This window comes from Rhizobium sp. CB3171, assembly GCF_029714265.1.
Taxonomy (GTDB): domain Bacteria; phylum Pseudomonadota; class Alphaproteobacteria; order Rhizobiales; family Rhizobiaceae; genus Rhizobium.
This window is the reverse complement of the sequence record NZ_CP121653.1, coordinates 1497285-1727043: the sequence shown is the minus strand read 5'-3', so window position 1 is coordinate 1727043 and position 229759 is coordinate 1497285. Positions and strand designations below refer to the sequence as shown.

General features: G+C 59.4%; 209 protein-coding genes and 1 pseudogene (1 of these 210 running past the window's edge). 96 read left to right on the top strand and 114 right to left on the bottom strand.

Features of this window, described 5'->3' with window-relative positions; translation table 11 throughout:
- Positions 1-524, top strand: the final stretch of a protein-coding gene (locus tag QA648_RS27320; protein ID WP_283051880.1) for a hypothetical protein. Its footprint begins 742 nt before the window's first position; 524 of the gene's 1266 nt are visible here — the last part of the coding sequence; its start codon lies beyond the left edge, outside the window; the stop codon is at positions 522-524.
- Between the two features lie 92 nt (positions 525-616).
- Here the strand turns inward: QA648_RS27320 and QA648_RS27315 are convergent, their stop codons facing one another.
- A complete protein-coding gene (locus QA648_RS27315; RefSeq protein ID WP_283051878.1) occupies positions 617-991 on the bottom strand; it encodes a hypothetical protein in 375 nt (124 codons plus the stop codon).
- Positions 992-1260: 269 nt separating this feature from the next.
- Here QA648_RS27315 and QA648_RS27310 point away from each other — a divergent pair, with 269 nt between their 5' ends.
- From QA648_RS27310 to QA648_RS27235, 16 genes are all read left to right on the top strand, one after another.
- Entirely contained in the window at positions 1261-2598 is a 1338-nt protein-coding gene (locus tag QA648_RS27310; protein WP_283046984.1) for an ISNCY family transposase, read from the top strand.
- Between the two features lie 335 nt (positions 2599-2933).
- Complete coding sequence (locus tag QA648_RS27305; protein WP_283046984.1) at positions 2934-4271, top strand: ISNCY family transposase; 1338 nt, start codon at positions 2934-2936, stop codon at positions 4269-4271.
- A 606-nt stretch (positions 4272-4877) separates the two neighbouring features.
- Positions 4878-5870, top strand: coding sequence for an MsnO8 family LLM class oxidoreductase (locus QA648_RS27300; RefSeq protein WP_260304279.1), 993 nt, complete (start codon positions 4878-4880; stop codon positions 5868-5870).
- Between the two features lie 23 nt (positions 5871-5893).
- On the top strand, positions 5894-7243 hold the full coding sequence (locus QA648_RS27295) for an LLM class flavin-dependent oxidoreductase (protein ID WP_283051877.1): 1350 nt from the start codon (positions 5894-5896) through the stop codon (positions 7241-7243).
- A gap of 18 nt (positions 7244-7261) precedes the next feature.
- The gene (locus tag QA648_RS27290) at positions 7262-8449 is read left to right on the top strand and encodes a M20 aminoacylase family protein (RefSeq protein WP_283054283.1); all 1188 of its coding nucleotides are present in this window, start codon (positions 7262-7264) and stop codon (positions 8447-8449) included.
- A 25-nt stretch (positions 8450-8474) separates the two neighbouring features.
- Positions 8475-8999: a GNAT family N-acetyltransferase gene (locus QA648_RS27285; protein WP_283051876.1), complete on the top strand. Its 525-nt coding sequence runs from the start codon at positions 8475-8477 to the stop codon at positions 8997-8999.
- 39 nt (positions 9000-9038) lie between these two features.
- Positions 9039-10817: an amino acid ABC transporter permease/ATP-binding protein gene (locus QA648_RS27280; RefSeq protein WP_283051874.1), complete on the top strand. Its 1779-nt coding sequence runs from the start codon at positions 9039-9041 to the stop codon at positions 10815-10817.
- A 75-nt stretch (positions 10818-10892) separates the two neighbouring features.
- Complete coding sequence (locus tag QA648_RS27275) at positions 10893-11837, top strand: ABC transporter substrate-binding protein (protein ID WP_260304276.1); 945 nt, start codon at positions 10893-10895, stop codon at positions 11835-11837.
- Between the two features lie 79 nt (positions 11838-11916).
- Entirely contained in the window at positions 11917-12858 is a 942-nt protein-coding gene (locus tag QA648_RS27270) for an ABC transporter substrate-binding protein (protein ID WP_283051873.1), read from the top strand.
- A 29-nt stretch (positions 12859-12887) separates the two neighbouring features.
- Complete coding sequence (locus QA648_RS27265; RefSeq protein ID WP_283051872.1) at positions 12888-13943, top strand: LLM class flavin-dependent oxidoreductase; 1056 nt, start codon at positions 12888-12890, stop codon at positions 13941-13943.
- A 314-nt stretch (positions 13944-14257) separates the two neighbouring features.
- Positions 14258-14998 (top strand): FadR/GntR family transcriptional regulator, encoded by a 741-nt coding sequence (locus tag QA648_RS27260; protein WP_283051871.1) that lies wholly within the window; start codon positions 14258-14260, stop codon positions 14996-14998.
- 71 nt (positions 14999-15069) lie between these two features.
- A complete protein-coding gene (kdgD, locus tag QA648_RS27255) occupies positions 15070-15975 on the top strand; it encodes a 5-dehydro-4-deoxyglucarate dehydratase (RefSeq protein ID WP_283051870.1) in 906 nt (301 codons plus the stop codon).
- 110 nt (positions 15976-16085) lie between these two features.
- The gene (locus tag QA648_RS27250) at positions 16086-16967 is read left to right on the top strand and encodes an amidohydrolase family protein (RefSeq protein ID WP_283051869.1); all 882 of its coding nucleotides are present in this window, start codon (positions 16086-16088) and stop codon (positions 16965-16967) included.
- 225 nt (positions 16968-17192) lie between these two features.
- Positions 17193-18170 carry a TRAP transporter substrate-binding protein gene (locus QA648_RS27245; protein WP_283051867.1) on the top strand — a complete coding sequence of 326 codons (978 nt, stop codon included), beginning with the start codon at positions 17193-17195 and terminating at the stop codon, positions 18168-18170.
- Positions 18171-18294: 124 nt separating this feature from the next.
- Positions 18295-18873: a TRAP transporter small permease gene (locus QA648_RS27240; protein ID WP_283051865.1), complete on the top strand. Its 579-nt coding sequence runs from the start codon at positions 18295-18297 to the stop codon at positions 18871-18873.
- Positions 18864-20144 (top strand): TRAP transporter large permease, encoded by a 1281-nt coding sequence (locus tag QA648_RS27235; RefSeq protein ID WP_260304268.1) that lies wholly within the window; start codon positions 18864-18866, stop codon positions 20142-20144. The genes QA648_RS27240 and QA648_RS27235 overlap by 10 nt, the downstream gene beginning before the upstream one ends.
- 83 nt (positions 20145-20227) lie before the next feature.
- Here QA648_RS27235 and QA648_RS27230 read toward each other — a convergent pair whose 3' ends face one another.
- Complete coding sequence (locus QA648_RS27230; RefSeq protein ID WP_283051864.1) at positions 20228-22972, bottom strand: glycosyltransferase family 39 protein; 2745 nt, start codon at positions 22970-22972, stop codon at positions 20228-20230.
- A gap of 463 nt (positions 22973-23435) precedes the next feature.
- Here QA648_RS27230 and QA648_RS27225 point away from each other — a divergent pair, with 463 nt between their 5' ends.
- The 4 genes from QA648_RS27225 to QA648_RS27210 all read left to right on the top strand — a co-directional run bounded on the left by QA648_RS27225 (position 23436) and on the right by QA648_RS27210 (position 27199).
- A complete protein-coding gene (locus tag QA648_RS27225) occupies positions 23436-24500 on the top strand; it encodes a glycosyltransferase family 2 protein (RefSeq protein WP_283051862.1) in 1065 nt (354 codons plus the stop codon).
- A gap of 72 nt (positions 24501-24572) precedes the next feature.
- Entirely contained in the window at positions 24573-25856 is a 1284-nt protein-coding gene (locus QA648_RS27220; RefSeq protein WP_283051860.1) for a DUF763 domain-containing protein, read from the top strand.
- A gap of 79 nt (positions 25857-25935) precedes the next feature.
- Complete coding sequence (locus tag QA648_RS27215) at positions 25936-26148, top strand: hypothetical protein (protein ID WP_260304264.1); 213 nt, start codon at positions 25936-25938, stop codon at positions 26146-26148.
- Positions 26149-26260: 112 nt separating this feature from the next.
- Positions 26261-27199, top strand: coding sequence for an NADP-dependent oxidoreductase (locus tag QA648_RS27210; RefSeq protein WP_283051858.1), 939 nt, complete (start codon positions 26261-26263; stop codon positions 27197-27199).
- A gap of 98 nt (positions 27200-27297) precedes the next feature.
- On the opposite strand, the gene QA648_RS27205 is transcribed toward QA648_RS27210, so the two are convergent.
- Complete coding sequence (locus tag QA648_RS27205) at positions 27298-27690, bottom strand: GFA family protein (protein WP_283051856.1); 393 nt, start codon at positions 27688-27690, stop codon at positions 27298-27300.
- Positions 27691-27942: 252 nt separating this feature from the next.
- On the opposite strand from QA648_RS27205, the gene QA648_RS27200 reads away from it, so the two are divergent.
- On the top strand, positions 27943-28134 hold the full coding sequence (locus tag QA648_RS27200) for a hypothetical protein (RefSeq protein WP_245464099.1): 192 nt from the start codon (positions 27943-27945) through the stop codon (positions 28132-28134).
- A 96-nt stretch (positions 28135-28230) separates the two neighbouring features.
- Here the strand turns inward: QA648_RS27200 and QA648_RS27195 are convergent, their stop codons facing one another.
- Together QA648_RS27195 and QA648_RS27190 are read right to left on the bottom strand one after the other, a co-directional pair.
- The gene (locus QA648_RS27195) at positions 28231-28959 is read right to left on the bottom strand and encodes an alpha/beta hydrolase-fold protein (RefSeq protein WP_283051854.1); all 729 of its coding nucleotides are present in this window, start codon (positions 28957-28959) and stop codon (positions 28231-28233) included.
- Entirely contained in the window at positions 28956-29915 is a 960-nt protein-coding gene (locus QA648_RS27190; RefSeq protein WP_283051853.1) for an acetylxylan esterase, read from the bottom strand. The genes QA648_RS27195 and QA648_RS27190 overlap by 4 nt, the downstream gene beginning before the upstream one ends.
- A 247-nt stretch (positions 29916-30162) precedes the next feature.
- Between QA648_RS27190 and groES the strand changes: the two genes are divergently transcribed.
- Positions 30163-30477 carry a co-chaperone GroES gene (gene groES, locus QA648_RS27185; protein ID WP_104827297.1) on the top strand — a complete coding sequence of 105 codons (315 nt, stop codon included), beginning with the start codon at positions 30163-30165 and terminating at the stop codon, positions 30475-30477.
- Positions 30478-30534: 57 nt separating this feature from the next.
- Positions 30535-32163: a chaperonin GroEL gene (gene groL, locus QA648_RS27180; RefSeq protein ID WP_283051850.1), complete on the top strand. Its 1629-nt coding sequence runs from the start codon at positions 30535-30537 to the stop codon at positions 32161-32163.
- Positions 32164-32320: 157 nt separating this feature from the next.
- Here groL and QA648_RS27175 read toward each other — a convergent pair whose 3' ends face one another.
- The 9 genes from QA648_RS27175 to QA648_RS27135 form a co-directional block, all read right to left on the bottom strand.
- Positions 32321-32494: a hypothetical protein gene (locus QA648_RS27175; protein WP_181316012.1), complete on the bottom strand. Its 174-nt coding sequence runs from the start codon at positions 32492-32494 to the stop codon at positions 32321-32323.
- Positions 32495-32664: 170 nt separating this feature from the next.
- Positions 32665-32997, bottom strand: a complete 333-nt coding sequence (locus tag QA648_RS27170; protein ID WP_104827295.1) for a cytochrome C oxidase subunit IV family protein — start codon at positions 32995-32997, stop codon at positions 32665-32667.
- Between the two features lie 10 nt (positions 32998-33007).
- The gene (locus QA648_RS27165; RefSeq protein ID WP_260304258.1) at positions 33008-33730 is read right to left on the bottom strand and encodes a heme-copper oxidase subunit III family protein; all 723 of its coding nucleotides are present in this window, start codon (positions 33728-33730) and stop codon (positions 33008-33010) included.
- 12 nt (positions 33731-33742) lie between these two features.
- The gene (locus QA648_RS27160) at positions 33743-34450 is read right to left on the bottom strand and encodes a cytochrome c oxidase subunit 3 (RefSeq protein ID WP_283051848.1); all 708 of its coding nucleotides are present in this window, start codon (positions 34448-34450) and stop codon (positions 33743-33745) included.
- A complete protein-coding gene (locus QA648_RS27155) occupies positions 34447-36225 on the bottom strand; it encodes a cytochrome c oxidase subunit I (protein WP_283051846.1) in 1779 nt (592 codons plus the stop codon). The genes QA648_RS27160 and QA648_RS27155 overlap by 4 nt, the downstream gene beginning before the upstream one ends.
- Before the next feature lie 55 nt (positions 36226-36280).
- Positions 36281-37096, bottom strand: coding sequence for a cytochrome c oxidase subunit II (locus QA648_RS27150; RefSeq protein ID WP_283051843.1), 816 nt, complete (start codon positions 37094-37096; stop codon positions 36281-36283).
- A 233-nt stretch (positions 37097-37329) separates the two neighbouring features.
- A complete protein-coding gene (locus QA648_RS27145) occupies positions 37330-37716 on the bottom strand; it encodes a cytochrome c family protein (protein ID WP_283051841.1) in 387 nt (128 codons plus the stop codon).
- 103 nt (positions 37717-37819) lie between these two features.
- Positions 37820-38635 carry a DUF2189 domain-containing protein gene (locus QA648_RS27140; protein WP_283051840.1) on the bottom strand — a complete coding sequence of 272 codons (816 nt, stop codon included), beginning with the start codon at positions 38633-38635 and terminating at the stop codon, positions 37820-37822.
- Between the two features lie 194 nt (positions 38636-38829).
- Positions 38830-39138: a hypothetical protein gene (locus QA648_RS27135; RefSeq protein WP_104827288.1), complete on the bottom strand. Its 309-nt coding sequence runs from the start codon at positions 39136-39138 to the stop codon at positions 38830-38832.
- Positions 39139-39392: 254 nt separating this feature from the next.
- Here QA648_RS27135 and QA648_RS27130 point away from each other — a divergent pair, with 254 nt between their 5' ends.
- The 5 genes from QA648_RS27130 to QA648_RS27110 all read left to right on the top strand — a co-directional run bounded on the left by QA648_RS27130 (position 39393) and on the right by QA648_RS27110 (position 43221).
- Positions 39393-39842: an ester cyclase gene (locus tag QA648_RS27130; protein WP_283051838.1), complete on the top strand. Its 450-nt coding sequence runs from the start codon at positions 39393-39395 to the stop codon at positions 39840-39842.
- 132 nt (positions 39843-39974) lie between these two features.
- Positions 39975-41066, top strand: coding sequence for a bifunctional DNA-binding transcriptional regulator/O6-methylguanine-DNA methyltransferase Ada (ada, locus tag QA648_RS27125; RefSeq protein WP_283051836.1), 1092 nt, complete (start codon positions 39975-39977; stop codon positions 41064-41066).
- Positions 41067-41150: 84 nt separating this feature from the next.
- A complete protein-coding gene (locus QA648_RS27120) occupies positions 41151-41801 on the top strand; it encodes a hypothetical protein (RefSeq protein ID WP_283051834.1) in 651 nt (216 codons plus the stop codon).
- A 107-nt stretch (positions 41802-41908) separates the two neighbouring features.
- Entirely contained in the window at positions 41909-42475 is a 567-nt protein-coding gene (locus QA648_RS27115) for a methylated-DNA--[protein]-cysteine S-methyltransferase (RefSeq protein WP_283051832.1), read from the top strand.
- Positions 42472-43221 (top strand): 2OG-Fe(II) oxygenase, encoded by a 750-nt coding sequence (locus QA648_RS27110; RefSeq protein WP_283051830.1) that lies wholly within the window; start codon positions 42472-42474, stop codon positions 43219-43221. The genes QA648_RS27115 and QA648_RS27110 overlap by 4 nt, the downstream gene beginning before the upstream one ends.
- A 13-nt stretch (positions 43222-43234) precedes the next feature.
- Here the strand turns inward: QA648_RS27110 and ugpC (QA648_RS27105) are convergent, their stop codons facing one another.
- The 6 genes from ugpC (QA648_RS27105) to QA648_RS27080 all read right to left on the bottom strand — a co-directional run bounded on the left by ugpC (QA648_RS27105) (position 43235) and on the right by QA648_RS27080 (position 49297).
- Positions 43235-44308, bottom strand: coding sequence for a sn-glycerol-3-phosphate ABC transporter ATP-binding protein UgpC (ugpC, locus tag QA648_RS27105; protein ID WP_283051829.1), 1074 nt, complete (start codon positions 44306-44308; stop codon positions 43235-43237).
- The gene (locus tag QA648_RS27100; RefSeq protein ID WP_260304246.1) at positions 44305-45234 is read right to left on the bottom strand and encodes a PfkB family carbohydrate kinase; all 930 of its coding nucleotides are present in this window, start codon (positions 45232-45234) and stop codon (positions 44305-44307) included. Before QA648_RS27100 ends, ugpC (QA648_RS27105) begins: the two co-directional genes overlap by 4 nt.
- Positions 45235-46257 (bottom strand): SIS domain-containing protein, encoded by a 1023-nt coding sequence (locus tag QA648_RS27095; RefSeq protein ID WP_283051827.1) that lies wholly within the window; start codon positions 46255-46257, stop codon positions 45235-45237.
- Positions 46254-47099 carry a carbohydrate ABC transporter permease gene (locus tag QA648_RS27090; RefSeq protein WP_283051825.1) on the bottom strand — a complete coding sequence of 282 codons (846 nt, stop codon included), beginning with the start codon at positions 47097-47099 and terminating at the stop codon, positions 46254-46256. The genes QA648_RS27095 and QA648_RS27090 overlap by 4 nt, the downstream gene beginning before the upstream one ends.
- Entirely contained in the window at positions 47099-47983 is an 885-nt protein-coding gene (locus QA648_RS27085; RefSeq protein ID WP_283051823.1) for a sugar ABC transporter permease, read from the bottom strand. The genes QA648_RS27090 and QA648_RS27085 overlap by 1 nt, the downstream gene beginning before the upstream one ends.
- A 75-nt stretch (positions 47984-48058) precedes the next feature.
- A complete protein-coding gene (locus QA648_RS27080) occupies positions 48059-49297 on the bottom strand; it encodes an extracellular solute-binding protein (RefSeq protein WP_283051821.1) in 1239 nt (412 codons plus the stop codon).
- 221 nt (positions 49298-49518) lie between these two features.
- Here QA648_RS27080 and QA648_RS27075 point away from each other — a divergent pair, with 221 nt between their 5' ends.
- Positions 49519-50718 carry an ROK family transcriptional regulator gene (locus tag QA648_RS27075; RefSeq protein WP_283051820.1) on the top strand — a complete coding sequence of 400 codons (1200 nt, stop codon included), beginning with the start codon at positions 49519-49521 and terminating at the stop codon, positions 50716-50718.
- Positions 50719-50834: 116 nt separating this feature from the next.
- Entirely contained in the window at positions 50835-51002 is a 168-nt protein-coding gene (locus QA648_RS27070; RefSeq protein WP_260304240.1) for a hypothetical protein, read from the top strand.
- Between the two features lie 107 nt (positions 51003-51109).
- Here the strand turns inward: QA648_RS27070 and QA648_RS27065 are convergent, their stop codons facing one another.
- Complete coding sequence (locus QA648_RS27065) at positions 51110-52021, bottom strand: hypothetical protein (protein WP_283054282.1); 912 nt, start codon at positions 52019-52021, stop codon at positions 51110-51112.
- A gap of 316 nt (positions 52022-52337) precedes the next feature.
- On the opposite strand from QA648_RS27065, the gene queC reads away from it, so the two are divergent.
- The 4 genes from queC (at position 52338) to QA648_RS27045 (ending at position 55481) form a co-directional block, all read left to right on the top strand.
- Positions 52338-53048, top strand: a complete 711-nt coding sequence (gene queC / locus QA648_RS27060) for a 7-cyano-7-deazaguanine synthase QueC (protein ID WP_283051817.1) — start codon at positions 52338-52340, stop codon at positions 53046-53048.
- Positions 53048-53404 (top strand): 6-carboxytetrahydropterin synthase QueD, encoded by a 357-nt coding sequence (gene queD, locus QA648_RS27055; RefSeq protein WP_283051816.1) that lies wholly within the window; start codon positions 53048-53050, stop codon positions 53402-53404. The genes queC and queD overlap by 1 nt, the downstream gene beginning before the upstream one ends.
- On the top strand, positions 53401-54138 hold the full coding sequence (queE, locus tag QA648_RS27050) for a 7-carboxy-7-deazaguanine synthase QueE (RefSeq protein WP_283051814.1): 738 nt from the start codon (positions 53401-53403) through the stop codon (positions 54136-54138). Before queD ends, queE begins: the two co-directional genes overlap by 4 nt.
- 302 nt (positions 54139-54440) lie before the next feature.
- The gene (locus QA648_RS27045; RefSeq protein ID WP_283051812.1) at positions 54441-55481 is read left to right on the top strand and encodes a FecR domain-containing protein; all 1041 of its coding nucleotides are present in this window, start codon (positions 54441-54443) and stop codon (positions 55479-55481) included.
- 36 nt (positions 55482-55517) lie between these two features.
- Here the strand turns inward: QA648_RS27045 and QA648_RS27040 are convergent, their stop codons facing one another.
- From QA648_RS27040 to QA648_RS27010, 7 genes are all read right to left on the bottom strand, one after another.
- Entirely contained in the window at positions 55518-57689 is a 2172-nt protein-coding gene (locus tag QA648_RS27040) for an adenylate/guanylate cyclase domain-containing protein (protein ID WP_283051810.1), read from the bottom strand.
- Between the two features lie 207 nt (positions 57690-57896).
- A complete protein-coding gene (glgB, locus tag QA648_RS27035) occupies positions 57897-60104 on the bottom strand; it encodes a 1,4-alpha-glucan branching protein GlgB (RefSeq protein WP_283051809.1) in 2208 nt (735 codons plus the stop codon).
- A complete protein-coding gene (gene treS / locus QA648_RS27030; protein WP_283051807.1) occupies positions 60104-63382 on the bottom strand; it encodes a maltose alpha-D-glucosyltransferase in 3279 nt (1092 codons plus the stop codon). The genes glgB and treS overlap by 1 nt, the downstream gene beginning before the upstream one ends.
- Positions 63383-66613 carry a maltotransferase domain-containing protein gene (locus QA648_RS27025; protein WP_283051805.1) on the bottom strand — a complete coding sequence of 1077 codons (3231 nt, stop codon included), beginning with the start codon at positions 66611-66613 and terminating at the stop codon, positions 63383-63385. It lies immediately after the preceding gene.
- A gap of 260 nt (positions 66614-66873) precedes the next feature.
- A complete protein-coding gene (locus QA648_RS27020) occupies positions 66874-67701 on the bottom strand; it encodes a nickel-binding protein (protein WP_260304232.1) in 828 nt (275 codons plus the stop codon).
- Positions 67702-67857: 156 nt separating this feature from the next.
- A complete protein-coding gene (locus QA648_RS27015; protein WP_283051803.1) occupies positions 67858-68679 on the bottom strand; it encodes an SDR family oxidoreductase in 822 nt (273 codons plus the stop codon).
- A gap of 91 nt (positions 68680-68770) precedes the next feature.
- On the bottom strand, positions 68771-69964 hold the full coding sequence (locus QA648_RS27010; RefSeq protein WP_283051801.1) for a phytanoyl-CoA dioxygenase family protein: 1194 nt from the start codon (positions 69962-69964) through the stop codon (positions 68771-68773).
- A gap of 94 nt (positions 69965-70058) precedes the next feature.
- On the opposite strand from QA648_RS27010, the gene QA648_RS27005 reads away from it, so the two are divergent.
- Positions 70059-71081, top strand: a complete 1023-nt coding sequence (locus tag QA648_RS27005; RefSeq protein ID WP_283051799.1) for a LacI family DNA-binding transcriptional regulator — start codon at positions 70059-70061, stop codon at positions 71079-71081.
- Between the two features lie 19 nt (positions 71082-71100).
- Here QA648_RS27005 and QA648_RS27000 read toward each other — a convergent pair whose 3' ends face one another.
- The 3 genes from QA648_RS27000 to QA648_RS26990 all read right to left on the bottom strand — a co-directional run bounded on the left by QA648_RS27000 (position 71101) and on the right by QA648_RS26990 (position 73371).
- Positions 71101-71775, bottom strand: coding sequence for an HAD family hydrolase (locus tag QA648_RS27000; protein WP_283051797.1), 675 nt, complete (start codon positions 71773-71775; stop codon positions 71101-71103).
- A gap of 83 nt (positions 71776-71858) precedes the next feature.
- A complete protein-coding gene (locus tag QA648_RS26995) occupies positions 71859-72839 on the bottom strand; it encodes a mannonate dehydratase (protein ID WP_283051795.1) in 981 nt (326 codons plus the stop codon).
- A 139-nt stretch (positions 72840-72978) separates the two neighbouring features.
- Complete coding sequence (locus QA648_RS26990) at positions 72979-73371, bottom strand: hypothetical protein (protein WP_283051793.1); 393 nt, start codon at positions 73369-73371, stop codon at positions 72979-72981.
- Between the two features lie 225 nt (positions 73372-73596).
- On the opposite strand from QA648_RS26990, the gene QA648_RS26985 reads away from it, so the two are divergent.
- Positions 73597-73959, top strand: coding sequence for a hypothetical protein (locus tag QA648_RS26985; RefSeq protein ID WP_260304225.1), 363 nt, complete (start codon positions 73597-73599; stop codon positions 73957-73959).
- A gap of 24 nt (positions 73960-73983) precedes the next feature.
- On the opposite strand, the gene ugpC (QA648_RS26980) is transcribed toward QA648_RS26985, so the two are convergent.
- The 16 genes from ugpC (QA648_RS26980) to oiaX form a co-directional block, all read right to left on the bottom strand.
- Complete coding sequence (ugpC, locus tag QA648_RS26980) at positions 73984-75048, bottom strand: sn-glycerol-3-phosphate ABC transporter ATP-binding protein UgpC (RefSeq protein WP_260304224.1); 1065 nt, start codon at positions 75046-75048, stop codon at positions 73984-73986.
- Positions 75049-75070: 22 nt separating this feature from the next.
- Positions 75071-76585, bottom strand: coding sequence for a DUF5060 domain-containing protein (locus tag QA648_RS26975; RefSeq protein ID WP_283051790.1), 1515 nt, complete (start codon positions 76583-76585; stop codon positions 75071-75073).
- A 38-nt stretch (positions 76586-76623) separates the two neighbouring features.
- Entirely contained in the window at positions 76624-77511 is an 888-nt protein-coding gene (locus QA648_RS26970; RefSeq protein ID WP_104827252.1) for a carbohydrate ABC transporter permease, read from the bottom strand.
- Positions 77508-78407, bottom strand: coding sequence for a sugar ABC transporter permease (locus QA648_RS26965; protein WP_120708270.1), 900 nt, complete (start codon positions 78405-78407; stop codon positions 77508-77510). Before QA648_RS26965 ends, QA648_RS26970 begins: the two co-directional genes overlap by 4 nt.
- A gap of 95 nt (positions 78408-78502) precedes the next feature.
- Positions 78503-79756: an extracellular solute-binding protein gene (locus tag QA648_RS26960; protein ID WP_260304220.1), complete on the bottom strand. Its 1254-nt coding sequence runs from the start codon at positions 79754-79756 to the stop codon at positions 78503-78505.
- A gap of 84 nt (positions 79757-79840) precedes the next feature.
- Positions 79841-80485: a dihydroxyacetone kinase subunit DhaL gene (gene dhaL / locus QA648_RS26955; RefSeq protein ID WP_283051781.1), complete on the bottom strand. Its 645-nt coding sequence runs from the start codon at positions 80483-80485 to the stop codon at positions 79841-79843.
- Positions 80482-81501 carry a dihydroxyacetone kinase subunit DhaK gene (locus tag QA648_RS26950; protein WP_283051780.1) on the bottom strand — a complete coding sequence of 340 codons (1020 nt, stop codon included), beginning with the start codon at positions 81499-81501 and terminating at the stop codon, positions 80482-80484. The genes dhaL and QA648_RS26950 overlap by 4 nt, the downstream gene beginning before the upstream one ends.
- A gap of 58 nt (positions 81502-81559) precedes the next feature.
- Positions 81560-83443 (bottom strand): hypothetical protein, encoded by a 1884-nt coding sequence (locus QA648_RS26945; RefSeq protein ID WP_283051779.1) that lies wholly within the window; start codon positions 83441-83443, stop codon positions 81560-81562.
- Entirely contained in the window at positions 83440-84474 is a 1035-nt protein-coding gene (locus tag QA648_RS26940) for a Gfo/Idh/MocA family oxidoreductase (RefSeq protein ID WP_283051778.1), read from the bottom strand. The genes QA648_RS26945 and QA648_RS26940 overlap by 4 nt, the downstream gene beginning before the upstream one ends.
- A gap of 2 nt (positions 84475-84476) precedes the next feature.
- Positions 84477-85541, bottom strand: coding sequence for an ABC transporter permease (locus QA648_RS26935; RefSeq protein WP_283051777.1), 1065 nt, complete (start codon positions 85539-85541; stop codon positions 84477-84479).
- Positions 85541-87088 carry a sugar ABC transporter ATP-binding protein gene (locus QA648_RS26930; RefSeq protein ID WP_283051776.1) on the bottom strand — a complete coding sequence of 516 codons (1548 nt, stop codon included), beginning with the start codon at positions 87086-87088 and terminating at the stop codon, positions 85541-85543. The genes QA648_RS26935 and QA648_RS26930 overlap by 1 nt, the downstream gene beginning before the upstream one ends.
- Positions 87085-87729: a DUF2291 domain-containing protein gene (locus QA648_RS26925; RefSeq protein ID WP_260304213.1), complete on the bottom strand. Its 645-nt coding sequence runs from the start codon at positions 87727-87729 to the stop codon at positions 87085-87087. Before QA648_RS26925 ends, QA648_RS26930 begins: the two co-directional genes overlap by 4 nt.
- 77 nt (positions 87730-87806) lie before the next feature.
- A complete protein-coding gene (locus QA648_RS26920; RefSeq protein ID WP_283051774.1) occupies positions 87807-88748 on the bottom strand; it encodes a D-ribose ABC transporter substrate-binding protein in 942 nt (313 codons plus the stop codon).
- A gap of 78 nt (positions 88749-88826) precedes the next feature.
- Entirely contained in the window at positions 88827-89654 is an 828-nt protein-coding gene (locus QA648_RS26915; protein WP_104827938.1) for a phosphogluconate dehydrogenase C-terminal domain-containing protein, read from the bottom strand.
- 94 nt (positions 89655-89748) lie between these two features.
- Positions 89749-91083 (bottom strand): four-carbon acid sugar kinase family protein, encoded by a 1335-nt coding sequence (locus QA648_RS26910; protein ID WP_283054281.1) that lies wholly within the window; start codon positions 91081-91083, stop codon positions 89749-89751.
- Between the two features lie 5 nt (positions 91084-91088).
- Positions 91089-92348: a 3-oxo-isoapionate-4-phosphate decarboxylase OiaX gene (gene oiaX / locus QA648_RS26905; protein WP_283051770.1), complete on the bottom strand. Its 1260-nt coding sequence runs from the start codon at positions 92346-92348 to the stop codon at positions 91089-91091.
- A 182-nt stretch (positions 92349-92530) separates the two neighbouring features.
- Here oiaX and QA648_RS26900 point away from each other — a divergent pair, with 182 nt between their 5' ends.
- Positions 92531-93235 carry a transcriptional regulator NanR gene (locus tag QA648_RS26900; RefSeq protein WP_260304208.1) on the top strand — a complete coding sequence of 235 codons (705 nt, stop codon included), beginning with the start codon at positions 92531-92533 and terminating at the stop codon, positions 93233-93235.
- On the opposite strand, the gene QA648_RS26895 is transcribed toward QA648_RS26900, so the two are convergent.
- On the bottom strand, positions 93223-93624 hold the full coding sequence (locus tag QA648_RS26895) for a response regulator (RefSeq protein WP_283051769.1): 402 nt from the start codon (positions 93622-93624) through the stop codon (positions 93223-93225). The genes QA648_RS26900 and QA648_RS26895 overlap by 13 nt on opposite strands.
- A 231-nt stretch (positions 93625-93855) precedes the next feature.
- On the opposite strand from QA648_RS26895, the gene QA648_RS26890 reads away from it, so the two are divergent.
- Both QA648_RS26890 and QA648_RS26885 read left to right on the top strand, forming a co-directional pair.
- Positions 93856-94134 (top strand): DUF982 domain-containing protein, encoded by a 279-nt coding sequence (locus tag QA648_RS26890; RefSeq protein WP_104827239.1) that lies wholly within the window; start codon positions 93856-93858, stop codon positions 94132-94134.
- A gap of 112 nt (positions 94135-94246) precedes the next feature.
- Positions 94247-94897, top strand: coding sequence for a UdgX family uracil-DNA binding protein (locus QA648_RS26885; RefSeq protein WP_283051765.1), 651 nt, complete (start codon positions 94247-94249; stop codon positions 94895-94897).
- A gap of 22 nt (positions 94898-94919) precedes the next feature.
- On the opposite strand, the gene QA648_RS26880 is transcribed toward QA648_RS26885, so the two are convergent.
- Positions 94920-95414 carry a BON domain-containing protein gene (locus QA648_RS26880; RefSeq protein ID WP_283051763.1) on the bottom strand — a complete coding sequence of 165 codons (495 nt, stop codon included), beginning with the start codon at positions 95412-95414 and terminating at the stop codon, positions 94920-94922.
- A gap of 238 nt (positions 95415-95652) precedes the next feature.
- On the opposite strand from QA648_RS26880, the gene QA648_RS26875 reads away from it, so the two are divergent.
- Complete coding sequence (locus QA648_RS26875) at positions 95653-95877, top strand: DUF982 domain-containing protein (protein ID WP_158704596.1); 225 nt, start codon at positions 95653-95655, stop codon at positions 95875-95877.
- 446 nt (positions 95878-96323) lie between these two features.
- On the opposite strand, the gene QA648_RS26870 is transcribed toward QA648_RS26875, so the two are convergent.
- The gene (locus QA648_RS26870) at positions 96324-96761 is read right to left on the bottom strand and encodes a hypothetical protein (RefSeq protein ID WP_104827235.1); all 438 of its coding nucleotides are present in this window, start codon (positions 96759-96761) and stop codon (positions 96324-96326) included.
- 261 nt (positions 96762-97022) lie between these two features.
- Positions 97023-97973 (bottom strand): helix-turn-helix domain-containing protein, encoded by a 951-nt coding sequence (locus QA648_RS26865; protein ID WP_283051760.1) that lies wholly within the window; start codon positions 97971-97973, stop codon positions 97023-97025.
- Positions 97974-98059: 86 nt separating this feature from the next.
- Here QA648_RS26865 and QA648_RS26860 point away from each other — a divergent pair, with 86 nt between their 5' ends.
- The 3 genes from QA648_RS26860 (at position 98060) to QA648_RS26850 (ending at position 100503) form a co-directional block, all read left to right on the top strand.
- Complete coding sequence (locus QA648_RS26860) at positions 98060-98749, top strand: DJ-1/PfpI family protein (RefSeq protein ID WP_283051758.1); 690 nt, start codon at positions 98060-98062, stop codon at positions 98747-98749.
- Between the two features lie 7 nt (positions 98750-98756).
- Entirely contained in the window at positions 98757-99320 is a 564-nt protein-coding gene (locus tag QA648_RS26855; protein WP_283051756.1) for a hypothetical protein, read from the top strand.
- Between the two features lie 208 nt (positions 99321-99528).
- Entirely contained in the window at positions 99529-100503 is a 975-nt protein-coding gene (locus QA648_RS26850) for an alpha/beta hydrolase (RefSeq protein ID WP_283054280.1), read from the top strand.
- Positions 100504-100672: 169 nt separating this feature from the next.
- Here QA648_RS26850 and QA648_RS26845 read toward each other — a convergent pair whose 3' ends face one another.
- On the bottom strand, positions 100673-100957 hold the full coding sequence (locus tag QA648_RS26845; protein WP_260304200.1) for an Sf3a2-prov protein: 285 nt from the start codon (positions 100955-100957) through the stop codon (positions 100673-100675).
- A 153-nt stretch (positions 100958-101110) separates the two neighbouring features.
- A complete protein-coding gene (locus QA648_RS26840) occupies positions 101111-101284 on the bottom strand; it encodes a hypothetical protein (RefSeq protein WP_199773627.1) in 174 nt (57 codons plus the stop codon).
- A 203-nt stretch (positions 101285-101487) separates the two neighbouring features.
- Here QA648_RS26840 and QA648_RS26835 point away from each other — a divergent pair, with 203 nt between their 5' ends.
- Both QA648_RS26835 and ligD read left to right on the top strand, forming a co-directional pair.
- Positions 101488-102327, top strand: a complete 840-nt coding sequence (locus tag QA648_RS26835) for a Ku protein (protein WP_283051754.1) — start codon at positions 101488-101490, stop codon at positions 102325-102327.
- A gap of 3 nt (positions 102328-102330) precedes the next feature.
- Entirely contained in the window at positions 102331-104871 is a 2541-nt protein-coding gene (gene ligD, locus QA648_RS26830) for a DNA ligase D (protein WP_283051753.1), read from the top strand.
- Here the strand turns inward: ligD and QA648_RS26825 are convergent.
- Together QA648_RS26825 and QA648_RS26820 are read right to left on the bottom strand one after the other, a co-directional pair.
- Complete coding sequence (locus QA648_RS26825) at positions 104868-105545, bottom strand: substrate binding domain-containing protein (RefSeq protein WP_283054279.1); 678 nt, start codon at positions 105543-105545, stop codon at positions 104868-104870. The two genes, ligD and QA648_RS26825, sit on opposite strands and share 4 nt — an antisense overlap.
- Positions 105546-105626: 81 nt before the next feature.
- Positions 105627-105764, bottom strand: a pseudogene (locus tag QA648_RS26820) (LysR family transcriptional regulator); the annotation flags it as partial.
- Between the two features lie 173 nt (positions 105765-105937).
- On the opposite strand from QA648_RS26820, the gene QA648_RS26815 reads away from it, so the two are divergent.
- From QA648_RS26815 to QA648_RS26805, 3 genes are read left to right on the top strand one after another with little or no spacing between them, the layout of a single operon-like run.
- Positions 105938-106240 carry a DoxX family protein gene (locus QA648_RS26815; protein ID WP_283051752.1) on the top strand — a complete coding sequence of 101 codons (303 nt, stop codon included), beginning with the start codon at positions 105938-105940 and terminating at the stop codon, positions 106238-106240.
- A 21-nt stretch (positions 106241-106261) separates the two neighbouring features.
- Entirely contained in the window at positions 106262-106759 is a 498-nt protein-coding gene (locus QA648_RS26810; protein ID WP_283051750.1) for a hypothetical protein, read from the top strand.
- Between the two features lie 46 nt (positions 106760-106805).
- Positions 106806-107360, top strand: coding sequence for a TlpA disulfide reductase family protein (locus tag QA648_RS26805; protein ID WP_283051748.1), 555 nt, complete (start codon positions 106806-106808; stop codon positions 107358-107360).
- A gap of 106 nt (positions 107361-107466) precedes the next feature.
- Here the strand turns inward: QA648_RS26805 and QA648_RS26800 are convergent, their stop codons facing one another.
- From QA648_RS26800 to QA648_RS26775, 6 genes are all read right to left on the bottom strand, one after another.
- Positions 107467-108270 (bottom strand): Ku protein, encoded by an 804-nt coding sequence (locus QA648_RS26800; protein WP_283051746.1) that lies wholly within the window; start codon positions 108268-108270, stop codon positions 107467-107469.
- Positions 108271-108340: 70 nt separating this feature from the next.
- The gene (locus QA648_RS26795) at positions 108341-110998 is read right to left on the bottom strand and encodes a nitrate reductase (RefSeq protein WP_283051744.1); all 2658 of its coding nucleotides are present in this window, start codon (positions 110996-110998) and stop codon (positions 108341-108343) included.
- Between the two features lie 46 nt (positions 110999-111044).
- Complete coding sequence (gene nirD / locus QA648_RS26790; RefSeq protein WP_260304190.1) at positions 111045-111380, bottom strand: nitrite reductase small subunit NirD; 336 nt, start codon at positions 111378-111380, stop codon at positions 111045-111047.
- Between the two features lie 4 nt (positions 111381-111384).
- Entirely contained in the window at positions 111385-113835 is a 2451-nt protein-coding gene (gene nirB, locus QA648_RS26785; protein WP_283051741.1) for a nitrite reductase large subunit NirB, read from the bottom strand.
- Between the two features lie 19 nt (positions 113836-113854).
- A complete protein-coding gene (locus QA648_RS26780; RefSeq protein ID WP_283051739.1) occupies positions 113855-115126 on the bottom strand; it encodes a nitrate/nitrite transporter in 1272 nt (423 codons plus the stop codon).
- 430 nt (positions 115127-115556) lie between these two features.
- The gene (locus QA648_RS26775; RefSeq protein ID WP_283051737.1) at positions 115557-116348 is read right to left on the bottom strand and encodes a phenylalanine 4-monooxygenase; all 792 of its coding nucleotides are present in this window, start codon (positions 116346-116348) and stop codon (positions 115557-115559) included.
- 121 nt (positions 116349-116469) lie between these two features.
- On the opposite strand from QA648_RS26775, the gene QA648_RS26770 reads away from it, so the two are divergent.
- Entirely contained in the window at positions 116470-116931 is a 462-nt protein-coding gene (locus tag QA648_RS26770; RefSeq protein WP_260305249.1) for an Lrp/AsnC family transcriptional regulator, read from the top strand.
- 34 nt (positions 116932-116965) lie between these two features.
- On the opposite strand, the gene QA648_RS26765 is transcribed toward QA648_RS26770, so the two are convergent.
- The gene (locus QA648_RS26765; RefSeq protein WP_283051732.1) at positions 116966-117466 is read right to left on the bottom strand and encodes an Lrp/AsnC family transcriptional regulator; all 501 of its coding nucleotides are present in this window, start codon (positions 117464-117466) and stop codon (positions 116966-116968) included.
- A 131-nt stretch (positions 117467-117597) separates the two neighbouring features.
- On the opposite strand from QA648_RS26765, the gene hppD reads away from it, so the two are divergent.
- From hppD to QA648_RS26740, 5 genes are all read left to right on the top strand, one after another.
- Complete coding sequence (gene hppD, locus QA648_RS26760; RefSeq protein ID WP_283051730.1) at positions 117598-118707, top strand: 4-hydroxyphenylpyruvate dioxygenase; 1110 nt, start codon at positions 117598-117600, stop codon at positions 118705-118707.
- A 58-nt stretch (positions 118708-118765) separates the two neighbouring features.
- Positions 118766-120127, top strand: a complete 1362-nt coding sequence (gene hmgA / locus QA648_RS26755; protein WP_283051728.1) for a homogentisate 1,2-dioxygenase — start codon at positions 118766-118768, stop codon at positions 120125-120127.
- Positions 120128-120164: 37 nt separating this feature from the next.
- Positions 120165-121190: a fumarylacetoacetate hydrolase family protein gene (locus tag QA648_RS26750; RefSeq protein WP_283051726.1), complete on the top strand. Its 1026-nt coding sequence runs from the start codon at positions 120165-120167 to the stop codon at positions 121188-121190.
- Entirely contained in the window at positions 121187-121819 is a 633-nt protein-coding gene (gene maiA, locus QA648_RS26745; RefSeq protein WP_283051724.1) for a maleylacetoacetate isomerase, read from the top strand. Before QA648_RS26750 ends, maiA begins: the two co-directional genes overlap by 4 nt.
- A 314-nt stretch (positions 121820-122133) precedes the next feature.
- Positions 122134-129402, top strand: coding sequence for a hypothetical protein (locus QA648_RS26740; protein ID WP_283051722.1), 7269 nt, complete (start codon positions 122134-122136; stop codon positions 129400-129402).
- Between the two features lie 95 nt (positions 129403-129497).
- Here QA648_RS26740 and QA648_RS26735 read toward each other — a convergent pair whose 3' ends face one another.
- The 11 genes from QA648_RS26735 to QA648_RS26685 form a co-directional block, all read right to left on the bottom strand.
- Complete coding sequence (locus QA648_RS26735) at positions 129498-130487, bottom strand: Tim44 domain-containing protein (protein ID WP_283051720.1); 990 nt, start codon at positions 130485-130487, stop codon at positions 129498-129500.
- A gap of 132 nt (positions 130488-130619) precedes the next feature.
- Positions 130620-130943: a hypothetical protein gene (locus QA648_RS26730; protein ID WP_283051718.1), complete on the bottom strand. Its 324-nt coding sequence runs from the start codon at positions 130941-130943 to the stop codon at positions 130620-130622.
- Between the two features lie 32 nt (positions 130944-130975).
- Entirely contained in the window at positions 130976-131764 is a 789-nt protein-coding gene (locus QA648_RS26725; protein ID WP_283051717.1) for an ABC transporter ATP-binding protein, read from the bottom strand.
- A 7-nt stretch (positions 131765-131771) separates the two neighbouring features.
- Complete coding sequence (locus tag QA648_RS26720; RefSeq protein WP_283051715.1) at positions 131772-132806, bottom strand: iron ABC transporter permease; 1035 nt, start codon at positions 132804-132806, stop codon at positions 131772-131774.
- 2 nt (positions 132807-132808) lie between these two features.
- Positions 132809-133786, bottom strand: coding sequence for an iron ABC transporter permease (locus QA648_RS26715; protein ID WP_283051713.1), 978 nt, complete (start codon positions 133784-133786; stop codon positions 132809-132811).
- Between the two features lie 50 nt (positions 133787-133836).
- Positions 133837-134757 (bottom strand): ABC transporter substrate-binding protein, encoded by a 921-nt coding sequence (locus QA648_RS26710; protein ID WP_283051711.1) that lies wholly within the window; start codon positions 134755-134757, stop codon positions 133837-133839.
- Positions 134758-134997: 240 nt separating this feature from the next.
- On the bottom strand, positions 134998-136419 hold the full coding sequence (locus tag QA648_RS26705) for an MATE family efflux transporter (protein ID WP_283054278.1): 1422 nt from the start codon (positions 136417-136419) through the stop codon (positions 134998-135000).
- Between the two features lie 13 nt (positions 136420-136432).
- Positions 136433-137500 (bottom strand): cysteine synthase family protein, encoded by a 1068-nt coding sequence (locus QA648_RS26700; RefSeq protein ID WP_283051710.1) that lies wholly within the window; start codon positions 137498-137500, stop codon positions 136433-136435.
- Complete coding sequence (locus QA648_RS26695) at positions 137497-138810, bottom strand: Y4yA family PLP-dependent enzyme (protein WP_283051709.1); 1314 nt, start codon at positions 138808-138810, stop codon at positions 137497-137499. Before QA648_RS26695 ends, QA648_RS26700 begins: the two co-directional genes overlap by 4 nt.
- 11 nt (positions 138811-138821) lie before the next feature.
- On the bottom strand, positions 138822-139817 hold the full coding sequence (locus QA648_RS26690) for an ornithine cyclodeaminase (protein ID WP_283051707.1): 996 nt from the start codon (positions 139815-139817) through the stop codon (positions 138822-138824).
- A 124-nt stretch (positions 139818-139941) separates the two neighbouring features.
- Complete coding sequence (locus QA648_RS26685; RefSeq protein ID WP_283051705.1) at positions 139942-140382, bottom strand: ParB N-terminal domain-containing protein; 441 nt, start codon at positions 140380-140382, stop codon at positions 139942-139944.
- 475 nt (positions 140383-140857) lie between these two features.
- Here QA648_RS26685 and QA648_RS26680 point away from each other — a divergent pair, with 475 nt between their 5' ends.
- Positions 140858-141847 (top strand): aldo/keto reductase, encoded by a 990-nt coding sequence (locus tag QA648_RS26680; RefSeq protein ID WP_283051703.1) that lies wholly within the window; start codon positions 140858-140860, stop codon positions 141845-141847.
- A gap of 179 nt (positions 141848-142026) precedes the next feature.
- Positions 142027-142353, top strand: coding sequence for a hypothetical protein (locus tag QA648_RS26675; protein WP_104827204.1), 327 nt, complete (start codon positions 142027-142029; stop codon positions 142351-142353).
- Positions 142354-142532: 179 nt separating this feature from the next.
- On the opposite strand, the gene QA648_RS26670 is transcribed toward QA648_RS26675, so the two are convergent.
- Both QA648_RS26670 and aceA read right to left on the bottom strand, forming a co-directional pair.
- Complete coding sequence (locus QA648_RS26670) at positions 142533-142778, bottom strand: hypothetical protein (RefSeq protein ID WP_104827203.1); 246 nt, start codon at positions 142776-142778, stop codon at positions 142533-142535.
- A 27-nt stretch (positions 142779-142805) separates the two neighbouring features.
- A complete protein-coding gene (gene aceA / locus QA648_RS26665) occupies positions 142806-144095 on the bottom strand; it encodes an isocitrate lyase (protein ID WP_283051700.1) in 1290 nt (429 codons plus the stop codon).
- Positions 144096-144292: 197 nt separating this feature from the next.
- Here aceA and QA648_RS26660 point away from each other — a divergent pair, with 197 nt between their 5' ends.
- Positions 144293-145705 (top strand): XRE family transcriptional regulator, encoded by a 1413-nt coding sequence (locus QA648_RS26660; protein WP_283051698.1) that lies wholly within the window; start codon positions 144293-144295, stop codon positions 145703-145705.
- A gap of 178 nt (positions 145706-145883) precedes the next feature.
- Here the strand turns inward: QA648_RS26660 and QA648_RS26655 are convergent, their stop codons facing one another.
- Complete coding sequence (locus QA648_RS26655; protein ID WP_283051696.1) at positions 145884-146681, bottom strand: thioredoxin family protein; 798 nt, start codon at positions 146679-146681, stop codon at positions 145884-145886.
- Between the two features lie 284 nt (positions 146682-146965).
- On the opposite strand from QA648_RS26655, the gene QA648_RS26650 reads away from it, so the two are divergent.
- The 3 genes from QA648_RS26650 (at position 146966) to QA648_RS26640 (ending at position 149156) form a co-directional block, all read left to right on the top strand.
- On the top strand, positions 146966-147799 hold the full coding sequence (locus QA648_RS26650) for a universal stress protein (protein WP_283051694.1): 834 nt from the start codon (positions 146966-146968) through the stop codon (positions 147797-147799).
- 251 nt (positions 147800-148050) lie between these two features.
- Positions 148051-148473 carry a universal stress protein gene (locus QA648_RS26645; RefSeq protein ID WP_260304167.1) on the top strand — a complete coding sequence of 141 codons (423 nt, stop codon included), beginning with the start codon at positions 148051-148053 and terminating at the stop codon, positions 148471-148473.
- Positions 148474-148799: 326 nt separating this feature from the next.
- A complete protein-coding gene (locus tag QA648_RS26640) occupies positions 148800-149156 on the top strand; it encodes a hypothetical protein (protein ID WP_260304166.1) in 357 nt (118 codons plus the stop codon).
- A 628-nt stretch (positions 149157-149784) separates the two neighbouring features.
- Here the strand turns inward: QA648_RS26640 and QA648_RS26635 are convergent.
- On the bottom strand, positions 149785-150294 hold the full coding sequence (locus QA648_RS26635) for a DUF995 domain-containing protein (protein WP_260304164.1): 510 nt from the start codon (positions 150292-150294) through the stop codon (positions 149785-149787).
- Positions 150295-150831: 537 nt separating this feature from the next.
- Between QA648_RS26635 and QA648_RS26630 the strand changes: the two genes are divergently transcribed.
- The 6 genes from QA648_RS26630 (at position 150832) to QA648_RS26605 (ending at position 159164) form a co-directional block, all read left to right on the top strand.
- Positions 150832-152019 carry a helix-turn-helix domain-containing protein gene (locus QA648_RS26630; protein WP_349254303.1) on the top strand — a complete coding sequence of 396 codons (1188 nt, stop codon included), beginning with the start codon at positions 150832-150834 and terminating at the stop codon, positions 152017-152019.
- 346 nt (positions 152020-152365) lie between these two features.
- Positions 152366-153406 carry a UDP-glucuronic acid decarboxylase family protein gene (locus QA648_RS26625; RefSeq protein ID WP_283051691.1) on the top strand — a complete coding sequence of 347 codons (1041 nt, stop codon included), beginning with the start codon at positions 152366-152368 and terminating at the stop codon, positions 153404-153406.
- On the top strand, positions 153406-154392 hold the full coding sequence (gene galE, locus QA648_RS26620) for a UDP-glucose 4-epimerase GalE (RefSeq protein WP_283051689.1): 987 nt from the start codon (positions 153406-153408) through the stop codon (positions 154390-154392). The genes QA648_RS26625 and galE overlap by 1 nt, the downstream gene beginning before the upstream one ends.
- On the top strand, positions 154389-156257 hold the full coding sequence (locus tag QA648_RS26615) for a glycosyltransferase family 2 protein (RefSeq protein WP_283051687.1): 1869 nt from the start codon (positions 154389-154391) through the stop codon (positions 156255-156257). The genes galE and QA648_RS26615 overlap by 4 nt, the downstream gene beginning before the upstream one ends.
- 54 nt (positions 156258-156311) lie before the next feature.
- Positions 156312-157271, top strand: a complete 960-nt coding sequence (locus tag QA648_RS26610) for a glycosyl hydrolase (protein ID WP_283051686.1) — start codon at positions 156312-156314, stop codon at positions 157269-157271.
- A gap of 177 nt (positions 157272-157448) precedes the next feature.
- Entirely contained in the window at positions 157449-159164 is a 1716-nt protein-coding gene (locus tag QA648_RS26605; protein ID WP_283051684.1) for a GMC family oxidoreductase, read from the top strand.
- Between the two features lie 53 nt (positions 159165-159217).
- Here the strand turns inward: QA648_RS26605 and QA648_RS26600 are convergent, their stop codons facing one another.
- Positions 159218-160447, bottom strand: coding sequence for a CmpA/NrtA family ABC transporter substrate-binding protein (locus QA648_RS26600; RefSeq protein WP_283051683.1), 1230 nt, complete (start codon positions 160445-160447; stop codon positions 159218-159220).
- Complete coding sequence (locus QA648_RS26595; RefSeq protein ID WP_283051682.1) at positions 160444-161046, bottom strand: ANTAR domain-containing response regulator; 603 nt, start codon at positions 161044-161046, stop codon at positions 160444-160446. The genes QA648_RS26600 and QA648_RS26595 overlap by 4 nt, the downstream gene beginning before the upstream one ends.
- Positions 161047-161334: 288 nt before the next feature.
- Here QA648_RS26595 and QA648_RS26590 point away from each other — a divergent pair, with 288 nt between their 5' ends.
- Positions 161335-162105, top strand: coding sequence for an alpha/beta hydrolase (locus QA648_RS26590; protein ID WP_283051680.1), 771 nt, complete (start codon positions 161335-161337; stop codon positions 162103-162105).
- 104 nt (positions 162106-162209) lie between these two features.
- Here the strand turns inward: QA648_RS26590 and QA648_RS26585 are convergent, their stop codons facing one another.
- A complete protein-coding gene (locus tag QA648_RS26585; RefSeq protein ID WP_283051678.1) occupies positions 162210-164393 on the bottom strand; it encodes a TonB-dependent siderophore receptor in 2184 nt (727 codons plus the stop codon).
- A 173-nt stretch (positions 164394-164566) separates the two neighbouring features.
- Positions 164567-165451 carry an AraC family transcriptional regulator gene (locus QA648_RS26580; protein ID WP_283051676.1) on the bottom strand — a complete coding sequence of 295 codons (885 nt, stop codon included), beginning with the start codon at positions 165449-165451 and terminating at the stop codon, positions 164567-164569.
- A gap of 271 nt (positions 165452-165722) precedes the next feature.
- Here QA648_RS26580 and QA648_RS26575 point away from each other — a divergent pair, with 271 nt between their 5' ends.
- Positions 165723-166223 (top strand): histidine kinase, encoded by a 501-nt coding sequence (locus tag QA648_RS26575; protein ID WP_260304154.1) that lies wholly within the window; start codon positions 165723-165725, stop codon positions 166221-166223.
- 112 nt (positions 166224-166335) lie between these two features.
- Here the strand turns inward: QA648_RS26575 and QA648_RS26570 are convergent, their stop codons facing one another.
- On the bottom strand, positions 166336-166815 hold the full coding sequence (locus QA648_RS26570) for an NUDIX domain-containing protein (protein WP_283051674.1): 480 nt from the start codon (positions 166813-166815) through the stop codon (positions 166336-166338).
- Between the two features lie 181 nt (positions 166816-166996).
- On the opposite strand from QA648_RS26570, the gene QA648_RS26565 reads away from it, so the two are divergent.
- Both QA648_RS26565 and htpG read left to right on the top strand, forming a co-directional pair.
- Positions 166997-167479, top strand: coding sequence for a hypothetical protein (locus QA648_RS26565; protein ID WP_260304152.1), 483 nt, complete (start codon positions 166997-166999; stop codon positions 167477-167479).
- Positions 167480-167630: 151 nt separating this feature from the next.
- Positions 167631-169520, top strand: a complete 1890-nt coding sequence (gene htpG, locus QA648_RS26560; protein ID WP_283051672.1) for a molecular chaperone HtpG — start codon at positions 167631-167633, stop codon at positions 169518-169520.
- 116 nt (positions 169521-169636) lie between these two features.
- On the opposite strand, the gene QA648_RS26555 is transcribed toward htpG, so the two are convergent.
- From QA648_RS26555 to QA648_RS26545, 3 genes are all read right to left on the bottom strand, one after another.
- A complete protein-coding gene (locus tag QA648_RS26555; protein ID WP_283051670.1) occupies positions 169637-170773 on the bottom strand; it encodes a caspase family protein in 1137 nt (378 codons plus the stop codon).
- 88 nt (positions 170774-170861) lie between these two features.
- Positions 170862-171605 (bottom strand): CHAP domain-containing protein, encoded by a 744-nt coding sequence (locus QA648_RS26550; RefSeq protein ID WP_283051668.1) that lies wholly within the window; start codon positions 171603-171605, stop codon positions 170862-170864.
- Positions 171606-172561: 956 nt separating this feature from the next.
- Entirely contained in the window at positions 172562-173929 is a 1368-nt protein-coding gene (locus tag QA648_RS26545; protein WP_283051666.1) for an FAD-containing oxidoreductase, read from the bottom strand.
- A 552-nt stretch (positions 173930-174481) separates the two neighbouring features.
- Between QA648_RS26545 and QA648_RS26540 the strand changes: the two genes are divergently transcribed.
- Together QA648_RS26540 and QA648_RS26535 are read left to right on the top strand one after the other, a co-directional pair.
- The gene (locus QA648_RS26540) at positions 174482-176227 is read left to right on the top strand and encodes a type I secretion system permease/ATPase (protein WP_283051664.1); all 1746 of its coding nucleotides are present in this window, start codon (positions 174482-174484) and stop codon (positions 176225-176227) included.
- A complete protein-coding gene (locus QA648_RS26535; protein WP_260304148.1) occupies positions 176224-177534 on the top strand; it encodes an HlyD family type I secretion periplasmic adaptor subunit in 1311 nt (436 codons plus the stop codon). Before QA648_RS26540 ends, QA648_RS26535 begins: the two co-directional genes overlap by 4 nt.
- An 84-nt stretch (positions 177535-177618) precedes the next feature.
- Here QA648_RS26535 and QA648_RS26530 read toward each other — a convergent pair whose 3' ends face one another.
- A complete protein-coding gene (locus QA648_RS26530) occupies positions 177619-179049 on the bottom strand; it encodes a family 16 glycosylhydrolase (protein ID WP_260304147.1) in 1431 nt (476 codons plus the stop codon).
- Positions 179050-179448: 399 nt separating this feature from the next.
- Between QA648_RS26530 and QA648_RS26525 the strand changes: the two genes are divergently transcribed.
- A complete protein-coding gene (locus tag QA648_RS26525; RefSeq protein WP_046610246.1) occupies positions 179449-179712 on the top strand; it encodes a hypothetical protein in 264 nt (87 codons plus the stop codon).
- 348 nt (positions 179713-180060) lie between these two features.
- On the opposite strand, the gene QA648_RS26520 is transcribed toward QA648_RS26525, so the two are convergent.
- The 3 genes from QA648_RS26520 to QA648_RS26510 form a co-directional block, all read right to left on the bottom strand.
- Positions 180061-180315, bottom strand: coding sequence for a DUF982 domain-containing protein (locus QA648_RS26520; protein ID WP_104827177.1), 255 nt, complete (start codon positions 180313-180315; stop codon positions 180061-180063).
- 270 nt (positions 180316-180585) lie between these two features.
- Positions 180586-180828, bottom strand: coding sequence for a DUF982 domain-containing protein (locus tag QA648_RS26515; RefSeq protein WP_104827176.1), 243 nt, complete (start codon positions 180826-180828; stop codon positions 180586-180588).
- A gap of 285 nt (positions 180829-181113) precedes the next feature.
- Positions 181114-182439: an FAD-binding oxidoreductase gene (locus QA648_RS26510; RefSeq protein WP_283051657.1), complete on the bottom strand. Its 1326-nt coding sequence runs from the start codon at positions 182437-182439 to the stop codon at positions 181114-181116.
- A 250-nt stretch (positions 182440-182689) separates the two neighbouring features.
- Between QA648_RS26510 and QA648_RS26505 the strand changes: the two genes are divergently transcribed.
- Positions 182690-183166 (top strand): Lrp/AsnC family transcriptional regulator, encoded by a 477-nt coding sequence (locus tag QA648_RS26505; RefSeq protein ID WP_028752029.1) that lies wholly within the window; start codon positions 182690-182692, stop codon positions 183164-183166.
- A 35-nt stretch (positions 183167-183201) separates the two neighbouring features.
- Here QA648_RS26505 and QA648_RS26500 read toward each other — a convergent pair whose 3' ends face one another.
- The 7 genes from QA648_RS26500 to QA648_RS26470 all read right to left on the bottom strand — a co-directional run bounded on the left by QA648_RS26500 (position 183202) and on the right by QA648_RS26470 (position 191654).
- A complete protein-coding gene (locus tag QA648_RS26500; RefSeq protein WP_283051653.1) occupies positions 183202-184863 on the bottom strand; it encodes an ABC transporter ATP-binding protein in 1662 nt (553 codons plus the stop codon).
- A complete protein-coding gene (locus QA648_RS26495) occupies positions 184863-185705 on the bottom strand; it encodes an ABC transporter permease (protein ID WP_260304144.1) in 843 nt (280 codons plus the stop codon). Before QA648_RS26495 ends, QA648_RS26500 begins: the two co-directional genes overlap by 1 nt.
- 2 nt (positions 185706-185707) lie before the next feature.
- The gene (locus tag QA648_RS26490) at positions 185708-186658 is read right to left on the bottom strand and encodes an ABC transporter permease (RefSeq protein ID WP_104827172.1); all 951 of its coding nucleotides are present in this window, start codon (positions 186656-186658) and stop codon (positions 185708-185710) included.
- 96 nt (positions 186659-186754) lie between these two features.
- Complete coding sequence (locus tag QA648_RS26485) at positions 186755-188365, bottom strand: ABC transporter substrate-binding protein (protein ID WP_104827171.1); 1611 nt, start codon at positions 188363-188365, stop codon at positions 186755-186757.
- Between the two features lie 74 nt (positions 188366-188439).
- The gene (locus QA648_RS26480) at positions 188440-189156 is read right to left on the bottom strand and encodes an HAD-IA family hydrolase (protein WP_283051646.1); all 717 of its coding nucleotides are present in this window, start codon (positions 189154-189156) and stop codon (positions 188440-188442) included.
- 273 nt (positions 189157-189429) lie between these two features.
- A complete protein-coding gene (locus tag QA648_RS26475; protein WP_283051644.1) occupies positions 189430-190803 on the bottom strand; it encodes an aspartate aminotransferase family protein in 1374 nt (457 codons plus the stop codon).
- 11 nt (positions 190804-190814) lie between these two features.
- The gene (locus QA648_RS26470; protein WP_283051642.1) at positions 190815-191654 is read right to left on the bottom strand and encodes a GNAT family N-acetyltransferase; all 840 of its coding nucleotides are present in this window, start codon (positions 191652-191654) and stop codon (positions 190815-190817) included.
- Between the two features lie 325 nt (positions 191655-191979).
- On the opposite strand from QA648_RS26470, the gene QA648_RS26465 reads away from it, so the two are divergent.
- Together QA648_RS26465 and QA648_RS26460 are read left to right on the top strand one after the other, a co-directional pair.
- Positions 191980-192648, top strand: coding sequence for a haloacid dehalogenase type II (locus tag QA648_RS26465; RefSeq protein WP_260304140.1), 669 nt, complete (start codon positions 191980-191982; stop codon positions 192646-192648).
- Positions 192649-192660: 12 nt separating this feature from the next.
- Positions 192661-193938 carry an FAD-binding oxidoreductase gene (locus QA648_RS26460; protein ID WP_283051640.1) on the top strand — a complete coding sequence of 426 codons (1278 nt, stop codon included), beginning with the start codon at positions 192661-192663 and terminating at the stop codon, positions 193936-193938.
- A gap of 12 nt (positions 193939-193950) precedes the next feature.
- Here the strand turns inward: QA648_RS26460 and QA648_RS26455 are convergent, their stop codons facing one another.
- Positions 193951-194349 (bottom strand): RidA family protein, encoded by a 399-nt coding sequence (locus tag QA648_RS26455; RefSeq protein WP_260304138.1) that lies wholly within the window; start codon positions 194347-194349, stop codon positions 193951-193953.
- Between the two features lie 160 nt (positions 194350-194509).
- Between QA648_RS26455 and QA648_RS26450 the strand changes: the two genes are divergently transcribed.
- Positions 194510-195103, top strand: coding sequence for a TetR/AcrR family transcriptional regulator (locus QA648_RS26450; RefSeq protein WP_260304137.1), 594 nt, complete (start codon positions 194510-194512; stop codon positions 195101-195103).
- Positions 195104-195196: 93 nt separating this feature from the next.
- Here QA648_RS26450 and QA648_RS26445 read toward each other — a convergent pair whose 3' ends face one another.
- From QA648_RS26445 to QA648_RS26395, 11 genes are all read right to left on the bottom strand, one after another.
- Positions 195197-196654 carry an NAD-dependent succinate-semialdehyde dehydrogenase gene (locus tag QA648_RS26445; protein WP_283051636.1) on the bottom strand — a complete coding sequence of 486 codons (1458 nt, stop codon included), beginning with the start codon at positions 196652-196654 and terminating at the stop codon, positions 195197-195199.
- A gap of 20 nt (positions 196655-196674) precedes the next feature.
- Complete coding sequence (locus tag QA648_RS26440; protein WP_283051635.1) at positions 196675-197718, bottom strand: tartrate dehydrogenase; 1044 nt, start codon at positions 197716-197718, stop codon at positions 196675-196677.
- A 9-nt stretch (positions 197719-197727) separates the two neighbouring features.
- A complete protein-coding gene (locus QA648_RS26435; RefSeq protein WP_283051633.1) occupies positions 197728-199191 on the bottom strand; it encodes an aldehyde dehydrogenase family protein in 1464 nt (487 codons plus the stop codon).
- A gap of 125 nt (positions 199192-199316) precedes the next feature.
- Positions 199317-200189, bottom strand: coding sequence for a LysR substrate-binding domain-containing protein (locus QA648_RS26430; RefSeq protein ID WP_283051631.1), 873 nt, complete (start codon positions 200187-200189; stop codon positions 199317-199319).
- A gap of 48 nt (positions 200190-200237) precedes the next feature.
- Positions 200238-202202, bottom strand: a complete 1965-nt coding sequence (locus QA648_RS26425; protein WP_283051628.1) for a hydantoinase B/oxoprolinase family protein — start codon at positions 202200-202202, stop codon at positions 200238-200240.
- 1 nt (position 202203) lies between these two features.
- Entirely contained in the window at positions 202204-204249 is a 2046-nt protein-coding gene (locus tag QA648_RS26420; protein ID WP_283051626.1) for a hydantoinase/oxoprolinase family protein, read from the bottom strand.
- An 88-nt stretch (positions 204250-204337) separates the two neighbouring features.
- Positions 204338-204802, bottom strand: a complete 465-nt coding sequence (locus QA648_RS26415) for a GNAT family N-acetyltransferase (RefSeq protein ID WP_283051624.1) — start codon at positions 204800-204802, stop codon at positions 204338-204340.
- On the bottom strand, positions 204802-205155 hold the full coding sequence (locus QA648_RS26410) for a cupin domain-containing protein (RefSeq protein WP_283051623.1): 354 nt from the start codon (positions 205153-205155) through the stop codon (positions 204802-204804). Before QA648_RS26410 ends, QA648_RS26415 begins: the two co-directional genes overlap by 1 nt.
- 22 nt (positions 205156-205177) lie before the next feature.
- Positions 205178-206101, bottom strand: coding sequence for a glyoxylate/hydroxypyruvate reductase A (locus tag QA648_RS26405; RefSeq protein WP_283051622.1), 924 nt, complete (start codon positions 206099-206101; stop codon positions 205178-205180).
- Between the two features lie 122 nt (positions 206102-206223).
- The gene (gene argE / locus QA648_RS26400; protein ID WP_283051620.1) at positions 206224-207357 is read right to left on the bottom strand and encodes an acetylornithine deacetylase; all 1134 of its coding nucleotides are present in this window, start codon (positions 207355-207357) and stop codon (positions 206224-206226) included.
- Positions 207357-208685 carry an FAD-binding oxidoreductase gene (locus QA648_RS26395; RefSeq protein WP_283051619.1) on the bottom strand — a complete coding sequence of 443 codons (1329 nt, stop codon included), beginning with the start codon at positions 208683-208685 and terminating at the stop codon, positions 207357-207359. The genes argE and QA648_RS26395 overlap by 1 nt, the downstream gene beginning before the upstream one ends.
- Before the next feature lie 270 nt (positions 208686-208955).
- Here QA648_RS26395 and QA648_RS26390 point away from each other — a divergent pair, with 270 nt between their 5' ends.
- The 3 genes from QA648_RS26390 (at position 208956) to QA648_RS26380 (ending at position 211109) form a co-directional block, all read left to right on the top strand.
- Positions 208956-209843, top strand: coding sequence for a GNAT family N-acetyltransferase (locus QA648_RS26390; protein WP_283051617.1), 888 nt, complete (start codon positions 208956-208958; stop codon positions 209841-209843).
- A 173-nt stretch (positions 209844-210016) separates the two neighbouring features.
- Positions 210017-210490, top strand: a complete 474-nt coding sequence (locus QA648_RS26385; RefSeq protein WP_283054277.1) for a DUF4334 domain-containing protein — start codon at positions 210017-210019, stop codon at positions 210488-210490.
- Positions 210491-210764: 274 nt separating this feature from the next.
- On the top strand, positions 210765-211109 hold the full coding sequence (locus tag QA648_RS26380; protein WP_260304124.1) for a hypothetical protein: 345 nt from the start codon (positions 210765-210767) through the stop codon (positions 211107-211109).
- Positions 211110-211430: 321 nt separating this feature from the next.
- On the opposite strand, the gene QA648_RS26375 is transcribed toward QA648_RS26380, so the two are convergent.
- Together QA648_RS26375 and QA648_RS26370 are read right to left on the bottom strand one after the other, a co-directional pair.
- The gene (locus QA648_RS26375; protein WP_260304123.1) at positions 211431-211721 is read right to left on the bottom strand and encodes a hypothetical protein; all 291 of its coding nucleotides are present in this window, start codon (positions 211719-211721) and stop codon (positions 211431-211433) included.
- A 136-nt stretch (positions 211722-211857) separates the two neighbouring features.
- Positions 211858-212880, bottom strand: a complete 1023-nt coding sequence (locus tag QA648_RS26370) for an LLM class flavin-dependent oxidoreductase (protein WP_283054276.1) — start codon at positions 212878-212880, stop codon at positions 211858-211860.
- Positions 212881-213021: 141 nt separating this feature from the next.
- Between QA648_RS26370 and QA648_RS26365 the strand changes: the two genes are divergently transcribed.
- Positions 213022-213456, top strand: coding sequence for a potassium channel family protein (locus tag QA648_RS26365; RefSeq protein ID WP_283051614.1), 435 nt, complete (start codon positions 213022-213024; stop codon positions 213454-213456).
- 28 nt (positions 213457-213484) lie between these two features.
- Here the strand turns inward: QA648_RS26365 and cax are convergent, their stop codons facing one another.
- Complete coding sequence (gene cax / locus QA648_RS26360) at positions 213485-214633, bottom strand: calcium/proton exchanger (protein WP_283054275.1); 1149 nt, start codon at positions 214631-214633, stop codon at positions 213485-213487.
- Positions 214634-214766: 133 nt separating this feature from the next.
- Here cax and QA648_RS26355 point away from each other — a divergent pair, with 133 nt between their 5' ends.
- Positions 214767-215030, top strand: a complete 264-nt coding sequence (locus tag QA648_RS26355; protein ID WP_283051613.1) for a hypothetical protein — start codon at positions 214767-214769, stop codon at positions 215028-215030.
- Positions 215031-215196: 166 nt separating this feature from the next.
- Entirely contained in the window at positions 215197-217029 is a 1833-nt protein-coding gene (locus QA648_RS26350; RefSeq protein ID WP_283051611.1) for a methyl-accepting chemotaxis protein, read from the top strand.
- 36 nt (positions 217030-217065) lie between these two features.
- On the opposite strand, the gene QA648_RS26345 is transcribed toward QA648_RS26350, so the two are convergent.
- The 3 genes from QA648_RS26345 to QA648_RS26335 form a co-directional block, all read right to left on the bottom strand.
- Positions 217066-217731 (bottom strand): alpha/beta fold hydrolase, encoded by a 666-nt coding sequence (locus QA648_RS26345; RefSeq protein ID WP_283051610.1) that lies wholly within the window; start codon positions 217729-217731, stop codon positions 217066-217068.
- 84 nt (positions 217732-217815) lie between these two features.
- A complete protein-coding gene (locus QA648_RS26340; protein WP_260304876.1) occupies positions 217816-218004 on the bottom strand; it encodes a hypothetical protein in 189 nt (62 codons plus the stop codon).
- Positions 218005-218099: 95 nt separating this feature from the next.
- On the bottom strand, positions 218100-219158 hold the full coding sequence (locus tag QA648_RS26335) for a LacI family DNA-binding transcriptional regulator (protein WP_283051607.1): 1059 nt from the start codon (positions 219156-219158) through the stop codon (positions 218100-218102).
- 242 nt (positions 219159-219400) lie between these two features.
- Between QA648_RS26335 and QA648_RS26330 the strand changes: the two genes are divergently transcribed.
- The 12 genes from QA648_RS26330 to QA648_RS26275 all read left to right on the top strand — a co-directional run bounded on the left by QA648_RS26330 (position 219401) and on the right by QA648_RS26275 (position 229014).
- A complete protein-coding gene (locus tag QA648_RS26330; protein WP_283051606.1) occupies positions 219401-220390 on the top strand; it encodes an autoinducer 2 ABC transporter substrate-binding protein in 990 nt (329 codons plus the stop codon).
- Positions 220391-220477: 87 nt separating this feature from the next.
- Entirely contained in the window at positions 220478-221992 is a 1515-nt protein-coding gene (locus QA648_RS26325) for a sugar ABC transporter ATP-binding protein (RefSeq protein WP_283051605.1), read from the top strand.
- A complete protein-coding gene (locus tag QA648_RS26320; protein ID WP_283051604.1) occupies positions 221985-222986 on the top strand; it encodes an ABC transporter permease in 1002 nt (333 codons plus the stop codon). The genes QA648_RS26325 and QA648_RS26320 overlap by 8 nt, the downstream gene beginning before the upstream one ends.
- Positions 222983-223978, top strand: a complete 996-nt coding sequence (locus QA648_RS26315; protein ID WP_283051601.1) for an ABC transporter permease — start codon at positions 222983-222985, stop codon at positions 223976-223978. Before QA648_RS26320 ends, QA648_RS26315 begins: the two co-directional genes overlap by 4 nt.
- Positions 223979-223983: 5 nt before the next feature.
- Positions 223984-224832 carry a sugar phosphate isomerase/epimerase gene (locus QA648_RS26310; protein WP_260304881.1) on the top strand — a complete coding sequence of 283 codons (849 nt, stop codon included), beginning with the start codon at positions 223984-223986 and terminating at the stop codon, positions 224830-224832.
- Between the two features lie 123 nt (positions 224833-224955).
- Positions 224956-225480, top strand: coding sequence for a DUF992 domain-containing protein (locus tag QA648_RS26305; RefSeq protein WP_283051599.1), 525 nt, complete (start codon positions 224956-224958; stop codon positions 225478-225480).
- Between the two features lie 140 nt (positions 225481-225620).
- Positions 225621-225749 carry a hypothetical protein gene (locus QA648_RS26300; protein WP_281060739.1) on the top strand — a complete coding sequence of 43 codons (129 nt, stop codon included), beginning with the start codon at positions 225621-225623 and terminating at the stop codon, positions 225747-225749.
- A 91-nt stretch (positions 225750-225840) separates the two neighbouring features.
- Positions 225841-226155, top strand: coding sequence for a DUF2282 domain-containing protein (locus tag QA648_RS26295; protein ID WP_104826442.1), 315 nt, complete (start codon positions 225841-225843; stop codon positions 226153-226155).
- 33 nt (positions 226156-226188) lie between these two features.
- Entirely contained in the window at positions 226189-227115 is a 927-nt protein-coding gene (locus QA648_RS26290) for a DUF692 domain-containing protein (protein WP_283054274.1), read from the top strand.
- Positions 227102-227917, top strand: a complete 816-nt coding sequence (locus tag QA648_RS26285) for a DNA-binding domain-containing protein (protein ID WP_283051595.1) — start codon at positions 227102-227104, stop codon at positions 227915-227917. The genes QA648_RS26290 and QA648_RS26285 overlap by 14 nt, the downstream gene beginning before the upstream one ends.
- Positions 227901-228458 (top strand): DoxX family protein, encoded by a 558-nt coding sequence (locus QA648_RS26280; protein ID WP_283051594.1) that lies wholly within the window; start codon positions 227901-227903, stop codon positions 228456-228458. The genes QA648_RS26285 and QA648_RS26280 overlap by 17 nt, the downstream gene beginning before the upstream one ends.
- Positions 228459-228558: 100 nt before the next feature.
- The gene (locus QA648_RS26275) at positions 228559-229014 is read left to right on the top strand and encodes a DCC1-like thiol-disulfide oxidoreductase family protein (RefSeq protein ID WP_283051592.1); all 456 of its coding nucleotides are present in this window, start codon (positions 228559-228561) and stop codon (positions 229012-229014) included.
- The last annotated feature ends 745 nt before the right edge of the window (positions 229015-229759 follow it).

The following is a 229759-nucleotide window of genomic DNA, read 5'->3' as shown; positions in this document are numbered from 1 at the left end:
TTCAAAAAATCCGTAGCGCTGACCTTCGAGCGTTTGGCGTGAGGAGTGCACCAGCTATTGCCACCGCAAACAAATTTGGTCCGATAGTGCTCACCATGCCCCAAGGCGACAGCGTTATCACGGGGCTCACCCAGGTGTTCAGATCTGGCGAAATATGGGGCTATACACCTTGGTTCCTTAGGCACGAGGACGAGAAGTTCATTCCTGTAATGGCTCAGGAGACAGCACTGCACCACGCCCTAAAGCAATATGTTCGCTTCCTGCAAGACACATTGAACATTAGGCCGCCTTACAGGGTAATTGCGGGCTTGGTTGGCGCAGAAGGGTATTCCCTGCGTCACGATGATTTTCCCGACACCAAATTCGGCCCTATTTACGACCCCGAGCGAGAGCGCGAAGTTCTCCTCGCATCGACCGAACTCGCAGCGATCCACGAGGCGCTGAAGCTCATCTTTCAAGACTTGTTTCGCCTTGCAGGGCACGATCGGCCGACAATCATTCCATATCCCTGGAACCAACATTAATCCGGTCGATTGTGGCGCGACCTTTGGCGCGAATCGGCGATAGCTTTGGCACTGCAAAACTGAATGTGTCAGCTTTCCGATTTGTGCTAAATCTAACGATCATTGGCCGCCTCTTGGACATTGCAGTTTCGTAACTCCACTGCAAGGCCGTGAAGCTCCAACAGCCACTCAGTTGGTTCCTCGGCTGCCAGTATGACGGCATAAAACGTCGCGCGGGCGATATCGTGTTCAGAAGCCCACGGATGACGCTTGCGAACGGCTTCGCACAATTGCGCTGGCCGGATACCAGGTCGAGCAAGCCGGGAGACTTCTTCAGCAATTGACCGCAGCTCGTCCATAGATTTGGCCCTCAATCGTGCGCTCCATAAGATACCACTGTGAAACGATACATAGAAGCTTTGGGGCCAAAGCGCAAAAATCGAGAATATCGGAATTCCGGTGGCAAATTTCGCCACCGGCCACAGCATCTAAAAACCGGTTTCTGTTGCCATCTGATATTGCGCGCTTTGCCATCCGATTTTGCGCGCCACACAAAGGTCGCCGCGCCGCGCCACAAAGTGCCGCAAATCCAGGGTTTTCGGTGTGGACGCATAGCTAGTTTCCGTCCACAAACGACAACTTATTGATATTATTACGTGAATCTGAATTTTGCGCGGGTAAGGCCCGGCGGTTTCAGGTATACTTTGGGCTCATGCCACTGATTCCGAAGCACAATCTGCAACCGCCGGAGCCGACAATGCGCCAAGAACGCACCGTCCAAGCCAGTATATTCGATGTTTTCGCTACGCACGAGATCGGCCACGAACTGAAGGCGATGTCGCAGTGGCTGGACGAGCATCACGATCTGTTTGGCTTGGTGGGTCGGGATCTGGGTCGGCACGGTGTCAAGCCCACCGGACGGCAAGGGCTGCCGGCCGAGGCAGTGCTGCGTTGCGCATTGCTCAAGCAATACCGGCAGCTGAGCTACCAGGAACTGGCGTTCCATCTCGAGGACTCCGCATCGTTTCGGGCCTTTGCGCGTCTGCCGTGGTCATGGAGCCCGCAAAAGTCAGTGCTGCAAAAGACGATCAGCGCGATCCGACCCGAGACCTGGGAAGCGATCAATCGGGCGCTGCTGTCGAGCGCTCGGCAGGCGAAGCTGGAGGACGGCACGGTCGTGCGGCTGGACAGTACAGTGACCTCAGCACTCATACACGAACCGAGCGACAGCAGCCTGCTGTGGGATGCCGTGCGGGTCATGGTGCGCCTGCTGAAGAAGGCAGATACCTTGGTCGGCGCCGGCCTGGCATGGCGCGATCATTGCCGCGCGGCCAAGAAGCGTGCCCGCAAAATCCAGTTCACACGCGGTCAGCCCAATCGGGCCCGGCTCTACCGTGAGCTGATCGCGATCGCCCGCGCGACCTTGGCATATCTGAAGCAGGCAACCGAGCGACTGGGCGTGGCGAGCAATCCGCTCGTCCAACTCTGGCAGGCCCAGGTTTGCCGCTATCGACCGCTGATCGAACGCATCATCAAACAGAGCGAGCGGCGAGTACTGGCGGGAGAGAAGCTGCCGGCGGGCGAGAAGCTGGTAAGCCTGTTCGAACCCCATGCCGATATCATCGTCAAAGGTAGCCGCGAGACCGAATACGGCCACAAGCTCAACCTGACCACCGGCAGAAGCGGCATGATCCTCGATCTCGTGATCGAGGCGGGTAATCCGCCCGACAGCGAGCGGCTGCTGCCAATGCTGGAGCGCCACATCGCCGTCTATGGACACGCGCCGCGGCAGGCGGCGGCCGACGGCGGCTTTGCCAGTCGCGGCAACCTGGCCACAGCCAAGACCTGGGGCGTTCGCGACATGGCATTCCACAAAAAAGCTGGCCTCAAGGTCGAGGACATGGTCAGAAGCAATTGGGTCTATCGCAAGCTGCGCAACTTCCGCGCCGGTATCGAAGCCGGAATATCATGCCTCAAGCGTGCCTACGGCTTGGCACGCTGCACCTGGCGGGGCCTTGACCACTTCAAGACCTACGTCTGGTCCTCCGTTGTGGCTTACAACCTCGTCCTCTTCACCCGCCTCAAACCGACCTGAACTCCGACTAGCTTTTGGAATTACGCCGTCGCTACCAATGCCGGCCTTCATGGCGTACGCCTCAGCGCCGCCAACTGTATACTGTCCAACAACAAGCGCCCATGATCCTGTCGGTCGCCCTAAACTACTCTCTCCTCCAAGCACAAGCCCTTGTAAACGCGCCGAAATACGTATGTTTGTGGACGGAAACTAGCTAGTTTCCGTCCACAAACGACAACTTATTGATATTATTACGTGAATCTGAATTTTGCGCGGGTAAGGCCCGGCGGTTTCAGGTATACTTTGGGCTCATGCCACTGATTCCGAAGCACAATCTGCAACCGCCGGAGCCGACAATGCGCCAAGAACGCACCGTCCAAGCCAGTATATTCGATGTTTTCGCTACGCACGAGATCGGCCACGAACTGAAGGCGATGTCGCAGTGGCTGGACGAGCATCACGATCTGTTTGGCTTGGTAGGTCGGGATCTGGGTCGGCACGGTGTCAAGCCCACCGGACGGCAAGGGCTGCCGGCCGAGGCAGTGCTGCGTTGCGCATTGCTCAAGCAATACCGGCAGCTGAGCTACCAGGAACTGGCGTTCCATCTCGAGGACTCCGCATCGTTTCGGGCCTTTGCGCGTCTGCCGTGGTCATGGAGCCCGCAAAAGTCAGTGCTGCAAAAGACGATCAGCGCGATCCGACCCGAGACCTGGGAAGCGATCAATCGGGCGCTGCTGTCGAGCGCTCGGCAGGCGAAGCTGGAGGACGGCACGGTCGTGCGGCTGGACAGTACAGTGACCTCAGCACTCATACACGAACCGAGCGACAGCAGCCTGCTGTGGGATGCCGTGCGGGTCATGGTGCGCCTGCTGAAGAAGGCAGATACCTTGGTCGGCGCCGGCCTGGCATGGCGCGATCATTGCCGCGCGGCCAAGAAGCGTGCCCGCAAAATCCAGTTCACACGCGGTCAGCCCAATCGGGCCCGGCTCTACCGTGAGCTGATCGCGATCGCCCGCGCGACCTTGGCATATCTGAAGCAGGCAACCGAGCGACTGGGCGTGGCGAGCAATCCGCTCGTCCAACTCTGGCAGGCCCAGGTTTGCCGCTATCGACCGCTGATCGAACGCATCATCAAACAGAGCGAGCGGCGAGTACTGGCGGGAGAGAAGCTGCCGGCGGGCGAGAAGCTGGTAAGCCTGTTCGAACCCCATGCCGATATCATCGTCAAAGGTAGCCGCGAGACCGAATACGGCCACAAGCTCAACCTGACCACCGGCAGAAGCGGCATGATCCTCGATCTCGTGATCGAGGCGGGTAATCCGCCCGACAGCGAGCGGCTGCTGCCAATGCTGGAGCGCCACATCGCCGTCTATGGACACGCGCCGCGGCAGGCGGCGGCCGACGGCGGCTTTGCCAGTCGCGGCAACCTGGCCACAGCCAAGACCTGGGGCGTTCGCGACATGGCATTCCACAAAAAAGCTGGCCTCAAGGTCGAGGACATGGTCAGAAGCAATTGGGTCTATCGCAAGCTGCGCAACTTCCGCGCCGGTATCGAAGCCGGAATATCATGCCTCAAGCGTGCCTACGGCTTGGCACGCTGCACCTGGCGGGGCCTTGACCACTTCAAGACCTACGTCTGGTCCTCCGTTGTGGCTTACAACCTCGTCCTCTTCACCCGCCTCAAACCGACCTGAACTCCGACTAGCTTTTGGAATTACGCCGTCGCTACCAATGCCGGCCTTCATGGCGTACGCCTCAGCGCCGCCAACTGTATACTGTCCAACAACAAGCGCCCATGATCCTGTCGGTCGCCCTAAACTACTCTCTCCTCCAAGCACAAGCCCTTGTAAACGCGCCGAAATACGTATGTTTGTGGACGGAAACTAGCTAGCGCGAATTTGAAAACAAAGCGCCCCTTGTGGACGCAGATCAACGCGGTGGCATCAACAAATGCTCATCTGGGCTGTCAGGTTTTCATTGAAAGCATGCTGAACGCGGCAGATTTCGAACCTCTGACCTTTTGAATCGGTAAACACGGTCAACCTCTTCCAATCATGTGACAGTACGTTCCGTTCGCGCGGCCATTTTGCGCCTGTGACATTTTTTACGGCACAAGTTGTCGCCTAACCCCGGGTCAGGTGACATTTGTTACCGCCCCATCCAAGGCGCGCATGCTTTGCAACTTATTTCCCCACTTTGCCGCGCGAAGAGAAAGCCGTTTCTTATAATACATTTAATCTACGTATTTTATAGATTATAGGGCCGCGCCAAAACGCCGGCACGATAATCGGATGATCCATATGTCCTATCTTTTAAGCCTTCTCGACAAAAGCCCTATCGACGCCGGTAAAAATGCCACGGATGCGTTACGGTCGACCGCCAGACTGGCGGTTCGAGCCGAGGAGCTTGGCTATCATCGTTTCTGGGTGGCCGAGCACCATAATATGGCGAACTTGGCGAGCTCCGCGCCGGAGGCGCTGATTGGCTATTTGCTCGCCAAGACATCGAAGATCCGCATCGGCTCCGGCGGCGTGATGCTGCAGCATTATAGCGCCTACAAGGTGGCGGAGACCTTTAATCTGCTTTCCTCGCTAGGGCCTGGCCGGGTCGACCTCGGCGTCGGAAAAGCGCCGGGCGGCTTTCCGCTATCGACGCGGGCGCTGCAGGCAGCGGTCGATCCCGAGCGCAAGCCGAGCTTTGCCGATCAACTTGCCGACATCAACGCTTATCTCTCAGGCGAATCCTCGGCGGATACCGCCGTTGCCACGCCGCTTCCTGCGGTCGCTCCCGAACGCTATTTGCTCGGTGCCTCCGTCGACAGCGCCAAGCTGGCAGCCGAGAAGGGCTGGGAGCTGGTCTTTGCCGGCCATCTGAATGGCGATCCCGAAAATCTTCGCAAGACCTTCGAAGCCTATGAGGCGGCGAGCGGCGGCAAGAGCCCGATCTTGGCCCTGGCGGCCTTTGCCGCCGAGAGCGAGGAGCAGGCGCGCGCACGTGTCGGCGATCTCCGCATCGTCAAGATCTTCCTTCCCAATGGTCAGACGATCAATGTCGGCAGTGAGGAACAAGCGGCCGAATTCGCCCGCCAGGCTGGCGTCACTGATTACCGGACCGAGGAGAAGGTGCCGAGCGTGCTGCACGGCACGGCAGCGCAGATCCGCAATGAGCTGGACGAACTGCATCGCCGCTACGGCGTCAAGGAATTCATTCTCGACACACCGGCGCTGACGGCTGCCGAGCGCCTTTCCTCCATCGAGCTGCTCGCCAAGGAGCGGCTCTCCCTCGTCGCTTGATAATACTGAAGAGGATTGCACCCATGGCTCAGAAACACGTCACGTTCGGCATCATGCTACAGGGTCCCGGCGGCCACATGAACGCCTGGAAACATCCGAGCGGTCCGGCCGATGCCAGCGTCAATTTCGGCTTCTTTGTCGATACGGCACGCAAGGCGGAAGAGGCCGGCATCGCCTTCGCTTTCGTCGCCGACGGTCTCTACATCAACGAGCAGTCGATCCCGCATTTCCTCAACCGCTTCGAGCCGATCTCGATCCTCTCGGCGCTTGCCGCTTCCACCTCGAAGATCGGCCTCGTCGGGACGGTTTCGACCTCCTATAGCGATCCCTTTACCATCGCGCGGCAATTCGGCTCGCTTGATCTGATCAGCGGCGGTAGGGCAGGGTGGAATGCGGTGACCTCGCCGCTAGAAGGCTCAGGTCGCAACTACAGTCGCGAGCATCCCGAACACGAGCTGCGCTACGAGATCGCCGACGAATATCTGGACGTCATCAAGGGCCTGTGGGATTCCTGGGATGACGACGCCTTCATCCGCAATCGCGAAACCGGCGTCTTTGCGGACAAGACCAAGCTGCGGCGGCTGAACCATAAGGGTCGCTTCTTCCGCGTCGAAGGACCTTTGAATATCGGCCGTTCCAAGCAGGGCCAGCCGGTCGTCTTCCAGGCGGGCGCCTCGGACTCGGGCATCCGGCTCGCCGGTAGGCATGCCGACGCCGTCTTCACCAATGGCGGGCCGATCGAGGAGGCGCAGGCCTTCTATCGCCAGCTCAAGGACAGCGTGATCGCACACGGGCGGTCGGCTGCGGCGGTCGGCATCTATCCCGGCATCGGCCCGATCGTCGGCGCGACGAAGGAAGAGGCGGAAGCGAAATATCAGGCAATCCGCAATCTCGTTACCATCGAAGAGGCGCTGCTCTATCTCGGTCGCTTCTTCGATCATCATGATTTCAGCGTCTATCCCCTGGACGAGCCTTTCCCCGATCTCGGCGATATCGGGCGCAACAATTTCCGCGCGACCACGGACCGCATCAAGAAGACGGCGCGCGAGAAGGGGCTGACGCTGCGCGAAGTCGCGCTCGATTCCGCAACGCCTCGCACCGCTTTCATCGGCACGGCGGACCATATCGCCGGCGAGATCATCCGCTGGGTGGACCAGGGGGCCGCCGATGGCTTCATTCTCGGCTTCCCGGTGATCGCCGAAGGCTTCGACGACTTCGCCCGATACGTCCTGCCGATCCTGACCGCGCGCGGCTATTTCGACCCCGTGCTGAAGGGCTCGACGCTGCGTGATCATCTGGGGCTGCCCTATCGCGAGAGCCGCTATGCGCAGGCCAAGGACGAAGTCGAACAAGGAAGGGCGATCCGTGCCTGAGGCATGGTCGACGCTGCCATGAACGTCATCACCCAGCATCATCGACCGACTGATGATATCGAGAAGGGGATAGCCTCCTTTATCGACGAGATCATCGCTCTCCGTCATGATCTGCATCGCTATCCGGAGCTTGCTTTCCAGGAGCGGCGGACCAGCAAGATCGTCGCCTCCCTGCTTTCTTCCTGGGGCTACGAGGTGACGACCGGTGTTGGGGGCACTGGCGTCGTCGCAACCCTTCGGGGCGGCGACGGCGGCAGGCGCATCGGCATTCGGGCCGACATGGACGCCCTGCCGATCGAAGAGGCCACGGATCTTCCCTATGCCAGCGACAATCCAGGCGTCATGCATGCCTGTGGCCATGACGGGCACATGTCGATCCTGCTCGCCGCGGCGCGTTACCTCTCTGAATCCAAAGATTTTTCCGGTGTGCTGACGTTGATCTTCCAGCCGGCCGAAGAGATCGGTGCCGGCGCCCGCAAGATGATTTCCGACGGGCTTTTCGAACGATTTCCAGTCGACGCCGTTTTCGGCCTGCACAATTGGCCGGGCGTACCATCGGGTCAGTTCGGTTTCGTCGCCGATGCGGCCATGGCCTCGGTCGATCAGGCCGTGATCCGTATCGTCGGCAAAGGTGGTCATGGGGCTGAACCGCAAAAGGCGGTCGATCCGGTATTGGCATCTGCCGCCTTCATCACGGCTTTGCAGAGTGTCGTGGCGCGCAATATCGATCCCCAGGATATGGCGGTCGTCACCGTCGGCTCGATCCATGGCGGCTCGGCCTCGAACGTGATCCCGGAAAGCGTGGAGCTGAAGCTGACCATGCGTGCCTTCAGCGAGGCGGTGCGCCAGCAACTGCAGGAGCGTATTCCCGCACTTGCCCGCGCCCAGGCTGAAAGTTTCGGTGCGCAGGCGGATGTGAAGTATCGCCTCGGCTTTCCGGCGTTGGTCAATCATCGCGAAGAAACGGCCTTCGCCCGCGCAGTGGCGCTGGAGGCCTTCGGCGAGGGGCGGATCGTGCAGAATTTCCGGCCGCGCACGGCAAGCGAGGATTTTGCCTTCATGCTGCAGGCGCAGCCCGGCAGCTATCTCTTCGTTGGCAACGGCGACACCGCCCCTCTCCACAGCGCCCAATACGATTTCAACGACGCGATCATCGCGCCCGCCGCCCGCTACTGGGTGCGGCTGGTCGAGACCTTCCTTTCATGATGACGACAACAGGACGGCTGATGAGATGAGTGACAGCTTTCTCTACACGACCCCTCTCGACCCACGCGCAAAGCCGCTGATCGATGAGCTGATCCATGAATATGACAGCCGCTACGGCACCTATTTCAGCGCCGAGGGTGCGGCGGCGGAGCTCAACCGCTATCCGCCGGAAGCCTTCGCGCCGCCCGATGGCAATTTCGTGCTTTTGATCCGCGATGGCGAAACCATCGGCGGCGGTGCGTTCAAGCGCTATGACGAGCGCACTGCCGAATTCAAGCGCATCTGGACCCGCCATGATCTGCGCCGGCAAGGGCTGGCGCGCAAGGTCCTGATCGAGCTGGAAGAGCAGGCAGCCCGCCAGGGCTATTCCCGCATCTACCTGACCACGGGTTTCCGCCAGCCGGAGGCGGTCGGCCTCTATCTCAACTATGGCTACACCGCCCTGTTCGACCAGGCTGTCGATCCCGAAATCCACCGGACCCTCCCCTTCGAAAAAGATGTCAGCCATCTGGCCGAACCGGAGCTGCGCGTGGCCGGCGGCAACAGGTGAAAACGGTCACGGACCGATAATCCATAAAAGGGAAACATCATGGCACTGACGACAGATTTCGCGGGCATTGCTCCCGGCAACAGGGTCGCCGATCAAAAGCAGGATTATTCCCGCTATCGCATCGTTCCGGCCCGCCATCCCGGCCGTGTGGCGGGAACCATTTTCGCTGCCCTTGTCATCGCCGCCGTGCTCTATTCCACCTTCACCAATCCGCGCTGGGGTTGGAGCGTCTTCGCGCAATGGTTCTTCGCCGAGCCCGTTCTCGCCGGTCTCGGCAGGACGTTGCTTCTGACGGTGCTTGCCGCGATTTCGGGCTCGATCCTCGGCACGGCGCTGGCGCTTGCCCGCGTTTCCAAGTCGCCGCTACTGTCAGGCCTTTCCTGGGGCTATATCTGGCTGCTGAGATCGATCCCGATGATCGTGTTGCTGCTGGTGCTGAACAATCTCGGTTATCTCTACGAGACGATCAAGATCGGTATTCCCTTCACCGATACGGTCTTTATCGACTATCCGACGGTGCAGCTATTGACGCCTTTTGCTGCCGCCTTCCTGGGTTTGACGCTCAACCAGTCGGCCTTCTTCGCGGAGATCGTGCGCGGTGGCATCCTTTCCGTCGATCAGGGACAACTTGAGGCGGCCTCGGCTCTGGGCTTGTCGCGCCGCCGGCAAGCCTTCCGTATCATCCTGCCGCAGGCCATGCGCTCCATCCTGCCGACCGGCTTCAACGAGATCATCGGATTGGCAAAGAGCACTTCCGTGGTCTATGTGCTCGCCCTGCCGGAACTCTTCTATACGGTGCAGGTCATCTATCGCCGCAACCTCGAAGTCATCCCGCTGCTGATGGTCGCGACCGTCTGGTATCTGGTCATCATGACGGTGCTGTCGATCGCGCAGCACTATATCGAGCGCTATTTCTCGAAAGGCGCGGTGCGCAACCCGACGCCGCTTCCCTTCCAAGCCTTCTTCGAACGGTTCCGCCGTCCGCTGCCAGCTTTGGACGTCTCGACGGATGCCGCGCTGCGGCCCGGCGTCATCGACGTGGCAAGCTTCCGGGCGGCCGGAGGGGCAGTGCGCATTCACGGCATTTCGAAAAGCTTCGGTGCGCTGAAGGTGCTCGACAATATCGAACTCAGCCTTTCGCCCGGCAGTGTGACCGCTATCCTTGGCCCGTCCGGCTCCGGCAAGTCGACGCTCCTGCGTGCCATCAACCATCTGGAGCGCGTCGATAGCGGCTTCATCTCCATCGACGGCAATCTGATCGGCTACAGCCAGAAGGGCGACACGCTCTACGAACTCAAGGAGAAGGATATTCTGAGGAGCCGCGCCGATATCGGCATGGTGTTTCAGAGCTTCAATCTCTTTCCGCATCTGACCGTGCTCGAAAATCTCATCGAGGCGCCGATCCAGGTGCGGGGCATTAGCCGCGAGGATGCCGTGCAATTGGCGCAGGAACTGCTTGCTCGCGTCGGCCTCAGCGACAAGATCAACGCCTATCCGCGCCAGCTTTCCGGCGGCCAGCAGCAGCGCGTCGCGATCGCCCGCGCGCTCGCTCTCCGCCCCAAGGTGCTGCTTTTCGACGAGCCGACGTCCGCACTCGATCCGGAACTGGTCGGCGAGGTGCTCGACGTTATCAAGGAGCTCGCCCGCACCGGCACGACGCTCGTCATCGTCACCCATGAGATCGGCTTTGCCCGCGAGGTGGCCGATACGGTGGTCTTCATGGAAAGCGGCCACATTCTCGAGGCCGGCCCGCCGGCCCGCATCTTCAACGAAGCGGAACATCCACGCACCCGCGAGTTCCTGGCAAAAGTTCTCTAGCGAAAACCCGGCCCCTTCGCGAGAGGAAGAAAGTAAACGCAAATACAACCATAGAGAGAAAAAGAGGTAAGCTACATGACTATCTTCAAGACAACGAAATCTCTGGTGGCAGGCATTGTCGCCGTAGCCGCCATCGGCCTCGGCTCTGCACATGCGGCGGAAAAATTCAATCTGAGCCCGGATACGTCAAACCGCGTCCGCGCGGAGAAGGACGATGCGGCGATCAAGGCCATCGCGTCCAGTTTCAAATTCGTCAACCCCGGCAAGTTCACCGTGGCAATCAACCCCTGGGATCCGCCGGTTTCGACCTATGCCACGGATGCCAAGACGGTGGTCGGCACCGATCCAGAGATCGCACAGTTGCTCGCAGATTCGCTCGGTCTTGAGCTCGACCTCGTGCCGGTTGCCTGGGAGGATTGGCCGCTCGGCGTCTCCTCCGGCAAGTATGATGCCGTCATCAGCAATGTGACGGTCACCGAGGAACGCAAGGAGAAGTTCGATTTCTCCACCTATCGCAGAGATGTGCTCGGCTTCTACGTCAAATCCGATAGCAAGATCACCGCGATCAAGGACCCGAAGGACGTTGCCGGCCTCAAGGTCATCACCGGCGCCGGCACCAACCAGGAAAAGATCATCCTGGAATGGGATCGGGAGAATGTCGCCGCCGGGCTGAAGCCGATCGAGGTGCAATACTACGATGACCGTGCCGCAGCCGATCTGGCGATCCAGTCTGGCCGCGCCGATGTCGAGTTCAACCCGAACGCCACGCTCGCCTATAGCGCATCCATCAAGGGCGCGACCAAACTGGTCGGGACCGTTAGTGGGGGCTGGCCGGTGTCGGCGGAGATCGCGGTGACGACGCGCAAGGGTGCCGGTCTCGCAGATGCGGTCACCATCGCGCTCAACGACCTGATCAAGGACGGCAAATATGGCGAGGTGCTGAAGCGCTGGAGCCTTAGCTCCGAGGCGGTCGAGAAGTCGCAGACCAATCCGCCCGGCCTGCCGAAAAGCGGCTCGTAATCGTCTCTCGAACGCAAGACGGCCGGCTCGCTCGCGCGAAGCCGGCCATTCATGAAGATAGGATATGGAGAAGGCTCCCATGACAGGTATACCGGCCATCCGGGCATGTTCATTCGCCTTGATGATGACGGCGCTGGCGTCCTTCGGCGCGGCCCGTGCCGATGATCTAACCTTCGACTTGAGCCCCGAGCAACCGGGCCGCATTCACGTCGGACGGGACGAGATCGCGGTCGCCGCTATCCCTATGGATTTCAAGTTCGTCACGCCAGGCACGTTCACGGTTGCCGTCGCACCCGGCGGGCCGCCGCTTGCCACCTATGCGACGGATGCCAAGACCGTGGTCGGCGCCGATCCGGATATCGCCTATGCTATTGCCGATAGCCTCGGACTGAAGCTGGAACTGGTGCCGGTCGCATGGATCGATTGGCCGCTGGGTCTTACCTCGGGCAAATACGACGCCGTCATCTCCAATGTCGGCGTTACCGAGCAGCGCAAGGAGAAGTTCGATTTCTCCACCTATCGCCAGGGCCTGCACGGCATCTATGTCAAGTCGGACAGCAAGATCGGCTCGATCAAGGAGCCGAAGGATGCGGCCGGTCTCAGGTTCATCGTCGGCGCCGGCACCAATCAGGAGCGCATCCTGCTCGAATGGAGCAAGGAGAACGTGGCGGCCGGGCTGAAGCCGCTGGAGCTGCAATATTACGACGACGATGCCGCAAGCCTGCTGGCCCTGGCGTCTGGCCGCGCCGATGTGATCGTGCAACCGCATGCGCAGCTCGTCTACATCGCCGCCCGCGACAAGAACATCAAAAGCGTCGGTACGCTGAGCGCCGGCTGGCCGGATCGCTCGGACGTGGCGGTGACGACGCGCAAGGGCAGCGGCTTGGCCAATGCACTGACCGTTGCCGCCAACGACCTGATCGCTACCGGCACCTACGGAAAGATTCTCGATCATTGGCATCTGGCGGAAGAAGCCTTGCCGAAGTCGGAAACCAATCCGCCCGGCCTGCCGAAATATTGATCGCCCGACGGCATCGACAGGAGCAAAACATGAGCGGCCGCAAGATATCCATCAGCCATATCGGTTTCCTCACCCCCGGCAACTATCCGGACGAAGATCCACTGTCGGGGTTGGAGCAGACCCTCCAGCAACTGCGATATGGAGAGGAGCTGGGCTTCGACAGCGCCTGGGTCCGCCAGCGACATCTGGAGCCCGGTATTTCGTCGGGCACCGCCTTCCTGGCGGCGGCAACCCAGCGCACCAGCCGGATTCAATTGGGAACGGCGGTTATTCCGATCGGCTATGAAAGTCCCTACCGGTTGGCGGAGGATCTTGCGACGGTAGATGTCTTGTCGCGCGGCCGGCTGAATATCGGCGTCAGCGCCGGACGTCCGCTGCATGCCGATCTGATCGCGCCGCTGGTCTTCGACGGCGACTGGACGAACAACGATTTTTCCCACGATCGTGTCCTGCGCTTTGCCGACAATCTGCGTGGTACCCATCTCGGCGACGAGCAGACCTTCATCAAGACACCTTTTGGTCCGATCCGGCCGCGCTTGCAGCCCTATGCCAAGGGGCTGATCGACCGGATCTGGTATGGCGGCGGGTCGCAACGCTCGGCCGAATGGGCCGGCCGCAACGGCTTCAACCTTTTGACAGGCAATGTGATTACGGGCGAGGGAACCGATGATTTCTTCGTCGCCCAGTCGCAATTGATCGAAACCTATCGTGCCGCCGCCGGGCCAAAGCGCCGTGTCGCGCTTGGGCGCGTCATCGTACCTTTCGACAACGCCGATGCCGCCACGCGCCGCCGGTATCAGGACTATGCCGCCGGCCGCGACGGGCGGACGCTGTCACCCCAAGGCGAGAAGCGCACCCTGTTTGCCCGCGATATCGTCGGCACCTCGGACGAAATATTGGAACGGCTCTTTGCCGACCCGCTGCTGCCTGAGGTCAGCGAGTTGCGGCTGGAACTGCCTTACGAATTCGAGCACGAACAGTACCGCCAGATCCTCCACGATTTCGTTACCCGGATCGCGCCGGAACTTGGCTGGCCGGGTGCACCCTCGACCGCTCACGGCGGAGAGGAAAGACGCTCCGCCTAACTTGCAGGCAGGTAATTCGGCGCTTGCATCGGTGCGGAGGTCCGCGCCGACGGCAGCGCAGAGCGCCTAATCAGACACTGATTTCCCCCAACCAGCGCTTAAAGTGCTTGAAACCTGTCGATGTCCTGTCCCTGTGTCCTCCAAGGCACGGTCCAGGGATAGCCGACGCGCGCGCCTTGCCAAATCAAACTCATCATACATGTTAGCGATATCCGTTTACAAGTTTGGCAGGTTGCAAGTATGGGCACCAACTTGACATACGACTTCGCGCAGTGCTTTTCTCACCGCCTACGCCCAGCAAGAGAGGTATCGACGTGGCCGTTCAGCCAAAGTCCCAGACTGAAGCCAGGTCGCAGACGCTGGTTGCGCGTCTCAGCAATACGCTGCGTCGAGCCATCGCCAGCGGACAGTTTCCGCCCGGAAGCAAGTTGCCGAGCGAATCGCAGCTCACGGAGACCCACGGTGTCAGCCGCACGGTCGTGCGCGAGGCGATCGCAGCGCTGAGGGCCGACCGATTGGTCGAGGCGCAGCAGGGGGCAGGGGTCTTTGTGCTCGAATCGCCGGCGTTGCCGGTCCTCTCCTTCGGAAATCTCGACCAGGCCCGGGTTTCGTCCGTCATCGAGCTTTTGGAGCTTAGAACCGCTGTAGAGGTCGAAGCCGCCGGGCTTGCCGCGTTGCGGCGGTCGCCGGCGCAGGAAGAGACGATCTTCGAGCGGCATCAAGCGCTGCGCGACTGTCTCAATGCAGGCGTTCCGACGAGCGAAGCCGATTTCGCTCTCCATCTCGCCATCGCCGAGGCGACGAACAATTCGCGTTTCCGGGAATTTCTTTCGATGATCGGGCCACGGATCATTCCGCGCGCGGCCATGCGCGAAGGCGAGCTCGAGTCCGATCAGGATGCCTATATCCTGTTGATCGACGAGGAGCATCGTCAGATCGTCGTGGCGATATCGAATGGCGACGAAGAGGGCGCCCGCGAGGCCATGCGCAGGCATCTGCGGGGCAGCCAGGAGCGCTATCGCGCGCTTCTGCGCGAACAGCGCAAACCTGTATGATGAGTCGTTGACAGGGAAGCGTCATACATATATGACAACTTCTGCCTGAGGAGGCAGAAGAGGAATTCCTGATGACGCCGCAAGAAATCAAGGCCGCGCTGGGCGCAGGCTTGTTGTCCTTTCCTGTTACGCATTTTGATGCGGAGGAGAAATTCCGCTCCGACAGCTATCAGCGTCATATCGAGTGGCTGTCGGGCTATGACGCGCCGGTATTGTTTGCAGCCGGGGGTACGGGCGAGTTCTTCTCACTGTCGCCGAACGAGATCCCGACCATTGTCAGGGCAGCCAAGGAGGCGGCCGGCAAGACGGCGATCGTGTCCGGCTGCGGCTTCGGCGCACATGTCGGTGTCGAGCTGGCGCAGGCGGTCGAGAAGGCAGGCGCCGACGGCATCCTGCTTTTGCCGCATTATCTAATCGATGCGCCGCAGGAAGGGCTTTACGCCCACGTCAAGCGCATCTGCCAATCGGTCGATATCGGCGTCATGGTCTATAACCGCGACAACTCGGTGCTTTCGGTCGATACGCTGAAACGCCTGTGCGACGAATGCCCGAACCTGGTGGGTTTCAAGGACGGCACCGGCGACATTGGCGGAGTACGTCAGATCACCGCGACTATGGGCGACCGGCTGACCTATCTTGGTGGCATGCCGACAGCCGAACTTTTCGCCGAGGCCTATCTCGGGGCTGGCTTCACCACTTATTCCTCGGCCGTCTTCAATTTCGTGCCAGCACTTGCCGTCGAGTTCTATAAGGCGCTTCGCGCCGGCGAACGTGCGCGCTGCGAGACGATCCTGAAGGACTTCTTCTATCCCTTCATGGCCATCCGCAACCGCCGCAAGGGCTATGCTGTCGCTGCCATCAAGGCCGGCGTCAGGCTTCAGGGTTTCGAAGCCGGCAGGGTACGGCTGCCTCTCGATGATTTGACCGCCGAGGAAGAGGCCATGCTCGACAAGCTCATCGCGCCCTGGAGGCGGTGAGATGATGACCGTCGCCCGTTCTTATCGCCTCGAACATCGCTGGCCTCTGTACTCGGCAGAGATTGCCTTCGATGCGGCGGCGGTTGAATTTCGTACGGAGGACAAGTGACATGCTGGTGCGCACGCTCTCAAGCACTCCGCCTCACATCACCCTTCCCAAGGGAACGGTAGACACGCAGATGCACATGTATCTGCCCGGTTTCCCGGCGCAGCCCGGCGGCCCCGATCTGCCGGCGGGCAGTCTGCCGACATCAGACCAATATCGCCAGGTGATGGGCTGGCTCGGCATAGACCGCGTGGTCATCACGCAGGGCAATGCCCATCAGCGCGACAATGGCAATCTTTTGGCCTGCCTTGCCGAAATGGGCGATATCGCCCGCGGCGTTGCCGTCATCGACGCTGAAACACCGGAGGCCGAACTCGACAGGCTCGCTGAGGCCCGTGTCGTCGGCGCGCGCATCATGGATCTGCCGGGCGGCGCGATCGGCCTTGATGCGCTCGAAACCATCGATGACAGGGCGAGCGCGCGTGGCTGGATGCTGGCCGTGCAATTCGACGGCAGCCATATTCTCGAACACGAGCCCCGGCTGGCGCGGCTGAAATCCCGTTGGGTGCTCGATCATCACGGCAAGTTCTTTGCCGGGGTGACGCCGGAGAGCCCGCAGGTCAGGGCTGTGCAGCGGCTGATCGACAAGGGCAATTGCTGGTTCAAATTCGCTGGCTGCTACGAATCCTCGAAGAGTGGCGGCCCCGCTTATGAAGATATTGCCGCTGTCGCGCGCGATGTGGCCGCCCACGCGCCGGAACGGATCGTCTGGGGCACGAACTGGCCTCACAATCTGGCGCGGCAAAACGCTGACTATCCCGACGACGCAATGCTCACGGACACCGTGCTCGGCTGGCTGCCGAATGCGGACGGCCTCAGGCTAGCCCTTGTCGACAATCCCGAGGCGCTTTTTGGCTTCGCGCCCTTCCGGGGCGCAATGCAGTGAGATTTCGGCCGGGACGGGGAGGTTCCGGCCTTCGTTGAGGAGGGGAGATGATGAATATTGCCGGCATCTTGGGAGCCCGAGGCGGCTGCGCTCTTGTTGGACCGGCCGCTGGGCCCAACTCAGCATTCCAAAAATAACAACCGTTTTCAGCCCGCCGGTGACTTGAATTTCCAGGCACGAAAGCGGGCGGCCATTCTTGTTTAGTGATTAGGAGAGAGGGAAACAATGAAGCGCAGCACCAGAATCATTACGACAGCATTCGCCGGCCTTCTTGCACTCGGCACGTTCACGATGGGACAGGCCCGTCAGTTCCGTTCGGCCGATGTGCAGCCGCCGGATTACCCGACCGTCAAGGCCGTGCAGTACATGAGCGATGAACTCAGCAAGGCAACCGATGGGAAATATACGATCAAGGTCTTCCCGAACTCGCAGCTCGGCAGCGAGAAGGACACCATCGAGCAGGTCAAGCTCGGGGCACTCGACTTCATCCGCGTTAACTCCGGAACGCTGAACACCATCTGCCCGGCAATGATGGTGCCGGTCCTGCCGTTCCTCTTCCACGACAAGGCCCAGATGCGTACGGTTCTCGACGGGCCGATCGGCGATCAGATCCTGGCGGACTGCGACGCCCACGGCCTCGTCGGCCTCGCCTTCTACGATTCTGGTTCGCGATCCTTCTACACCACCAAGCCGGTGCGGAAGATGGAGGATCTCAAGGGCCTGAAAATCCGCGTGCAGCAGTCCGATATCTGGGTGGCGATGATGAAAGCGCTCGGTGCCAACGCCACGCCGATGCCGACGGGCGAAGTCTTCACCGGCCTCAAGACCGGGCTGATCGACGGCGCGGAGAATAATTGGCCGAGTTACTATAATTTCCATCACTACGAGCTCGCCAAATACTATTCGCTGAGCGAACACTCGATGGCTCCCGATGTCCTGCTGATGTCGAAGCGCGTCTATGACAGCTTCACCCCGGAAGAGCAGGTGCTGGTGCGCAAGCTCGCCAAGCAGTCGGTCGTCTACATGCGTCAGCTCTGGGACGCGATGGAAACGACGTCTGAGGAGAAGGTGAAGCAGGCAGGCGTCGAGGTGATCCCGCTGGACAAGGCGCCGTTCGAAGCCGCCATGCAGCCGATCTATGACCAGTTTGTCACCGATCCGGCGCTCAAGGACATGATCACCCGCATCAAGGCAACGAAGTAGCGAGGTCTGCCGGGGGCGCCGGTTGCGCCCCCGCATCGCCTGCGATCACCTTCCCCGACGTCCAGAGGATGGCGAAGCGGAGGGGATCGATCAGCATCACATTGTCAATCCGAGGAGACACGCAATGGGCGCGCATATGCATGCATTGCCGGCAGATCCCGCCGTGCGTTCGCAAATGGTCCGCACCACCACCAATACCACAGGCTTGCTCGGCGCCTATTTCGCCTTCCACGCATGGCTCTCGCGCATCTGCCTGATGATTGCGGTCGTGGGGACAATTCTCATCGTTGCAGCCGTCCTCTATCAGATATTCGGGCGCTACGTGCTCAACGACTCCCCGGCCTGGACCGAGATATTCGCGCTTGTGGTCATCCTTTACGTCACCTGCCTGGCGGCAGCGGTCGGTGTCCGCGATGGACGCCATATCGGCATGGACTCGCTCCTGAATTTCGCGCCCGAAGGGGTTCGTCTGGCGGCCGAGGTCATCGTCTATCTCGGCATGGTCGTCTTCGGCCTGTCGATGGCCTGGAGCGGCGGCGAACTCAGCATCGAGATGGCGCCTTACATCAATCCCGGCCTGCCGATTTCACAGGCCTGGAGCTATGTGCCGCTCGCGGCCGGCGGCGTGCTCATCGCCCTGTTTGCCGTCGAGCGCATCGTCGCCGCGGTCCTGAAAATCAAGGTTATCCCCTCATGGCATTGATCATTCTCTGCGCAACCTTCGTGGGCGGGCTGGTGCTCGGCATGCCGGTCATCTTCGCCATTGGCCTGTCGTCGATCGCCACGGTGCTCTATGAAGGGCTGCCGCTGGCCGTCGTCTTCCAGCGCATGGCGTCGGGCATGGGCACCTTCTCCTTCCTCACCATTCCGTTCTTCATCTTCACCGGCGAGCTGATGATGTACGGCGGCATTGCCGACCGGATCATCCGCAGCTCCAAGGCGATGGTCGGCCATGTGCGCGGCGGGCTCGGTATGACCAACGTCGTCGCCTGCACCATGTTCGGTGGTGTCTCCGGTTCGCCGGTCGCAGACGTTTCGGCCATGGGCTCGGCGCTGATCCCCCTGATGAAAAAGGAAGGGATCGATGCGGATTACGCGGTCAACGTCACCACCTATTCCTCGCTCGTCGGCGCGCTGATGCCGACCAGCCACAATATGATCATCTATTCGCTCGCCGCCGGCGGTCTCGTGTCGATGAACGCCTTGATCATGGCAGGCGCTATTCCCGCGCTGATCCTGACGGTTGCCAATGTGTTGACCGCCTATTTCGTCGCGCGATCGCGCGGCTATAGCCGCGGCGAGTTTCCGGGCTGGGCGGAAGTCTGGCGCAGTCTCGCAGCCGCAGTTCCCGGCCTTTTCATCATCGTCATCATCGTCGGCGGCATCCTGTCCGGCGTCTTTACCGCGGCGGAGGCCGGTGCAGTCGCTGTCCTCTACGCGCTGCTTCTGACGATTTTCGTCTATCGCAGCCTATCCTTCGAAAACTTTCTGAAGGCGGTGGCGAAGGCGACCAAGACGACGGGCGTCGTGCTGCTTTTGATCGGCATCTCGACGATGTTCGGTTATCTGATGAGCATCTACGGCGTTGCCGACATGGTCGGTGAGGCGCTCAGCCATGTCAGCACGCAGCCATGGGTGATTTTCATCCTGGTCAACATAGCGCTGTTCATCTTCGGCATATTCCTCGACATGGCCGCGCATATTCTGGTGTGCACGCCGATCTTCCTGCCGATCGTCACGCAATACGGCATGGATCCGGTGCAGTTCGGTATCATCGTGCTGTTGAATTCGACCATCGGGCTCAACACCCCGCCGGTCGGTGCTGCCTTCTATCTCGGCTGTGCCATCGGCGAGGTGCCCGTCAGCAAGGTGATCCGCTCGATCTGGCCGTTCATGGTCGCGCTCTGGACCACGCTCATGATCGTCACCCTCATCCCGGAAACCTCGATGTTCATCCAGGATCTCTTCCGGTAGGCTAATCGGCTGCTGTCAGGCTGCGCTTATCAGGCCAGGGTTAGCCGCCCTGGCCTGTACTTTTTGCGTAGCTTCCCGCCGGCTCACGACCCATGGCACGCTATCCCAGACGTTTGGGCGACAAGCGGAAGACAACTTCGAAGATCATATCCGACCCTGTAGAAGAAGCTGCCCACAGGTTCGCCATGCTTCGTCACCTGTTGCTCCTTGATTTCGGTTATCCGGGAAAACAGCGGATCAAGAGAAGCCCGCTCCAGGTCGCCCCTTTTCAGTCCGAAAAGAATGACGGTGCGCCCCTGCAGGTCGGCGGGTTTGAACCAGTAGCTATACATCAAGCTATCCTGGCCGAGTGCGCCCCGCCCCACGGAGGTCTGAACGGTATCGTCGTCGGTGCGATTGTAGAAAGCGATCTCGCTTGCCACGAAATACTTGTCCATTCCGGCGAGCAGGACCTGCTTACCCGTTTCTTGCTCCACGCTATGCTCGATCAATCCTGTTTCACGACCGAATTCCTGCCATGCGACAGGTAGCGTCCGGATATTGCCGAAGTGACCGACCATCGGAAATCCGAGGACGAGATAATGCAAACCAAGCCCGTAGAGCACGAGCATGGTCATCACTGTCGGAACCCATAGCCGCCGCAGTAGACCGTCGAATTTCGATACGCTGCTACCGGCCGCGACGATGGTCGCCGAGATTGCCGGCAAAAGGGCAAGCCAGAGTGGCCCCGTCCAATTCAGCTTGACCTCGTGAAACAGGCTGAATGCGACAAAGACCAGCAGCGGAACGATCGTATAGATCTTGATGAAGAGAGATCGGCGGGCAGCTTCCGCGTCCGTCTTCATTGCAAATGTCACGCTGTTTCTTGTCACCAGCGCGGCCAGCGCTGCTACCAATCCTATTGGCGTCAGCAGGATCGCGACACTGCTGACCAGCGAGGGAAGCGAGAAGGTCTTTGTGCTTTGCAGACGGTCCGCACTCTGGAAAGCGAACGAAGCCCAGCCATGCGTCGCATTCCAGTAGATCACCGGTGAGAAAAGCACCGCAGCAAGCACGACGGCAAGGTAGGGTTCCGGCCGCAGCAGCCAACGTCGCGCTCTTGTATCGAGAAGGAGGAAGATCAGCGTCGCGGGGCCGAGGAGCGCGATCGTATATTTGGAGAGCATTCCGAGGCCGACACACAGGCCGACTCCCCACCAGGCCCGGCGCTTTCCTGCTATCAGCGCACGCTCCAGAAAATAAAGCGTTCCGGCCCATGCGGCCGTCAGAGGCACGTCCGGCATCATCATGAAGCCCGTGGAAAAGAAAAACGGCAAGATGGCGATAAGCAGCACGCTGACGAAGGCTGCCGACTTGCTGAACAGATTGCGCGAGAAGCCGAAAGCGAAGAAGCCGGCCACGATCCAGGCGAGATAGGCGCCGATGCGGACGCCAAATCCCGTGTTGCCAAACAGGCTTGTTCCGGCCCATATCAGCCATGCAACCATCGGTGGATGGTCGAGATACCCGATGTCAAGATGCTGCGCGTAATTCCAGTAATAAGTTTCCTCCGGCACGAGATCGACGAGCCCGAGATAAACCAGTCGCAAAGCGAGGACATAACCCAGCACGCCGATTGCGGCCACACGCCACCGGACGTCGGATGGCATGCGCGGGTTCTCAGACGGGAACACGAAGAAGGCATTGCCGAGATAATTGACGACGGCGGCGGCCCCGACGCCGAGAATAATGGCGGCCTGAGCGGGCCATCCGAGAAGATCGACGGCACCGGCAAGCACACCGCCCCGCAAGGCAAAAGCAAGCAGGCAGATGGTCATGAAGCGGATGTAGCGTCGCCAATCCCGCTCATGGAGCCGCGGCCCGTCGCTTGCAAATGCCCATCTGGAATTCAGGATGTAGTTGGAGATCGTGGCGACGGCAAAGCTGACGAGATGAGCCGTCACCAAACCGAATCCCGTCCCGAACAGAATCTGGAAGATCAGCAGGTCGAGTGCCAGGCCGATGAGGCCGACGCCCGCAAAACGGGTCGCGTTCCCAAAGGAAACCGCGCCTCCTGCAAGGACCAGCAGACGGCGGGCATAGTCTATCATGTGCCCCCATCCGATTTTCGTTTGCCCGTGCACTCGATCGCGAAAGACGATCGGGATCTCGGTCAGCCGAAGTGCGTCACCACCTTCCGCGATGATCTCCAGGCCGATCTTGAAGCCGATTGCCTTTGGATCGATTGCCAACAGCCGCTCCTTGCGCACCGCAAAAAAGCCGGACATCGGATCCCGCATATCGGTCAATGGCCATGCCAAGGCGCCGCCGAGGCGGGAGAGGAGCCGGCGGGAGCGCGGCCAATCCGGCGTGGCGCCGCCTGGCACATAGCGGCTTCCAACCACCATGTCGCTGGTCCCGTCGATAATGGGACGAACGAGGTTGCCGATCTCCTCCGGCGGATGGCTGAGATCGGCATCCATGACCACGACGATGTCGCTACGAGCATATTTCGCAGCCCAGAGCACGTCTCCTGCCAGACCGCCCTTTCCGCCTGAGGAAATGAGCCTGACGGGCGCCTTGCCCTCCCATGCCCGGACGCGGTCGATCGTGCCATCGGTCGATCCGCCATCGGCGATCAGGACCTCCAGCGCGATATCCCCACCGGACTGCGACAACAGGGAGGACAGGAGAAGATCGATATTGTCGGTCTCATTGAGGGTCGGAACGATAACCGAGACGGATTGCGAATATTTTATCGCCTTGTCAGGAGAGCCGTCGAGCTCGGAAACAAGAGCTTTGCCGGTCGCCGTCAGTGACCGATCCGAAATATTGCGGGAATAGTTCACAGGCTTACAGACGATGACAAAGCGCTGGTGCGCGGAGGCGTCAGTACAGCCCTAAACCCATAGAGTGGGATCTCAGCGCGCGAATAATAACTTTGGGTCTGCACTTGCTTCATGAGGGATGGCTTTCTGTTTCGATGCGGCGCGACTATCGGCAATGACGCTGACAGCCACCTGAAGACCGTTTTTAAGTCTTTGCTGAAGCGGTAGGACCCAAACCGCGCCGAGCCGCCGGCCGGCGTCGAGCCAGGATTCCGTAACGTGATGGTCATTCAAAAGCCATAAAGCTGGGGAGGCTCGGGGCGGTATAGACAGATCAAACGTCTCTTCGCCACCCATCGGCAGCATGTCTGTGACAGCGGCTTTTCAGCTTTGGAGAGTTGCGCTCGCCGGACCGGGTTTTAATCCACAGGACCTGAATGAGTAGGTTCGCCGCGACCAAAGCAGATTTGCGAGGTTCAATGCGATGCACCCCATCACAGACCGTGTTCCAGTTTCCATTATCATTTCGAACTACAATTACGCGCGCTTCCTGCCGCGCTGCATCGACAGCGCGCTGGAGCAGAGTTACGACAATACGGAAGTCATCGTCGTCGACGATGCCTCGACCGACGATACGGTCGGTGTCCTAGCTTCCTACGGGTCCCGAATCAGGACCTGCTTGAAAAAGACGAACGGCGGGCATGGAGCGGCGTTCAACACCGGTTTTGCAGCGAGCCGGGGTGAGGTCGTCCTCTTTCTCGACGCCGATGATTATCTCTACCCGAACGCCATATCGGAGATCATAGACGCCTGGGAAGACGATGCCGTCCAGGTGCAGTTCAGATTGCACATGGTCGATGAAGACATGCAGGTAAAGGACGTATTCCCACCTCCGGAGCTCCCGTTCGACTCCGGCGACGTCACCCCAAAGTTGCTGCAGAGGGGACGGTATCAGACGACCGTTACCAGCGGCTTGGCCTTCAAACGCTCGGCTTTGGAGGTGGTCATGCCCGTTCCGGAGACGGATTTCCGGCAGGGCGCCGATGGCTATCTCGTCACCGTAACGCCTCTTCATGGAAAGGTGACGTCGATCGAGTCCTGTCTCGGAGCCTACCGCATTCACGGCGCCAATCACTCCGTCTTTGCGGAGAAACTCGGCCAGCGCGCGCGCTGGCGAATGGAGCATGACTTCCATCGGATCGACGCCTTGTCGGATCAGGCGGCCGAGATCGGCTTGACGGTGCCGGAGGATGTCAATCTCCATGATCCCGTTCATTTGGAAGAGCGGCTGGCGTCGCTTTGCATGGACAAATCCAAGCATCCCATGGTCAGCGATTCCAGATTTGCGCTCGGTACCGCCGGTGCGGTCGCCAGCCTGGAAATGAATGCCTCACTCCGGCGGCGCGCGATGCTGGCGGCGTGGTTTCTTTCCGTCGGCGTTCTTCCCGGCCGCATGGCGAAGGCGATCTTATCGTGGAAACTCGTCGCCTCCTCGAGACCCGCCTTCCTGTCGCGCCTTTCGAAAACCATCCGCCACGCCATCGGATAGGTTTTTGCAGAGCATGGCGCAATCCGGTCGTCGGTATTACATTGCGTCGATCTGAGACGGAGTGCGATGAACTTGGCGCAAAGAGCTGGCAACGCTGATCTTCCCCTGCATGGTGGGCGGGTGCCGAAATGGCTCGGAGACCGAATGACGCGCCTGGGCGCCGTGATTGCCGAGGCGGTGGTCCAGCATTATGGGCGCGACGAATTGCTGCGCCGGCTCGCCAACCCTTTCTGGTTCCAGTCCTTCGGCGCCGTCATGGGCATGGACTGGCATTCCTCCGGCATTACCACCAGCGTCCTCGGCGCGCTGAAACGCGGTCTGACGCCGCTCTCCGGCGAACTTGGAATTCACGTCTGCGGCGGCCGCGGCGCTCAGTCGCGCAAGACGCCGGACGAACTTGCGGCCATTGGCAATCGTGTCGGCATCGACGGTGCAGCACTCGCGTCGACAAGCCGGCTTATCGCCAAGGTGGATAGCGCGGCACTTCAGGATGGGTTCGATCTCTATCTGCACGGTTTCATCGTCACGGACGACGGCAAATGGGTCGTCGTTCAGCAGGGCATGAACGGCGATCGACGGCAGGCGCGGCGGTATCATTGGCTTTCCGAAGGGCTGACGAGCTTTCTCGATTCCCCGCATGCGGCGATCGAGGGAAGAGACCAAGGCCGGATCGTCAATCTCGCCGATCGGCGCGCCGACCGGTCGCGTGCGGGTCAGCTCGATCTACTGTCATCGTTAGGCCCGGATAGGATCGTGCACGAAGTCGCCGCGCTGGAGGCAGAGCCGAGGGCAGTTGCCGAAAACAACACGCAACCCATGCTGCCACATCTGATTATGCCGGCCCATCACGATGTTCGCGAAACCGATGTGAACATGCGGCGCCTGCACGGGAACCTGGCGGCAGCCGCCGATCGCGGGCCGGTGGATTTCGAGAGCTTGCTGCTGACGCCCGGCGTCGGCGCCAGAACGGTCAAGGCATTGGCAATGGTCGCCGAGGTCGTGCATGGCGCCCCCTACCGCTTCTCCGATCCCGCCCGCTTTTCGCTGGCGCATGGCGGCAAGGATCGTCACCCGTTCCCAGTTCCGTTGAAAGTCTACGACGAGACCATCAAGGTGATGAAATCGGCGGTGCGGAAAGGGCGGCTCGGCCGTGACGAGGAGCTACAGGCGCTGAAGCGCCTGGACGATCAGTCCCGCATGCTGGAGCGATATGTCACTGGCCCCGACCTCAAGGAGATCGTTGCCGGCGAATTCGACAGGTCCGCTTTTTACGGGGGACGCAGCGTCTTCGGCTGGGAGCCTCCCGCCCATCCCGAAGACGAGACGGAAAGGCGCCGGCAGCCTTCGAAAGGCTGATAAGGGGCTTCCGCACCAAAGGGAACATAATCCCTGCTCGATTGTTGACGTTCATATGATCGGCGCAAGGAGCAGGACGATGATGACGAATGCTGCAAAAGAACTGGCGACGGAATATTTGCGGTTGGGCGGCCATCGTTTGCTGGTGATGGACGACAACATCCTATCGACGAATTGCTGGGAGCCGGACACGCCTGAGGCGGAGAGCTTCTGGAGCGAGCGCATCGAGACGCTGAGCCTCAGACGCCGCAATGAGGTGATGTCCTTCCTGCCGTCAATCAACGCCGTCTGATCCAGGCCGGCCATCGGCAATCTCTGAAACGCGCAGTGTCCGCACAGCGCCAGCGGAAGACGATTGCGACCGACCGGCGGGATCTCATTCTCAAACCGTGAGGAGAGAAACGATGAGCGTCATGAAAGCTGTGCGCATCCACGCATTCGGCGGTCCGGAAGTCCTTCGCCTCGAGGAAATCGAACGTCCTGAGCCTAAGATCGACGAAATCCTGATCCGGGTCGAAGCTGCCAGCGTCAATCCTGTCGACTGGAAGATGCGCGAAGGAAACTATCCGGCTGTCCAGGAAGAGGATTTGCCCTACGTGCTCGGCCGAGACGTCTGCGGAACGGTCGAGAAGATGGGGGACGGGGTCGCCGCATTTCGGCCAGGCGACGCGGTCTATGCCTTTCTCAATCCGAGGCACGGCGGTTATGAACAATTCGTCATCGCCAGGCCGGAAGAAATAGCGCCGAAGCCCCGATTGATGAACCCGGTACAAGCTGCCGCAATTCCGCTGGCGGGCATTACCGCATGGCAGGGCCTGTTCGATCATGGCGCGCTTCAGGCCGGGCAGCGCGTCCTCATCCATGGCGGTGCAGGCGGCGTCGGCCACTTGGCCATTCAGTTTGCAAAGGCGAAAGGCGCCTGGGTCGCGACGACGGTTTCCAGCGCCGACATGGATTTCGCGCGCTCCCTCGGGGCCGATCAGGTCATCGATTATAAGAGCGAGCGCTTCGAGGATGCGATAGAGCCCGTGGACATGGTGTTTGATCTGATCGCTGGCGAAACCCAGGATCGGTCGTTCGGTGTGGTAAAGCCGGGTGGTATCCTCGTTTCGACGCTGACCCAGCCCGACAAGAACCGTGCCAGCGAGCTCGGGATACGCGCCGTTCGCTATACGGCGCAGCCGAACGGCGCGCAGCTTGCCGAAATCAGCCGCCTGATCGAAGAGGGAAAGGTGCGCGTGGAGGTTCGCCGCGTCTATGCGCTCGAACAGGCCCGCGCGGCGCAAGAGGCAATTCAAAACGAACATAATCGCGGCAAAATCGTCTTGCGGGTCGAGCATTGAGGCACGCCTCATCGGTGAGACGCGCCTAACCTGCGTGTTTACCCAATGTGCCAATCTTATGGAGATCCGCGCATTTTCGATATGCGCGGCAGTTCGTCTTAAAGTCTGGTCTGATCGGCTAGCCGGTCTTGGTCATATTGCTCCGCTCCCGGCAGAGGCTTCAGCCAGGGTTCGCGCCGCTTTACCCAAAGTTCGTAGGTCGGAACCATATCGGTCGGCGCGATATCGAGGCTTCCGAGCTTGATCTCGGCTTCGACGTCGTCAATCGCAAAAACATGCGATCCACATTGAGGGCAGAACCTCCGCCCTTCGTAGACGGCTGTCTCGCCCGTCGTCGAGAAAGCCTCGGCCTCCCAGATTCCGAAAAACGTAAAGGCCGAACCGCTTTCCTGTCGGCAGTCGGTGCAATGGCAGATGCCGACGCGGTTCGGCTCGCCGCTGACGGAATAGCGCACCCTTCCGCAGCGGCATGCTCCATGTCGCAAGGTCATTTCAAAAGCCTCCGTTCCTTTTTTTGCCAGGGCAACATGAGCGCAACCTGACGTCTCATGTGAACGGGAAACACGCGACATTGGCGAAATGTTCCCGGTATCGACAACCGACGCCGACGACGTAGCCCCACGGCAAAAATTGGTCGGCTCACCTAAATTGATTAACGAACGTAGTTAATTTTTTAATAATTTTGTGTTTACTCATGGAACTAAGCGCGGGGCTAGCCGTTTCCGCGCCGCACCGGAGGAAACATGATGAATTTCAAAATCGTCACCGCTCAGTCCGAAGTGGAAACCGAAGACACCGGAACCTATCCGGATGGCATGATGGAACACGATCGTATCGACTTTTCCTCAAGTCGCGAGAAGCGTAACCGCAGATCTCACGAGCGCGATTACGGTGCCAGCAAGAAGCTTGCGCCTATTCCGGTCGGCTTGGTGTAAGCCGGCCGTTCGGTGATACCTGGATCGCTTCGGGACCACATCTCGCGGCGATAAAGCCTCCGCGGGTCTAGCTTCGGCCGCCGCTCTGGCCGGTCGTCAAATGTACAGCGCCGGCATTTTACGCCAGGCACCGGCCCGATGGGCACGCCCGCCCCAGACATACAGTTGATGTCCGACCTGTTTGTCGACGAGAAGCCGGCTCAGGTGGCGGTTGTTGTCGAGGAAGGGATCGGCATCCCCGATGGTAAGGACGATGTCGATCTGGCGCAGCCTTTCAAGCTGCCACTCGCAGGCAAGCCCTGGAAGGAAGTGCATCGGGGTGTGAAAATAGATATCGTCGTCGTAGTAACCCTCGAAGAGATCGCCAAAGGATTCGACCTTCATCGTCAGATCGTAACGGCCTGAAAAAGCAACCAGCTTGCGAAAGAGGTGGGGGTGGCGAAAGACGAGGCTGGCGGCCTGGAAAGCGCCGAGGCTGCAGCCGTGTACGATGGTGCAGTCATGAGGGTTTTTCTGCGCCATCAGCGGCAGAACTTCGTTCAGAATATATTCCTCGAACGCGGCATGCCGGCGAATGCGCTCGGCCGGATGGTGCCGGGATCCGTAAAAGGTCTCGGTGGCGAGACCCTCGATACAGTAGAGCTGCAGATGACCGGCCTGCAATTTGTCGGCAAGGCTGGCAACGACGCCAAGCTGCTCGTACTCCCAGAAACGCCCGTCCCTCGTCGGAAACATCAATACCTTGGCGCCGGCGTGGCCGAACACCAATAGCTCCATCTCTCGATGCAGGCGCTGGCTGTACCAGCGCAGGTATTCCCGATTCATGGCACCTTGAAAAATCGTCGGACTTTTTCATGAAGGAGCGCATTCTGCTCGCTGCTGCCAACATAATCGAAATGGCCAGCGTCGAGGATGAAGATTTCGTTAAATTTTGCCAACGAATTCGCGACAGCGAATTGGCAAGGCGGAGCCACCGCCGGATCGAAGAGTGCCGGAGCGACGAGCATCGGAACCTTGATGCGGGCAGCCGCGCTCGCCGCATCAAACAGGCGCAAGGTCTCAAGCACGCTTTCGTGCTTCTTCTGGTATGCCTGGACGGATTGGGCGCTGCCGATTGTCGGCAAGGTCATCCACAGCGACCGGTGCCCGAAGGTCGGGACCACGAGATGCCCGCGATCGATCCGGGTATCGAAAGGGATCGCCAGCGCCCCGATACCGCCGCCGAAGCTGATGCCGCTATAGCCGATATGCCCCGCCAGCCAGGGATAAAGGGCAACAAGCGTCGAGACGGCAAGCCACAGATCGTCGACGCAGCCGCCGATAATGTAGGAATCCGGCTTTTCGATACCGTAGAGAACATGCCCGCCGGGATCGTTCGGAATCGGCGGATGAGCGCTGAGGGACAGCCCGCGAAAGCAGGGGAATAATACGGCCGTATCTTTCACCGGCAAATCGAAGTCGGGCAGATCTCGCCCGCCATAGCCGTGCCCGACGACGAGGCCGCGCCGCACCGGCCCATCACGGGGAAGAAGCAGCCAGCCGCCGATCTGAAACGCGCCGGTCGATGTGTAGGTCATGTCGAGAACATGCCAGTCGGGATGTTCGATTTTGCTGCGAAGGAGTTTCGGCTGAGGATCGACCGCAGTCGCGCGCCGATACCGCTCGGTCCAAAAATCGTCGAAACCCGGCGCCGCCTCCGGCGGTTCGATCGCGAGGAGCTGTTTAAGCTTCATGCCATAGGTTGGATCGAAGGCGAAAGGATGTGTCGTTGGAACGCTCATGTGATGCTTGTCCCGTGAAAGAATGGGCGAAGCAAGGCCGGAACGTTCGCAATACTGACAAAACCTCTTTCGATCGCATTAGCAGTCGAAGATATAGAGTGCTAAAATCTTGCTCGTCTCCTTGAAAACGCAATTTCCGGAGCCAGATCAAATTTCACCGGAAGCTGGAGGGCTTCGGCACCTATCCGGACGGTTGTCTGACCCGATCAAGGGGCATTGATCATCATTGTTTGCCATGGAGGAGAACATGACGTTCCGACCGCTTCACGATCGCATTCTCGTTCGCCGCGTCGAGTCTGAAGAAAAGACCAAGGGCGGCATCATCATCCCCGACACCGCCAAGGAGAAGCCGCAGGAAGGCGAAGTCATTGCCGTCGGTCCCGGGGCTCGCAATGAGGCCGGTCAGATCCAGCCGCTCGATGTCAAGGCGGGAGACCGCATCCTGTTCGGAAAATGGTCCGGCACCGAGATCAAGATCGACAATGAAGACCTGCTGATCATGAAGGAAAGCGACGTTTTAGGTATCATCGATGTCCAAGCGGCAGACCAGAGGGCCGCCTGAGCCGTTTTCTTTCAAGCATTAGTCAAAACTGTGCCGCCGCCTATGGAGGAGTAAAAAATGGCTGCCAAAGAAGTCAAATTTCACACCGATGCTCGTGAACGCATGATGAAGGGGGTGGATATTCTCGCCAATGCGGTCAAGGTGACGCTCGGTCCGAAGGGCCGTAACGTCGTCATCGACAAGTCCTTCGGCGCCCCGCGCATCACCAAGGATGGTGTCACCGTCGCCAAGGAAGTCGAACTGGAAGACAAGTTCGAAAACATGGGCGCCCAGATGCTGCGAGAAGTCGCCTCCAGAACAAGCGATATCGCCGGTGATGGCACGACGACCGCAACCGTTCTCGCCCAGGCCATCGTTCGCGAAGGCGCCAAGGCGGTCGCCTCAGGCATGAACCCGATGGACCTCAAGCGCGGTATCGACCTTGCCGTCGACGCCGTCGTCAAGGAACTGAAGACCAACGCCCGCAAGATATCCAACAATTCCGAGATCGTTCAGGTCGGCACCATCTCAGCCAATGGCGACCCGGAAATCGGGCGCTATCTCGCCCAAGCGATGGAAAAGGTCGGCAACGAAGGCGTCATCACCGTAGAAGAAGCCAAGACTGCGGAAACCGAACTCGAGGTCGTTGAAGGCATGCAGTTCGACCGCGGCTACCTCAGCCCCTACTTCGTGACCAACCCGGAAAAGATGCGGGTGGAGTTGGAAGATCCTTATATCCTGATCCACGAGAAGAAGCTCTCCAATCTTCAAGCCATGCTGCCGATCCTGGAAGCTGTGGTGCAATCGAGCAACCCGCTTCTGATCATTGCCGAGGATGTCGAAGGCGAAGCGCTTGCGACGCTCGTCGTCAACAAGCTGCGGGGCGGCCTGAAGATCGCCGCCGTCAAGGCTCCTGGCTTCGGTGATCGTCGCAAGGCCATGCTGGAAGACATTGCCATCCTGACGGGCGGCACGGTCATTTCCGAGGATCTCGGCATCAAGCTGGAAAGCGTCACGCTGAATATGCTCGGCCGTTCCAAGAAGGTGATGATCGAAAAGGAGAACACCACCATCATCGATGGAGCCGGAGCGAAGAGCGAGATCGAAGGGCGCGTCACGCAGATCCGTGCCCAGATCGAAGAAACCACCTCCGACTACGACCGCGAAAAGCTGCAGGAGCGCCTTGCCAAGCTCGCCGGCGGCGTCGCCGTCATCCGCGTCGGCGGCTCGACTGAAATCGAGGTGAGGGAAAAGAAGGATCGCGTCGACGACGCCTTGCATGCGACGCGCGCCGCCGTTGAGGAAGGTATCCTGCCAGGTGGTGGCGTGGCGCTGCTGCGCGCCGTCAAATCGCTCGACGGGCTGAAGGCAGAAAATGACGACCAGCGCGTCGGTGTCGAGATCGTCCGCCGCGCAATCGAAGCGCCTGTCCGCCAGATTGCCGAGAACTCCGGCGCTGAGGGCTCGATCATCGTCGGCAAGCTGCGCGAAAATGCCGATTTCTCGTTCGGCTGGAACGCTCAGACCAACGAATATGGCGACCTCTACGCCATGGGCGTGATCGACCCAGCCAAGGTGGTGCGCACGGCGCTACAGGATGCAGCCTCCATTGCGGGGCTATTGGTGACGACAGAAGCGATGATCGCAGAGAAGCCGAAGAAGGACTCCGCACCGGCCTTGCCCCCCGGCGCCGGAATGGACTTCTGAGAATTCCGAGGGTGGCTCGCCCGCTCGGGCGGGCCATCGTCGCGGAGATTGACGAAGACGCTCGGACAAACGTTTGGCTCTGTCCGGGACTTTGTATGCCTATGCTCTTGGCGCCTCGGGGAGGTTGGGCGCTATGCTGGTCTGACTTACAATGGAACTAGTTGCTTCCATCGTTCTTGCGCGCTTTGGCGCTGTCATTGCTGGATGACGAGATTGTCTTGCCGTCAGGCTGCTGACCAAAATAGGTTCCGCCTAGATGGCCACCGGCGCTGGTGTTTTTTACTTGTCGTTCGGCTCGCTTCTGGAGCTTGTGAACGTCGCTTTTGCTCATTTTTTGTCTCCATTGTTCAAGTCGTACGTTGGAACAACTGAGACAGGCGGGATGGGTTCCCCAGATTTTCGAGATCGAAATCTTCAAAAGGTTGTGCGAGGAAGGGCGAGAACCGGCAAGTCCGCTCCTCGCTACCGGCTCCACTATCGGCAATATGGCCGCTTCATCCCCTATTGGCCGGCGCCGAAAAAGGCGAGCCGGTTAAGCGCCGTATAGTGCGATTCCGATACCATCAGAGCGACGAAGACAAGCACCAGGACCGGCGGAACCAGGATGGCGTAGATCAACGCCAGCCGTTCCCAGGCCATGTGCATGAAGACGGCGACGATCAGCCCCGCCTTCAGGATCATGAACAGCAGGATCAGAAACCATCGGAAATAGCCCTGAATGCCGAGATAGTCGACGAGATAGGAGAAGGTGCTGAGGACGAAAAGCAGCCCCCAGACCACCATGTAAAGCCGTATCGGATGCTGCTGCCCGGAATGTGCCTGCGTCTGTGCCATGATGCCATCCTCACCACAGATAGAAGAATGCAAAAATAAAGACCCAGACCAGATCGACGAAGTGCCAATAAAGCCCCATGATCTCGACGATTTCATAATGGCCCTTGCGACTGGTGAAGAACCCGCGTCTTCCCTGATCGAAATCTCCCCGCCATACCTTGCGTGCCATGATCAGGAGAAAAAGGACGCCGATCGAGACGTGGGTGCCGTGAAAGCCGGTGATCATAAAAAAGGACGAACCGAACTGCGCCGCACCCCATGGGTTTCCCCAGGGGCGGACGCCCTCCGTAATCAGTTTGGTCCATTCGAATGCCTGCATTCCGACGAATGTCGCGCCAAGGGCCGCCGTCACCAGCATCAGCACGGCCGTCTTGCGGCGATCATGGCGGTATCCGAAGTTGACGGCCATGGCCATCGTGCCGCTGCTGCTGATGAGGACGAAGGTCATGATTGCGATCAGGATCAGCGGGATTTCCTGGCCGCCGATCTTGAGCGCGAAAACCTCGCTGGGATTGGGCCAGGGGACGTTGGTCGACATGCGCGCCGTCATGTAGGCCAGCAGAAAACACCCGAAAATGAAGGTGTCGCTCAGGAGGAAGATCCACATCATCGCCTTGCCCCAGGAGACGTTCTTGAACGCCCGCTGGTCCGATGACAGATCGGCCGCGACGCCGCGCAATCCCGCTGGCCGCAGAAGTGGATCGTGTACCGGTCTTTCTATGGATTCGGTCATCGTCGAAGCTCCTCAGGTGACCAATTGACGGCAGAGATCGGCGAAACTGTTTGCCCAGCCGGCGAAGAGCGCAAAAAGAACCAGCCAGACAACGAGCATGAAATGCCAGTAGATGGCGCAGAGATCCACGCTCAGGCGGATTCTCGCCGGCGCGCGGTTGGCGGCTTGGGCGCGGATTGTCGTCCGTCCGAGCACGAAAAGGCCGCCTAGAATGTGCAGGCCGTGCAGCCCGGTGATCATGTAGAAGAAACTGTTCGATGGGTTGTCCGCAAGGAAGTAGCCGGCCGCAACCAATTGCCGCCATGCCAGAAGCTGCCCGGCAAGGAAGAGCACAGCCAGCACGAACGCCACGGCTAGCGCCGTGTTCAGCATCTCGCTGCGCCCAAGACGGGCTTCGGTTTTTGCCCATTGCAGTGCGACGCTGCTGGCGGCAAGCGCGGCGGTATTCACCCAAAGCAGCCGAGGGATCGGGATGCTCCACCAATCGGAGCCGCTGAGGCGTGTAAGATAAGCGCTGATGAGGAGCGTGAACAAGGCGCCGACGACGGCGAGAAAGATGCCGAGGCCGACTTTCGCCGCTGTCGCCGGCGATCCCCGCATCTCCGGCGCATCGCCTGCCAAACCCGTCTCCAACCAGGGCTTCGAGGTCAGCCGCTGCCGCACCATCCACCAGGCGATGATGCCGAAAAGCCCAGCCATGAAGATGAGAATGGCGCTCATGATGGCGCCCTTTCGGGCAATCTGCTCGGCGCCGGCTGGTTCTGCGGCAGGAAGTCCTGATCCGCGCCGGGGACACTATAGTCATACGGCCAGCGGTAGACGATCGGCAGCTCCTTGCCCCAATTTCCGTGCGCAGGCGGCGTCTGCGGCGTCTGCCATTCCAATGTCGTTGCCCGCCACGGATTGCCGCCCGCCTGCCGGCCCCAGCGAAGGCTCCAGGCGAGATTGAACAGGAACAGAAGCTGAGCCGCGCCGACGATCAGTGCGGCGACAGTGATGAACATGTTCAGCGTATGCGCCGACGGTGGAATGAAGGCCGTTTCGCCCAGTTCGTAATAGCGGCGCGGCACGCCCATCAGGCCGAGATAGTGCATCGGGAAGAAGATCGCATAGGCGCCGAGGAAGGTGATCCAGAAGTGGATATGGCCCATCGTCACGTTCAGCATGCGCCCGGTGATTTTCGGATACCAATGATGGATTGCGCCAAAGATCACCAGGATCGGCGCGACCCCCATCACCATATGGAAATGGGCAACGACGAACATGGTGTCGGACAGCGGCACGTCGACGACGACATTGCCGAGAAAGAGGCCGGTCAGCCCGCCATTGATGAATGTGACGATAAAGGCCAGTGCAAACAGCATCGGCAATGTCAGATGAATATCGCCGCGCCAGAGGGTCAGCACCCAGTTATAGACCTTGATTGCCGTCGGAATGGCGATGATCAAGGTCGTGGTCGCGAAAAAGAACCCGAAGTTCGGATTCATTCCGCTGACATACATATGATGCGCCCATACGATAAAGCTCAGCGCGGCAATGATGACGATCGCCCAGACCATCATCCTGTAGCCGAAGATGTTCTTGCGCGCATGAGTGCTGATCAGGTCCGAGACGATGCCGAAGGCTGGGAGCGCGACGATATAGACTTCGGGGTGACCGAAGAACCAGAAGAGATGCTGGAACAAGATGGGGCTGCCGCCCGCTTGCTGCAACTGCTGGCCCATCTCGACGATGGCGGGCATGAAGAAGCTCGTACCGAGCAAGCGGTCGAACAGCATCATGACGGCGGCGACGAAAAGTGCCGGGAAGGCGAGCAGCGCCATCACGGTTGCGGTGAATATGCCCCATACCGTCAGGGGCATCCGCATCAGTGTCATGCCACGGGCGCGTCCCTGCAGCACGGTGACGACATAGTTCAGCCCGCCCATGGTAAAGCCGATGATGAAGAGGATCAGCGACGAGAGCATCAGGATGATGCCCCAGTCACGCCCTCCAGGCGTACCCGATAGAAGAGCCTGTGGCGGATACAGCGTCCAGCCGGCGCCGGTCGGCCCGCCGGGCGCGAAGAAACCGACGACCAGCACGATGACCGCAAGCAGATAGAGCCAGTAGCTCAGCATGTTCGCGTAAGGAAACACCATATCGCGGGCGCCGAGCATCAATGGGATCAGATAGTTGCCGAATCCGCCGAGGAACAGCGCCGTCAGCAGGTAGATCACCATGATCATGCCGTGCATGGTGATGAACTGATAATAATGCTCCGCGTCGATGAAGGAGAAATAGCCGGGAAAGCCGAGCTGCAGGCGCATCAGCCAGGACAGCACCAGCGCCACCATGCCGATCGAAATGGCGGTCAGGGAATACTGAATGGCGATGATCTTGGCATCCTGACTGAAGACATATCTCGTCCACCAGCTTTTCGGATGATAAAGCTCTACATCCTCGACTTCAGCGGGCTGGATGACCTGCTCGGTGCCGGACCCAATATCGACCATATTCCATCCTCCCTATTCCTTCGACGCGGCCTTCCTCCTCAAGTGCCGATGGCACTTACTTGGCCGCCGACTTTTCCACGGACGCTAGCGATTTCGCGAAAGTCGGCTGCTGCTGCAGCCAGGCTTGATAGGCGGTATCGGTATCGACGACGACCGTGCCGCGCATCTGCGGATGACCGACGCCACATAATTCCGCGCAGAGAACTTCGAAGGTTCCCGTCCGTGTTGGTGTGAACCAGTAATAGGTCACCGTGCCGGGGATCATGTCCATCTTGGCCCGGAATTCCGGTACGTAGAAATCGTGCAGAACGTCGATCGAACGCAGAAGCATCTTGACCGGCTTGCCGGCGGGTATGTGCAGCTCGCCACCTTCGACGATGACGTCGTCCAGTCCCGCGGGATCGCTCTTGTTCAAGCCGAGCGGATTGTCCGGCGTCACATCGCGCGTGTTCGCCCGCCCGAGCTTTCCGTCCGCGCCCGGCAGTCGGAAACTCCATTGCCATTGCTGACTGACGACTTCGACCTCGCTGGCATCGGGCGGCACCGTGACGAACTGTTTCCACACGAACAAGCCCGGCGCGAGCATTGCTGCCACGCCGATTGCCGTTCCGGCGGCGAGCCACCATTCCAACCGCTTGTTTTCGGGCTGGTATGCCGCCCGGTTTCCGGCGCGGTGCCTGAAGCGGAGCACGCAATAGGCGATAAACAACACGACGACCGTGAAAACCACGCCGGTGATCCAGAACGTGATGACGATCGTGTTGTCGATATAGCTCCAATTGGACGCGATCGGCGTCCACCACCAAGGGCTCAGCAGATGGAACCCGATCGATCCCACCACCAGCAGAACGAGAATCAATACGACAGCCATCGTCTCCTCCCTGACCCGGCCGCGAACGTTTCCACAATCTCATCGCGAAACGTTTTAGTATTATCTCATGAACAAATCACCCGGGCAATTGCGGCAAAGGTAGTGGTTGATCCAGCCGAACCGCACGCAGCATACCCACGCCGCGGACTGGAAGGGGACGTGCCATATTGAACCGAACTTCCGCCGATCCGACCGGCGACGCAGAAAACAGCTCGTCCATATCAGGCATCTCGCTATTTGGAGTATTGCTTCAGATAGGCGATCAGATTGGTAATCTCGGTATCGTCCTTCAGGCCGACGAAGGTCATTTTCGTGCCCTTCACCTTCGCCTGGGGGGCGTGCAAATAGTCGCGGAGCGTCGTCTCGCTCCACACCAGGCCGCCCTTGCCCGCCTCCTGCATGGCCGGCGAATAGGCGAAATTCGGGTGTGTTCCGGCCGTCCTGCCGAACAGGCCGTTCAGCGACGGGCCGACCTTGTTCTGATCCGTTTCGGCTACATGGCAGATGGCGCATTTCTTGAAGACGGTGGCGCCTGCCGTGGCATCACCCTCCTGCGCGAGGGCATCAAATGAAAAAGAAACGGCGAAAAGCAGACAGATCGGAAGAAAGTGGTAAGACATGGCAATCCTCATTCTCTTCATCGCTATCCCAACCAAGGCGACTGACATGTGGCAGCTCGCAACGGCTTGGAGGATGATGCCGGAGTAAATTTCCTTTGCGAATTCAAGGCGTGCGGTTCGGGTAGGCGGGGGCAATCAATTTTCGATACAGGTGCCAGGTCGAATGCCCGAGGATAGGCATGACGACTGCAAGGCCGGCAAAGATCGGGATGGTGCCGACGACGAGCAATGCCGCGACGATCAATCCCCAAAGGGCGACCGGTCCTGGATTGGCAAGGGTTGCGCGTATGCTTGCGTCGATGGCTGCAACAGCGCCGATATCCCGGTCCAGCAGCAACGGGAAGGTCACCACCGTCGTCGCCAAAACAATGATTGCGAAGATAAAACCGGCTAGGTTTCCCCACAGCATCAGCGAGAAACCGCGCGGGGTCGTCAGCACGTCCGATAAAAAAGTGGAGATCGAGGTCAGACCGGCCTCATCGAAGGTCATGGCGTAGATGAGCTGTGCGACGATCAGCCAGGCGACGAAAAGCACGAGCAACATGAGGCCGACCGCAATGATCGACGGCAGCGCCGGCGAGTGGCGAACCTCTAAGGCATGATGCCAGGAACTATCCAGTCCCTGCTCACGGCGTCGACTGATCTCGTAGAGACCGATGGCCGCGATCGGACCAATCAGCGCAAAGCCCGACATCAAGGGATAAAGCAGCGGCAGCAGGTCGGCACCGGAGCTCCACATGACCAGAAAGATGCCTGCTATCGGGTACATAAGACAGAGAAAAACATAATGGGATGGTTTCTCTCTGAAGTCATCAAGTCCCGACCTCAGTGCATCCATAAGGTCCGCGATACCAATCTTGCGGACCTCGGGGCGCGTAAATTCGCCCTTCGCACCGGCCATGACATGGAACGCCGCCATAGCACTCTCCTCCTCCACCACGATCCGGTTGGCGGTGCGAAGGCGCCCGGCAAATTTTACCGACACGTCAAACCGCAACCGGTAGTCTAGTTTTATCAAATCTAAATGCCTTTGTCGCCTATTCCTTAAATTAGATGTTCGTCATTTCTTGCAGCACTGGCGCGGCGACGATGCGTGCCGCTGCATGCGCCTAGTCACGGGCGCAGATCGGTGCTGGAGCGGCAGACCCAGATGGCGCAATTACGCTGGTCCCTCGACGGCACAGAGCTTCGTTCGCCGAAGCCGTTGCCAAGGCAAACATCGGAATTGGCAACGGCGCGATCATAAAGCAGGGCACCGGAACCCCGCGCCGACGGATATTGCAGGATGACCGAGCGGTTTGCCTGAACGAAGGATTGAATTTCGGAACACGACCTTGAGGCCGTTTGCAGCCGCTGGATAGCGGATGCCGGAGAGGCTGCGAAGATCGCGAATGCGACAAGCGTGGTGATTTGAGCTTTCATCTGCGTTCTCCCTCTGTAACAGGCGAACTTTCCCACCGATCCGGTCGGCCGGCACCCCGTTCCTTGCTTTCAAACTCAAGCATCTCTCTTTACGTGTCGTCTGTCATCATGCGCGGCCGTAAAGCACGCGTTGGACGGATTCGATTGCGGAGCAAGAACCGGAGTTTTGACGCTGGCGGATCGGCCTATCCCTTTGCTCAGGTCGTCGATCGAGATCGATGATCCCCAATGGATACATCAAAAAGGAACTTCACATGGGCAAAGAAGAGGACAACAAGGCCATCGTCGTGCGCTGGTTCACTGAATTCTGGGGTGAGACCTGCAACCTGTCCGTCGTCGCCGACCTCGCCGCACCGGACATGCTGTTGAAATATTCGCTGCATGAGCCGCGTCGCGGTCATGACGACATCAGGGACTTCATGATCGGTTTCCGCGCGGCATTCCCGGATCTCAATTTCTGGGGCACCGCCGACCTCATTGCCGAAGGCGACTATGTCGTCGGCCAGTGGGAAGGTGGCGGCACGCATACCGGTCCGGCGTTTTCCGACTTTCTGGTCGGATCGCTGCCGACTGCGACCGGACGCAAGATGCACTTCACCGGCACCACGATCCTGCGCATCGAGAATGGCAAGATCGCCGAGGAAATCGGCCTCGACGACGGTGTGACCGCGCTCACGCAGCTCGGCCTCATCAAGGTCGCCTGATGGCAGGTCGCCGCCCATTTTTCGGGCGGCGACCTTCGGATAATCTCCGCTCACGCAGGAATCGGGTGGCTGCGCGGTTCTTCCGCTGCCAAGAATGATGTTCTGACTCTGGATCGCACAGGGACGAACGACATGACCGTGATGCCCAGAAACCGGACAGCTTTTACACAAACGGCAGTGGCCGATGATCCGCGCTGGGCGCGTATCGTCGCCCGCGATCGAACCGCCGATGGCCATCTCTGGTATTCGGTGGCAACGACCGGTGTCTATTGCCGGCCCTCCTGTCCATCGCGAACCGCAAACCCCAAGAACGTGCAATTGCATGATTCACTCCAGGCCGCCAAAGCGACTGGCTTTCGCCCCTGCAAGCGATGCAAGCCGGATGGTCTTTCCTCAGACGGTGAGAATACCGCCATCATTGCGCGCGTTTGCCGATTGATCGAAGAGAGTGAGGAAGAACCGTCCTTGCACGAGCTCGCGGAGGCGGCCGGACGCAGCGCCAGCCATTTCCATCGGCTGTTCAAATCGGCAACCGGCCTGACGCCCAAGGACTACGCCTCGGCACACCGCGCGGCGAAAGTCCGTGAAGGCCTTGCGAACGGCAACAGCGTGACCGAGGCGATCTACGATGCCGGGTTCAATTCGAGCGGGCGTTTCTACGAAAAATCCACCGTTATGCTCGGAATGACGCCAACCCAGTATCGATCGGGAGGCGCCAACGAAGATATCCGCTTCGCGGTCGGTCAATCGTCGCTGGGCGCGATCCTAGTGGCGTCGAGCAGGAAAGGCGTGGCGGCCATTCTCCTCGGCAGCGACCCCGAGGCGATGGTGCGCAATCTTCAGGATCGTTTTCCCAACGCCAACCTGATTGGTGCGGACGGGGAGTACGAAGCCCTTGTGGCGCGTGTCGTCGGCCTGGTGGAGGCGCCAGGTCTTGGGATCGACTTGCCGCTCGACGTTCGCGGTACGGCATTTCAACAGCGGGTTTGGCAGGCGCTGCGGGAAATCCCGGTTGGCCGCACCGTCTCCTACATGGAAATCGCCCGCCGGATCGGTTCGCCCAAGGCGGTGCGGGCCGTCGCCGGAGCATGCGCGGCCAACAATTTGGCCGTCGCAATCCCATGCCATCGCGTGGTGCGGAACGATGGTTCGCTTTCCGGCTATGCCTGGGGCGTAGAGCGAAAACGCGTTCTGCTCGACCGTGAAGCGACCGAAGGCCGTTGAGAATCTGATGAGCATTTCTCCGCATCGCGGTGTCATGCGGCGATATCTCTGGCGCCCGCCGCGCGAGCGAGGCACTATTTTGACATGAGCGCTCCCCTTCAGAATCGCGTCACTCCCTTCGGCGATATCGTTGCGATTCCGCAACGAGGACTGTTCACGGGCAATCGCGGCATCATCCACGATCCGGCAACCAAAACGCTGCTGAACAAACGCTGGTCAAGCAAGGCATGGCTGGTTTGCACTTGCGAATACAAAGGCCGCCGCCGCGATGTCATGGCCAACAGGAGCTGGACCGAACTGTTCTTTCTGGACGAAGCGGTGGCGCTGGCCGCCGGTCATCGCCCGTGTTTCTTCTGCCGGCGTGATGCGGCCAAGGCATTTCGCGCGGCATGGGCCGGCGCGAGAGGGCAGGCTGAACCCTCGGTTGCCGTTATGGACGCTGTCCTGCACGGCGAACGCATGGACCGCAGGCGAAAACGGATCCATCCGCTTCCGGAGTCACTCCCCGACCTGCCGGACGGTACGGTTGTCGTCGCATCCGGTTCGGCCTGCATGATCGCCGGTGGCCACGCTTATCGCTGGACCGAGCATGGCTATGAGCCGCCGCAGGCGCTCAGGCACGCCGAGGGCATGTTGACGCCGCCGTCAACCTTCATGGCCCTCCAGGCCGGCTATCGGCCGATCCTTCATCCGATGATCGGGACATTGCGATCGGATCGGCACCACCGAAAATGAATTGTTTTTCCCACGGCCGAGAAACTTGCTGATTTGAAAGCAAGGACCGGAGTGAGGAGGAATGGCCGCGGCTCTATGGTCATCAGAAAGATCATGGAGTTAAGCCAATGAACGTCATCAACATGGAAACCGCCTCGCGGCCCAAGCTCTCGACGAAGAGCGTAGAAGCTTCAAACGATATCGCCTATTCGATCGGCGATAGCGCATTGGGCAAAATTCTCGTCGCTCGCAGCGCCCTCGGCGTCTGTGCTATCCTGGTCGCGTCGAATGGTGAGGAACTGACCGAGGATCTCGCCGCCTGCTTTCCGACGAGCAAACTGATCTCAAACGAAGCGCGCCTCCGCGACGATATCGACAAGGTTGTTCGGTTTGTCGCGAGACCGGATGCCGGGCTTGATCTGCCGCTCGACATGCGGCGCGGCACACCGTTCCAACGCCGGGTGTGGGATGCCCTTCGGGCAATCCCCTGCGGGGCCATAGTCACCTACGCCGCGCTTGCCCGGCGCATCGGTAAGCCGAAGGCCGTTCGCGCCGTCGCCAGTGCTTGCGCGGCAAACGCGATCGCCTTGGGCATAGCTTGCCATCGGGTCGCCCGCAGCAATGGCACGTTGTCCGGCTATCGCTGGGGCATCGAACGAAAGCGCGCGCTCATCGAGAAGGAAGCCAAGTCATGAATGCTCATTCGAAGCTCAATCCATCGGCCCCCGCGGCGCGGTCCGCAGAGGCGCGTGTCGCCGGGTATGACTGGCAGAAGCTATCAGAGGAGTTGAGCGGGTTTGGTTGCGCTGTCATGGAAAAGCTTTTGTCGCCCGAGGAGTGCCGGGAGATTGCCGGCCTTTATCCGCAGGAAGAGCGTTTTCGCAGCCATATTCACATGGCGCGGCATGGCTTCGGCAAAGGAGAATACCGCTATTTCAAATATCCGCTGCCCGATCTGCTTGGCGGTTTGCGCACCGCGCTTTATCCGCGGCTGGCCGAGGTTGCCAACGACTGGAACGGCCGCATGGGCATCGATCAGCGTTACCCCGCAGATCATGCGGACTTCCTCAAGCAATGTCATGATGCGGGCCAGACGCGGCCGACGCCGCTGCTGCTGCAATATGTCCCAGGCGATTTCAATTGTCTGCATCAGGATCTCTACGGCGACCTCGCATTCCCGCTGCAGGTGGCGATCCTGCTTTCCGAACCGGGAAGGGATTTTACAGGCGGTGAGTTCGTTTTGACGGAACAGCGTCCGCGGATGCAAAGTCGCGCCGAGGTGGTGCCGCTGCGCCAGGGTGACGCGGTCGCCTTCGCGGTCCACAATTGTCCGGTCCAGGGCTCCAAGGGGAATTACCGCGTCAACCTCCGGCACGGCGTCAGCCGTCTTCGTTCGGGCATGCGCCATACCGTCGGCATCATTTTTCACGATGCAAAATAGTGGTCCATCTGGCCTATCGAAGGCAGCTAAGACCCGTTTCCGCGTCGAAAAGATGTATCGCTTCATCGCCGAAGAATAGCGTGAGCTTGCCATTATGGTCGATTGGCGTGCGGGGAGGGAGGCAAGCCGTCAATCGCTGATCTCCGGCGATGGCGGTGACGACGAGTTCGGGGCCGGTCAACTCTGCAATCTCGGGCACGGCTTCGATCGATAACGCCGCTTGTTCCAGGCGCAATGCCTCCGGCCGTATGCCGAGAACAAGTTGTTGGCCCTCTTTGACTTTGCCTTTGAAGCGTTCGGGGAGCGGCAGGCAAGTGCCTGCGCCTTGCAACTGCAATCCTTCGGGGCGAACCGTGGTCTTCAAGAGGTTCATCGGCGGTACGCCGACGAAGGTTGCCACATAGAGCGTTGCGGGACTGTTGTAGATCTCCTCCGGCGTGCCCAATTGTTCGATCCGTCCGTCCCGCATGACGGCGATCCGGGTGGCGAGCGTCATTGCCTCGATCTGATCGTGGGTGACGTAGACCACCGTGGTCTTCAGCATCTGATGAAGACGCTTGAGTTCCGTGCGCATTTCCATGCGCAGCTTGGCGTCGAGGTTCGAAAGCGGCTCATCGAAAAGGAAGACTTCCGGCTTGCGCACGAGCGCGCGGCCGATCGCAACACGCTGCCGCTGGCCGCCGGAAAGCTGGCTTGGCTTGCGCTCCAGCAGATTTTCGATCTGAAGCAGTTTAGCAGCCTCGCGCACGGCCTTGTCGCGCTCTGCCGCCGGCACTTTGCGCATCTCAAGACCGAAGCCGATGTTGCGGTGGACCGTCAAGTTTGGATAGAGCGCATAGGATTGGAACACCATGGCGATATCGCGGTCCTTGGGATGCACGCCAAGTACCGAGCGCGTGCCAATCCGCACATCGCCGCTGGTCGCCTCGGCAAGACCGGCGATGATGTTCAGCAGCGTGGACTTGCCGCAGCCGGAAGAGCCGAGCAGCACCAGGAATTCGCCGCTTTCCAGCGCGATATCAATGCCCTTCAGCGTTTCGACCTGGCCGTATGTCTTGCGGATATTCTGGATCTCGAGCGCGCTCATCGTGCGGCCTCCTTGGTAGCCTTGAGCTCGCCATAGCTGCGGGGAAGGGTGGAAATGGCGCGCGATGCGACCTCCGTTCCCGCAGCTAAACAGGTGGAAAGCATCTCACCGCGGGCAAGCGCGGCCAGAAATGCAGCATTGAAGACGTCGCCGGCGCCGATCGTATCCACGACTTTCACCTGAGGTGCAGGGACCACAACGAGTGCGCCGTCTCTGCCGATGGCAATCGCGCCATCGGGGCCGCGTTTGACGACGACGATCGCTCCGTCCGGCATATGCGAGCGAAGATGGCGCGCGGCGTCTGCAGGGTCGTCCAGACCCGCGAGCGTGGTCGATTCCACCTCATTCAACAGGGCAATACCGCAGCGCGACAGCCAGCCGCGCGTGGCGGCGCAATTTTCATCCGTCCAGCCATCGAGCGGCCATCCGGTGTCGAGTGCGACCGTGATCCGGTGCTTGTCGGCCCAGGCGAACAATGCATCGTAATCCCCCGTCAGGTCGTCGGTCAGGAAGGGGCCGCAGAGAAGGACGTAACCGCCGGAAAGCGTTGATCCGTCAAGAACGGCAAAGACATCAGCAAGACTGAGACGTGGCAGGTGGCCGCGCGTCGTGAAGAACGTCCGCTCGCCGTCCGGATGGGTGATCCCAACCGAAAGCGTCGTGCCCTCTGGTCGCACCGGCCATTTCGCAGCCCGTTCGCCGAAGGCTTCGCTCAGCCAGCGGCCGAACTGATCATTGCCGACATTGGCCGCGATCTCGAAGTTGACGCCCATTCCTTCCCAGGCAAGCGCGCTATTCCCCGCCGCGCCGCCGACACGAAGCTCGTCATGGTCGACGATGATCTCGGTGCCCGCCTTCGGCCAAGGTGCGGCCGGCCCAAGGATCAAGTCGACATTGACATTGCCGATGACTGCAAGCGGCTTCATTCATTCACTCCGCGTAATTTTCGTCGAGCGGATGGGCGTACCGGCATTATCGACGCGGGCTTCGGCAAAGGCGATCATCAGCCGTTGCGCGACCGACAGCATGGCAAAGATTGCGGCAAGGCCGGTCGCCGGCTCGAAGCGAAGCGTCACTGCTCCCGGCACAGGCTCCTCGCCGGATGCATCAAAGACGACGGTCGACGCACCGGTTTCGACCGCGGAAACGATCATCGCAGTGACGAGGCCTGCCGTATTGTCGCGCCCGCGGAACAGGACGACGCCAATGTTTGGCCCGAGCATTTCCATCGGCCCGTGCCGAAGCTGTCCGCCTTCGAGCGAAAAGCACGGGCGGCGGGACAGCTCCGTCAAACCCAATGCAAGCGCTTCGGCGACGCCCTGCAATCTGCGACCGGACGTCACGATCGTTTCGACATTCGCGAGTGCGGCGAGTGCGGCCGCGATATTGATGTCCTGAGGCGCTTTCAGCACCGCAAGTGCGGCCGCCGGGTCTTCGCCAAGCGCGGCAAGGACGGCGAGATGCAGGGCGAAGGTGACGGTCAGGCTGCGGGTGGCGGCAAAGGCCAGTTCCGTGCCGCCCGCGCCGACCAAGGACGATGCAGCCTTTGCCAGGAAAGAGTTGCCTTCGAGCGTTAGCCCGAATGTCTCGTCCGTGCCGCCGGTCTCATTGAACCAACGAACCACTTCGGCGCTTTCGCCGGATTGGGAGGTTACGAAGATCGTCCGTCCCTCCAATGACAAGGGCTGGCCGAGCTGTTCGGAAAGCGGCGCTGCGATCGCATCGATACCCAAAGCGCGATAGAGTGGTTCCACCGCGCGATTGACGGCATGCGATCCTCCCATGCCGAGAAGCATGAGCTTACCCGTCTTCTGCAGCGAGGCGGCGGCCTTGGCGGCCATTTCGCCAGCGCCTTCGTAGGACGCGATGGCGTCCGCATGCTGGCGTGCCATTTCGCGATCGATCGCAACAAGCCCCGTCGGTCGTGTCTTTTGTCCGGTCATGGTCATCCCTTGACGCCGCCGCTTGTCAGCCCCGAGATCAGGGCACGTTGCATGACGAGACCGACCAGCACCGGCGGCAGGGCGGCAAGCACACCGGCGGTCGCAATCAGTCCGTAATCGGATACACGTCCGCCCGCCAAATCGGCGATGGCGACGGTCAGAGTCTTCGCACGCTGGTCCGAAGTGAAAAGCAGCGCATAGAAGAATTCATCCCAGGCCAGCAGAAACGCGAAGAGCGCCGATGTCGCGATGACCGGCATGGCAAGCGGCAGCGTGATGATCTTCAGCGTCTGGAACAGGCCGGCACCGTCGATCATGGCGGCGGATTCGATTTCTTTCGGAATGGAGTCAAATCCGGATTTCATTAGCCAGGTCGTGAACGGAGCGAGGATCGTGAGATAGACGAGCGCAAGTCCGAAGACGTTGTTGAGCATGCCGAGATAGGCAAGGCCCATATAGAGCGGCACGGCGAGCGCGACCGGCGGCAGCATGTAGGTGGCAATCACCAGGGAAAGCGACCAGCCGACGGACGGCGTGCGCGATACCGCCCAGCCCGCCGGAATGGCAAGCGCAATGGCCGCGATCGTTGCCATGCCCGCAATTTCGATGCTGTTGCGCAGCGAGGAGGTGAAGGCGGCGCCGGTGCTGTTCTCGATCGTCGAGAACAGCAGCCGATAACGGGAAAAATCGGCCGTTTGCGGCCACCAGCGTAGCGGTTTCGCTGCGAGATCAGCGGCCGGCGAGATGCTCATGACGAACAGCCAGAGGATCGGGGCGAGGATGACAGCGGCCAGCAGCACGGCCGCGACGTAGATGAAGATGGTGAAGATCGGGTTCCTGCGCTCCATCAGGCAGCACTCCCCACTGTCTTGCGCACCAATGCGGCATAGCCGGCGGCGAGCACGGTCACCAGCAGCGTTACCATCAGCGCCAGCGACGCGCCGGACCCGGCCCGCTGAAAGGAGAAAGCCTCCTGATAGACCAGGATCGACAATGTGCGCGTGCTATTTGCCGGGCCGCCGCGCGTCATGACCCAGATGATATCGAAGACCTTGAAGGCTTCGATGGTTCGCAGCACCAGCGCCACCATCAGCGGTCCCGCGAGATAGGGCAGGATCACAAAGCGAAAGCGGGCGATCGGTCCGGCGCCGTCGACCAGCGAGGCGGCGGTGATATCGCGCGGAACCGCCTGCAGCGCCGCCAGTGCAATCAGCGCGACGAGAGGAAAGTTCTTCCAGCAATCGGCGACGATCAATGCCGAAAGTGCGGTGCCGGGCTCTCCCAGCCAGGAGCGATAGGCGTCGATCAGGCCGAGCTGCGTCAGCGCTGCGTTCAGTGCGCCATATTCCGGATTATAGATCAGCCGCCAGAGTGTCGCGTTCACGACGGTCGGCAGAGCCCACGGCAGGATCATCAGAGCGCGCAACGCGGTGCGGCCGTGGAATTCCTGATTGAGCAGCAAGGCGGCAAGCACGCCGATCACCATCTCGGCGGCAACGGAAATGATCGCAAACAAGGCGGTCGTGACGAGGGTTCGCTGGAAGTTCGAACCGGAGATCATCTTCGTGTAGTTATCGATCCCGACGAAATTGCCTTCTGTGCCGACGAGCTTGGCATCGGTGAAGGAGAGACGGACGGTATCCACCAGGGGCCATCCGATGACAGCGATCATCACCACGAGGAGCGGCAGCATCAAAAGCCACGCGCGGGTTGTCATCCAGGTGCCGGACATTTTTAGGCCACCCTTTTTATTTGTCGGACTGGATCGGAAACGGGCGGCGCTTTGCGTCGCCCGTTGGCGGCGACCTTAGAGGCCGCTGTTATCGGCAGCCGATTTCAGAGCATCTTCCGGCGAGGACTGGCCGAGCAGCGATTCCTGGATCGCCTGCTGCAGTGCTGTCGAAAGCTCCTGATATTTCGGCGTCGTCGGGCGCGGGTACATGGCTGCAAGGCCGACCTTTGCCGCCGCGATGAGTTCTTCCTGACCCTTGGTGACAGCCGGATCCGTATATGAGGATGCCCAGATCGGCAGGCTGAGCTTGGCGTACTGGTTCTGGGTCGCCTGAGAGGTCATGAAGCTGATGTATTTCCAGGCTTCGTCCGGATGCTTGCTCGCGGAGGTGATGCCGAGCCCCATCGAACCGTTCACGGCAGAGGCTTCGCTCTTACCTGCAACGCCCGGCGCCGGTACGACACCGACCTTGCCGGCCACTTTGCTGTCCTTTGGATCGTTCGCCATGTTGTACATGTAGGTCCAATTCAGCGCGAAAGCGGCGTCGCCGTTTTCGAAGACCTTGCGGACATCTTCCTCCAGGAATTCCTTGGAGTTCGGATTGGTAAGCCCGGACTTGTAGCTCGAAACCATGTATTTCAGGGCGTCAAGGCCGCCACCGGTCTGGAAGGCCGGCTTGCCGTCCTTCAGGAAATCACCCTTATAGGCGCTGACGAGTGTGGTGTAGTCGCAGATCGCGGCTTCGGCCTGCGACCAGCTCCAGGCGATCGGCGTTGCGAGCAGGCCCTTGTCCTTGATGGCCTTTGCCTGTTCGGTCAGCTCGTCCCAGGTTTTCGGTGGGGCCTTGATGCCGGCCTTTTCAAGGATTTCCTTGTTGTAGAACAGATATTTCGTATCGAGAATCCACGGCATGCCGAAATATTTTCTGTCGTACTGAACGGTGGTCCAGGCGCCGGGCAGCACGCCCTTCTTCATGTCGTCGGTAATGCGCGAGGACACGTCGACGAGCACTTTGTTCGTCGCGTATTCCGCCGGCCAGATCACGTCGAAGAGGACGACGTCATAGCCGCCGCCGGAGCCCTGTGCCAGCACGGTCTTGTCGTGCAGGCCCTCATAGGGAACGAATTCGAGATTGACCTTGATATCGGGATTAGCCTTGGTGAAGGCATCGGTCATGGCGCGCACGTCGGCTTCGCTATAGGCGGCCTGGGCCATGAAAAGTGCGTTGATCGTCGTTTCGGCAAATGCATGCGATGCGAAGGATGCGCCGATCAGCGCGGCTCCGAACAACGTCTTGCTTATGGATTTCAACATTCCACCCTCCAGTTTTTGACTGTCACGTCGTTTCCGATGGCGGCTTGCGTCGCGATCGGTTGTTGAGAAGGCAGCCGGTGTCGGATGCCTGATCTCTTCGGATCATCGTCGAGCCTTTATCGGCCCTTTGTTCCCACGAAACTCTCCGGTTTCTTATTAAGTCAATTGTCTTGACTTAATTACTTCTTCAATATTCTACTGGTGTCAAGAGGGAATTGCACATGAACGATACGCGCCCGATCCGCGCCAAGAGCGGCACCAATCATGAAGGCACCAGCGCCCATAACCGGCGAGTTATGATCGATGCATTGCGCATCAATGGAGCGCTTTCACGGGCGGATCTGGCGCGCGCGACGCGGCTGACGAAGCAGACGGTTTCCAACATCATCGACGAACTGGAACGCGACGGCCTAGTGACATCGCAGCAGACGGTGCGCAGGGGGCGTGGGCAGCCGTCGACGCCCTATGCTCTGGTCCCGGAAGGTGCATTTGCGATCGGCCTGCAAATCGACCGGCACATGACGAGAGCAATTGCCGTCGATCTCATCGGAAATGTGTTGATCCGTCTGGAGGCGAAGCTTCCCTCGGGTGGACCGGCGACGGGCGCCAAGGTCATCCTCGACCTTGTTGCTGATGTCCGGCAGCGACTGGCGGAGGTTGCGACGCAATCCGAGCAGCGGTTGGTCGGCCTCGGTGCGGCGATGCCAGGCCCCTTCGGCCTAGCCGGCAACGGCGACGATCCCTGGATGATGGAGGCATGGCAGAAGTTTCCGTTGCTTGAAACCCTCGCCGTCGGCACCGGCCTTGACGTCAGTATCCAAAACGACGCCGCCGCGGCGACGATTGCCGAACGAATGGTCGGCGCGGCGCACGGGCTGGATCACGCGGTTTGCCTCTATGTCGGCTACGGCATCGGTGCCGGCCTCATTCTTGGCGGCGAGCTCTATACTGGCGCGAACGGCAATGCCGGCGAAATCGGGATGGCCTTGCTTACGGTCGGAGGCAAGTCGACCCCGCTCGAGCATCGCGCGTCGCTCGCTTCACTCTATCAATATCTGTCTCTCGATCCGGCCGATCCGAATCTTTATGCCAAGATCCATGATCTGGTATCGGCCGATGATCGCAGGATCGTTGAATGGATCGAAGCAGCCGCCTACGATCTCAGATGGAGCGTGCATTTGATCGAAACCATCTTCGATCCGCAGACCGTCATCTTATGCGGCAGCGCACCGCGCATTTTGGTGGACCGGCTCATTGCGGCCATGGGGCCGTTGCTGCCATCGATCGCCGAGCGTCGGGATCGTACGGTTGCGCGCCTGCAGATCGGGATGGCCGACCCTTGGTCCGTCGCACTCGGAGCAGCCGCCGGACCGATCAGCCGGGAATTCGATCCCCGCTATGCTGCAATTTTGAAAGACTAAGCATCCACAGCTTTAATCGATTAAAATAAATTCAATCGTTTAAACTTTTTAATGCTGTGATTTACAAAGCATTTCTCCCGTGGCATTCAAAGATCATCAACGTCAGGGAGAACTCGATGCAAGAGCGTGAAACGGTGCGGAAGGAAATACCCGTGCATGTGGTCGATCGTCTGGAAAACGAGTGGCGGGTGATGCAGGCCGAGCGCTCGCCGAAGCTCGAGCCGGAGATTGAGGGAGCCGATAAGATCGCCTCCGCACCGGCCAACGGCCTCAGCACACGCTAAGCACCACCGCGCATAGCTGCGTCGATCCTCAGGGTGGGCAGACTCCATCTTAAATGCTTTGCGCTTGGGATCCGAACCGGTCGGGTCCCGTTTGGCCTCCCATTCCTCTATGCGGACTTTGCGAGCGCATAAGAAAGAGGCTCTTCGTCAGACAGAGCTGAATGATCCGGCTGGTCGAGGACCGCTTGGCTGACGGTGTCGACGATCGCGTATTTCTCGGCCTGATAGTTCCAGTATTCCGAGACGAAGTTTCGGGAGAGCCAGAAGCTGCTTTTGCCCGGAGCGCCGGCCCAGCCGACGCTTCCGAGTTCTGTCGCCTGCTTCAAGAGCCGCTTCAGGTGAGTACTCGAAATCATGAACTGGCTCTGGATGACCTTCGGCGAGATGGGGTCGATCAGGACCCTGTCTGAGCCTGGATCAATCTTGCTGATTCGGGAGATGAGATAGTCCATCACCACGCCGCCGGAGGTCGCCCAGTTGAACAGAGCGAAAGTTACTCCGGGATTCTGCAGGCTTTCGCTATCCAGGATCATCTTGGCGATCTTCGGCTGCATTCGCAGCACCGAAGCGGGATCGGCGGTCGTCCTCGCCATCCTGTCGCCGCCGTCCAGGGCATCCAGAACCAGCAGATGCGTGTAGATCCAGCGGGCCATGTATTCGCGGGTCGTTTCGGTGGGCTCAAGCAAGATGATGCGGCGGTCGGAACCGCCGGCGATCGGCCGAACGAAGCGGTAAGCAATCATTTCCTTCAGGAATGCCGCCGCCGTATTGCGGCTTGCAAGCTTATGCTTGACCGCGAAATCGACAAACCTGCCGGTGTAGAGCGCCGGGGTGGGATCATCCGGATAGCCGAGAAAGAGAGCATAGCCAGCATGCGCCAGAAGCCATCTTTGCTGCGCGGCAAAGATCGAGGCTATGCGCGGATTCTCATCGTAGATCGCCATCAGTTCATGCGCGCTATGCAATATAGCGGACAGAAAATGTTCATTTTGACTGAGTTCTTTTGCCGTGAAGGCCATAAGTGCCAACATTCTTTCAATAATTCAGGATCGGCCGGATCATCGGCTCGATATTTAATTAATGGTATTCTTTAAATACCAAAGTTTTGTTTGGCTTGTCGACCGCGAAGCAGGCGTCGAAAACCAGGGGGCGGTCAACTCTGCGCGAGCATTATGTCGGCATCCGCCAATGCAAGGGCCGTCATATTGCGATCTTATCGGAATGATCGAGCTGCCTTGCTTCTTGCGGGATGTGCTGCTAGTGACCCCCGCATAGCTTTGAAAGGCTCAGATATCCGGTCGCAGCCCACCCGGTCAAAACAAGGGACCTCAAATTATGAAGACTATCGTCATCTGCTCCGGCGGATTGGACTCCGTTTCGCTCGCCCACAAAATCGCAGCGGAACATCAACTCATCGGCCTCGTCTCGTTCGACTATGGCCAGCGGCATCGTAAGGAGCTGGATTTCGCTGCCGCCTGTGCCCAGCGGCTTGGCGTGCCGCACCACGTCATCGATATAACAACCATCGGCAGGCACCTGACCGGATCGGCCTTGACGGATAATGTCGAGGTGCCGGACGGACACTATGCCGAGGAAACGATGAAGGCGACGGTGGTTCCGAACCGCAACGCCATTATGCTCGCCATCGCCTTCGGCCTTGCCGCCGCGCAGAAAGCGGATGCCGTCGCCGTTGCCGTTCATGGCGGCGATCATTTCATCTATCCGGATTGCCGGCCGGGCTTCATCGACGCGTTTCAGCAGATGCAAAACCATGCCTTGGATGGCTACGCCAGCGTTTCGCTCTATGCGCCCTATGTCACCGTCTCCAAGGCCGACATCGTGACTGACGGCGCGAAGAACGGCACGCCGTTTGCCGAGACTTGGTCTTGCTACAAGGGCGGCATTCGTCACTGCGGCCGCTGCGGCACCTGCGTCGAACGGCGCGAAGCCTTCCATCTCGCCGGTGTCGAAGATCCGACAGAATATGACGATCCAGACTTCTGGGTGGCGGCGACGGCAGGCTACTCGGCCGAGGAGGTGAAGTAATGTTCCGCATCACCAAGCAATTTCACTTCTCAGCCTCGCACCAGCTCACCCACCTTCCTGCCGATCATCAATGTGCCCGGCTACATGGGCACAATTATATCGTCGAGGTAGAGCTTTCGGCTGCCGAGCTCGATGCCGACGGATTCGTCCGCGACTATCATGAGCTTGCGCCACTGAAGCGCTACATCGACGAGCATTTCGACCATCGCCATCTGAACGAGGTTCTCGGCCATGACCGCGTGACGTCGGAATATCTGGCCAAGCATTTCTACGACTGGTGCAAGCAGCGCCTGCCCGAAATTTCGGCGGTGCGCATCAGCGAGACGCCGAAGACCTGGGCGGAATACCGGCCATGAGCGAGGCGCGTGAAACCACGATCCGCGTCAGCGAGATATTCGGGCCGACAATCCAGGGCGAGGGGATATTGATCGGGCTTCCGACCGTGTTCGTCCGGACCGGGGGGTGCGATTACCGCTGTTCGTGGTGTGATACGCTGCATGCGGTAGATAGCGAATATCGCGATCAATGGCAGCCGATGTCGGTTGACGAGATCTGGCAGGAGGTGACCCGGCTTTCCGGAGACAAGCCGCTAACGGTTTCGCTTTCGGGCGGCAATCCCGCGATCCAGCCGCTCGGGCCGCTGATCGCTCGCGGCCATGATCAAGGCTACAGGTTTGCGCTGGAAACGCAGGCGAGCATCGCGAAGGACTGGTTCGCCGATCTCGACCTGCTGGTACTAAGCCCGAAGCCGCCTTCGAGCGGCATGGTGACGGATTGGGATGCGCTTGCCGACTGTCTCCGTCAGGCGGGGGCGAGGCCGCAGATTGCCTTGAAAATCGTTGTTTTCGATGACCGCGATTATGCTTATGCGCGCGATGCTGCCGCTCGTTTTCCGCACCTGCCGGTCTATCTGCAGCCCGGCAACCATACGCCACCTCCGCCTGAAGCGGATGACGCATCGATCGATATCGAGGGCATCATGGATCGAATGCGCTGGCTGGTGGACAAGGTGACGCACGACAGATGGTTCGAAGCTCGGGTTCTGCCGCAGTTGCATGTCCTGCTTTGGGGGAACAAACGCGGCGTTTAGTGCCGGCTCTGTTGGGCGCGCAGAGGCGGTATTGCCTAGAATCGGTCGAGCCCGGCAATCGGGGTATAGTACCGGTCTCCCCAGGTGAGCGCTGCTGAAGAATTCGGCTAGCCGCATCATCGGATAGGTTGTGTATAATCTTTTCCACGAAGATTAGGCGAGAATATCAGCGGTAGATTTCGCCCGATTTTTGGCCAAAAATAACCCGTCAATAATTCAGGCTATGCCGATTATACTCAGAAAGGATGATGGGACGTTCGAGATTATCCTATGGTAAAACATAGATAATCTTGGAGGGTCGGATGTTGTATCCGCGTGACACCGTGATCGCTGTACTGGGCGTCATGCTGCTCGCGCCCTTGCCTTCGAGAGCCGCCGAGAAGGTCGGCCAGGCGGTGCTGATCAAAACCGAGGTCACGGGCCAAGGCGGCCCGATGGAGGTCGATGATCCCGTCCACCGGGACGAGCAAATTCGCACCTCCCTCTCCGGCCTTGGACAGTTCACATTTCGGGATGGTACGAAACTGGCTGTTGGAGCCGGCTCGTCTGTCGTCATCGACAAATTCGTCTTCGATGACTCGGGCTCGGTCAAAAAGCTGACCGTAAATGCGGCGAAGGGCACTTTTCGCTGGATGAGCGGAAATTCGAACCATTCGGCCTATCAGATCGTGACTCCCGCCGGTACGATCGGCGTGCGCGGGACGGTATTTGATTTCTATGTCGGCTCCAACGGCACGACGGCGGTCGTTCTGTTGAGTGGCGCGGCGCAGTTCTGCGGTGCGGGCGGCTGCAGGCAGTTGAAGCAGCAATGCGACTGCGTCGTTGCCAAACGCAACGGTGAGATCAGCGATCCGCGCCGGGTCAACCGCGACGTTCTCAAGACGCTAGGCAATCAGCGAGCCTTGCCGTTCCTCTCCGGCGATCAACAGCTTTCAGGACGAATGGGCTTTGTCGGCGGCGGCGGATGCGGCCTGTCGACGGCGATGAAAGATCGGCCCAACGGCATATCGCCGCGCAGCGTTCCCGCGAATAATCCCGCTCCGGCACAGCCCAATACGCCCAGCGCACCGAGCCCGCGGGCCGAGGCGCCGGCTGCGCCAAGTACGCCCGAAACACCCAGCACGCCGAACACTCCAGACCCGCCAAGCACACCTGACAAGCCGGGTAAACCTCACGAGCATGACAGGGACGACGGCAAGCATCACGGTCACCACGATCATCACGGCAAAGGCGACCACGGATGGGGTGATCACAGCCGAGGCGACCAGGACGACGATGGCGATGATGATGGCGGCGACCACGGCGATCATGGCGATCACGGCGGCGGGCATCACCATCGGTAGCGCAGACGGTGTTGCGGGCGATGGCTGCAAATTCGGCTAGAGGTCGGCCGCCTTGTCTGCAGTTTCGTCGATGAAGTGTCCGGCTCGGCGCGAAATCTGGCCGTAAAATTCCTGCAATAGCCCTGTCGCCACGACCTGCGCCTTGAGCTTTGCGGCGCTGACGAGTTTGCGGCTGCTCGTCGAGCGTGTTCGCAGGGCAGCGACAAGCCGCCTGTGCATGGCCCAAAGTTCCACAAAATCGGCCGATCTTGCCAGGCGCGCATCGCCGACCACCGCAAAGAGTTTAGTCCGCATGCTCTTACCCTTCAGGGTCAGCGCTCCCGCCTCGAGCAGAGCGCAATCGGACAGCAAGCTCGCTGTCGGCTCGGATACCAGAATGTCGAAATTGATGTCCTTGCAGGCGGATTCGATGCGCGCGGCAATGTTCACGGCATCGCCGACTGCGGAGTAATTGAAGCGCGTCTCGGCACCCATGTTGCCGACGCAGGCAAGCCCGGTATGGATGCCGATCCCTATCCTGACCCGCCGTTCGTCCCCGAAACCGAATGCGTCGCTGTTATTGAGGCGAGCGAGTGTTTCCCGCATGCCCAGTGCCGCCTGCACGGCCTTGCCGGCATGGTCGGAGACATCGACGGGAGCGTTCCAGAAAGCCATGATCGAATCCCCGATGAACTTGTCGAGCGTGCCGTCATTGGCGATGACATGGTGGCTCAGCGCGTCGAGCAGCGTGTTCAGGAATGCGACGAGGGCGGTCGGGGTCATCTCCTCGCTGATCTGGGTGAAGTTTCGCACGTCAACGAACATGACGGTCAGCTCGCGCTCATCTCCTCCAAGGCGCAGGGCATTGCGCGTATGTTCGATGCGATAGAGCAGCGACGGCGAGAGATAGTGGCCGAAAGCCCGCCGCACGTCACGTCGTTCCCGGTCGGTCACGAGAAAGCGAAATGCCGTCGCGGCGAAATGCGTGATCGATCCGGCGACGATCGGTGCCAGCGGGTCGAAGAGAAGTCCGCCGTAGAGGAAGGCAAGCCAGGAGGCGACAAGGGCAAAAAAGGTAATCAGCAGGCCGCAGCCAAGTGCGACCGCCGGATTGACGAAGGTGGTGAGGATCACCAGAAGGCTGCCCAAGACGGCAATCGACAGGATTTCCATCCCATCCGCCCAATCCGGCCGGGAAAGGAAACGACCTGAAAGGATCTGCTCGACGATCTGCGCATGAATGGAGACACCCGGCACGTTTTCACCAAGCGCCGTCGTGCGGACATCCTGGAGGCCGGAAGCGGAGGTTCCGATGAAAACGATACTGCCTTCTACCGCGCTTCTGATGTCGGGGGAGGCGTCTCCGGCCGCGAGTACCTTAGCTGCCGAAATATACCGTTCCGCGGTGTCGGGGCTGACATAGAGCCAGAGCTCTCCCGCTGCCGTGACCGGCACCACGAAGTTGCCGATCTTGACCCGGGTCAGTGTATTCGGCGTGTTCGGTGCTGCGTCGAGGACGTAGGTGGAGGCTCCCTGTGCGACACGGAGCGCTTCAAGCGCAAGATTGGGGTAAAGCTGTTTGCCGTCGCTGAGGAAAAGCGGAACTGCGCGCACCACCGCCGATGATGCGCCGGGATTGAGGCTGATATGACCGAGGCCCGCGGCATTGGCTTCCAATTGCGGCTGCAGCGGCGTCGCTGCCTTGATGGCGGGCGGCGCACCGAAAGGGCTTTCGCCCGTATAGGCAAAGCCTGCCTTGACCGGCGGCAGATAGTTCCCCTCGTTGGAGAGACCAAAGCCCAGCACCACGGGCTTTCCGGATAGCGATTGGGAAAAAATCTCATCATTATCCGGCAGTTTGCCCAGCAGCGAGGGGTCGATACCGGAGACGTCGCGAACGACATTGCGAGGAGACAGGCGGTCGGGCTCGGCGAAAAGGACATCGAAAGCGATGGCGGACGCGCCCATAGCGGAAAGCTTGTCCACAAGGGCGGCAATCCGGTTTCTCGGCCAAGGCCATTGACCGAATTCGCGTAGGGACGCTTCGTCTATGTCGATGACCCGGACAGGCTGGTTCTCGAAGGTCCGGGGCACCAGGCGCTGATACTGGTCGAATGTCAAATCGCGGGCGAGCCGTAGCAATTGAGGATCGCTTGCCCGCAGGGTCGTCAGCGCTGTGACGATCGCCAGGCCGATAACGACGCCAATTTGCTGCGCGCGCGTCACCATTACGGTGTCAGTCCCTTTGCCCCCGCGTCCCGGCAATAAGTAGCAATTCGGAGAGATACAAAAATCTATTGATCTGCTGCTGCGCCGAGGAAGAATATGCTGCCTTGTTCCTGGGAGCGATGCAATGATCAAAGTATCTGAGGAATAACGAAAAGGATTTTTGCGCAGTCAGCTAGCATGAGGCTGGCTCGGTGGCCGCTCTCGCAATCATCTAGGGCTTTTGATGAAGATGGTCGAGAGTGGCGGCAGCCGAAGGGATAGCGAGGCGGGGCGCCCGTTCAGCGAAGACAAGGCCGCCGGCAGCGCCCCGTTCACCAAGCCGGTGCCGCCATATTCATGTGCATCGCTATTGAACTCCTCGATCCATATCCCTTCGGTCGGAACGCCGATGCGATAGTTGTCGCGCGGAACGGGCGTAAAATTCGACACAATAAGGATCGAATAGGAGCGGTCTTTCGGAAACCGTAGCATCGCGAAAACGGAATTGGCCGCGTCGTCGACCACCGCCCATTCGAATCCTTGTGGATCAAGATCGCCGAACTGCAGGGCTTCCTCCCTGCCATAAAGGCCATTCAGATCTCTTACCAGACGCTGCAAGCAGGCGTGTCGCGGCTGGTCGAGGACATCCCAGGTCACGGATTGATCGTGTTGCCACTCGCCCCGCTGGGCAATTTCCCCGCCCATGAAAAGAAGCTTCTTGCCCGGATAGCCCCACATGAAAGCGAGATAGGCCCGAAGATTGGCGAATTTCTGCCAGGTATCGCCCGGCATTTTCGTCAGAAGCGAGCCCTTTCCATGGACCACTTCATCGTGGGAGAGCGGCAGCATGAAGCGTTCGGAATAGGCATAGATCATGCCGAAGGTCATCATGTCATGATGGTGGCTGCGGTAGACGGGATCCTTCGACATGTAGGTGAGGCTGTCATGCATCCAGCCCATGTTCCATTTGACGTCAAAGCCCAGGCCGCCTTGCTCCGGTGGCTTCGTCACACCCGGCCATGCGGTGGATTCCTCGGCGATCGTGAGTGCGTGCGGGCATCGTTGATGAATGATGCTGTTGAGGTGCTTGAGGAATTCGACCGCTTCCAGGTTCTCCCGTCCGCCATATTGATTGGGTATCCATTCGCCTTCATTGCGGCTGTAGTCGCGGTAGAGCATCGAAGCCACCGCATCCACCCTCAGGCCATCCACGTGGTAGCGCTCCAACCACTCCAAGGCGCTGGCGATCAGGAAGCCTTTCACCTCGTTGCGGCCGAGATTGTAAATCAACGTGTTCCAATCCCCGTGGAAACCCTCCCGGGGATCCTCGTGTTCGTATAGGGCGCTGCCGTCGAAGCGGGCGAGGCCCCAGACATCGGTCGGAAAGTGCGCGGGCACCCAATCCAGGATCACACCCAGGCCTGCTCCATGGCACCGATCGACAAAATAAGCGAAGTCTTCCGGTGTTCCGTAGCGTCCTGTCGGGGCGAAAAGGCCCAGAGGCTGGTAGCCCCAGGAGCCACCGAACGGATACTCCATGATGGGAAGCAACTCCATGTGGGTAAACCCCATGTCATGCGCATAGGGGACGAGCCGCTGGCTGAGTTCGATCCAATCGAAAGACCTGTTGCCGTCCTGAAGATTTCGAAGCCAGGAACCCACATGCACTTCGTAGACCGAGACGGCCCCTTCCAGGCCATTTCTCGATTGTCGGGAATGGATCCATTTGTCATCGCTCCAGCGGAACGGCCTTGAGGAGGCGACGATGGAGGCGGTGGAAGGAGCAGCTTCGCTCGCCCGCGCCACCGGATCGGCTTTCTGTGGAAGGCGGGTGCCGTTTGCATCGATAATCTCGAACTTATAGCGCTCGCCGGGCGTCAGCCGGGGAATGAAGATTTCCCAAACGCCCGCGGGCGCCCGCAGGCGCATTGGATCGCGCCGGCCGTCCCAGGAATTGAAATCTCCAACAACCGAAACCCGTTGTGCATTCGGTGCCCATACTGCAAAGCGAACGCCGGCAATGCCGTCGATCTCCATGGCGATGGCGCCGAGGGTCCGGCTCAGATTGTAATGGGTTCCCTCGGAAATCAGATGGAGATCGAGTTCGCCGAGCAGAGGCCCGAAGCTGTAGGGATCCTCAGTCGTTTGAACCGCGTCCGGCCACTTGATCCGAAGGCAATAGTCCATTTTTGAAGCAATGGCGGCGGCAAACAATCCAGTGGGGTGAACAAGCTGGCAGGCCGTCAGGACATGGCCGCTCGCCGTGTCGATGATATCCACCCCATCGGCGCCGGGCATGAAGATACGCACGATCGTGAATATGCCGTGCTTATGGATTCCAAGGATGGCAAACGGATCGCCATGGCGTCCTTGCATCAGCGCCGCAATCGCGTCGTGTCCGATGTCGGCGAGAAGATCGGAGCGTTCGATATCCACTAGCGAGCCTCCATAAGATTGGACAGGATGCCCGAAAGTCCTGCCAACGGAATGGGCAGCCATTTCGGTCGGTTCCGTGCCTCGTAGGCGACTTCATAAGCAGCCTTTTCCAGAAGAAAGGCGTCGAGAATCCTGCGCCGCTGTTGGGGCGGCATGGACAGTGCAGCCGACGCCGAAATTGCTTCGAAATAGGCATGCAGAAAAGCCCGTTCCGCATTCCCGGCGAAACGCGCGATGGCCTTCCGCCGACGCTCGTTCTCGTGCTCGATGACCGCATCATTGTCGAGGTCGGCGGTCGCGGCGAGATAACTCAGCGACCGCAACAGTCCGGCCACATCCCGCAAGGGACTTGTCTTGGCCCGGCGCTCGGCAAGGTTCCTCGCGGGCTCGCCTTCGAAATCAATGATCACCGCATCGCCTTCGCTGACGAGGATCTGGCCGAGATGAAAGTCGCCATGCACGCGTGTCATGAGCGTGCCGCGGACGCTTTCGGCCAGCATATCGGCGAGGTCGATAATCGATGCCTGGCGCTTCAGAAGCGGCCTCGCCAGCGCATCGATATCCGGATCGGCGGTCTCATCCAGTTCCGCAAGCTTCGATAGGGCATAGGAGACTTCGCCGGTGATTGCTTTCTTCAGCAATGCGACCTCGGCATCGGCTGCAGTGACCGGTTTGAAAGCCTCCTCGTCGGTACTTTGGGCGAGAACCACATGCAATTCGCCGAGCCGCTGACCGACCATGCCGACGAAGTTCGTCAGCGACTGGAAAAAATCGTCGCGCGGCTGAGCGGCCGGATCGCTCAAGGCGAATTCGTCGGCGGCGCGACGAAGATTGCTCAGCATCCAGTTCCAGGCGTCCCCCTGGTTTCGGATCGCGCCCTGGACGATGAGGAGAGTGGATCGGCGTCCGCCGGAATCCGTATGCGCAACCTCGCCCAGGAAGGGGGCAGTGTGGTCATAGCCGGCCCGGGTCAGAAAGCGCGTCATCTCGACTTCCGGGTGCATGCCGGGAAAGATATGCCGGATCAGTTTGATGATGACCAGGTCGCCGATGATCAGCGAACTATTCGACTGCTCCGCCGAGAGCCAATGGATCGGCAAGTCGGCGGTCATTTCAAGATGATCGAGCTGATCGGTACCGATGAACTCTATGGTTCCCGTGCGGCCGGTTGTGTGGGAGCGTTCGCAAAGGCCACGCACGATCCCGCGCGCCATCGCATCCACGGCAAATCCGTCCGTCAGGAAGCCGACGCGCCGACCCTGGCGGAGCCTGCCCAGCGCGAGCTGCTGGGCGAGTATGGGGGGCTGTGTGTCGTCCCACGCCACGGCAAGCGGAAGCTGGTACGATTCCATGTGATCCGGAAGTATCGCCTCCAATTCACCGAGCACGACGCCTTCGGCAAACGGGATAGGTGTCGCAGAAATCAGCCGGGCCGCCTGCAGCGTCTGGTCTTTCGCGCCAAACCAGCGGCGCTTGGCAAGATAGGCCGGCAGGATCTCGGAATTCAGGATGTTCGCATGCCTGGGCTCATCCACCAATTCCAGCAGGTTCCGGCGGATGACCATGGTTAGCAGGTCGGGAAGCTGTTCGGGAGGGGCTGTCCGCCAGGCGGGCCCATCCGCATCGGCGACCAACTGGAACCAGAAGAAGCCGTAGGGCGGTAGCGTCAACAGGTAGGTCAATTGGCCAATGGGCGGAAATGGCGACATGCCCGTCAATTCTATCGGCACGCGCGCCTCGAACTGTGACAGGTCGAGTTCCACGGCCTGCGGCAGTCGGGAAAGATTGGCAACGCAGAGAATGGTTTCGTCCTCATATTCGCGAAGATAAGCGAGGATCTTACGGTTGTCCGGCGAGAGGAAACGCAGCGAGCCGCGTCCGAATGCCAGATGTTTGCCACGCAGCGCTAGCATCCTCCGCATCCAGTTGAGAAGCGAATGGGCATCCGTGCTTTGCGCCTCGACGTTGACGGCTTCAAATCCATAGAGTGGATCGGCAATCGGCGGCAAAACGAGGCGCGCGGGGTCGGCGCGGGAAAAGCCGGCGTTGCGGTCGAAAGACCACTGCATCGGGGTCCTGACGCCGTCCCTGTCGCCCAAATAGATATTGTCGCCCATGCCGATTTCATCGCCGTAGTAGATCACCGGCGTTCCCGGCATGGATAGGAGAAGCGCGTTCATGAGTTCGATGCGGCGGCGGTCGCGCTCCATCAGCGGCGCAAGGCGCCGGCGGATGCCGAGATTGATGCGCGCGCGCTTATCGGAGGCATAGGTTTCCCAGAGATAGTCTCGCTCGGCGTCGGTGACCATTTCGAGCGTCAGCTCATCGTGATTGCGCAGGAATATCGCCCATTGGCAGATGTCCGGAATTTCCGGCGTCTGGCGCAGGATGTCGGTGATTGGAAAACGATCTTCCTTGGCGATCGCCATGTACATGCGCGGCATCAGCGGGAAGTGAAACGCCATATGGCATTCGTCGCCGTCGCCGAAATATTCGCGCGTATCTTCCGGCCATTGGTTCGCCTCAGCCAGCAGCATCACGCCGGGATGGGTCGAATCCAACGCCGCGCGTATCCGCTTCAGGATCGCGTGGGTTTCGGGCAGGTTCTCGTTGATCGTGCCTTCCCGCTCGACGAGGTAGGGGATCGCATCCAGGCGAAAACCGTCGATGCCCGTTTCCAGCCAAAAGCGCATCACTTTCAGCAATTCTTCCATCACCAGGGGATTGTCGAAGTTCAGATCCGGCTGGTGCGAGTAGAACCGATGCCAATAATAGGCGCCGGCGACCGGATCCCAGGTCCAGTTGGATTTTTCGGTATCGACGAAAATGATGCGGGTTTCTGAAAACCTCTGATCGGTATCCGACCAGAGGTAAAAATCCCGTTCGGGCGACCCTGCCGGCGCTTGGCGGGCACGCTGGAACCAGGGGTGCTGATCCGAGGTGTGATTGATCACGAGTTCGATGATGACGTGGATATTGCGCTGATGGGCGGCGTCCACGAAGGCGCGAAAGTCCTCCATCGTCCCGTAATCCGGACTGACGTTGCCGTAATCGGCAATGTCATAACCGTCGTCGCGGCGCGGCGAGGGGAAGAAGGGCAACAGCCAAATGGCGTTGATTCCAAGCGCCGCGATATGGTCGAGCTTTTGATGCAGCCCCGCAAAATCGCCGACGCCATCATTATTGCCATCGTAGAACGATTTGATATGGAGCTGATAGATCATCGCATCCTTGTACCAGAGCGGATCGCGTTCCCTGTCGCGCTGCATCGTATCCATTCATGCCTCCCTTGACCGGACGCGCCAGATCGCGAAGGGCAGGCTTTGTGGATCAAGCCTGATCCTCTGCCGTTTGCCGGTCCAACTGAAGCGACCGCCGCCGATGAGATCCTCGGCGTCCAACGTGCCGCCATCCCCGAGTGACCAGTGCCAGAGCGGTATGTCGATCTCGCTCTCCTGCGGATGATCGGGATCAAGGCTGATGGCGACGAGCAGGACGTTGTCGCGGGCAGGGTTCGCTTTTTCGAAAAAGAGAATATTTTCGTTGGGTGCGTTGAGAAGCGTTAGCCCCAGATGCGAATGCAATGCGCTGTTTTCGCTTCTGATCCGGTTGAGCATCCGGATTTCGGCGATGATGTTTCCGGGCCGATCATGATCCCAGGCGCGGATCTCATATTTTTCGCTGTCGGCATATTCTTTCCGCTTGGCGTCGGGACGTCCCTCGCAAAGTTCGAAGCCGTTATAGACACCCCAAAGACCTGAAAGGGTTGCCGCGAGCGCGGCGCGGATCAGGAAGGCCGGGCGAGGGGCATCCTGCAGAAAATCCGGATTGATATCATGCGTGTTGACGAAGAAATGCGGGCGGAAAAAATCCTTCGCGGCCGTCTGGGTGAGCTCCCGCATATATTGCTCGAGTTCCCATTTGGAATTGCGCCAGGTGAAGTATGTGTAGGATTGGGAAAAGCCGAGCTTTGCGAGCCGGTACATGACTTTCGGCTTGGTGAACGCTTCCGACAGGAAAACCACATCCGGATGACGCGCCCTGATATCGTCGATCAGCCATTCCCAGAAAGGAAATGGTTTGGTGTGGGGATTGTCGACCCGAAACAGCTTTACGCCCTGATCCACCCATAATTGGACGACCCGCAGCAGCTCGAGCCATAGCCCGGGCACCGAATCCTTCGTATAAAAATCGACGTTGACGATGTCCTCGTATTTTTTCGGCGGGTTCTCGGCGTAACGGATCGTTCCATCCGACCGCCAGTCAAACCAACCCGGATGCTGCGTCAGCCACGGGTGATCGGGCGATGTCTGGATGGCGAGATCGAGCGCAATCTCAAGTCCATGATGCTCGGCCGCTTTGATCAGGTGACGAAAATCCTCGAAACTGCCGAGTTCTGGATGGATGGAATCGTGGCCACCATCGACAGAGCCGATGGCATAGGGGCTTCCAGGATCGTCGGGGGTCGCCTGCAGGCTGTTGTTGCGGCCTTTCCGGTTGGTCGAACCGATCGGATGGATCGGCGGGAAATAGAGCACATCAAAGCCCATGTCGCGAATGGCGGGCAGTCTGGCGATAACGTCATCGAAGGTGCCATGCCTGTCTGGATCGCCGCTCTGCGACCGCGGGAAGATTTGGTACCAGCTTGCATATGCCGCGCACTTCCGCTCGGCATCGACTGCGCTAGCCTCCGAGCGAACCCGGAATGGCCGCTTGTCGGCTCGCGCCATCAGATCGGACGTATGCGCATTGAGCAGAATTGAGGTCCGCTCCGCCTGGGAGGAGAATTCCAGTTTCTGAAACAGGGCCTGCAGCTCGGCTCGAAGGGTGCCTTGCGCCTCTGCAAGCGCTGCACGAATGAGGTTCATTCCTTCCTGAATCTCGAGCTTGAGATCGAGCCGTGCCTCGTTCTTCTTCGCCAGCTCATAGCGAAAGATCGCAAACAGGCTCCTCCAGGCTTCGACTGCGAATTCATAGCGACCGACCCGCTCCAGCGGGAATTCGGCGCGCCAGCGATCGTTCTCGACCAGCCGCATTTCCGCCTCGCTCCATGCGCTCGCATCCATGGAGCGCCACATCAGAGCCGCGGCGATCGGATCATGTCCGTCGGCGAAGATGTCAGCCTCGACGGAAACGATGTCACCGACAACCCGCTTGACTGGAAATCGTCCATCATCGACCCGCGGCATGATGTTTTCGATTGCCAGGCGCGGCGAAGCGGTTGCCCGTTCAATGTCGAGCGTGGGGGCAACCGTGATCGGCGTCGACGCCGTCGCCTCGAACGCGATGATTTCTCCCGCGCGCAGGCGAAGGGTCGCATCAATCCCATTCGAGAAGGGGAGAAAGCCAGACGCTGCTTCGCGTAGCGCCATCAAAGGCGCAGGCGCACTTTGCCGAAGGTCTCGGTTGAGGAGGATGATCTGTATACGGTCGGCGTTCCGCAGATCCTCTTCGTTTGAATGAATGAGAGCCGATACCGGGCTTTTTGCGCTGCGGATGAGAGAAAGCGACGAATGAAATCTCGCGCCGTTCGTGCCGATTTGCGTGTTGGCGGCGCGAATCTCGGATGAGATATCGAAGGTCAGGTCATGGCGAAGACCTCGCAATCCCGATCCGTCTCCATGGGTGGGATCGAGCGGCAGCGCGGCGCCATATTCGAATCCCATTGGGACCATGAGCCCGCCGCCCAACGACGTGGCAAGCCGCAACGCCCTTATGGACCGGCGCTCGCGTATTTCCCGGCTTTCCGTGCCGTGGGCCATACGTTTGGCAAAGGGCGGCTCTGGAAAAGCGATTTGCCAGCCAAGCGGCTGCTGGACGCGATGTTCCTCGATGAACCACCTTTCGTCGAAGTCCCACCAGGCCATCGATGAAAAGCAGCCATTGAAGCCTGCACCGTCCAATCCAGCTCGCGCCTCGAAGGCGGTACCGGGCGTCCAGGCAAAGAATTGCACATTCGGCGCCTTCTCCCGGACCGCTGCGATCAAGGATCGCCATAGCTCCGGGGGCACCCGATCGGTGCCAAGGCAGCGATAACCCGATATTCCAAGCTGCGTCAGTGCCTGCAGCCGTTTTGTCCACTCTGCCAATAGCTGCGATTGCTGATCTTCCGCGGCGAGGGTGACAAGCGAGCTGCGCGCGTCCAATGGCGAGAGCCTCGGATCGAGCGGACGCGTATCCTCGGATGCGTCGCGCGCCTTCCTGTCGAGCACGAGGTCCATCATGAGCGCCATGCCGCGCTCTCTGGCCGCCAGCGTCAAAGCTCTCAAACCATCGACGAGAGATGTTCCAAGCGAGAATTCAGGGTCGAGATTTTCGAAATTCCGTGCTGCGAACACGCTGTCGCCGCCCCGCTCGAAAAGAGGTGCGGTCAGAACTGTATCGAAGCCGATGTTCTTTGCGTGGTTGAAGACTTCGCGCCAGGCATCGATCCCTCTGAGAAGCTGGGGATTGACGTAGTAAATCTGGGGCGGAGTGCTCGGCAACCCCTCGTTCGCAGTTGATGTCATCGCCGCTGCTCACGTTGGTTCGACATGAGAGTTCGACATGACAACTTTCGCCGCCGCCGCTTTGTTCCCTTTTTTATGCCGCCAGATTGGCTCGCCGACATGTTCTCCCTTGAAGCAGCATGATGCCTCTTCAGATCGTCGTGCCAGATTTTCCCGCGTCTATAAGCAGTTACCGAATTCCTTGCTGCGGTAAGGAAAGCGCCACTCAAAGGCGAAAAAATGCTCGATACCGAGGGTCCCGCACGGTCACGAGAATTCGTTCATTGGAGGGCGGCTTTGCACCAGTCACATTGGAAGACCAGGACAGGCTTCAAAAAACCCTTCAGCCGCCGGTGGGCCGCATGTGCGAAGAAATCGGCGGTGCCGTACTCCCGAAAAATGCTTTCCGACACGAGGATCTGGTCTGAAGAGGCCGAGGCGCACAATCGTGCAGCAAGTTGAACGGTCGAACCGAACAAGTCATTGCTGTCCTCGACGGGCTCGCCGCAATCCAATCCGATGCGTATATGAAGCGGCTCAAGGTTGCCCTGATTGTAAAGCTCGAATTCCTGCTGGATCGCTATTGCGCAATCGACGGCTGCGGTCGTTGAGACGAACGTCGCCATGATGCCATCGCCGGTATGTTTCACCTCGCGGCCTGAAGAACGGGCAAGGCATCTGCGAACAATGGCGTCATGAGCCCTCACCAACTCGGTCGCCATGCGGTCGCCGAGACGTGATGTCATTTCGGTCGAGCCGACGATATCGGTGAAGAGAATTGCCCGGTGGGCAGCATCCATCGCGACTGAGGACTGTCCTGACGCCGGCTCGGGATCGTGAATTCGGCCGAGAAATGCCTCGACCGCCGACAGCGCGACTTCGACAACTTCAGCGGCGATAAAGCCATGCGCCTCGCGGTGCACGCATTGAGCCGTTTCCATATCGGGCGCGTCCATCAGGCAAAATGCAGTTCCGCGCCGCTCGTCGAACCAGTAGGTGAGGAACTTAACCCCATACTGATCTTGAATGTCGAGGTCCTTACGATGTGCTTCGGCAATATCGGCCGCTGTGACCCCCGCAAGATCATGCCGGTCCATGAAGATAGCCATTCTGTGCCCCGCTGGAATCTCCTCATGTATATTAGTTTACCCTAAAGCCATGTCGTGGCCCATATCATCCTTACAGGTGACGGACGGAGAGGATCTGATTGGAGCGGTCGCCGCGGCACGGCGCGCATTCCTTCGCGCCGATCGTTTGAGCCCTTTTCAGAGGGCCGCTACCGGATGCGGCGATCCGTCGTAAGCGCCCCAGACCGATTGATCGAAACAAATGACCGAGCCGGTCATAAGGCCGGATTCGGCCGACGACAGATAGGCGCAGGCGCGGGCCACCTCTTGCGGGTCGACCAGACGGCCGAAGGGCTGGCTCGCCGCTGCCTTTTCCAGCCAGTCGGCGGGCGCATCGTGATATTCCTTCTGGATCCGGTCTTCGCCTTCAGAGGCCATCCAGCCGATGTTGAGGCCGTTGACGCGGATACGGTTGCGCAGCAGCGCGTAAGCGGTGTTTTTCGTCAGGGTTTCCAGCGCGCCCTTGGAGGCGCAATAGGCGACGATGAAAGGCTGGCCGGCCTTGGCGGACATCGAGCCGATATTGACGATCGTGCCTTCGATCTTCTCGCGCCGCATAACCTTGACGGCTTCCTGCATCAGGAAGAATGGCGCCCGGACATTGACGGCGAACATGGCATCGAAAAGCTCGGGACTGGTGTCCAGAATGGTGCCGCGATCGGTGATGGCGGCGGCGTTGACCAGCGCGTCGACGCGACCGAAGGTCTGGTCGCAGACATGCACGACGTTACGTGCCTCTTCGACATTGCCAAGATCGGCTTTGACATAGACGACCTTTGCGCCTGTTGCAGCCGAGATCTCCTCGGCCTTGGCCTTGCCTTTCACCTCGTTGCGGCCGCAGATGACGATGCCCTTGGCGCCGCGATCGGCAAAGAGACGGGCGATGGTGGCGCCGAGCCCCTGTGTGCCGCCGGTGACGATAGCGATCTTGCCGTCGAGACGGCTGTGGTCTGTGCTCATGTGGTTCCTCCCGGAAATGGTCTATTACGATATGCGGAAGCCCCTCGCGGATGCGAGAGGCCTCATCTTGTTGGACGCGTCTTCGGTCCTGTCAGGTCAGCTTCTTGTCCGCCTGTTCGGCAAGCGCCTTGCTGAAAGCCTCGTCACTCCAGTTTTCCTCCAGCGCCTCATGCATCAGTTGCGCCTGCGTCTTTGGCGCGAGGCCGCCGATGGGCGGGTCGCGGTCGAGATTGGTTGGGAAGGAATAGCCTTCGGCACAGGCGGCAATGGCGTTCGACACTTCCGCCGCGGAGAGCTTGCCTGCTGATTTCAGTTCCTTCAGCGCCGGAAACAGGCGTGCGCTCATGCGTTCGCGATTGACCGTTTCCATGGCGCGGCCGAAAGCGGAGGAAACCTGCAACAGGTTTGCCACGCGCTTGATATCGGCCGAGCGGTTGTTGCCGGCCGCGTGGAAGAGGGCAGGGTTGAAGAAGACGATATCGCCCTTTTCGAGCGGAAGCTGAACATGGTTGCGATCGAAATAATCGCGGAACTCCTGGCGCTTCAGCGCAAGATAGCCGGGCACGTAGGTCTGGCTGTGCGGCAGGAAAAGCGTCGGTCCGCTTTCGAGCGGCATGTCGCAATGGGCAACCGCGCCCTGCAAGGTCAGAACAGGCGAGAGCCTGTGCACATGGGCGGGAAACTGCTCGATCACCTTCGATGTCTGGAAACCGAGGTGGTAATCGCGGTGAGCGGACTGCGCCGCGCCGCCGGGATTGACGCGATTGACCTGCGCCGTCATCTGGTAGCTCGGCCCGAGCCAGGCTTCGCTGGCGATAGCAATAATGGCATTGCCGTAATATTCCGCGAAGTTGGCGGGATCGGCGAGGCAATGTTTTTCCAGCGAATTCCAGATGCGGTCATTGGCGCCGGGCTTGGCGAAGTGGTCTCCGCCGCCGGTGGCCGTGCGATGCTGCTCCTTGATGATGTCGTCGAAAATCGTGCTGGCGCGATCGATGACAGAGATATCCTCGTAGGCATGTTTGAAGACGACAACGCCAGGGCCTTCGCCGAAGGCCTCGCAGATTTCAGCGAGCACGGCGCGACGGCCTTGAGGATCGGCAATATCAGCCAGAACCTTGCGGCTATCGTAGATCAGGACGTTTTTCTCGACGTGATCGGCGCTTGGATAGTCTGAAAGCGCGGTGGTCTTCTCAGCCAGCGCGCGAAAATCGTCGAGGTCACAGGCGTCCTCGGTCAGCCAGACGCGGTCGGCGCGCTGCTTCTGAAGATTGTCGGTTTTCATCAGATGTTCCTCCATCCCTGATGGAGGCACTATACGGCAGATGCCGGTGTGTTATAGATCACAAATCCATCAAAAAACCATCAGAACGAACCGCATGTCACATCCATTTCTCGTCAAGGACATCGCTTTTCAAGCCGGCCTCAGCACTGCCACCGTCGACCGGGTGCTGAACGGGCGGGCAGGCGTGCGCCGGCAGACAGAGATGCGGGTGAAGGCGGCAATTGCCGAGCTGGAAAAGCAGCACGCAAGTGTTGCGGTCAGCGGGCGGACGCTGGCGATCGACATCGTCATGGAGACACCGATGCGTTTTTCCGATGCCGTGCGCGCCGCCTTCGAAGCAGAGGTCGCAACCTTTCTGCCGACAGTCTTCCGCTGCCGTTTTCATTTTGCGGAAGTCATGAAGCCGCTTGAAATGGTGCAACTGCTCGATCGAATCCGGCTGCGAGGTACCCACGGGATTGTGCTGAAAGCTCCTGACATTCCCGAGATTGCGGCTGCGGTCGAGCGTGCGGCCAAAACCGGCATCACCGTCGTTACGCTGGTGACGGACCTGCCAAATTCTTCGCGCGCGGTTTACGCCGGCGCCGACAACCGTGCCGCCGGCGAGACGGCGGCCTATCTTGTCGGGAATTACTTCGCTGGAGCCGCCGCTCGGGTGCTTGTAACGCTGTCGAGCGGCCGCTTCCGTGGCGAGGAGGAGCGGGAGATCGGCTTTCGCCGCGTCCTTCGCGAGCGTTATCCGCAGATCGGTGTTGCCGAAATCAGCGAAGGCCACGGCGCCGACGCTGCCACTGGGATGCTTGCCGCCCGCGCCATCGCGGCGGATGTGACGATCAATGCGGTCTATTCCATTGGCGGCGGAAACAGAGCCGTGCTCGCCGCCTTCGAGGAGGCCGGGAGGGACATCCGCATTTTTGTCGCGCATGATCTCGATGCCGACAATCGGGCTCTGCTTGCCGCAGGCAAGATTGGTTTTGTGTTGCATCATGACCTGCGAACGGACGCACGTTCGGCATTTCGAGCAATTATGAGGGGTGTGGTGAAAGAGCGCGTGGCGCCGGCTGTGCTGTCGGCGGTGGAAATTATCACGCCCTACAATATGCCTGCGGGCAACTGACGCGTCGGCGTTTTCCCGCTCAGCGTCGCCCTCCCACTTCATCGATGTGATAGAGAAGGTCGGCCGGATCTTCATAGACGCGGATCGCCCCGGCATCTTTGAGTTCTTCGCGGCCATAGCCGCCGCTCAGCAGTCCGACCCCGAGCGCCTTGCAACGCGTCGCCGCCAGCATGTCCCAGATGGCGTCCCCGACGACCACCGAATTTTCTATCGCAACCCCGAGGGCTTCTGCTGCGGCAATAAACAGGTCCGGGTCGGGCTTGGCGTATTTGACCTTGTCCCGGGTGATGATCGGGAATGCCTTCGGGTCGATCCCCAACGCGGCAATATTGACCGCTGCCGTCTCCATGCGGCCGCTTGTGGCGATCGCGAACGGAATTCCGGCGTCCGAAAGCCAGCGGAGAAGCTCGCTTGCGCCAGGAAGAGGGCGTATCTGGGCGCCGAGACGACGATAGGCATCGGCATGAAGTTGCCGCAACCGCTCATTTTTTTTGTCGGTTATCTCAATGCCGGTTTCACGGAGCAATTGGTTGGTGAACAGTCCGCCGCTCATTCCGATTTTTCGATGGATGCGCCATATCGAGAGCTCGATACCTTCGGCATCCAAGGCTTCTTTCCACGCCAGCACGTGCTGATAGACGCTGTCCACCAACGTGCCGTCAAGATCGAATAGAAAGGCATGTTCAATGCGCATGGAACTCTCCTACCCCAAATCTAGGGGAGGAGCGAAAGGCATCAATGGGAACTGGCGGAAAAGCCTTCCGCGGCTATGGGCAACTACCGCTTATCGCTCTCCAGCACCTGCAGCATGGCGGCAATGTAGCCATAGGTAAAAGCAAAGGCGGTGTTTTCCGGATCGCGCCCGGAGAGGCGCGGCACATGATCCGGCATGATCATATATTGGTAGCCGACCTCGGCGTAGGTTTTGAGCGATCGCCACATATCCATGTCGCCTTCCTCCGGAAAGGTCTCCATGAAGGAGAGCTTGCGGCCGCGGATGTTGCGAAAGTGGACGTTGAAGAGCTTGCCCCGCTCTCCGAACCAGCGGATGACGTCGAAGATTTCCTCGGCCGGATTGTCGAGCATTTCGCCGACCGTGCCCTGGCAGAAATTCAGCCCATGGTAGGGGCTCTCATGCATCTGAACGAACTTCTTCAGGCCTTCGACGCTGCCGAGAACGCGTGTGACCCCGGGATAGCCCGGCGGCGTATAGGGATCGTGCGGATGGCAGGCAAGACGCACTTTGCAGGCTTCGGCGACCGGAACGACGCGTGACAGGAAATAATCGATGCGCTCCCAATTCTCCTCCTCGCTGAGGATGCCGGCGATCGAAGGCGGCGCATCGTGATCGGCCTTTTCCCAGCGAAAGGCCTCGTTTCTCGATCCGCCGCGGCCGGTTTCCATCTCCGTACGAGGGATCCCGATGATATTGAGATTGTATTTGACCGAGGGAATGCCGACTGCGGCGGCATTCTCGATCAGGCGGCAGATGGAATCGATTTGGCGGTCACGGTTCGGTCCGGCCGTCAAAATGTCCGGGCTGTATTGCCGTTCGATCACGTTCGAGCTCATCGGGAGCTGGATCATATCGAGAATGAGGCCGAAGCTCTCGATACGGTCACGAAGGGCCTTGAGAATATCAAGCGTCCAGTCGTGCGGATTGCCATCGGGATCGGCATTGACGTGCCTGACGCCCAACTGTGCCATGACCCGGTAGTCATCATCGTCCCGAGCCTGAAACTGCGTACCGACATACATGTGAAATCCTCTCCTCGAATCTCGCCAATGCTAAGCAGCGGGAAGGCGAATTCCTCCCATCAAATCGCGTTCGCGGCAATCCGCCGCGGCTGGAGCAGGCAAAGACTTCAAGCGGCATTGGGAGACGAATTCAGCTTCCTTAGTGGATCGTACTGAGCACTGTCGGGCTTGCGGCAAGATTGTCGACAAGCACCGTTGCCGCATAGCAGGCGACGATTAGTTGAGCTGAAAAGCTCAATACAGGTCTCCAGTCGCGGGCAGGCCGAGATCGATTGTCGGTTGCGATGGAGCAGGTCTCGGCCTCAAGCGGCGCAGCCTCCAGGGTTTTGGCGCCGGAAGCCAGAAGCACGAGAATGTTGAATATGATGAACTGGCGCGGGCTCGCCCCGATAGTGCAGAACATGAGATTGCAGCACAGACAGGCGGCGCAAAGGTAGACACGTTGCTGCTTGCCAAGAAAGCGCTTTAAGGCGCTCAATCCATTCAAAAATCGTCCTGGATTGCTCCACCTGGCATAGCGGATCTGTTTCATATCCTGCCTCCCTGCTCGAATCAGGCAGGCCAAGGAAACCAGCTTTCGCCGGCCGCATGTGTTGCATTGTATTACGGCAAATTCTTTTAGTTTGCGGCGGTCAAGCCCATTGGGCGCGGGCTCAAAGGACGCGCCACGCCGCTGCAACAAAATGAAACAAGATACAACACTGCTTTACATCGAAAAGCTCTATGTTTGACCCGCATTCGAATGAGAGGTCACGAGATGCTTTTGGATTCTCCTTCACAGCATGGTCGGGCGGATGTGCTGATCTGCCTCGACAATCAGCAGGTCGCCACGCGCATCGGCTCGGTCCTGTCCGCGCGCGGGCTGACGGTTGCCGCCGTTCCGGCGTCCGGCATGGATACGGAATTCGAAACGAAGGGCTGCCAGGTTGTCGTGACGCATACAGCTATGATCGGACGGGTGCGCAACCGCTTGCGCCTGCCGGTGGTCAATGTCGAGGCGTTCATATTCGAGCGGCCGGATCATTCCACTGAAGGCGCCCCGAAGCAGTTCGACGGCGCCGCCTTCGTAAAACGTGTCCTGACGGTCATGAGCGACGCCGAACGGCGATCGACGCGATGACGGGCACGATGACAGCGCCAGTTTCTACAGGCGCTGTTGGGTCTGCTTGTCGAAGAAGTGGATGCTCGGCGATTTGAGGGAGAGTTTCACCGTCTGGTCCGGCACCAATTCGGCGCGCTCGCGCATGACCCATGTCAGTTCGCGCCCTTCCAGATCGAGGGCGACATGGGTTTCCGAGCCGGTCGGCTCGACGACGGTGACCTTGGCCGGCACTCCGCCATCCGTCGCAAAGGATATGTCTTCGGGGCGAATGCCGACGATGACATCCCGGTCGCCGGCCTGGGCCGGAACCGCCAGGAGCTCGATTGAAATGCCGCTCGGGAGCGTAAGCCTCGGATTCGAGCCGCCCGTCAGCCTGCCTTCCAGGAAATTCATTGCGGGGGATCCAAGGAAGCCCGCGACGAAGACATTCCTTGGCCGGTCGTAAAGCTCGAGCGGCGTTCCGATCTGCTCGACTTTCCCGCCCTGCAGCACGACGATCTTGTCGGCCATCGTCATCGCTTCGATCTGGTCGTGCGTGACATAGACGATCGTTGTCTTCAGCCGCTGATGCAACGCCTTGATTTCGGCCCGCATCTTGACGCGCAATTTGGCATCGAGGTTGGACAGCGGCTCGTCGAAGAGGAACACTTTCGGATCGCGCACGATGGCGCGTCCCATGGCGACGCGCTGGCGCTGGCCGCCGGAAAGTTGGGCGGGCTTGCGGCCGAGCAGTGGCTGAAGCCCGAGGATCTGCGCCGCCTCGCCGACTTTTCGGTCGATCTCCGTCCGCTTTGCGCCGGCCAGTTCCAGCGCAAAGCCCATGTTCTGGGCGACCGTCATCTGCGGATAAAGCGCATAGTTCTGGAAGACCATAGCGATGTCGCGGTCCTTGGGCGGCAGGTTGTTGACCACGCGGCCGCCGATCGAGATTTCGCCGCCGGTGATTTCCTCCAGCCCGGCAATCATCCGGAGAAGGGTCGACTTGCCGCAGCCCGATGGCCCGACGAGAATGACGAATTCGCCGTCCGATATATCGACATCGACTCCATGGATGATATCCACCGCTCCGTAGGATTTCCTGACGCTTTTGATGCTCAATCCGGACATGAAATTCCTCCTGTAGACCCGATCAGTTTTTCTTGCGGATGCGAAGGGCCTGGTACGGCTTACCAGGCAGTTCGACGCCAAAGGCCGCATCCGGCTTGCCGCCGCGCACGATTGCGCCGTGCCGGGTGGGGTGCGGGATCGGGGCTTCCACTTTCTTTGCGGGGGTAATCGTCATCTCCCAGGTGTCGATGATGTCGACATCGTAGTCAGTGCCGTCTTTGGGCAGGCCGGTGGACCAGACGACGGGCTGGTGCTCGCCAAGATAGATATAACGGAGATCGCCATCCTCGGCGCCTGAGACGCGCGTCCAGGGCCATTCACCACTGGCGCCTAGCGGCTCGAGCCCGTTGACCACATCTTTCTCCAGCAGGTCGCGCAGGAAGCCGATGCGCTTCCATGCCTCACCACGCAGTTCGCCGCCTTTCGCCCACCAGATGAGGTCTTGCGGATGCGAATAGGTTTCGCCGTGGCCGGCATAGCCGCCGCGCGTCACCGTGATCCAGAAACGATGCACCAGTTCCTGCGGCGTCAGATTGCCCCAGGATTGGATGATGTTGCCTTCATATTCAGGCTCGTCATTGACGACCGGCTTGCCGTAGGCGTCGCGCCATTCCTGCGTGCGCTTCACATCCCAGTTCTGGATGCAGGTGTGGGTCACCCAGGGCTTGCGATGATCGAAGTTCATCGTCGGTTCGCCATTATGGATGGACTTCAGATGGCCGTAGGGGTCGTTCTCTTCGAGAATATGGAAATAACGATCCCACTGCACCATCGGCTTGGTGTCGAGAAGGAAGTCATATTCGTTGGCGAGCGCCCACCAGACGTTCCGATAGGCGGCAAGCCGCGCCGCGAGATAGGCGACATAGCGGAAATCCTGTTCGGCCGACATGTCGGCATAACCCCAGCGGTCGTAGGGGTGAAACATGATAATGTCGGCCTCGATGCCGAGTTCGCATAGTGCGGCTACCTGCCTTTCGAAATGCCGGAACAGGACGGGGTTCGGCCGATCGAAGTCTTCCTTGCCGTCGGCGCCCTTTTCGAAGCAGGGATGGAGAGGTTCGTTGACGTTATAGGGATAGTCCTTTGGAAACACGCCCATGCGGATCTTGTTGAAGCGTGCTTTCTTCAGCGTATCGAGTGTCTGGGCCTGCATCTCCAGCGGCTGATGTGTCCAGGCATAGCAGGTCGTCCCGAACGAAAGGAACGGCTTGCCGTCGGCATAGGCGAAATGAAATTTGTTACGCACGCGCACTGGGCCGTGATTGCCCTGCGAGGGTTTGGTGGCGGTCAGCGAGCCGGTCTTGCCGTCGAGTTCCGGGGTCTTCGAACGCGTCCTGAAGGACCATTCACCTTCGTTGTCGGGCATGAAGCGGACGCGATAGACGCCGTCGCCGTCATAGAAACCGGGCACGCGGATTTCGCGGCTGTTCTGGCTGAACACGGCATCGAATGCTGCGTCGAGATAGGGATTGCCGCCCGAAGGACCGTTGAAAGCGGCCTCGAAGACGCCCCATTTTTCGACGGTTGCACTGGACATTATATTCTCCTCGAAAGACTTGCCGATTAGGTGATTGATCAGCCCTTGACGGCGCCGGAGGTGAGGCCGGAGACGAAATATCGCTGAAAGATGAGGTAGACGAGCGTTGCCGGCAGCACGGTCATGACGATCGCGGCATTGAGCTGGCCGTAGTCGTTTGAAAACTGCCCCTGGAAGGACATGAGCCCGAGCGGCAGCGTCCACATGTGCTGATCCTGCAGGAGCACGAGCGCCATGGCGAATTCGTTCCAGGTCGAAACGAAATCAAGGATGAGCAGCGCGGCGAGCACCGGCAGGCAAACCGGCAGGAATATCCGGCGGAAGATGGTGAAATGGCTTGCACCGTCGATCAGAGCGGCTTCGGACAGCTCCTTTGGAATGCCTTTGAAGAAGCCGTGCAGGATGAAGACCTGATAGGGGACGCCGAAGGCGATGTAGGGCAGGATGACGCCGGGATAAGTGTCGATCAGGCCAAGAGAGTTGACCAGCGTGAAGAGCGGCGCCAGCATGACCTGGAAGGGGATCATCGTGCCGAAGACGACGAGAAGCAGCAGTATCTTGCTGAACCTCAGCCGGATCTTGGCGAGCGCATAGGCCGCCATCGCTGAAAGGATGAGCCCGAGCGGCACCTTGATGACGGTAATGATAGTGCTGTTCAGGAAGGCGTTGGCAAAATTGCCGCGACCCCAGGCGCTCGAATAATTCTCGAAAGCCGGATTGAGGGGTGGCACGAAGGCGCCCGTCGTCGTCACATCAGCCTGCGTTTTGAGCGACGTGAAGACAATGAAGACGAAAGGCGCAAGCCAGATCGCGGCGACGAGGAGCAGCGCGATCCACAAGCCGATCAGGACGGGATCCCGCTTGCGCTTTGCCGGAATGATGGTCTCGAAGCCATCCGACATGGATGATGCCGATGCTGCCGTCATTGTTCGGCCTCCTCATGCTTCTGCGTCCATCGCAGGTAGGGAATGACGATGGCGATGGTGATGAGCAGCAGGACAACGGAGATCGCAGCGCCGCGGCCGAAATCGAAGATCTGCATGGCCTGCGTGAAGGCCCAGAGCGCCAGCATCTGGGTTGATTGCGCCGGCCCGCCGCCTGTCAGGCCGTAGACGATGTCAAAGGCCTTCAGAGACGAGATGACCGATAGCACCAGAACGATTGTCAGCGTGGTGCGTAGCGCGGGCAGGGTGACGTATCGGAAGATGTTCCAGCGCCCGGCGCCATCAATGCGTGCGGCTTCGACCAGCGTCTGCGAAACATTCTGCAGACCCGCGAGAAACAGAACCATGGAGAAGCCGACGGATTGCCAGAGATAGGCCACGAAGACCGAATAGAGGGCGATGTCCTTATTGCCGAGCCAGTCCTGAATCCAGTCCTGCAGCCCCATAGACGTCAGGATCTCGGTGAAAAGGCCGAAGAAGGGATCGTACATCCACTTCCACATGGTCGCGACCGCGATCGGGGCGATAATGACCGGCAGATAGAAGATGGCGCGGAAGGTATTGCGGGCGAAAAGCTTCTGATTGAGGCTCAGCGCCAGCAGCAGGCCGATCATGGGCGGGAAAATCACGCACATGATCGTCCAGATCACCGTGTTGCGGAAGGCGACCCAGAAAACGGGATCCTGCGTGAAGATATATTGATAATTCGCCAGGCCGACGAATGGGCGTTGGGGATCGAGGCCATTCCATTTCTGAAAGCTCAGCACCACCACGTTCAGCATCGGATAAAGTGCGAAAATCGCGTAGATCAGCATGGCCGGGGCGAGCAGGATCGCTGCCTGAACGCGTGGGTCATGGGTTCGATTGCGGAATGACATTCTGATTGCTCCCGGCGGCAACTGACGCGTGGGCATAAAGTGAGGGAAGCCGTCCGCAGCGATTGGCAATCGGAGGGGCGGCCTCCCTCGAGAGATCAGGTGCGACCCGCGATGAAGGTCTGCAACTGCTTGGCAGCATCGGCTGGCTGGATATTGCCGGCAGCGACGTCGTTGATCACCCGGAAGTATTCGGTGGTGACATCAAGTGGGAATGCCTGGTCGCCATTCATGTAGACCTTGCTGTAGGTCTTGAAGATATCCAGCCATTTCGCCTCGAGCGGCTTCTGGTTGGTGTACTGGACATTCTTGTTGACCGAGATCGAGCTGATCTGCCCGACGAGATCCTGCTGCACCTTGGTCGACAGGAAGTAGTCGAGGAACTTGGCGGCGAGATCCGGATCCTTGCTCTTGGTGCTGATGTAATTGTATTCGGCAAAGCCATAGAGTCGGTTGGTGTTCGTCGGGAACGGCACGACGCCGTAATCATCGAGGTTGACCTTGCTGCCGCTCAACTGGCTGACCAGCCAGTCGCCTTCGAGCATCATCGCGGCACGGCCGGCGACGAACAGCGTGTAGGACTGCTGGTTGCTGATGCCCATGAAGGGTTTCAGCGTGTAGTCCTTGGTCCACTTGGCAAATTCGGTGAAGGCATCGGTCGCGCAGGGTTCTTTGGTCCAGTCGGCCTTCATGGCCATCAGCGCGTCGTGCTTGTCGGCGCCGCATTTGGTTTCGAGCAGCACGTCCATCAGACGCATGACGTGCCAGTTGACCGAGCCGCCGAAGGTGAAGGCCGGAATTCCAGCCGCCTTGAGCTTGTCGGCCGCCGCCAGCAGTTCCTCATAGGTCTTCGGCTCCTCGGTGATGCCGGCCTTCTGGAAGAGCTTCTTGTTGTAATAGATCGCTTCGCCCTTGAAGGTGAAGGGCACGCCATGCTTGCCACCCGGATAAAGATCGGCAAAGGCGGCGGCGGACGGAAGCAGCTCGTCGTTCCACTTGTACTGGGTATAGTACTTGTCGAGCGGCAGCGAGAGGCCGGCCTTCACATATTCGCCGCCGAGACCAAGCCCGGCCCAGCTGAAATAGATATCGGGTCCCTTGCTGGAGCCTGCTGCCACGCGAAGCGCTGTCTTGTGTTCGTCGACGCCGCGCTGGACGATTTCGATATGGGTGCCTGGATTGGCGGCCTCGAAATCCGCCGCCACCTTCTTGAGGGCACCGTTTGCTGCGCCGTTGTCGAAATTGAGCGTCCACAGTGTCAGGTCCTGCGCCTGGACACTCGTCGCCGCAAAGGCCGCCGCAGCAATCGCCATCGCGCCAAATCGTCTTGCATATTTGGAGTTGATGCGCATTTCCCGTCCTCCTCTGAACAATGCTGAGGGCGGTTTTGGCAAATCAATAGGCACATGTCAACTGGTATGATGAGATCATCATCATTAAGGTAAGAAGAACCCTTTGAAGCAAGAGATGACGACCGTTGCCGAGGCTGCTCCCGGATCGATATGGCCCAAGGCGCGCTCGCCAAGCCTGGAAGAACGCCCCTTTGTGGCCACCATATGCTTCGTTGCTTCCGTCCCGGCTTCAGCGGCAATCAGAGCTTCCGAGAGACAATCCGCCAGCGACCGTCCTTCGTCGCGCGCCGCCCGGCAGGCGGTGGCGGCGGGCGCCCAGGCGTCGACCATGGTCTTCTCCCCGACCTCGGCCTTGCCGCGGTCCTGGATCCCCTTGGCAAGCGCAACGAAGGCGTCCACCATGTCGTCATCCGTCAGCGACGGCTTGCCCTTTACCGCGGCACCCGCACGCATCAAGGCGGTGCCATAGAGCGGACCGGACGAAGCGCCGACGGCATTCAGGAAAGCCTTTGCCGCCGTGTTGAAGACGAGCGTCGGGTCTGCCGTTGCCGAATCCAATGGCACAACCGCCTTCGCGGCCCCCGAAAAACCGAGCTCCATGGCGATACCGTGATCGGCATCGCCGATGACGCCATCAAGCTCGCATAGACGGTCTTTTTCGCGGGTCATCGCCTCCGCTATGATGTTCAGAAGGGACTTCAGATCGTCAACGGTGATTGTCTTTGTCATCGGAGCACTTCACCAGAACGGAACATCGCGCAATCGCAGGGATGATCGATCAGTCGTTGCAGTTCGTCGTCCAAATGCATCAACGTGATCGAGGCACCGGCCATCTCCAGCGACGTGCAGTAGTTCCCAACCAGCGACAAGTGGATCTCTATGCCCGCAGCGTCGAGCGTCATCTTCACCTTCCGCATCATGATGTAGAGTTCCATCAGCGGCGTCGAGCCGAGCGAGTTGACAAGCACGGCCACCCGGTCGCCCCGTACGGGCTTCATCTCACCGAGGATTTTATCGAGCAGTTCGGCGGTCACCTGATCGGCCGGCTTGAGCGGACCGCGGGCAACGCCCGGCTCGCCATGAATGCCCATGCCGATTTCCATCTCATCCTCGCCAAGCTGAAAATTCGGCTTGAGCGTCTGAGGCAGCGAGCAGGGCGATAGCGCAACGCCGATCGTGAAGGTGCGGTCGTTCGCCCATCGCGCAATCCGCTCCACTTCGTCCAGGCTGTACATCAGATCGCAGGCGGCACCCGCTGCCTTGAAGACAAAAACATTGCCAGCGACGCCGCGCCGGCGGTCCCGTTGGTCGACGGGAGCGGAGGCGACGTCGTCCGTCGTCAGCACGGTGCGGACCTCGATGTCATCCATGGCGAGCATTTCGGATGCCATATCGAAATTCATGACGTCGCCGGCATAATTGCCATACAGGAACAGGACGCCGGCGCCGCCATTGACCGCCTTGGCGCATTCGATGATCGGATCCGGTGGCGGAGAGGCAAAGACATTTCCGATTGCTGCAGCATCGGCAAGCCCTTTACCGACGTAACCCAGGAAGGTCGGCTCATGCCCTGAGCCGCCGCCGACGACCATGCCGACCTTGCCGGGCCGCGGCCCCTCGATTGCGACGATCGACCGCGGCGATCCTTCGAGGGCGCGCACGTGGCGGGGATGAGCCGCCAGAATGCCTGCCAGCATCTCGTCCACGGCGGCTGCGCCGTCATTGATAAGCTTCTTTGTCTTCACGTCAGTCCTCCCGGTCATCTCGCTTCGGAAGACTAAGTTGCGCTTCTCGGGTGTCAGGTCAATCCATCAGCGTGATCGAACCAACGGCAAAAGGCGCGAGCGTGAGGCTTCCGCTTTTTAGTTTCCCGGCCGGGCGCAGGCATCCTAGTTCCACCTGCCGGGCCGCAGCCGTGATGTTCACCAGTAGCAATTGCGGTACCTCGTTAGCCGGCGCAGCAACAAAAGAAAGGACGGCAGTCGGGTCTGAGGAGACGCATTCCTGCCATTGGCTGCCGGCGAGGCGGGCGAGCGTGACGATCGTATTGAAGATCGGTCGCCTGCCGCCGACCGGCGATGGTTCACCCCCTCCGGCGATCAACCCTGACGGCCCAGCCAATGCTGAAAGCGTCAGGCATTCCAATCCGGCGTCGAGCACGGTAGCCGCATAGCCAAGCGCGAAGGCTTCGGCGAAACGGCCATTGTGCCGGGGGTCCCTGTTTGCCATCGGAATGCGGCGGCCGGCGGGATTATTCATCGTCCGGCTGCCATAGGGGTTCTGGCGCATCGGGATGGTGGAGGGGCCTATGCGATAGGGCTTGTCGCCGTATATGGCGCGAACCGAGCGCGTGATAAACGGCAGTGCTTCCAGCGTCTGCATCACACTGAGATCGTCAGCCGCATGTACGATCGGGTTGGTGCAATGGGTGATGAAATCCAGCGGTCCGGAAGGAACGCGCTTGCGGTTGAGTTCGGTGAAATAGCTGAGCATGCCGCCGCCAAGCCGCACGCCTGGAAAGGCTGCATGAGCGGCGGCATAAACCTCTTCAAGCGGCGGACACTCGGGCCATTTGCTACCCGGTGGCGTTGATTGCCGGTCGACCGAAGGCGATATGACGATTGCGTCCGGCTTGAAACCGGCATCTTGCATCCAACCAGCTATTTGTTGTGCTTCGACAAGCGGAGGCTGGCGGCACGGCAATGCGATTTCCAACGTCGATCGGCCAGCGTGAAGCGCCGCGATGGCCGCGAAGGAATTGAAGGCGTCAGCGCTGTGACCGGCGTCGGGGTCAAAGTGGAACAATAATTCCTGTGGCGCGACTTCGGCCAGCCGGTTGCGCGCCGCGAGCGTTGCCGTCGCTTCTTCCGGCATAATGATGAGCCCGATTGCCGGCATCGTGCCGGATTTCTCTCCGAGGCTCAGCGTGACCGGGGGCGGATTCGCAGCAAGCGTGGAAGACGCGGTGGGCGAACGTCGCATATCGCCTATGGTGAGAACGATCCGTTGCCGCATGGACTCACCGGGTGGGATGCGATAGGGCCAAGGCAGGGCAAGCGGGCGAACATAGGTCTTGTAGGAGGCATCGGACCAATTGCGCTGGTCCTCCATTTCGAAAGTGTCGCCTTCCATGCGGCACTCCGCCGTCACGTTTGACGTCACGCCATGCGTAATCGCCCGCATATCCTTGAAGGGCTGCCAGGGTTCGATGAGGTCGGGTAGATGCGTGTCCTCGCGGCTGCCATCGATATGCTCGACCGAAACCGGCCTGCCGGCAACGCCGACGATCGGATGCAGGATGCAGAAGCCGCAGCGGTTCGTCTCAAAACCGGTGGTCGTCAGCGCTTCCGCCTCGAAGATCAGCGCTTCACCGGCCTCGGCCGTTATGTGAACGCCGATTGCAAGCAAGCTATTCTCAGGCCCCGCACAGCGCGCGACATAGCTGATGGAAAAGCCGTCCTGATGCTGGTCGATCCGCAGATCGTCGATAGCTGGCGCATACGTGCCCCAATCGCGATCGCGAACCAGATAGGAGACGGCCCGCAAGACTTCGGCGCCGTCGTAGCGTATGGTTCGCAGATTGCCGTCCTTGAAGTCAACGGCGAGCTTGCCGGCGGTCAGCCGCACCGGCGGTGTTTCGGTCTCGTGCGTGCCGTAGAGCTGGAACGGATCGATCTCAGTCGTCATCGCAGCATCGCTCCGATATCGACCGGACGCCCGTTGGCGGCACTCTCATAGGCGGCCTCGACAAGAGCGAAGGTCTTGAGATTGTCCGCACCGGACGTGGAGGTCTCGCCGCCATCGGCAAGGCGGTCGGTCCAGTGCTGCTGGATGGCGAGGACACTCTCCTGAATATTATGCCATGGGCGGGAAGCCCAGGAGAGAAGCCTGGGCGAAGCATCCGACACTGTCGCGCCTTCGGGGCTATTGATCTCAAGACGATAGCCTTGCGAGAGCCGGATCGTTCCCTGCGTTCCGTCGACCTCGATCAGCGTCTCGGGAAAGGGCTCTGTTGCAAGCTTGGTCGCATAGCTCACATCGACGATCGAGGTCGCGCCATTCTGATGGTCGAGCATGATGGTTGCGACGTCCTCGCCCTTGATTTTCGGATTGACCCGTTTGGTGCGCGCGGTGAGCGTCGCGACATCGCCGAGGATGAAGCGCGCGATATCGAGCGTGTGGATGCCGAGATCCTCGATGATGAAACGCTCGCCTTCGGCAAGATAGGGTTGGCCGGAAAAGACATCGTAGCCGGAGCGGAAGGAAAAACGGCCCCAGAACGGTTCGCCGATCACGCCTGATTGAAGGACGGCGTGCACCGCCTGTATCGGTGTCTGCCAACGGAAATTCTCGTGAATCATCAGGGGGATGGCGGCGTCCGCGCAAGCCTTGACCATGGCTTTGGCGTCGCTCAGTGTCTTGGCAAACGGCTTTTGGCAGATGACGGGGACTTTATGGGCCGCTGCCATTTCCACCAGCGCGCGGTGGCTTTGCACGGTCGTCGCGATATCGACGAAATCGTAACCACCATCGGCGAAAAGAGCCGCCGCGTCACTGTAACGCCGCGCGACGCCAAACTGATCGCCGACAATTTTCAATCGCTCTGGATCGCGATCGCAGATTGCGACGATCTCCGCGCCTTTGACGTCCTTCCACGCATGCATCTGATTGACCGCGAAGAAGCCGCAGCCGATGAGCGCACCCTTGAGTTCCGTCATTCTCAACCTGCCTTTGCCATTTGCATGAGTGTCACGCGCTGCTGGAGACGGCGCTGCGCCTGATCGACAACAACGGCGATGATGATGACCAGCCCTTTGATGACCATCTGCCAGAAGGATGAAACGCCCATCATCACCAATCCGTCGGAGAGGATGCCGATGACGAAAGCGCCGATGATCGTGCCGCCGATCGTGCCACGTCCGCCGGACATGGAGGTGCCGCCAAGGACGGCCGCGGCGATGGCGTTGAGTTCGAAGCTTTCGCCGGTCGCCGGATGCGCGGCCATCAGTTCCGACGAAATGACGATGCCGACGATGGCAGCGCACAGTCCGGAAAACATGTAGACAAAGATCTTCACCAGATCGACGCGAATGCCCGACATGCGCGCCGCGCGCTCGTTGCCGCCGACCGCGAAGATATGCCGGCCGATGGGCGTCGAGCGGGCGACGTAGGCAGCAAGCAGCGCAAGAATGACGAGGATCCAGATGGAAACGGGCAGACCGAGCAGCCGACCAGCGCCAAAGACATCGAAGCCGGTCGTGTCGAATTCCGGCCTGCCGACCAGGTTCGGAAAGGTCTGGCCATCCGAAGACAGCAATGCCATGCCGCGCGCGATATAGAGCGTGCCCAGCGTCGCGATGAAGGGTGCAACGTTGAGCTTGGTGATGAGCAATCCGTTGATCAGTCCGATCACGAGACCGACGGCAAGGGTGATCAGCACGATCTCATAGAGATTGAAGTATACCGTATATCCGATCGGCAATTCGACGCCGTTGAGGATAAGCGCGCCGGTGACCATTCCGCACAGGCCGACGATCGAGCCGACCGAGAGGTCGATGCCGCCGGTGATGATGACGAAGGTCATGCCCATCGCCAGGAAGGCATTGAGCGCAACGTGCTTCGACATCAGGATCATGTTGGCCGTCGAAGTGAAGTTCGGCGCGAAGACGGCGAAGAAGATGATCACGGCAAAGAGCGCGATGAAGGTCCTGAGTTTCATCAGCGTCAGGAGTACAGAACCGTTCGACCGCTTGGCCGCAAAAGAAGAAGATATGTCCGCGGTCATCACGCGAGTTTCCTTGTATGTCCGTGTCCCTTGGCCGATGCTGCGACGATCGCCTCTTCCGTCGCCTCGCTTCTGTCGAAGACGGCAACCAACTGGCCGTTGCTCAAGACAGCGATGCGGTCGGAAAGCGCCATGACCTCTTCAAGGTCGGAGGTTGAAAACAAGATTGCGAGACCCTTGCCGGCGAGCTTGCGCATGGTGCGGAAGACATCGGCCTTGGCGCCGACATCGATGCCGCGGCTCGGCTCGTCCATCAGAAGGACCTTGGGATCGGTCATCAGTGCCTTGCCGATGACGACCTTCTGCTGATTGCCGCCGGACATCGACGTCACCTCGAAATCGGGGTTGGGTGCCTTGATCGAGAGATCGCGGATCATGTCGCGAATAGCCCTCTTCTCGGCATTGGCATTGATATGGAAGAGGCGAGCGAAGCGGCCAAGACTCGCAAGCGTCAGGTTGCTGGCGATCGAGAGCACCTGCACCAGCCCCTCGCGCTGCCGATCCTCCGGGATCAGCGCCAAGCCTTTCCGGATCCGCCGGGTGGTATCGCGTTCTCGGACCTCGACGCCGTTGATGAAAATCCTGCCGGTCGAATGCATGTGCCGGCCCATGACGCATTCGAAAAACTCGCTGCGGCCGGCGCCCATCAAGCCATAGATGCCGAGAATCTCGCCGGCGCGAACGGAGAGCGAGACGTGATCTACGGCAAGGCCCCCGGTCGGTCGCGGCAGGCTGATGTCCTCGGCGCGGAAGGCTTCCTTGCCGATCGCATGGCCGCTGTCCTTGGCGAAGTCCTTGGCATCCGATCCGATCATCGATCGGACGATCCATTTCGTGTCGATATCGCGGACCATCGCCTGGCCGGTGATCTGCCCGTCGCGCAGCACGGTGATGTAATCGCCGATCCGCATCAGCTCTTCCAGCCGGTGGGAGATATAGACGATTGCTACGCCCTGCGCCTTCAGTTCGGCGATCACCTTGAAAAGGATGTCGACTTCCGCCGCCGAAAGCGCCGAGGTCGGCTCGTCCATGATCAGAATGCGGGCATTCAGCGAAATGGCCTTGGCGATTTCGACAAGCTGTTGCTGCCCGATCGGCAGATCCTCGACCATAGTCTCGGCATTGATGCCCGCATCCAGCTTCGTCAGAAATTCATTGGCCTTTGCGACCTGCGCCTTGTGATCGATGCCGAAAAGGCCGCGCGTGATTTCGCGTGTCGCAAAAATATTTTCGGCGACAGTCATGTTGGCGAAGAGATTGAGTTCCTGGAAAATCATGCCGATGCCGCGTGCCTGCGCATCTGCCGGACTGTCGAAATGGACGGCTTCGCCCTCCAGGAGGATACGGCCGGCGGTTGGACGTTCGACGCCAGCGATGATCTTCATCAGCGTCGATTTGCCGGCCCCATTTTCTCCCACCAGCACATTGACCGCGCCGCGCCGCAGTTCGAGGTTGGCGCGCTTGACCGCGACGATACCGGAATAAACCTTGGACACGTCCTCGAGACGAAGGATGATGTCTTCCTCTGTCGTATCGCTCATGGTCATTGTTCCAACGTCAGCGCCGAAGGGGTAATCAGCGGCAACTGGCCGGATGCCGGCAGTGGAAACGCACCGGTCACATTGACCGTTTTGCCGGTCAGGCCATCTCGGGGCAAAGCAGCGAGAAAGGACGTGTTCACCTTCTCATTGAACGCTTTGCCGAATTGCGCCCATTCGATCTGGTTCTTGAATTCGTTGAAGTCTACGAAATCCAACGCGTCGCGCAGCGCCGTGCCGCGGATAGCCGGGCCGATCTGAACCTTCGCATCCGCCTTGCCGTCGCCATCGACATCGACGTCGAGCGTTGCGGCACGGGACGCCGTATCGGCGGCGGCGATCTTGCCCTTGAGCTTCACGGCATAGGTCCAGGGCGACGTGCTCTGCTTGCGTGGGTTACCGTATTTTGCGCCGGCCTCATCCGGGTTCGATGCCGCGGCCTGCATCACGGTTTTGAGATCGCCGGAACGCTTTTCAAGGTCGGGTACCGCCTGCGATTGCCAGATCGCGTCGACCTTGGCCGTAGGATCGAAGGCGCTCTTTGCCGCGTTCGCCGCCTTCTCTTCGGCGGTCGGCGTCTTGATGATCTTACAGCCGGGCAGTGCTGCGGCCAGTATGATGACCACAACAGCGCCTCTGATCCTCAGCATGCAATGCACCTCAATCTCAAAGAAAAAAGCCTGGAGAGCGCGGCTCTGCCACGCCCTCCGCAATGCTCGGTCCGCCATCAATTCTTCAGCGCGAAGGTCTCAAGCTTGTCGGCATTCCCGCCATTGATGAGAACGCAATCCATGAGCTGCTTTTCTTCCTTCGGGGTCGTCTTGTTCTTGATGTACGCATCGGCCTGCTCAACCGCCATCTGGGCCTGTGCGTAGGCGGGCTGCAGTACGGTCGCCTTGATGCCGCCGGCCTTGATCGAGTCGCGCACATCGTTGGAGCCGTCGAAGCCGACGACGATCACATCCTTGCGGCCAGCGGCCTGAAGCGCTGCGATCGCGCCCATCGCCATGGTGTCGTTGCCCGAGATCACGCCCTTGATGTCCGGGTTCGCCTGCAGGATGGTTTCCATCTTCGCATAGGCTTCGGTCTGGCTCCAGTTCGCCGATTGCTTGGCGACCAGTTTCAAATCCGGATAGTCGTCGATGACGTCATGATAGCCCTGCGAGCGGATGCCGGCATTGGTGTCGGATTCCTTGCCGACGAGCTCGACATAATTGCCCTTCTCGCCCATGAGCTTGACGAATTCCTGCGCGCCGAGCTGAGCACCCTGATAGTTGTTGGAAACGATCTGGGCGAGGGCAACGCCGGTCGCATTGATTTCGCGGTCGATGAGGAAGGAGGGGATCCCGGCATCCTTGGCCTTCTTGACGGCCGCAACCGTCGCATCGGCGCCGGCATTGTCGAGAATGATGGCCTTGGCGCCGCGGCCGATCGCCGTATCGATGACTTCCGACTGCTTGTTGGCATCGTCGTCGTGCGTCATGACGAGCGTCTCATAGCCCAAATCCTTCGCCTTGGCTTGGGCGCCCACGGCTTCGGCCTTGAAGAACGGATTGTCATGCGCGGGCGTGATGATGGCGATCAGATCTGCCGAAAAGGCAGGCATTGCGGTGCCAAGCGCAAGAGCGCCGGCAAAGGCGGCAGCAGTGAGTTTGCGTGTCAGTTTCATGGTGTCCTCCCGATTATGAAACAGCCCTGTTCCCAGCAGGGCGAAAGAAGGGAGGGCCAAACCCTCCCGGGATTTCGGTCAGGTAATGCGGCGGATGCTTTCTGCGATTTCCTGGGGCTCGAAGACATTCTTCCAGTCGTCGCGCATCAGCGCAGGGATGCCGAATTCGATCGCCTTGTTGCAGGCATCCGAAAACACACCCTCGACCTGGTTGAAGATCACGGCGCCGAGGACGTTCATGTGGCCGAGCAGGAAATCGCGAGCGGCCTGTTCCGGGACGCCGCGCGCGACGCACTCGTCCATGGCTTGCCGCATCACAACGAGCAGCGATGCGCAGACTGTTTCCGAAAGCCCAGGCTCAAGCATCGCCATCTGCTCGACGGTGACTCGGTGCGAGCGCATGACCGGCGCCCAGATGATCTTGGCGATCTCCTCCCCGAGTGCGTAGGCAGCTTCCGGCCCCTGCATCAGCGCGGAAACGATATGCTGCTTGGCGAACAGGCCGCCGAAGTGGTCGTTCTTCGCCTGCATATCGGTTTCGTCGTTGAAGATCGGCGGATGGCAGGGATGGGTGACGAAATAGGTCAGGTCGTCGCGCTTCGGCAGGTGGCCCGCAAAAGGTGCCGCGGCGTCTAGGGCGACTACTATCGTTCCAGGCTTCAGCTTGTCGACGATCCCTGCGGCAACCTTGCCGATGGCGGTGTCCGGAACGGCCAGAATGACGACTTCGGCGCCATCAAGGGCCTCGTCCACGGGCACGCACGACAGATCGAGATCGTTCTTCAAGCGGGCCTTGCCGACATCGCTCACCTCGACGTGACGGACATCGAAGCGCGAGCCTTTGAGATTTTTGGCGAGCCGGTACCCCATTTTCCCGCCGGCGCCGAAAAGAGCAATTGCAGTCATGTTTTCTACCTCGTCCATTTCAAATTGTGGTATCGCAAGTGGTATAATGAGTCAATGATCACGCCATTATCCGAAGTGCGTAAGAGTCATTTTTTTAAGCGCGTCTTCCGTCGCGGATTTGGGAAAAATACCCGTCGGTTCCGACCTGTCCGCCTTTCAGCGCGATCTGCAGTCCATTGGTCGGTGCGTAGCTGCCGTGAGCTACGCAGAGCGGCGATCCCGGCGTCTGGGGCAAGGGGAGCAGCGTCGTCAGCGCTTCCACGCGCAATTCCCTGAGCGCATGACTCGACGTGTCGCCGCCGGCGATGACCACACGGCCGAGCTTTTCACTTTCGACGATACGGCGCAGGATGGTGCCAAGGCCCTGTCCGAGCCGGTGCCGGGCACCCGGAAAACGGTCGATCGCGCTGCCGCGATCGGCCGAGGGGCCAAGCGCCGTGTGCAGGATGACGCTGCGGCCCGTCTGCAGGCTGGTAATGCCGGCATTGACGGCATCTTCGATCGCCCGGTCAGCACTTTCGCCGATGAGTGCCAGGGGATCGACGTCGATGCCGTCGAAACCATCCGTCATCGCCGTGCGTATCTGCCGTTCTGTCGTTGGCGAGACACTGCCGGAAACCACTGCGAGGCGTTCGACCTTTCCCGGCGGGGCGAAAACGGGGCGTTCGCCAATCAGACCTTCGTGGCGCCAAGCATTGAGAAGTGCGTATTCGACACCGGAGGACCCGGCGACGAAAGGCCCGTCCTTTGCCGCGCGCCGCCAAAGCTGCGTTCCCGTAGCCGCCTGCGTTTCGGCGCTGTCGACGTCGATCAGCATGATTCCTGCCGTCTGGCCCGCGCGTTCGTCGACTTGTTGGTTCGCATCCGGAGCCGCCAGGGTCACGAGATCAACGAGGCTGACGGGAAGCGAGGTCTGCTTGCCGAGATGCAGCGTCAGATCGGCTTCGTCCATCGGCGTGACCGGATGCCGGCTCATCACCGGATGACGATCGATGCGGTAGACCTTGCCCTGATAGGCCGCGAAAAGGTGGCCGAAGGCGGTGTAGCGCTTGAGCTGCGGCGCACCCACAACGACCGGCACCGAGGATTGCGCAAAAACCTCCCTGCCGATCTCGATCGCCTTGCCGATATTGCCGATGCGCGGACTGGAATCGAAAGTGGAGCAGACCTTGTAATGGCATATCGCCGCGCCGCGCCCTTTCAGCCACTCGAATGTCGGAACAAGATGCTCTTCCATCCATTCCGGCGTTTCGCTGCGGCTTGTGCCGGCAATGCCGATGGCACGGCATTGCTTAAAACGCTCAAGCAGTGCCGCATCGGGGATGCCGAGAAAAAGCACGGTCGGAACGCCGTTCGAGGCCAGGGCTTCCATCACATCGGTGGAGCCGGTGAAGTCGTCGCCGTAGTAGCTGATGAGAAGATTGCCCATCGTCGTCACGCGCCCTTGCCGTCGCTGAATTTCGCGATCGAAGCGGCGAGTTCGGGATGATCCTTGGCATAGTCTTCGAGCGGGATGTCGGTGACTGCGGCCTGCCACGCCTGTTGGATCGCTCGGACGCCGGCGGCCGGTCCGAAGGGGTGGCTTACGATGCCGCCGCCGCAGAGATAGAGCAGATCCGTGGTGCGGCCGGTCCGCCGGTAGGTTTCCGGCGCCTGGCCTCCCCATTGACCCGAACCGGCAACGGGCAGCGGACAATCGGACGGATCGAATAGCGGCGTGCTGATGGCCTTGAAGGACTCGACGAAGCTTTCGTCCGGTTCCCAATATTTGACGCGGATACCGTTGATCTGGAACTGGTCGACGCCGAGCAGACGCCAAAACTGCTGATAGACCTTGAAATCCATGCCGGCGCCGGGATGGCGGGTCAGCACATCCCAGCCGTTGCGGTGGGCGTGCAGCACCAGTCCCGAGCGCTTGCGCAGGAAGCTCATGCCGCCAAAACCGACGGAATTGATGTTGACGACGGCACAATTGCCGCCGGCTTTCAAAACGAGGTCGTGGTTGCGCATCATCTCGTCGGGATCGGCGTGGGAAATGCCGAAGGCATACATCACCTTCTTCCCGGTCTTCTGTTCGTGATCCAGGATCAGCGGCATGATCGCCTCGACACGCTCCTTGAGAGGCGAGTAGGCGGGGCTCATCAGCTTTTCGTCGTCCTTGATGAAATCGACACCGGAGCTGATGAGGTCGCCGACCAATTCCGCGGTCTCAGTGGGGCGAAGGCCGAGCGCCGGCTTGACGATCGTGCCGATGATGGGACGTCCCTCGACCCCCGTCAGGCGCTTGCTGCCGGCAACACCGAATTGCGGACCGGGATGCGCGCCGCGAAAGGCCTCCGGCAGCTTCATGTCGACGATGCGAATGCCCGTCATGCCTTTGATCGAATAGACGCCGCCAATCGCAATCGTCATCAGGGCTGAAAGATCGGTGCCGACGGCATCAAGCGGAAAGGCGATATCGACATCGGCGCGATGAAGGGGACCATGGCCGGCCGCAACTTCGGGCCATGTCGGCCGATCTGCATCTTCGAGCCGCCGGATGCTGAGGACCCGTGCCGCCACCCGCGATTTCAGCTCTTCCGTTTCGCCGGGAACCGGCACGAACGTACCCGTCGACTGATCGCTGGCGATCTTGTCGGCCATCGCTTCGATGTGGCCGGGCGTCTCGATGCGATAGGTGATGGTAATGCTCATCAGCAGCCGTTGCTCCTCTCGCCGACGATTTTGTCGTGGCGTCAACTCGTGATCTGGTATAATGAGTATTCCAATTTGTGCAACGATTTTTTTGTTCAGGAGGCCCTAAGTCGCGCCGAAGGGCTTTCTCGGCGCTATTTGACATTGCATAAGGGAGAAAAGCCTTGAGCCAGCGAGATGCCATGAGCCAGCCAATCGAACAGATTGTACGTCGGAAGCTCTCTGACGAAGTCTTCGACCGATTAGAGCGGTTGATCACGTCGGGAGAACTCAAACCCGGCGATGAGATGCCGTCAGAGCGTGTTCTCATGGAGCGCTTCGGCGTCGGGCGCCCGGCGATCCGCGAGGCGATGCAATCGCTCGCCAATATGGGATTGGTCAGCATCTCGCATGGCGAGCGGGCGAAGGTGCTTCAACTGACCGCGAAATCGATTTTCCGGCAGGTTGATCTAACGGCGAAGATCATGTTGTCCCAATCTTCGGACTCTCTCGAGCATCTGAAGAGCGCGCGCATATTCTTCGAGCGCGGCATGGCCCGGGAGGCCGCGCCGCGGGCAACGGAAAAAGATATTGCCGATCTCAGAGATATTATCGAGCGTCAGCGGGCATCTCTGGGGCATGCCGAAGAATTCATCTCGGCCGACATGCAGTTTCATACCCGGATTGCCCAGATTTCCGGAAACCCGATCTTTGTCGCCGTCAGCGAGGCAATGCTGGCATGGCTGAAAACCTACCATACCGAGATGCTCATCTGGACCGGCAAGGAAAAATTCACGCTTGTCGAACATGAAGAGATATTGGAGCGGCTTGCCGTCCATGATGCCGACGGTACGGAAGCTGCGGTCCTGAAGCATCTGGAGAGGTCGAGGGCCCTCTATACCAAATAGAGTTTGCGTTTCTGCCTGCCGAACAGCGCCTTGGCGATGTGTTCGATCTCAACGGCTTTTTCACAGAGGATGAAGCCCGTAAATCGGGTGCGAACGATGGGCGGGTGATGGCCTATCGCAAATATATAGGGAAGCTTCAGCCTCTGAAGCGTTTCCACGATCGGAAATACAAATCCGGCGTCAAGATGCAGATCAAGGATCACTGCATCCGCCTTCTTGCCTTCGATCAGTTCGAGAGCGTCCTTCGCCTTGCCGACGGGACCGATTAGGAAAATGCCAAGTTCGCGCAATTTCCCGCGCGCCTTTTCCGAGAGGAAATATTCGTCCTCGACGATCAAGAGCCGCTTGCCCGAAAACATCTGGCTATATGTCACCGCCGAGTCACTCATCTTTCGATCCAGAAACTGTCCCGCAGACCCACGAACATTCAAAGGCAACGGTTGTTCCCGAGCCGGCAAGAGGATGTCAATGATGCTGAGGAACGCAATCCTGCTGCTTGCGAGCATTCAGGGATATTCCAGCCCTACGCATGCAATGTCATATCTCTTCAAATAGCGCTCCATCCTGCGGGAACAATCATCTTGACGCCTTGTTTGGTGGGAAAATGACAGGGGGAGCAGATGAACGAGATCATCGACGTCAAATTCAAAATGCTCTGGAACGCACCGGTTTGCGTCGCAGTAGGTGGCCGCTTCGTCTCGTGCGTGAACGGACCGGAAGACGCAATCCATTTCCTTTCCGTCAGATGGCCGTCCGAAAGAGGCTCATATTATGTGAAGGCAAAGGAAAAGTGCCTCGCGGCCATTTCACATCGCGCCACCTTGGAGGCTGCGCGCGAAGCTTTTGTCATGGCCTGTCTCGAAGCACGTCTGATACGGGACGAGCGATCGGCATCGTGAAAACTACCGTTTGCATCCGATCGGCGATTCCCCGTTTGCCGAAACAACAGGGAACAAAGAGAGCGACGATTGGTTGACGAGGGTGTGACTTTCAAATTGCAGCGCGCCTCCCATGCTCGAAAAACACTCCTTGCCCGATAGCGGCCCTTCTCTCCAGCGCGATCATGCTGATGCGGCAACGCTCGGCGAACTCCGGCACGACGCCGAATCCTGCACGCGTTGCGACCTCTATCGCAATGCCACGCATCTCGTCTTCGGAGAAGGCCCCGAAACCGCCGAGGTTGTGCTGGTCGGCGAACAACCCGGCGACAAGGAAGATCTGGCGGGCAGGCCGTTTGTCGGGCCGGCGGGCCGCTTGCTAGATCTATGTCTTGAAGAGGCGGGGGTCGACCGCGACCGCTGTTACGTCACCAATGCGGTCAAGCATTTCAAGTATCAAATGCGCGGCAAGAAGCGGCTGCATTCCAGGCCCAATGCCGGCGAGGTGCAGCGCTGCGCCTGGTGGCTCGGCGCCGAACTTGAACTATTGAAACCGAAACTCGTCGTGGCGCTCGGTGCGACGGCCGTATCCTCGCTGCTCGGATCGAAGGTGCGGGTGATGCGCGACCGCGGCAGCATCCTTCATCCACCCGGGCAGCTTGACTTTCTCGTCACCATTCACCCATCGGCTCTTTTGAGGATCAGGGAGGCGGACGAAAAGGAGCGAAGCCGGTTGGCCTTCATCCAGGACCTGAAGAAGATCCGAAGCTTCCTGCGGCATTGACCGACATCTATCGCCAAATTCGCTATTCGTCGTTCGGAATATGCGCATCGACGCCGATCGTTCGAAGGTTATTTCGAACTTCCGCAACGCCGGGAATAGATAGAACGATCGCTGTGAGATGACGAGCCAGCGGAATCGTCTCGACGTTACCCTCCAGAGTCACAATGCCGTCGTTGGCGTGCACGTCGATGCTGTTGACGTCAACTCCTCTCTGTTCGAGCTGTTCGGTTATGACCGCTTCAAGTTCGTCGCTGTCGATACGATCGCTCGGAAGAGGTCCGACGGTTTGATCCTCGCCTCGTTCGAGGCCGGTCGAATCGGCTGAATCTATGATGAAATCGCCATCCCGTTCCTCGTCGAAATTGGCCGAGGTATCGCCATATCCCCGGTTCTCGGGACTTTCAGAGGCACTTCCACCCCCGTCCGAGTACGGCCAGCCGTCACGAAGATTGCGATCTTCATAATCGCGATAGTCTTCCTCGCGCGAGAGCGTTTTTGGCTTTCGAGGCTCAGTCATGTCGACCTCCTTTCCTATGAAAGGACAAACAAGACAGAGCTGATTTTGTTTCATTGATCCCCCTGCTTAACCCGAACATTCGCGACGAGAGGACGGCGTTCAGCTTTTGGACCGCGTTTTGGGCATGCAGGCATGACTATTTTTTTATTGTTTCGCTCCGTCTGGAACCAAGGTGGAGAGTGTCCGTTTCACGGGCGGAGGAAGCAGCTAAATGTCCAAATATTTGTGGAATCGTTCGGTGACGGTCGTCACCCAGGAGAGCGGCCACTACCTGACGATCAACAACACCGAACAGGCCCTTAAATTTCTTCTTCGCGAATGGCCGCCGGGCAAATCCGATCGCATTCATGCCACGGCCAAGAAAACCTTGATCAGCACCTATCACAGTCAAGGGTCGGTAGATGAAGCGCGCGATGCCTTTTTGGCGGCCGCCGTTTCGGCGGGCATAGCGATAAAGGATTGATGCGAAAGCAGATACAAGAATCGGAACCGGATGTTCCGGGCAACTTTCATGCAAAGCCACTTGAAATCGGAAACGTCCAACCGTATTTAGGCTTCACTTCCCGTGTTGATGGTCTGCTGCTCGACGTTTGTTGTCGCTGCGTTTCAGGCTGTCCGGGTTGGAAAGGGCGCTCCCCGAAAGGGTTGAGCGCCCTTTCTCGTTATGCTTGGATTCGGGCCGGAGGCCGGCTTCCTCGCAACAACATTGCAGGCTTCTTATTCTCTCGCAGTAGATTGCTGCCCCGATGATCGCCCGCCAAGCGTCAGGCAAGGCGATCCTTGAGGATCTGTGACCTCAGGGATTGCCAAGCCAACGCTCGACCGCCGGTGTCTTGCTTTCGCGATGCAGCCAAGTTGGACACATCGCCACGTCCGTCAGCCGGAGCCGGTATTGCCGAAACTACTAGACTATATCGACAACGCCTTGCGCAAACGGGCAAACAGGCTCGGAGGCCTCCCGGCGAGCAACGGACGAATGGAACGTGCGACTACGGCAGAACTGACCGTCTCGCCGAAATGGCAGTAGCAGACAATTCCGTGCAGCTCATGATCCGTGAGTTCGAAGAAGCGCTTGGCTTCTCCGTAGCTGTCGTTTTCCAAACCAGCGGCGCGAAGAACCGGATCCGCAAATGCGACGGAGATTGGGGAGCTATCCGTCCGCATTGCCGCCCTGGTTTCACTAGGCTGAAATTCGGTTTCGCGCAAAGTGGAAAGAAACTGTCGGGGACTCCGCTCGAGAAGATCTATCCAACGTTCGAGCCGTTGGGTTCGCGACATCTCTCGATTAAGGAAGTCCTGATCGACTTTCGCAATTTTCTGCAAATCATCGCGTGCATGCTGCTTCATCTCGGCCTCCTATTTGGCGATAGTTGGTCCCCTACGATGTAACTCCAGCCCGGATTGATGGTGATCCCAAAGAGACAAGATGTCCAGTCAACTTGGGGTGCCGGACGATCTGCGGAACGAGAAAAATTGTCCGTCCCTCCTTCAATCGCGTGTGGGCAAGATCGAAAATTTGCATCTCGGCGCTGATGCCTATCTTTTCCGGCAGAGGCATCCTGCCAACCGAGGAGGGCGGCAATGTTCCGATCCCTGCCGACGGTCGCCTTATCCGAAATGATCGCGAAAGGCCTGCGGCGTGGTTCCGAAGGCTCTGAGGAAGCTCCGCCGCATGGTCTCTTCCGAACCGAAACCGCAGCGTATACGCGCCTGACGAACAGACAAGCCCTGCTCCAGGAGGCGCCGCACAGCCTCAACGCGGATATCCTCGACAGCCCTGGCCGGCGTGCGCCCCGTTGCCTGGCGATAATGCCGGGAAAAGCTGCGTGCGCTCATGTTCGCTTGCTCGGCAAGCGCCGGCAACGAAAGATCGGCGCGCAAATTGTCGATGATCCATCCGTGCAGCCGGTCGAAACGATCGCCGCTCTCCTGCAGCGAGAGCATCGTGCTGAACTGTGCCTGGCCGCCCGGCCGCTTCAGGAAGACGACGAGTTCGCGCGCGACGGCGAGCGCCAATTTGCGGCCGAGATCAGCCTCGACCAGCGCAAGTGCCAGATCGATGCCAGCGGTGACCCCTGCCGACGTCCATATATTGCCGTCCTGAATAAAGATCGGGTCGGGTTCCAACCGCACATTCGGGAAGCGTTTTGAAAACTCCCTGCATCTGTTCCAATGCGTCACGGCGCGCCGCCCATCCAAAAGTCCCGCTTCGGCGAGCAGAAAGGCGCCGCTGCAGACCGAAGCGATCCGCCGCGCGCTAGCTGACCGCCGGCGGATCCAGTTGACAAGGGCCGTTTCCTCGCACGCTTTATTGACGCCGACACCACCCGCGACCATCAGGGTATCGATCGGTTCATCGTCTTGGGGCAGCAATGCCGTTGCAAGTGTCAGCCCCGAGGTCGTCCCGGTCTGCCCGTTCATGGCCACCGCGATCGCGTTATAGGGCCTCGGCTGACCGGTAGCGAAGGCCTCCTCGTTGGCGCTCGTAAACACCTGCAATGGCCCGGTTACATCGAGCAGTTGGGCATCTTCGAAAGCGAGAATTTCAATGTGGCGCATGATTGGCTCAAAATGAGGGGAGTTTGGCAAATACGCCAGATGGTGATCGCGTAAGCTTGCCAGAGTCAACCACTGGAGATGCAAATATGACCATTCGCTTCGGACTGCTCGTTTTCCCCGGCATTCAGCAGCTTGACCTGACAGGGCCCTACGAGATCTTCGCCTCGACGGAAGGCGCGGAGGTGCATCTGATCTGGAAGGACACTTCGCCGATCGTCTCTGCCACGAAACTGGTGCTTCAGCCGACGACAACCTTCGATGACTGCCCTCAGCTCGACGTCATCTGTGTGCCTGGCGGCGGCGGCATCAATGCATTGCTTGAGGATGAGGCCGTGTTGTTCTTTATCCGCGCACAGGCGGAGCAGGCACGTTTCATCACCTCAGTCTGTACCGGCTCCCTGGTGCTGGGCGCCGCCGGTCTGCTCAAGGGCAGGAAGGCGACGACGCACTGGAATGCCCAGGATTTCCTGGCGAACTTCGGCGCTATTCCAACCGCCGGCCGCATCGTCCGGGACGGCAATCTCATCACGGCCGGCGGCGTGACGGCCGGCATCGATTTCGGGCTGGCGGTCGTTGCGGCCCTTATTGGTCAGGAAGAAGCGGAAATGGTTCAGCTCTCGCTGGAATACGCGCCTGCCCCGCCGTTCCATTCGGGCACGCCGGAAGAGGCGACAGCCGATGTGTTCGCGAAGACGAAGCGACGCCTTGCCGGCACGCGGGCTGCACGAGAGGCGATCATCGCCCGATTGATGGCGTCTCAGAGCGAACCGGTTTAGGCGAGCATTGCCGGAAACAGCCGAGATCAATCTCGGCTTCCACGCCGGCGGTTACTTCCTGTCAATGACAGTTGAACCGCTGGCGATGTCACCGAAGTGCAATCGATTGCAGATAATGAAGTGGCGATTTACCACTGCATTTATCGAGGTTGCGATGAGTAATCGGGCAAATAAAATACTTCCCCACCATCGGTTTTCACATTCGCTTGGCGCGCCTCTGGCTCGGGTTCAGGGTGTTGTAGCGCATGTGTTCGAGGCTCCGGAGAACCACCACGGTGCAAACCACCAGCATTTCACGGTAAAGATCGAAACGGTCCTGAAATTTGACGGCGGCGATGATGATATCACCGGTCAGACAGTATTCGTCGCCGTACGTTTCGGCGACAATGAAGGGCTCGATCATGAGATTCCCGACTTGAAGGCAGGGGAAGCGATCGAGCTGCAGGGCGAGTACATTTCCATTGCGTCAGCCTACCCCACCGAAGACAACAGCAATCCGGTATTGCCGGTCCTCCACTTCACGCACCATCCTGTAGGTTACGTGCTGTATGAAGGGGTCCACTATAGCTGAGCTTCGAGTTTCAGAATTCCGCCAAGCCAGGAGCGTCAGGCCGGCTCTCCTGCCGTGTGCACCACGCTTGACTCAGGCATCAATTCTGCGACCGTGGGAATATGATACTGCGTCTAGCGTTCGCGGCAGAAAGGCTAATCGTATGAACGGATTTTGGTTTTTTCGCTTCATGCGCCTTTTTGTGACGACGTCGATCGCCACGGCTGCCATGGCGCTTTCGCCGGTATTGCCGACGTCAACGGCTTATGCGCTTGACGCCGCTTCACAGACGAAAGCCTCGGACAATCAGATCCAGAAACTCATCGGGATCTTGGGGCAAACCTATGCCCCGCAGGACCTTCGCCAGCGGCGGGCCGCTTTCGAAAGGCTTATGGCGTCCACGCCGGATCCGACGCGCGTCCAGATCCGTCATGTCGATGCCAACGGGGTCGACGCCGATCTGATATGGCCCGCACGACTTCACCATCCGATTGGTCGGCGCGCGATTCTCTATCTCCACGGAGGAGGGTTCTACAGCGGCTCGCTCAGAACGCACCGGAATATAGCGGGCTCTCTTGCAAAGGCTGCGTCAGCCGATGTGCTCTTGGTCGATTATCGCCTGCTGCCGGAGAATAAGTACCCGGCCCAGATCGATGACACTCTGGCGGCTTATCGTTGGCTTCTTGCCTCAGGATATAAGGCCGAGAACGTGGTGATTGCCGGGGAGTCGGTGGGCGGAACACTGGCCATCGAGGCCACTCTCAACCAGCTTCGGATCAAGGCATCCTTGCCGGCGGCCGTAGTCGCGATGAGCCCGGTGACCGATTTCGCTGCAATGGGTGACTCCATGACCACAAATGCCCAGAATGATCCATTCATGGGCAAGGGCGAGCTGGAGATCATCCGCAACGCCTACATCGGCGACAAATCTCCGGTCTCTCCCGAGCGGTCCCCGCTCTATGCCGATATGACCGGCTTTCCGCCCTTACTCCTGCAGGTTGGTTCGCGCGAAACGCTGCTCGATGACACGCGCCGGCTGGAAGACAAGGCGCGCGGGGCCGGGGTCGACGTTACTACGGAGGTTTGGCCGGGCATGATCCATCAGTGGCAGATCTTCCCGTTCTGGATAGAGGATGCGCGCAAATCGAATAGAAAAGTTGCCGAGTTTGCCGTCTCTCATTTTGCCGACAGGCCTGACGAATAGGCAATCGATGGCTGAGAGGCGACGGCTCTACAGGCATTGAAAATACCGAGCACGAACTCGATCAAATCGCCCTGATATCAAGGTGTTTCCCAGCTATCATTTAGGTGCGCAGGCTCGCGACAGGCCAATGCAGTCTGCCGCGTCCGTGAAAATGGTTATAGGTGTGATTTCAATGCGGCGGCTTGTCGTCGCTCCTTATCTTCTGCCCGTCCAGATAGCCGTGCTCATATGCTTTGGCGCGACTGCTTTCCTCTGGATAGGGATTTTTCTCCGCCTCAGTCTCCCTTTTGCCGGCTTCAACGCCGCGCGCATAGGCGGCTTCATCATCGTCCTCGCCGCCAACACCATTTCCCGCACTATCTATCTTGGGCGGCTCTACCGAAGGTGGCTGGATGGGATTGGGAAGCCCCGCGTCCGGAGTTGGGACGGGTGACGTCGGATCATATTTTGCCATGGCATTGTCCTCCTGTAAGAAAACGCCATCGCCCCGCCGCGGTTCCCCGCGCGATCCCAATTCTGCTTCGTCATATCGCCGCTTGTTCGATCGAAAGACAACTTACGCCGCGGATGTTCGTCATCTGCGAAAAGCCAGGTCTCATTCGCCGCATTATCGATCCAATTTGAAGGAAAGCTGCACGCCGCGCGGCAAGGGTGGCAGCGGCCGGCTGATATCGACGCGGCGCTTCCAGGCGGCGCGCCGTTCCTGTTCACGTTCCCGCAGCGCTTTCGAGACTGCGACAAACGTCATGGCGCGTTCTATGACTTGCTCTGTTTTCGTCATGGATACCTCCATTTGTTCACTTTATGTTCTCATGATGGAGGGCAATAGTCAAGCCGACGATAAAGTCTCGCGCAAATGGAAGCCGGCTTGTTGATTGAGCTCCCATCTGAAGGAAGGAACCAGCGAACAAAACTGACTGACGTGCCGGAACAAAAACCGCGAGATATCGTTCAAGTCTATTGGTTTCACCGGAGATTTGTCGGATGTCGCCGCGTGCCCAATGGAAGGGTTATTTGCAATTCGGTTTGGTGACTTGTCCCGTGGCGCTTTATACCGCGTCATCGACATCAGAGCGGGTTTCTTTTCACACCATCAATCGTGCGACGGGCAATCGTGTCCGGCGCGAATTCGTGGACAGCAGCAGCGGGAAACCCGTCGGGCGCGAGGACCAGGTCAAAGGCTACGAAGTCGGTAAGGACGACTATGTGATCTTTGAGCCGGACGAAATCGCCGCCGTTGTCCCCGGAAGCGACAAGACCCTTCATCTCCAGGCATTTGTTGAATTCTCCGATATCGACGACGTCTATTTCGACAAGCCCTACTATCTCGCCCCGAGCGATCGCGGCAGCGAAGAAGCCTTTGCGTTGATCCGAGACGGCATGCAGAAGAAGAAGGTCGCAGCCATCGCGCGAACGGTGCTTTTCCGGCGCCTGCGGACTTTGCTGATCCGTCCCTACGACAAGGGGCTGCTCGCGACGACGCTGAACTTCGACTACGAGGTCCGCTCCGCGGACAAGGCTTTCGAGGATGTACCAGACATCAAGATCAAGGGTGAAATGCTTGATCTCGCAAAGCATATCATCACCACGAAAAGCGGCACGTTCGACGCTCAGACATTTGATGATCGCTATGAGGCGGCACTCACCGAGCTGATCAAGGCGAAGCTCGAAGGTCGCAAAATTACTGTCCGCAAAGAGCGCAAGCCGGAAAAGGTTGTCGATCTCATGGAGGCGCTTCGCCAAAGCGCCGGCTTCAAGGGCGAAAAGAAGCAAACACCGAAACGAGCCGCTTCCAATGCTTCCCGGCAGCGAAAGGCAGGTTGATCCATGGCGCTTGAGACCTATCGCGAAAAGCGGGATTTCTCGAAAACATCCGAGCCGAGGGGACGCACGCGCAAGACAGCCGCGCAGAACAGCTTCGTCATCCAGAAACATGCAGCGCGCCGGCTGCACTATGATTTTCGCCTGGAGCTTGACGGTGTTTTGAAGAGCTGGGCGGTCGCAAAGGGTCCGAGCCTGGTTCCGAGCGAAAAACGCCTGGCAGTCCAGGTAGAAGATCACCCGCTCGACTATGGTGATTTCGAGGGTACGATTCCCAAGGGCGAATATGGCGGCGGCTCGGTGATCGTCTGGGATCGCGGTACCTGGGAGCCGGACGGCGATCCGCACAAGGGCTTCAACAAGGGTCACATCGAACTCGAGCTGCATGGCGAGAAGCTCCACGGGCGCTGGCATCTGGTCCGCATGGCAAGGCGCGCCCGGGAGAAGAAAGACAATTGGCTGCTCATCAAAGGCGACGATGAGGCGGCCCGCCCTGAGGGCGCGGATGACATTCTCGAAGAGCGGCCGGAATCCGTGAAGACCGGTCGACTGATCGAGGAGCTCGAAGGCGAAAAACCCGGATGGTCTTCGAAGACGGGCAGGATCGAGCAACAGTCGAGCACGGCCAAGCAACCTCAACGGGCCGCGGTGAAAACTTCGGCAGATCCTTCATCCGTGAAAAAGGCTGGGAAATCGGCTTTGCCTGATTTCGTGCCGCCGACCTTGGCGACGCTGACGAAGACGCCACCGAGCGGGAAGCAATGGCTGCACGAGATCAAGTTCGATGGCTATCGCCTGCAGGTCCGCATCGAGGACGGGCGCGTCAAGTTGCTGACGCGCAGCGGTCTCGACTGGTCGGAAAAGTTCGGGAAACCGCTTCTTACCGAACTCGCCCGTCTTCCCGTCAAAACGCTGCTTATGGATGGCGAATTGGTGGTCGAGACCGGTTCCGGCGCATCGGATTTTTCAGCCCTGCAGGCCGATCTGAGCGACGGCAGGAACGATCGTTTCGTCCTTTATGTCTTCGATCTCCTTTATCTCGACGGATATGATCTGCGCGCCGCCCCGCTGACGGAACGAAAAAAAATGCTGGAGAGGATCGTACCTTCAGGGAATGGCAAACTCCGCTTCAGCAGCGATTTCGACGCCGATGGCGACCTCATGCTGGAGCATGCCTGCCGCCTAAGCCTGGAAGGCATCGTGTCGAAGCGCGCCGATGAACCCTATCGCTCAGGCCGCGGCAAAGGTTGGCTGAAGTCGAAATGTTCCTTCCGGCAGGAGTTCGTGATTGCAGGTTATGTCCCGTCATCGACGGCGCGCAAGGCGATCGGCTCCCTCGTGCTCGGCATTTTCGACAAGGGCAGGCTGCAGCATGTCGGCCGCGTCGGCACGGGGTTTACCAACAAGGTTGCCGAGGATCTCTATTCTCAACTCGAGGGCATGCGGGCGGATGAAAGCCCGTTCGACAAACGTCTTAGTGCCGACGAGGCGCGCGGCGTCCGTTTCGTTCGTCCGGAACTGGTCGCTGAAATTGAATTCCGCACCTGGACAGCGGATGGCCAGCTCCGGCACGCCGCATTCCGCGGTCTGCGCGAAGACAAGCAGGCGACTGAAATTGTCCGAGAAACCTCCGCCAGTTCGGCTACGGAACCCGAGCTGCCGAAGCGGACGGTCGTTCTCACGCACCCCGATCGTATCTATTGGCCGGACGAGGGCGTTACGAAGGAAGGCCTCGCCGATTATTACACCGATGTCTGGAAATACATGGCGCCTTTCGTCGTGCAGCGGCCATTGGCTTTGCTGCGTTGTCCCGATGGCATCAATGGCCAAAGCTTTTTCCAGAAGCATGCGTGGAAAGGCCTGAACAAGAACATCGTTCTTATCCATGATCCGAAGGAAAAGGATGAGGCCCCTTTGGTCAGCATCGATGACCTCGATGGCTTGCTTGGTCTCGTGCAGGCGGGATCGTTGGAACTCCACCCCTGGGGCATTACAATCGCCGATTGGGAGCATCCCGATATGATCATCATGGATCTCGATCCCGGCCCCGGCGTGCCTTGGGAGAAGGTGATCGAAGCGGCGGAAGAAACACGCAACCGCATGAAAGAGGCTGGTCTTGCCGCCTTCATCAAGACGTCAGGCGGCAAGGGTCTGCATGTCGTGTCGCCATTGAAACCAACGGCAGACTGGCCAACCGTTAAAGCCTTCACGAAATCCATTGCCGATCAGATGGCCGCCGACAGCCCCGAGAGCTACGTTTCCACCATCACCAAATCGAAGCGCCAGGGTAAAATCCTGGTCGACTATCTGCGCAACCAGCGCGGTTCGACGGCGGTGGCGCCCTATTCGACGCGAGCGCGGCCGGGTGCCGCGGTCTCGATGCCACTCGCCTGGGATGAACTCAGTCCCGCGATCGGGCCGGCCTATTTCACGGTCAATAATACGCCCAACCGGCTCGCGGCGCTTCGCTCCGACCCTTGGGAAGATTTTCGGGCAGCCGCGGCATCTTTGGAAAAAGTAAAATCCAGAAAGAGCAGAGCGCGCTAAAGCCGGGCTTTGATGTAATCGCGAAATGCCTTTGCGCGCGCGGTCATCTGCCGTCCGGGCGCGCTGATTGCGTGGAGCGTGAGACCCGACCAACTCCAATCGGGCAGGACGCGAACGAGCCTTCCGGTCGACACCGAATTGACCACGACAATTTCGGGAAGAGGCGCGATTCCAGCCCCGGCCTCCGCGAGTTTTAATACGCATGCGAAGTCGCTTGCTCGCACGTCGGCGCGCAGAGAGACCCTCTCTTCTCGCGCGCCGTTGGAGAGCGAGAGGTGGGTCACGCCCGGTCGCTCCCGCGGCAGAACAAGCGCATGTCGCTCGAGATCCGCCGGAACCTCGATCGGACCGCTCCCTTGCAGATAGGATGGCGCCGCGAACATGCTGACTCTCATTTCCGCGATGGGAAATGCTTGAAACTGCATATCGGGCATTTGCGCCAAGCCCACTCTGAGCGCGAGATCAATGCGATGTGCGACAGGATCCAGTGTTGCGTCCGTTGCGATAACCTCAATGGCGATCTGCGGATAATCCTGCCGAAACGACGTGATAATCTCCGGCAATACCTCGATCGCAATATCAATAGGCGCGGTTATTCGGATCGTCCCACGCGCGATCGACCGGGACCTCCGGACACTCGCTCCGGCGTCATCGAGCAGCGCCAAGGCAGGCATGGCCTTATCATAGAATTCCAGTCCTTCGGCGGTACAAGAGACGGAGCGGGGAGAGCGTGAAAGCAACCGGACGCCAACCGCCTTCTCAAGCCGCGAAATTCGTCGACTGATGCTGCCTTTGGTCTCGTTCAATTGCCGAGCCGCCGCCGATAGTGTTGCAAAGTCAACAACGGCGCAAAAGGCGCGCACGTCATCGATCGAACCAGAGAAGGTTTCCATATCAGCAACCATGTGTTCCGAAATGCAGATCTGACGCGAATTCGTAAACCATGATTTTTTGTTTGCAATATCTCCCCGGAAGGAATTCGCTATGTCTGAATATGCTTTGCCAAGAAAATGGTCGCCGAAGACGGCTGCTCTGATCGGCATGCGCGTCATTCTCGCGGCCCTCTTTGCTGCCGCAGCGCTCGCAAAAAATCGCCGGCGTGCCTCAAATGGTTCAGGAGTTTGACACTATCGGTCTCGGCCAATGGTTTCGTTATTTCACCGCAGTTGTTGAATTGGCCGGAGCGGGCCTTACCATCTGGCCACGCCGGTCGGCCCTCGGCGCTATTCTGCTTACGGGCGTTTGTGTTGGGGCATTCTTCACGCAACTCTTGGCGCTGCATGGCGATGTCATACACACGACCATTTTGGGCGCTGTCGCAGGCGGTCTCGCTTTTATACAGCGCAGCCAGCTCATTCAAACCCGCTGATCGTCGGGTTCGAGTGAACTTATGAACAAGCGCAATCCGATCAAGTCCTCGCCATCTACATTGGCGCTGGCGCTTTTTGCTTTGGCAATCGCTGCGATACTGGGGTGGGCTTCGACGATCGCGCCAGCCTTCGCAATGCAATCAAAGCCCCAGGAACATAAGGTCGTGTTTCAAGTGGACAGCAATGACGTCACGGCCATGAAACATGCCATCAGCGGTTCCATCAACGCAGCCCAATATTATAAATCCAAGCACGAAGGCATTTCGATCGAGATCGTTGCCAACGCTACCGGAATCGAGATGTTTCGAGACGACACGTCGCCGCTGAAGGATGCCATAGCGGCCCTGCGCACGATAGTTCCAGGCATCACGCTCAGCATGTGCGGTTCTTCGAAGGCGATTGCCGAGCAGAAGGAAGGCCATCCGCTGCCGCTGATCGAAGGGGTCACGGTCGTGCCCTACGGTGTCGGGCGATTGATCGATCTTGAAGAGCATGGTTGGGCCTATATTCATGCCTAGCCGTCGATCGCGTACAATATGCAGCCGGCGGACATTGCTGCGCGGAATGGCCGGTGGCGCAGCATTTTCCTTCCTGTCGCGGTCGGATCTTGCGAAGGCGAGCGATGACCCTCCTGTCTTTGAAAACGTGCGGCACCAATTTACGCTGCTGGAGCCTGCAAGAAACCTGCAGCCGACAAAACTCGCGGATCTTCGTGGAAACCAGCTCGATTTTCGACCGGAGCCGGGGCGGGTAACGCTCATTAATCTCTGGGCTACTTGGTGCGTCGCCTGCCGTATCGATCTGCCGGCACTTGATAAATTTTCACGCCAAATGGGTAGCCAAGCCACCGTCGTTGCCGTTTGCGTCGATCTCTCAGACGGTGCTCGGGTCGCTGAATTTGTTCAAGACCTGGGGATCAAGCATCTTCGTGTCCTGATCGATCCGAGCGCGTCGCTCACGCAACCGCGAGCACCCGCTGAAGCGTCGCTGCCGCTATACGGCATGCCGATCACCTATCTTCTAACCCCGAAAGGCCGGATCGCGGGCTTCATTGAAGGGGCGTCCGACTGGCTTTCTCCTGAAGGTCAAGCCCTCATAAATTACTATGCTTCGTTTTGAGCTACTATGCAGGGAGATTGCAGCGTTGCCGGACAAGGTGGATGCCATTGCTGGTCTACTCGAAATTCCGGACAGAAAACTGCTATGCGCTTTGCCTGGAATTGCGTTAGCGCTTGGCTTTCGAGGCAGCGGCAACGCTCTTTTTCAACGCATCCAGGATGTTGATGACGTTGCTCGGCGGCGCTTCGGCTTCCGGCTTGGCTTTGGCCGGCCGTTTGCGGCCCTTCTTTTTCGCGGCAATCAGTTCATGCAGCTTGTCCTGCACCGGGTCGCTCGCCATCGACGGCGTCCAGGGCTTCGTCTGCTCGTCGATCAATTGCAGGACAAGCGACATCAAGGACGGATCGGTCTTGTCCGCCTTGATCGTTTCGAAATAGGCGGCTTCGTCGCGAACCTCGTCGCCGTAGCGCAATGTCCATAATACGATGCCTTTGTCCCGAGGCTCGAGCATGACGGCCCGCTCGCGGCGATACATGACAAGGCGGGAAATGCCGACGGTCCCGGTCGCTGCCATGGCATCGCGGATGACACAGAAGGCTTCCTCGCCGACGGGATCGTCCGGGGTCAGATAATGCGGCTGGTCGAGCCAGATCCATTCGATGGAATCGCGCGGCGCGAAGACATCGATATCGATCGTGCGGGTGCTCTCGAGCGCGACGGAATCCAGTTCGTCGTCTTCGATCAGCACATAATCGCCCTCGCCACGCTCATAGCCTTTGACCTCGTCATCCTCCTTCACGGGCTTGCCGGTGACGGAATCGACATATTGGCTGACGACGCGGTTCCGGGTCTCGCGATTGAGGGTGTGGAATCGGATCTTCTCATTCGCGGAGACGGCCGGCGCCATCGCGACCGGGCAGGTCACGAGCGAAAGTTTGAGATAACCTTTCCAGAACGAACGCGGCGCCATGCATCGATCTCCCGATTCCAAAACGAACGGGAAGCATGGCGCTTTGTTCCATGGCTATTCTCGGGGTCGGCTATTCGGCCGCCGTCGCAAGGCATCCATCGATGATCCCGCGGATTTCGGCTCGGCAGGAACCGCAGTTGGTTCCGGCGTTCAGCGCTTTGCCGACCGCCTCGACGCTGTGGCAGCCATTGCGAACCGCACCGACGATCTGGTTGACGCCGACGCCGAAACACGAGCAGACGGTTGCGCCGGGATCCGGGGTGTTGGCGCCCGGCCGGCCGGCGACGAGCGCAAAGCGTTTGCGCATATTGCCGTGCGATGCGGACAGTTGCGCAATCGCCCAGTTGCGGGCAACAGCCACTGGCTGGCGAGCCAGAAACAGCGCCGCAATCAGCCTGTCTCCGTCGAAGAAGGCCAGACGCAGATCGCCAGAGGTTTGATCGGCATAACCGAGCGGTTCGACGTCTGCAGGAATGTCGAACGTGGCGCGGCACCAGTCCGCCCAGTCTTCCGCGGCGTCGTCGAAAGCCAGCTCCATCCGCCATCCGCCATCGGCCTTGGCGAGTGCCCAATAGGCGGCCTCCAGATGCTGCGGCTTTGCCACGGAAACGGCAAAGCCATAGCGGGATGCCTTGAAAGGACGTGCCGCAACAGCGACATTTTTCGAAGCCGGCTGGCCGGAAAAGGGATCGGTGAGGGGCGCAACGACGGTATCGATACGCGCCTTTGCGGCGAAACTGTCGTTCCAATGCATCGGCACGAACAGGCTGCCGCGCGCCTGTCGTTCCGTCACCAATGCCCGGACGGTTACCTTGCCTTGTGGGCTTTCGATCTCGACTAGGCTTGCGTCGCTGACGCCGATTTCGATCGCATCGCGGGGATGGATTTCGGCAAAGGGCTCGGCAATATGCGCCGACAACCGGGCGCTTTTGCCGGTGCGGGTCATCGTATGCCATTGGTCGCGGATGCGGCCGGTATTGAGTGTGAACGGGAATTCTGCGCTCGTGCGGTCCGAAACCGGCATCTTTACGGCCACGAAACGGGCCTTGCCATCGGCATGAAAGAAACCGCCTTTGGCGAAGAAGCGCGACGTCTGCGGTGCTGATCCCGCAGGCTGCGGCCATTGGAACGGCGAGAGCGCGTCATAGTCGTCGGCCGTTATCTCCTCGCAGGCACCAATATCGAAATCCCGACTGCCGTTATTTTCAAAGCTGGAAAGGGCGGCATGTTCGGCAAAAATGCTGGCTCTCGAGGCGAAGGAGAAGGCCTCGGCAAATCCCATCCGACGACCGACTTCGGCCATCTGCCACCAGTCCGGCTTAGCCTCGCCAGGGGAGGGGAGAAAGCCCCGCTGCCGGGAAATCCGGCGTTCGGAATTGGTGACGGTGCCGTCCTTTTCGCCCCAGCCGACGGAGGGCAGTAATACATCGGCGTGCCGTGCCGTATCCGTCAGTTTCAGGACATCGGAAACGACGACGAAGGGACAGGCCTTGATGGCCGCTTCCACGGCATCGGCATCCGGCATCGAAACCACCGGATTTGTCGCCATGATCCACAGGGCTTTGACACGTCCGTCGGCAACGGCGCGAAACATGTCGACGGCCTTCAGTCCCGGCCGTTCGGCGATAACGGGGGATTTCCAGAAGCGCTGCACGCGATCGCGATCGCCTGCATTTTCGATCGCCATGTGGGCGGCAAGCATATTGGCGAGCCCGCCAACTTCGCGTCCGCCCATGGCATTCGGTTGGCCGGTCAGGGAGAACGGTCCCATGCCCGGACGGCCGATGCGCCCTGTGGCAAGATGGCAGTTGATGATGGCGTTGACTTTGTCGGTGCCGGAGGACGATTGGTTGACGCCCTGGCTATAGCAGGTCACCACCTTTTCCGTCGTCTCGAACAAGCGGAAGAACTCGCGCAATTGCATCGCCGGCAGGCCGGTCTTGTCAAGCAGGTCGCCGAAGCTCAGCGCCGAGGCTTCCGCGAAAGCGTCCGAGAAGCCCTCCGTGTGGAGCGCGATGAAATTCTGGTCGATGGCGGAGCTCTGGGCGAGGCGCGCAAGCAAACCGGTGAATAGCGCCACATCGCCGTCCGGACGGATTGCCAGATGCAGGTCGGCAATATCGGAGGTCATCGTTCGGCGCGGATCGATGACGACGACCTTCATCCCCGGGCGCTCCGCCTTGGCGGCGGCAAGGCGCTGGTAGAGGACCGGATGGCACCAGGCGAGATTGGAGCCGGTCAGGATCACCAGATCGGCCAATTCGATGTCCTCATAGGTGCCGGGCACCGTATCGGAACCGAAGGCACGGCGGTGGCCCGCGACCGAGGACGACATGCAGAGGCGCGAATTGGTATCGATGTTGGCCGAGCCCATAAAGCCCTTCATCAGCTTGTTGGCGACGTAGTAATCTTCGGTCAGAAGCTGACCGGAGACATAGAAGGCAACCGAATCCGGACCATGCGCGGCAACTGTTTCGGAAAAGCGCTTTGCCACCAGATCAAGAGCGTCGTCCCAGTCCGCGCGTTGACCGCCGACTTCCGGATAGAGAAGACGGTCGTCGAGATCGATCGTCTCCGCGAGCGCCGACCCCTTGGAACAGAGGCGCCCGTAATTGGAGGGATGATCCGGATCGCCTTTGACGGAAACCTTGCCGTCGTCGTCGATGCTCGCAATGACGCCGCAGCCGACGCCGCAATAGGGGCAGGTCGTTTTGGTCTCAGCGGGCATTGAGGCGTCCTCCAAGAGCCGAAGATATTGCCGGGCGAAGGACCATTTATTCCGCCGCCATCATGAGACTATCGAGCCTGATCGATAGCACTCCGTCCTCATTGCGCACCGGGATGGTGCGGACCGAACCTTCATCCGCCCCGAGCGCCTTGCCGGTTTCAAGCGAAATGACCCAATTGTGCAGAGGGCAGGTGACGGCTGCACCGTGCACGATCCCTTGCGAAAGCGGTCCGCCCTTGTGCGGGCAATGATCCTCGATGGCGAAGACTTCGTTTTCGGCAGTACGGAAGACCGCGATCTTGCCCTGCGGCGTCTTCACGCAGCGCGCGCCGCGCAGCGGGATATCCGAAATGTCGCCGATTTCAATCCAGTTCATGCTCATCTCCTTACTCGGCGGCCTGCGGGTAGCCGATCGTCGCCATCGGCTTGAACTCATGCTTGTCCTTGCCGGAGACGCGCTCCGACCAGGGGTCGACCTGAGCGAATTTCTGGCTGAAGACGAAGCGTTCGTAGTAAGCCTTGCGCTTTTCGGCATCCTCCATGATCTGGCGGCGGATTTCGTCGAGACCGATGCGCTTGGCCCATTTGTAGATGCGCTCGAGATAGCGGGCCTGTTCGCGGTACATCTGAGTCAATGCCACGATATGCTCCAGCGCCTCGTCCTCGGTCTTGACGAGGCCGAGCACTTCCGTGCCCTTGATGTCGAGACCGGCAGCGCCCGCGAAATGAATCTCGAAGCCGCTGTCGACGCAGATGACGCCGATGTCCTTGCAGGTTGCCTCGGCACAATTGCGCGGACAGCCGGAAACCGCCATTTTGAGCTTTGCCGGCGTCCACGAGCCCCACATGAATTTCTCGATGCGGATGCCCAGGCCGGTCGAATCCTGCGTGCCGAAGCGGCACCAGTCGGAGCCGACGCAGGTCTTCACCGTGCGCAGGCCCTTGGCATAGGCCTGGCCGGAAATGAAACCGGCCTTGCCGAGATCGGCCCAAACGGCGGGAAGATCCTCCTTCTGCACGCCGAGCAGGTCGATGCGCTGACCGCCGGTCACCTTCACCATCGGAATCTCGAATTTGTCGACGACATCGGCAATAGCGCGCAGCTCGTTCGAACTGGTCACGCCGCCCCACATGCGCGGCACGACGGAGTAGGTGCCGTCCTTCTGAATATTGGCGTGAACGCGCTCATTGATGAAGCGCGACTGATAGTCGTCGGCATATTCATCCGGCCAGTCGCAGACGAGGTAGTAGTTCAACGCCGGCCGGCATTTCGCGCAGCCGCACGAGGTCTTCCACTCTAGCTCCTGCATGACGGCGGGGATACTCTTCAGCCCCTTGGCCTTGATCAGCCGGCGCACATCGTCATGGCCAAGCTCGGTGCAGGCGCACATCGGCTGCACGGCCTTCGGATTGTAGCTGTCGCCAAGCGTGATCGTCATCAGTTGTTCGACGAGCCCGGTACAGGAGCCGCACGAGGCGGACGCCTTGGTATGGGCGCGCACCTCATCCAGGGACGTCAGACCCTTGGCAGTGATCGTCGAGGTGATCTTGCCCTTACAGACGCCGTTGCAGCCGCAGATTTCCGCATCATCCGGCAAGGCTGCAACGGCCGCCATAGGGTCCAGCGGGGACCCTCCCTGGTAGGCCTGGCCGAAGATCAGCGTCTCGCGCATCTCCGAAATATCGGTCGCCTTCTTCTTCAGGTCGTTGAACCATGCGCCGTCAGCAGTCTCGCCGTATAGCACGGTGCCGATGACGCGATTGTCCTTGAGGATCACGCGCTTGTAGACGCCGGCTGCAGCGTCGCGCAGAACGATTTCCTCGCGATCGTCGCCATCTGCAAAGTCTCCGAGAGAAAAGAGATCGATGCCGGTGACCTTGAGCTTGGTCGGCGTGTCGGAATGCACGAAGGCGGCGGAGCGGTCTCCCGACAAATGCGAAGCGGCGACACGAGCCATTTCATAGAGAGGCGCCACCAAGCCGTAGACCATGCCGCCGACCTCGGCGCATTCGCCAAGCGCCATGATGTCGCCATCGGACGTGTTCATGCCATCGTCGACGACGATGCCGCGGTTGACGGCGATACCGGCGTCCTTCGCGAGCCCGACGCTTGGGCGGATGCCGACTGCCATGACGACGAGGGTCGCGGGAATGATGCGGCCGTCTTCAAGCTCGATGCCTTCGACTTTGCCGTTCCCGACAATCGCTTTGGTATTGGCCTTGGTAATGACTTTGATGCCGCGCTCTTCCACCGCCTTTTGCAGCAGATAGCCTGCAGCCGGGTCGAGTTGGCGTTCCATCAGCGTCGGCATGACATGCAGAACGGTGACATCCATCCCGCGGGAGGCAAGGCCGGCAGCAGCTTCGAGGCCAAGGAGACCGCCGCCGATGACGATTGCCTTCTCACGCGACTGGGCGGCGAGCAACATCGCCTGCACGTCGTCGAGGTCGCGATAGGTGATGACGCCGGGCAGATCCTTGCCCGGCACCGGAATGATGAAGGGCACTGAACCGGTTGCGATCACCAGCTTGTCGTAACTCTCGGTGACGCCGTGATCGGAGGTGACCGTCTTGGCCGCCCTATCGATATTGATGATCCTGTGACCCTTATAGAGGGTGATGTTGTTTTTGATGTACCAGCCATCGCCATGGATGATGATTTGCTCGTAGTCCTTTTCGCCGGAAAGAACCGGCGACAGCATGATGCGGTCGTAATTGACGCGCGGCTCGGCGTTGAAGATCGTCACTTCATACTGGCCAGGCGCCTTTTCGAGGAGGTGTTCCAGCATGCGGCCGGGCGCCATGCCGTTGCCGATGATGACAAGTTTCTGGGTCATAGGGGAATTCCGATCCGAATTACTGGGCAAAAACGCTGGTATTTGCGGTCGCTGCGCTGTTGCGCTGCAACTGCCGGATGGAGAAATGCATCCACACCAGCGAGATGGCGACGATCGCGAAGAGCAGCATGAAGCAGCTCGACCAGAGGCCGGTCATATCCTTGAGCAGGCCGAAGGCGATCGGCAGAATGAAGCCGCCAAGGCCGCCCATCATGCCGACGATACCGCCGACAGCGCCGACAGCGCCGGGATAATAGGCGGGGATGTGCTTGTAGACGGCCGCCTTGCCGAGGCTCATGAAGAAGCCAAGGATGAAGATGACGACGATGAAGATGGCCGGCGTGATGCCGAAGGCCGGGCCTGCCGCGGTGGCGGCCGGCAGCGAAAGGATCAAGGTGGTGACTGCCGACACCGCCAGCATCGTGTACATGACGCTTCGTGCGCCCTTCTTGTCGGAAAGCATGCCGCCGAAGGCGCGGAAGATGCTGCCGGGAATGGAATAGGCTGCGGCGACCATGCCGGCGGTCTCAAGGTTGAAGCCATAGACGCCGACCAGATAACGGGGCAGCCACAGCGACAGGGCGACGAAACCGCCGAACGCGAAGAAGTAATAGAGCGAGAAGCGCCATACCTGCACGTTCTTCAACGGTGCGAATTCCTGCAGGAGGCTCTTGGATGCGCCGCCGCCGTTGCGACGGGCGCGGAAGGCCGGATCGTCCGTCGTGGTGAACCAGAAGACGACAGCCATGACGGCAAGCACCAGCGCCCAGATCTCCGCAACAGCCTGCCAGCCCCATGCAAGGAGAACGAAGGGGGCTGCGAACTTGGTCACCGCGGCACCGACATTGCCGGCGCCGAAGATGCCAAGCGCCGTTCCCTGCTTTTCGGGCGGGAAGAAGGGCGAGATATAGGCGACGCCGACTGCGAAGGAGCCGCCGGCAAGACCGACGCCGAGGCCGGCGATCAGCATCTGCGTGTAGGTGTGGGCATAGGAGAGCAGGAAGGTCGCTACTGCGGCGGCCAGCATGGTGAGCGTGTAGACGAGCCGGCCGCCATAACGCGTGGTCCAAATGCCAAGAACAATGCGGACGATCGAACCGGTCAGGACCGGGGTGCCGACCAGCAGGCCGAACTCGGCTTCGTTCAGGCCGAGCTCCTGTTTGATGCGAATGCCGATGATCGCGAAGATCGTCCACACGGCAAAACAGAGCGTGAATGCGAGTGTCGATATCCACAGCGCGCGTTGCGGTGCGTCAGAGGACGATGTCGGCGTTTGGTCAAAAGCAGGCATAGCTTCTCCGTGCGCGACAACGTCGCGCCTTCCTGGGTTCAAGTTGAAACAAAAAAGCTGCCGGCCAGGGTTCGCGCACGCTGGGAGCGCGTTCGTCAATCCTGATCAGCAGCTTTGCTTGGGGCGCCCCACGTTGGACGCCAATGTGTGAGCCTTATCGGCCTCAAAAATAACAAAGCAAGTTGCGTGCCAAATTCGTGACGCCAAGAAAATCTAGTATTATCAAAGGGGAAGGAAATTGTTGACCCGCTGACGGCATGGTCAAATCTTGGGCGGCCTTTGCTGCGGTGCACATTAATCGAGCAAGGCGCTCTGGCGAAAGCCGATAAAACAATGCCGCCAGGTGGCGGCATTTTGGGCGAGTTGCGCTGTGTTGCTTGGCCGCTGGGGCCTAAATACGTTCGATCAGTCCCACGCGCCTTTCGACGGTTCAGGAAGCCTTGGCTTCGAAAGTGGGCGGAAAATCACCCAGCGACTTTGCCTTGACGATCAAGCCTTCGATATCCTGCTCGACGATCGCTTCAAGGTCGGCGAAGCTGTCGATGACGTAGTAGATCGGCTGAACGATATCGATCCGATAGGGCGTTCTGAGGACGGTCAGTAGATCGAACGGCCGGAATTCGCAGGCCTTGCCCTCCATTGCCGCCTTCGCTTCACTTGGCGACGAGACGATGCCCGCGCCGAAGCAACGGCGGCCTTGCGGCGTATTGATCAGGCCGAATTCGACGGTGAACCAGAAAATGCGGAACAGATGCCACGAATAGCCTTTGCCGAGGCGCACGGCGGTTTCGCCGAAATGTCGAACGAAATTGGCATAGCTCTGGTTGGTCAGCAGCGGGCAATGGCCGAATACCTCGTGGAACAGGTCCGGCTCCTCGATATAGTCGATATGCTCGCGACGGCGCAGGAAAGTGGCAAGCGGGAATTTGCCCTGCGACAGAAGTTCGTAGAAGCGCGAGGGCGGAATGAGCGCCGGCACGCCTTCGACGCCGAAGCCGGTGGTCTCGCTCAGGCGCCGATTGACATCGAGAAGCTGAGGCACCTTGTCCGACTTGAGCCCCAGGGTTTTGACGCCCTCCAGATATTCGCGGCAGGCCATATTGGCCAGAAGCTTCATCTGACGCTCATAGAGTTCGCCCCAGATCGCATCTTCTTCGGCGGTGTAATCGTATAAACCGTCCGGGCCGGGCAGTTTGGCGGTGTAGCTACTTTCCTTGGTCATGCTGATCCTCCCAGCCAGTGCGGCTTTCCTGCAATTGTGCTCCGAGCGGGGAGGATTTTCTTTTCTTTTATGCTGGCCATTGCCATATTGGTGGCAAATATTCTCGAATATGGCGCTGAAAATGAAAGAACCTGGGAATTTTCATCGCAAGCTTCTCCAGCTCATCCAGGCCGATGGCAGCCTTTCACTGGCAGACCTGGCGGAAAAAGCCGGCATGTCTCAGAGTTCGGCCTGGCGGAAGATCCAGGAGCTGGAAGGTGATGGCGTTATCCGCAAGCGTGTGACGCTGCTCGATCCAGGAAAACTTGATCTTAAGCTCTGCGTGATCGCGCATGTTACACTGGAGGATCATCATGAAGAGGCGGTGGCGTCTTTTGCCTCGGTGGTGCTGGAGCGGCCGGAGATCATGGAGTGCTACGCGTTGTCCGGCGCCTTCGACTATATGCTGAAGATCCGGGCCAAGGATGTGGAAAGCTATGAGGCTTTCATGACGCGATACCTCATGCGCAACCCGCATGTGCGCACGGTCGTATCAAGTTTTGTGCTGCGCGAGCTGAAATTCTCGACCGAACTGCCGATCTAGCGCTTGTCGCGCCGCATTCGCGCATGCTGACAACTCAGCGCACACTATCGCCATGCCAACTATGCTGCATGAGGACCGGAAACCCTTCAAATGTCTTCAGCGTATCAAGGACAATCGAAGTCTTCACGTGCTGCACCGACTCGTGGGGCAACAGAACGTCGTTGACGAATCTTGAAAGGTCGTTGAGCCCGCGGGTCGCCACCTTCAGGTGATAATCCATTTCACCCGTCAGCGCATAGGCTTCGAGAACTTCGGGCAGTCCGTTGATCAGTTGGGAAAATCTGCGGGCATTGTCTCTGTTATGCGTTGCGAGGGTCACGGAAATGACCACCAGCATATCCAAACCCAGCTTCTGCCGGTCAAGGTTGGCCTGGTAGCTGCGGATATATCCTTCGGACTCCAGTCTCGTCCGTCTTCGCGAGCATTGCGAGGGCGAAAGCGCGATCCGCTCGCCCAATTCGTTGTTCGTCAACCGACCGTCTTTTTGCAGTTCCTGCAGCAGGCGCAAATCCAATTTATCAAGCTGTTCATCCATTGCGCAAAATCTCAAAAACTCTCACGATCCGTGCATAATATCTTCCTGAGGCATGAAGAATGCAAGAACTTTGCGCGCGTTTTGGGCCACACTTTGCATATGAAATTCATCTTCTCTGAAGGAGAAAGAAAATGGGTCCTTTTCCGCACGATGCGCCGCCTTCGGAAATAACCGCCGACAATCCGGCCGGCACCGATGGCTTCGAATTCGTTGAATTTGCTCATCCCGAGCCCGAGAAACTGCGCGAGCTCTTCACGCGCATGGGTTACGTTGCGGTCGCAAAGCACAAGACGAAAGACATCACCGTCTGGCGGCAGGGCGATATCAACTATCTCCTGAACGCCGAACCCGGCAGCCATGCCGCTCGTTTCGTTGCCGATCATGGTCCCTGCGCTCCGTCGATGGCCTGGCGCGTCGTGGATGCCAGGCATGCGTTCGAACATGCGGTGGCAAAGGGTGCCGTTCCCTATGAAGGGGATGACAAGGCGCTCAATGTCCCGGCAATTGTCGGTATTGGCGGCTCGCTGCTTTATTTCATCGAGACATACGGTGAGAAAGGATCGGCTTACGACGCCGAGTTCGATTGGTTTGGCCAGCGCGACCCGCGTCCTGAAGGAGTCGGTTTCTATTATCTCGACCACCTGACGCACAATGTCTTCCGCGGCAACATGGACAAGTGGTGGGCTTTCTATCGCGAGCTGTTCAATTTCAAGCAGATCCACTTCTTCGATATTGACGGGCGCATCACAGGTCTGGTGAGCCGGGCGATCACGTCACCCTGCGGCAAAATCCGCATTCCGCTCAATGAATCGAAGGACGATACGAGCCAGATCGAGGAGTTTCTGAAGAAGTACAAGGGCGAGGGCATCCAGCACATCGCCGTCGGAACGGAAGACATCTACGAAGGCACCGACAGGCTTGCCGCAAACGGTCTCCGCTTTATGCCGGGTCCTCCGGAGACCTACTACGACATGTCCTATGACCGCGTGAACGGCCATGACGAACCCATCGAACGTATGAAGAAACATGGTATCCTCATCGACGGCGAAGGTGTGGTGAATGGCGGCATGACGAAAATCCTGCTCCAGATATTCTCCAAAACCGTCATTGGTCCGATCTTCTTCGAGTTCATCCAGCGCAAGGGCGATGAAGGCTTCGGAGAAGGCAACTTCCGTGCTCTTTTCGAGTCCATCGAGGCGGATCAGATCAAGCGCGGCGTCATCGGCACCGCGGCAGAGTGATCTTTCGGCGACCCTGCGCACAGGTGGGGTCGCCCCAATTTTCGGGAGGAATTGAGCGATGGACCAGACGAGAACCCGGGGTTCCGATCGCCGGTCTGCGGCGGCGGAGACGCTGCAATATATGCCCGGCTTCGGCAACGACTTCGAAAGCGAGTCGCTGCCCGGCGCTTTGCCGCAAGGCCAGAACAGCCCGCAGAAATGCAATTACGGTCTCTATGCCGAACAGCTTTCGGGTTCACCGTTCACCGCTCCCCGCGGGACGAATGAAAGATCATGGCTCTATCGCATTCGCCCGAGCGTGCGTCATACCCGCCGCTTTTCGAACGCTTCCTATCCTCTCTGGAAATCCGCACCCTGCCTTGACGAACATTCGCTTCCTTTGGGGCAGCTTCGCTGGGACCCGGTGCCCGTGCCGAACGAGAGGTTGACCTTCCTGGACGGGATTCGCACGATCACGACCGCCGGCGATGTCATGACCCAGACAGGCATGGCGTCACACGCCTATGTCTTCAACGAGGACATGGTGGACGATTATTCCTTCAATGCCGATGGCGAGCTGCTGATCGTGCCCCAGGTCGGTGCCATCAGGGTGTTCACCGAAATGGGCATCATGGACATCGAGCCCTTGGAAATCTGCGTCATTCCGCGTGGCATGATGTTCAAGGTGACGCGCAAGGGCGATGAGAAAGTCTGGCGCGGATATATATGTGAGAACTACGGCGCGAAATTCACGCTGCCGGATCGGGGGCCTATAGGCGCAAACTGCCTGGCAAACCCGCGCGACTTCAAGACTCCGGTTGCCGCCTTCGAGGACAAGGAAACGCCCTGCCGCGTGCATGTCAAATGGTGTGGCAAATTCTACGTCACGGAAATAGGCCACTCGCCCCTCGATGTGGTCGCCTGGCATGGCAACTATATTCCCTACAAGTATGATCTGCGGACGTTTTCCCCGGTCGGCGCGATCCTGTTCGACCATCCCGATCCGTCGATCTTCACTGTGCTGACCGCCCCAACCGAAAGTGCCGGCACGGCGAACGTCGATTTCGTGATCTTTCCGCCGCGCTGGCTGGTGGCGGAACACACCTTCCGCCCGCCCTGGTACCATCGCAACATCATGAGCGAGTTCATGGGCCTGATCCATGGCCAATATGATGCGAAGGAGCAGGGTTTCGTGCCGGGTGGCATGAGCCTGCACAATATGATGCTTCCCCACGGGCCGGACGCATCGGGCTTTGAAAAAGCATCCAATTCCGAGCTTAAACCTGTAAAGCTGGAGAACACCATGGCGTTCATGTTCGAGACGAGGTTTCCGCAGCAGGTGACGAAATACGCGGCCGAGCTCGAAACGCGGCAGGACAATTACCTGGAATGCTGGGACGGCCTGGAACGCCGCTTCGACGGTACTCCCGGCATCAAGTGAAGTCCGGTCGAACATCCTCTGACATTGGGATTGGGACATGAAGCTTGCGACTTTGAAAGATTCCACAAGGGACGGTCGGCTTGTCGTCGTCTCCCGCGACCTTACGCGCTGCTCCGAGGTCGGTCACATTGCCCGCACCCTGCAGGCAGCGCTAGACGATTGGGAGCATGTGGCTCCGAGACTTGCGCTGATTGCTGAGGGTATCGAGACGGGAGCGCAGCCGACGATCCGTTTCCACGAACATGATGCTGCGTCGCCTTTGCCGCGGGCCTATCAGTGGGCTGATGGTTCGGCCTATGTCAACCATGTCGAGCTGGTGCGCAAGGCGCGCAACGCCGTGATGCCGGACAGCTTCTGGATCGATCCGCTGATGTATCAAGGCGGCTCGGACGGTTTCCTTGGTCCACGCGACCCTATCGTGATGGCTGATGAGGCCTATGGGATCGACATGGAAGGCGAGGTTGCCGTCGTCGTCGGCGATGTTGCCATGCGGTCCAGTCCGGAGGCCGCCCGCAGCGCTATCCGCCTGGTCATGCTCGTCAACGATGTGTCGCTGCGCGGCCTCATACCCGAAGAACTGGCAAAGGGATTTGGTTTCTTCCAGTCCAAGCCCGCATCGGCATTTTCTCCGATCGCGGTGACGCCGGACGAACTCGGGGAGGCGTGGGATGGCGGCAGGCTGCATCTTCCGCTGCTCGTGAGCTTGAACGGCAAGGCGTTTGGCAAGGCGAATGCTGGCATCGACATGACGTTTGATTTTGGCCAACTGATCGCCCACGCCGCCAAGACCCGCAATCTGGTGGCCGGCACGATCATCGGCTCGGGAACGGTTTCCAACAAGCTCGATGGTGGGCCGGGCAAACCGATCGACGACGGAGGAGACGGCTATTCATGCATCGCCGAGATACGGATGATCGAGACCATTGAAACCGGATCGCCGAAAACTCCATTCATGCAGTTCGGAGACCAGGTCCGCATCGAGATGAAGGATCGGACTGGGCATTCGATCTTCGGAGCGATCGAGCAGACGGTCGAAAAATATGAAGGATCGAAGGGGCCATGAATGAGGTCGTTCTCTACGACTACTGGAGATCATCGGCGAGCTACCGTGTCCGCATTGCGCTCAATATGCTCGGGATCGGCTATAAAACCGTGTCGATCAACTTGCTGGAAGACGAGCAGCGGAGCGCGGATTATCTGGCGCTCAATCCGCAGGGGTTCGTGCCGACGCTGGTGATCGACGGGAGGACGCTGACGCAGTCGCTCGCAATCATCGAATATCTCGCCGAACTTCGGCCGGAGTGCGGATTGATGCCGCGGGATATTGCGGACCGGCAGCACGTGCGAGCGCTTGCTTACGCAATCGCCATGGACATCCATCCCATCTGCAACACGCATGTCGTGGCGCATGTCATGACCATAACGGGCAAAGCTGAGGCCCGCGACGAGTGGATGAAGCATTTCATCGCGAGCGGCCTTGGCAAAGTTGAAGCAATGCTGGCTGAAACCAAGGGAGAGTTCAGCTTTGGAGATCAGCCGACGATGGCGGATCTCTGCCTCGTTCCACAGGTCTACAACGCCCGCCGCTGGGGGGTGGACATGACCGATTTCAGGCGCATAGCCGATATCGATGGCAAGTGCGCCAAACTGCCCGCCTTTCAGGCGGCGCATCCTGACCGCGTGAGATCATAACGGCAAATCCCGACTCATGACGAAGTCTGAAGAATCACTAAACTAAAGGGCCTCTTGGCGCGCCCAGAGGGGTCAAGGCTGGGCTGGCATCGAGAAATGCCACCATCCGTTTGATTTCGCGATGAAGAATCCTCCAGAGGACGTCTGAAGGTGAGGCTGCGAAGCCAGCCAACTTCAGGTTCAGGCAAGCCCCTTTTCGTACCCAGCATTTAAAGATTGGCGGAATCGAGTGGCCGATGCTCATTCAGAGCTTGGGCAAGCATGACGCCTGTTGGTTGTTGAGACGCTGGACTTAACGTTTAGGATTTGCGGGCATGACTACGATCGCTTCTTCCCTGACTGTCAATCAAATCAGACTTCTTTCGACAGCGTCGGTCGCGGCGTGGTCCACCGAAGATGTGGCATCGCTTTCCACAGCGCAGATCCAAGCGCTTTCTTCGGCTCAGATCGCAGCTTTGGATACGGAAGATGTTGACGTCCTCGATACCGAGCAATTGAGCGCCATTTCGCAAGGCGCCATAATTGGTTTGACGCTGGATCAACTGAGCGTTCTCGATAAGGTTTCTATTGAAAGTCTGAGTTCAGGCCAAGTTTCCGTGCTCACCACCACGCAGCTTCATGCTCTGACGACAGATCAGGCTGAGGCTCTGACGACGGATCAGGTCGGCGCCCTGAAGATGGCGCAACTCGCAGCCCTGAGTGCGGACGATATAGCGACGTTCTCGACCGCCGATATCGCGGCGATTGCCAGCAAAGCCGTCTCGGGTCTGGGCACGGACGCCGTCGCGGCGCTTTCTACCGATCAGGTTGCCGCGCTGACGACAAGCCAGGTCAGCGCCCTCAAGACGACGCAACTCCAGGCCTTGGATACCGATCAGCTCGAGACCCTGTCGACGGATCAGATTGCTGCCTTGAACAGCGGCGCGATTGCAGGTCTGAGCACCGATCAGATCGCGGCCTTGAGTACCGCTCAGGTCGAGGCTCTGACGCCGGCGCAGGTGAAGTCGCTGAGCTCGACGCAGCTCGCGGTCCTTGGTGCGGATGACATAGCCACATTCTCGACCGCCGATATGGCGGCGATCACGAATAAGGGCATCCTGGGCTTGGCTGCCAACATTGTGGGAGGTCTGAGCACCGACCAGATCGCCGCCCTCGGAACCAGCGCGGTCGCTGGCCTGACGACCGATCAGGTCGCGGCTTTGAGTGCTGATCAGGTTGAAGCCCTGTCGTCGACGCAGGTCAAGGTGTTGAGCTCGACGCAGCTTGCGGTCCTTGGCGCAGATAACATAGCGACATTCTCGACCGATGATGTCGCGGCGATCACGAACAGGGCCGTTCTCGGCTTGGATACGGATATGATCGCAGCGCTGTCGACCGATCAGATTGCTGCCTTGAACACCAATGCGGTCGCAAGTCTTACGACCGAACAGATTGCGGCCATGAGTACTGCTCAGGTCGAGGCCCTGTCATCGGCACAGGTCAAGGTATTGAGTTCGACGCAGCTTGCGGCCTTGAGCGCGGAGGACATGGCGACCTTTTCCTCCGCCGATATCGGGGCAATCACCAACAAAGCGATCCCGGGCTTGAGCGCGGACGTCATCGCGGAGCTCTCCACCGATCAGATCGCCGCATTGACGACGCTTCAGATCACGGGCTTCACGACGAAGCAACTTGAGGCATTGAGCACGGAACAGGTCGAAACCCTGTCGTCGGCGCAGGTGGCGTCGCTGAGCTCGACGCAACTCGCGGCCCTGGGCACGGCAGACATCGCGACGTTCTCCACCGCCGATATCGCGGCAATTGCCAGCAAGGCCGTGAAAGGCTTGAGCACGGAAGTTATCGCAGCGCTTTCCTCCGACAAGATTGCCGTGTTGACGACAGCCCAGATCGCCTCGCTTAAAACAACGCAGGTCGAGGCCCTGGACGCTGATCAGTTCGATGGCCTGTCGACCGTTCAGATTGCTGCCCTCAGCACCACCGCAATTGCCAGCCTGACGACCGATCAGATCGCGGGTTTGAGCACCGTTCAGGTCGAAGCCTTGTCGCCGGCGCAGGTCAAGGCCCTATCCTCGACGCAGCTCGCAGTCCTAAGCACGGATGACATAGCGACATTCTCGACCGCCGATATCGCGGCGATCACGAGCAAAGGCATCTTGGGCCTGGGTACGGGCATTCTTGAAGCCCTCACCACCACTCAGATCGCCGCATTGAGCACTGTCGCGGTTCCAAAGCTGACGACCGATCAGATCGCAGCCTTGAGCACCGATCAGGTCAAGGCTCTGACCTCGGCGCAGGTCAAGGCTCTGACTTCGACGCAACTTGGGGCTCTCAGCACGGATGATATAGCGACCTTCTCGACCGCTGATATCGCTGTCATCACTGCCAAAGCCATACCGGGCCTGAGCGCGGACGTCATCGCAGAGCTCTCCACGAAGCAGATCTCCGTATTGACGACGGTCCAGATCGCTGCCCTCAAGACAGCGCAGATCGCGGCTTTGACCTCCGATCAGGTCGAGGCCTTGTCGTCGACCCAGGTGAAGGCGCTGACTTCGACACAGCTTTCTGCCTTGAGCGCAGAAGACATAGCGACATTCTCGGCCGCCGATATCACGGCGATCGCCGGCAAGGCCATGCCCGGTTTGAGCACGGACATTGTCGCCGCCTTTACCACAAGTCAGATCGCTTCTTTGACGACGGCTCAGCTCAGTGCCCTTACGACAGTACAGCTCCAGGCCTTGAGCACCGATCAGGTCGAGGCTTTGACGCCGACACAGGTCAAGTCGCTGAGCTCGACGCAACTTGCGGCCCTGAGCGCGGAGGATATAGCGACCTTCTCGACCGCGGACATTGCGGCGATCACGGTCAAGGCCCTCCCGGGCATGAACACGGACACAGTCGCAGCGCTTAGCACCAATCAGATCGCTGTATTGACGACACTTCAGGTCGCAGCGCTCACAACATCACAGCTTACGGCCTTGAGCACCGATCAGGTCGAGGCTCTGTCGCCGACGCAGGTCAAGGCGCTGAGCTCGACGCAGCTTGCAGTTCTGAGCGAGGAGGACATAGCGACCTTTTCCACCGCGGATATCGTGGCGATTACCAGCAAAGCCCTGACAGGCTTGAGCACGGATACCGTCGCGGCGCTTTCCGACGATCAGATCGCCGTGTTGACCACGCTCCAGATCAATGCCCTCAGGACCGTACAGCTTCAAGCCCTGAGCGCCGACCAGATCGAAGCCATGTCGACCGTTCAGATTGCTGCCTTGAGCACCAGCGCGGTTGCAAACCTGACGGCCGACCAGGTCGAGGCTTTGAGCACCGATCAGGTGGGAGCCCTGTCTACGACGCAGGTGCGGTCGCTGACTTCAACGCAACTTGCGGCCCTGAGCGCAGAGGACATAGCTGTGTTCTCGACCGCCGATATCGCGGTGATCACGAACAAGGCTATATCGGGCCTGAGCGAAGATATTATCGGAGCCCTGTCGACTGTTCAGATTGCTGCCTTGAGCACCAGCGCGGTTGTAGGCCTGACGGCCGACCAGATCGACGCCTTGAGCACAGCTCAGGTCCAAGCACTATCCACGGCCCAGGTGAAGGTGCTGAGTTCAACGCAACTTGCGGCCCTGAGCGCAGAGGACATCGCGACCTTCTCAACCGCCGATATCGCGTCGATCACGAGCAAGGCCATGCCGGGCTTGAGCACGGATGTTGTCGCATCTCTCAGCGAAGATCAGATTGCTGCCCTGAGCACCAGCGCAGTTGTGAGCCTGACGGCCGATCAGGTCGAAGCCTTGAGCAGCACTCAGGTCGGCCTCCTCTCCGCTGCGCAGGTCAAGGCGCTGACTTCGTCGCAAGTCGCTGCCTTGGGTGACGATGTTACAGTCTTGTCCACCGACAAGATCGCCGTGCTGAGTTCATCGGGCATTACGGGCTTGACTGCCGATCAGATTACCGCCCTGAGCTCGGCTCAGCTCGACGCCCTGACCAGTACCCAGATCGGCGCACTCAGCTCGACACAGATCGCGGCGCTGAGCACGGGCGACATAGCGTCGCTTTCAACGACCCAAATCGCGGCACTGAGCACCGCTGGCGTCGCAGGACTTTCGACCAAGCAGCTCGCCGTCCTGAGCACCGATCAGATTGCGCTTCTGTCGACCAAGCAGATCGCGGCGCTGAGCTCGGCGCAGGTTGCTGCCTTGAGCACAGACGACATAGCGGCTCTTTCAACAGCCCAGATTGCTTCCCTCAGCACGGCTGGCGTTGCGGGATTGAGCACCAAGCAACTCGCGGTGCTCAGCACCAGTCAGGCTGAAGCCTTGACCAGCGCCGAGGTCGGCGCTCTCCATTCCACACAGATTGCCGCGCTTACTTCGGAAGACATAGCAACCTTCTCGACCAAGGATATTGCGGCAATCAGTTCGAGTGCGATCCCGGGATTGTCGACGGCGACGATCGCCTCCCTGACGACAGCCCAGATCGCGGCCCTGAGTACGCAGGGCATTGCCGCCCTGAGCACGGCGCAGATTGCAGCGCTGAGCACCGCTCAGGTGGAGGCCTTGACGAGTACCCAGGTCGGCGCGCTGAGCTCACGGCAGATCGGAGCCCTCGGCACGGACGACATAGCAACGTTTTCGACCAAGGACATTGCGGCGATCAGTTCGGATACCATCGCCGGATTGTCGACAGACACAGTCGCATCCCTGACGACGACCCAGATCGCGTCGTTGAGTACGGCAGATATCAATGTGCTCAGCACCAAGCAGATCGCGGCCCTGAACACGGCGCAGATGGAGGCTTTGACCAGCACCCAGATCGGCGCCCTCAGTTCCACACAGCTTATGGTATTGGGGTCCGACGATATAGCGACCTTCTCGACGAAGGAGATCGCAGCGATCGGTTCGAATGCGATCCCAGGCCTGTCGACGGACGCGATCGCCTCCTTGACGACGGCTCAAATCGCGGCCCTGAGCACGATCGGCGTCAGTGGACTGAGCACCAAGCAGATCGCGGCCCTGAGTACCGATCAGGTGGACGCTCTGACCAACGCTCAGGTCGGCGCGCTCGGCTCGCGACAGGTTGCGGCCTTGGGCACCGGCGACATCGCTACCCTTTCGGCAAGCCAGATCACCTCTTTGAGCACGGCGGGCATCGCAGGTCTGACCACCGATCAGATCGCGGCGCTCAGCACCGATCAGGTCGAGGCCCTGACCAGCACCCAGGTCGGCGCACTTAGCTCGAAACAGATTGCCTCCCTCAGCGCCGAGGATCTCGACACCTTCACTGCTGCGGAGATAGCCGTAATCACTTCGATTGCGGTCTCGGGCCTGTCGACGGCAACGATCGCCTCGCTGTCGGCGACCCAGGTCGCCGCACTTGGCACGGCGGGCATATCGGGTCTGACCACCGATCAGATCGCGGCGCTCAGCACCGTTCAATTGGACGCTTTGACGACCGCGCAGGTCGGCGCTCTCACCTCGAAGCAGATTGCGGTCCTCAGCACCGACGATATCGCTTCGCTCTCGTTGGAACAGGTCGCGGCACTTGGCACGGCGGGGATAGAGGGTCTGACCACGGATCAGATCGCGGTGCTCAGCACCGATCAGGTTGAAGCCTTGAGCAGTACCCAAGTGGGCGCGCTCAGCGCGAAGCAGATCGCGGCGCTCAGTGCGGACGATCTGGATACCTTCACCACTGCCGAAATGGCCGCGATCGGTTCAAGCGCGGTCTCGGGCCTGTCGACGGCAACGATCGCCTCGCTATCGGCGACCCAGATGGCGGCCTTGGGTACGGCGGCCATAGTGGGGTTGACCACCGATCAGATCGCAGTGCTGAGCACCGATCAGGTGGACGGCCTGACGACGGCACAAATGCACGCATTCAGCTCGAAACAGATTGCGGCCTTGAGCACCGCCGACATCGCCTCGCTTTCGCTGGAACAGGTCACGGCACTTGGCACGGCGGGGATAGAGGGTCTGACCACCAGCCAGATTGCTGCCCTGAACACCAATCAGGTCGAGGCGCTGACCAGTGTGCAGATCGGCGCCCTCAGCTCGAAACAGATTGCCGCCCTTAGCGCGCAGGATCTGGATACCTTCACCTCAGCCGAGCTTGCGGCAATCGGTTCGAGTGCGGCTTCGGGCCTGTCGACGGCAACGATCGCCTCACTGTCGGCCGCCCAAATCGCAGCGCTGAGTACGGCCGCTATTTCGGGTCTGACCACCGATCAGATCGCAGTGCTGAGCACCGATCAGTTGGACGCTTTGACGACCGCGCAGGTCGGCGCTCTGACCTCGAAGCAGATTGCGGCCATGACCACCGGCGACATCGCCTCGCTTTCGGAGGAGCAGGTTGCAGCACTTGGCACGTCGGGCATAGCAGGCTTGACCACCGATCAGATCGCGGTATTGAGCACCGATCAAGTCGAGGCACTGACAAGCGTGCAGATCAGCGCGCTCAGCTCGAAGCAGATTGCCGCCCTCAGCGCGGATGATCTGGATACCTTCACTACGACCGAGATCGCGGCGATCGGTTCAAGCGCGGTCTCGGGCTTGTCAACGGCAACGGTCGCCTCGCTGACGGCGTCCCAAGTCGCAGCCCTGGGTACAGCCGCCATATCGGGTCTGACCACCAACCAGATCGCAGTCCTCAGCACCGATCAGGTGGATGCCCTGACGACCGCTCAGGTCGGCGCTCTCACCTCGAAGCAGATTGCGGCCATGAGCACCGTCGACATCGCCTCGCTTTCGGATGCGCAAATCGCCGCCTTAAGTTCGACGGCTGTTGCAGGCCTCGGCAGCGCGCAGGCCGGCGCCTTGACGGTTGAGCAGGTCGAAACGCTCTCGACCAGTCAGATCGCTGGATTGAGTTCGGAGGCGCTGAAGGGCCTGACCCTTGATATGCTGGACACTTTCTCACCGGAAGAACTCGGTGCGATTAGCTCAAGCGCGATGAAGGGGCTATCCACGGACTTTATCGTGACGCTTTCCGCCACCGAAATTGCGGCCTTGAGCACGGCAGGCGTTGCGGGATTGAGCAGCGACCAAGTCGCAGTTCTTAGCGAGGAGCAGGTCGAAGCGCTTTCCACCAGTCAGATCTCCGCATTGAGTTCCACCGGGCTTGCCGGGTTGACCACCACGGATCTGGAAACCTTCTCGACGGAGGAACTTACGGCGATTAGTTCGACGGCGATCAGAGGATTGTCCACGACCGCCATCGCGTCCCTATCCTCCGACGAGATTGCGGCTTTGACGACAGGCCAGATTTCTTCGCTGAGCTACGCCCAGGTGGCGGCAATGAGCACTGCGCAAATCGAAGCGCTGTCGACATCGCAGGTCGGCTCCTTCGACGTCATGCAGGCCGCAGCACTGGATGCTACCGACCTCGCCGCGTTTTCAACCGAGCAGATCATCTCTCTGAGCACGAGCGCGATTTCGGGATTGAGCACCAGTGCGCTGGCCGCCTTGTCAACGTCCCAGGCTGAAGCCTTTACGTCAGGTCAGCTCGCTTCCATGACGTCGGCACAGCTCGCGGCGTTGACGACGAGCAGCTCCGCGTCAGACGCTTTGTCCTACCTGACGGTCTGACGTTCGGAGGTGACCAGATGGCAAATGGACAACTATTATGATCGGCTGGTCATCATTGCTGTGCAGAACAAGGCATTGAGCCTGCCGAGGCAGGCTCAAGCGTGATGGAGTTCTGTTCCCTGGATAGCCGAAAGCTTCCAGTCGGAACCGGGCTGGCGCACGAAGGTCCAGACTTCGGTGGTCTCAGACGCATTGCGATCGTCGCCGTCGACGAGTCGGCCCGTCGTGCGGTCGAGCAGCGCGTCGACGCTCGAATAGCGCATGGCAAGAGTGGCATATTCGGCATTGCCTTCGCGCCAGGCTTCTGAAATATCGCCCTGCAGCAGACGAACGTTGGAAACGCTGTTGCGGACGCCTTTGGTTGCATTCTCTCCGAGCTCCTCGGCAAGATAGGACATTGCCTCCGGCGTGGTTAGACGGCGTAGGGTGTTGTAGTCCTCGGCGCCATAAGCCGATTGGACTTCCGTCAGAAGCTGTTCGAAACGGTCGAGATCGGCTTGCGACAGCCCGATCTCGTCATTGGCATGTCTTTGCGGCGCCTGGCTCGCAGCGCCACCGCCTATCGTCGGAATGGAGAAGGAAGAAGGACGCGGCGCGCTCATATTGTATGACGCGTTCGATCCCGATGCCGAATAAGAGGTTCGCTGCCGGTTGGCGAAAAACCGCATGGCGAAGCTGATGGCCGCGATGATCAGGCCGATCTGCAGCAGCATGCCAAGGAAGCCGAAGCCGCCGCCGAACCCGTGTCCGAGCAGCATGCCGAGAAGACCGCCCGCTATCAATCCGCCGATCATCGACCGGCCGAAACCGTTGAAGAGGCTGGGACGCGGCTGCGTATTGATCGGCGACTGCGTTTGGGTTTGGGTCTGCGGCCGGGGCATCATGGTCCGGTCGATGGGAGCGGCTTGCGTCGGAGCTGTGCGGGTTATCGCCGGAGAGTCAAAGGTTCGCGTCCCGCGGCTGCCGAATCCACTAAAACCGCCGGCACGACGCGCATCGGCATCGCTGAAGCTCGCAAGGGACGTAGCAACGGCAAGGGCGACGATGACTGCAAGCTGAGTGAAACGCGGAACTGCACCGGGCATTGTTTCTCCTGTCCTTAGGCAGAAAGATGACTTGTTCGGTATATATAGGAACGCGGCTTGCGATTAAAAGTTGGCGGGAAGTTCGCCTTTGCGCCTGCCTGTTCCGTGTGTCGGCAAGATCGTTGCCCTCCGTCAGCAGCGTTTCCAACGGGAAGAGGCGGCATGGAGCATCGAGGAGATGAAAGCCTTCTGGCGCAGATCGCTTAGCTCAGTGTCTGCCAACTCATTGTTTTGAAGTTCACCGGGGGCATAGTCGGGACTGGATCGCCGATCCCCTCCGGTGCGAGCGGGCAGATTGCCCAAAAGCCACTGCATCACATGCATGCGATACAGAAGCCCGGACAAGATATGGAAGCGGGCTTTCTTGTTTGCGGCCGCCTGCCAATCCTGGGAGGATGCGTTCGGATCATGGTCTTCCGGATACATTTTCGCGGCTCCGTATTGGATGTTTGCCATCGGCCTCCGAAGCCACTGCAACTCCGCTCGTCCTAGTTATACCGGTGCGCAAGCTCGACATCGAAATGCGGGGGCGCATCGGAGGTGATCGGCACAAAACGACCTTTTACCCGGAACACTTTTTCGATGAGCCCAGTGCCGGCCAGAACCTTGGGATCACCGTCGAAGACCAGATTGCCTCTGTCGAGCAATGAGATCTGATCGCAAACCGACATTGCCTGGTTGAGATCGTGGATCGCCATGATGATGGTGACACCCTTTTCCCGGCTGAGCCGGTGGGCGAGATCGAGAACCTCCACCTGGTAGCCGATGTCGAGGAACGAGGTCGGTTCGTCGAGCAGCAAAATCCGTGCTTCCTGCGCAATCGCCGCCGAGATCCAAGCCCGCTGGCGCTCGCCGCCGGACAGTTCCCGCAGGCTCCTATCGGCAAAACCGTGGAGCCCTGTGCTTTCCAGCGCCCAGCGAATGGCATCCTCATCCCGCGGACCATAGCTTTTGAACAGGCCGACATGCGCGAAGCGACCTTGCCGCACCAGTTGCGCCACGGTCATCTCGTCAGGCGCGGCCGGTTGCTGCGGCAGGAAGGCAAGCTGTTTGGCCAATTGTCGCCGCGACATGGATGTGATCGGCCTGCCATCGATCTCCGCGTTCCCACCGGCCGGTTTGATCAGGCCGGAAAGGGCTTGCAGGGCCGTGCTCTTTCCGGAGCCGTTGGGTCCGATCAGCGCGCGGATTTCGCCTGGCCTGAAGGAGAGATCTAGGCCGTTCAGCGCTCTTCGAGGACCATAGGCGACGGATAGGCGGGAGCAGGACAGCAGCATGGCATCCTCATGGGGTTTTGCGAAGAAGTGCGATGAGCACAGGAACGCCACAGATCGCCGTGACGATGCCAATCGGGATTTCGTCGGCCTGCCCTATCAGCCGGCCGACAAGATCTCCAAGGGTCACGGTCACGGCGCCGAGGGCGATCGTGAGCGGCAGGACGAGGGCATTGCGCCTGCCGGCAAGAAAGCGGGCGAGGTGAGGCACGATGAGCCCGATGAAGACGATCGGGCCGACCGTGCCAACCGCGCTTGCCGCAAGAGCGCAGGACAGGAGCAGAGCAAGCGAAAACTGCCGCTTGTAAGAAAGCCCGAAGGATTGGGCCATCGGGGCTTCGAAACGCAGGAGTTCCAGTGGCCGTCGGATCATGGGCAAGACGGCGAGACCGGCAATCGTATATGGAAACAGAAATGCGGCATGTTCCCAACTCCGCGCGTAGAGACTGCCCGAAAGCCATTCCAGCAGCACTTCGATCCGCGCGGAGCCCCAGCCTGCGATCAATCCGATGGCGAGAGCTTGCAGGACGGCTCCCACGGCAATGCCGCAAAGCGTGATGCGAAGCGGCCCCAGATCGAGGCGAAACGCCAGCAGATAGATGATGCCGCCGGCCAGAAGACCACCCACCGTGCCAACGGCGGGCAGCCATTCAAGGGGGAGCTCGGCGACAGTCGTCGATCCGGTATAGTGAATATAGACTGTGAACAGCAGGAAGATGGTGACTGCAAGCGTTGCCCCCTGAGAGACACCCATGATCGATGGATCGGCGAGGGGGTTGCGGGTAACGCTTTGAAGAATGAGGCCGGAAACAGCGAGGTGAATGCCAGCCAGTATTCCCGTGATGATACGAGGCAGGCGGATGTCCATGATGATCGAGTGCGCCTGCTGCGAGCCGCCTCCCGTGAACACTGCGAGGACATCCGATGCCGGAATATCGGCCACCCCAACGAACACCGCCAGCACGAAGGAGAGGAGCGCGATGAAGACAAAGGCGAGCAGGAACCCGGTGCTGCCGGTGTTTCGGAGCGGCAAGGAAGTGGCCATGATCACGCTTCTCCCTTGAGCGAGAAGCTGCGGCTTTGCACGAGGTAGATGAACAACGGCCCTCCTATCAGCGCCGTGACGATCCCGACCGGAAGTTCTTGGGGAGCGGCAATGCTGCGCGCGATCACATCGGCGGCAACGACCATCAGGCCGCCGAGCGCTGCGGTCAGGGCAATGGTCCATCCCGGACCGTTCGGCCTCAAAAGCCGGGCGATATGCGGCGCGGCCAAACCGACGAACGCGATAGGACCGGCCACCGGCGTAACACCCGCTACGGGGAAAACCGCCAGAAGCAGCACCAACGGCTTCCAAAACGAGAGCTGCAATCCCATCCCGGCCGCCGCCTGTTCGCTGAGGGCGAGAAGGCCGATAACTCGCTGGCATGCCAATGCGCCGGCGGTGCCGATGAGCACCCATGGGGTCATGTATGTGAGCTGCGTCCACGAACGTCCCTGAAAGCCGCCGGACAGCCAGAAAAGCAATGATGGCACCTGCGGTCCGCTCAACAAGAGGACGTATGTCGTGACCGCGCTGAGGAACAAAGAGATGCTGATGCCGCCAAGCGCCAGATGCAAGGGTCGTCCTCTGCCCCCGCGTGAGACCCAGAAGGTCAACAGCGCAGCCGCCAAACCGCCCGCCAGTCCGACCAATGGATAATATACGGACGAAAGCCACGGTACGAAGACGAAACAGAAAACGATTGGTGTCACCGCTCCGGATGTCACGCCGGTCAGGCCCGGCCCGGCAAGCGGGTTGCGCGTCAGGGTCTGCAGAAGATAACCGGAGACGCCGAGACCGGCGCCCCCGATGAAAGCCGCAAGGCTGCGCGGCAGCCGCAATGTCCATACGAGAATGGAATCGATTTTCCCGTCGGGAGCTAACAGGACCGTCCAAAGAGCACGCGGCTGAAGGGGCTTTGCGCCGATCAGAAGCCCGCCGGCGACGACGATCGCGGCAGCGACCACGATCATCATTGTCATCACCAGCGATCGAAGGTCATTCCGTGGCCGCGTGGCGGCCGCAAGCCTGATCAATTCTGCAGCTCGGTCGGAATCAGCTTGGCCGCCTCCGCCTTGACATCGACGGCAGGGAAGGTGTCAGGGTAGAGGTAATGGGCGGCCTCACGCAGCACCAGCTCGCGGGCGATCGGACCATTGGTTTCCACCCACTCGTCGCCGACATAGAACACGCGACCGTTCTTGACTGCCGAGAGCTGCTGCCAGATGGGATTGTTCTCATGCGGACGATCCGGTCCGCTGTCATAGACGAAGATCACCTGCGGATCTTTTTCCAGCATCGTTTCGAGGCTCAGTTCCTGGCCGAACTTACCGTTCTGCGTCATCGGGCCGGCAATATTGTCGCCTCCGAGCGCTGCAACGATCGACGCCGCGGTATTTTCAGTATGGAAGGAGAAGGGGGTATCGCCCGCCCACATGATCTGGAAACGCGGGTGCACATCCTTCGGCGCCTTCGCGGCGAAATCTTCGAGATCCTTCTTGAAAGCGGCATTCAGTTCTTCGCCGCGCTGCGGATTTCCGAATAGCTTCGAAAGGTCGCTGACCTCCTGATAGCTTTGGCTCAGAAGCTCCATGTTATAGGCGACATAGGGCGCGATCTTCTCGAACTGTGCGGCGTTGCCGACGGTATAGCGTTTCATGGCAATGATGACGTCGGGCCGGACTTCCGACAGCAGTTCGAGATTGGGCTTTGCCCGTTGCCCGATCTGCTTCATGTCCTTTGTCAGGCCAAGAAGGTAGTCCGGTTGGCGTCCGGCCGTCATGTAGGTGGTCGCAACAGGCTTGATGCCGAGGGCAAGCGCGACATCGACCGCGAGGTAGGAAACGGAGGCGATCCGCTTCGGATTGATTGGCGCTTGCACGGTCACACCACGATCATCCACGATCGAAAGCGTCTGTTTTTCCTCTGCGAAAGCGCTTCCCGAGATCAACATGACAATAATGCTTGCAATATTACACACGCTCAACACGCGCCGCCTCATGGCGAATCCTCCAGGTCAATATTTGTTACAACATAGTGTTCATTCAACAGGCACAGCCTATCCGTCGCTTCCACCGCTCAAGGAGAAACGACATCTCAGCGCTTTTGCCTGAAAAACTTGATCGTGATTGTCTGCTTTAACGACAAAACATGATTAATACAATCATCTTTTAGTATGGTGTGCGGAATATCGTCATGCCTTTCCGCCAAGCCTGGCGGGTGCCCGATATTCAGGGTCTTGCGACGTAGCCGATGCCATTCTCAGGTCCGCAATGAAACGCCACCACAGCAGAAAGCTGGTCGCTCCGAATCCGACGCAAAGGCCGAACCAGATGCCGTAACTGCCCCAGCCAATCCAATATCCGCAGATCGCCATGGCCGGGATGCCGATTAACCAGTAGCCGATGAGCGTGTTTGTCAGGCCAGCCTTCGTGTTTCCGAGCCCCCGCAGCAGCCCGATGCAGATATTTTGAGAACCTTTGAAGAACTGATGGGCTATGGCGAACCAGAGGAGCGTCGTTGCGGCGGCGAGCACGGCCGGATCGGCCTGATCACCCAGGAAGGGACGCAGCACCGCCTGCGGAAGCAAGACGTAGAGGAGCCCAACAGCCGTCATAATGGAGAAGCTGATCGTGAAGGTGCGCCTCGCGATCGCGCCGATTTCACCCGTCTGCCCTTTTCCGGCCGTGCGGCTCACTAGAATCGATGAGCCTTGAGACAGCCCGATATTGGCTTGGTAGACGATATAGGCGAGCTGGTTGACGATGTTGGAAGCGGCGAGAGCGACCGGACCGAACGTCCCCATGAAGACGGTCGCGATCGAGGTGATTGCCGCTTCGGAACCGTAGGTCAATGCGATTGGCGTTCCCATCTTGGCGATTTTTCTTATCGTCGCAGGCTGCGCCCGCCATCCATCCAGCGCGAGGAGGGCGTTCAGTTTTTCGTCCCGCCGGACTGTGTGCAAATAAACGAAAAAGGTCCATATCTGGACAAGCGTGGTCGCCAGACCGATGCCCGCCAGACCAAGCTTCGGCAAGCCAAGCCATCCGTAGATGAAAGCGGCATCGAGCAAAGCGTTGACGACGATCGAGATGATTGTAACCCGCAGCAGTGAGCCGGCGCGACGCATTCCGACCGCGAACTGACGCAGGACATTGAGCCACAGCATTGGCAGCAAGCCCGGCGCGAGCGTCAGCATGATCGGCTTTGCCAGCTCGACGACCTCGCTGCTCTGCCCGAGAAAGACCAGGCAATAGCTGAGCGCGACGAGGACGATGCCCGCGGCGATCGCGACGATCGTCGCAAGCAGCATGGACGCCCGGAGCAAATCACGAATTTCGTCATGCGCAGTGGTGTCAATGGATGAGGTGCCGGTTCTTTTTTCTCCTCTGCCGACCGAGGCGGCAATCATGTTGCCGACGCCCGTTACCATGCCGACACACATCGTACGCAGTTGGTTATAGAGCAGGATCGCGAGACCGCCGGCAGCAACCGCTTGGACACTGATGAAGCCCATCATCAGGAGATCGGTGCTGGTAAGAGCGACCTGAGCAAACTGAATGCCGGCAATGGGGGCGGCGAGCGCGATGATTTCCCGATAATTCCGAAATTGCATTGTGGCCACGTCGTTATGCTCCCACCGCTGCGGCGGTTCGAGATGCCAGATATATCGATTCCCGGTATGCATCGAAGAGCCGATGCAGTCGCCGATGTGCCGTCTCGTCGAACAGATGACGCTCCCGAAGCCACTCATCGTCGTAGATGGTATCGAGATATTTTTCACCCGCGTCACAGACCAGGACCACCATCGTGCTGTTCGGCTCGATAAGGGCCAAACGCTTGAGCGCCACATGGATCCCGGCGCCGGCGGTGCCGCCGACAAGCATTCCCGTTCGGCGAGCGACAACACGGGCAGCAGTGAATGCATCGATGTCGCCGACCGTCAGTCCCTCATCGATCAGAGCGTGATCGACATTGGGGCCGACGGTAAATCCGCCCGGCGCGCCGGCGCCGGTCTGCCAATATTTGCCGGGTCGTCCTCCGAAGATAATCGATCCTGTCGGTTCGACGCCGATGCTCGTTACCTGCGAGCCGAGGCGGCGCAACTCCCTTACCGTTCCGCATAGAGTGCCGCCGGTGCCGACCGCGCCGACGAGATAGTCGACATCCGTGCCGAGGTCACGCAGCAGTTCGGCCGCGAGGCCAACATAACCATTGTTGTTGTTGGGGTTATGGTGCTGATCCGGCCAGAATGCACCTGTTTCCTTGGCAATTTCCCCCGCGACGCGCCGCCGCTCGACAGTGCTTGGGCCTTCTCCCTTGCCCTCGATAAAAACGAGATCGACGCCCATGGCCTTCATCGCCCGAAGCTTGTCGCGCGATGCGTGGCTGTCTACGACTGCGGTAAACTTATAGCCCCGTTCGATCGCCGCAAGCGCCAGGCCCGTTCCGGTATTGCCCGAGGTCGGCTCGACGATGCAGCCGCCCGGCTTCAGTTTTCCGTCCCGCTCGGCCGCCAGGATCATTTCCCGCGCCATTCGAACCTTGCAGGAACCGGTTGGGTTGAACTGTTCCAGCTTCAGCAGCAATCGACTGCCGGATCCCGTCCGGGCAAGTTCCAGCAACGGCGTGTCGCCAATCAGCTCGGAGCATGTGGTTACCACTCGTTCAGCAGGCCGGCTAATGTGTCTGGTCATTGATCCGTTCTCCAGGTGAAACGTTCGCCTTGCCGGGCCACAACAATCTTGGGCGGCAAGGTGAGCTGGTGAAACTCACTCTCGTTCTTGTCCATCTGATAGCCGGCGGTATTGGGATAGATGATCAGATCGCCATACCGAGGTGCCGCGGGAAATGCGATCTTGCGCCAGGTCAGAATGTCGTATTCCATGCAACTGGAGCCGCCGATCGCTGCCCGAACGGGCTCCTGCGGGCGGGCTTCTCCCCTTTGCACCAGAACAGGGGTCGGCAGAAACTCGCTGTTTTTCCATTGTTCCGACAAGCTCATGCTGAGGCCGGCCACGGTAACGATGCCGTGCTCTGCATTTTTCTTGAAACCCTGCACCGGAAAGACCGTGATTCCCGCACCGTCGAGAAGGGCTCGACCTGGCTCGAGGTATAATTGCACGTCCGCTGCGATCAGCTTCGATGCGAGCGTTCCCTCTGCATCTCGGCTTTGCAGGATCGCGTCGAGCATGGCGGCGCCCGTGGGGGCCTGGTAGTAGGGATAGAAGTGGCTGAAGCTCTTTTCCGCATGAAAATCAGCCGGATCAGCTAGTTCCTTGAAAGCTTTCCAATCGGGCTCTTCGACATAGGCGCAGGCAAAGCCTCCGCCTATGGAAATGGCGGATGCCGGAAAGCCCTGTCGGCGTGCTTCCAGGCATTGGTCGATCAACATCGATGCCAATTCGGCGCGCGGCTGCACCGCATAGCCGTCGAGATGGAACGAAAAGCCATCCATGATCAGGTGGTCTCCGACCTTCGCGCAGCGCTCGAGCGCCACGCGAAGGTCATTTGAATTGAGTCCGAAGCGGCTGTTCTGCCCGGAGGGCGGCAGCACACGCAGCAGGATTTGCAAGGGAGCGGTGTCCGCCGCGATGCCGATCGCCCGCTCCAGTTCGTCCAGGGCGTCGATGGCAACGGTTGCACCGTGGCGGCAAGCCAGCCACAAGAGATCGTTGCTCTTGGCGGCGCCCGTCACGCCAATATTCTCACCCCGAACGCCGTTGGCCAGCGCATGAACAAATTCGGGTATGCTGGCGACGTCCATCGATCCGTGCAGCCTTGCAACCTCACGCAGCCATGCGCCCGCCTTATTGGCTTTCTTGCCGAAATAAACGTGTCCTGCCACGTTCCTTTCCCGCAGAATGTGCTGGAAGGCCATAAGATTGTCGGCAAAGCTTTCGGGATGGATGATGTGAAACGGGCCATCCGTCGCGCCGTGAATCTGGCTCAGTAGCTCAATGTCCTGCCTGACGGCGGTCGCCCATGCCTGTTCACGAGCGCGCATCGAATTGATCATTAGCTCCATAGTTCGACCCGCTTGCCGCGGCCGGCGGCAATCCCTCTGGTGGCCAATGCATGGGCGACAGGGATATCCGTGATGATCATGCCGCTGCTGAAGGCGAACACCCGGTCCTCTTGGGTGTTGCGTCCGGGTTTGCGGCCGCCGACGATTTCAGGCAGTTCTGCATCGATCCTGGCAACGCCGTCCGCGCCGGCGAGCCTCTTTCCGGTGACGCCCAACTGACCCTCGTTCGTCGCGATCGCATAGTCCGCATCGTGCAATGCGCCCGATTCAACCCCCTTGCTGGCAACCGAGATCAATAGACCACCGGGCTTGAGCCACTTGGTCTGGACTTTGGGGTGGGCGGCGCGGCCGGAGGCGGCCACGACGATATCGGACGCTGCGACAGCTTCCGGGACATCCTTCACCAACTCGATCTCGCGATCGGGAAAATACTTGGCAAATGTGGAGAGGCTCGCGGCAATCCCGTCGGGATGCGTGCCAAAGAGGCGCAGGGTTTGCAGGCGGGGCAGGGCGGTCAGAAGATATGGCAGCGTATTGATGCCCTGCGCACCTGTCCCGATCATCAGCACCGATCGAGCGTCCTCCTTGGCGCAATGCTTGGCAATGATCGCGGTCGTCGCCGGAGTGCGCGAACCGCCAACGCGATGGCAATCCATGAACGCGAAGGGAAGCCCGGTCGTGTCGTCATAGAGGCTGATCGTGGTGTAGTATTTTTCGGCGCTTTCGCTGCCTTGGCGATAGGAGGTCTTGAACCCGACCTGTTCGAGCGCGCCATCATATCCGAGCATCGAATAGGATACCGCATCCCGCTGCTCGTTCGGGAGCGGCATCATAAGCTTGGTCGGGCAACGCGACTGTCCGTTGGCATAGGACAAGTAGGCGTCTTCGACGAGTCGAATGACCTCCGCCGGCGGCAGCTCGATATCCGATAGGTCGGAACGTGTGAGGATATGGATGGCAGGCGTGTGCATGAACGTCTTGGTCATCGTCGATGCCTTTCGATGTTGCCGATGTGATGTGAGGTGAAAAAAGGGGCGGCGCTGAGCGAGCGTTTCGCTCACCCAACCATCGGGATGGGAGGATCTGCGCTGGGCCGTTTGGCCTCTCGCCTTAGGAGGGAGCCATTGAATGTTTGGCGCTTGGGCTGGGGTCGGGATGCCGGAGATCCCTCAAAGGAATATCGCAAGCCGGCGGCGGGCCTTCGAAAATGTGGCGCGTCGTTTTGCAGGGGAATTTTCGGCCGCTGCGCGCCATCTCGAAAATCATGTCGGGAGTGATTGTCTCACCCAGCCGCCATGCCTCCACCCGGACGGTGTCGTAGTCCAAAAGAACAACTGGCAGGACTTTGAAGCCAAGGCGTTGCGCAATGGTGAGCCTGTGGTGCCCGTCCATGACGAACCAATCGCCGCGATGGACGCTGATCGGCCGCGTCCACCGGCCGGATTGGACGATCTCCTGTTCGAGTTCGGTGACCCTGTCACTGTCGATTTCTTCGGTTGGAATGAGCCTCCTGGGGTCGAGAAGCTGGTACTGAACAATGCTCGTTTTCATTCACGCCTCCCCGACGCCATGATTTGCGAGAGCGCAAGCCGGATCGTTTATGAGCGGGAACTTACACCCTTTTAAGCTGCAGTCAACAAAAGATGATGAAAATAATCAACTTTAGAATCGAACTAAGAATCTATCTAAAAACAGTGCGTTAGAATCTGGATAATAAAAGTATAACAACTATTGATAGTATAGAGGGTTGTGCGAAAATGAGCCATGCGATGCTGTCGTAAAGCCCATATGGCATGGAACGCGCGGTGGGGTCTCATGTGCTCGTCATTCTGCTTGTCAGATAGTTTCTCGGCAATTTGTCGTTCCGATCATCCTTTGCGTCGACCGCCAACGTGGATCGCTGAATGGGGAGGACGACGCGCAAATCCGGCGTTTGTATTCAACGAAAGCTGACGGGAAGGTGATTGTCTTTGTTGCTGCTATGCGCCTATGTTGCCGCATCGATTGCCCCCGGAGGAGTTGCACCATGGAATATCGTCGTCTTGGAAAGTCGGGTCTGCAGGTCAGCGAATTCTCGTTCGGATCGTGGGTTACCTTCGGCCGACAGGTCGAAGGCAGCGATGCCGTAAGTCTGATGTCGCGTGCCTACGACAGCGGCATCAATTTCTTCGACAATGCCGAGGGCTATGAGAGCGGGAAATCCGAAATCGTTATGGGTGAAGCCCTGAAATCGCTGGGCTGGAGCCGGGATAGCTTCATCGTTTCGAGCAAGGTGTTTTGGGGTGGCCAGAAGCCGACCCAACGGGGCCTGTCGCGCAAGCATGTTACGGACGCCGCTCACGCTGCGCTGAAGCGCCTGCAGGTGGAATATCTCGATCTCTATTTTTGCCACCGGCCCGACATCGATACGCCGATTGAGGAAACGGTTCGTGCCATGCACGATCTCGTTACCCAGGGCAAAATCCTCTACTGGGGCGCGTCGGAATGGTCGGCCCAGCAATTGACCGAAGCCTATGCAGTAGCCCGCGATCTGCGCATCACGCCGCCGACGATGGAACAGCCGCAATACAATATTTTCGAACGCCAGAAGGTCGAGGGTGACTACCTGCCGCTTTATGACCTGATGGGCTTGGGCACCACGATCTGGTCGCCGCTCGCATCGGGCGTTCTGACCGGCAAGTACAATAAGGGGGTGCCGAACGACAGCCGCATGAACCTGCCGGGTTATGAATGGCTGAAGGAGAGATGGGCGAGCGACGCCGGCCGCGCTCGGCTTGCCCAGGTGGTGGAACTGGCTGATCTCGCGGAAGAGATCGGCATTTCGATCACCCATATGGCTCTGCTCTGGTGCCTTTCGAACCCCCATGTGTCCACGGTGATCCTCGGCGCCTCGCGCATGAGCCAACTGGAGGACAACCTGGCAGCGCTGGCACACAGAGATAAGCTGACACCCGAGGTGTTGGCTCGTATCGACGCCATCGCCGGAAACAAGCCGGCGGCCCCGCAGCGGTTCTGAGCCAGGAGCAGCCTGCGAGGTTTATGACCGGAATACCATCATGACTCCTTCGAGATTTTGATGAATTAAATCAAAACGACGCGTTCACGCCATATTCAGGCAAATATTATCATGTTTGAAAGCGTTCCTTAACTGAGTCGAAGACTTGAATCGTATGGCGTGCGGCGTCGGAGGTGGTCATGATGAAAAAGACAGTTCTTTCGGTTTTCTTTACTGCAGTGTTTGCAAGCAGCACATTGATTGGTGGTTTTGCCCAAGCGCAGCAATATGACTGGCGGGACGGCCCGCCTCCGGAACGGCGTCATCATCATCACCATGATGGAAATGTAATCGCTGGCGGCGTGGCAGCCGGGCTTATCGGCGGCATAATCGGCGGCGCAATCGCCAATGGTGGTGGAGTGTATGAGCCTGCACCGCCGCCGCCGAGATGCTGGCATGAGAGCCGTCCTGTTCAGAACGAATATGACGACGGATATCATTACGAGCGCGTGCGCGTCTGCGATTAAGAGCCTTCCTTTCGCCCTGAACGGCAGATCGGCTCTCGGTCCCAAGGCCTGATATGGCCGGCAAAATATCGGATGCTTTCAATAAGCACCTATTCAGAGCAGCCCGCTTTCTGGTGGACCACCGAAAGCGGGGTGCTCTGGTTTCAAAGAGCAGCCTGTATGCGTTAAAACCCAGGGCGCTAGGCGGTGTGAGAACCGTTGGCGACGATGACGGGGGTCAACAGGTCGCCCCAGTTGCCGTTGCCGCTGTGATGGCGAGCGGAACGTACCAGCTCGACGGAGACTCCAGCCTCGACCGCATCCATAACGACCTGGTTGAGGCGATGCAGCTCATTAGCCAGCATGCGGATAACAGCCTGTTGGTCGGCATTCATGCTCGAAGACTGTTCTTCGGTTCTTTCGCTGATGCGTGCGATGGATGGCATTGTCGTTCTCCTCCGATTGATGGTTATTTATTCCGCAGCCGGCTTGAATTGCGCGTGCTCGGTCGATTCATGCATGGCGGTAGTCGAAGACTGGCCGCCGGTGATTGCCAGTGAGACGGCGTCGAAATAGCCGGTGCCGACCTCGCGCTGATGCTTGGTGGCGGTGTAGCCATTGGCTTCGGCCGCGAACTCCGCTTCCTGCAGTTCCGAATAGGCCGCCATCTGGCGAGCCTTGTAGCCGCGGGCAAGCTCGAACATGCCGTAGTTCAGTTGATGGAAGCCCGCGAGCGTGATGAACTGGAACTTGTAGCCCATCGCTCCGAGTTCGCGCTGGAACTTGGCGATTGTCGCGTCATCGAGGTTTTTGCTCCAGTTGAAGGACGGCGAGCAATTGTAAGCGAGCAGTTTGCCCGGATGAACCCGGTGCACGCCTTCGGCAAATTTTCGCGCCTGCTCCAGATCCGGCTTCGATGTCTCGCACCAGATCAGGTCGCAATGCGGTGCATAGGCGACGGCGCGGGCGATACAGGGCTCGATGCCATTCCTGACCCGATAGAAACCCTCCACGGTGCGGCCGGCTTCGTAATCGACGAAAGGACGATCGCGTTCATCGATATCGGATGTCAGAAGCTTGGCTGCTTCGGCATCGGTGCGGGCGATGACCAGTGTCGAAACACCCATGACATCGGCCGCCAGACGAGCGGCATCGAGATTGCGGATATGGGCCGCAGTCGGGATCAAAACCTTGCCGCCGAGATGACCGCACTTCTTTTCCGAAGCGAGTTGGTCTTCGAAATGCACGCCGGCAACGCCAGCCTCGATATAGGCCTTCATGATCTCGAAAGCGTTGAGCGGCCCGCCGAAACCAGCCTCCGCATCGGCGACGATCGGCGCGAACCAGGTTTCGACCGAAAGGCCCTTGCCTTCGGCAATCTCGATCTGATCGGCGCGCTGCAGCGTGCGGTTGATCCGCTTTGCGAGCTCCGGCCCGGCATTGGCCGGATAGAGCGATTGGTCGGGATACATGGCGGACGCCGTATTGGCATCGGCCGCAACCTGCCAGCCGGAAAGATAAATTGCCTTCAGACCGGCGCGAACCATCTGCATCGCCTGGTTTCCTGACAGCGCGCCGAGCGCATTGACGAAATCCTCTTCGTGGATGAGCTGCCAAAGACGGTTCCCTCCCATCTCGGCTAGGCTATGGCGAATAGAGATCGATCCACGCAGCCGCCTGACATCGTCAGCCGTATAGGGCCGCTCTATGCCGTCGAAGCGGCCAGCAGGTGCCGCCGAAATGAGTTTGTAAAAATCAGTCATAGCAGTTTTCCATCTCCCAACCACTCGTGTTTCGTGATGTGACTAAATTTACATTGCAGTGCGGCGTGAAGCCAATAAAAACGGCCCAATCCCGAATTGAAAAGGGTTAGGATGTCTTGCGCTTGACAAGATGGCGCAGTAAATTTGTCAAATCTGTAAATCTTTGCGGCTGGACAATTTTGTAAAAGGAATGACAGATGGCTGAGCGCAAGATCTTTGCCGGCCCCCGGATGCGGCGCATTCGCAATGGCCTCGGTTTGACGCAGACGGCCATGGCGCAGGCGCTGGAGATTTCCCCTTCTTATCTCAATCTCATCGAGCGCAATCAGCGGCCGCTGACCGTACAGCTCCTCTTGAAGCTCTCTTCGGTTTATCGGGTCGATCTCGACGAACTCCGGGGCGAGGCCGGAGGCGGCGCCGGACAGTTGCGCGAGGTCTTTGCAGATCCGCTATTGGCGGGAGAAATCCCGGGTGAGCAGGAGCTGATCGAAGTTGCCGAAGCGGCGCCGAATGCTGCGAATGGCATGATCAGGCTTTACCGCGCCTATCGTGAGCAGACGGCGCGGCTATCCGACCTGGCCGAGCTTCTCGCGCGTGAGGGCCGTGTTCCGGCGCTTGCCGGCCCGCGCCTGCCGCTCGATGAAGTGCATGACAGGCTGGAGCATCGCGCGAATTTCTTCGCCGGCACCGAGGATGCCGCCGAGGCCTTTCATGCGAAGCTGGCGCCGGGAGACGACCTGGCGGCGGCGCTGAAGGCATGGCTTCGCAGCGAGCATGGCATTGCCGTGCGCACGCTGCCCGTCCACGCCATGCCGAACCTGCGCCGGCGCTACGACCGCCACTCCATGCGGCTCTTTCTGTCGGAGCGTCTATCGCCTTTCGATCAACTGCAGGAGATTGCGACCGAAGTCTCGCTGCTGGCGCTGCGCCAGGAAATCCACGCCGAGCTCGAGCCGCTATCGTTATCGACGCCGGAAGCGAGCCGTATCGCCCGCTTCGAACTGGGGCGCTACGCCGCCCATGCGCTGATGATGCCCTACGGTGCCTTTCACAACGCGGCGCAGCGTTTGCACTACGATATTGACGGGCTGCGCGCGCGTTTCGGCACATCCTATGAGCAGGTGGCCAGCCGCTTGACGACCCTGCAGCGGCCGGGTGCGGCCGGCATTCCCTTTTTCCTGATGGAGATCGACGGGGCAGGGCACCGCCTGCGCAAGGTGGGGGCTCAAGGCTTTCCGCAGGCGCGCTTCGGCGGCGGCTGTCCCAAGCTTAATGTCCATGCTGCCTTTGCGCAGCCTGGACAGATTCTGGTCGAAGCGGTCGAAATGCCAGATGGTACCGGCTTTCTGACGATATCGCGCACGATCGAAGGTCCGCAGGCCAATTTCGGCGAAAGGGTCCGCCGCACCGCGCTTCTCGTCGGCTGCGATCTCGGATTTCGGGAGGAAATTGTCTATGGCAAGGCTCTTGCCGCGGCTCCGATCGCAATCGGCACCGCCTGCCGTCTCTGCGAGCGTCAGGGTTGTCTTGCAAGGGCCGAGCCGCCGGTGACGCGGCCTCTCGGGCTCGACGAAATGGCGGCCGGGCTCAGCGTCTTCGACTTCCAGTGATGCCGGTAATTGGTCCTGTTGCATCGAACAGCCGCTAGGGCCGCTGGCAGGAACCAGCCAAGATCGCCTTGGCGGCTCTCTTCGGCTGGTTCCAGCTATTCGCGGCAGAGATTAGCACTATCGCGGATCTCCTAGACCAACGGTGGCCGCCTATCCGATCCAACGGAGCAGGCTTGGCTCATGGCCTGGTATTTGTGTCTTGGTTTCGGAACGCCGCCTCGCCGGCGTCCGACACCTCGACCCACTTCTTGTCGGGCGCCGCGTCCGCGACGTAGTTGTCGTGCCAGTTCCACCATTTGTAAGTCGGCGTCTGGGGATAGCCCTCGGGCGAATCCTCCCAGACCTCCTGCCGACCGAGCGGCGTGATATCGAGGTAGTTCCAGGTACCGCCCATCTGCTCATCGCCGCGATTGTTGATGAAATAGGTGCGGAACACGCGGTCGCCGTCACGGTAGAATACGTTCGTGCCGTGCCACTCGTCGACGCCGAAGTCCGTGTCGAAATTGTCGGTGATGGTGAACCAGGGAATCTCCTCCCAGCCCATCCGCGCCTTCAGCCGCGAGATATCCGCCTGAGGCGCACGCGAGATGAAGACAAGGGTGGTGTCGCGGGCATTCAGGTGGGCAACGTGGGCGACCTGGTCGGCCACCATGGAACAGCCCCGGCAGGCATGGTCGGGCCAGCCGAATACGCCCGGCTCAAAGAAGGCGCGATAGACGATCAGTTGCCGCCGACCTTCGAAGAGATCGAGCAGGCTTACCTTGCCCGAAGGCCCCTCGAATGCATAGTCCGTCTTCACTTCCATCCACGGCATTCGCCGGCGCTCGGCGGCCAGGGTGTCCCGGGCGCGGGTCTGCTCCTTTTCCTTCACGAGCAATTTTTGGCGGGCCGCCTCCCATTCCTGCGACGACACGACCGGTGGTGCATGCATCGCAGGCTGCCCACCATTCCGACCATTTTCGGTTGATGTAGTCATGGCTTTGAATCTCCTGGCTTGGGCGAATTGCCGCGCTCGTGGTTGAGGCACGATTTCATTCGCTGGTTAACGCTCCTTGTTCGTCGTGAGATAGTCTGGCACCGGAGAGCGGCCAGTGGGAGTAACAAGTGTGGCGGTATTCCAAACGGCGCCCGCTGATTGCAGCCGGCATGCGAGAGGCGCCGCGTCCTGCGCTAGTCACGGTCTTGACCAGGATCAAGGCGGAGCGCCAAGATCGGCCTAGAATGGCGCTGATCGAACAACTTCAAACATGAGGTGTCACCATGCGAGCCAAAACCGTTTTGAGCATCATAGGCATCAATCAAGACAACGCGGATCTGCGTTCGGCGATCGAGCTCTGCCGTGCGGCGGGGGCGCATCTTTCCGTGCTGGTGACGGCGCTTGCGATAGCGCCTGTCGGCGGATACGGCGAAGTCTCTTCCTCCGCATGGGCCGAAGAGCGCGAGCGTGAGGTGCAGAGCCTCAGCCAGCAGGTGGCAACCGCAAAAACTCTGCTGCAATCGAGCAATATTTCGTTTGATGTGGACAGTCTGCTAACGGAGTACGGATGGGTCGACAATGAAATTGGCGAACGCGCTCGCTACGCCGACCTGACGCTCGTCGGCGGCGGTCTCCTGGCCCAAAATGATATGCGATGGCGCGTATTGGATGGTGCGCTGTTTCATTCGTCGGCGCCGATTCTCATTACACCGAGAGGGCGCGTCGCCACGCTTCAGCCGCGCGTGGTGCTCGTTGCCTGGGATTCCCGCAACGAGGCAAGTCAGGCCGTTCGCGCTGCAATGGAGCAACTGACGGCAGCCGAAAACGTGCATGTCGTCATTGTTGATCCACGCGCATCGACCCGCGGCAACGGCGAGGAGCCGGGCGCGGATATCGCCGCCTTCCTTGCACGACACGGCGTCAATGTCTCAGTCGATATTCTGTCAGGCGGAGGCAGGACCGTCGCCGAAGTCCTGCGGCAACATGCCGTGGATATCAGCGCCGAACTGATCGTCATGGGTGCTTATGGACATTCGCGAATGCGGGAGCGGATTTTTGGGGGAACCACGCGCTCGATGCTGGAGGCCGCGCCCGTCCCGTTGATGATGACGCGATGATACCCTTCGGAGGCGGCGTGCCGCCCCTCTTGCTGGACCGTCATCATCAACCGCGAGAACATATTTAGGTCGCTGCTCTCCGGAGTTCATCGATGATCCGGATGAATTGCGCGTTCCTCTGAGCCTACGGTTAGGCAACGGCTTCAAAGTGGATATACTGAGCGCGGACCGATTTTTGAAACAAGTACATGCTCTGGGATTCGAACCGAATTTGTCGGCGGAAGCGGCAGAGATCTCTTCTGAGGTGAAATATGTATAAGACGATCGTTTGCGCCGTAGGCCTTGGATCACGGGAAAGAGCAGAGCATCTGGTGCGCACGGCTCAATCGCTTCTCGAGACCGATGGCAGCTTGCATGTCGTTCATGTCGTGGAACGCTTTCCTTCCATCACCAGTCAAGAACCGGACGGCTGGGCCGTCTCGGTTATCGACGAGGCTGAGAAGAAGCTGTCACAGCTCTGCAAGCAACTGTCGGTTCCCGCACTTATCCATGTTCGCCCCGGTCGTGCCGGCGATACGATCTTGGCAATTGCGGCCGAAGTCAAAGCGGATTTGATCGTCGTCGCGGGCCATAGGCCCGATGTCCTCGATCGCGTCTTCGGATCTACCGTCGACCAGATCATGCACCATGCGAAATGTTGCGTGCACGTCGATCGGATTGAAGCGAAACAATGAAGATTGAAGGCATCGGATGCGAATTCTTGGCCGAGCTAAAATCTGGCCTTGGAAAAATTCGATGTAAGGATCATAGTGCCGATGCTGGATGATGGTTACCGCCTGACAACAATGGCGGCGGCTTCAATTGCACGCTCCACACCAGTACCGTTCCGCGCCAGATGCCGGGCATGCGGATCGGCACTACGATTACCAGCCTATCGTTCTTGATTTAGGAAACGCCTACGAAAGACTGCCCATTAGAAGGCATGCTCCATCGTTTTATGCGGATTGGGAGAGCCTTCGATGAGGACGCAGGTCAAAACGAATCCACGGGAGGAAAAACGATGCTGACAACAGATCGGGAATGCCGAAGAGGTGGAGAGCGATTTGCAATGCCAACGCTCGGTGAAATCGAGGGGAAACTCATCGTTTCGGAAATCGTCGCCGCAAATTGCTTGCGTCAACTTCTCGCCGGACCAGAAACTGAACCGTTGTCCTCGATAAGGCGGGGGATCAAGCAAGCACTTCAAAATCGATGCAAGAAATCAGGGCTTTGCGGCGAAGACACTGATGCGGCCTTGGAGTACGCTTTTCAGCTCCTCGATGCAGCCGTGGAGGCCGTGGGCAATCAGCCCAAACTGGATTCCAATGCGCGTGAGACAGCCCCTCAGTTGAGCCGCGTGGCGGCGCCTCCGCAATAGCCGACACGAAAACAACAGCAGCATATCTATGTGATTTGGATAGGCGTCACCACCAACCTACCGTCCCCTTCAGGGATTGCTTCAGTTTGGCAGGCTTAGTCAGTCTTGGCATGGTGACGCCAAACATGAGCATTGCCCTATAAATCGTAAGGTTCGTCAGGATATTCGTAATACATCTTGGATAAAACACTTCCAAATTATGGGGGAGATTTGGGATGTTTACTAACAGTAGAATGAAGTTATTGAGGAAGATAGTAACGCCCGCTTTGATTGTCGCCGTTTGTGCAGCCATGCCAATGAACATGGCGGCCGCGCAATCAATCTCCGCTGAGCGGGGTGATCAAAACGTTATGAAGCCGGCCGATTCAAAAAAGAAAACAATCAAGAGCAAAAACGTTTCGGCAAAAACCGCAAAGCCGATTTATCTCGGCGGGGCGCCGTACATTTGTACGCCAAGCGGATTCGGACATACGTCTAGATGCTTCCTGAGGTGAATGGCTTCCTCACCCGCCTCAGCATCAAGTTCGCCCTGCGATAAATTCAGAGAAGCCGTCCGTTCCGCTCCTGAAGGAGCACAAATACAGACGGCCTCGTCAAGCAGGGTCAATGCCCTGCAGGCGTGATCGATCTATTTGTTTTGCGACAATTTGATCCGCATGCGGTTGTATCCCGCTGTCGCGTAATCTCCTGGCCGCACTTTATGATATTCGTCGTCGACATTGGCCGGAGTTTTGAATGCATACCAATCTCCGTCCGGCTCGCGCTTCTGGAATATGGTATCGCCTTTCTTGCGATGACTGAAACACGTCAACGCCAAGGCTTTCCCTGTCTTGGCGTACCAAGTGGCCCTGAAGCATAGTTTGCCCGCATCCGTCACAAACCAACGGCCAATCCCATAGGAACCCGTTCCCTCCCCAGACCAAGCCTTGAATTCGCGCGCTTTCGCCGCAAAATAGCCTGCGCCGTCTTTCCAGATCCAGGTACGATTGTAATAAAGTTGAAACACGTTCTCAGCAGTCAGCGGCACTGACATGGCTGGGGGTTTTTTCATCTTATCTTGCGCGGTATTGGCGGCAAAGGCACCGGTGCTGGTCACGGCAAAAACGCCCAATAGTAACAGCGTTCGGAATACAGTCATTGGTTTCCTCCTGTCTGTTGATTGTCTGTCGGCGAATGAACTACGGCAGAGCGGCTTTGTAAAAATGGAGATTCCGGCCGCCTGTTCGTCGATTTGAGCAGCTTGCGGTTGATCTTGCAAGCTGCCGATTCCTTCGCGGCGGCGGATGTCGCGGCTACGCCGCATCCAAGCGTGGATGGGAAGGGAGAGCAGTTCTCCAAACGAGGGCCCTGTTGCGGATAACCATCTCTGGGCCGATCGCGATGAGCTGCATGCCGAGATCTTCAGAGAAAGCGAGGTTCTTGAATTGAGCTTGGAGTTTGCGACGGAAGGCGATGGCCGCAGGTCAACGATCTGGCTATTCTGATGTGGTTGATGATTCTGAAAGAAGACGGAACGGCATTGGCGCGAAAATTTCGGGCTCAAAAGGGCATTTTAGTTTCCCCGTCAGATTGAATAGATATATGCGTCATTCATCATTAACGATTTGGTTTTAAATCATTTGCTGATAGACACTTAGAGTGGTACAAATGGCCTCCCGAAAGTTGTGAGGAAATATTGCCTGACTCACCTCAGAAAGGGCATTCGTCGCAGGCTCCCGTTGAAGGACAAAAAGACGGGCAGGCGAGCACGCACCCTACATTCCAAGTCGAGCGCCGGCGTTGGCCTCGGACGTCGGATACTATTCAAGAAACAAATCCGCCTTTGCCGCCGGCCCTGGAACCCCTGCGGTTCTCCACGCACGATTTGCCGCAGGGCGATCAATTCGCGGCCTGGCAGACGTATTTGGCGTCTCTGATCGATATCAGGCTACCGGAAGGTGTGTCGGAGGAAGCTGGCTTTCCTGCCGATCACACAGCCTGGAATCTTGGCGGCATGCTGGTCGTCCAGCAATCGGTGCCGGCACATTCCTATTCGCGTTCGGTGACAAAGCTGCGATCGAATTCAATCGACCATTGGCATATCGTCTTGTTGCGCGCCGGCCAAAGCTGGACAGAGGTTGATGGAAACGTGTCGAAGGGCGCGCCCGGGCGAGTAGAGCTGCGGTCGTTGGGCCATCCGTTCCGGGGAAGGGCTACTGACGCGCAAAGCCTCTCCGTCTACCTGCCCCGGGAATTGTTTCTGGACATGCCCGCGTTCAACGAGATCAAGAGCAATACGATATTCTCCGACACCTACGCGAAGCTGCTGATCGATTATCTCGACAGCGTCGAGGCGAAGCTATCCAGCATGACTGCGGCGGACCTGCCCCGCGTCGTCCAAACAATGCACGATATGCTGGTGACATGCATTTCGTCATCGGCGGACCATTCCGGGCCCGAGAAGCAGCAGAGTAATTTGGCTCTGATGGAGCGCGTCCGCCGTTTTGTTCAGCGCAATCTGAGTTCGCAAGATCTCACGCCGGATGCGCTATGCCGGGAGCTTGGCATTTCGCGCACCCGACTCTACCAGTTGTTCGAGTCGAGCGGCGGCGTTCTCCATTATATACAAAAGCGTCGCCTTTTTGCGGCGCATGTCGCGCTCAGCAACACCGTCAATCGGCAGCAGATCGTGGAGATCGCCACAGAAACCGGGTTCACCTCTGCGGCCCACTTCAGCCGGGCGTTCAGCAAGGAATTTGGTTATACTCCTCGCGAGGCCCGAAATGTCGCCGCTCCGCCCTTTCTTGCACGCGCGGTTTCACCCGCGGACACGAAGGATGGCGCAAACCCATTCGGCGACTGGCTGAATTCCCTCGGACATTAAATAGAAGCGCAGTTGCGGCCGGTGTCTGGCTGGGGTTACGCCCCAATGCCGCGACGGCGGCTTAACCGAGCGCATCCATCTTCGATCTGACCAGACCTCCCCCAAACAGGTCACTGCGATCCGGTGTCTGTCCCGAAAATTACGGCCGGTTGTATGAGCGTTTGCAAATATGGACGCTGCGGCAAATTTCAGGATGCGCAGCTAACGACAGTTAATGACTCCTTAAGTATAAAAACAGCAACAACAACGCCGATGTACAACGCTTTGATCTAACTCGAAAGCACATTTCCAGTGTTTTTACTTAGGCAAAGAATAGGCAAATTATGGGGTCAGGAAGATGAAAGTAATGCGTCCAACAACTGATCGCTCCGACATTAATACCATTCTCGGTGACATACGTGTTCTCCATTCAAAACAGCAACCTCGGCACATTCTTGTAGCCGGTGGCGCGGGCTTTCTTGGGTCGCATCTTTGTGAGCGTCTCCTTAAATTGGGGCACAGCATCATTTGCGTTGATAATTTTTCAACCGGACTTGAGCGCAATATCCGCCATCTCCGCAACTTCGACCGCTTCAGCGTCATCAGGCATGACGTCATCGATCCGATCGACATCGAGGTCGATGAAATCTACAACCTTGCCTGCCCGGCATCGCCGCCTCACTACCAGGCCGATCCGATCCACACGATGAAGACGTCTGTCTTCGGTGCACTCAACTTGCTGGAATTGGCCGGACGTACCGGCGCCCGCATTTTCCAGGCATCCACCTCCGAAGTCTATGGCGACCCGCTCGTGCACCCGCAGGTCGAGAATTATTGGGGCAATGTGAACCCGTTTGGCCCTCGGTCCTGCTACGACGAGGGTAAGCGCAGCGCCGAGACGTTGTTCTTCGATTTTCATCAAAGATACGACGTGGAAATCAAGATTGCGCGGATCTTTAATACTTACGGCCCCCACATGCGCCCCGACGACGGCCGTGTCGTCTCGAACTTCGTCGTGCAGGCGCTGAAGGGCCAGGACATCACCATCTATGGCGATGGCTCGCAGACGCGGTCATTTTGCTTCGTCGATGATCTCATCGAGGGCTTTCAGCAATTGATGGCCACCGACCCGTCATTCACCGGGCCCGTCAACCTCGGAAATCCGGGTGAATTCACCATCCTGGAACTCGCCGAACAGGTGATCAGGCTCACCGGCTCCCGGTCGAAGATGATTTGCAAGCCATTGCCCAAAGACGACCCACGCCAGCGCCGTCCCGACATAAGCCTTGCCCAGCAGAAGCTGGGTTGGCAGCCGCTGGTGCCGCTATCAACTGGCTTGGAAAAGACGATCTGCTATTTCGACCGTCTCCTGACCGAAGAAGCACATGAATGGGTGGGGACTGCGTGATGGCACAGCGAAAAGTTCTGGTAGCCGGCGGCGCTGGATATATCGGCAGCCACACGGCCAAGCTGCTCCGTTCCCAAGATATCGAGCCGATCGTCTTCGACAATCTGGTTACGGGGCATCGTTCCTCCGTCCGTTGGGGACCGTTCGTGCATGGCGATATCCTTGATACCAGCAGCCTGGCACGGACCCTTCTGCAATACAAACCGGATGCGGTCGTGCATTTTGCCGCATCCGCCTATGTCGGAGAGTCCGTCGAAGACCCCGCGAAATACTATCGGAACAATGTCGGCGGCACGCTATCCCTTCTGGACGCCTGCCGTCATGCCGGAATCGATAAGGTCATTTTCTCGTCGAGCTGCGCAACCTATGGCGTTCCGGAGTCGCTTCCCATAACCGAGAAGACGCCGCAACTGCCGATCAATCCATATGGACGGACGAAACTCATTGCTGAGCAGATCCTGAGGGACTACGCGGCAGCCTATGATCTGAAATATGTCGCGCTGCGATACTTCAATGCCTGCGGCGCCGATCCGGACGGAGAACTCGGCGAATGGCATGAGCCGGAGACGCATCTCATTCCGAGAGCATTGCTCGCGGCCGGCGGGGCAATCCCCCATCTCGCCGTCTTCGGCGACGACTATGACACCGAGGATGGAACCTGCGTTCGTGACTACATTCACGTCACGGATTTGGCGCGTGCCCATGTTCTGGCACTCGAGCACCTCGTCAACGGCGGCGGCAACCTTTCGGTCAATCTCGGAACCGGCTGCGGTTCGTCCATCAACGAGATTGTGAGAGCCATCGGCCGTATCACCAAACGCGACGTCCCGCTCGAGATGCATGCAAGACGCGCTGGAGATCCGCCCGCTCTTTATACCGACCCGACCTTCGCGCGCGAGGCGCTTGGCTTCTCGCCCGCATATTCCGACATCGACACCATCATCAAGACCGCCGCTCCCTTCTTCGGCCTGGAGTCACGGGCATGAGGAACACGACCGACACGAAGGCTAAAGAAACGGCCGAACCGCTGCAAATCCGGGTTCTTCAAGGTCGCGATCGGCTGGAATATCTGGCCGGAGCTGCAATCTGGGTAGGCTTGCTCATCTATTTCTGGGCCTGGTGGCTGAAGCCGGAGCACTATATCGGCTTTTGGCGCTTCACTATGGTGACTGCCATACTGGCCTGGGTGACCCTTCTGCCGGCCTACTTCATTGCGATATTCTATCGCGCGCAGAAGCCGAACGGACCGTTGCGGCTTCCCGCCGGCAGCCGCGTCGCCATGGTCGTGACCAAAGCTCCGTCCGAGCCTTTCTCTGTCGTGGCGACGACCTTGCAGGCGATGCTCGACCAATCCTTTGCGCATGATACATGGCTCGCGGACGAAGATCCGACTCCGGAGACGCTGAACTGGTGCCGGCAGCATGGCGTTCTCGTTTCAACGCGAAAGAACAGGCCCGACTATCACCGGACCAGTTGGCCGCGCCGTACGCGATGCAAGGAGGGCAATCTCGCCTTCTTCTATGATCACTTCGGCTATGATCGCTATGATTTCGTCGTGCAGCTCGACGCCGATCATGTTCCGGAACCTAGTTATCTCGTCGAGATGCTGCGCCCGTTTGCCGATCCTAAGGTCGGTTATGTCTCGGCGCCCAGCATTTGCGATCGTAACGCATCGGAAAGCTGGGCTGCACGCGGGCGGCTTTATGCAGAAGCGAGCATGCATGGCTCCCTCCAGGCCGGCTATAATGACGGGCTCGCTCCCCTTTGCATCGGATCGCACTATGCCGTGCGCACTGTCGCCCTCAAGGAAATTGGAGGGCTGGGGCCGGAACTTGCGGAAGATCATTCGACAACGCTGATGATGAACGCTTATGGCTGGCGTGGCGTGCATGCCCTCGATGCTATTGCGCATGGTGACGGCCCCCGCACCTTTGCCGATCTCGTCACCCAGGAATTTCAGTGGTCACGCAGCCTTGTCATGTTGCTGCTGCGGTATTCGCCGACCTATGTTGCGCGCCTGCCGCTGAGATTGAAATGCCAGTTTCTGTTTTCGCAGTTGTGGTATCCGCTCTTTGCACTGTTCATGTGCCTGATGTTCGTCATGCCAATTCTGGCGCTTGCCTTCCATCAGAACTTTGTTGCAGTCACCTATCCCGAATTTTTCGCCCACTGCGCGCCGCTCTCCATCACGTTGATGCTGCTGGCCTATCGGTGGCGAGCCAGCGGCTCATTCCGGCCGTTCGATGCCAAGATCTTGAGCTGGGAGGGGGTATTTTTCCTCTTCGCCCGTTGGCCCTGGGCGGTGGCTGGAACGATCGCTGCCGTTCGGGACTGGATGACCGACTCCTATGTCGACTTCCGCATCACGCCCAAAGGTGCGTCTGAAGTGGATCCGCTGCCCTGGCGCGTTCTATTGCCCTACGCTTTTCTGTCGCTTGCTTCCGTGCTGCCGGTTCTGCTTGTCGACCGGGCTGGTGAAACGCGGGGTTTCTACATCTTCGCGATTATCAACTCCGTGCTCTACACCCTTTTGCTGCTGATCATCGTCATCCAGCACGCTCGGGAGAATGTCGTCAGAATTCGCGCAAGAACGTATCGGCCGGCAATGGCTATGAGCCTTCTTTGCCTCATCGCAGCTCCCGGATTCGCCACCATTGAGCGCGGAACGGAAGGACTGGCATCTCTGACGTGGGGCACCGGCCGCCTGAGGCTCTATGAAACGCAATATGCGGTGGCCGGCGCCGGCTTTGGAAGGCAGGACCTCCAAAAGCTGACATTCAAGCCACATTGGTTAGCCGACACGTCGAATAAAGAGCTTCCGCAAGAAGAAGCATCAAATCCGAGATCTTGAAGATCACGGAAGAATAGCAGGCAGAGTTGCTGATGTTGACAGGAGGAAAACCCAATGAGCAACAGGAAAACCAAAGCAGCTATGGTCGCCTTATTTGCAACCTTGGCGACGACTGGGACAATCTTTGCGGCAAGCATCCCCCGCGGAATCCCGGCCGGCGAAGGGACTCATGCAAGGCAGATTACCGATAAGCGGCCGAAGATCGGTCCGGACTCGGTAACCTTCGGTGCATATGATCCTCACGGTGATTTCAGGGACGACCCGAACTCGAAGATCGAACATCTTTTCCTTCCTTGGGAAGATGTCGATCTGGCAACGCTCTCGCTTGCCGATGACTACGCCCAGAAACGGGGGCGGAAGCTGTTGATTACCGTGGAACCGTGGTCTTGGGCAGTCGATCGGCGATCGACTTCCGAAGAGCTGCTCCAGGGCATTCTGGCCGGCAAGTATGATCGCAACATGGCTGCTGTCTGCGACACTGCAGCCACGCTGAAGAGCGATGTGACCATTCGCTGGGCGCAGGAGATGGACGAAACCGACAACCAGTTCATCTGGTCCCATTGGCAACCCAGCAGCTACATAGCCGCCTATCGGCGAATGGTGAATGTCTGCCGCAAGCACGATAAATCGGCGAAATATATGTGGTCGCCTAAAGGCGAGCCGAGCCTCGTCAAGTTCTATCCCGGCGATGACGTTGTCGATGTCATCGGTCTTTCGGTGTTCGGCTTGCAGCAGTATGACAAGGATCATTTCGGTGCAGACCGGACGTTTGCCCAATTGCTCACGCCCAAATACAGGCTGGTCCAGGGCTTCAAGAAGCCTGTCGCCGTCGCTGAGCTCGGTTATGAAGGCGACGCTACCTATGTCAGCAACTGGGCTGCGAACGCTGCCAAGCGATATCCGGAATTTCCGAACCTGACAGCCGTTGTCTACTTCAACGACAAGGAACTTTATCCTTGGCCAAAACCCTATGGTCTTCCCAATTGGCGGGTGGTCAAGGAGGCCAGCTTCTGATTGTGAAGTTTTTCAATCTCGGCGCGCAAGATGATCTTCCACGCGAGGCCCCGACGCATCATAATATATAGGCATCGGGGCCTTCACTTTCTTGCGTATCGATCGAAATTTCGCAGAAGGCGGGTCTGATCGTTTTGATGTCGGATTACCTGTTTGCAGTAAAGAAAGCCGACCTTGATGAAAATCGAGCAACTGTCCAACTATGACGACAATTCGATTATTACAGCGGACCTCGTAATTGTAGGCGGCGGCCCCACGGGGCTTACAATCGCAGCCCAATGTGCGAAGGCGGGCAGAAAAGTACTCATCGTCGAAAGCGGGCTTGAACTCGAAAACTCGGAGCATTCCGCACTCAACGAAGTCGAGAGCGTCGGCCAGCCCCAATCGGAAGCGCAGTGCCGCAAGCGGATCGAATTTCACAGCCCGCAGGCCAGGTTCTGGTCTCAGGAGGTTCAGCCCTTTGGGGTTCGCTGCCGCGCGCTGGGTGGATCGACGCATGCCTGGGCGGGAAAATCTGCACCTTTTAGTGGTATCGACTTCAAGGCTCGCTCCTGGGTGCCCCATTCCGGCTGGCCGGTCGATCGCGAGCAAATCGATCCTTATATCCTGCGTGCAATGGAGGTGCTGAATCTCAGCCCCCAGGAACCACCGGGCCGCTTTGACCAGGAGGGACTTCATTCCTTTTATTGGCAGTTTGCCCGCTCGCGCGTAGACCGGCTCGACGTCATGCGCTTCGGCAGTGAGTTCATGGCGCAACGGCTGGATAATATTGATGTTGTTCTGGATGCGACCGTGACGCATGTCGGCCTGAGCCCGGACGGATCACGCTTTTCAGACCTCGAGGTCGCCAGCATGGACGGCAAGCGCGCACGCATCGAGGCCGGCATGTGCGTGCTGGCCGCGAGCGGGATTGAAAATGCCAGGCTGCTGCTCGTATCCAACGACGTGCATTTTAATGGAATCGGCAATCAACACGATGTCGTCGGGCGATATCTCATGGATCATCCGGGCGCTCGCATCGGTGCAATCCCAACCGATCAAATGGCTATGCTCACCAAGCTCTTCGGCTTCTTCGGTATTCATCACCATGGCCGCGCGCACATGTTCATGCATGGCTTGGCGCTGACGCCGGAAATACAGGAGCGCGAGGAGCTGCTGAACGCCGCTGTCTATTTCGCCACTGAGCGCGCGCCCGACGACCCATGGGATGCGTTGAAGCGGCTGCTGCGCCGACACAGCCCAGATGTCGGCCGCGATCTACGTTCGGTTGCCGCAGGCTCCGGGCTTATCGTCAAGGGACTCGGAATAAGGGTCCTTTCCGACAGTCGCACGCCCAAGGCTCTCAAGGATATTGTGGTCAACAGCGCAATCAGGATGTCCCCGAATTTGGTTGCCAATGAATTCCAGAACCAGGGCGTGCCCCATAAGCTGGTCGGTCTGAGGATCGAAGCGATCTCCGAACAGATTCCGAATCCGGAGAGCAGGATCAGTCTCAGTTCGCGGAAGGACCGCTTTGGTGTGCCATTGGCCAAAGTCGCCTGGCGGATCAACGATGCCGAACGTCAAACGCTGCTCAGGATCGCCGAGCTCTCTCGCAAAGCGCTGACGAGCGCCGGCCTGCCTGCTCCTATACTGGAAGATTGGGCGCGCGAGCGGCGGCCAGAAGACATCGTCATCATCGACATGGCGCATACGCTTGGCACGACGCGCATGTCGGCCGACGCGAAGACGGGCGTCGTCGACGAGAATTGCAGGGTCCACGGCGTATCTAACCTTTATGTTGCCGGCGGATCGGTGTTCCCGACCAGCGGCCACGCAAACCCCACATTGATGATCCTGGCCTTTGCGATAAGGCTGGCCGATCATCTGAATTCGAACCTGGCAAAGGTTTGAGCCTCGGGCCTCCTTAGCCCGAAAGCTGCTGCTTGGCGCTCATATCGAGTGGGCTAACCAGCCGCCCTCGGCTGCCGCTGCGCATCGATATATGCATCGATCTTGTCGGGATCGAACAGGCCGCCATCGAAGAAGCCATCGGGACCGAGCGTCAGGCTGGCGTCGGTGGAGCCAACCGGCGTTTCCACGCGAAGAGCGCCTTCGACCTTGGCGCTGGCGCCTGGCAAGGGCACACCAAGCGCCTGCAGCGCCGAGCGGTATATGTCTGGCCTGTAGGTGTTCCGGGCGATGGTCTCGTTGTGTTCGTCGTGAGCCACCTGTCCCCAGCGCACCATTTGCGTATAGAACCAGAGCGCATGGCTTTTCCACGGGAAGGTGGCAGCCTTGGCACGGGGAACAAAGAAGTCCTTGATGCTCGTAATCCGCCCGCCCCCGACCTGCAGATCGCCTGAAAGGGCAGGGAGCAGCCAATCGATGGGGCGGCCGATATAGGCCGGGTTCGAAAGGACTGACGCCAGGCTTTCCCGGTTTTGCGGATCGGAGCACCAGACAGCCGAGCGGTACAAGGCTCGCAGGAGAGCGGCCATCGCCTCTGGGTGATCGTCCGCCCAGCCGGCATTGGCGCCGAGCACCTTTTCCGGGCTGGACTTCCAAATGGCAGCTTTGACCGTTGCCATATGGCCTTTGCCGCTAAGGACACCGGCCGTATTCCACGGTTCGCCGACGCAATATCCGTCGATCTGGCCCGCGCCGAGCGCATCGGCCATCTCCGGTGGCGGCAGGATGATGATCTCCACGTCGCGATCGGGATTTATATCGCATGCCGCGAGCCAATAGCGCAGTTCGTAATTGTGCCCGGAATGGGGATGGACGACGGCGAAACGCAACGGACGTTCGGCGCGGGCAAGGACGACCTCATGCAGGGCCTTGCCGTTGCGGCCGGCATCGAGGTCATCCGTCGCGCCGGCGGCAGCCATTTGGTCCCAAAGCGCTGACGATACCGTCACGGCATTTCCGCCGAGACCGAGCGCCATCGGCACGATCATCCGGGGAGCCAATGGGGTCAGTCCGAGATTGCAGGCAATCGGCATCGGGGCGAGCATGTGCGCCACATTGTAGCGGCTGACCGCGAGCCGGTCGCGAATATTGGCCCAGGAGACCTCCCGCACGAGCTGAAGATCGATCGCCTCGGCCTCGGCGAAACCCTTTTCCTTGGCAATGACGAGCAGGGCGCTGTCGAGAAGGGGCAGGAACCCGGCGACAATCTGGTGTTTCTCCATCATGCATTTTCTCCTGGATCGAGCAGGCCGATCGCGGTTACCAGACTTTGCGCGATGTCGATGATCTTGCGGTTCTGGTTCATGGCCGTCTTGCGCATCAGCGCATAGGCCTCCTCTTCCGAAATGCCCCGCGATTTCATCAGCAGGCCCTTGGCGCGGTCGATCACCTTGCGGTTTTCCAGCTCGCCCCGGGTCTCTTCCAGTTCGCGGTTGAGGCGCGCGAAGGCGTTGAAGCGGCTGATGGCCATCTTCAGGATCGGCCGCACGCGCTCCTGCTTCAACCCGTCGACGATATAGGCGGAAACGCCGGCATCGACGGCCGCCTCGATCGAGGCTTCGTCCGATCTGTCGACGAACATGGCGATCGGCCGCTTCACGGCGCGGGAGAGCTGGAACATGTTTTCGAGCATGTCTCGATTGGGATTTTCCAGATCGATGACGATCACATCCGGATTGATCTCGCTGATCCTGCGGGCAATGCCGTTGATGTCATGGACGATCGTAACGTTCCCATACCCGGCCTCGCGCAATCCCGCTTCGATGATCGATGCGCGAATGCGGTTCTCGTCAATGACCAATACGGCAAGGGTATGGGATTTCATCGTCTCATATCGCCTCCGGCCCAAGCTCACAGGTTGAAGCGCCGTTCAACGCCGGAGCTGCGCGTGCTTCCTTACGATCGGTTTGCCGCAATCGCAACGGCAAAGGGGGCCCATAAGGTCCATTGCCGGGAAATTTGTAAGTCAATGTATGAGGAAGCCCGCCGTACACATTGGCGGACAAATTGGCTGCCTGTTCCCGGCAGACGCGCCTGGACATACGGCGAGGCACGGCAGATAGATTGCGTCGTAATCAATATCGCGCAATCTATCTGACAAAGGGGTTTCCTTATGATCAAGCACATTCTGTTCCGGGCGGCTGTGGCTCTCGCGGTAACGACAACAGCGCCGTGGTCCATTGCCACCGCTGCCGAAGTGAAGAACATCGTCATCGTTCACGGCGCCTTTGCCGATGGTTCCGGCTGGCGCGCCGTGTCCAATATCCTGGCGAAGGACGGCTACAAGGTTACGATCGTGCAGGAGCCGCTCACGTCGCTTGCTGACGATGTTGCCGCGACCAAACGTGTCCTCGATTTGCAAGATGGTCCGAGCGTCTTGGTCGGCCACAGCTATGGCGGCATGGTCATCAGCGATGCCGGAAACGCCGACAATGTCGCTTCTCTCGTCTACGTGGCGGCATTCGAACCTGACAAGGGTGAAAGCCTGGCGACGCTCGCTCAGAGCAAGCCTGTCGAGAACATGAGGAAGGACAGCATCAGGGCAACGGCGGACGGTTTCCTCTATTTGGATCCCGCAGCGGTGCACGAGGCATTCGCCGCCGATCTGCCGCAAGCTGAAGCCGACTTTATCGCCCGCTCGCAGGTCTTTGCCTCTCAGAAGCTATTCGGTGCTGAGGCGGGTGAGCCGGCTTGGAAAAAGAAGCCGAGCTTCGCGCTTGTTGCAACCGAAGACCGATCGATCAATCCGGAGCTCGAGCGCAGCATGGCGAAACGCGCCGGAAGCAAGACCTATGAAGTCAAGGCGAGCCACGTCGCGTTTATGTCGAAGCCGAATGAGGTTGCAAGGCTGATCGAGGAGGCCGCGAAGGCTGCCTCAAAGTGAGAGATATCGTTCGCGTACATGCGAATGGAAAGGCACCTTGCCTTTAAAGCGAGGAAAGAGGATTGCTATTCGACAATCCTCTTTCCTCTGTCGCACATCCAACGTCACCATTTCTTGCTGAGCTTGAAAGTGATGGTCCGCGCGTCGCCATAGCCGCAGACATTCTCGCCGGCGCAACCCGAGACGTATTCCTTGTCGAACAGGTTGGCGACGTTGAGCGAGGCGCCCCAGCCCTTCTTTTCGTAGCGGATGCCTAAATCGAAAAGTGTCGCCGATGGCACACGCAGCGTGTTTGCCTCGTCCGCCCAGGACTTGCCTTGATAACGCATGCCCGCTCCGATGCTGAGGCCGTCAAGCGTGTCGCTGGTGAAGGCGTAATCGAGCCACAGCGACGCCGTGGAATTCGGCACGAGATAGGGCGAATTGCCGATGACGGAGGAATCGATGTCCTTGGTGATTTCGAGGTCGGTGTAGGAATAGGAGCCGAGCAGTTTCCAATTATCGTCGAGGTTGACCTTGCCTTCGAATTCGACGCCGCGGGAGCGTACTTCGCCGATCTGCCGCTGCAGGAAAGTCACCGGATCGGTCAACGCCATATTCTTGCGGTCGATCTGGAAGATGGACGCCGTGAACAGACCATCGATGAATTCGGGCTCATATTTGACGCCGGCTTCATATTGCGCGCCTTCTTCGGGTACGAGGCCGCCGCCGGTGACGCTGGTGCCGACTTTCGGATTGAAGAAGGTGCCGGCGCTGATATAGGGCGTGATGCCGTTGGCGAATTCATAGGCGAGACCCGCCCGGCCGCTCGCCGCCTTATCGTTGGAACTATAAGTGGTGCCGACGGTGGCATCGGAATTGGTGTCGACAAAATCATAGCGGCCGTTGAGCGTGACGAGCCAGCCGCCGCCAAAGCGCATCTGATCCTGAGTGTAGATGCCGAGCTGCTGTTGCGTCAGCACCTGATCGAGATAGACGAAATTGGCGCCTTGCGGTGTGCCGTAGACCGGATTGGTGGCGCTGATCGGATTGGAGCCGCAGCAGGCTTGGATTTGATCCAGCCGATAGATCGAGTAGTCCGAGCCGATCATGAAGTTATGGCTGACCGCGCCGGTATCGAACTCGTTCTGTGCGCGGGTATCGACCGAAAAGGTATCGACCTTCGACCGCTCGTAGAAGCCGATGCGGTCGAGCAGGAAGTCCGGATCGTCATAGGATGGATCGAGCGGATTGCCGTTCTCGTAACCATTCAGATATGGGCCTTCCTCGCGTTTGTAGAGATGGCCGTAGCGTGCGTTCTGCGACACGGCCCAACCGCCATCGAATTCGTGCGAGACCTCGTAACCGAGCATCTGCTGGGCGTATTTCAGGTTGTCGATATCCGGCTCGCCATAGAAGGCCTTGCGATCGATCTTGCCGAAAGGCGCGTCGACCACCGTGCCGACATAGGGAAAGAAGCCGTTGCCGCTGTGAACCTCATCAAGGCCGCTGACCATGCCATAGACGGTGAGCTTGGTGGATTCATCGGGCGAAATGGTGAGCTGCGGCATGATGAAGCCACGTTTGTCGTGGGTATAGTCGCTATAGGTATCGCCGCCCGCGATCTTGCCGGTCAGGCGGTAGCGATAGACGCCATCGGCCGAGAGCTTGTCGGAAAAGTCGAAGCCCAGGAAGGCGTTGCCGATATTGTTGATGCCAATCTCGGTATAATAATAGGGATCGTCGGTCGGCTCCTTGCGTACCATGTTGACGATGCCGCCCGGATTGGCGGCGCCATAGATCACTGAAGCCGGCCCCTTCAACACCTCGACGCGTTCAAGCATGAAGGGATCGATCTGGAAGCCGCCGAACCCATAGCTGTAGAGAGTCAACCCGTTCAGGAAAACGCCCGTCTGAGTGGCGTCGAAGCCGCGGATATAAAACCAGTCTGTATCGCCGTCATTGCCGAAGGGCTGCGTCGTCACGCCAGGCGTGTAACGCAGCGCCTCATCGACCTTGTTGGTGACGCCACGATCGTTCATTTCCTGCCGGCCGACAACGGAGACCGATTGCGGCACCTCGGTGATGGGCATATCGGTTTTCGAGCCGGTGGTCGTTTTGGTGGCGACATAGCCTTTGACAGGGGCAGTGCCGCTCGCTTCGCTGTTTTCCTGACCGGATTGGACGACCAGCGGTTTCAGCTCCGTCGGGTTTTCCTGCGCGGCGGCCTGCGTGCCAAGCGCCATTGCCGCAACGGCAATACCTGCGGCCAAAACCCGTTTCATCGATACACCAGTCAATTCCTGCATTTCCGTAGCCAGCCCCAACTTCGCGGCACCCGGCATCCAAGCCAGGTGTCTTCCTTCACAATAAGATGAGCAATTAACTCATCTTAAGCGCGGCGGCTTGTCTCGAATGCGGGAAATTGAACGTTTTTGGGCAATTCTCCACAATGCCGGCAATTGCCCGCAGAGTGTGGCTTTTAGACAATCTGGCTGCGTTTCCAGCTTGCCGGGGTCGTGCCGAAATTCTTGCGGAAAACGCGGGTGAAATGCGCCTGATCGGCAAAGCCGGTTTCGACGGCGACATTGGTGAGCGGCGTATCGCCCTTCAGCAGCAATTGTTTGGCCCGTTCGAGCCGTGCCTTGGTCTGCCATTGGTGAGGCGGCAGGCCGGTCGATGCCTTAAAGGCGTGGCTGAAATGCGATTGAGACAGGCCGGTCAGCGACGCCAGCTCTTCCAGGCGGATGTTGCGGAGGCAATTTTCCTCAATGTAGTCGACGGCTCGGCGCAATTGCCAGGAGGCGAGTTCGCTGCGCCTGCGCGGCTGTGATCCTCGAAGCTGCAACACATTGATCAGCAGCGAAAGCGTCAGGCCATCGCCGTAAAGATCATGTAGCGGCTCCGGATTCTCGCATTCGGCGGCGATCAATTCTGCGATTGCCATTAGCTGCGGATCGGAAAAATGCAGGCGCGGACTGTCGAGACGGGCCGGGTCCAGATCCTCCATCAGCCGCTGGCCGATAACCTCGGCATCGAAATGAATATCGAGATGGCGGACGAAATCGATTCCGTCGAGATCGGCCCAGAGTTCCATCCCCGCGGGAATGTAGGAAATCCTTTCACGCTCAAACTCCTGCCGCCGGTTTTGGACGCGCGGCGAGAGCTTGACGCTGCTCGTGCCGGAGCCGCGTTGATCGAGCAGGATGAAGAGCCGTGGATCTTCGGCGATGTAGTAGCCACCTGCGCGGGCCGCACAATTGACGTTCCAGACGTCGGCAACGATCCCGTTCCATCGGCGCCGATGAACGCCGCCAATGACGGAGAAGCCGCCGATCTTGTTTTGCATCCTTGGCTGAAACGTCATCCGAGCCGCCAGCTCCACCTTGCTCTAAAATCCTTCGTTATAAACTCAAGTTATTATATCAGCGAAATTCCTATGGCAATGCGCGCTGGTTGGCGAAGGTCCGCGGGAAGGAGGACACTCGCTATCGGAAAACAACCCAATTTTGAGCCTTGGGGCGATCCAACTTTGTCTCGTGTTCGTAATGGCTTGCCGATAGTTTTGCCCTAGCAACGTGAGTCTCACGCTTGCCGCTGACAAAACAGCATACAACCGACGCTGACAGGACCTCTCCGTGAAAAAAACGCTTCTCATCGCCGCGGCATTCGCAGCAGCTTTTCCGCTTCTTGCTCACGCCGAAACCATACAGTTCCCGAGCGACGAACCGATCGCCGAGGTTTCGATTCCGCATACCTGGGGCCCTAAAGAGACGGAAACCGGCGTCGACGCAACGTCTCCGGACTCCGCGATCTATTTCTCGATCGATATCGCCAGCGACAAGACGATTGATAAGACCCTCGACGACGTCATTGATTTCCTGTCGAAAAACGGTGTCGACATCGACGCCAAGTCCAAGCATGAATTTCCGGACTCCGTGCTCAACGGCATGAAGATGGCGCATCTCGAATGGGATGGCAAAGACAAGGACGGCCCGGTCGATGTCGAACTCGGCCTGCTTCAGCCGTCTGAGCACAAGCTTCTGATCGTCACCTATTGGGGATCGAAGGAAACTCAGGACAAGCATGACGAAGCGGTGCAGGGCATCATGAATTCGCTGAAGCCGCTCAACGACTGAGCTGTCTCAGGAAAATGACGGCAAAGGCAACTGCATATGTCGTTGCCTTTGCTTCTTCGGCTCATGTTGGTTCGGCCTCGGATGTTGCGGTTGCGATGAGGTGCTCGAACCTTCAGCCTGCGGAGTCTTGTGCCGTCGGAAGGCTGAGCGCTTCCAGGCGTTCCAGGAAGGGTAGTTGGCTGCCGAGGATCTTCCGGCGGGCATCGGAAAGAGTGAACCATTCGGCACGATCGACTTCGGGAAACGACTGAAGGCGTCCGCTGCCAGGTGACCATTCGATTTCGAACAGATTGCTGCTCAGGGTGGCCACGTCGAATTCGCCTTCGAGGGCGAAAGCGGTCACGCGTTTTCCGCCTTTCTGACGCAGGTCTCCCAGCGGCTGCAACTTGCCTTCGGGGAGACGGCCCATTTCCTCGGCGAATTCGCGTCGGGCGGCCGTTTCGGCTGCTTCGTCCTCCGGATATTCGCCTTTTGGAATGGACCAGGCGCCTTCGTCCTTTTTGCTCCAGAAGGGACCGCCGGGGTGAACGAGCAATACCAGCAGGTCGCTTTGTGTCCTTCTATACATCAGGATGCCGGCGCTTCTCTTCATTGACGATCGTTCCCGCAACTGGAGCCATAGCCGTCCTTTTACCGAACGCTACAACAGCTTCATCGCCATGTGGCCGAAGCAGCTTACCAGAGCTCTTGTTTGCCGGTCGGACCAGCCCGCCCGTGATTCAGGTCGCTGTCAGACGGCGGCTATAGGTTACCGCAGATAACTAGGTAGATCGATGAAAATGGCACACCAGATCGTCGACAGCTACGAGATGAAGACGATTGTCCTCGGACCGGATATGCGGACCATCTATGTCGTCAGCGGTGCCTTGCCGGAAGAAAGCGCAGTATTTCCGCACTGGGCGAATGAACGTGTTGTCATTGCGCAGGTGATGATAGCCTACATTCAGGGAGAGGCGCATCGTCTCGATATGGTCCAGGGTTATTTCGAGGATCTGGACGAGACCGGCAAGCTGAAAAACAATTCGCAACTCAACCTGTTCCACACGATCGCCAAACAATTTTTCTCTTCGATTTCGGCAAGAAGTCAGCGACCGGCAGCGATCGGCGACGTGCTGGAACAAGCGATGTGGCACTGTAATCCGCGAGAGAATGCAGAGATTTACGAGAGGCTGCTGGCCTATTTCGTTTATGGCCGAAAAGATCCCTTTATCAGGCAATTTCCTATCACAGGGTCCATCCAGCCAACACTTCACTGAGATGCAGGAAGAGAACCGCCAAGCAGGCGAATCGCGGCCGAAATCGGCGGTTGGTTCGCCAGGTGGCGCGGATGACGGCTCTTGAATTTTTGCGCGTCTTCCGCCACCTCTTCGGCGCGACTTTTAACATTCTCAGGAGACCAGACGCACCATGACGACGACCACCGCAGAAAATTCCGCTGAGAGCCACGTCTTTGAGGCCGACGTTGCCCGCCTTCTGCACATGATGGTTCACTCCGTCTATTCGGATAAGGATGTTTTCTTACGGGAGCTGATTTCGAATGCGGCTGATGCCTGCGAAAAGCTTCGATATGAGGCCATCGCCACGCCGGCACTGGTGGCCAGCGATCCCGACAGCCGCATCGTATTGACGCTCGATGAGGAGGGCGGCAGGGTAGTCGTCGAGGATAACGGCATCGGCATGAGCCGCGACGAGATGATCGAAGCGCTCGGAACGATCGCTCGCTCCGGAACGCGGGCGTTCATGGAGCGCATCGAGGCAAACAAGCAGGGCGAGGGCGCGCAGCTCATCGGACAGTTCGGTGTCGGCTTCTATTCCTGCTTCATGGTCGCCGATCGCGTCGATGTCGTGTCGCGCCGTGCGGGTGCGGACCATGCCTGGCTCTGGTCTTCCGACGGCAAGGGCGGCTATAGCGTCAGCCCGATCGATGTCAGCGAGGCGCCGTCGCGCGGCACGCGCATTACCCTGCATCTGATGGACGATGCCAAGAGCTACACGTCCCGCTGGACCATCGAGCGGATTGTCAAGGAGCAGTCGGGCCATGTGCCGGTTCCGATCAGGATCGCGGAGAAGCCCGGTTCTGAAGCAACGCAGCTCACCGACGGCACCGCGCTCTGGACCAAATCGAAAAACGACATTACCAGCGAAGAGTACACGGACTTCTATCGCGGGATTTCCGGCCAATATGACGAACCGGCGCTCACGGTGCATTTCCGTGCCGAAGGCCGCCATGAATATTCCGCACTCGCCTTTGTGCCCAACTCGCAGCCGTTCGACCTCTTCGATCCCGATCGGAAGGGCCGCATGAAGCTTTACGTGAAGCGGGTCTTCATTACCGACGAGGCGGAATTGCTGCCCCGCTATCTTCGCTTCGTGCGCGGCCTTGTCGATACCGCCGATCTGCCGCTGAATGTGTCGCGCGAAATGATCCAGGAAAGCGCAATCCTTGCCTCGATCCGCAAGGGCGTCGCCAACAGGATCATAACGGCCATCGAAAAGCTGTCCGAAAATGACAGTGATGCGTTCCTCAAGCTTTGGGAAGTGTTCGGAAGCCTGATCAAGGAAGGCATTTATGAAGACTTTGAGCGGCGCACCCAACTGATGGCGCTGTCGCGCTTTCGCACGACCGCGTCCGGCGAGGGGTATCGCTCGCTTGCCGATTACGTCAAAGACCTGAAGGATGGCCAGCAGGCGATTTATTATCTGGTCGGCGACAGCCTGGAGCAGTTGAAGGCATCGCCGCAGCTCGAGGGTTTTCGCGCCCGCGGCATCGAGGTTCTGCTGCTGACGGATTCCGTCGACAGCTTCTGGGTCACCAATGCTCCGGAATTCGAGGGTAAGACCTTCAAGTCGATCACGCAGGGGTCCGCCGATCTGGCGCAATTCAGCAAGGTCGAGCAGGGCGCGCCGGCAAGTGAGACGGCACCGGTTGAGGTTCAGGCATTCATCGATTTTGCGAAGGAGAAGCTCGCCGACCAAGTGTCGGACGTGCGTGCGTCGGACCGCTTGATCGAAAGTGCCGTCTGCCTGGTCGCTCCTGAACAGGGCTACGATCGCCAGCTCGAAAAAATTCTGCAGGGCGCCGGCCGTCTGCAGGCCGGCGCAAAGCCGATCCTGGAGATCAATGGGGATCATCCGGTCGTGAAGGCCATCGCCGCCAGAAGCGATCAACCATCCCTGCGCGACGACGCGGCATTCCTGCTGCTCGATCAAGCACGCGTTTTGGACGGCGACAAACCGGCCGATCCCCGTGCCTTCGCCGAGCGGCTGGCGCGGCTCATGGAAAAAGCGCTGCAGTAGGCGGACGTTCAGCCTCTCTGCGGCATGTTGGCTCTGTGAGGGATGGCGGCGCGCGTCATTGACGCTCTCCGCAGGGTATGGGTCATTTCCCATCCCCTGCGGATTGATCATCTCAGCTATTCACAAAAAGTCTGACCGTTAAACTTAAAGCAATTCGCCGATGATTTGGGCTTCGCGACGTCTGCGGAGTGATGCAATGGTTTAGACGGCGTGGGTTGAGACACTACTCGTGTCTTGCGCCTGGGTGGATTATTCGGCGGCACCTGGGGACGTGGCGCCGCTCCAACCGCCGATTTTTGACGGACCGGCGGTTGCGCCGATTTCTGACCGCCAGGCTCCAAAATAACCGTCGATTTATCCGAAGCGTCGGGTCGAATACCGGTCTCAACAGATGTATCGAGCTTGGCAATCGAAGGGCCAATTATCATATCCCCGCCCCCTGTTGGGGGAATAGATCCATATGCTGGATTGAGCGGAATATCTTTGGTGTATTGCGGTGTATGGCGGGTCACATAGGAAATCACGTCCGATCCTGTAACATAGCCATCGCTGTTTCGGCTTCCTTCGTCGAACGCCCCTACAAGCAACGCGCTAAATACCCCAGACGGAACTTCCTCGCGCTCGTTACCTGCAGTCAGAAATTGCCGAACGTGCTTCTTCACAGTCTCGCCGAAGATATAACCCATCGCATTCGGTGGCGGAGGCAGGCCAAGCGTCGAAATGATTCCGCCAGCATTACAAGCCTCGAGCGCAAAGAAGGCATGCTTGATCGTCATTGCAGAGGCAAGTTCCGTTAGCCTGGATATGGGAATTGCCGACCGATAAAATGCCTGTTGATCCATACTGGGGTCCGCTGCGTCAATGGGAACCAAGAATGTTCGGGGGCCTTCGTCATCGTCAACGGTTCCCAATACGGTTCCGTGGCCAAAATAGTAAAAAAAGAGGCGGCTCCCGTTTCTGTAGCCGATATTTGAAAGTATTTCATTCAGCGTGGTTTGAAATTGTTCGCCTTTTAGATCGCGCCAAACTAAGACGTGATAGCCTCGAATTTCGAGCGCCTTTCTGATGATGGAAGCACTTCGTTCGCCCTGGATAATTGGCGATGACCAGCCGTTGGAATAGTGTTCTTCTATTATTAGTACCGCGTAACTTTCGTCATATATTGTTCTGTCAACTCCGGATGAATCTTTGATAATTAAGGCAGTGGATCCCTTTTGTGATGTTTCATATGTGGGGGATACGCTCCAGGTCATTTTGCGATCCTGAGCTAGTACTTGGCAGCTATATAGACTCAGGGACAGGGTAATGATCTGGAGTACGGCACGGCCTGAAGGCCAGAGCCTAAACATCCCGGAGGCCTTTCTTCGTGCGAATAGAGACAAGCTCCAACTGATTGTAAATATTCAATGACTTTACGCTGAAAGTATGCAGACCCGCATTATTGAATTGATTTCCACCCAAGACATCGACGTGATTTGGTTGGTGAGGGGTGACGCCGTTAAAGAATGCAACGTGGCCATGGGCTGGATCTGATTTATCCGTAAAAACGACTATATCGCCCTGCTGCGCTTCTTTCGGGGGCCAACCCTCAGTCTTATTCCATACTTCCGCGCCCCAGCCGTTGTTTCTAATGAACGATTGAGAGCCGGGATCATTGGTGCCCGGAAGCTTTGGTGTAGCATTTTGCAAGCACCAGTTCACAAAAGCCGAACACCAGGGCGTCTTGTCGCCGACGGGCTTGGTCTTCGTGGACAGAAAGAAAAGAACAATTAAGGGATTGGCGAGAGTGGGATGAGCTGGATTTGGCTCAGGCCAGGCGGTTTGAAACTTTGCCGGGAGGGACGTGACAAAATACTTGGCAATGTCATACGGACGCCGAGCTTTGGACGCTTGATCAAGCTGCTCTCGCGCTTCTTTCCAGAGAGGCGAGGAAGGTGGAGGGAGAATCCGGCCAAGTGTGATTGGGTTATGAGTTTGGATGGCCTCGTTTAGCAAAGACTCCCAGGTGTCGTCGGACGCCCGAGCCGGAACAGTCGTTGCCAATGCCAACGCAGATTGCAGAAGAAATGCGCGACGCGTCCACATAGATGTTCTCCCCCAAGAACTCTCGAAGCAGTGCAGGCGTCCTTGCCAGAATAGGGAACCGGCACCACAATCAAAATGCCAACGCCAAAAGTATATCTCACTTCATGGTTTTAGAAAATGGCGATGATGGTCAGATGAGATGCGTTTGCCCAACAGATGACGAGTTGGCTGCAAAATAACTCGGAGCATATAATGGTGAGCACGTCTACGCAGTCTGCTCTTCTTACCGACACCAGTATATTCAAGGTGTTATTGACCATAGGCGTGGTTAGCGCCTCTTGTGGTTGCCGAATTAAGGAGTACATTTATAGGACTCGGAATGGATACTAAATACAGAATCCGGAATTTTCGGGGGCTATTATGTATCGGCTTGGACTATTCGTGGTTGCCGTCTCGCTTGTTCTGACGCCGAGTGCCTCATTCGGTCAAAGCGCTCTTCAAACTCAGCTAAGAGGGCATTCCATTGTAATGCAATACACGGAAGTGATCGAGGGCGGGAGGCGGCATCGGCATCAGACCGTAAATCTAGTCTGGACACAGGCGATATATGTATCGTCACAAGGGCGACTATTCGTTCATACCGAGGTCAGCGGCAATTCGCGCCGTGGACCACGCCATAGTGATATAACTCCTGGCTCAGACAATTCTGGCGGGGCTACTCCATTCAAATGGACAGGAAACGGATTGGCTCGGGAATGGACTGATCACAGGGGTCGTTCGCGTTACCAGACCATCGAAATTGCAAAATCGAACGGCGGCTTTACCTGCAGGGCGTCGATCTCACGCTCCGGCTTCGAATCCCAAGCCAACCGTCAGATTTGCACGGTTGTTCAAGGCAATCGGCTCGGAGGAACATGATCTTCAAGTGCTGTTGCCGAAATCGGCAAGACAGGCTGAAAACCAAGTCGCAGCTAAAGTCCGCTCAATTTTCTCGGCCATGGCTTGGATGCGATTTCCTAAGCCGATTTCAGCCCGCCAAGAAGCGTCGGAATGAGTTCGGACACCGTGGGATGGATCGGCACGGCCCATTTGAGAACCGGATAGGGCGTGCGCGCATGCATCGCGTCTATGAAGCCGTGGATTGCCTCGTCGCCTTCCACGCCGAGGATTGCGGCGCCCAGGATCTGTCCGGTTTCCACGTCGGCGACGACCTTCATCAGGCCTTGTGTCTCCCCCTTTTCGATGGCGCGGCCCACTCGGCTCATCGGCATGGTCGACACCGTGATCGCCCGCCCGGTCGCTCGCGCTTCCCGCTCTGTCATGCCGACGCGTCCGAGTGGCGGGTCGATATAGAGCGCATGGGCCAGGATGCGTTCGCTCACCTTCCGGTCTTCACCGTCCAGGAGATTCGCAGCGACGATTTCGAAGTCATTGTACGAGGTGTGCGTGAAGGCGCCGCGGCCGTTGCAATCGCCAAGCGCCCATATGCCGTCGACGTTGGTGGAGAGATGATCGTCGACGACGATATAGCCCTTGCTGTCCAGCGCCACACCGGCCTCCGCGAGGCCAAGATCGTCGGTATTCGGCTGGCGTCCCGTGGCGATGAGGAGATGGCTTGCTTCGACATCCGGATTGCCGTTCGCCGTCGAGATGCGGATGTTTTGACCGCTCTTCGATAGTTTCATATCCTGCGCATTCGTATGAATCGATATGCCTTCGGCGCGAAGAACGTCACCGATCGCCTGGCAGATATCGTCATCCTCCCGCGGGGCCAATCGCGGGCCGCGTTCGACGATGCTGACGTCCGCGCCGAAGCGCCGGTACATCTGCGCGAATTCGAGGCCGATATAGCCGCCGCCGATGATGGCGAGATGGCGTGGCAGGGCCGTCAGATGGATGATGGAGGTACTGGTCAGGAACTCTACGTCTGAGAGGCCAGGCAGCGGAGGAATGGCCGGCCTTGCGCCGACGTTGAGAAAGATGCGCGGCGCGGTCAGCGTTTCATCCCCGACGCGGACGGTCTTTGCGCTCTCGAAGCGGGCGTGTCCCCATATCAAGGAAATTCCGTCCGTTGACGTGAGCCAGTTCGTGAGCGAATTTCTGGCGTTGTTTGTGACGGTAGCCGCGCGCTTCTCGACGGTCGCCATATCCGTCAGTAGCCCGCCATCCGTGCGGATGCCGTAGTCCGCGCTTCGCCGTATCACTTGGGCGGTCCGAGCGCTGGCAACCAGAGTTTTGGTCGGCATGCAGCCGGCATTGACGCAGGTCCCGCCAACGAATTTCCGCTCGATCAGAGCCACCGTCATGCCGGCAGCCGCAAGACGTCCGGCCAGGGATGGCCCTGCTTGCCCGGCACCGACGATAATCGCGTCGAAGGTCTTCATGCTTGTCCCTCCCGCAGTTGATGTCTGATTTTCATGCCCGGTCGAACTGAATGCCGACGCCCAGTCCATTCCAGTTTAACAGACTTGAGCAGACGGAGGTCGAAAACCTGAGGGAGCGACAGCAATGGATTTCGAAGAGGCTCCTGTCTGCGGCAAATCAACGCAATGTCCGCATCATGATCTCCGCTCAAGCGCTCTGCAGCCTTGACGACGAGCGCCGCTAGGCCATGTCTGACCGCATACCTGACGCAAGGGAACCATGTGTGCCGAAAGGAGACATAGTGCGAAACGCTAGGATGGGATTTACCGAGCTTGAAAGCGAGGCAAATTTGGACTTCGTAAAATACGAAGGATGGTCGAAGCTTTGTTGTGAAGCAGTCTATTTCTAGGCTGTAGGCTTAATCGCGACGGCGTAAGTGCCGTCGTTCTCATCGGATGCTGCCCGGTTCGTCGCGCGCATTCCAAGCTTCGGACACCCGGCAAGAGAACAGCGTTGAGAAGCTTCAGGGGCATCTCTGCCGCGTGCGACGATAAGTTAAGGATCTAAGCAACGTGCCTGCTGTCCCGAAAGAACCGCCGCAGAAATTCATCCTGCTGATGCTGTCGTCCCTTCGAAAGGCGTTTTTCAGCATTGCCATTGCGAGCGCTGCGATCAACATACTGGCGCTGACTGGCTCCTTTTTCATGTTGCAGGTTTACGATCGGGTCATTCCGGGCCGCAGCCTTCCAACGCTGGCGGGCCTCGCGATCATCGCCGCGACCCTCTTCATATTCCAGGGAGCCCTGGAATTGCTGCGCTCGATGCTTCTCGCACGCGTGGGCGTCTCTCTCGATCAACGGCTGAATCGGAAGGTCTTCGGTTCGCTCATTCTTCTGCCGACAAAAATGCAGGCGCCCGATGACGGGCTGCAGTCCGTCCGCGATTTGGAACAGGTCCGATCATTCTTGTCCGGCGGCGGGTCGACGGCATTGTTCGATCTGCCTTGGATGCCCTTTTATCTCATTCTGTGCTTTCTGTTTCATTTCTGGATCGGTTTTACCGCCCTATGCGGCGCCATCCTGCTCATTGTCCTGACAGCGCTGGCGGAGATCCTTTCACAAAAGCCAGCTCTCGAAGCCGCGAAATCTTCCGCGGCTCGTCTCAGCTTTGCGCAAGCCGCGCGACGAAACTGGGAGGCGGTGGTCGCAATGGGTTTCAGCGGCCGCCTGATCGAGAAATGGATGGCCATGAACGAGGACTATCTGGGAAATCAGCTCTCCGCCGGTAATATCGTCGGCACGCTGACCACGATCGCGAAGATATGGCGGATGATGCTGCAATCCGCCGTGTTGGCCGTCGGCGCGATCCTTGTCATCAAACAGGAGGCGACGGGCGGCATCATCATCGCCAGTTCGATCATGGTCACCCGCGCGCTCGCTCCGGTGGAGCTTGCAATCGGGCAATGGAAGGGTTTTGTCGCCGCGCGCCAAAGCTGGTCGCGCCTCGCCAAGCTGCTGGATCTGATCCCCAACGAGCATCGGGCCATGGCCCTGCCGGCACCGCAAAAGAACCTCAGCGTCGAAAACATAAGCCTTACCTCCCCCGGGAGCCGCGATTTCATCCTGCGCAATGTCTCGTTCCAGATATCGGCGGGCACGGTGCTGGGCGTGATCGGCCCCAGTGCCTCGGGAAAATCGTCGCTCGTCAGAGCGATCACCGGATTGTGGCCGGTGATCATCGGCTCGATCAGGCTCGATCAGGCAGCCTTGTCGCAATGGGAGCAAGGCGATCTGGGACGCCATATCGGATACCTGCCCCAGGATGTCGGTCTGTTCGACGGTTCGATAGCCGAGAATATTTCCCGCTTCGCGAATGACATGCAGCCTGGACCGATTATCGCGGCGGCGAAGGCGGCGGGTGTCTACGACATGATCGTCAAGCTGCCGGATGGCTTCGACACGGTCATCGGCGAGGGCGGCTCGCGACTTTCCGCCGGTCAGAGGCAGCGCATTGCCTTGGCCCGGGCCCTTTATGACGATCCGTTCCTGGTGGTTCTTGACGAGCCGAACTCCAATCTGGATGCCGAAGGCGAGGCATCCTTGACCAAGGCCTTGCTAGGTATCCGCGCACGGGGCGGCATAGCCATCGTCGTCGCTCATAGGCCGAGCGCTCTGGCCGCCGCGGATAAGGTCGCGATCATTGCCAACGGCCAGTTACAGGCATTCGGACCCAAGGATGAGATTCTTGGCACATCCGCGAGGCATTCGGGGCCGGGACCGGTGCGTTTGATGATAGCCGGCGAGGATGTGAGCGGATGAAAAACACAGGTCTGCCTTCCACCGAGCGCGCGATCCGCCGCCTTTCCACGTTCGTGCTCGCGACAATTCTGCTCCTTTTTGGCGTTCTGGGCGGTCTTGCGGCAGCAACGAAGATTTCGGGGGCGGTCATCGCCTCCGGAACCTTGGTCGTCGACAGCTATGTAAAAAGCGTTCAGCACCTCAAGGGCGGGATCGTTGGCGAAATCCGCGTGAAGAATGGCGATCATGTCGATGCCGACCAGATATTGATCCGCCTGGACGACACGCAAACCAGAGCCAATCTCGGCATTATCAGAAAGCGTTTGAATGAGCTTTCCGCCAGAACGGCGCGTCTGGCCGCGGAGCGCGACGATAAGAGTGCGATCAGCTTTCCGGCAAATCTGCTGTCCAGCGCCGGCAACGATGGCGTGGCAAGCGTGCTTGCCGGCGAGCGGCAACTGTTCGGCGACCGGTTGGCATCGCGACAGGGCCAGAAGTCTCAGCTCCGAGAGCGAATCCAGCAGTTGAAACAGGAAGTGGATGGTCTCGTCGCGCAGGAGAAGGGAAAGCGGATCGAGATTGAGCTCGTCAACAAGGAGCTAAACAGCCTTCAGCGGCTGTTCGATCAAGGCATTGTTCCGGCGGCCAAGGTCTATTCGCTGCAAAGGGACAGCGCTCGCCTGACGGGAGAGCTTGGAAACCTTGTTTCCTCGATCGCTCAAACCAACGGCAAAATTACCGAAACCGAACTTCAGATCATTCAGATCGATGATGACCACAGCTCCGAGGTTTCCGACCAGCTACGGCAGGCCGAAAGCGATACCGGTCAGTTTTCGGAACGGCTGATCGCTGCCGAGGACGATCTCAAAAGAGTGGACATAAGGGCGCCGCAGGCAGGCATTGTCGACCAGTTGAGTGTCCATACGGCCGGCGCCGTGATCGGGCCGAAAGAAACCATCATGCAGATCGTTCCCGACAAGGATGCGCTGGTCGCCGAACTTAAGCTTCCGCCGCAGGACATCGATCAGATCGCCGTCGGCCAGGTGGTCGCGTTGCGATTTTCCGCCTTCAACCAGCGCATTACACCCGAACTGAATGGGAACGTCGAAACCATTTCGGCGGATTTGACGACCGACCAGCACTCGGGGCTTAGCTATTACATCGTTCGCGCAAAAGTGCCGAAGGAAGAATGGGATCGATTGGGAAAGCTGACGCCCCTTCCGGGCATGCCGGTGGAAGCATTCATGCAGACCGGCCAAAGAAGCGTTCTCGCCTATCTGACCAAGCCGATGACCGATCAGATAAAGCGCGCCTTCAGAGAGGACTAGGCGTTCCTCTGAGGCGTTGCATAAGCGAATGCGCCAAGTAGAAGCGCAGCCGTTATGAACGACTGCGCTGAGCTTAAAGTCCTATCAGATATGCCAGTCCGGAGTATGGGCAGCCGCTGCCGCGGCCGTCTGCGTGAGATGGTCGTTTAGTTGATAGGCCTTGATGTAATCGATTTTCATCTCCGAGTCTGTCAGGCTGGCCGTCGGAGTGCCGGCTGTGCCGCCAACGGCCTGGTCCACCAGCATATACATCGGGCTGTGCATATCGGCTGGTGTTGCGGTGTGCGCGATGGCCACATCGTCGAAATACCAGACGATTTGATCCTGATCCCACAGCACACCGTAATTGTGGAAACCATCGGTGCTGGGAACTTGCACCGGAATGGATTGTATCGTGTGCTGGCCCGTTGCATTCGAGTGAACCGTGGCGTTGACCGTGTTCGGGTCCTGCCCGCGCATTTCCACGACATCGAGTTCCGGCGGCCAGGAACCGTCTTCCGGCAGAAGCCAGAAAGCCGGCCATGTGCCCTGATCATGCGGCATCTCGGCTCGCATCTCGAAATATCCATAGGTCTGGGCGAAGGTAGAATGGGTGGTCAGGATGCCGGACGTATAGTTATGCCCGTCCAGAAGTGATTTCAGCGCATCGGGCGTCGGTTGGGCTGAAATCGTCAATACACCGTTGGAAACGGAAAATGGGTTGACCGATGCGGTCGGGCCATAAGAGGGATTGATATACCACTGCAACTCGCCGGTCATGCTGCTGCCTTTGTCAGGCGCCCACCAGTATTTCGCATCCCAGGTGCCTTGCGTGCCCTGATGAAGCGAAAGCGTGTTGAAATCGTCCGAGAAGGTCTGCGTGAGCGCGGAGCGGTCGAGTCCGAGCTGGAACTGGTCCGCGCTCAGGTCGGCAGCAGTCTTGTTGGCAAAAACCAGGCTCTCGCCGTTGCCGAGATCGAGTTGCAGATTGGCGCCGTGCTGGCTGAGGTGACTGACGACCTGATCGAAGGACGTCAGCCCGTATTGGTTCAGGCGCACCTTGTCGTCACTGCTGAAGTCAGTGATGAGGTCGCTGCCATTGCCCTTGGTGAAGATAAAGGTGTCGGCGCCGCCTCCGCCGGTCAGGACGTCATTGCCTGCACCGCCATCGATGGTCTGGCTGCCTGTGCCGCCGGTGATGATGTTGTCGGCGCTGTTGCCGAAGGCATGGCGGCCGTTGCCGGTCACCGTGAGATTCTCGAAATTGTCAGGCAGAGTGTAGTCCATCCACGTATTGATGGTATCTACGCCCCCACCAGGCGCTTCGGACGCATGGTTGATGCTCGAATAGAGATAGTAGATATCGTCTCCAGTGCCGCCCACCATCGTGACGTTGACGGAGGCGTCGCCCCAGATCGAATCATTTCCAGCCGTGCCGTAAAGAGTTGGACCGGAGCCCGTAGCGGAAAACCAACTTGTCGAAGTTCCGCTGTAATAGAGCGGTTGGCCTAGTGCATTGAGAACTGAATTGGGCATCGGAAACCTCTTCCGTTGTGCTCGGCTGTCTCCTCCAACAGAGCCAATATTCCTCCGTACTTACGTTAGAGGGATAACATTTTCCGCAGCGCAGCACAGCCCCTTGTGACGTTAATTTCAGCTTTTTATAAAGTTTGTCCGGCTAATGATCGCATTGCTCAATCACAAGCTGTTCGTTCCTGAGCATCATATGAACGGAGTTCGGTAGCAAATGCGATCATGACCGCTTTTAGGCGCGAAAGCTCTCCTTGGTGACTGGTCTACGGCCGCTATGGGCCGCAAGCAGACGAGAACATCGACATCTTTGCCATTTGCGGACGACGACCCCCGCCCATCCGGGTAATATCAATGTGATCAATCGCGGCGTAGTGTTCCATTTGGCTTTGAGAGGAGGATGCTATGCCTACCATATTGGCCTATCACGACGTCAAAGACGTCAAACATTGGCTCACTTCACCGCGCCGCAAAGAGGTTTTCGAACCCCTCGGCTGCACAAACATTCGTACGTTTGTTGATCCACAAGCGTCCAACCGAGTTGGCCTGGTCATGGACGTTCCCGACATGGGCCGCCTGGCGGAATTTATGAAGTCCAAGCAAGCGGCGGATGCGATGGAGTATGACGGAGTATTGCCGGAGACCTTGGTGATTCTAACTCAATCGTAGGCGGCCCAGCAGAGATGGGGCCTAACGATAGCGGTGACAGCCTTGATGCGGATAAAGGTTGGCGAATGAGGGGCTGCCCCGTGAAATCCGGCTGCGGCTTTCGTAAGAGCCGATAGCCGCGAAGAAAAGCCCGCCGCAGACCGGGAGTCGGTAGTCGCGGCGGGCTCACGCTCCAGTGGCCGGCGTGGTGCACCGTGAGCTACGGGCAAGCAACCCGCAGGCATGAAACCAATATCGAGCGCTTAGGTTCCCGCGATTTCATGTCGTGCGACAATTCGTACAGCCGGACTGACGGCTGCATGCGACGGAGCAGGCCGCACCCCACAAAATGAGGAGCTGCCCCTGATCTCACTGCAATAGAGCTACTCCGGCTTCTTTCGCCGCCTTGATGAATGCTTCTCGCGCTGCTTCTACACAGACCACACCCATCATCGCATCGAGGCATATTCGTACGGCGGTCACATACTCTTCGCCATCTTCAATCGGCCAGTGTTCCAGCAGCGTCTCGGTCGCATCCTGTACCGAATTGACGCGCCGATAGCCCTCCGCGCCTCCCATCACGAGCGTCACGGCGGGGAAGGGCCGCAAGGTGTTTCGTTTCAAAACGCATTACCTCCGAAACATAAAGACTTCGGTAACCTTGCAAAAAACGTTCCGCGGAAGGCGGCGCGATCTAGTCGCCTCCCGATAGTGGCCAAAATAGCCGGAGCATGATGCCGGAGAATCGACTACGCCGACGCCCGATGACAGCGGCAGCGACATGGCGCGGCTCGGCCTAGTGCGGCCAAAGCTCACGCTATGAGGGAGAGATGTCGATGAGGCTTGAACAGGTTGCCGTGTCGTTGGCGGCGCGAGAGCGATCGGCAAATAGCCTCAGCGGCGAACCAGAAGTGCCTCGATCGAGGCCATTTCAAAGGCGTCACGCGCTTCGCTCGCCGTACATTCGTGCTCAAGCGCGGCGCTGCAGACCTTTTTGGCTTCCCTTAGAAACACGCCGTCGGCTATGGGCCATTCCCTTTCCAGGCACCCCACAGCTTCGGCCGGGCCTTTGACGGCCTTTTGTTTCCCACTGCTGACAATGACGGAGACGGGTGCCTCCCATGCGAGAGCGCTCATTCTGATCCTCCTTTGTCCTTCAGGTGAAGTTAGGCAAACGATGGTCGTGCCGCTCGGTTCCAAGAGTGAGACCAAAAAATTCCATCTCCGCACGAAAAAGCTAGGCAAGTCAGCAAGGATTATAGATCGAGCTGCTTGCGACGACGCCATGTCAAAGAGCAACCATCGTCAGGCTGCGGGACTTACGGCTACTGGCGTTCACATTTTCTGCGCTGATGCTTGCGGGCACAATTCCGGTGCCGGCGGCGGGTCATATTACGCGCCGCCGGCACATCTGTGAAGCTGTCAAAATTCCGCGACCTCGCCCCAGGACGAGCCATTCAGCCGATCCGGATGATATGGCTTTGGATCGACGATCGGTTTTGCGGCCGTGACAAGGTCCGCGACGAGATGGCCGGCGCCTGGGCCGATGCCGAAGCCGTGGCCGCTGAAGCCTGCTGCCAGGACCAGTCCGGGCAGTGCCCGGATTTCGCCGATCGCGGGAACTCCGTCGGGCGTACTGTCGATATAGCCGGCCCATGCGGCCGAGACGGGGGTGTTGGCAAGCGCTGGAAGCAACGCTCGTGCTCGCTCAAGGGTCAATTCGATCTGCTTCCGATCCGGACGAGGATCGAGAATGCGGTTCCGCTCCATCGGGGTCGGTCGATCGAGCCGCCAGCGCGACAAAGTTTCGTGCCCACCCTTTAGACCCTCAAAGCCGCCGGCAGCGAGGCTGCGCCAGCGCTTGGCGAACATCGGCACAAAATGGCGGGCGAAACGAAACTGTTGCAATGTCGGATCGACGCGGGCGCGGCCGCTGATCGCAAGCGTGTAACCGCCGTCGCCTCTGCGCGTGGCCGAAACCGCGGCCGTATGCAGCGCCGCCGGCAGACCTTGGGCGCCAGGTGCGACCGACAGGATCGAGGAACGGATCGAGGCTTGCGGAAAGCGGATGCCGAGCTGCCGGCAAAAGGACGATGCCCAGGCGCCGCCGGCCATCACCACCATCCGGGTTCGGATCGTGCCTTTCTCGGTGACGACGGCACTGACATGGCCGCTTTCGGTCTCAAGACCGCGGGCAGCGCACATCTGATGAACGCTGCTGCCGAGCGCCATGATGGCGCGGGCGACCACCGGGGCAGCGCGCGACGGATCGGCGGTGCCGTCGGTCGGGGAAAAGACGCCGCCCTTCCAGCGCCGGCCGGTCGCCGATCCGAATTCGCTTGCTTGCTTTTGATCAAGCATATGGGTGGTAACGCCGACGCCGCGGGCAAATTCACCCCAGCTCGCCCAGCCGGCAAGCTCCGTGTCGTCGTTGCTCAGATAGAGCAGGCCGCAGCGGCTGAAGCCGGTATCCTCGCCACTTTCCTTGCCGAAATCTTCCCAGAGAGCGAGGCTCTTCGTCGCCATCGGCAGTTCGCGGGCATCCCGGTTCTGCTGACGGCACCATCCCCAGTTTCGGCTGGATTGTTCGGCCCCGATCCGCCCCTTTTCGAGAAGCGCGACCTTCAAGCCCCGCCGCGCGAGATAGTAGGCGGCGAAGGTCCCGACGATCCCGCCGCCGATCACCACGACATCGGCCTTCTCGGGCAGCGCGGGGGTGGTTTCGATGTGCAGAAGCGGGGCGGGCATGGCACTCTCCAGGTTACAAGCGAGCATTCTAGTCGAGCTTTCCCCGCGCAAATGCTGCAGATCGCCAGCGGACAGCATTTCCTTCTGTCGCGTGCGGCTAAGGCGAATACTTGTGCTAAGCTCAGGATTTTTCGAGGTTATATTGATGCGGAGAAGCTCGATTTCCCTTGCTAAGTAAGGCTTTCCGCATAAGATGACAAAAGATTATTCCGCCAGGTGGTACCTGTCGCCGCGAAATTGGAGCGTGCCGATGAAACTCGACCGGATCGACATCAAGATCCTCTACGAATTGCAGAAAAACGGCCGCATCACCAATGTGGAACTTGCCGAACTCGTCAACCTCTCGCCGAGTCCCTGCCTGATGCGGGTCAAGAAACTGCAGGCGGAAGGCTACATTGTTGGCTATTCGGCGCAGATCAACATCGCCAAGCTCGGGCAGACGCTCACGGTGTTCACTGAGGTCACCCTCAAGAATCATCGCCAGATCGATTTCGCGCGCTTTCTTGCGGCGGTCGAGAAGGTGGATTCTGTGGTGGAATGCCATCTCGTTTCCGGAGGCTATGACTATCTGGTGAAGTTCGTGACCGCCGGGATTGCCGAATACCAGACGACCATGGAACGCCTGATCGACATGGAAATCGGCATCGACAAATATTTCAGCTTCGTCGTGCTGAAATCGCCGATTGTCAAAGCGCATATGCCGCTCACCAGCCTGTTTCCGGTTTGAGCCATCTCTCGGCGGTCGATGTGCCGAACCGCACCTCAGCGTTTTGCAAAGGCGTGCGCCAGCTCGGGATTTTCTTCCAGGCTATCCAGCCAGCCAGTGTCGAGCTTCGGCACGGAGGAGAAGAGCAGCTTGGAATAGGGGTGCTTGGCGCCGCCTGCTAGATCGGCGGATGCGAGTTGCTCGATCTTCTCGCCTGCATACATCACCGCAATCTCGTCGCAGATCGCTTGCACCGTCGACAGATCGTGACTGATGAAGATGTAGGAGAGCCCGAGTTCGCGTTGCAGTTCCTTCAGGAGGTCGAGGATTGCAGCGGCAACGACGGTATCGAGGGCTGATGTGATCTCGTCGCATAGGATGAGCTTCGGCTCGGCCGCAAGTGCCCGCGCAAGGTTGATGCGCTGCTTTTGGCCACCGGACAGTTCCGGCGGGCGCCGATGCTTGAGGGCTTTTGGCAGGTGGACCATGTCGAGGAGCTGGTCGATGCGGGCCTCGCGCTCGCTGCGGCCGAGATTGTGATAGAAGGTAAGCGGGCGCCCGAGTATTTCACCGATCGACTTGGCAGGATTGAGCGCGGTATCGGCAAATTGAAAGACGATCTGCAGCTTTTGCAGCTCTTCGCGCTTCCGGTGCCGGGCATCGGCGGCAAGCTGTTTTCCGTTGAAGGTAATATTTCCGGAAACCGGCGGCAGGATGCCGGCTATGGCGCGGGCAAGCGTCGATTTTCCGCAGCCGGATTCGCCGATGACGCCGAGATTGCGGCCGGCATCGAGCCGGAGGCTCACGGATTTGAGAGCCGTCGCTGCCGGCAGACCGTTCGGCTGGATGGCGCCATAGCCCGCCACGACGTTCGTAACCTCCAGCAAGGCGGGTATCGTTTCAGGCTCGGCCGAAGCCGGGGAGGCGTAGAGCTTCGGTTCGAAGGCATCCAGCAACTGGCGCGTATAGGGATGAGCGGGTGCGGAGAGGATCTGCTCGGTCTCGCCGATTTCCTGAACTTCGCCACCCTTCAGAACGACGATCCGGTCGGCGACCTGCGCCACGACAGCGAGGTCGTGAGACACGTAGACCCCGGCGATGCCGCCCTTTTTCATCACCGATTTGAAAGCTCGGAGAACCTCGATCTGCGTCGTCACGTCGAGTGCCGTCGTCGGTTCGTCGAAAATCATGAGTTTCGGATTGCCGATCAGCGCCATCGCGGCTGAAAGGCGCTGCAACTGGCCTCCCGAAACCTGATGCGGGTAGCGCGCACCGATCGTCTCCGGGTTCGGCAGGCTCAGCGCCTTGAAGAGTTCGACGGCGCGCGTCCTTGCCTCTCCGGCCGGCATCAGATTGTGGATACGGGTGATTTCGATCACCTGCTCCATGATAGTCTGCGCCGGATTGAAGGCTGCCGCGGCACTTTGCGGGATATAGGCGACTTCGGTTCCGCGGATGCGAGCCCTGGCTTTTTCGGGCAGGCTTGCCATGTCCTTGCCGGCGAGCAGGACCTGGCCGCCGCTGATCCGGCAGCCCTGCCGGGTGTAGCCCATCAGGGTCAGCGCGATCGTCGTCTTGCCAGAGCCGCTTTCGCCGATGAGGGCAACGATTTCCCCTTCCTGGATATCGAAGCTGACGCCGCGGATGATGTCGACCTGGCGGTCGGCATCCGTCTTGGCCTCGACCCTCAGGTCGCGAATGTCGACGAGTTTGGCCATTAATTGCTCCGGTCTCGGATCTTCTGGGGAAGGTTGTCAATCAGCAGGTTAACGCTGATCGTCAGGCTAGCGATCGCGATGCTCGGGAACATGACCGCGGGGGCGCCAAAGGGCAGGCCGCCGATGTTTTCGCGCACCAGCGCCCCCCAATCCGCGTTTGGCGGCTGCACGCCGAGGCCGAGGAAGGAGAGCCCCGACAGAAGCAGCACGATGAAGACGAAGCGCAGGCCGAGATCGGCCATGACCGGCCCAAGGATATTGGGCAGGATTTCGGAGCGAATGAGATAGAGCGCCCCTTCGCCGCGGGCGCGGGCGACCGTGATGAAATCCATGGTGTTGATATTGACCGAAAGCGCCCGCGAGAAGCGATAGGCGCCCGGCGTGTAGATGACGGCGAGCGTCATGATCAGGACCGGGATCGACGAGCCGACGCCGGCGACGACCACAAGGCCGAAGAGCTTGCTCGGGATGGAGTTCAGCGCATCGAGAAAGCGGCTGAGCACGCTATCGAACCAGCCGCCGATCACCGCTGCGATCATGCCGAGCGCGACGCCGACGAAGCAGGCAATGCAGACGGCGGCAAGCGAGATGCCGACAGTGTAGCGCGCACCCATGAGAATGCGGGAGAAAATATCACGGCCGAGATAATCGGTGCCGAGCCAGAATTTGGCAGACATCGGCCCGAAATAATCGAAATCAACGATGTCGCCGATCGGGTAGGGGATCAGCAGCGGCGCGAAGATGGCGACCAGCGCCCAGGCCAGGATGACCGCAAGGCCGAGCATGCCGACGATGTTAAATCGAAAGCCGAACCGGCGAGGGGTGAGTGCGGTAAGAGCCATGGTCAGCGCAGCCTCGGATTGGACATGATGGCGATGATGTCGGCGATGGTGATCAGAAGCAGATAGACGAGGCAGAAAATCATGGCACAGGTCTGAATGAGCGGCAGATCCCGGGTGGCGACAGCATCCACCATCAGCTTGGCTATGCCGGGATAGTTGAAGATCGTTTCGACGATGATGACGCCGCCAAGCAGGTAGGACAGCGAAAGTGCCACTGCATTGACGATCGGGCCGAGCGCGTTCGGCAATGCGTGTTTCAGGACCATGCGCGGGCGCGAGGCGCCCTTCAGGAGTGCCATTTCCACGTAGGGCGTATTCAGCGTCTCGATGACGGCTGCCCGGGTCATGCGGATCATCTGCGCCGATATCACGAAGCTCAGCGTGATGACCGGCATCGCGAAGACACGCAGCATTTGGGAAAAGGAGTGGATCTCATTGGCGAAGGCGAGCGCCGGCAGCCATTTGAGATAGACGGCAAAGATCAGCACAGCGGATGTCGCGACCATGAATTCGGGCACGGAAATCACGCCGATCGAGACCACCGTCACGATGCGGTCATAGAGGGAGCCGCGCAGCATGGCCGCGGTAATGCCAAGGGTCAGCGCGATCGGCACGGAAAACAGGGTGGTGGCAGCCGCAAGCTTCAGCGAGTTTCCGAGCCGGGCGCCTATCAGATCGGCGATCGGCATGTTGTTAGCGTAGGAAATGCCGAGATTGCCGGTGGCAAGGCCGGCAAGCCAGCGAATGAAACGCAAGATCGCCGGATCGTTGAGATGCATCGCGGCGCGCAGACCCGCGACCGCTTCCGGTGTTGCGGCTTGACCAAGGAGGATCTGCGCCACGTCGCCGGGCAGCATTTCCGTTGCCGCAAACACCGTGAACGACACGATGAGCAGCGTGATCACGGCTACGATCACACGGCCGAGCACGAGAGAAAGAACGTGGCGGTTCATGACAGATCCCCATCGCGAGAACGGATGTGCCGATTATACGGCACTGTACCCGACAAGCGGTGCCGTGGCACCACTGGTCGGGTACAAAGGCGAGGATCAGGCGTCGAGCCAGACATATTCCGCGAAGGCATAACCCATCATGCCACCGAGCGGATTGGCCTCCAAGCCATGCAGCTTCGAGGAGATCGCGTCAACGTTGGAAATATAGGCCGGAATGGCGGTGCCGGCCTCTTCCGCGATCATTGCCTGCATGTCACCGTAGATCGCCTTGCGCTTGGCCTGATCGAGCAGACCGCGCGCTTCCACCAGCATGCTGTCGAATTTCTCCGACTTGTACTGGCTTTCGTTCCACGGAGCCTGGGAGGAATAGAGCAGCGAAAAGAGGATGTCCGGCGTCGGACGCGGGTTGATATTGCCGAAATGCATCGGCGCTTTCAGCCAGTAGTTCGACCAGTATCCGTCAGAGGGTACGCGCTGGACGTCGAACTTCATGCCGATCTCGGCGCCGGCCTGCTGCAGCACCATCGCCATGTCGACGGAGGAGGTCGCAGCGTCGGAGGCGACGACGGGAATGGACTGGCCGAGCAGACCCGACTTCTGGAAGTGGAACTTGGCCTTCTCCGGATCGTAGGCCTTCGGCTTCAGATCGGCATTGTGGTAGATGTTGGAAGGCGGCACCGGCTGGTCGTTGCCGATCTCGGCAAGTCCGCGCAGAGCCGACTTCTGAATGACTTCCCGGTTCAGGAGATATTTGACGCCGGTCACGAAGTCCTTGCTGCTGCCTGGGTTCATATCCAGGCGCATGTTGAGGTCCGTATAGTTGCCGGACGTGGTTTTCGAGAGCGTCACGCCCTTCTGGCTGTCCAGAAGCCGCATCGAGCGCGGGTTGATGGACGCGGCGAGCTGGATATCGCCCGAAAGCAACGCGTTGACGCGCGCAGAATCGTCCTCGATCGCGAAGAACTCGAAGGAGTCCAGGTGCGCGCCACCTGACTTCCAATAGTTCTTGTTCTTGACAGCGACGGACCGGACACCGGGTTCAAATCTTTCGCAGACGAATGCGCCGGTTCCGTTAGCTTTACTGAAATCCGTCGTGCCATCGGCAATGATCATGAAGTGATGCATGGCAAGGATGGTCGGAAGATCGGCGTTCGGATTGGCGAGGGTAATCTCAACGGTCTGCGGGTCGACAGCCTTGATGCCGGTCATCTGCTTGGCGATTGCATTGACCTTCGAGCCGACAGCCGGATCGAGATGGCGTTTCAGCGAATAGACGACGTCGGCGGACGAAAGGGTCTTGCCGTCGTGGAAGGTTACGCCCTTGCGAAGCTTGACGGTCCACACTTTGGCGTCGGAGCTTTCAATGCTTTCGGCGAGTTCCATCTGCGTGACGCCGTCCTTGTCGAGGAAGGACAGGCGGTTGTAGAAGGCGCAACAGCGGACATAGTCCGTCGAGAGCGACGCCTTGGCCGGATCGAGCGTGTCGGCCGTCGACGACGACCAGCCGGCTGCCTTGAGCGAGCCGCCCGAGACGGGGGTTGCGGCGAAAGCCGCCGAGGCCCGCCCAAAGATTGCGCCGCCGGCTGCGGCAGCGATGCCGCCTGCAAGCAGCATCTGCAGGAGATCGCGGCGGGTGGCGCCGCGGCGAATGGCATTTTCGACCATGGCATCGTCTGCGCTGGTCCAATTCGTGATCTTGTCGTTCATCTGCGTTCCCCTTGTTGTTAAGGTTTGATTGGCGCGCCTCGTCTTTTTCCGCGAGGTCGATACCGGATAGTCGCTCAAGCGGCCCTGATTGCCTCCACTGCGTCGGCAAGTCCTGCCATGGAGGTGAAATGGAAATCGGGCCTGGTGAATTCCTTGGGTTCGATCGTGCCGCCGTAGCCCTTCTGGGCATGGCGTCGCTCGATCCAGCAATTGGTCATGCCGAGCCGCCGCGAAATGCCGATATCATGATACTGGCTTTGCGCGACATGCAGAATGTCGTCTTTCGAGCAGCCGTCCTTGGCGACGAAGGCGAAGACCTGCTCGAAGAAGGCCGGATCGGGCTTTTCCGTGCCCGTATCGTCGGCGGTGAATGCGGCATAAAACGGATTGCTGAGTTCCCTGGAAAAGTGTTCGAACGCCCAGCGGCGGGCATTCGTCATGGCGATCAGCCTGTAGCGCTGCGAAAGGCGTTGGAGAGCAGCGGCGCTGTCCGGAAAGCCTTTCCAGCTCTTGGCGGAATCACGCAGGCGTTCGCCGTATGCCTGTTCGGCCGGCAATCCCAATGTCGGGGCAATGACGAGATAGACACGAACCAGATCATCGGGAAACAGCCCGGCATCTCCGGAATAGCGCGCGGCGCGATAGAGGGCGAGCGCTTCCTCGCCATCGATCGAGACGCCCGCTTCCTCGGCAATCCCGGCGAGGCAATCCTTGATACCGCCTTCGAAGTCGATCAGGGTTCCGACGACGTCAAAGGTGAAGTATTTGAAATCCGCTAGGCTCTTTGCCAAGTGTCTGCCCTCGCCAAATATCAGTTCTTGATCGAGTGCATCCAGTTCCGATCACCGGCTGAATGCAGAAGAAAATGCTGTCCTGTTCCTACCGAGGATTTTCTCGTATCTGCCGAAAATCCCCGTTTTTCGGGCATTGAGCGCCTTTAGTCAGTTCAGTTTCGCAGTAAAGGCTCGCCGGATTCTCTGAATGGAAGAGCTGTGGCGGCACAAAATTGCGAATATGAGGGCAAAGCGGTATTTCACCGATACCGCCAAGGCCCCGTTTTGCGCTCAGGCGAGCACCGCCCGTACGTCGGGATCTTCCAGTGTCTGGTCCAGAGTCCTGCGCGTACGCTCGATGATCGCATCGATCTCCCCATCGGTGCAGCAGAGCGGCGGCGCATAGCCGAGAACACCGTTGCCGAAGGCGCGGATGACAAGCCCATTATTCCAGGCGCGATCGAAGATCCGCCGCGCGGGCTCGGCAGTCGCAGGCAAGGGCGTCTTGCGCTCCTTGTCGACCACCAGTTCGACGGCAGCGAGCATGCCGCGCCCGCGCACGTCGCCGACCAGCGGATGGGAACGGAGATCGCGAAGGCCGGCCATCAGACGCGCGCCAGCCTTGACGCCGTTTTCCAACAGGCCGTTCTCGTAAAGGCGCAACACTTCGAGGCCAACGGCGGCGCTGACGGGGTGCGCGGAATAGGTATAACCATGGCCAATCGCGGAGGCGCCGGCGCCGTCGGCAATCGTGCCATAGACCTTCTCCGACATGAAGACGGCCCCCATCGGCACATAGCCGGACGTCAGCCCCTTCGCGGTGGTCATCAAATCGGGGACGATGCCATCTTCCGAGCAGGCAAACAGCGGGCCGGTACGGCCAAAGCCGGTGATCACCTCGTCGGCAACGAACAGAATGTCGAGTTCGCTGCAGAGGTCGCGCATTGCCTTCATCCAGCCGGTCGGCGGAACCAGCACGCCGCCGGACCCCTGAATTGGCTCGGCGTAGAAAGCCGCCACACGCTCGGCGCCCAGCTCCTCGACCTTGGCGCGCAGTGCGGCGACCGAAGCGGCGATGATCGCCTGCGGATCGGTGCCGACGGGATTGCGATAGGCATAATGGGTGGGAATCTTGTGCTGCCAGTCGAGCGGCATGCCGAAGCCGGCATGGAAGACCGGAAGTGCCGTCAGGCCGGCGCCGACGGTGGACGAGCCGTGATAACCCTGTTCGAGCGAGATGAACTGATCCTTCGTGGGCTTGCCGAGTGCGTGATAATAATAGCGGATGAAGCGAACCGTGCTGTCGACGGCATCGGAACCGCCGAGCGTAAAGTAGACATGGTTGAGGTCGCCGGGAGCGCGGTCAGCCAATTCGGCGGCGAGCCGGATGGCCGGTTCCGAGCCGAGGCTGAAATAGCCGGTGGCATAAGGCAGCTCCCGCATCTGACGGGCTGCCGCCTCCACGATACTGTCATGGCCATAGCCGGCATTGACGCACCAGAGACCGGCAAAGCCGTCGATCATCTGATGGCCCGATGCATCGGTCACGGTAGCACCCTTGGCGGATTTCAACACCCGGACGCCGGCCTGTTCGTGACCGCGATAGGAGGCGACGGGGTGAACGAGGTGGGCGCGATCGAGTTCGATAAGGGAATTGCTCAGCATGATGTCTCTCTTCAGCCCAAGGCTTGGCTCGCCAGGGCAAATGTGTGAACGCTGGGAACGGATGACGGGGTAGACGAAGGTGCACGATGCATGGTGATGCCGCCGCCGACATGGGCGAGGCCATGTTCGAGGAGGAAGGGAGCAAGGCCAGTCTCGGCCCCGGTATCGACACGCATGAATGCGCCTGACCGGGCCGCGAACAGAAAGCTCAGAAGGTCCTGGGCCTCACCAGTGGTTCCTGCAGCGACCGGGCCGCAGAGTTCGCCACGGCCAAAGGACCGCAAGGCTGCGTAACCGCGAAGCGCGTCGGCTTCGCGCAGAACAGCCAGACGGCCGGCCTCGGCCAGGGCTTGGATGAGTGGCCCGCGATCCGCTCCGAAAGCGATGCGATCGAGGGTGACGATCTGCTCGACATCGGCGGCTGTCGCCCAATCCACCGTCGGCGGCGCAATGCACGCGAGCAGCGGGCCTTGGTGCTGAACGATCTCGCCGGTCTTCTTGAACCCTAGACTTTCATAAAGAGGCAGACCGTCGGCAGTCGCCACGAGCCGGCACTCACGATCACCAACGATATCGAGGGCCGCCTGCATGATCCGGCGGCCGATGCCACGCCCGCGCATCGATTCATCGACGATCACCATATTGATCGTTGCGACGTCATCGCCATAGGGAGTGACGAAGATCGTGGCGACGACCCGGTCGTTCTCGACGGCCACCAGGCCGCGGCTAAGCTCCAGCAGCATCTGCCACTCTTCCAGCCGGTGGGGCCAGCCTGCCTGACGGGACAGTGTCAGAGCCGATTGAAGGTGAGAGTGGTCGAGGGGGCGAAGATCGATCCCGGTTGCCTGCACAGGCTTTTTCTCCCGTCGTTGCTTTTCTTTTTGATAGACCCGTAGCGAAAGAAGATCGTCCCGACGAAGGGGCGGCAGCGGTATCTTCCACCGTCCGTCGGCATACCCGCCGCATCTTATGCCGGGGCGGTTGGTGTTGCGGGCTGCGATTGCGGATTTCGGCGGCAACGCGCTTGTGGCGACGCGCAACTCTCTGCCAAAGCGGAGCGGCGATACAAAACTTTCTGCTTCGCGACGGCCTAAATGCGGTGAACCGATGGAAGAAGGCTGCCTATGATGTTCTCATTCATCAGCGCCTGCGCGGCATTCTGCAAGGATCCAAGACATGACGAAGTTCCGGCCGAAATACATCACCTTCGACTGCTACGGCACTTTGACGAATTTCCAGATGGCCGAGGCTGCTCAGAAGATCTACGGCGGCGAGCTCGACCAGCCGCGTATGGCGCAGTTCATCAAGAATTTCGCGGCCTACCGGCTGGACGAGATTCTGGGAGACTGGAAACCCTATAATGAAGTGCTCCACAATGCCGTCGAGCGGACCTGCCGCAAGAACGGCGTGACCTTCCGCGCCGAAGACGCTCGCTCCATCTACGAAACCGTGCCGAGTTGGGGGCCGCATCCGGACGTGCCGGCGGGGCTTGCCAAGGTCGCCAAGGAAATCCCGCTGGTCATCCTGTCGAACGCGATGAACGAGCAGATCATGTACAATGTCGAAAAGCTCGGTGCGCCGTTCCATGCGGTCTTCACGGCGCAGCAGGCCAATGCTTACAAGCCGCGCTTCAAGGCGTTCGAATATATGTTCGATATGCTCGGCTGCAATCCGGAAGACATCCTGCACTGCTCCTCATCCTTCCGCTACGATCTGATGTCGGCCTATGATCTCGGTATCAAGCACAAGGTTTGGGTTAACCGGGGTCACGAACCCGCCAATCCCTATTATGAATATACCGAGATCAAGGATATTTCCGGTCTGCCCGGCGTCGTCGGGCTCTGACGGGAGGCCGCCATGCAATTTAAGTCCTATTGGCACGACACAGCCCCGCGTTTCGCAAAGCAGAGCACGGCTCCGCTCGAAGGTCATTATGACGTCGCGGTGATCGGCGGCGGCTTTACCGGACTAGGGGCGGCGCTTCAGCTCGCCAAGGCCGGCGCCAAAGTGGTCGTGCTGGAGGCGGGCACAGTCGGCTCCGGCGCATCGGGCCGCAATGGCGGTCATCTCAATAACGGCATCGCCCATAGTTTCATCGCGGCGAAGGAAGAACTCGGGGTCGAGCGGGCAAAGGCACTCTATCGCGCCTTCGATGATGCCGTCGACACAGTCGAGCGGATCATCGCGGAGGAGGGGATCGACTGCAATTTCCGCCGTGCGGGCAAGCTGAAGCTTGCCTCCAAGCCGGCTCACTTCGACAGCATCGCCAAGAATTTCGAGGCGGTCCATCGCGAGATCGACCCGGATACGGCGCTGCTGACGGCTGATAATCTCAAGGCGGAAATCGGATCGACGTCGTTTCACGGCGCAATGCTCTCCAAGAAGAGCGCAATGATGCATATGGGGCGCTATGCGGTCGGTCTTGCAGAAGCCGCAGTGCGTAGCGGCGCGGTAATCTTCGAGAATGCCACCGTGACCGACAGGAAGGTCAACGGCAGCCGGCATGAACTGACGACCACTCGCGGCAAACTCTCGGCAGATAATGTCTTCCTGGCAACGGGCGCCTACACTCCCGGCATCTTCAGCTATTTCCGCCGTCGCATCGTTGCTGTCGGCAGTTTCATCATTGCCACGCGTCCGCTGACCAAGCCGGAGGTCGCCGCGACCATGCCCGGCAACCGCACTTGCGTGACTTCGCTCAACATCGGCAATTATTTCCGGCTCTCGCCGGACAATCGCCTCATATTCGGCGGCCGGGCGCGGTTTTCCGCGACGTCGGATCAGCAATCCGACGCCAAGAGCGGCGAGATCCTACGCGCCAGCCTCGCGGAAATCTTCCCGCACCTTGCCAAGATCGAGATCGACTATTGCTGGGGCGGTCTGGTCGACATGACCAAGGACCGTTTCCCGCGCGCGGGCTATGTGGACGGGCTTTGGTACGCGATGGGCTATTCCGGCCATGGCGCACAGATGGCGACGCATATGGGCATGATGATTGCCGATGCCATCCTGGGCAAAGCCGATCGCAATCCGGTCAAAGGCCTCGAGTGGCCGGCGGTGCCGGGGCATTTCGGCAAGCCCTGGTTCCTGCCGCTGGTCGGCATGTATTACAAGACGCTCGATCGGTTCCAATAGTCGGATCAAGTATCACGCCTTCGAAGGGATGCGGGCAATGACCTTGATCTCGAAGTCGAAGCCGGCAAGCCAGTTCACGCCGACGGCCGTCCAGTTCGGATAGGGCGGACCGCTGAAGATCTCCTGCTTGACGGCCATGATTGTTGCGAACTGGTTTTCCGGGTCTGTGTGGAACGTCGTTATGTCCACTATATCATCGAACGTGCACCCCGCGGCGTCCAGCGTTGCCTTGAGGTTTTCGAAAGCCAAACGGACCTGATGCCCGAAATCAGGTTCCGGCGTCCCGTCGGCACGGCTGCCGACTTGCCCGGACACGAACAGAAGGTCACCGGAGCGAATGGCGGCCGAATAGCCATGTTCCTCGTAAAGGGCATGTCTGTTGGCGGGAAAAATTGCCTCACGTTTGGTCATTCTCGATCCTTTCTTCATTATCGTTGGCGACAGCGGATGAGCAGGATGCATTCTGCTTCACACGCCGCCTCATCTCATATACGATGCGTATGTGAAATAACTGGCATACGCGCCGTATGTCAAGTCCACATACGCATCGTATATGAAATTTGAGGGCAGGATGGCGAAACGACGTATCGATACGATGGAGGAGAACCGTGCCAAACTGATCGCGGCGGCGCGAAAAGCCTTTGCTGAAAAAGGGTATTCGGCTGCATCAATGGACGAGCTGACGGCCGAGGTCGGCCTGACGCGTGGGGCGCTCTATCATAATTTCGGAGACAAGCGCGGGCTTCTCGCGGCAGTTGTCGATCAGATCGACTCGGAGATGGCATCGCAGGCCCAAGAGATCGGCGCGCGAGTGGGAGACGATTGGAAAGGCCTGCTTGCCGAAGGCGCCGCCTATATCGAGATGGCGCTGGTTCCGGAAGTTCAACGCATCGTTCTGCTCGACGGACCTGCGGTGTTGGGTGATCCATCAAAATGGCCCAGCCAGAGCAGTTGCTTTCAGGAAACCAAGCGGACGGTAGAGCGTCTTATCGCCAAAGAGATTTTCAAGCCGCTCGACGCCGAGGCGGCCGCTCGGCTTCTTAGCGGCGCCGCGCTCAATGCTGCTCTTTGGGTCGCAGCCAGCGACGATCCGAAGCATGTGCTGCCAAAGGCTATCGAGACCTTCCGTGCTTTGGCTGCTGGCCTTCTCGTGAAGCCCGAGTGAATTCCTGCCGGGCAGGAAAGCCGTCAGAATGTCTCTGCAGCATGTCGGTAGGGCGCCCCTTTTGGCGCGCCCTTTTTGTTGTTTTTGACAGGCTCAGCCAAGCCCGCCGATGTGGAAGGTCTTCAACTCGAGATATTCCTCGATGCCGACTTGCGAGCCCTCGCGGCCGAGTCCGGATTGCTTGACGCCGCCGAAGGGGGCGACTTCGGTTGAGATCGCGCCGGTGTTCAGCCCGACCATGCCGAATTCCAGCGCTTCGCCGACGGCCCAGGAGCGCTTGAGGCTTCCGGTATAAAAATAAGCCGCAAGCCCGAAGGGCGTGCCGTTGGCGATGGCGATCGCCTCCTCGTCGGTCTTGAAACGGAAGAGCGGGGCGACCGGTCCGAAGGTCTCCTCACTGGCAAGCAGCATGTCGGTGGTAGCACCCGACAGGACGATTGGGGCTGCATATTGCCGGCCTTCCGGAAGGCTCGAAGCCTTTGCAACGATCGTCGCGCCTTTCTCGACGGCATCGGCAACGTGGCGCTCGATCTTCTCGATGGCGGCGGCATTGATCATCGGACCGATGTCGACGCCCGCTTGCGTGCCGGGGCCGACCTTCATGGCGGAAACGCGGGCGGCCAGTTTTTCGGCAAAGGCGTCGTAGACCTTGTCCTGCACAAGGATGCGGTTGGAGCAGACGCAGGTCTGGCCGCCATTGCGGAATTTGGAGGCGATAGCGCCTTCGACGGCAAGGTCGAGGTCGGCATCGTCGAAGACAATGAAGGGCGCGTTGCCGCCGAGTTCGAGGCTGAGCCGCTTGATGCTGTCGGCGGCGCCGCGCATCAGCAGTGCGCCGACGCGGGTCGAGCCGGTGAACGAGATCTTGCGGACCGCTTCATTGCGCATCAGCTCGTTGCCGATCGCGGTCGGCAGGCCAGTGACGATGTTGATGACGCCCGAAGGGATGCCGGCGCGTTCGGCCAGAACACCAAGCGCCAGAGCTGAATAAGGGGTCAGGTCGGATGGCTTGATGACGACCGTACAGCCGGCGGCGAGCGCCGGGGCCACCTTGCGGGTGATCATCGCATTGGGGAAGTTCCAGGGCGTGATGATGCCGCAGACGCCGACCGGTTCCTTGAGGACCACGATGCGTCGGTCGCGGGTCGGCGAGGGTATGGTCGTGCCGCCGATCCGGCGCGCTTCCTCGGCGAACCATTTGACGAAGGAGGCACCGTAGCGGATTTCTCCACGTGCCTCGGCCAGCGGTTTTCCCTGTTCTGTCGTCAGGATCAGGCCGAGATCGTCGCAATGTTCGATCATCAGATCATGCCAAGCTTCCAGCAGTTGTGCCCGCTCGGCATGGGTCTTCGCCCGCCAGGCCGGGAAGGCGGCGCTGGCGGCTTCGATCGCGGCGCGCGTCTCCGTCCCGTCCATGTCGGGAACCGTGCCCATTACTGTCTGCGTGGCCGGATCGATGACGTCGACGGTCTTGCCGGAGGCGGCATTGCGCCAGAGTCCATCGATCAGGCCCTGTTGGCGCAATAGGCTCCGGTCCTTGAGGTCGATCATTGCTGTTGTTTCCTTATCGTTCAGACGAGTGCGTTCAGCACGGCATGGGTGATGGCGTCGGTCTTGTCCTTGCCGGGGAAGGTGCCGATGCCGGCTTCGGTTGTCGCGGCGATCGCACGCATGATTTCGGCTGCGGCTGGCTTTTCGCCGAGGTGATCCAGCATCATGGCGGCCGACCAGATGGCGGCAATCGGATTGGCGATGCCGAGATGGGCGATATCGGGCGCTGAGCCGTGCACCGGTTCGAACATCGACGGTGCCGTGCGGTTCGGGTTGAGATTGGCGGAGGCGGCAAAGCCGAGCCCGCCCTGGATGGCGGCCCCGAGGTCGGTCAGGATATCGCCGAAGAGATTGGAGGCGACGACGACATCGAGGCTTTCCGGCGCCATAACCATGCGTGCCGCCATGGCGTCTATGTGATAGTTCGTTACGGTGACGTCGGGATAGTCGGCGGCGAGCCGCGCCGTGATCTCATCCCAGAACACCATGGAATATTTCTGCGCATTCGATTTGGTGACGGAGGCGAGCTTTCCGCGGCGTGCGCGGGCCTGTTCGAAGCCGAAGCGCAGGATGCGCTCCACGCCGGCTCTGGTGAAAATCGAAGTCTCGACGGCGACCTCGTTTGCCGTGCCCTGGTGCACGCGTCCGCCGGCCCCGGAATATTCGCCCTCGGTGTTCTCGCGAATGCAGAGAATATCGAAGTCGCGCGTCTTCAGCGGCCCTTCGACACCCGGCAGCAGACGGTGCGGCCGAATATTGGCATATTGCTCGAAGGCCTTGCGGATCGGCAGAAGTAGGCCGTGCAGTGAAACGGAATCGGGCACCTCGGCTGGCCAGCCGACCGCGCCGAGCAGGATGGCGTCGAATTTGCGCAGCGTCGCAATGCCATCGGCCGGCATCATCGTGCCCGTTTCCTTGTAGTAGGTGCAGGACCAGGGAAAGCTGGTCGGCTCCAGACCGAAGCCCGCCTTCCCGGCCACTTTTTCCAATACCTGCCACGCTGCGGCGGTAACGTCCTTGCCGATGCCGTCGCCGGGGATGAGAGCGATCCTATAGGTCTTCATGTCAGCTCCTCAGATGTTGATCAGCACGGATTTGCTGCGACGATTGGCGAGATAGGCATCGCGGCCAAGGTCCTTGCCGATACCAGAGTTCTTGTATCCGCCAGTCGGCAGAATATGGTCGCGGGAACGCCCGTAGCGATTGACCCAGACGGTTCCGGCCTGAAGGCGGCGCGTCACGCGGACGGCCCGAGAAAGATCGCGCGTGAATAAGCCCGCCGCAAGCCCGTAGGTCGGATGATCGGCAAGCAAGAGCGCTTCCTCTTCCGTCTCGAAGGTTTGCAGCGTCAGCACCGGCCCGAAGATTTCTTCAGTGACCGCCGGCGAGGCCTGATCGACCCCGGCAAGCAGCGTCGGGGCATAAAAGTAGCCTGGCCGATCCAGCCGCGAACCGCCGGTCAGGCATTCCGCGCCGGCGCCGATCGCGGCCTGAACGATGCTGTCTATGCGCCCGATCTGACGCTCCGAGATAACCGGCGAATAGAGGCTTTTCTCGTCCCAAGTGGGGCCTGGTTTGATTTGACGCATGTGCCCGAGGATCGCCTCGGTGAGAGGTTCGGCAATCGAGCGCTCGGCAATCAGCCGCGAACCCGCCACGCAGGCCTGGCCGGCATTGGCGAGGACGTTGCGGGCGATCGCCTCGGCGGCCAGATCGAGATCGGCATCGGCGAAGACGAGTTGCGGGCTTTTGCCGCCGAGTTCCAGCGTCATCGGCTTGACGCCGCTGCGAGCGATATTCTCCATGATCGCCGCACCGGCTGCCGTCGAACCGGTGAAACTGATCTTGCTGATACCGGGGTGGCTGGTGATCGCCGCGCCGGTGGTCGGGCCGTCGCCGAGAACGATGTTGATCAGACCGGCGGGAATGCCGGCGCGCACCGAGAGTTCCGCCATGTAGAGCGTCGAAAACGGTGTCATCTCGGAGGGTTTCAGCACCACGGCGTTGCCCGCTGCTAATGCGGGGCCGAGCTTCCAGCCGGCCATGGAAATCGGGAAGTTCCAGGGCGTGATCGCGCCGACGACCCCGTAGGGTTCGGTCATGATCATGCCGAGGCTGTGGTCGTCAGCCGGGACCAGATCGCCACCTTCCTTGTCAGCGAACTCCGCGAAGAAGCGGATCTGCTCGGCAGTAATGGCGATATCGCCGGCGACGAGCTGGCCGATCGGGCGGGTCGAGGATACGGCTTCTAGACGGGCGAGCGTCACGGCCTCTTCTTCCATCAGGTCAGCCCAACGAACCAGCGCCTTGGTTCGCTCTCGCGGCCGGAGGGAGGACCAGCCGCTGGTCTTCAGAGCCCGGTTCGCGGCCTCGACGGCGCGGTCGACAAGGTCCTTTCCGGCCACCGGACATTTCGCGAAAGCGACACCATCCGACGGTCGGTGCATGGTCATGCCGCCCATGGCTGCGACATAGCGGCCATCGATGAAATGTCCGCTTGGGAGGTCGAGCGAATTTGGATCGAAACTAAGGGTCATGGCCGTTCCTTACCGTCGGGTCGGGCAAGTCTATCGGCTGCACCCTGGCAGTTTCGATTGATGCTTCCGCCGTCGCGACGGAATATCCCGTTTGCCCTCAGTGTTTCAGCGCAAGATTCGGCGTTTCAGAGAACGTCACGCAATGTAGCCAGAAAGGGCCGTACAAATCGCGAGGCGGGCCGGGCGTCATTGGTGGCGGCCACCATCTGCATGGCAAGACGCGGTTCGAAGGGGCGGGTCACCAGACCCTCGAAGCCATGCCAGGCAACGAGCCCGTCGACCAGGGCGATGCCGAGCCCCTCGCGCACCAGCGGCACAGCGCCAACAGAGGAGGCAATCTGAATGGCAACCTCGCGCTGCAGGCCGCAGCTCGAAAAAGCTTCGTCCATCGCCGCGCCGATTTCCGCATGGGCGCCGTAGGAGATCAGCGGCAAACCGTCGAGATCGGCGGGGCCGATCCTTGCCTTGGATGCCAGGGGATCATCGGCCCGCATTACCGCGACGATCGGGACATCGCTGAGGATTTCGCTGCGAACGGTTGGGGCTTCGATCACAGACAAGGTGACGGCGAGGTCGATGTCGCCGAGAAGCAGCGCCTCGGCGATCTCGCGCTTCGGCAGGGCATGGAGATGAACCTTCACTTCCGGATGCTTCGCACGAAAGCGCAGGAGTGCCTTCGGCAGCACCGAATAGGTGACCGCCAGGCTGATCCCGAGCCTCAGCAAACCGATCTTCTGCGCACCGATATCCCGCGCCAGCGATTTCAGGGCTTCCATCTCACGAAACACCCTGTCGGCATCTGCAAACAGCAGGTTTGCCTCCATGGTCGGCACGAGCCGCCCGCCGATACGATCGAACAGCGTGTAGCCGAGCTGGCTTTCCAGGTGATGGAGAAACTTGCTGGCGGCGGGCTGCGATATCCCAAGCGAATTCGCGGCTGCGGTCAGCGTACCGTCGCGCATGATCGCCCGGAAGATTTCTAGCTGGCGTGCGTTCATGAGATCCGCCTTTAGGTTATGGATGTCATAACCAATCGCCGCAGACTGTCAAACGCCGTAGCGTTCGCGCATCTCGGCGAAGATGGCGCGCATCTCCTCGGCAACATCGCCCGACCTGTTCAAGCCGGAGGCGACCGCGTCGAAGATCCTGTGCTTCAAGAAGAATCGCCAGCCGACCGGCACGCTGGCGAGAAAGCCGGTCAGCAGATCGTAGCGCTCTTCCGTCCATACCGATTCAAAGGCGATCCGCTCAGCGGCATAGGCGATGGGATCGGTGTTTGGCGATCGGTCGGCCCGTAGGGCTGCGGTCGCCTCGCCGTCAGCCGCGCCACGCGATATCGCCACGCCGTAATCGCGTCGCGCACTTTCCATTGAGATAGCGCCGCGGCGCACATCCTGAACGACCTTTTCGACCGGGCGCTCGAACGGATCGCCATAGCCGCCGGCTCCAGGGCCAATGACGCGGATCACGTCGCCGGGATTGCAGTGCACAATGTCCGTGTTGCCGAGCGAAATCTCGTCGTCTCCGTCGGGATTGCGGATAAAGCGTGAGATGGTGCCGGCATGGCCGCCTGCGAGACCCCAGGAGGGCATGACCGAGCGATTGCGATTGCGCGCCGTCACAACGGTTTCCGGCGCCGAGACCTGAAATTCCATCACCGCCGACAGGCCGCCGCGATAGCTACCCGGCGCGCCCGTATCGGTCTCCAATCCGTAGCGCAGAAAGCGGATCGGCACTTCCGCCTCGCTGATCTCGATCGGCGTATTGCGCAGGAAACCCGTGGCGCCACCGGCGCCGTCGCTTCCATCGCCGATCGGTGTTCCGCCGCCACCGCCGCCGACCGGGCCGATCGAGGCCATGACCGGCCGGCCGTTTCTGGCGCTGGTCTTGATGTTCATGATGGCATTGCCGCCGGGAGAGGCGGCCGGCATCAGCTCCGGAAGCGCCTTAGCGAAGGCACCGACCGTGACGATCTGGGTCATGGCGCAGGTCAGGGAGCGCATGCCGACGGCGGCGGGGCGCTGGCAGTTGACGATGCTCCCCTCGGGAAGGATCGCCCGTGCTGGCCTCAGCGTTCCGGCGTTGAGCAGCAGGGAATTGTCGAGGGTGTATAAGACATAGGTCAGGCCCACCATCACCAGCGGATGGCGTTCACGGCCGCCGGTGGGCATATTGAGCGACGACCCTAATTGCGGGTCGCTGCCGGTATAGTCGAGTTCGATCTCGTCACCGCGAATGCGCAGCGTCAGAGCTACGCGGCAAGGTTTGCCGCCGACCGAATCCTCGTCGGCATAATCCGCGAAGAAATAGTCGCCATCCGGTATGCGCTTGAGAATGGCGCGCGTCTGTTCCTCGGCATAGTCGAGAATCTGGCCGACGCCGTCGATGAAATCGTCAAAGCCGAAGCGGGCAATGATCTCCTTCAGCTTGCGCTCGCCGATATTGACGGAAGCAATCTGGGCATTGAGGTCGCCGATGTTCTGATCTGGCAGGCGGACATTGGCTCTGACAGTGTGCAGCACGAAATCGTTCAGCACACCGTTCTCGACGAGCTTGACCGGCGGAATGCGCAAGCCTTCCTGCTCGATTTCGGTGAGCGAGCGCGACAGCGAGGCAGGGACTGCGCCGCCGACATCGGTATTGTGGATATGGCCGACGACGAAGCAGGCGATCTCGCTGCCGTGAAACACCGGTTTCCAGATATGGATATCGGGAGAATGGGTCGCGACGAAGCCGCTATAGGGATCGTTGGTGATGCAGATGTCACCCTCGGCATAGCTATCGAACATGTCGAGGAGCGGGCGGTAGTCGATGCCGCTGTACCAGGGGGCTCCGAACTGGCGCGGACTTGCGAAGGCAAACCCTTCGCGCGTCACCACCTGGCAGGAGAAGTCTTCCGTTTCCTTGACGAAAGCGGAGTGGGCCGTGCGCATCAGCGTAAACGCCATGGCATCGGCGGCGGCGGCACAGAAGTTGGCGAGCACCTTCAGATTTCTGCGATCGATCGCCATCTCAGGCCTCCATGCGGGTGATGACAAGGTTGCCGAACCGGTCGACATCGACGGTGAAATTCGGCGGGACGACTGTCGTGGTATCGTCCTGCGCGATGATTGCCGGCCCGGTCAGGCGATGTCCCGCCTTCAGATCGCTGCGGTGATAGACTGCAGTCATGGCAAGGCGGCCGTCGAACCAGGCTTCGGCCGAGAAGCGGGGCCGGACAGGCTCGTATGCGGGGCCGAGTTCGGCCAGATACGGTTTGGGCGTCGCACCCGATATGGTCAGGCGGAGATTGATCATCTGCACCGGCGAAGCTGAGGCCGCATGGCCGAAAAGCCGCGCATGTTCGGCATGGAAGGCATTGACTATGGCATCGGCATCGATCTCTTCGAGCCAATCGCCCTGAAGCGGGACTTCGATCTCGTAGGATTGGCCGAGATAGCGCATATCGGCAAAGGCCTGGACGAATGCAGGCCCGGCGAAACTCTGTTTTTGCCGCAGCCAATGTTCGGCCTCAGCTTTCAGTTCCCGGTAGGGTGCGACGACAGTGGCCATCGCCTCCTTCGTGACGTCGCAATAGACGGTACGGATGAAGTCGTTCTTCAGGTCGGCGATCAGGCCGCCGAGGGCAGAGACGACGCCGGGAGTGGGCGGAACCACGACGCCCCTCATGTCGAGTTCGCGCGCCAGGAAGCAGGCCAGCATGGCGCCGGCGCCGCCGAAGGCAAAGAGATGGAACTCCCGCGGGTCGATCCCGAAGCGGGAGATCAGGCCGCTGACCTCGGCATACATGCCCGAAACCGAGATGTTGAGGATGTCGCTTGCCGTCGCTTCGATCGTACCGCCGAGCGTCGTTGCAAGGGGAGCAATCGCTGCGCGGGCGGCAGCGCGGTCGACCTCAACCGCACCGTAGCCGAGCGGCATGTGGCCGATCAGATTGCAGGCCGCGACCGCATCGGTGACCGTCGGCCGAACTCCACCGCGTCCATAGCAGGCGGGACCCGGCGTCGAGCCGGCGCTGTCCGGGCCGACCTGAAGCATCCCGAAGACATCCACCCAGGCAACGGATCCGCCACCCTGTCCGACGGAGCTCACCGATACGGAGGGGATGTGAATCTGGAAATCCCCGATCAGCTCGCCCACACCATATTGCGGCAGGCCATCGAGGATGACGGCGACATCGGCACTGGTGCCGCCAATATCGAGGCTCAGAATGCGGTCAAAGCCGCTGGCCTTGGCGAGATAGCCTGCCCCGATCACTCCGGAAGCGGTGCCAGAGAGGATCATCTGTACGCAATCGTTTCGCGCTTGGTCGATGCCCATCACGCCGCCGTTGCTCTTAGTGATCAGCAGGGGGCAAGCAAGCCCCTCCTGCCTCAGCACGCTTTCGAAACGGTCGAGGTAGCGAGACACGCGTGGCTGCACGTAGCCGCTGATGACGGCCGTAATGGTGCGCTCATATTCGCGGATGATCGGCCAGGTTTGCGCGGAGGAAAAGACCGGCAGGCCCGGCACAAACCTTTCGATCATTGCCTTGACGGCAAGTTCGTTGGCCGGATTGCGATAGGCGTTGAGGAAGGCGATGACAATACCCTTGCAGCCGGCCCGTTCGGCAGCACGCACGGCCCTCTCGACATCGGCCTCATGCGGAGCCCCGAGTATATCGCCGGTAGCGGCGGTTCGCTCGTCGATGCCGAATACGCGATCGCGCCCAATCAGCGGCTCCGGCCGCACCGAATAGAGATTGTGGATCTGCGGGATCTTCAGGCGCGCGATTTGCAGCACGTCCTCGAAATTCCGTGTGGTGAACAAAGCCAGGTCATGGCCGTTGCGCTGAATGACCGTGTTGACGCCGACCGTCGTGCCATGGGTGAAGTAATCGACCTCGGCAGGATCGAGGCCGTCGCGGGCTTTGAGCGTCGAAAGACCTGCGGTGATTTCCGCGCCCGGCTCATCCGGCCGCGAGAAGACCTTGAGGGTGGAGATGCGTCCGCTCGCCTCATCAAACACCGCAAAATCGGTGAAGGATCCCCCGACGTCGACCCCGATACGATAGCCCATGTGCTGTTTCCTTGTGCTGGCCGGAGCAGAATGGCGGGTGAGCCTCACGGTCGCCAGTAACAAGAGCAGCGCAATCCATAACCCTTGGTTATGGGCTTTCAGTGGTTTTTCGGATGCTCATGTAATATTCCGGGTGTGGGACTGGTGCGAAGCCGGCCTTTGCGTAGACCGCATGCGCATCACGCGTCGCCAGCATCCAGTTGCTCACCGTTTTCAGCTCTGGATGGCTTTGGATCACCGCCATAAGAAACGTCGCCAAGCCCCGGCCGCGATGGTCCGGCAGGGTGAAGACATCGCGCAGATAGGCAAAGATAGCGAGATCCGTGACGACGCGTGCAAAAGCGGCAAAATCGCCGTTCGGCGCATAGATAGCGACCGGCAGCGAACCGGCGAGCGCCCGTTCGAGCAGAGCGCGATCGAGGCCACGCGCCCAGTAGGATTCTTCCGAGAGATAGCGATGGATCCGATCGACATCGAGGCGAGCGCGATCCGTGCTCAGCGTATAGCCCTCATGTTCGGCCTCAAAGACCGGCAAGTCCGCAAGGCTTATCATCAGCTAACCGTCACATAGATCTTGCGGACCGTCTCTATCGTTCGCCATATGCCCTTGAATCCCGGCTTCATGACGAAGCTGTCGCCGGCGCGATAGGTCACCGATGTCCCGCCTTCATCGGTCAATTCGATGACGCCCTGAAGGATGTGGCAGAATTCGAAAGTTTCGCCCTTGATCGAACGCGTTTCGCCCGGGGTTGCCTCCCACACGCCGGTGTTGATCATGCCGTCGCGCGCACTGTCTTGAGCCCAGGTCTTGAAGGACGGATCTCCGGAAATCAGCCGGTCCGGCATGGCCTTGGAGTGTTTCGGCTCGAAGGCCGGGTTCGGGTCGATGGTTTTCAACAGAGACATGGAGTTCCTTTCCTATTGATGATCAGTAGCCGCGGCTGCGGTCGACAAGACCGATCGGGTCGAGCCCGGCCTCGTGGCGGCGAATATTGGCGATGACGGTGTTTGCGGCCGTCTCCGGCTGCGTGACGCTGGCAATGTGCGGCGTCAGAACGATCTTGGGATGGCGCCAGAGCGCATGTCCGTCCGGTAGTGGCTCCGGTTCGGTGACGTCGAGGACAGCGCTGCTGATATGGCCGCCGTCGAGCGCTTCGATGAGAGCCTCCGCGTCGAGCTGTTGACCGCGGCCGGCGTGCACGAGGCCGGCGCCTTTAGGCAGCGCGTTGAAGAGATCGGCGTTCAGGATGCCCCGCGTCTCGGGCGTCAGCGGCAAGAGGCAGACGAGAATATCGACGCCCGCCAGAAATTCCGGCAATTGATCCGTTCCGTCATAGCAGGCGACGCCCTCAATGCTGCGCGGCGAGCGGCTCCACCCGCGAAGCGGAAAGCCGAAAGGCCGCAGCCGATCGATGACGGCAAGGCCGAGATTGCCGAGGCCGAGTATGCCGACACAGCGGTCGGCTGCCTGCCGAACCGGGCGGGAGGCCCATTTGCCCGCCCGCTGCTGCTCGATATAGCCAGGCAGATCGCGATGCAGCGCCAGGACGCCGAGCGTCACATATTCCTGCATCATCCTGATAATGCCATCCTCGATCATGCGGACCAGCTTGACCTTGTCGGGAAGTGCGGCCGGCGAGAACTGGTCGACGCCCGCGCCAATCGAAAACAGGATTTCGAGATTGCGATAGCGGTCGAGATCGGCGGGCGCTGTCCAGGTCAGCAGATACTTGATCGTTGCCGGATCGACGCTAGCCGAATCCGTGACGAAGGGGAGGGTCGGCAGTTCGCGCGCGAAAGCCGCGGCAAAGATCCTCGCCCGCTCTGCATCCGAGTTGAATAAAAAGGCCATGGGCTTCCTCTGGCTTGCTCCGGGTATTCTGCTGCCGGCGTCTCAACAGGATGCATCGAAGTGGGGTCAATCAACCGCATATCGATCCGTTTTTCGTGCCAACGACGTATGCCGCCAGAACATCAACGGACGAGACGATCTCCCAGCGCTTCGATCATGCTGACACAGGCAGACAATTCGCTCTCCTCAATGAATTCGTTGGCTTTGTGCGCCCGGCCGATATCGCCCGGACCGCAGATGACCGCCTCCATTCCGGCCGCCTGATAAAGGCCTGCTTCCGTGCCGTAGCTGACGGCGGCGAGCGGTGGCCGCCCTGTCAGCTCCTCCATCAGCAGGGCAAGCGGCGCGTCGGCGGTAAGGGACAGGGCCGGATAGCTGCTTATGACCTCCCAGCGCGCCGTAAAGCCGCGCTGTTTCAAGGCGCCCAGGCGTCCTTCGATCCCCGCGAGCAGACTGGTTGGATCGACGCCGGCGATCGCGCGGGCTTCCAGCTCGATGGTACATTCTTCGGGAATGACGTTGAGGGCCTGCCCGCCATGCATAGTGCCGACCTGCAGCGAGGAATAGGGCGGCTCGAAATTGTTGTCGAATGGCCCTTGGGTCAGACGCTCGGCGGTCGTGACTGCTTCGCCGAGAACGTCGGCCATGGCATGGATGGCATTGAGGCCGAGATCCGGCCGCGAGGAATGACCGGCGCGACCACTGATGACGACCCTTGCTGCTGCTTTTCCTTTATGGGCGCGGATGGCGCGCATGCCGCTGGGCTCGCCGATGATACAGCCCTTCGGCTTGGCACAGAGATCGGGAAGCCGTGCGATCAGATGCGGAACGCCGCGGCAACCGGCCTCCTCGTCATAGGAGAAGGCAAGATGCAGCGGCCGGGCGAGCGAGCGTCCGGCAATGGGCGGCAGCGCAGCAAGCGCACAGGCGAGAAAGCCCTTCATGTCGCTCGTCCCGCGGCCTGCGAGCCGCGCGCCGTGACGCTGCAAGCGAAAGGGATCGCTTGTCCACCCTGGTTCTGCTGCCGCGACAACGTCCATGTGCCCGGAGAGCAGGTATCCAGGTCGGTCGGCCGGACCGACGGTCGCAAACAGGTTGGACCGGTCTCCTTCAGGCCCGGTAAGGACGAAGACCTTTGCGCCGGCCCGCTCCAGATAATCGGTGATCCAGCCGACGATCTCATGGTTTGGCGTACCGACCACGGAGGGAAATTCGACCAGCTTTTCGAGGATCTGTGCCGCTGTCATCGCGATCATCACAGCATCCCTGGCTTTCCGAGATCGGTGCCGTCTATCATGCGCTCATATCGGTAGGGCTTGGGATCGACGCAGGGCTTCTCACCGCGAATGAGATCGGCGGCCAGCATGCCGGCGGCGGGTCCGATCCCGAAACCGTGACCACTGTAGCCTGAGGAGACAAAGAGGCCAGGCCGTGAAACGATCGGCGAGATCACCGGTATGGCATCTGGCGTGGAATCCACCATGCCGCCCCAGCACTCGGCCGGACGGATGCCGGCGAGTTCAGGATAGGTCGCCACCAGTCGGGCAATGCCGCGCTCGACAAGATGAGCATCCGGCTGCGGATCGAGCGTGCGGATGCGCTCGAAGGGAGAAACGCCGTCCGCTTTCCAGCGGGCAATTGCTTCCGGCCCTTCCATAAATTGGCGGCCAAGGGCAAAGGTCAGACCTTTCCGCCTCGTTTGAAACGTACGCCAGAAATCGCGGGCCTGCAGCAGGCCGTAGGGCGTGATCTGCAACTGGCCGAGGCCGCTCAACCCCACCGTATAGCCGCCGTCCAGCCGGCGGCGGATCGTCACGTCCTCCATCGCGATCCCGCCATCGGTCACGGCCGGTGCGGCGAGGGTATAGAAGGATGTGGATTTGACGCATGCCTGCAGGAAGCGGATTCCGTGATGCCTGAGGAACATACCACTCCAGGCGCCGCCGGCAACCAGAACGGCCGACGCGCGGATCGCACCCTTTTCCGTGACGACGCCGCTGATCCGCCCCGCTTCCGTTTCGAGCTCACGGGCGGCACAGTTCTGGACGATGACGGCGCCAAGCCGCTGGGCACCGCGCGCCAATGCCGGCACTGCAAGCTCAGGTTCCGCGCGCCCATCGGTTGGGGAATGGACGCCGCCGTTCCAATGACGGCTATTGCCTGGAAGCATCGTGGCACATTCGGCTCCCGTCAGCATTCGTGTATCGACGCCGAACTCCCTGCCCACGTGGCTCCAGCGCTCCCAGGCGTTCAGGTCGGCCTTGCGTGTCGTGGCATAGACAAGGCCGCTGCGGCGAAAGCCGGTCTCATCGCCGAGTTCCGCATTGAGATTGTCCCATCTGCGCAGGGCAAGCCGTGCGAGCGGTAGTTCTCTCGGATCACGGTTCTGCTGGCGACACCAACCCCAGTTGCGGCTCGATTGTTCGCCGGCGATCACGCCTTTTTCGATGAGAACGACGGAGGTTCCGCGCCGGGCGAGTTCGTAAGCGGTTGCGACACCGGCCATGCCGCCGCCGAGGATGACGACATCGGCGGATTTGGGGACATCCTGGTTGCTGGCGACGCGACCGACGGGAGGGGACATCGATGGACCTCTGTTGTGTGTGGAGGGAGGTATCCGGAAACGGAAGGTTTCATTCAGAATAAGCCGCGGCCTATCCCCTGCCTGCCGAAAGCCCCGTGGCTTTGGTGGAATCTTTCGAATTCGCGGGGATCTCAAGCGTATTCTGTTGCGTGATCGCCGCTACAACCAAAGCGGGGTGGTCGACTGGTGGAAGCGTGGAAGTCCATCCTGCACGATAGGCCAAGCGTTCCGGCTGGTTCGGGAACGCGCATGTTGGGAGGGGAGATAGTCATGGCAAAATCCAGTTCGATCCAACTGGATTCCTTCGAGCTGACCCTCAGCGAGATGGAGAATGCCGATCTCGATGCCCTGCATGCGCTTTCGCTGTCGGTCGGCTGGCCGCATCGCGCCGAGGACTGGCAGATCGTTCGCGAGATGGGTCGCGGCGTCGTGGCACGCGACGCGATAGGCCGGGTGCTCGGCTCCGCCATGTGGTTCGATTTTGCTCCCGACTTCACGACCATCGGCATGGTTATCACGTCTCCGAGATTGCAGATGCTGGGAACCGGCCGCTGGATGATGGAGCATGTCCTTGCGCAAACCGGCTCCCGCGCGCTCGGCCTCAACGCCACCCGCGCGGCCAAGCGGCTTTATCAATCACTCGGCTTCCGTGCGGAAAAGCTCGACTATCAATGCAATGGCGAAGCGGTCTCTCCACCCGTCGTGCCGCTGCCGCCACACACACGGCTGCGGGCGCTCGATCTGGCCGATCTTGTAGAGATCGCGGCGCTGGATCTGGCCGCTTTTGGTGCGGATCGCATGCCTGTGCTTGCGCGCCTCCTAAATGTCTCGAAGGGTCTGGCCCTTATACGAGACGGCCGCATCGCCGCCTTCTCGCTTTGCCGCCGCTTCGGGCGCGGTCATGTCATCGGTCCGGTCGTCGCAGCAAGCGACGAAGAGGCAATCGCTGTTATCAGACCGCATGTCGCTGACCATGCGGGCAGCTTCCTGCGAATCGATACCCGCCAGCAGACCGGCGCCTTTCCGCAATTCCTCGCGCAATCGGGGTTGCCGGTTTACGACACGGTGACGAGCATGTCGCTGAGACGGGCTTGGCTGCCGGAGGACGGCAGCGAAGGACCGCGCGTTTACGGTTTGGCCAGCCAAGCCTTAGGGTAGCAGCCCTAAGACCTATGCGAGCAACAGCATTCGGCCGTCTTTGCATAGGATGATGCGGAACGTGATTCGAGCATGACGTTTCCGAGTTGAGCGACGTGGAAAACACCGCCAGGCAAATTCCAAGCAGTTTTCGATCGCAGGCAGAAGCCTTTGACTATTTCGACAGTCTCAGTGTGACGTCGGTCACCGAACTTGCCGGTCTTTGGCGAGGTCATGGCGTGGCGTGCGGCCACCCGCTGGATGGTGTCTTGGAAAATCTCGGATGGTACGGCAAGCGCTTCACCACCGATCATAGAGCCGATGCTCTGTTGTTTGCGGTGGGACCTCATCGGCTCGTGGCCATCGACCCGGAAATGATCCCTCTGAAATTGGTCCTGCGCTTTCATCGCTTCGGGCGGACCAGGATAGCCCGTAGCTGGTTCTCGTATCTGCAGAAAATGTGGCGGGCAAACGGGCCGGTCGCCTCTCTCAGGCCCATGTTCTTCAGGGGCAAGACCAGCGCGGCAATGGTGTACGACAGGCAGCCGATTATCGACCATTTCCGAAGAATTGACGATAATCGACTCCTCGGCGTTATGGTCGTCGAGGGAGATAGCCGCCATTATTTTTTCGTTCTCACGCGTACGATCGCCGATGGCATCAGGTAAGGGTTTTACGACTCTCCTATCCGCTGGCGCGCTGCCTGCCACGATGCGCGATCGCAGTGACGGGCGTCATTATGACTGTTCTCCGCAAACGCCTGCGCTATTTAACCTACAAACAGGGTATAGAACGCCGCGTCCTGCGGACCCGGCTTGGCAGTAGATAAAGGATACAAGGAGGCCCTTGATTCAGAGTAGCTATATGAATAGCTCGTTCGGGTGGCATTCAGGTTAGAGCTGTATGATCCCCCCATATCGCCGACATAGGAGGAAGCGAAAGATGTTTGGACGTTTGACAAGATTCTCTTGCATTGCGTTGGTCGGACTGGCCACGGTGCAATTGTTACCGTCGGCCGCCATGGCGCAATATTACGACGACGATCAGGATTACAGGCCGCCCCCGCGTTGGGATAATCGCCAAGATCAGGACTGGGGTCGCTCGCGAGGTGATTGGGACGGTGGCTGCGGCCGGCGCGAACTCATGCGAGCCGCCCGCGAAGAGGGTTTCCGGCGCATCGATTCCATCCAGTCGAACGGTCGGCGCATCATCGTCCGTGGCTGGAATGATGGCGGTCCCGACCGCATGGCCTTCGCCAACAGACGTGGTTGCCCGGCTCTCAACTAGCAGCGATGATACTTCATCGCGAGCCGATGTAACCGGCAGGCAGAGCATGCTTTCGCATGCTCTGCCGCGGTGGTCGAGTTCGGCGGAGAGCAGCCCCTCAGCCGATCATTTCCTGAGGCCTTGAGTTAGGGAGATGAAAAGGGTTTGGCGGGGGCATTTCGGTAATTGCAGGCTGGAACGGTTTCCCGACAGCCAGTTCAGTGCAAGCGACGCAGTCAAACTTTGGGGAGAAAGCCCCCCGCATCGACGCGTTCATCCTGAGGCGATTTACTATGCGAAATCAATGAGGCCCGGCATGGGATGTCGGGCCTTAATTGTGGGTTAGTCGCAACGGCGAATCGTCCTTGTTATCCGATCGCCATCTTCATTCACGCGAGTAACTGTCTTAGTGAAGCAGCGGTCGCTGTCGTAATAACGGTCGCGGTCCCGGACCCTGCCGATCGAAATGCCGTGATTGCTTATGATCACGCCAGCGCGATCACGATGGTGCCGCGGATAGTAGCCGTCATCATAAGAAGGACCGCCGATGATGACATCGTCCGCAAATGCAGGGACGGCAACGAAACCCATAGCGAGAGCTGCCATTGCGCAGCCAATGATTGTATTTCGCATGTGCTTATCCTCCTTGCTTGCATGTTTAAGCAACGAATAAGGAGGGACATGGTTCCAACATTTGACTGCCGTCGAACATCGCGCCGATACGCTTGGCAAGCCGTCCAACCATCAATTGGCGCCTTTTCCGCGCGGTTCAGCGCCAGCCGAGGGCAGGGGCAACGTGAGTCAGAATAGCTTCGATGACATGCGCGTTATAGTTCACGCCGAGCTGGTTCGGAACGGTTAGAAGCAACGTGTCGGCCTCGGCAATGGCCTCATCCTCGGCCAGTTCCTTGATGAGTGCATCCGGCTCCGCGGCATAGCTGCGGCCGAAGATCGCCCGTGTCTTCTCGTCGATGAAGCCGATCTTGTCCTCATTCTGATTGCCGTATCCGAAGTAGGCGCGGTCGCGGTCGTCCACGAGTGCAAAGATGCTGCGGCTGACCGACACCCGCGGCTCGCGCTTATGGCCGGCCGCCTTCCATGCCTCGCGAAACACTCTGATCTGGTCCGCTTGCTGGATGTGGAAGGGAAGCCCGCTCTCGTCGTCCTTGAGCGTGGAGCTCTGTAGGTTCATCCCCAGCTTTGCCGCCCAGGCAGCAGTGGCGTTCGAACTGGCGCCCCACCAGATCCGGTCGCGCAGGCCTTCGGAGTGCGGCTCGATGCGCAGGAGGCCCGGCGGGTTTGGAAACATCGGCCGCGGGTTGGGCTGCGCGAAGCCTTCGCCGCGCAACACATCGAACAGGACCTCGGCATGGCGCCGGGCCATCTGAGACTCACTTTCGCCTTCGGCCGGCGCATAGCCGAAATGGCGCCATCCATCGATAACCTGCTCCGGGGAGCCGCGGCTGATACCGAGCTGCAGGCGCCCGCCGGCGATGATGTCGGCAGCGCCGGCATCCTCGGCCATATAAAGCGGATTCTCGTAACGCATGTCGATGACCGCCGTGCCGATCTCGATGCGGCTGGTCTTCGCGCCAACGGCCGCCAGCAGCGGGAACGGCGAGCCAAGCTGGCGGGCGAAATGGTGCACTCGAAAATACGCTCCATCTGCGCCCAGTTCCTCGGCCGCGACGGCAAGGTCTATAGACTGCAGAAGCGCATCGGACGCCGAGCGCGTCTGCGATTGGGACGAGGGCGTCCAGTGCCCGAACGATAGGAAGCCGATTTTCTTCATCGTCATGTAGCCTCAAAATTGTGGCGCAGCGTACCTCTTGGCACAATTCCTGCTGGACATACAGTGTAATGACGCACCGAGCACAACTTCGCCGAACTCTGATATACTTGAGAGGCGTGTTCAGAATGTCAGGAGGCACTTATGTTGTTTCGACTTCTTCTCGCTGGCGCGCTAATTGCAGCGACGGTTGTGATTCAAGCCGTGTTTATGTCGGCCGGGCTGGGAGTTTTTCGCCGGATGGAAGTAAGTCGCCGGGATTTCCTGCTCCGGCGACCCACCATTGTAACCGTGGTATGGGTGGTTTACTTGATCGTTCCGATTATACTCGATGTTTTCATTTGGGCGTCGTTCTATTACATGTCGTCAGCTCTTCCCAATCTTGAAGATGCTGTCTACTTCTCCACTGTCACGTTCACCACTGTGGGGTACGGCGACATAGTTCTTGGAAAGGAGTGGCGGCAGATCGCCACTTTCGAGGCAATCAACGGCTGGATCATATTTGGATGGGCAACGGCTCTCATGATGGCCGTCATTCAACGGCTATATTTTCGTCCCGATGGCCAGTCGCAGCAATGAGCCGTTTGTGCCGTATTATTTCCTTTCCTTATGACGGCGCGCCGGGCGGCAGAAGAAACAATGTGAGTCCGAAAATGGCATAGACAGCCAGTGCCATGACACCCGCGTACCATGCGCCGCGCCCGCCATTTGACAGTAGAGTGGCGGCGAGCGTCGCGACCAGCATCATCGTGACCGCGCCCCTCCAAAATTCAAGAGACATCGGCGCCGGGCCGAGGAAATAGCTGACGAGCACCAGGACCGGAGCGACGAAGAGAGCAATCTGGGCCGCGCTTCCTAACGCGATGCTGACGCTGAGGTCCAATCTATTTGCGCGCGCCGCGGAAAATGCGGTCGTCATTTCTGCCGCTGCCCCCACGAGAGCGACGACGATAAAGCCTACAAACGCGGGTGTCATGCCGAGATGGGTGGCGGCGATCTGGACGGAACCGACGAAGATTTCACTGATCACTGCGACGAATAGAGTAACGATAACCAGAATGATGATGCTTACCGAAAGTGGCCACAGCTTCTCGCTTTCATGGCCCTCGCTCGCGCTCGCGAAAAGCTCGCGGTGCGTCCTCAGAGAGAAAAACATACCTAGTGCGTAGACGGCAATGAGGAGGAGAGCCAGCCCCAGGCTCAGGTTTTGGACAGTGGCGGTGTCCGGTGCGCGATCCGCTTCACTCACCAGGGAGGGGACCAGAATGGCGATCGTAGCGAGGAACAGAAGGCAGGCCTGAAAGCGCGCATTGACCCTGTTGAATTCCTGGACATGATGGCGGAGGCCGCCAAACAGAAAAGCGCCACCCAACATAAAGAGCGTATTGGTGACGATCGCACCGGCAAGTGAAGCCTTGACCAGCAGATATTGACCCGATTGCAACGCGGCAAGCGAGATCACCAGTTCCGTCAAATTTCCGAGAGTGGCGTTGAGCAGGCCACCAACCGCATCGCCAGTCTTGGCCGCGACAGCTTCCGTGGCGCGGCTCAACAGCGCCGCCAATGGCACGATCGCCACGATCGACATGAGAAACAGCAGCGTATGTGCTTCCGGCGTAACCTGCTCCAGAATGATGGCGACCGGCACGAAAACGACAAGCGCAAGAAGTGGCTGTTGGCTGACTTCGGTTTTAATGATTCCGCCGATAGTGAAGCCTGACGAAGCAATGGGGCTTCTTCCCTCAGAATCGCCCATGACCAACCCCCCAGGTTTTCGAAGCGCTCTGCAGCTAAATCTGCGATGGCTGATTTGATGTTTTCCATCGAGAGCGCGACTAGGTCTGCTATAACTTACCATAGGATCGCGGCTTGAGAAACAGGAGCCAGCTATGCGGCGCATCATCCTTCTTGCAGTCGTCGGCCTGATCACCTGTTCATGCGATCAGACGGGCACAAGCTCGTTGCAGCCAATTCCGGGGAGCATCACCTACGGCGGCCAGCCGAGGATGAAGCTCACGAAATCTCCCATTGGCAGCCAAGTCCCGCACCGTTTCACCGACCAGTGGGGAGATGATGTCTTCGAAACCTATATCATCCAGCCGGATCGCAGCCTCAGACTGGTTGACCGGAAAATCATCGAGCGACCGTTTTAGGGTCGTACGCTTTATACTTCAGTGTAAACTAATATTTTAGATGATTTTGCGATACTGGTAGTATTTGTCTTTCTACTGCAAGTCGAGTTCAAAACAAAATTGGCAAATGACAAATAATTAAGCATGTTTGTGTAGTCTCGTATTCTATCTTTACGGGGAGGCACCCATGGCGTCAATTCAGAATAAAATCATCATTGCAAGCGTCTCGATTTTCGCGTTGGCAGGGGGCGCGACGGGTGTTGGCGTATGGTCGACATCCATCCTATCCGGAAACAACGCCGAAGTTGCCCGATCGGCACAAGTGCTGCGAAACCACATGCAGGCCGACATGATGCATGACGCGCTTCGCGCTGACGTGCTTGCCGCTCTGCTGGCAACCAATCCGGCTGCCGGTTTGGCGGCGGACGCGGTGAAGGCTGATCTGGCGGAGCACGAGGCGTCGTTCCGGGAAATGATCGCGGCCAACAAGGCACTCGCGACCGATGCGGCCACGCAACATGTGCTTGGCGGTCTTGAGCCGCCGCTCCTTGCCTATATCGACAGCGCCAAGAAGATGGTCGACCTTGCAGGCAAAGATCAGTCCGCGGCCATGAAATCGCTACCAGAATTCATGAACCAGTTTTCCGCGTTGGAAACTGTGATGGAACAGACTGGAGATCAGATCAACGCGGTCTCCGAAGAGATCACAAAGCGCAGCGCTGATACGCAAGCTCTTGTCGACACGCTTTTGAAAGTGATTCTCGGGCTGACCGCGCTGTTCTCGGTCGGTCTCTATTGGCTGACCCGGAAGACGGTCACCAAGCCGATGCTCGCTCTTTCCGGCGACATGAAGAAACTTGCGAGCGGCGACACCAACATCACCTCCGCAGGTGCCGGTCGTTCGGATGAAATCGGCGCCATGGCATCGGCTGTCGAAGTCTTCCGACGAGCAGCAATTGCCAACAAGCAGCTCGAACACGACGCCGAGGCAGCTCGCGAGGAAGCCGAAGCCGACCGGATCGCGTCGCGAAAGCAGGCCGATGAAGATGCCGGCGCGCGCCTTCGTGCCGCCACAGCGGGCCTTGGTGCCGGGTTGAAGAGGCTCGCTGCCGGCGATCTTGCATTTCAACTCGATGAGCCCTTCTCGCCGGACTTCGAGAGCCTTCGCCATGATTTCAACAGCTCGGTGAAGCAACTTGGAGATACGTTGAGCGCCATCTCAATGGCGATCACGGCGATCGACGACGGCACCAGGGAGATCGCATCGGGCGCCAATGATCTTTCCAGACGAACTGAACAACAGGCAGCATCGCTTGAAGAGACGGCGGCGGCACTCGATCAGATTACGGTGAACGTGTCGAATTCGAGCAAGCGCACGGACGAGGCCCGCGCAGAGGCGACGAAAGCAAACCATAGCGCCGCAAAATCCGCCGAAGTCGTGTCGCATGCCGAAGAAGCAATGCGTCGTATCGAGGCCTCCGCAGAACAGATCTCCAGCATTATCGGCGTTATCGATGAAATCGCCTTCCAGACAAATCTTCTGGCGCTGAACGCAGGCGTCGAAGCTGCTCGCGCAGGCGAGGCCGGCAAGGGTTTTGCCGTCGTCGCGCAAGAGGTGCGTGAACTCGCACAAAGATCGGCTCAAGCCGCCAAGGAAATCAAAGGACATATCCAGAAGTCCTCGGACGAGGTCGAAAGCGGCGTGAAGCTGGTGCTCGATACCGGTCAGGCTCTGAAGACCATCAGCGGGCAAATTGCCGGCATCAATCAGCATATGGACGCGATCGCCACCTCCGCCAAGGAGCAATCGACCGGGCTTGCCGAAGTCAACGTCGCCGTCAATTCCATGGATCAGACAACGCAGCAGAACGCGGCGATGGTCGAACAGTCCACGGCCGCATCGGCGAGCCTTGCTCAGGAAGCGGCCAAACTTCGCGATCTCGTCTCGCAGTTCAAGCTGCAGGCGGCTGCGATGCAATCCGTTGCGCCGCGCCGCGTAAGGGGCGATATGGCCGCGTAACGGCTCCATTGACTGAGCTCACTGTCACGCGTGCGCTCAGTCGGGTGCTTTTCGATTGCCAAGGCCGGCACCCCACGCCCGCACCGTCTCGGCCACCGTCCTCAGGTGGTCGGCGGCGGTGAAGCCCGAAACTGCCTTCCGCGGTTTCAGATCATGATCGCCATCTTCGAGCCAGACTATTTCAATGGCATCCGACAACACATAACGGGCCACTTCCTCACGAGTGCCGAATTCATCGCGCGTGCCCTGGCAGATCAAGGTCGGAGTCTTCAATTCGGCAAGGTGGGCCGTGCGCAGATTTTCGGGTTTTCCCGGCGGATGAAAGGGGTAACCCAGGCAGAGCAGACCGGCGATCTTGCCGGCCGCGTAGAGTTCGTCCGCGATCATGCTTGCTACGCGGCCGCCCATTGATTTGCCTCCGATAATGAGTGGACCGGCGGCGCCGAGCTCCGTGATCGCGGCCAGATATTCGTCCTTCAGCGTTTCCGCCCGGGGCGGCGGTTTTCGTAAGCCGGAACTGCGCCGGCCGGCCATGTAGGCGAATTCAAAACGAGCAACACGAATATTGCGTTCGGCGAGGGCGCCAGCGGCAGCGTTCATCGAAGCGGAATCCATCGGCGCACCCGCGCCATGCGCGAGGAGAATGGTGATTCCAGCATCTTCCGGGCCTTGAAGAAGAAACTTGCCGTTTGCGATCGTCATGCGGCTAGTTTTCGCCCATGCCTTCCGGTTTGACAATCAGGCGCATGAAAAACCTGGATCAAACAATCGCAGGCCGAATGGCAGTTAAAGCCGTTGCTTTGTTCCGGCGCTTTTGCCATCGGAGCTTTTCGAACGTTCCTCGAAGCGCTCGGGACCTTTTGCAAGGCTCGAACCTTTTTTGGCTTCCACTTTCTTCTCTTCCTTCGCTGCGCTCTTCCTCAATCCACGCGCGGCTTGCCTACCTTTTTCTGTAGGTGCTTGCTCGATACCCATTGCCTTTTCCTCCGCGGCTGCTGATGAAACCCAACGGTTAAGTTCTAACTTCGTTCCGCCGAGGTTTTGAGCTGTGGGTATCGGCTAACGGCAGCTTAAACGATGTCCTTGAGCCCATCCAACGGCCCGGTCAGGGCCGTTCGCGGCGGCACGAGGTCCGGGCGGATAAGATGGATTTTCGGTGGTGTCCGCGTTTCCTCGATCAGTTCGAACGCCTTGGTAATCATGCCCTCCACATCCTGGCGCATCATGATAACCGGGAAGGGGAGGAAGGATCCGAACGGATCATAGTCGTAGCAGCCGACGACCAGATCCGCGAAGGTTTCGTGCGGATGGGCCGACATGAAGCGCAGCAGCCCTTCGAAGTTGATCGACGAGTTGATGAAGAGTGCGCGCGGCAGACGGCCAGCCTTCTCGAAAAACGTCTCGAAGGCAATTCGGGCCGTGTTGGGGGAATAGCCGGTCGGTTGAATCGACACTTCGGGATCGGCTCCAAGAAGCGCGCGTTTGACTTCCCGGAAGCCGCGGATGCGTTCGCGGCTGGCGTGATCGTTTCGCCCGCCGAACAGGAAGAGTTCATCGGGGCTTAAGGGATCGTCGGGGGCAAAGTGATGGATGATCGCTTCCGTCAGGATGCGGCCGCCTTCGTAATTGTCGCTGATGACCGAATGGACCTTCGTGCCTGGAAGGTCGATGTTGATGTGTTTCAGCCCTGCGGCTTCGCAGACTTCGTGCACGCCGTCCGGGTCCGTCGCGCCGCATATGAACAGCTCGTCAATGGAATAGGAGATCAGGTTCTCGGCGGTCTCGCGCTCTTCCTGGGGGTCGCGGCTGGAGCTGACCACGATCGGACATTGGCCACGTTGCCGCACATGGGCTTCGAAAGTCTGAGCCATCGAGGAGAAGTAGCGATTGTCATAAACGGGCAGCATCAGCCCCACCAATCCCGAGCGGGATCTGCGCAGCCCCTGGGCCTGCCGGTTGGTGGTATACTGGTGCTTTTCCGCGAGATCGCGAATGAGGTCGGCCGTGCTTTCCTTGATGCGGCGCTTGCGCCATGTGCCGTTCAGGACCGCGCTGACGGTCGAGGGAGAAATTCCGGAGAGCACAGATAGGTCATAGATCGTGGCCTTCTTTCGACTGTCTTTCTTCATCAGCGTCTCCTCGGTTTCTCTTAGCGTCCGAGTCCTCTTGACGAAAGGATAGATCTCATCGATATTCATTGCACCATCGATTGTGCAAAAAAGAAAGATCGATTGTGCACAGCAATGGTGCCGTTTGAGGAAGCGGCTGCCAAAGGGAGGCGGGGCACTTATTCGCCACCCACGCCGGGAGGAAGGCCGTCGGTCTAGGCGCGCCTGTTTGTTCCCCGAGGGGAACTGTGGAGGAGAAGATCATGAAGAGATTTATCGTGGCTGCGCTCGCAGCGTCGCTGTCGCTTGCGACCGCCACAATGGCCTTTGCCCAGGACACCGGCAAGGTCGGCATCGTCGTGAAGATCGGCGGCATCCCATGGTTCAATGCCATGGAAGCCGGCATCAAGGAGCAGGGAAAGAAACTCGGCGTCGATGCCTCGATGATCGGTCCGACAAGCGCCGATCCGGCGCTTCAAGTACGCGCCATTGAGGATCTGATCGCTCAGGGCGTCAAGGTCATCGGCGTCGTTCCCAACGATGCCAAGGTTCTCGAGCCCGTTCTCAGCAAGGCGAAGGAAAAGGGTATCATCGTCATTACGCATGAATCGCCGGGCCAGAAGGGTGCGGACTGGGACTTCGAGCTTGCCTCCTCGACCGGCTTCGGTGAAGCGCACGCCAAGCTTCTCGCCGAGAAAATGGGCGGCAAGGGCGAGTATGCAGTCTTCGTCGGTTCGCTGACGGTGCCGTTGCACAATGCCTGGGCCGATGCGGCGATTGCCTATCTCAAGAAGAATTATCCGGATATGAAGCTCGTCGGCGATCGTTACGGCGTGGCAGAAGACGTCGACAAGAGCCGCAGCACGGCGCTCGATCTCATTTCCGCACATCCGGATCTCAAGGGCTTCCTCGCCTTCGGCAGCCAGGGTCCGATCGGCGCAGGCCGCGCGATCGAAGAGCGTCGCAAGGTCGGCAAGATCTTCGTGCTTGGCCCCTTCTCCCCCGGACAAGGACAGAAACTCCTGAAATCGGATGCGATTTCCGGCGGCTTCATGTGGAACCCTAAGCAGGCGGGAGAGGTGTTCGTGACACTTTCGCAGAAGCTGATGAAGGGTGGGCAGATCAAGGACGGCGAGCAGATCGAAGGCTTGGGCACAATCCATCCGGACTTCGAAAAGCACAATATCATCGTGGACCAGCTCGTTCCGATCAACAAGAAGACGGTTGCCGATCTCGCGGCAATGGGCCTCTGAAACAAGACCGGTTCTCCCGGCAGGCTGGGCCGGCTTCGGCTGGCCCGGCATGTCCTCACCCATCCAAGGTATGACGGGCGGATCCGCATGTCTGAGATCGAAAGCGCGAATGCGAGCGGCGGAGCGCTGCTATCTCTTCGCGACATCAACATAACGTTCGGTGGCGTCAAAGCCTTGAAGAACGTGGCCTTCGAGGTCCATCCGGGCGAGGTTCACTGCCTTGCCGGCGAGAACGGCTCGGGCAAAAGCACGCTGATCAAGATCATCACCGGTGTCTATCGTCCGGCGCCCGGCGCCATCATCGAATATGACGGCCAGACCTATTCCCATATGTCGCCCGTGACCGCGCAGGCGAAGGGAATCCAGGTCATCTGGCAGGATCTCGCGCTGTTTCCAGAGATGAGCGTAGCCGAAAACATCGCGTTTCAGACGGTGCTCGGCCGCTGGCCCCGCCTCGTCAATTACGCGCAGATACGGCAGCTTGCGATGAACGCGCTGAAACGGCTGGGCGTTGCGCTCGATGTCGATCTGCCGCTCAAGGAATTCGCTATCGCCCAACGGCAGATCGTGGCCATTGCCCGCGCCTTGGTCGGCGAAGCGAAGATCGTCTTCATGGACGAGCCGACCGCCTCGCTTACCCAATCCGAAACCAACCACCTTCTCGAGATCGTCCGCAATCTCTCTGCCTCCGGCGTCGCTGTCGTCTTCGTCAGTCACCGGCTTGCGGAAGTGCTCGACATATCGAGCAGGTTGACGGTGCTTAGGGACGGTGCACTTGTCGGCGTTTATCCGACCGAGGGCATGACGCAATCCCGCATCACCGAACTGATGACGGGAAAGACCTTCGACACCCATGTTCGGGCGACGCCGAAGGATCAGCAGCCCGTTGTCCTCGATGTCAGGTCGCTCAGCCGGCGCGGTCAGTTCGAGGATATTTCGCTGACGGTGCGGCGTGGCGAAACGCTCGGCATTACCGGGCTACTCGGCGCCGGACGGACGGAACTTGCCCTTGCTCTCTTCGGCATGACGAGACCGGATTCCGGTACGATCGCGCTTGATGGCAGGGCAGTGCGCTTCTCTTCCAATCGCGATGCGATCCAGGCGGGCATCGCCTATCTTTCCGAGGACCGCCTGTCGCTCGGCCTCATCCAACCGCAATCGATCGCCGACAATCTCGTGATCTCGTCGCTGCGCAAGATCTTCTCCGGCGGCTTCCTCTCCGAGGATAGGAAGGAAAGCCTTGTCGCCCGCTGGATCCGCCAACTCGGTATCAAGATCGGGTTGCCGGAGGATGCGATTTCGACATTGTCAGGCGGCAATCAGCAGCGCGTCGCCATCGCCAAATGGCTGGCGACCGACCCGAAGCTTTTGATCCTCGATGCGCCAACCGTTGGCGTCGACGTCGGCGCGCGGGCCGGCATCTTCGATATCGTCGCCAAGCTCGCGGAAACCGGGCTGGCGATCATCCTGATTTCCGATGAGGTGCCTGAGGTCTATTTCAATGCGGACCGCGTGCTGCACATGGCGCAGGGCAGGATCATCGGAGCGTTCGATCCACGGCAATGTTCCCTTCACGATATTGAGGCTGCCGTCTATGCGTAATTTCATCAGCACCCATGCGACGGAAATTTCCCTGCTGGCAGTGATGATCGTCATCTGCGCCTTCCTGTCTTTCGCCACGGATAATTTCTTCTCCCTCGGCAATGCCTTCGATCTCCTGAATATCAGCGCCGTCAACATCATCTTCGCCGTCGGCCTGCTGGTTGTTCTGATCGCCGGCGGCATCGATATCTCCTTCGCCGTCGGTGCGTCCGTCGTGCAATATGTGACGGCGATCGCGCTTGGTTGGATCGGCGGGGGAGGCTGGGTTTCGGGCCTCATCATCGCCGGATCGATCGGCATCCTGCTCGGAGCGATCAACGCTTTCCTGATCCATCGCTTCCGGATCATTTCGATCGTCGCGACCATCTCCACCTTCAACATCTATTTCGGGCTTCTCATGTTCTTCACTAAGGGCGTGTCGATCTACGACTTGCCCGACTGGCTCACGGACAAGGTCGTCCTGTTCGAGCATGAGATGCCCGACGGCACCTGGATCGAGATCACGCTTCCTGTCCTGGTCATGGTGATCTGTGTCGTCGCCACCTGGGCGCTGATCACCCGCACCACCATCGGCCGTCAGCTCTATGCCTTTGGCGACAATCCCGAAGGGGCGCGCCGTTTCGGCATCATTATCGGCGCGATGCAATTCATCGCTTTCGGCTGGCTGGGATTGATGGCCGGCATCGGCGGGCTGGTGCAGGCGCATTATGCGCAGGAAGTGGTCCCGAATGCGCTCTACGGTCGTGAGCTCGACGTGCTCGCCGCAGTAGTTCTCGGCGGTGCGCGTCTCGGCGGCGGCAAGGGATCGGTGCTCGGCTGCGTTCTCGGCGTGCTACTGATCTCCATCACGCAGAACGGCCTCAATCTGATGGGCGTCTCGCCTTTTGCGTTCAAGATGATCATCGGCGCCATCATTCTGGTCGCCATCACGCTATCGAATACGCGGATCGACAAGCTTGTGCCGCTCCTGCGCAGAGAGGGGCAGACACGATGACCGTTCTCGTCGAAAGTTTCCAGAAACGCCTGGGCCCGGAAATGGCTGGCCCCTTCTTCGCCTTCATTGCCGTGATGATTTTTTTCGGGCTCGCTTCGCCGCAATTTCTGAGCCAGGCGACCTTCGGTTCGGTTGCTTTCCAACTGCCCGAGCTTGGCCTCCTGACGCTGGCGATGCTGCTGCCTATTCTGACGGGTGGGCTCAACCTGGCCATAACGTTCACGGCGAATATCGCCGGATTGACGGTTGCCTGGGTGCTGCAGGCAAATGGCGGGGTGGATGCCGGACCTTTGGCATTCGCCCTCGGATGTGTGCTGGCGCTCGCAGCCGGCGCGGCGAGCGGCGTGATAATGGGTTGCGTCATCGCCTATACGCGCGCCCATCCCATTCTCGTGTCGCTTTCGATGATGATCTTCCTGCGCGGCCTTGGCGAATTTCTCACCCGGGGCGGTGACGTATCCGGCTTTCCGGATTTCATCCGGCCGTTGGGGCATGGGTCGGTGCTCGGCATCCCCGTGCCCCTGATCATCTTCATCGTCTGCGTTCTCGTCTGGCACCTGCTGCTGACGCGCATGAAGCTTGGCTTCAATACCTATATGATCGGCTCCAATATCGAGGCTGCGCGCTATTCCGGCGTCAACACGCGCAAGGTCGTCGTCCTCGTTTACACGCTCTCCGGCGCCATGTGCGCGGTGGCCGGCATCATCATGCTGGCGCGTTTCAATTCCGTCCGCGTCGGCCACGGCGAATCCTATCTGCTGATCACGGTGCTCGCCTGCTTCCTGGGTGGCGTCAATCCGTTCGGCGGCTTCGGCCGTGTGATCCCCGTCTTCGTGGCACTGGTCGTTCTGCAGCTTCTGTCCTCGGGGCTGAACCTGATGGGAGCCAACCAGCATCTGGCGACCGCTGTCTGGGGCCTGCTTCTCGTCGGCGTGATGTTCCTGCGCTGGGTTGCCTCCCACTACAAATTTCTCAACAACAGAAAAGGATGAAAGCTATGGAAGGCTTCGGTGTTCATACCAGCATGTGGACGATGAACTGGGACCGGGCAGGGGCCGAGCGGGCCGTCGCCGCCGCCGTCAAATACAAGGTGGATTTCATCGAAATTCCGATGCTCAATCCGCCCGCAGTCGATACGGCCCATACCAAGGCGTTGCTGGAAAAACATAAGCTTCGGGCCGTTTGTTCGCTCGGTCTTCCCGAACGCGCCTGGGCGTCCGTTCGCCCCGAAGCGGCAATCGACCATCTTGCCATCGCGATCGACAAGACGGCTGATCTTGGCGGTGAGGCCCTGTCCGGCGTGATCTATGGCGGCATCGGTGAGCGCACGGGCGTACCCCCGACGCAAAGGGAGTATGACAACATCGCCCGGGTTTTGACGGCCGCAGCCAAACATGCCAAGGGTCGCGGCATCGAACTCGGCGTCGAGGCGGTCAACCGCTACGAGAACCATCTCATCAATACCGGCCGCCAGGCGGTCGAGATGATCGAGCGGGTCGGCGCCGACAACGTGTTCGTGCATCTCGATACCTACCACATGAACATCGAGGAAAAGGGCGTCGGCAACGGCATCCTGGCGGCGCGCGATCACCTGAAATACATACACCTGTCGGAAAGCGACCGAGGCACGCCCGGCTATGGCACCTGCGATTGGGATGAGATCTACGCGACGCTCGCCGCTATCGGCTTCAAGGGCGGGCTTGCGATGGAAAGCTTCATCAACATGCCGCCGGAGTTGGCCTACGGGCTGTCGGTCTGGCGCCCCGTCGCCAAGGATGAGGAGGAAGTTATGGGCAACGGCCTGCCATTCCTGCGCAATAAGGCGAAGCAGTATGGCTTGATATGACGCCGATGGCGGGATGTCCTCCGTCTGGTTTGTGGCGAAAGATCACGCATCGGGAATGAATCTTGCGAACGAACTTCCGTCCGGTGCGTTGAGGGAGGTGCGAATGATCTAGGAGGAAACCTTATGAAAAAGCTTGCTCTTATTGTCACCGCAGTCTCGCTCGGGCTCGCCGTTCCTACTGCCGACGCAGCGACGGTGCATCGGTCGCAAAAACACACCCACAAGGAACAGGTCGAGGCAGGCCCTAAGGAACGCCTCGGCACACTTTCCTGCCAAGTTGCGGGAGGCGTCGGTATGATTATCGGCTCCAATAAATCCGTCGATTGCAGGTTCAAGCGAAGTTCAGGTCCGTCAGAGCACTATGTCGGTTCCATCGGCAAGCTCGGTGTCGACATCGGCGTGACAGGCAAGTCCTATCTGAGCTGGGTCGTCTACAGCATCCATCCGACTCGCGCCGGCGAAGGCGCTTTGGCCGGCAGCTATGTCGGCGCATCCGCCGGCGCCGCAGTGGGCGTCGGTTTGGGAGCAAACGCGCTCGTTGGCGGCTCTTCGAAGAATTTCGGTCTGCAGCCGCTGAGTGGCGAAGCTGGTACGGGACTTAACGTTGCTGCCGGTGTGTCGAGGCTGCAATTGCGCCCGGCTAGATAAACGCTTCAAGGAACGTATTCGCCGCGTGCCCACGGGATGGGCCAGGGGGTGAATGTAGGCTTGTAAGAGAGACATCCTAACCGCCGGGTTTCGCGCCCGGCGGTTCGTGACATCTATGCCGTTGTAGGCAATGCGGCCCTATGCCGTCCTCTGCTCCGCCATGGCGCGCGGTCGCCAATATATTGCGCGGCAATTTTCCCGAACAGCATCCCTCGATCGCCCGCCGTGCCACCCGATTGGCCGACGTGCCGGCGATCACGCCTTCGTGACAATCTCGGCTGTAACGAATCTCCTCCTGCGAACGAGTACCTGATGTGCCCCCAAGACAGGGGCGTTAACGAACCCAAATGGAGATAGTTCATGCTGAAAGCTACTGTGAGTTCTGTCCTGCTCGCCGGCGCGGTTACGACGGCGCTTGCGTCCATGGCCGCCGCCGCACCGCTGACGAAGGCTGAAGCCAGTGCTGCCATCGCGGCTCACAAGGAGAAGTGCTACGGTGTTGCGCTGAAGGGCCAAAACGATTGCGCCGCCGGCCCGGGAACCACTTGCCAGGGTACGTCGACCGTCGATTTCCAGGGCAATTCCTGGAAGTTTGTTCAGGGTGGCACCTGCGCCTCGCTCGACATTCCCGGCGGCCGCCACGGTTCGCTAATGCCCCTCAAGCGCGACCTCTGATCGAACCGGCTATCGGAAAGCGGAGAAGACATGATGAACGCCCACTATCGAACCGTCGCTCCTGTCGTCGAAGCGGGTGCCGAGCTCCGCTTTCCCTCCTATTTTGTTCATGGCTTGGCAGGCACGAGCTTCAAGCCGGAACATCTGCCTGCCATACTCGCGGAAACAGGACGGCAAGGGTTTTTCGAAATCCATGCCGAGAACTATATGGGCGCTGGCGGCCCGCCCCATCACGCCCTTGAGCTTGTGCGTCGAGACCACCCGATCTCGCTCCATGGCGTCTGCATGTCCCTCGGTGGGCCACAACCCCTGAACAAGGACCATCTCCGGCGTTTTCGCGAGCTGGTGATCAGATATGAGCCAGCCCTCGTGTCCGAGCACCTGGCATGGTCGACCCACGAGAATACCTATCTGAATGATCTGCTGCCCCTGCCATATACGAGCGCTACGCTCACGCATGTCTGCGATCACATCGACGAAATGCAGACGGCGATCGGACGTCCCATTTTGCTGGAAAATCCATCGACCTACGTGCTTTTCGCCGAATCCTCCATGAGCGAAACGGATTTTATCGGTGAGATTGCAGGGCGGACAGGCTGCGGTCTTTTGCTCGACGTCAACAACGTCTTTGTTTCGGCGACGAACCACGGCTATTCGGCGCTGGATTATCTTGCCGATTTCCCCTTGTCGAAAGTCGGTGAGATCCATCTCGCAGGCCATGCGGAGCAGATGGATGATGAAGGCGAGCTACTGTTGATCGATAGTCACGACGGGCCTGTCGCTGACGCGGTCTGGCGTCTTTATGAGATCGTCATCGAGCGATGCGGCGCTGTTCCGTCGCTGGTCGAATGGGACAGCAAAATCCCCGATTGGCCGGTCTTGCGCGCCGAGGCCGTCGCAGCGCAAGCGATCCTCGATCGGCAATCTCAAACCTTGGGCAAATCCCATGCGTTCCGCTGAAGTCCTGTCCATCGGGCGCGGCGACCCGTTATTCGCTTCGACGTTTTCCAAGTCGCTGTTGAACCCCGAACAACAAACGCCGGCTTCCCTTGTCGGCGCGCATGGGAAAGCTGCCGACAAGCGCTATAACGTCTACCGCAATAACGTCACCGTGAGCCTAATCGAGGCACTGGCCGCGATTTTCCCGGCGACCCAGCGCATAACGGGACCGGATTTCTTTCGTGCGATGGCGCGCTTGCACATTCGCGAGACGCCGCCGACATCACCGCTTTTGTTCGAATATGGTCACCACTTTCCCGCTTTCATCGATGCCTACGAATACGCACAGCCGATGCCGTGGCTGGGCGATGTCGCGCGGCTGGAGCGGGCCTGGCTGGACGCCTATCACGCCGCCGATTGCCCGGTGATCTCGGCAGATGATTTGTCGGCCGTCGCGCCGCACGAGTTATCCGAGCTTCGATTTCGCGCCCATCCGGCGACAAGAATTCTGTCTTCCAAATTTCCGGCCGTGACGATCTTCGTCGCCAACCGAGGCTCCGAGCCGGTGGAGCGCATCGAGTGCGTCGTTCCCGAGGACGCGCTGATCACGCGGCCGGAACTCGACGTCGTGGTTCGGCTGCTGCAGCCCGGTGGGGCCTCGTTCCTAATATGCCTCGCCGACGGCGGTAGCCTCGGATCGGCTGCGGCAGCAGCTCTGAACGTCAATCCTGCCTTCGATCTCGCCGGCATGATCGCCGAGATGATCGAAGCCGGCGCTTTTACTGAGATTTACGTGGAGAATTCCGATGTCGAAAACACTTGACACTTCGGTTGCCGGCAAGCCGTTCGCACCGATCGTCGGATTGCTCGAAAAAGCAAGCCGGTTGATACAGACGATCGCGCAGCCATCCCTGGTGCAACTCGTCCTGCGTATCGGATTGGCCGTGCCATTCTGGCGTTCCGGCATCCTCAAATGGGACGGATTTCTGCAGTTGAGCGATACGGCCGTGGAGCTCTTTTCGGATGAGTTCATGCTCCATCTTCCAGGCGGGCCATATCCCTATCCCGCACCGGCGGTGATGGCATTCCTATCAGGTTCGGGAGAGGTCGTATTTTCAACTCTCCTTGTGCTCGGCCTTACCACGCGTTTTGCCGCGACCGGTCTTCTCGCCATGACCGCCATCGTGGAACTGACCGTTCCCGATGGATGGCCCGTTCATATCACTTGGGCGGCGATGGCGCTCGGCCTAATGGCCTGGGGGCCGGGACGTTTGTCCTTGGATTATCTCGTCGGAAAGGTTTTCGGGTTTGATGCGCCGTTCCGGACGGCGTCGCCTACAATGCCGGGAAAAAGTCAGCCGTAGGGCTGGAGGTATCAGGTCTTGCCGAAATGAAGCGCCCGCTGCAGCTTTCACTTGACGCGAAAGGTGGCGCGACGTTCACTCCACTTCGGAGATAATGCTGATGACCGAACTTGCCTCATACAGTTTCAGGAACGACCCGGACGTGCCGCCTCACGATCATGACAAGGGTCTTATCGTTTTCGACCATGAGTGCATTTTCTGTTCGTCGTTCATCCGCTTTGTCTTCGCTCACGACCCTTCCGGTCGTTTCCTGTTCACGGCCGCGCAGTCTCCGCTTGGACAGGCGCTTTATCGGCACTACGGCCTCGATCCGACGGATTTATCGACCAACTTGGTAATCGTTGACGGCATCCTGCACACGAAGATGGACGCCTTCGCCACCGCCATGCGGTGTCTCGGTTTTCCCTGGAGCCTGCTTGCGGTGGTGAACCTGATGCCACGGCGGTTGGCCAACGCCGCATATGATCTGATCGCCAGACACAGATACCGCCTTTCCGGCAAATACGAGACCTGCCTCGTGCCATCCAGGGAATTGAGGGCGCGCGTCATCGAATAACGGTTTGCTGCTGTCGGCGATAAGCCAAAGCATGCAAATTCCGCTGGCGGAGCGACCAGCCTTGCCGGCATGGAAGACTGCGAGAGATATTGCCGACGCACTCCCGGGACGGAGGCTACAAGGATGCGTGTCCGAATGGATTTCTGTCGATCGTTGTCGGCTGAGACGTTGCGGCTGGATAGCTCGGGTTCAAGGGGACGTCGGCACGGTGCGATGCTGAAGGGCAATGTTTCATTTCGATGGCGAGAAGCGTTACGGCTTCTGCCAATGCCTTCTCCGCATCGGTAAATGAGGGCGCCGAACCTGCCTGTCTCGCCTGGCCATATATTTCCGCAGATGCCATAACGCGCTCCGCGAGGTAATGACATTCAGGAGTCGCTTCGACAAAGTTCAGGGCGAATCGGAGATTGATCGCGACCTGGAGGACGAAAGCAGCGGCTGAGAAATCAACAATGGCGCCGGGCGGTTTCGTCTGATCCAGGTACGTCTTCCACTGTGTTGTCATTTTGATGCCTTTCGCACCCGGTCCCTTCGATATAAACCGGAAAAGCCGTCGGGAATTTCTGTGCTGGCGCCCGTCCGGGCGCCATGCGTGCTCCGCGCCGCATCTGCGACTGCGATCAAAACAAATGAGTTGTCGAGCGTGCCCCAGACAGATGGCCCCTTTCCCATCTGCCGCAGAGCGTGACGAAAGACATTCATCCCCACCCCTTCGTCAGTGTGGTCACTATCTTTCCAAGCAGTA

What these genes read in the sequence shown, in the direction of transcription:
- QA648_RS26295 (WP_104826442.1), top strand. Translation starts at nt 225,841, where the DNA reads ATGCTGAAAGCTACTGTGAGTTCTGTCCTGCTCGCCGGCGCGGTTACG.
- QA648_RS27110 (WP_283051830.1), top strand. Translation starts at nt 42,472, where the DNA reads ATGAATGCTCATTCGAAGCTCAATCCATCGGCCCCCGCGGCGCGGTCC.
- QA648_RS26455 (WP_260304138.1), bottom strand. Translation starts at nt 194,349, where the DNA reads ATGACCAAACGTGAGGCAATTTTTCCCGCCAACAGACATGCCCTTTAC.
- queC (WP_283051817.1), top strand. Translation starts at nt 52,338, where the DNA reads ATGAAGACTATCGTCATCTGCTCCGGCGGATTGGACTCCGTTTCGCTC.
- nirB (WP_283051741.1), bottom strand. Translation starts at nt 113,835, where the DNA reads ATGACCCAGAAACTTGTCATCATCGGCAACGGCATGGCGCCCGGCCGC.
- QA648_RS26595 (WP_283051682.1), bottom strand. Translation starts at nt 161,046, where the DNA reads ATGAAATCCCATACCCTTGCCGTATTGGTCATTGACGAGAACCGCATT.
- QA648_RS26845 (WP_260304200.1), bottom strand. Translation starts at nt 100,957, where the DNA reads ATGGCAAAATATGATCCGACGTCACCCGTCCCAACTCCGGACGCGGGG.
- QA648_RS26800 (WP_283051746.1), bottom strand. Translation starts at nt 108,270, where the DNA reads ATGGCGCCGCGTTCGTTCTGGAAAGGTTATCTCAAACTTTCGCTCGTG.
- dhaL (WP_283051781.1), bottom strand. Translation starts at nt 80,485, where the DNA reads ATGACAAAGACAATCACCGTTGACGATCTGAAGTCCCTTCTGAACATC.
- QA648_RS27090 (WP_283051825.1), bottom strand. Translation starts at nt 47,099, where the DNA reads ATGGAGCGCAGGAACCCGATCTTCACCATCTTCATCTACGTCGCGGCC.
- QA648_RS27095 (WP_283051827.1), bottom strand. Translation starts at nt 46,257, where the DNA reads ATGACCATGACCGGACAAAAGACACGACCGACGGGGCTTGTTGCGATC.
- kdgD (WP_283051870.1), top strand. Translation starts at nt 15,070, where the DNA reads ATGACGCCGCAAGAAATCAAGGCCGCGCTGGGCGCAGGCTTGTTGTCC.
- QA648_RS26585 (WP_283051678.1), bottom strand. Translation starts at nt 164,393, where the DNA reads ATGCAGGAATTGACTGGTGTATCGATGAAACGGGTTTTGGCCGCAGGT.
- groES (WP_104827297.1), top strand. Translation starts at nt 30,163, where the DNA reads ATGACGTTCCGACCGCTTCACGATCGCATTCTCGTTCGCCGCGTCGAG.
- QA648_RS26915 (WP_104827938.1), bottom strand. Translation starts at nt 89,654, where the DNA reads ATGACTGCAATTGCTCTTTTCGGCGCCGGCGGGAAAATGGGGTACCGG.
- QA648_RS26870 (WP_104827235.1), bottom strand. Translation starts at nt 96,761, where the DNA reads ATGAAGCAGCATGCACGCGATGATTTGCAGAAAATTGCGAAAGTCGAT.
- QA648_RS26635 (WP_260304164.1), bottom strand. Translation starts at nt 150,294, where the DNA reads ATGACTGTATTCCGAACGCTGTTACTATTGGGCGTTTTTGCCGTGACC.
- QA648_RS27045 (WP_283051812.1), top strand. Translation starts at nt 54,441, where the DNA reads ATGTTGTATCCGCGTGACACCGTGATCGCTGTACTGGGCGTCATGCTG.
- nirD (WP_260304190.1), bottom strand. Translation starts at nt 111,380, where the DNA reads ATGAGCATGAACTGGATTGAAATCGGCGACATTTCGGATATCCCGCTG.
- QA648_RS26365 (WP_283051614.1), top strand. Translation starts at nt 213,022, where the DNA reads ATGTTGTTTCGACTTCTTCTCGCTGGCGCGCTAATTGCAGCGACGGTT.
- QA648_RS26405 (WP_283051622.1), bottom strand. Translation starts at nt 206,101, where the DNA reads ATGGCCTTTTTATTCAACTCGGATGCAGAGCGGGCGAGGATCTTTGCC.
- QA648_RS27295 (WP_283051877.1), top strand. Translation starts at nt 5,894, where the DNA reads ATGGCTCAGAAACACGTCACGTTCGGCATCATGCTACAGGGTCCCGGC.
- QA648_RS26545 (WP_283051666.1), bottom strand. Translation starts at nt 173,929, where the DNA reads ATGAAGACCTTCGACGCGATTATCGTCGGTGCCGGGCAAGCAGGGCCA.
- QA648_RS26990 (WP_283051793.1), bottom strand. Translation starts at nt 73,371, where the DNA reads ATGAAACAGATCCGCTATGCCAGGTGGAGCAATCCAGGACGATTTTTG.
- QA648_RS26590 (WP_283051680.1), top strand. Translation starts at nt 161,335, where the DNA reads ATGATCAAGCACATTCTGTTCCGGGCGGCTGTGGCTCTCGCGGTAACG.
- hmgA (WP_283051728.1), top strand. Translation starts at nt 118,766, where the DNA reads ATGGACCAGACGAGAACCCGGGGTTCCGATCGCCGGTCTGCGGCGGCG.
- QA648_RS27250 (WP_283051869.1), top strand. Translation starts at nt 16,086, where the DNA reads ATGCTGGTGCGCACGCTCTCAAGCACTCCGCCTCACATCACCCTTCCC.
- maiA (WP_283051724.1), top strand. Translation starts at nt 121,187, where the DNA reads ATGAATGAGGTCGTTCTCTACGACTACTGGAGATCATCGGCGAGCTAC.
- groL (WP_283051850.1), top strand. Translation starts at nt 30,535, where the DNA reads ATGGCTGCCAAAGAAGTCAAATTTCACACCGATGCTCGTGAACGCATG.
- galE (WP_283051689.1), top strand. Translation starts at nt 153,406, where the DNA reads ATGGCACAGCGAAAAGTTCTGGTAGCCGGCGGCGCTGGATATATCGGC.
- QA648_RS26930 (WP_283051776.1), bottom strand. Translation starts at nt 87,088, where the DNA reads ATGACCATGAGCGATACGACAGAGGAAGACATCATCCTTCGTCTCGAG.
- argE (WP_283051620.1), bottom strand. Translation starts at nt 207,357, where the DNA reads ATGATCGCGATGACAGCGGCACAGATCCTCGAAAAGCTGGTCGAATTT.
- QA648_RS26450 (WP_260304137.1), top strand. Translation starts at nt 194,510, where the DNA reads ATGGCGAAACGACGTATCGATACGATGGAGGAGAACCGTGCCAAACTG.
- QA648_RS26880 (WP_283051763.1), bottom strand. Translation starts at nt 95,414, where the DNA reads ATGACTGAGCCTCGAAAGCCAAAAACGCTCTCGCGCGAGGAAGACTAT.
- QA648_RS26640 (WP_260304166.1), top strand. Translation starts at nt 148,800, where the DNA reads ATGCTGACAACAGATCGGGAATGCCGAAGAGGTGGAGAGCGATTTGCA.
- QA648_RS27280 (WP_283051874.1), top strand. Translation starts at nt 9,039, where the DNA reads ATGGCACTGACGACAGATTTCGCGGGCATTGCTCCCGGCAACAGGGTC.
- QA648_RS27020 (WP_260304232.1), bottom strand. Translation starts at nt 67,701, where the DNA reads ATGGCTATCTTCATGGACCGGCATGATCTTGCGGGGGTCACAGCGGCC.
- QA648_RS26995 (WP_283051795.1), bottom strand. Translation starts at nt 72,839, where the DNA reads ATGTATGTCGGTACGCAGTTTCAGGCTCGGGACGATGATGACTACCGG.
- QA648_RS26765 (WP_283051732.1), bottom strand. Translation starts at nt 117,466, where the DNA reads ATGGATGAACAGCTTGATAAATTGGATTTGCGCCTGCTGCAGGAACTG.
- cax (WP_283054275.1), bottom strand. Translation starts at nt 214,633, where the DNA reads ATGGGCGATTCTGAGGGAAGAAGCCCCATTGCTTCGTCAGGCTTCACT.
- QA648_RS26275 (WP_283051592.1), top strand. Translation starts at nt 228,559, where the DNA reads ATGACCGAACTTGCCTCATACAGTTTCAGGAACGACCCGGACGTGCCG.
- QA648_RS26465 (WP_260304140.1), top strand. Translation starts at nt 191,980, where the DNA reads ATGACGAAGTTCCGGCCGAAATACATCACCTTCGACTGCTACGGCACT.
- QA648_RS26860 (WP_283051758.1), top strand. Translation starts at nt 98,060, where the DNA reads ATGACCATTCGCTTCGGACTGCTCGTTTTCCCCGGCATTCAGCAGCTT.
- QA648_RS26500 (WP_283051653.1), bottom strand. Translation starts at nt 184,863, where the DNA reads ATGGCCAAACTCGTCGACATTCGCGACCTGAGGGTCGAGGCCAAGACG.
- QA648_RS27130 (WP_283051838.1), top strand. Translation starts at nt 39,393, where the DNA reads ATGGGCAAAGAAGAGGACAACAAGGCCATCGTCGTGCGCTGGTTCACT.
- QA648_RS26850 (WP_283054280.1), top strand. Translation starts at nt 99,529, where the DNA reads ATGGCGCTTTCGCCGGTATTGCCGACGTCAACGGCTTATGCGCTTGAC.
- QA648_RS27315 (WP_283051878.1), bottom strand. Translation starts at nt 991, where the DNA reads ATGCTGTGGCCGGTGGCGAAATTTGCCACCGGAATTCCGATATTCTCG.
- QA648_RS26750 (WP_283051726.1), top strand. Translation starts at nt 120,165, where the DNA reads ATGAAGCTTGCGACTTTGAAAGATTCCACAAGGGACGGTCGGCTTGTC.
- QA648_RS26370 (WP_283054276.1), bottom strand. Translation starts at nt 212,880, where the DNA reads ATGAAGAAAATCGGCTTCCTATCGTTCGGGCACTGGACGCCCTCGTCC.
- hppD (WP_283051730.1), top strand. Translation starts at nt 117,598, where the DNA reads ATGGGTCCTTTTCCGCACGATGCGCCGCCTTCGGAAATAACCGCCGAC.
- QA648_RS26315 (WP_283051601.1), top strand. Translation starts at nt 222,983, where the DNA reads ATGACCGTTCTCGTCGAAAGTTTCCAGAAACGCCTGGGCCCGGAAATG.
- QA648_RS26710 (WP_283051711.1), bottom strand. Translation starts at nt 134,757, where the DNA reads ATGTTGATCTCGGGAAGCGCTTTCGCAGAGGAAAAACAGACGCTTTCG.
- QA648_RS26985 (WP_260304225.1), top strand. Translation starts at nt 73,597, where the DNA reads ATGCTTTTGGATTCTCCTTCACAGCATGGTCGGGCGGATGTGCTGATC.
- QA648_RS26705 (WP_283054278.1), bottom strand. Translation starts at nt 136,419, where the DNA reads ATGCAATTTCGGAATTATCGGGAAATCATCGCGCTCGCCGCCCCCATT.
- QA648_RS26735 (WP_283051720.1), bottom strand. Translation starts at nt 130,487, where the DNA reads ATGCCCGGTGCAGTTCCGCGTTTCACTCAGCTTGCAGTCATCGTCGCC.
- QA648_RS26725 (WP_283051717.1), bottom strand. Translation starts at nt 131,764, where the DNA reads ATGCTGCTGTCCTGCTCCCGCCTATCCGTCGCCTATGGTCCTCGAAGA.
- QA648_RS27285 (WP_283051876.1), top strand. Translation starts at nt 8,475, where the DNA reads ATGAGTGACAGCTTTCTCTACACGACCCCTCTCGACCCACGCGCAAAG.
- QA648_RS26345 (WP_283051610.1), bottom strand. Translation starts at nt 217,731, where the DNA reads ATGACGATCGCAAACGGCAAGTTTCTTCTTCAAGGCCCGGAAGATGCT.
- QA648_RS26570 (WP_283051674.1), bottom strand. Translation starts at nt 166,815, where the DNA reads ATGAAGAGAAGCGCCGGCATCCTGATGTATAGAAGGACACAAAGCGAC.
- QA648_RS26395 (WP_283051619.1), bottom strand. Translation starts at nt 208,685, where the DNA reads ATGTCCCCTCCCGTCGGTCGCGTCGCCAGCAACCAGGATGTCCCCAAA.
- QA648_RS26965 (WP_120708270.1), bottom strand. Translation starts at nt 78,407, where the DNA reads ATGTCATTCCGCAATCGAACCCATGACCCACGCGTTCAGGCAGCGATC.
- QA648_RS26335 (WP_283051607.1), bottom strand. Translation starts at nt 219,158, where the DNA reads ATGAAGAAAGACAGTCGAAAGAAGGCCACGATCTATGACCTATCTGTG.
- QA648_RS26300 (WP_281060739.1), top strand. Translation starts at nt 225,621, where the DNA reads ATGCCGTCCTCTGCTCCGCCATGGCGCGCGGTCGCCAATATATTGCGC.
- QA648_RS26415 (WP_283051624.1), bottom strand. Translation starts at nt 204,802, where the DNA reads ATGATAAGCCTTGCGGACTTGCCGGTCTTTGAGGCCGAACATGAGGGC.
- QA648_RS26435 (WP_283051633.1), bottom strand. Translation starts at nt 199,191, where the DNA reads ATGACCCTTAGTTTCGATCCAAATTCGCTCGACCTCCCAAGCGGACAT.
- QA648_RS26430 (WP_283051631.1), bottom strand. Translation starts at nt 200,189, where the DNA reads ATGAACGCACGCCAGCTAGAAATCTTCCGGGCGATCATGCGCGACGGT.
- QA648_RS26355 (WP_283051613.1), top strand. Translation starts at nt 214,767, where the DNA reads ATGCGGCGCATCATCCTTCTTGCAGTCGTCGGCCTGATCACCTGTTCA.
- QA648_RS26945 (WP_283051779.1), bottom strand. Translation starts at nt 83,443, where the DNA reads ATGACGACTGAGATCGATCCGTTCCAGCTCTACGGCACGCACGAGACC.
- QA648_RS26825 (WP_283054279.1), bottom strand. Translation starts at nt 105,545, where the DNA reads ATGCCTGCCTTGGCGCTGCTCGATGACGCCGGAGCGAGTGTCCGGAGG.
- QA648_RS26565 (WP_260304152.1), top strand. Translation starts at nt 166,997, where the DNA reads ATGAAAATGGCACACCAGATCGTCGACAGCTACGAGATGAAGACGATT.
- ugpC (WP_283051829.1), bottom strand. Translation starts at nt 44,308, where the DNA reads ATGAGCGCGCTCGAGATCCAGAATATCCGCAAGACATACGGCCAGGTC.
- QA648_RS27270 (WP_283051873.1), top strand. Translation starts at nt 11,917, where the DNA reads ATGACAGGTATACCGGCCATCCGGGCATGTTCATTCGCCTTGATGATG.
- QA648_RS26330 (WP_283051606.1), top strand. Translation starts at nt 219,401, where the DNA reads ATGAAGAGATTTATCGTGGCTGCGCTCGCAGCGTCGCTGTCGCTTGCG.
- QA648_RS27210 (WP_283051858.1), top strand. Translation starts at nt 26,261, where the DNA reads ATGAGCGTCATGAAAGCTGTGCGCATCCACGCATTCGGCGGTCCGGAA.
- QA648_RS27245 (WP_283051867.1), top strand. Translation starts at nt 17,193, where the DNA reads ATGAAGCGCAGCACCAGAATCATTACGACAGCATTCGCCGGCCTTCTT.
- QA648_RS26410 (WP_283051623.1), bottom strand. Translation starts at nt 205,155, where the DNA reads ATGTCTCTGTTGAAAACCATCGACCCGAACCCGGCCTTCGAGCCGAAA.
- QA648_RS27275 (WP_260304276.1), top strand. Translation starts at nt 10,893, where the DNA reads ATGACTATCTTCAAGACAACGAAATCTCTGGTGGCAGGCATTGTCGCC.
- QA648_RS26770 (WP_260305249.1), top strand. Translation starts at nt 116,470, where the DNA reads ATGAAAGAACCTGGGAATTTTCATCGCAAGCTTCTCCAGCTCATCCAG.
- QA648_RS26320 (WP_283051604.1), top strand. Translation starts at nt 221,985, where the DNA reads ATGCGTAATTTCATCAGCACCCATGCGACGGAAATTTCCCTGCTGGCA.
- QA648_RS26350 (WP_283051611.1), top strand. Translation starts at nt 215,197, where the DNA reads ATGGCGTCAATTCAGAATAAAATCATCATTGCAAGCGTCTCGATTTTC.
- QA648_RS26685 (WP_283051705.1), bottom strand. Translation starts at nt 140,382, where the DNA reads ATGAAAACGAGCATTGTTCAGTACCAGCTTCTCGACCCCAGGAGGCTC.
- QA648_RS27165 (WP_260304258.1), bottom strand. Translation starts at nt 33,730, where the DNA reads ATGACCGAATCCATAGAAAGACCGGTACACGATCCACTTCTGCGGCCA.
- QA648_RS27150 (WP_283051843.1), bottom strand. Translation starts at nt 37,096, where the DNA reads ATGGCTGTCGTATTGATTCTCGTTCTGCTGGTGGTGGGATCGATCGGG.
- QA648_RS27310 (WP_283046984.1), top strand. Translation starts at nt 1,261, where the DNA reads ATGCGCCAAGAACGCACCGTCCAAGCCAGTATATTCGATGTTTTCGCT.
- QA648_RS27100 (WP_260304246.1), bottom strand. Translation starts at nt 45,234, where the DNA reads ATGAAGCCGCTTGCAGTCATCGGCAATGTCAATGTCGACTTGATCCTT.
- QA648_RS27010 (WP_283051801.1), bottom strand. Translation starts at nt 69,964, where the DNA reads ATGAAAACCGACAATCTTCAGAAGCAGCGCGCCGACCGCGTCTGGCTG.
- QA648_RS27075 (WP_283051820.1), top strand. Translation starts at nt 49,519, where the DNA reads ATGAACGATACGCGCCCGATCCGCGCCAAGAGCGGCACCAATCATGAA.
- QA648_RS26695 (WP_283051709.1), bottom strand. Translation starts at nt 138,810, where the DNA reads ATGCGCGCTCGTGAACAGGCATGGGCGACCGCCGTCAGGCAGGACATT.
- QA648_RS27015 (WP_283051803.1), bottom strand. Translation starts at nt 68,679, where the DNA reads ATGAGCACAGACCACAGCCGTCTCGACGGCAAGATCGCTATCGTCACC.
- QA648_RS26600 (WP_283051683.1), bottom strand. Translation starts at nt 160,447, where the DNA reads ATGATGGAGAAACACCAGATTGTCGCCGGGTTCCTGCCCCTTCTCGAC.
- QA648_RS26675 (WP_104827204.1), top strand. Translation starts at nt 142,027, where the DNA reads ATGATGAAAAAGACAGTTCTTTCGGTTTTCTTTACTGCAGTGTTTGCA.
- QA648_RS26310 (WP_260304881.1), top strand. Translation starts at nt 223,984, where the DNA reads ATGGAAGGCTTCGGTGTTCATACCAGCATGTGGACGATGAACTGGGAC.
- QA648_RS27225 (WP_283051862.1), top strand. Translation starts at nt 23,436, where the DNA reads ATGCACCCCATCACAGACCGTGTTCCAGTTTCCATTATCATTTCGAAC.
- QA648_RS26305 (WP_283051599.1), top strand. Translation starts at nt 224,956, where the DNA reads ATGAAAAAGCTTGCTCTTATTGTCACCGCAGTCTCGCTCGGGCTCGCC.
- aceA (WP_283051700.1), bottom strand. Translation starts at nt 144,095, where the DNA reads ATGACTGATTTTTACAAACTCATTTCGGCGGCACCTGCTGGCCGCTTC.
- QA648_RS27080 (WP_283051821.1), bottom strand. Translation starts at nt 49,297, where the DNA reads ATGTTGAAATCCATAAGCAAGACGTTGTTCGGAGCCGCGCTGATCGGC.
- htpG (WP_283051672.1), top strand. Translation starts at nt 167,631, where the DNA reads ATGACGACGACCACCGCAGAAAATTCCGCTGAGAGCCACGTCTTTGAG.
- QA648_RS26780 (WP_283051739.1), bottom strand. Translation starts at nt 115,126, where the DNA reads ATGCCTGCTTTTGACCAAACGCCGACATCGTCCTCTGACGCACCGCAA.
- QA648_RS27005 (WP_283051799.1), top strand. Translation starts at nt 70,059, where the DNA reads ATGTCACATCCATTTCTCGTCAAGGACATCGCTTTTCAAGCCGGCCTC.
- QA648_RS26420 (WP_283051626.1), bottom strand. Translation starts at nt 204,249, where the DNA reads ATGGGCTATCGTATCGGGGTCGACGTCGGGGGATCCTTCACCGATTTT.
- QA648_RS27000 (WP_283051797.1), bottom strand. Translation starts at nt 71,775, where the DNA reads ATGCGCATTGAACATGCCTTTCTATTCGATCTTGACGGCACGTTGGTG.
- QA648_RS27175 (WP_181316012.1), bottom strand. Translation starts at nt 32,494, where the DNA reads ATGAGCAAAAGCGACGTTCACAAGCTCCAGAAGCGAGCCGAACGACAA.
- QA648_RS26525 (WP_046610246.1), top strand. Translation starts at nt 179,449, where the DNA reads ATGCCTACCATATTGGCCTATCACGACGTCAAAGACGTCAAACATTGG.
- QA648_RS26645 (WP_260304167.1), top strand. Translation starts at nt 148,051, where the DNA reads ATGTATAAGACGATCGTTTGCGCCGTAGGCCTTGGATCACGGGAAAGA.
- ugpC (WP_260304224.1), bottom strand. Translation starts at nt 75,048, where the DNA reads ATGTCCGGATTGAGCATCAAAAGCGTCAGGAAATCCTACGGAGCGGTG.
- QA648_RS26625 (WP_283051691.1), top strand. Translation starts at nt 152,366, where the DNA reads ATGCGTCCAACAACTGATCGCTCCGACATTAATACCATTCTCGGTGAC.
- QA648_RS27025 (WP_283051805.1), bottom strand. Translation starts at nt 66,613, where the DNA reads ATGACATCAACTGCGAACGAGGGGTTGCCGAGCACTCCGCCCCAGATT.
- QA648_RS27145 (WP_283051841.1), bottom strand. Translation starts at nt 37,716, where the DNA reads ATGTCTTACCACTTTCTTCCGATCTGTCTGCTTTTCGCCGTTTCTTTT.
- QA648_RS26375 (WP_260304123.1), bottom strand. Translation starts at nt 211,721, where the DNA reads ATGCGAAATACAATCATTGGCTGCGCAATGGCAGCTCTCGCTATGGGT.
- QA648_RS26280 (WP_283051594.1), top strand. Translation starts at nt 227,901, where the DNA reads ATGTCGAAAACACTTGACACTTCGGTTGCCGGCAAGCCGTTCGCACCG.
- QA648_RS26505 (WP_028752029.1), top strand. Translation starts at nt 182,690, where the DNA reads ATGAAACTCGACCGGATCGACATCAAGATCCTCTACGAATTGCAGAAA.
- QA648_RS26690 (WP_283051707.1), bottom strand. Translation starts at nt 139,817, where the DNA reads ATGACCAAGACGTTCATGCACACGCCTGCCATCCATATCCTCACACGT.
- treS (WP_283051807.1), bottom strand. Translation starts at nt 63,382, where the DNA reads ATGGATACGATGCAGCGCGACAGGGAACGCGATCCGCTCTGGTACAAG.
- QA648_RS27300 (WP_260304279.1), top strand. Translation starts at nt 4,878, where the DNA reads ATGTCCTATCTTTTAAGCCTTCTCGACAAAAGCCCTATCGACGCCGGT.
- QA648_RS26290 (WP_283054274.1), top strand. Translation starts at nt 226,189, where the DNA reads ATGAACGCCCACTATCGAACCGTCGCTCCTGTCGTCGAAGCGGGTGCC.
- QA648_RS26835 (WP_283051754.1), top strand. Translation starts at nt 101,488, where the DNA reads ATGTCGCCGCGTGCCCAATGGAAGGGTTATTTGCAATTCGGTTTGGTG.
- QA648_RS26960 (WP_260304220.1), bottom strand. Translation starts at nt 79,756, where the DNA reads ATGCGCATCAACTCCAAATATGCAAGACGATTTGGCGCGATGGCGATT.
- QA648_RS26425 (WP_283051628.1), bottom strand. Translation starts at nt 202,202, where the DNA reads ATGGCGATCGATCGCAGAAATCTGAAGGTGCTCGCCAACTTCTGTGCC.
- QA648_RS26510 (WP_283051657.1), bottom strand. Translation starts at nt 182,439, where the DNA reads ATGCCCGCCCCGCTTCTGCACATCGAAACCACCCCCGCGCTGCCCGAG.
- QA648_RS26970 (WP_104827252.1), bottom strand. Translation starts at nt 77,511, where the DNA reads ATGACGGCAGCATCGGCATCATCCATGTCGGATGGCTTCGAGACCATC.
- QA648_RS26605 (WP_283051684.1), top strand. Translation starts at nt 157,449, where the DNA reads ATGAAAATCGAGCAACTGTCCAACTATGACGACAATTCGATTATTACA.
- QA648_RS26920 (WP_283051774.1), bottom strand. Translation starts at nt 88,748, where the DNA reads ATGAAACTGACACGCAAACTCACTGCTGCCGCCTTTGCCGGCGCTCTT.
- QA648_RS27140 (WP_283051840.1), bottom strand. Translation starts at nt 38,635, where the DNA reads ATGGCGGCGTTCCATGTCATGGCCGGTGCGAAGGGCGAATTTACGCGC.
- QA648_RS26530 (WP_260304147.1), bottom strand. Translation starts at nt 179,049, where the DNA reads ATGCCCAATTCAGTTCTCAATGCACTAGGCCAACCGCTCTATTACAGC.
- QA648_RS26550 (WP_283051668.1), bottom strand. Translation starts at nt 171,605, where the DNA reads ATGTGGACGCGTCGCGCATTTCTTCTGCAATCTGCGTTGGCATTGGCA.
- QA648_RS27290 (WP_283054283.1), top strand. Translation starts at nt 7,262, where the DNA reads ATGAACGTCATCACCCAGCATCATCGACCGACTGATGATATCGAGAAG.
- QA648_RS26460 (WP_283051640.1), top strand. Translation starts at nt 192,661, where the DNA reads ATGCAATTTAAGTCCTATTGGCACGACACAGCCCCGCGTTTCGCAAAG.
- QA648_RS26700 (WP_283051710.1), bottom strand. Translation starts at nt 137,500, where the DNA reads ATGACCAGACACATTAGCCGGCCTGCTGAACGAGTGGTAACCACATGC.
- QA648_RS26730 (WP_283051718.1), bottom strand. Translation starts at nt 130,943, where the DNA reads ATGGCAAACATCCAATACGGAGCCGCGAAAATGTATCCGGAAGACCAT.
- QA648_RS26580 (WP_283051676.1), bottom strand. Translation starts at nt 165,451, where the DNA reads ATGACGTTTCAGCCAAGGATGCAAAACAAGATCGGCGGCTTCTCCGTC.
- QA648_RS27170 (WP_104827295.1), bottom strand. Translation starts at nt 32,997, where the DNA reads ATGGCACAGACGCAGGCACATTCCGGGCAGCAGCATCCGATACGGCTT.
- QA648_RS27070 (WP_260304240.1), top strand. Translation starts at nt 50,835, where the DNA reads ATGCAAGAGCGTGAAACGGTGCGGAAGGAAATACCCGTGCATGTGGTC.
- QA648_RS26795 (WP_283051744.1), bottom strand. Translation starts at nt 110,998, where the DNA reads ATGCCCGCTGAGACCAAAACGACCTGCCCCTATTGCGGCGTCGGCTGC.
- queE (WP_283051814.1), top strand. Translation starts at nt 53,401, where the DNA reads ATGAGCGAGGCGCGTGAAACCACGATCCGCGTCAGCGAGATATTCGGG.
- oiaX (WP_283051770.1), bottom strand. Translation starts at nt 92,348, where the DNA reads ATGAGCATTACCATCACCTATCGCATCGAGACGCCCGGCCACATCGAA.
- QA648_RS27215 (WP_260304264.1), top strand. Translation starts at nt 25,936, where the DNA reads ATGATGACGAATGCTGCAAAAGAACTGGCGACGGAATATTTGCGGTTG.
- QA648_RS26490 (WP_104827172.1), bottom strand. Translation starts at nt 186,658, where the DNA reads ATGAACCGCCACGTTCTTTCTCTCGTGCTCGGCCGTGTGATCGTAGCC.
- QA648_RS26865 (WP_283051760.1), bottom strand. Translation starts at nt 97,973, where the DNA reads ATGCGCCACATTGAAATTCTCGCTTTCGAAGATGCCCAACTGCTCGAT.
- QA648_RS27085 (WP_283051823.1), bottom strand. Translation starts at nt 47,983, where the DNA reads ATGTCCGGCACCTGGATGACAACCCGCGCGTGGCTTTTGATGCTGCCG.
- QA648_RS27190 (WP_283051853.1), bottom strand. Translation starts at nt 29,915, where the DNA reads ATGAGCGTTCCAACGACACATCCTTTCGCCTTCGATCCAACCTATGGC.
- QA648_RS27160 (WP_283051848.1), bottom strand. Translation starts at nt 34,450, where the DNA reads ATGAGCGCCATTCTCATCTTCATGGCTGGGCTTTTCGGCATCATCGCC.
- QA648_RS27120 (WP_283051834.1), top strand. Translation starts at nt 41,151, where the DNA reads ATGAGCGCTCCCCTTCAGAATCGCGTCACTCCCTTCGGCGATATCGTT.
- QA648_RS26285 (WP_283051595.1), top strand. Translation starts at nt 227,102, where the DNA reads ATGCGTTCCGCTGAAGTCCTGTCCATCGGGCGCGGCGACCCGTTATTC.
- QA648_RS26925 (WP_260304213.1), bottom strand. Translation starts at nt 87,729, where the DNA reads ATGCTGAGGATCAGAGGCGCTGTTGTGGTCATCATACTGGCCGCAGCA.
- QA648_RS26325 (WP_283051605.1), top strand. Translation starts at nt 220,478, where the DNA reads ATGTCTGAGATCGAAAGCGCGAATGCGAGCGGCGGAGCGCTGCTATCT.
- QA648_RS26440 (WP_283051635.1), bottom strand. Translation starts at nt 197,718, where the DNA reads ATGAAGACCTATAGGATCGCTCTCATCCCCGGCGACGGCATCGGCAAG.
- QA648_RS27205 (WP_283051856.1), bottom strand. Translation starts at nt 27,690, where the DNA reads ATGACCTTGCGACATGGAGCATGCCGCTGCGGAAGGGTGCGCTATTCC.
- QA648_RS26445 (WP_283051636.1), bottom strand. Translation starts at nt 196,654, where the DNA reads ATGATCGACCTCAAGGACCGGAGCCTATTGCGCCAACAGGGCCTGATC.
- ligD (WP_283051753.1), top strand. Translation starts at nt 102,331, where the DNA reads ATGGCGCTTGAGACCTATCGCGAAAAGCGGGATTTCTCGAAAACATCC.
- QA648_RS27115 (WP_283051832.1), top strand. Translation starts at nt 41,909, where the DNA reads ATGAACGTCATCAACATGGAAACCGCCTCGCGGCCCAAGCTCTCGACG.
- QA648_RS26805 (WP_283051748.1), top strand. Translation starts at nt 106,806, where the DNA reads ATGGCCGGTGGCGCAGCATTTTCCTTCCTGTCGCGGTCGGATCTTGCG.
- QA648_RS26535 (WP_260304148.1), top strand. Translation starts at nt 176,224, where the DNA reads ATGAAAAACACAGGTCTGCCTTCCACCGAGCGCGCGATCCGCCGCCTT.
- QA648_RS27265 (WP_283051872.1), top strand. Translation starts at nt 12,888, where the DNA reads ATGAGCGGCCGCAAGATATCCATCAGCCATATCGGTTTCCTCACCCCC.
- QA648_RS27040 (WP_283051810.1), bottom strand. Translation starts at nt 57,689, where the DNA reads ATGGTGACGCGCGCGCAGCAAATTGGCGTCGTTATCGGCCTGGCGATC.
- QA648_RS26715 (WP_283051713.1), bottom strand. Translation starts at nt 133,786, where the DNA reads ATGACAATGATGATCGTGGTCGCTGCCGCGATCGTCGTCGCCGGCGGG.
- QA648_RS26390 (WP_283051617.1), top strand. Translation starts at nt 208,956, where the DNA reads ATGGCAAAATCCAGTTCGATCCAACTGGATTCCTTCGAGCTGACCCTC.
- QA648_RS26660 (WP_283051698.1), top strand. Translation starts at nt 144,293, where the DNA reads ATGGCTGAGCGCAAGATCTTTGCCGGCCCCCGGATGCGGCGCATTCGC.
- QA648_RS26670 (WP_104827203.1), bottom strand. Translation starts at nt 142,778, where the DNA reads ATGCCATCCATCGCACGCATCAGCGAAAGAACCGAAGAACAGTCTTCG.
- QA648_RS26610 (WP_283051686.1), top strand. Translation starts at nt 156,312, where the DNA reads ATGAGCAACAGGAAAACCAAAGCAGCTATGGTCGCCTTATTTGCAACC.
- QA648_RS26935 (WP_283051777.1), bottom strand. Translation starts at nt 85,541, where the DNA reads ATGACCGCGGACATATCTTCTTCTTTTGCGGCCAAGCGGTCGAACGGT.
- QA648_RS26890 (WP_104827239.1), top strand. Translation starts at nt 93,856, where the DNA reads ATGAACGAGATCATCGACGTCAAATTCAAAATGCTCTGGAACGCACCG.
- QA648_RS27155 (WP_283051846.1), bottom strand. Translation starts at nt 36,225, where the DNA reads ATGGTCGATATTGGGTCCGGCACCGAGCAGGTCATCCAGCCCGCTGAA.
- ada (WP_283051836.1), top strand. Translation starts at nt 39,975, where the DNA reads ATGACCGTGATGCCCAGAAACCGGACAGCTTTTACACAAACGGCAGTG.
- QA648_RS26680 (WP_283051703.1), top strand. Translation starts at nt 140,858, where the DNA reads ATGGAATATCGTCGTCTTGGAAAGTCGGGTCTGCAGGTCAGCGAATTC.
- QA648_RS26515 (WP_104827176.1), bottom strand. Translation starts at nt 180,828, where the DNA reads ATGAGCGCTCTCGCATGGGAGGCACCCGTCTCCGTCATTGTCAGCAGT.
- QA648_RS27235 (WP_260304268.1), top strand. Translation starts at nt 18,864, where the DNA reads ATGGCATTGATCATTCTCTGCGCAACCTTCGTGGGCGGGCTGGTGCTC.
- QA648_RS26720 (WP_283051715.1), bottom strand. Translation starts at nt 132,806, where the DNA reads ATGGCCACTTCCTTGCCGCTCCGAAACACCGGCAGCACCGGGTTCCTG.
- QA648_RS26655 (WP_283051696.1), bottom strand. Translation starts at nt 146,681, where the DNA reads ATGACTACATCAACCGAAAATGGTCGGAATGGTGGGCAGCCTGCGATG.
- QA648_RS26380 (WP_260304124.1), top strand. Translation starts at nt 210,765, where the DNA reads ATGTTTGGACGTTTGACAAGATTCTCTTGCATTGCGTTGGTCGGACTG.
- QA648_RS26650 (WP_283051694.1), top strand. Translation starts at nt 146,966, where the DNA reads ATGCGAGCCAAAACCGTTTTGAGCATCATAGGCATCAATCAAGACAAC.
- QA648_RS26555 (WP_283051670.1), bottom strand. Translation starts at nt 170,773, where the DNA reads ATGACCTGGAGCGTATCCCCCACATATGAAACATCACAAAAGGGATCC.
- QA648_RS26900 (WP_260304208.1), top strand. Translation starts at nt 92,531, where the DNA reads ATGAGCCAGCCAATCGAACAGATTGTACGTCGGAAGCTCTCTGACGAA.
- QA648_RS27305 (WP_283046984.1), top strand. Translation starts at nt 2,934, where the DNA reads ATGCGCCAAGAACGCACCGTCCAAGCCAGTATATTCGATGTTTTCGCT.
- QA648_RS26840 (WP_199773627.1), bottom strand. Translation starts at nt 101,284, where the DNA reads ATGACGAAAACAGAGCAAGTCATAGAACGCGCCATGACGTTTGTCGCA.
- QA648_RS26885 (WP_283051765.1), top strand. Translation starts at nt 94,247, where the DNA reads ATGCTCGAAAAACACTCCTTGCCCGATAGCGGCCCTTCTCTCCAGCGC.
- QA648_RS26810 (WP_283051750.1), top strand. Translation starts at nt 106,262, where the DNA reads ATGAACAAGCGCAATCCGATCAAGTCCTCGCCATCTACATTGGCGCTG.
- QA648_RS26775 (WP_283051737.1), bottom strand. Translation starts at nt 116,348, where the DNA reads ATGACCAAGGAAAGTAGCTACACCGCCAAACTGCCCGGCCCGGACGGT.
- QA648_RS26475 (WP_283051644.1), bottom strand. Translation starts at nt 190,803, where the DNA reads ATGCTGAGCAATTCCCTTATCGAACTCGATCGCGCCCACCTCGTTCAC.
- queD (WP_283051816.1), top strand. Translation starts at nt 53,048, where the DNA reads ATGTTCCGCATCACCAAGCAATTTCACTTCTCAGCCTCGCACCAGCTC.
- QA648_RS26495 (WP_260304144.1), bottom strand. Translation starts at nt 185,705, where the DNA reads ATGGCTCTTACCGCACTCACCCCTCGCCGGTTCGGCTTTCGATTTAAC.
- QA648_RS26940 (WP_283051778.1), bottom strand. Translation starts at nt 84,474, where the DNA reads ATGACGGAACTCAAGGGTGCGCTCATCGGCTGCGGCTTCTTCGCGGTC.
- QA648_RS26340 (WP_260304876.1), bottom strand. Translation starts at nt 218,004, where the DNA reads ATGGGTATCGAGCAAGCACCTACAGAAAAAGGTAGGCAAGCCGCGCGT.
- QA648_RS27200 (WP_245464099.1), top strand. Translation starts at nt 27,943, where the DNA reads ATGATGAATTTCAAAATCGTCACCGCTCAGTCCGAAGTGGAAACCGAA.
- QA648_RS26895 (WP_283051769.1), bottom strand. Translation starts at nt 93,624, where the DNA reads ATGAGTGACTCGGCGGTGACATATAGCCAGATGTTTTCGGGCAAGCGG.
- QA648_RS27195 (WP_283051854.1), bottom strand. Translation starts at nt 28,959, where the DNA reads ATGAATCGGGAATACCTGCGCTGGTACAGCCAGCGCCTGCATCGAGAG.
- QA648_RS27065 (WP_283054282.1), bottom strand. Translation starts at nt 52,021, where the DNA reads ATGGCCTTCACGGCAAAAGAACTCAGTCAAAATGAACATTTTCTGTCC.
- QA648_RS27240 (WP_283051865.1), top strand. Translation starts at nt 18,295, where the DNA reads ATGGGCGCGCATATGCATGCATTGCCGGCAGATCCCGCCGTGCGTTCG.
- QA648_RS26975 (WP_283051790.1), bottom strand. Translation starts at nt 76,585, where the DNA reads ATGTCCAGTGCAACCGTCGAAAAATGGGGCGTCTTCGAGGCCGCTTTC.
- QA648_RS27135 (WP_104827288.1), bottom strand. Translation starts at nt 39,138, where the DNA reads ATGAAAGCTCAAATCACCACGCTTGTCGCATTCGCGATCTTCGCAGCC.
- QA648_RS26740 (WP_283051722.1), top strand. Translation starts at nt 122,134, where the DNA reads ATGACTACGATCGCTTCTTCCCTGACTGTCAATCAAATCAGACTTCTT.
- QA648_RS26615 (WP_283051687.1), top strand. Translation starts at nt 154,389, where the DNA reads ATGAGGAACACGACCGACACGAAGGCTAAAGAAACGGCCGAACCGCTG.
- QA648_RS26910 (WP_283054281.1), bottom strand. Translation starts at nt 91,083, where the DNA reads ATGGGCAATCTTCTCATCAGCTACTACGGCGACGACTTCACCGGCTCC.
- QA648_RS26485 (WP_104827171.1), bottom strand. Translation starts at nt 188,365, where the DNA reads ATGAACGACAAGATCACGAATTGGACCAGCGCAGACGATGCCATGGTC.